Raw genomic sequence first — 230,686 nt, 5'->3', positions numbered from 1 at the left:
GCCGCCGTTCCTGATGCTGTTCGGCGCGGAGGACGACATCGGCTGGGCGCGCCTCGCTCGCCCCTTCGCGCGCGCGCTCCAGAACGCGGGCGCGCCCGACATCGACTACTTTGTCGTCCCCAGGCGCGATGCGCACAGCATCGTGCACTGGGGCGGAAGGGGAGACATGGTCGGCGATCTTGTGTTCCCCTTCGTCGCCTCGGGCCTCAAGGACCTTCCCATCGACAACCCCTTCGGCGTGCTCCGCCGCTGGGGTTCACGGCCGCCGCGCGACATGGCGGAGCTCCGCAAGGATCCCCGGGCCATCGCCACCTACCCGGTCGACGCCGCGCTGCGGGAGACGATCAGCGGCCTCCTCGGCAAGGGGGGGCTCGAGCGCTACCCCCTGCCCGGCAAGACGTATCAGGCCATCGATCTGCTCGCCTACCTGGCCGAGCGGCCGAAGTCCGAGGTGGGCGAGGGGGACTGGCTGGTGGTCTCGAACCTTCGGGGCGAGCAACAGTACTTCTCTCGCGAGGTGCTGAAGAAGGCGCAGGCGGTCATCGTGGTCGGACTCGACGACGAGGACAATCTCTACCGCATCGTCGACTTCTACCGGCTGAAGCGCGCCTACTCGTGGATCAAGGGCGAGGAGCCGATGCCGATGATGATCCGGCCGCTCGGCGCGTTCCTGCACTTCCGGACGCCGCTGCCCGCGGACCTGGGGAACAAGACCTACGCGGCATTCGGGCTCGATGCGGCGAGCTTTCACTGGGTAGAGAGCGATCCGCTCGCGCCGCTCCGCTCGCTCACCGGCGGGCTGCGCGAGGCGCTGATCGGCGAACAAGGGTGCGTCAAGTGCCACAGCTTCCGCGGCGTCAACGCACGGGCGCACCACGCGCTGGCGCTCGACGGCACGCCGTACGGGGCGTACGCGCTGCCGCTCCAGGAGTATCCGACCGAGGTGCTGCGGCGCTTCTTGTTCGAGCAGGACGCGGTGGCAGAGGGCTTCGGGGTCATGCCGATCCGGGTGGAGGAGACCGTCGCCGGGCAGCTCCTCGACATGGTGAACCACGAGAAGAACGAGGAGAAGCAGCGGCCCTAAACCTCAGGGTTCTACTTGCTCGTAGAGCGCCGCCGCCCACTCGGCGTGCGCGCGCGCCGAGGGGTGCAGGCCGTCGCTGGCGAGCATCTTCGCCTCCGCCTGCTTGTGCATGAGCGGATAGAGGTCCACGTAGCGCACGCCGGCGGCTCCTGCCTCGTCGCGCAGAATGGTGTTGAAGGCGACGATGCCCGCGCCGATCTGCCGCGGATCTCCGAACGAAGCGGCGGCCGGAGAGAGCGACCAATCGGGCTGCGGGAGCGCCACGATCCGATCCGGCCCGACGCCAGCGTCGATGATCGCTCTGAGGAGCGCGCGCACGCGCGAACGGTAGACGTCCGCGCTCCAGCGACGCACGTAGTCGTTGGCGCCCACCGCGAGCGTCACCAACGTGGGGCGAAATGGCGCCACCTCCGGGATCTCCCGCTCTTGCACGTCTTCGGTTGTGTAGCCGTTGACCGCCACGTTCTTGAGGGTCACCCGGCGGCCCTGCGCGCGCCAAAGGTCAGCGAGGCGCGAGGGGAACGCGTCGGACGGCGGGTTCCCGGTCCCCGCCGTGAACGAGTCGCCGAGCGCCAGATAGCGGATCTCCTCGAGCCCGCGCGTGGGAGCGACATCCTCGCTGGCACCGGTGATCGCGCTCCGTGGATAGCTGCCGATCAGAAGCAAGGCGAGGAGAGCCCCGCCGAGCAGGAGCAAAACGGGCAGGAGAAGCGGGCGGATCGAGCGCATCAAGAAGGATAGCATCACACGATCGCCGATCTAGATATCCTTCGAATCGCTCCTCGCGGTCTGAACACGGGCCCAGCCAGGGGGCATGGTGACGTGGACGATCCGTCGATTCACGGCGCGCCATCCGTCCGAACCGGGCTGCGGCGCCACCCGCGAGCCTCGTGGTGCCCACACAATCAGCCTCACGCCGTTCTACTGGACGGCGGCGCCGTTCGCCGAGCTTCAGGCGCTCCCGAGGGACGGAAGCCCGTTGTCCTGTGAGACGAACGATCGGAATGAGGAGTGGACCGATGTCGTGACGGGGATCCGACGCTCGGTCGACACGCTCGCAGGGCGAGCCAGGGTGAGGTGAGGGGAAGGACGTTGCCCATCGGGTGCGCCCCCGGGGCGTATCTTTCCACGGCGGGATCGTGCATCATCGAACGATGGTGCCCTGCGGATGCGCCGCGATCCCGCGGCGGGGTTGGACGGAGGACATGAGCACATGACGACCCCCCTCCGCCCCGAGGAAGCGCTCGCGAGCCTGCGCCGCGCGGGCCTCGCGACCCAGATCGACGCCGCGGCCTTCGCGGCGGCGTGCGACCAGGAGCGAGGCGGCGCGCCGCTCGACGCCGAGATCGCGCTCTCGGCGCTGGCCTCGGTCTACGGCGTGCGCGGTCCCTCGGAGGCGAGCGCCGTGGACCGCGCGTTCGTTGTGGACGAGCACGCCGCGGCCGACCCGGCGGTCCTCGGGGCCGCGTGGCTCGCGCTCGAGCGATGGCTGGAGCACCCGATCCCCGTCTCGGTGGCGACCGACCTCGACGAGCTCGTCTCGTATGCGGGCGACGTGGGCTTTCTTCGTCGGCACGCCGACGCCGCGGGCGAGGCGCCGTATCTCTTCTCCATCGACGGGTGGCGCACGGGCGATGACACGCCTTACTCGCTTTACGTGCTGCGGAGCGACGGCGCGCCGCTGGTTGCGCTCGGCGTGCCGGTCCAGTTCCACGTGCACCCGGACACGGAGGCCGCGGCTGCCGGCATCTTCCGCACGGACGGCCTCACGCCGAGCTACCGCGAGCACGCGCCGGGGTGCGCCGCGTGCCGCGACGCGCTCGGGCGCGCCGCAAATCGAGGTGTCCTGCCCGATGTGTTCCGGCCGCTCCTTGGGTAGCGGCACGGACAGGTGGCGTCAGGGCGCCTTCACCTCGACGGGGACCGTGGAGCTCGCCCCGGCGCCGTCGCCGAGCTGACCCAGGGTGCCTCTGCCCCAGCACAGGACCTGGCCAGGGCCGGTGGGGCCGCACGCCCCCTCGACGATCGCGCAGGTGTGGAAGAAGCCGGCGCTCACCGCGACGACCTTGGCGAGCGCGGTGCCGTCGCCGAGGACGACGGGGTCCATTCGCATAGGATCGGCCCTGGTCGGCGTGCTGCGACCGAGCTGCCCTTGCTCGTTGCTGCCACGGCAGCGGAGCTGCCTCTGCTCGTCGATCGCGCAGACGAAGACGTAGCCGGTGGACATCGGACCCCAGACACCCGGGATCGCGGCCGCCGTCCCGGCCGGGGGAGCCTCGGTGCCGTGCTGACCTGAGCTGTTGTTCGTCCCCCAGCAGAAGAGGCCTCCCACGTCATCGCGCGCACAGCCGAAGTTCGTGCCATAGGAGATCTCGGAGAAGGGCAGCTTCGCTCCCGCCGCGATCAGCGGCATGTGCGCGCTGTAGTTCGCGCCGCCCTCGGAGCCGGCGGCGGTGTTCGTGAGGATGTATCCGCCGCCCATCGCGCCCCAGCAACGCAGCCCGTCCTCCGCGGCCCCGGTCGAGAAGCAGGTGCCTATCGAGCCGATGCCCCGCGCGAGGATGGCCCTCGGACCGGCCGTCGCGGTGAAGTTGAACGCCTTCACCGGGACGAGGCTCTCCTCGCCGGTCGCCTCCGGCCCGAGGCTCGAGAACAGGTTGGACCCCCAGCAGTAGATGCTGCTGGTCGAGGTGAGCGCGCACGCCGAGTACCACTCCGGTGCGATCTTGCGCACGAGCAGCGGGGCCGCACCGTCATTGACGATCGCGGGCACGTCGTGGGCCATCGCGTCCTTGGAGCCATTCCCGAGGATGCCGGTCTCGTTGTTTCCCCAGGCCCAGAGTCGGAGCTGGCTGTCGATGGCGAAGGTCGCCTGCTCGGTCAGCGCGATCTGCGTGATCGTCGCCGCGCCGAGCGACGCGGGAAACCGCACGCTCACCGGCGTGCTCGAGGAGACCGCCATCGCCTGCGGAACACCCAGCTGGCCGAACGAGTTGTCCCCCCAGCAGGCGAGAGAGCCGTCATGCCGGATCGCGCACGTATGGCTGCCGCCCGCGGCCACCATGATGGCGTCGGCGAGCGTGGGGCTGTCCGGCGGGATCTGGCATCCAGGATCACCCCCGCCGCCGGACGCGACGGCGCCGCCCTCGCCCCCACCGCCGGATGCGCCGGCGCCCCCGCCGCCCTCGCCCCCGCCGCCGGACGCGCCCCCGCCGCTGCCGCCAGACGCGCCGGCGCCCCCGCCGCCCTGCGCATCGATCGGACCGCCGCCCGTTCCGCCACCCGCGCCGCTGTCCGAGAAACGCCGGTCAGCAGCGGTGCATCCCGCCCCCGCGGCGAGGGTGGCGGCGACGACGAGAAAGGAGCAGAAATTCGGTCGCGTCTGGGTGTTTCTCTTCATTTCAAGCATCCGGCTACACTCCCAGCGTCCCTCAAACAGCCTTACCGCACGGAGCGCAAGAGGGGAAGGGCCACGCTGGCGACCCGCGGAGGGCGCGGATATACACCGGGCCGATGTCCCCCGCGCCGTCGCCGGTCGATACCGTCCACAGCCTGATCTCGGCGTACGGCGCGAGCTTCGCGCCCGGCGACACGGCGCCTCCGTACGAGGTGAGCCTCGATGGGCCAAGGATCCGCCTGACCACGAGCCGCGGCGTGCTCGAGGAGCACGCGTCCGAGTGGAAGCGCCTGTGCGGCCGGCTCTGGGTGCAGGCCCTGCCGGACGAGCGCGCGCGAGCGCTCGAGGTCCTGCTGCCCACGCTCTCCGACTTCGACGGCGCGGTGTGGGCGCCCATGCAGCGCCTGCTCGAGGCGGACGCCGTGGCGTCGGCGCTGCGCACGCTCGAGGCGTCCCTGCCGGATGCGCTCGAGGCCCTCGCGTGTCGATGCTCCGCCTCCTTCGCCGAGTCGATCCACGGCGAGCACCCGTTCGCCCGCGGCGCGATCCCGGCCGCGCAGAAGGCGGCCTTCGCGAGGAAGAGCGCGCTCTCGACCGTGGAGCTCGTGGAGATCCCGCTCGAATTCCTGGGCAGCGCCAGCCCCCTCGAGCGCCTGGAGGCGCTCTACTGGCTGCGCGATGCCATGCGCGAGAACCCGACGAGGGTGCTCGGCATTCATCGCTTGCTCGTGCAGCACGTGCTGCCCGTGTGCCGCCAGGGCGTGGGGCTGTGGCGCGAGGGCGCCATGGGCGTGATCGAGCGCTGGGTCACGCGCCTGGTCTCGCGCGCAGCCTACCCGGAGGCGCTGCCGATGCTCGACCTCCTGCTGGCGTACGGGGTGGCGATCCCAGGCCTCCTGCCGCTGCGCTACGAGGCCCTGCTCGCCTCGAACGAGCCGGCCGAGGCCGAGCGCACGCTGCTGCGCCTGCGCGCCATCGCCGACGGCTCGGGGCACCTGCGCTCGCCCTGGGTGCGGGCGGACAGCCACGTGGACGACCTCTGCGCCATCACCTCGTGGAAGGTCGCCAAGGTGTTCCGCCAGGTCGCCGACGGCGCGCACCCCTTCGCGGAGCGGCGCCTGAAGAACGAGCCCTGTCCGCCGGCCGTCACCGCGTCGGAGGCGGCGGAGATCAGCCGTGGCCTCGCCGCACACGCGCTGGAGCTCTTCCGGCGCCGCGCCGCCCAGCCGCCCACGGTCGCGTATCCCCCGCGCTACGATGTCTACATCGCGTGGGCCAGGCAGCTTGCCGACTAGCCTGGATTTTCACCGAGATAGTTCGCCTAACGGCGCAGCATGAGGCCGGCCCTCCGGTTCGGTAATCGAGGGACACGGTTTTACGCCGAACGGCGTGAGACAGGCAAGCGGTGGCATCAAGGATGCCGTGAGGGGAAAGGGTGCGCTATGGGCGAATTTCTCGTCCGTCAGCCTCTCCCCCTCAGCGGACGCAGCTGATGCGCCGGCAGCGCCGATCGACCTTGAAATCCAGCAGAAATCGGCTTCATCGCTTCTCTGCACCGCTCTCCTCACCTTGACGTGATGCCTTATGTGTGGGTCACGTTTTTTGCGATGAGCGCACCAACTGCCCTAACTGACCCCGCCCGCTTCTTCCTGGCGCCCACCCAGGCGCGGCACCGCCAGTACGAGGCGCTGCGCGCCTACTTTGTGGAGCGTCGCTCGAGCGCCGAGGTCGCGAAGGCCTTCGGCTACACTTCCGGCTCGTTCCGCGTGCTCTGCCATCAGTTCCGGCACGATCCTGACCGTGCCTTCTTCGCCGAGCCGATGCGCGGCCCGCACGAGCAGCCGAAGAAGTCCCGCGCCCGGCGCCTGATCATCGCGATGCGCAAGCGCAACCTGTCGATCTACGACATCGCCGAGGAGCTCCGGGGCCAGCACATCGAGCTCAGCCCCACGGCCATCACCGAGGTGTTGCGCGAGGAGGGCTTCTCCAGGCTGCCGCGTCGCAAGGACGACGAGCGCCCCGCCAGGACGCGCCCCGAGCGCGCCAGCCGCGCCGATGTCCGCGATTTTCAGCTCGTCCCTGCGACGTTCGAGACCCATGTCGGCGGTTTGTTCGTGCTCCTCCCGCTGCTCGTCAAGGTGGGCCTTGATCGGCTCGCCGACGAAGCAGCCCTGCCTGGCTCGAAGGCGATCCCGGCAGCCCACGCGCTGCTTGCAGCGCTCGCGTTGAAGCTGACGTCCATCGAGCGCAAGAGCCACGTGATGGATCTGGTCTTCGACCAAGGCCTGTCGCTGTTCGCGGGGCTCAACGTCATCCCGAAGACGACCTTCCTCGCGCAGTACTCCGATCGCCTGGGCCGCTCCAGTTCGGTGCGACTGCTGCGCGGCTGGCTCGAACACCTGCGCGCGCATCTCGCGCTCGCGGGCGCGTCGTTCAACCTCGACTTTCACGCCGTTCCCTTCTTCGGGCAGGACGAGTTCGTCGAGCGTCACTACCTTTCCAAGCGCAGTCGCCGCGACAAGGCCGTGCTCACCTTCATCGCCCAGGACGCCGCCACCGACGTGCTCTGCTACGCCAACGCCGACCTGCGCAAGGGAGAGGAGAGCGATGAGGTCCTGCGGTTCGTCGACTTCTGGAAGAAGGCGCACGGCCAAATGCCCCCGCACCTCGTGTTCGATTCGAAGCTCACCACCTACAAGAACCTGAGCCGCCTCGATGCCCAGGGGATCACCTTCGTCACGCTGCGCCGCCGCACGGATGTCCTCAAGCGCCACGTGCTGAACGCTCCGGCTGCAGCCTGGCGCCGGGTGGAGCTTGATGTACCGCACCGCAAGTTTCGCAACCCCAAGGTCCTCGACGAGACGATCCGGATGGGCAGGGACTATCCCGCGCCGATCCGCCAGATCTGCGCGCGCGATCTTGGTCACGACGAGCCCACGGTCCTGCTGACCAACGACACCCGCTCGACGCCGCGCACGATCCTCGAGCGCTACGCTCGGCGCATGCTGATCGAGAACAACCTCGAGGACCAGGTCCACTTCTTCCACGTCGATGCGCTGTCGTCTGCGGTGGCCATGAAGGTCGACTTCGACGTGACCTTGACCGTCATCGCCACCGGTCTCTACGGGCTGCTCGGCAAGCACCTGCACGGCTTCGAGCACGCCAAGGCGCGGCAGATCTTCCGCCGCTTCCTCGACACGACGGCGAGGGTCGAGGTCAGCCCGCAGCGCGTTCACGTGCGCCTCCCTCGTCGGGCTCACAACCCGATGCTGCTTGAATCCGGCTTGCTCGCGACGCCCGTCGCTGTCCCCTGGTGGGGAGGAGCTTCGCTCGAGGTCGCGTTCGCTTGACCGCCGTCAGTGGCCTTTATGTTAACCGATCTTCTGCTGTGAAAATCCAGGCTAGAGCGACAAACGGGTTGAAGCCGCACGCAAACAGCGAGAAGTTGAGACGCCAAGAGACGCCAAGATTTATTGTTTTCTTGGCGTCTTTTCTCCCGGCGGCGAGCGAATGCACGCCCCCGATCCGCCGATTCTTCTCGTCGAAATGGGAGGACCATGAGGCCTGGGTCTGCGCCACGCTCGATGCCCGATCCGTGCATGGCTCGCCCGACACGAAGGCTTCGTGCGCCTCGATTCGCGGCCTCAGCAGATGCGCGGGAGCTGCTCGCCGGAGAGCAGATCGAGCGTGCGGCGGGTCCCGAGCCGGGTCCTCAGGACAACGCTCCCTTTCCCCTCGCCGACGACCCGACCGATGCGCGCGGCCCCCCGGCCGAGCCGGTGGTCGCGCAGGCTCGCCAGGGCGCGCTCCGCCTGGGCTTCCGGCAGGAACGCGACGAGCCGCCCTCGCACGCCACGTAAAGCGGGTCGAGCCCGAGGAGCTCGCACGCCCCGAGGACCGCAGGTTCTACCGGGATCTGCGCTTCCTCCACCTCGACGTGGACGCTCGCGTCGCGCGCGATCTCGTTGAGCACGGCCGCGAGCCCGCCGCGGGTCGGATCCCGCAGGCAGTGGACGTCGATCCCCGACGCGAGCAGCGCCGCGGTGAGGCCTTGGACCGGCGCGCAATCGCTCTCCACGGGCTCCTCGAACGCCAGCGCCTCACGCACGGACAGCACCGCGATCCCGTGCCGCCCCACGTCGCCGGACACGAGCACGGCATCACCCGGCCGGACGCGGCGCGGCGCGATGACCACACCTTCGGGCACCACGCCGATGCCGGCGGTGTTGATGAACAGCCCATCTCCCTTGCCCCGATGGCCTGGATCCGCCGTGCGAGCAGCATGCCCAGCGGACCCCCCTCTCGCGTCGGCGCAGAGCCTGCTGGTCCTCCTGGTTGAGCTGGAGCCCCTGAACCTAGACCTCGGCTGCTTTCGTTCTTGGCTCACACCCGCCCAGACGCACGAGCCGGCAAAATGGATCGTCAGTACTGAGGGGCGGCACTCGAGTAGACGGCCCGTAGCGCAGGGAATTGCATGGCGGACGACATGGTCATCGTCGGCGTCGCGGTGGCGACGCTGAGCCGCCGCAAATTCCAGGAGAGGGTGGGACGGTGGCTCAAGCTGCTGAGCGGCGCGATCATGGTGCAGTTCGGTCCGCTTCTGCTGCTCAAGTCCGACTGGCTAGCCACAGAGCGCCGCGGCAGACACACCAACTCGAAAGCCGTCGCGAGGCGTCCGATGGCCGCGTCGTGCATACTCCGGGTATGCACAGGGGCTCGAGCGCGGAGCGCGCGGCCACTTCTGCAAACGCCGATGGGCACTCACGGGCCACCTCGCTGCCCATGAGCATGCCGCGCACGTGCACCGCTTCAGGGGGATGAATCGCGGTCGTGCGACCTCGTTCGCAAATTGACCGGCACGCATCTTGCTAACAATATTGACGAGAGAGCCAGCGTCGCAAACAGGGCTCTTCTCAGGGGTAACGATGATCTCCCAATCCATCCTGCTGCTCGCTGCGTCAAGCGCAGCTCTGCTGACGTCAAGCTGTTACGAGATCGATCTGGGGCTCGGCGGGGACGGCTTCTCGGGCAGAGACGAGGACGTCGTCACGGCCTTGCGGGCTGCGACGACGTTGTACGACGTTGGCATCATCCCCGATACCCCCGACTGCCCTCACGAATCCGAGCTCATCCACATCTACATGGACGATGAGGACAAGAACAACAAGAACCATACATGGGGCTACACCGGAGCGATCGTGAATGACAAAAATACTAGATTTAGCTTCTGCCGACTCGACGGAAGGCAACTCAAGCCGCTCACGTCGACCCCCGATCCGCGGCGCTACTACGCTGTCCTCCAGCTTGGTCCCTATTGTCCGACGGGATCGACCAGCTTCTCGCGTCACTTCGACAACGAGGACGACGACAACAAGAACTCGAGCAGCGCCAGCTTCGGGAGTTCGATATTTCCGAACGTCAGCAATCGAAACACCACGCTCTATTTCTGCCTCTTCACCCACGGGAGCGACACCATGGCCAGCTTCCCCGACATCGGGATCGGCTACGGCGTGCTCGCCGCGAGCGACTTCCTGGGCGACCTCGGGAAGGGGGCCATCGACATCGACGACGAAGACAAAGACAACAAGAATAAATACGATGTTCCTGACAGCATTCGCGACGACGCGCAGAGGATCGTCTCATCTGGACGAAACACGACGATGAGCTTTGCCAAGGTCCGCTAGTCCAGCAGTCACGGCTCGGGTTCTCGGGGTTAGTGATGGGAAGCTCGCCGGGGCTCGCATCGAATGCCACGCGAGAGAGCTCGACACGACCCAGCTCGGTTCATTCCCACCCCGTGGTGTGTGCTTCCCCATAGCAGAGCACGCACACGACAGGCTCGATGGCGAGGAGTTCGCCAGTGCTGTGGGCGGCGATGCCGCGGGCCGCTGCTGCATCCGTCGAAGAGCCTATCTCGTCGGCAATGAGGCGTGCTCCGGTGCCAGTTTGCAGCCTCATGGGGCCAGCTTCCGAGGTTTTTTGCAGCCTCATGGGGCCACCCCAAACGCAGGAGGATGGGGCCACCCGCGCGGGGGCGTGACCCGGTTTTTTGCAGGGTCATGGGGCCAGCTTCCGAGGTTTTTTGCAGCCTCATGGGGCCAGCTCGGGACGCCGCGGTCGGGATCTGAGACGGGCTCCTTCCGAGGACGGCGCGGGTCGCCGTCGGAAGGAGACCGATGCCCTACCGAGAGCTGATCATGGTTGACATCAAGGAAATGCTCCGCCGTCGTGCGGCGGGGCAGAGCGCGCGTCACGTGGCGCGCGAGACGGGCGTCGATCGCAAGACGGTCGGCAGGTACTTCGAGGCCGCAGCGATGTTGCCACTGTCGCGCGATCGCGAGCCGACGGACGAGGAGATCCACGCGATCGCCCAGCGTGTGCAGGCGCGCCCGGTGCCCGACGCAAGCGAGGAGTGGAAAGAGATCGGCGCGTATCGCGCACGCATCGAGGCCTGGCTCGCCCAACCTCGGCCGTTGAAGCTGACGAAGATCCACCTGCTGCTCAAGCGCGACCACGGCGTCAGCGCGAGCTACGACACACTCCGGCGCTTTGCCATGGAGGAGCTCGCGTGGCGCAAGAAGACGCCGACGGTTCGCGTCGCGGACACCGAGCCTGGCGAGGTCGCGCAGATCGACTTCGGCCTGATGGGTAGGCTGTTCGACCCAGCGACGCAGCGAGCTCGCAATCTGTGGGCGCTCGTGGTGACGCTCGCATACAGCCGCTACCAGTTCGTGTGGCCGTCGTTCGAGCAGACCACTGCGGCGGTATGCGCGGGCCTGGATGCGGCGTGGTGGTTCTTCGGCGCGATGACGCGCGTGATCCTCCCGGACAACATGAAGGCCATCGTGCTGCGCGCCGACGAGCTCGCCCCCGTGCTCGTGCCGGCGTTCCTCGACTACACGCAGACACGCGGGCTGTTCGTGGATCCTGCGCGCGTCAGGTCGCCCAAGGACAAGGCGCGTGTCGAGAACCAGGTCGCGTACGTGCGCGAGAGCTGGTTCGACGGCGAGTCGTTCTCGAGCCTCGACGAGGCGCGCGCGTCCGCTGAGCGGTGGTGCCGTGACGTCGCTGGAGCGCGAGTCCACGGCACGACACGCGAGGTGCCGCGCGAGGTGTTCGAGTCACGCGAGAAGGGCACCATGAAGCCGGCGCCGGCAGCGCCGTTCGACGTGCCGCACTGGACTGACGCGAAGGTGCACCCCGACCATCACGTGCAAGTCCTGCGGTCGCTCTACAGCGTGCCCACGCGCTACGTTGGAAGCACGGTGCGCGTCCGCGCCGACCGCGCGTCGGTCAGGATCTACGCGGGCACGGAGCTCGTGAAGGTGCACGTGCGCGTCGCGCCGGGCAAGCGCTCCACCGATGCGAGCGACTACCCCGTGGGCAAGGACGTCGCCGCGGTGCGCGACGTGGCTTCGCTCATCACGAGCGCGAAGAAGTGCGGCGTGCACGTCGGCATCTACGCCGAGCGGCTGCTCGATGTGCCGCTCCCCTGGACGCGCATGCGGCTGGTCTATGCGCTGCTGCGGCTGTGCAACAAGTTCGGCAGCGGGCGCGTCGAGGCGATCTGCCAGAGCGCGCTCGCGTTCGATGTCGTCGACGTACAGCGCGTGACGCGCATGCTCGAGACGGCGAAGACGCCCGCGTCGCCGCTCGCGGATGAGCGCAAGGTCGTTGCGCTCCCCACGCCGCGGTTCGCGCGCAGCACGGAGCACTTCGCGACACGCACGCTGGCGGCTGCCGCGACGAAGGAGGAGGCGTGATGAGCTTCAGCGAAGTCGACCCCGCGCTCGTCACGGCGCTCAAGCGCCTGCGCCTCGGCCGCATCGCTGCGACGCTGCGTGAGCGGCTGCTGCTGGCCGAGAAGCAGTCGATGGGGCACGAGGAGATGTTGCTCATGCTGCTCACCGACGAGATCGGGCGCCGCGAGGCGAGCGCGACGGAGAGCCGCGTACGCGACGCCGGGCTCGATCCCGGCATGCGCCTGGAGCTCTGGGACAAGGCCGCGAAGGTCAGCTTCGACAAGCGTCTGCTCGGTGGGTTCACGAGCCTGCGCTTCCTCGAAGAGCACAAGCACATCGTCATCCTCGGCTCGGTCGGCGTGGGCAAGACCTTCCTCGCGAACGCACTCGGACACCTCGCGTGCCAGCACGGCTACAGCGTGCGCTTCCTGCGCGCCGACGCGATGCTGCGCAGACTGCGCCAGAGCAGGCTCGACAACTCACGCGACGCCGAGATGGTCGCGCTCACGACTGTCGACCTGCTCATCCTCGACGACTTCGCGCTCGAGGTGATGAGCAAGGAAGAGAGCCGCGACGTCTACCAGCTCTTCCTCGAACGCACGGGCCACGCGTCGATGATCGTCACGAGCAATCGCGACACGGCCGAGTGGCTCGCGATGTTCGACGACGTGCTGCTCGCGCAGAGCGCCGTCGATCGGTTCAAGAACGCGGCGTTCGACTTCATCATCGAGGGCGAGTCGTACAGGCCACGGCTCAAGCCGAAGCTCGACGAGAGCAACACGGCCGCGCCGGTGCCCGCGCGCAGCAAGCCGCCCACCCATCCACGCAACAAGCGGCGATGACCGCTGCGGCCCCGGTGAGGACGTCGATCCCGGGGCCGCGCCGCTGCCCCCCCTCGCTCCACGCGGCGCGCCTCGCCCACCGTCGTCAACGTGGCCGCGAGGGGCGCCGGGGGCGGGGTAAACGTTCCTGCTCCTGAGCGTCGCGGCCCCTACGCCGGACCTGCCAGAGGGCCCGGGTGGCCCCATCACCCTGCAAAAAAGAGGGACGTCGCCGGTCGCTTCGCGCCCGGCTCCGGGGACCTCGACACGCTTCGCGGTCTCGGGCATGGTCGAGGCCGATCACGTCGTCTCCCCCTGGCCCCATGACCCTGCAAAGGGGTGGCCCCATGACCCTGCGACGTGGCACTCCGGTGTGCGCGCCGGGACCGAGCGCGGGACACCGCGGTGCTCGCGCACCGCCTCGAGCTCGTCTTCGAGCGTCATCTCAATGATGCATGCAGAGCGTCGAGCCGGGTGTGAGGTTGGTCATGATGACGTCCGTTCCATGGAACGAACGACGTTGCCTGTACGGTCTGCCGACAGGGACGTCGATTTCCCGGTCCGAGAACCCGTACGAGAAGATGAGCCTTGCCCTCGCATCAATCGAGCCGCCGTTCTCGACGATGATTTTTGAGCTGCCAACGAGGGAAGTGCCGCAACGCACCGAATTGCCGAACGTCGCGCATCCACCGCAACTTTGCTCGGCGGCGCTGGCGACTGATCCTGTCTCTTCATGTTCGGGCGTTTCGAGCTCGGCTGCGCACGCCAGCATGCTGGAGACAACAATTCCGAGAGCAGCAGCTCTCCATTCGATAGCCATGGATCCCCTCCCTTGCCCCTGGAACGACCATCAACCTCGAGCGAACGACCCATCGGAGCCGCTTGTCGCGCTCCGACGTTGAGAACACGTGTTGTGACATGCCGCACGAGATCGCGCGGCGCCGGGCGGCGCATCGGCGAGCACCCGTGGCCTCAGCGGGTGCACCTCCGCCACATGAGACGGTAGGTCTGCTCGCTCACGGTCATCCGACCTGTCCCCGTGAGATTTCGCTGGTTGTCGATATCGACGGACGTCCTGATCACGAGCGGCGCGATGGCGCCGCACGGCGACCATACAGCAGTGTGTGGCCCGAGCGCGTCGCGGTGGGAATAGGTGGCATTGTAGGGTCCACGAAGCACCGTCCTGAACTCGGGCTCCTCGCCGGGAGGGGAACCGGAGAAGTAGTAGGAAGCTCGCTGCGTCCCGACGATCCCGGCGCCGAGGTCCGCAAAGCCTCGAAAGTCGACATCGGCGACCGAGAAGCTGAAACCCTCCGGGAAATCCAGCTCGACAGTGAGCGCGCAGAATTTCCGCTTCTCGACGACCTCGACCGAGGGGCCGACGCTCGCGACGAACCTGTCGAACGAGAGGATGGATCCGTCGGCGGTGATGCTCGCGGCGACGCTCCGTTCGGGGCACCCCGATCCGCCGTGCGTGAAGGAGCGGACGCGCGCGTACGGAGGAGTGTCCTGCGCGTGGGAGGAGCCGGTGATTCCGATCCCGGCCAGCCCCGCCGCAAGGAACGCCATCGTGGTGAGCTTGTGGTTCATCGTCGTCCTCCAGCAATGCAGGCTGACGCGGCGAGCGCGGGACCGCAGAGCCGCGTGACACGGGCCTGGTGACCCCGCCCCGCGCGACCGAGCGCACCGGCGAGATCCGGTGGCGTCAGCGGGGGCACCTCCGCCACCTCAGGTGGTAGATCTGCTCGACCTTGAGATCCGTTGTGTCCACGCTCATAAGGCCCGTCCCGGTGAGATTTCGCTGGTTGTTGATATCGACGGACGTCCTGATGACGAGCGGCGCGATGGCGCCGCACGGCGACCATACGGCGGCCAGCAGCCCCAGCGAGTCGCGGCGCGAGTAGTTGTCATTGTAAGGCCCCCTGAGCACCGTCTTGAACTCGGGCTCACGGCCGGGGCGGAAACCCGCGAAGTAGTAGGAAGCTCGCTGCGTCCCCACGAGCCCGGCGCCGAGGTCGGCAAAGCCTCGAAAATCGACATCGGCGACCGAGAAGCTGAAACCCTGCGGGAACTCCATCTCGACAGTGAGCGTGCAGTTTTTTCGCTTCTCGGCGACCGCGACCGCGGGGCCTACGGTCGCGACGTATTTGTCGTACAAGACCGTGAGTATGCGCCCGTCAGCCGTGATGTTCGCGCCGACGCTCCGTTCCGGGCATCCCGAGCCTCCGTGTGTGAAGCTCCGGATCCTTGCGTACGAAGGATTATCCTGCGCGTGTGCGGTGCGAGTCAATCCGGTGCCGGCAAGGCCCGCGGCAAGGATCGCGAGCGTGATGATCGTGTGCTTCATCGTCGTCCTCCAGCAATGTACAGACTCGCGCGGCATGCGCCGCTCCGCCGAGCCGTGCGACACGGGCCTTCTGATCCCGCCCCACGCAGCCGGCATGAGTCCTCCGGCGGCGAGGAGGGGACGCATCGAGATCTCGAGGCCCTCCCACTACAGCATGTAGTCACCACGGCCGTGCAGTCGCAAGAGGGCCGAAGGCGCGGAGAGGACCGTCTTGAGCTCGGGCTCCTGTTCCCGCCGGGATCCGGAGAAGCCGTAGTGCGCGATACTCGCTGTTCACCCGCTCATCGAGCGGTGCTCATCGAGCCGATTCGCTGCGTCGCTCGCCCGGCCCGCATGCTTCGCGCGCTCCGACCCGCGCTCTCAGCAGATGCGCGGGAGCTGCTCGCCGGAGAGCAGATCGAGCGTGCGCCGGGTCCCGAGCCGGGTCCTCAGGACAACGCTCCCTTTCCCCTCGCCGACGATCCGACCGATGCGCGCGGCCCCCCGGCCGAGCGGGTGATCGCGCAGGCTCGCCAGGGCGCGCTCCGCCTGGGCTTCCGGCAGGAACGCGACGAGCCGGCCCTCGCACGCCACGTAAAGCGGGTCGAGCCCGAGCAGCTCGCACGCCCCGAGGACCGCAGGTTCCACGGGGATCTGCGCTTCCTCCACCTCGACGTGGACGCCCGCGTCGAGCGCGATCTCGTTCAAGACGGCCGCGAGCCCGCCGCGGGTCGGATCCCGCAGGCAGTGGACGTCGATCCCCGACGAGATCAGCGCCGCCGCGAGCTCGGCGACAGGCGCGCAGTCGCTCTCCACGGGCTCGTCGAACGCGAGCGCCTCACGCACGGACAGCACCGCGATCCCGTGCCGCCCCACGTCGCCGGACACGAGCACGGCATCGCCCGGCCGGACCCGGCGCGGCGCGATGACCACGCCCTCGGGCACCACGCCGATACCGGCGGTGTTGATGAACAGCCCATCTCCCTTGCCCCGGTCGACCACCTTGGTGTCGCCCGTCACGAGCTCGACCCCGCACGCGTCCGCAGCGGCGCGCATCGACAGCGCGATCTGCTGGAGCTCGCCGATGGACAGCCCCTCTTCCACGATGAAGCCGGCGCTCAGGTAAGCGGGCCGGGCGCCCGTCATGGCCAGGTCGTTCACCGTGCCATAGACGGACAGCTTGCCGATGTCACCTCCGGGGAAGAAGCGCGGATGCACGACATAGGTGTCCGTGGTGAACGCGAGGGACGCGCCGCCGAGCCGCACCACCGCGCCGTCGTGGCGGGCCGAGAGCGGAGCGCTGTCGAACGCGGGCAGGAAGACGTGCTCGATGAGCTCACGCATGAGCCGCCCGCCGCCGCCGTGAGCGAGCTGGACCGTCCTCTGGCGCAGCGGCGCGGGGCAGCTCATCTCGAACCGTGCGGCGGGTCCGCCCTCCGGTAACGGTAGTAGGCCGCGCACGCGCCCTCCGAGGAGACCATCGTGGCGCCCAGCGGAGTCTCCGGCGTGCAGCGCACACCGAACGCGGGGCAGTCCGGCGGCTTGAGCACCCCCTGGAGCACGAGGCCGCTCTTGCAGTCGGTCGACGCCCGGGGCTCCGGGTCGCCTGCCGGCGCCCACCGCCGCTCTGCGTCGTGGTCCGCGTACGGCGCCCGGAGCCCGAGCCCGCTCCCGGCGATGGGACCGATGCCTCGCCAGGTCCGGGGCACGATCTCGAAGACCTCCCGGATCATGCGCTGCGCGGTCTCGTTGCCGGCCTCACGCACCGAGCGGGCGTACTGGTTCTCCACGTCGGCGCGGCCCTCCTCGAGCTGCCGGACGCACATGAAAATGCCCTGGAGGATGTCCAACGGCTCGAAGCCCGTGACCACGATGGGGACGCGGTGCTCGGCGGCGAGCGGACGGTAGGCGTCGATGCCCATCACCGTGCACACGTGGCCCGCGGCGAGGAACCCGTCGACGCGCCGATCCGGCGCCCTGAGGATCACCTCCATCGCGGGCGGGACGAGCACGTGCGACACGAGGAGGGAGAAGTTCCGGATGCCGCGGCGCCGCGCCTCGAACACCGCCATGGCGTTCGCGGGCGCCGTGGTCTCGAAGCCGACCGCGAAGAAGACGACCTCGCGATCCGGCAGGCGCTCGGCGAGCGCGAGCGCGTCGAGCGGCGAGTAGACGACGCGCACGTCACCGCCCCTCGACTTCACCGCGAACAGGTCGTCGGTGGAGCCGGGGACGCGCAGCATGTCGCCGAACGAGCAGAACGTGACCTCGCGGCGCGAGGCGATCTCGAGCGCACGATCGACGAGCTCGACCGGCGTGACGCACACCGGGCAGCCAGGGCCGTGCAGGAGCGTGATCTCCGGGGGCAAGAGCTCGTCCAGGCCGAAGCGGACGATGGCGTGCGTCTGACCGCCGCAGACCTCCATGATCGACCAGGGGCGAGAGACCACCCGCCGGATCGCCTCCACGTACGGCCCGACGCGCTGCGCGTCGCGGTACTCGTCGATGAACCTCATCGCGGCTCCTCCCCATCGCCCGCTGCGCCGAGCTCGTCGAGATAGGAGAGCGTCCGTCGCGCCGACGCCTCGTCGATGCGGCTGATGGCGAAGCCCGCGTGCACGATCACGTAATCGCCGGCCTCCGCCTCCGGCACATAGGCGAGGCAGATCTCCTTGACGATCCCGCCGAAGGCGACGCGGCCGAGCCGGAGGTCGCCGCCCGTGACGCCGAGGACCCTGCCGGGGACGCCGAGGCACATCGTCACACCTCCACCACGTCCGATTCCACGTCCGATTCCGCGTCTGTGCCGCGCCGCGCGGCCACGAGGACCTGGCCGAGCGACAGGCCGCCGTCGCCCGGCGGGTAGAGCCTCGGCGTGAAGACCTCGACGCCCCGCGCGGCGAGGCGCTCGCGGATCGACGCGGCGAGGAGCGCGTTCTGGAAGCACCCGCCCGCGAGCACGATGCGCCCGAGGCCGCTCGCGGCGGCGAGCGCCTCGGCGACGTCCGCGAGCGCCGCGTGAAAGCGGGCCGCGATGACGCCGGGCGGAACACCGTCACGCCGATCGCCCAGCACCGCGTCGATCAGCGGGCCGAAGTCGAGCTCCGCCGGCACCCCCGCCGCGCTTGCGCGCAGCGGCAGCGGATAGCCCGCCTGCTCGCCGGCCGCCTCGGCCAGGCACTCCAGCTCCATGGCGGCCTGCCCCTCGAAGCTCGCCGCCCCGCGCAGGCCCGCGAGCGCCGCCACCCCGTCGAACAGGCGCCCCACGCTCGTCGTGCGCGGCGAGCCCGTCCCGCGCGCGAGCATGGAGAACAGCGGGCCGAGCTCGGCCTCGCGGAACCAGGCGCGCGCATGGTCCCGGGCGCCCTCGCCGAGGAGCTCCCAGAGCAGCCCGAGCGCGGAGCGGCGCGGCTCCCTCATGGCGCGCTCGCCGCCCGGCAGCGGGAAGGAGCGGAGGTGCGCCGCGCGGCGGAAAGACGCCCCGTCCACGATCAGCGCCTCGCCGCCCCAGAGGGCGCCGTCGAGCCCGTAGCCGGCGCCGTCCCACGCGAGGCCGAGGACAGGTCCGTCGAGGCCGTGCTCGGCCACGCAGGCGGCGACGTGCGCGTGGTGGTGCTGCACCCGGATGAGCGGCGCGCGGAAGGCCGCCGCGAGCTGCTCGGCGATGCGGCTTCCCGCGTAGTCGGGGTGGAGATCACAGGCGATGCGCTCCGGCCGCACCCGGAACAGGCGCAAGAGGTCGAGGGCCGTGCGCTCGATGAGCGCGGCGCCGTCCGCGGTGTGCGCGTCGCCGAGGTGCTGGCTGACGACCACCTGGCCGTCGAAGAAGAGCGCCGTCGTGCTCTTCAGGTGGCCGCCGAGGGCGAGGATCGGCGGGGCGGCGACCCGCAGCGGGAGAGGCAGCGGGGCGAAGCCGCGCGCGCGGCGGAGGAGCTCGACGCCAGCCGGCCCGACGCGGGCCACGGAGTCGTCGAGGGGGCGCACGATCGGCCGGTCGTGCACGAGGAACAGGTCGGCGATGCCGCCCAGGCGCTCCAGCGCGTCCGATGTGTCGGTGCAGATAGGCTCGTCCGAGAGGTTGCCGCTCGTGCAGACGACGGGCCGGCCGACGAGCTCCAGCACCAGCCGGTGGAGCGGCGTGTAGGGGAGCAGCGCGCCCAGGCGCGGCGTGCCCGGCGCGACCGCGTCGGCGAGGGCGACCCGCGCGGCGGCGGGCGAGAGGCGCCGCAGCAGCACGATCGGCGCCTCGGGGCCGCGCAGCGCGTCCGCCTCGGCGGGAGACACACGGCAGGCGCCGCGCACGGCGTCGAGCGAGCCGAACATCACCGCGAACGGCTTGGCGTCGCGGCGCTTCCGCCGGCGCAGGAGCGCGACCGCGTCCGGCGATGTCGCGTCGACCAGCAGATGGAAACCACCGAGCCCCTTCACCGCGACCACCTTCCCCGCCAGCACCGCGGCCGCGGCCTCGCGGAGCGCGCCGTCAGGCGACCCGGAGCCCCGAAGGCCGGGCTCCATCGGGTCTCCGGCTGCGGTGACGAGCTCGACGCGCGGGCCGCATGCCGGGCAGGCGATGGGCTCCGCGTGGAAGCGCCGGTCCGAGGGATCCGCGTACTCCGCGGCGCACGCGGGGCACATCGGGAAGCGATCCATCGTGGTCCTGGCCCGGTCGTACGGGAGCCCCGAGAGGATCGTGTAGCGGGGACCGCACTGCGCGCAGCTCGTGAAGGGGTAGCGGCGGCGGCGGCCGGTCTCGCTGTCCACCTCGCTGGCGCACTGCTCGCAGACGGCGAGATCCGCGGGCACCGACGGGCGCGCCCCGCTGCCCGCCTCGCTGCCGAGGATCTGGAACGGGCCGGCGTCCTCCTCGGCCCGCCGCTCGAGCTCGATGCGCTCGACGCGCGCGGGCGCGCTGGGCTCGTAGGTCAGGCCGGCGACGAAGGCGTGCAGGCTGCGCTCCGGCCCCTGCACCTCGATCTCGACCCCGCCGGGGCGGTTCCGCACCCAGCCGCCCAGGCCGAGCGCGGACGCGCACCGGTAGACGAACGGCCGGAAGCCCACCCCCTGGACGATGCCGTACACGCGGAGCGCGAGGCGCGGCACGGCTACTCCACCTCCATGGCATCCAGGCCGAGCCCCAGGCGCCCGAGGAGCGTCGCCTGGTCGCCGCCGCAGCGCGGGCAAAGCAGCACGTGATGGTCGGGCGCGTACGTGCCGCCGCACGAGAGGCAGCGCGCCTCGACGCGGTGGAGCCGCAGATCGAGGCGCGCCCCCTCGGCCGGCGTGCCGCGCGCGTGCGCCGCGAAGTGGAGCGAGAGGCTCTCCGGCGAGAGCGCCTCGGCCTCGGCCACCCAGCCGCGCACCGAGACGACCCGCGTCGCCCCCTCGGCCGCGGCGCGCTCCAGGGCGGCGGAGAGCAGCTGTCGAGCGATGGACGACTCGTGCACGGGCTCACCCTCCGAGGAACGAGAGGACGCGGGCGACAGCCCGGGGGACCGCCGCGGCCACGTCGGGCGACAGGCCGGGCTCGTCCAACGCTCGGGGCTCCGGGTCGCCTGACGGCGCCCTGTGCCCCGAACCCCGCTGATGAGGCATCATGCCGATGCTCACGCCGACGATGCGGATGTCGGGCGAGAGCCGGTCCGGCGCCGTGATGCGAGCGAGCTCGATGGCCTGCCCGACGCCGAGGCCGTGCGTCGAGACCGGGACAGGCGCACCGGCGGCGAGGTCCGAGGGCGAGAGATCGAGCACCTCCCCGGGCGGTGACGCGAGCACGGCGTCGACGACCACGACCGTCGAGGGCGTCTGGAGGAGCGAGACGAGCGCGGTCGCGTCCCTCGCCTCGACGACCTCCGCGTCGCCCGGCAGACCCCGGCGGCGCAGCGCCTCGAGCACGGCGAGCCCGGCAGCGTCGTCGCCGGCCGCGCGTTGCCCGAGGCCGATGATCCGCGCGGTCATCGCGGCGCCTCCTCGACGCGCAGGGTGAGGAAGTGCGTCGCGCAGGAGATGCAGGGGTCGTGGTTGCGCACGGCCTGCTCGGCGCGCGCGGTCGCCTCGCGGAGCGGCAGCGACGCCAAGGACGGCGACAGCGCGCAGAGGTCCTCCTCGATCGAGAGCTGGTTCTGCGAGGTGGGCGGGACGATCTTGGCGTCCAGGATCGTCCCCTCGGCGTCGAGCGTGTAGCGGTGGTACAGGAAGCCGCGCGGCGCCTCGGAGCCGCCGTAGCCCTTGCCCGCGCGGACCGCGCGAGGCGCGACGAACGGCGCCAGCGGGGGCGCGTACGCCTCGATGATCCGGATCGACTCCTCGAACACCTGAAGGATCTCCACGAGGCGCACAAGCAGGCTCCGGAACGGGTTGCGGCACGGGACGGCGAGGCCGGCGGCGCGCGCCGCGTCCTGGACCTCGGGGAGCAGGCGATCGAAGCTCAGGTTGAAGCGCGCGAGCGGGCCGCACAGATAGCTGCCACTGCCATGGATCCTCGACCTCAGCGCGGTCGACCAGGAGACGTGCTCCTCGACGAAATGGGCGTCGTAGTCGCGCACCTCGATGTCGAGCCCGCCCGAGGAGACGAGGCGCCCCTCGGCGATCGCGTACACGTCGTCGCTGCGGAGCGCGACGAACTCGTAGGGCCGCTCGAGCTCCGGGCACGGCAGCGTCGCCATCCAGGAGAGGCACGCGCGCGCGCGCTCACGCCCGGCGCGCAGCTCGGGGAGCAGGCACTCAAGGTCCGCGCGGGACGGCGCGCTGTAGAAGCCACCGACGCGGGTGTTGACCGGGTGGATCTCGCGGCCCCCGAGGAGCGCGACGATGGCGTTCCCCGCCTTCTTGATGGCGAGGCCCTTCGCGACCCAGTCGCGGTGGTCGCGCGCCATGGCGATCGCGTCCGGGTAGCCGAGGAAGTCGGGTGCGTGCAGCAGGAAGACGTGCAGGGCGTGGCTCTCGATCCACTCGCCGCAGTAGAGGAGGCGCCTGAGCGCGCGGAGCTCCGGGCCGAGCTCGATGCCGAGCGCGTCCTCCATCGCGCGGCACGCGCTCGTGATGTACGCGACCGGGCAGATGCCGCAGATGCGGGACGTGATGTCGGGCGCCTCCGCGTAGCCCCGGCCGCGGAGGAACGCCTCGAAGAACCGCGGGGGCTCGAAGATCGAGAGGCGCGCCTCCTTCGCCCGCCCGTCCTCGAGCACGAGCGTCAGCGAACCCTCGCCCTCGACGCGGGCCAGGTAGTCGACCGCGATGGTGCGCGTTTCAGCGCTCATGCCGCTCGCTCTCCGCGCGGAACGCCGGGGCGTTCGCGTTGAAGGCGCGGTGGAGCCGCACGAGGTCGCGCTCCGGCACGCCCGCCGCCTGGAATGCGCGCGAGAGCGACTCCATGTTCGGCGCCTCCATGGGCCCGAAGCAGCCGTAGCAGCCGCGCTGGTAGGTCGGGCAGAGCGCGCCGCAGCCCGCGTGCGTCACCGGGCCGAGGCAAGGCGTGCCGGTCACCATCACGCACACGTTGCCGCGGATCTTGCACTCGACGCAGACGCTGTGGCTCGCGACATTGGGCCGGCGCCCGTGGAGAAAGGCGCTGATCACCTCCAGGAGCTGGCGCTTGTTCACCGGGCAGCCGCGCAGCTCGAAGTCGACGGGGACGTGGTCGGCTATCGCCGTGGAGGTGGCGAGGGTCTCGATGTACGCGGGAGAGGCGTACACGACCGACAAAAACTCACGTACATTCGCGAAGTTGCGTAGCGCCTGGATGCCCCCGGCCGTCGCGCAGGCGCCGATCGTGACGAGCGCCTTCGACAGCCGCCGGACCTCGCGGATCCGCTCGGCGTCGGCGGGCGTCGTGATCGACCCCTCGACCAGCGACAGGTCGAACGGCCCCGCGCGCTCGAGGCTCGTGGCCTCCTTGAAGTAGGCGATGTCGATCGCGGCGGCGAGCGACAGGAGCTCGTCCTCGAGGTCGAGGACGCTGAGCTGACAGCCGTCGCACGAGGCGAACTTCCACACGGCGAGCTTCGGCTTCGCGCTGCGCGCCATGGCGCTCACAGCTCCCGGACCGCGAGCAGCGGTCTCACGCGGTCGTAGCGGAGCACGGGGCCGTCCTTGCAGACGAAGCTCGGCCCGAGCTGGCAGCGGCCGCAGATCCCCACCGCGCACTTCATGTTCCGCTCGAGCGAGGCGTGGACGCGCTCGCCGGGGACGCCGCGGCGCTCGAGCTCGCGCGCCGTGAAGCGCATCATCACCTCCGGCCCGCAGACGAACGCGACCGCGCGGCCTGGATCGAAGTCGGCGAGGCGCAGGAGGGCCGGCACGACCCCGACGTGCCCGCGCCACCCGGGGCCCGCGCGGTCCACGGTCACGAGCACCTGCAGGTCGGTGCGACGGCTCCAGCGCTCGAGCTCCCTGCGGTAGAGCAGGTCCTCGGGCCCGCGGGCGCCGTAGAGCAGCGCGACGCGGCCATAGGCGGCCCGGTGCCGGAGGATGTGGCAGAGCGCCGGCCGCAGCGGCGCCATCCCGAGCCCGCCGGCGAGGAGCAGCACGTCCGCGTCGCGCGCCTCGTCGACGGGCCACGGATTGCCGAACGGGCCGCGCAGCCCGAGCGCCATGCCCGAGCGGAGGCGGCCGAGCGCGCGCGTGACCGAGCCCGCCTCGCGGATCGTGTGCAGGAGCCGATCGGGCCGCGCGGGATCCCCGCTGATCGAGATCGCGACCTCGCCGACCCCGAAGGCGTAGAGCATGTTGAACTGGCCGGGCGCGAAGACGAGGCCACCCGGGCGGCCCGGCAGGTCGATCGTCGCCGTGAAGGTCGTCTCCGTCTCGCGGTGGACGCGCCGCACGCGCGCCGGCTCCGGCGCCCAGGGGTTCGGCGCCCTCAGGCGACCCGCAGCCCCAGGCGGCGAGCCGGGGTTCGGCATCGCGGCGTCCGGAGCGAAGGGCAGCGGGATGTCCCGCGGCACGAAGGTCATGGCTCGGCCCCGTAGACATCGAGCCGCTGCAGCCGCACGCGCTCCAGCCGCGCGTAGAGCTGCCGCAGGAGGCGCAGGGACACGGCGTACCCGAGCGCGGGATCGGCGTCCGAGCACGCCCGCAGGTGCGCTGCGTCGAGCCCGATCGAGCGGACCGGCGTGACCGCCCGCGCGTCGAGCACCCATCGTCGCGGCGGGAAGAGCCAGTGCAGGCCCAGGATGTCCCCGCCCGCCAGGCTCTCGACCTGCACCGCGTCGCGGCCGGGGCGGTGGATCTCGAGCGTCACGCGCCCCTGCGCGAGCAGGTAGAGCGCGTCCGCCTCGCCTCCCTCCCGGAGGAGGAACGCCCCCTCCGGGAAGCTCCGCGCAAATGCGCCCTCGGCCAGGCGCGCGAGGTGCGCGGCCGGGAGCCCGTCCAGGAACGGATGGGCTCCGAGAAGGGGGACGAGCTCCTCGGCCTTCATCGGCGCCTATCCCTTCCCGGCGGCGACGGCGCCGTCTCCGGCCCGGATGGCGGCCGCCTCTTCGGTGATGTCGATCCCGACGGGGCACCACGTGATGCACCGGCCGCAGCCGACGCAGCCGGACGTGCCGAACTGATCGATCCACGTGGCCAGCTTGTGCGTGAGCCATTGCCTGTAGCGGGCCCGGAGCGAGGCGCGGACGCTGCCGCCGTGCAGGTACGAGTGGTCGAGGGAGAAGCACGAGTCCCAGCGCCGGAAGCGCTCGGCCGTCTCGCCGGAGTCCCGACCCATGTCCCGGCCCTCGTCGACCGGGAGGTCCGTCGCGTCCTCGATCGTGCTGCAGAAGCACGTCGGGCACGCGAGCGTGCAGCTCGTGCATCCGAGGCAACGCTCGGCCACGTCGTCCCAGCGGGGGTGCTCGAGGTTTCGATAGAGGAGCTCCTTGATGCCGTCCGTCTCGAGCTTCCTGCCCATCTGGCTCGCCGTGCGGCGCGAGACCTCGGAGGCCGCGCGGGCGTCGTCCTCGCCCGCGCGGGGCGCGCCCACGCGCGCGAGCAAGGAAGCGCCGGCGTCGCTGCCCACCTCGACGAAGAAGCGGTGGCCACCGTCGAGGAGCTCGGTCAGCGCGAGGTCGAAGCCACGCTCGGCGCGCGGCCCCGCCCGCATCGACGCACAGAAACACGTCCCGCCGGCCTGCCCGCACTGCACCGCGATCACGAAGAGGCCCCTGCGGCGCGCCACATAGTCGGGATCCGGATGCGGGCCGTCGACGAAGACGCGGTCCTGGACGTCGATCGCCGCGAGATCACACGCCCGCGCGCCGAGGACGGCGAGGCGCGGAGGGGCCTCGGCCTCGTCGGTCCGGGAGATGGCTCCGCCGCGCCGCCTGAGCTGCACCAGGCGCAGCCGGGGGACGAACAGGAGGTGCTTGAGCGACCGCGGCCCGACCGCGTAGCCGAACAGCGCCTCGTCCGCGCGCCTGGCGAGCCGGTAGCGGCCGGCCTCCTGCTGCTCGGTCCAGCCGGCAGGGAGCTCCTCCGCGCCCTGGATCTCGTCGTACACGATGGCCCCGCCGCGGAGCGTGGGACCGATGAGGCGGTACCCGTCCTCGCGCAGGCCCTGGAGGAGCGCGGCGATCCCCGGCCGGCCGAGCACGGCGCGATCGCCAGGATGAAAGCCGGTCTCTGCGCCGCTCATGCGGGGCCGGTGAGCACGGTCCGTGCCGCTGGGTTCGAGCAGCAGACGACCAACACTCGCACCGCGGCGGGTCCGCTTGTTGCTCCGACGCACGCACGGGCGATCGAGCGTCCGCCGGCGCATCAGCGCCGAGCGGAGGCATCCAGATCTCGATGAGGAGACACGGTGACCGCGCACGTCCTCTGGTTCGATTCATTGTCTCGCGCGGATGTCGCGTCCGCCGGCGGAAAGGGCAGCAACCTCGGGGAGCTCACGCGCGCCGGCCTGCCCGTGCCTCCGGGCTTCGTCATCAGCGCGGACGCGTACCTCGCGGCGATGGACGCCGCGGGCGTGCGAAAGCAGCTCGTCGCGCTCTTCACCGAGGCCGATCCGAGCGACCCGGCCGCGCTGCGCGCGACCTGCGCCGCGCTGCAGCGCCTCGTCCGGGCCGCGCCGCTCCCGGCAGAGATCCAGGCGGAGATCGTCGATGCCTACCGGAGGCTGGGGCTCGACACCATCGTGGCCGTCCGGTCGTCCGCCACCTCGGAGGACTCGGCATCGACCTCGTTCGCCGGCATGCACGAGACGTACACCAACGTGACCGGCGATCAAGCGTTGCTGGATCGCGTGCGCGACTGCTGGGCCTCCGCCTTCGGCGAGCGCGTGGTCAGCTATCGGAAATCCCAGCGCCTGACGGAGGAGCCCGCCCTGGCGGTCGTCGTGCAGCGCATGGTGAGCTCCGAGCGCTCCGGCGTCATCTTCACCGCGGATCCCGCCACGAAGGACACGTCACGCCTCGTCATCGAGGCGGCGTTCGGGCTCGGCGAGGTCGTGGTGGGCGGGCAGGTCGAGCCGGACACGTACACGGTCGCGAAGCGCGGGCCGCAGCTGCTGGAGGCGCGCGTCGGCCACAAGGCGTTCAAGCTGGTGCGCGCGCCGGACGGCGGAGAGCTGCGCGTGGATCTGCCGGAGGACGAGGGCGCGCGGCGCGTGCTCAAGGACGACGAGGTGCTCGAGCTCGCGCGCCTCGCGCTGCAGGTCGAAGGGCATTACGACGCTCCCCAGGACATCGAGTGGGCTGTCGAGGGCGGGGCGACGTACCTGGTGCAGACCCGCCCGATCACCACGCTGGGCGCGCCGCACCCCGCCCCCGGAGAGCTCCTTGTCTCGGGGCTCGGCGCGTCCCCGGGCACGGCGTCCGGGACGGTGCGCGTGCTCCGCTCGCCGGAGGAGGGGCAACGGCTGAAGGCCGGGGAGGTCCTCGTGGCGCCCATGACGTCGCCCGACTGGGTGCCCGCCATCCGGCGCGCGGCGGCCCTCGTCACGGACAGCGGCGGGATGACCTGCCACGCCGCGATCGTCAGCCGCGAGCTCCGCATCCCCTGTGTCGTGGGCACGCGCGCCGCCACGCGGACCCTGCGGGACGGCGAGATCGTCACCGTCGACGGCGCGCACGGCAAGGTCCTCGAAGGGGCCCGGCCCGCCGCGGAGGCGCCCTGGGCCGCTCCGGACGGGGCGCCCGCGGGTGCGGGAGCCGGGGCCGCCGCGAAGGCCGAGGCGCCGGCCGAGCGCGTGCCGGCCGCCGCCGGCTCGCGCGCGGCTTCGCCGGCGGTGCTCGGCACGCGGCTCTACGTGAACCTGGCGATCGCCGAGCGCGCCGAGGAGGTGGCCGCGTTGCCCGTCGACGGCGTGGGGCTGCTCCGGGCCGAGTTCATGCTGCTCGACGCGCTCGGCGGCGTGCATCCGAAGGCCCTGATCGCGTCCGGCGGCCGCGACGAGTTCCTCCAGAAGATGTCGGCCTCGCTGCTCCGCATCACCCGCGCCTTCCAGCCCCGTCCGGTCATCTACCGGACCTACGATTTCCGCACCAACGAGTTCCGCGGGCTCAAGGGGGGTGAGCAATTCGAGCCCGCCGAGGAGAACCCGATGATCGGATACCGCGGCTGCTACCGGTACGTCCGCGAGCCGGAGCTGTTCGCGCTCGAGCTCGAGGTGCTCGCCCGCGTGCGCGAGGAGACGCCGAACCTGCATGTCATGATCCCGTTCGTCCGCACGCGCTGGGAGCTCGCGGCCTGCCTGGAGCTCGTCGATCGGAGCCCGCTCGGCCGCCAGCGCGGGCTGCACCGATGGGTCATGGCGGAGGTGCCCTCCGTCGCGTTCTGGATCCCGGAGTACGCGCGCATGGGCATCGACGGCGTCTCGATCGGCTCGAACGATCTGACCCAGCTCATGCTCGGGGTGGACCGCGACTCCGCGGTGTGCGCCGAGCTGTTCGACGAGTCCGACGCGGCGGTGCTCGACGCCATCGGGCGGATCATCCAGGCGTGCAGGGCGGCCGGGATCACCTCGTCGCTCTGCGGCCAGGCGCCGTCGAACCGCCCCGAGTTCGCCGAGCACCTCGTGCGGCTCGGCATCACCTCGATCTCGGTGAACCCGGACGCCGAGCCCGCGGCGCGCCAGGTCATCGCGGCGGCCGAGCGGCGGCTCTTGCTCGACGCGGCGCGGCGGCCGTGACGGCGGCGACGAGCCCTGCTCGCTACCCGCCGGCTCATCGGTTCTCGTTGCATCGGGGCTCGCCTCCGGGAGGTCCAGGTTCCGCGCGGCACGTCTCGCGCGTTTGCGCCCGAGATCGGTGATGCCTGCGCACGCCCGGGCCCGCGCCCCGACAGCATGAGATGCCGTCGCTGCCACCGCGTCGCCGACGACTGCGAGGACCACGGCGACGGCTCGCGATGTCTAGGTGGCGCCGAGCGATGACAGGAGCGCTGGCTGCGGTCCGGCGGCGCAGGGGGATCTCGGGGCCGTCGCCGCGCGCGGCGCTGGATGTCCCGGGAATTCCGGTGCCCTGCCCTCCGTATGCTTCACCGGATGAACGAGGGGCGTCTCCTACGAAGTCACCTTGAATTCTAAGGGCCGGCTTCCTGCGCGCTCTCAGGCGGCTGTCCCGACGGGCTCGCGGTCGTCGGCAGGGCGCCGGTTCGCAAGATCTCTACTTGCCGCCATCTCGCCTCCATCGCCGAGCGCTCGTACTGCTCCGCAAGCACCTCGAGATCTCGCGCCCTTCCCCTCGGGATGGCGCTTGCCTCTCTCACCGGGGCCCGCCCGACGCTGAGCAAACCTGCGAAGTCATCCCGCTGCTTGCCTTCCAGGGCGCGCAGCAGCGTCTGGTCCCTCTTCGTCCGAGCTTCAAGCGTGCGAGCCTCGAGCTCCAAGGCTGCCGCGAACTCGGAGGACGCGCGTAGCTCACGCCCGACCCGCGCGTCCCGCTCCTCGGTGATCGCTTCCTTGCGCAGCTGAAGGAAGATACGCTGGCAGAACGGCTGCGTGTTCTTGCCCAGCAACGAGGGCATCTCCTCGCGCCGCCCGTCGTACTCTCCCATCGATGTGTCGATGGCATCCATGCAAGGCTCGACCTGAGGGCTCACCGGTACACCGGCGAAAAACGCCTTCCAGATGGACCTCGTGATAGGCAGCGAAGCGTAAGGATCCGTACCGCGCAGCGGCAAGGGTTGCATCTGCCCCTCGGCTGGTACGGGCTCCTTTGCCGGGACCGCGAAGGGGATCCGGCGGCTCTCCCCTGTGCGCAGATCGATGAAGCCTGCAGCGAGCGCGACCACCTTCTCCCCGACGAATATCGGGGCGCCGCTGTCACCGCCGTAGATGATCTGGCCCGTGTGGTTCGGATCGTCGAGCTCGACGACGGGGAGGCGATCTCCGCCCGCGATCCAGGGAGGGAACGAGCCCAGCGCGCGCAGCGTGATCTGCGGCCCCATGAGGCTGCCTTTCACGACGCGAGATGTCGACCTCCGGCTGTAGCCGATCAGGGAGACGTCGACCTTGTCCCTCCTCCTGCTGGGGAATGCGTAGCCGCTGTCCCACACCGCGGCGTCGGCGAAGGCACTCCAGTACGTCGTGTCGAGGAGGAGGAAGGCCACGTCGTGCTCGAAGCGCGCGAACGCCTTCTTCACAGGCACGTAGCGATCGTATCTCTCCAGGTAGACGTAGACGTTCGTCTCCCCGGCGAGCACGTGCGCGCACGTCGCCACGATGGGCGGGTCCTTGCTCACCACGACGCCGCTGCCGAAGTCGGCATAGTCGACTGGCTGACCGACGGTCACGCGTACCACGAGGTCCTCGGGTCCAGCGGACGCGGCGGACGGCCATGCACAGGCGGTGAGCGCTGCTGTGACGAGAGCGAGCCGATTCATTGAACGGCCTCCAGCATCTTGGCGAGGAGACTGGCATCTACGTTGAGACCCACGAAGAGAGGAGCGCCCTCCGCCGACCACCGACGATCGACGGGCACCTCGCCACTCGGGAAGCGGTCCCCCTCGACGTAGCCGCCGGCGAGCGAGGGGACGGTCTGAAAGTGGACGCCCCCGGTCACGCCGAACCCTGGCCACGGCTCGACGAGCAGCCCCAGATACAGGTGCTCGAGCGGCTCGGCCAGCGAGATGCCGAGCGAGAGGCCAAACCACTCGGATATGCGCCGCTCGCGCCGCGTGTCCACGAGCACGGGGCGGAACGTGATGAACGGAACTGGCGGAGAGAGCCCGATGCGGTGCTGGTCCCGCACGACGACCGGCGTGTTCTCGCCCTTGACGGACGCTGCTCGGAACTCGACCTCGCTACTGAAGTCGTAGATCAGTCCCAGCCCTACCGTGAAGCGGTGCAGGGCCAGCGTCTTCACCTGGATATCCTTGCTGCTCACCTCGTTCTTGAGCCGCACGACCGCCTTAATCCCGCCGTCCGCACTGCATTCCTTCGCGATACGCAGCCGGTGCATTGGCTCCTGCCCGGGGAGCCCCTTGGCGTCCGCTTCTGCTACGCCAGGCAGCTTGCCCAGGCCTCCGACGCGGACCGGGGCGGCGCCGTTGCACTCCGTCACGCGAAGCTCCTCGATGGGCTTCGCCGGGTCGGAGGGCACGACCACGAGGACGACCGTATCATCCTCATCGATCAGAGGCACCGGCTCGACCGGTATCACGTCCGAGAAGAAGAGCACGTACACATCGTCGCCGCGATCGGCGATGTGGTGCCGTTGCTGGTTCCACTCGCTGAAGGGCTTGTGGGGGGAGCTCTGATCGACGCTTCTGGGCGACAGGCCAGCGGCCCTGAGTCCGGCGTCATACGCCTGGCACCAGCGCAACTGGTCACCGGCCGCGACCCCGGCGCAAGGATCGCTCCCCCCCTGGGCCGAAGCCTCGGGCTTCACGTCTGGCTCCGGAAGAGCAGGAGCGGGAGCCTTGAGCAACGTCGCCACGGGCTTGAGCCAGCTCGCGGCGCCGGTCGAAGCCTCCTTCCATGGCGTGCCGTCCGCGCCGGCGACGACGACAACGAGGTTGCCTGCGGCCGGGTCGAGAGGTGGAACGTCGAAGCACTGCGCTCCTGGTACACGGGTCGGCGTGTCAGCCCCGCACTGGCGGGGGGTGATGGACGTTGTATTGACGCGTATGCTCAGCGGTGGGTCGTCAGGCAGAACCACCGTGCCGAACAGTCGACTGGCACGGTCGCAGAGCAATGGCTGGACCATGAATGAGCTCGTCTTCGGGTCGATGTCCTTGATGTCGAGCAGCTGACACGCTGGCTGCGCTGCGCCCTGTGCCTCCCCCTTCACCATCAAGGTGATCCCCAGGCCGGCCGCAAGCGAGATGCCCAGCTTCAGGAGACGTAACGCTGAGCGTATTCGCCGGACCATTCCATCCAATCCCAGTGCACCCATTCTCAACCTCCGCCCCCGCCGTCCTCTGCACCGCCCCCGCCACCGGCCCCCCCCGCGCCGGCGCTGCTGCCACCGGCCCCCCCCGCGCCAGCGCTGCTGCCACCGGCCCCCCCCGCGCCGGCGCTGCTGCCGCCGGCCCCCCCCGCGCCGGCGCCGCCCCCGCCGCTTGCCGATCCACCGCCGTCCTCAGGCGTCCCGCTGCGGTCGATCCGCGCCGCTGCCATGGCGAGGAGCTGACTCTTTGCGGGCTCGCATTCTGAAGTGTCTTCGTCGTGTGCGTACACTGTCGCCACGAGCTGAACGTCCCTGTCTCCCGCCGGAACATTCACCAGAAAGCCCGCTTGCCGCAGGTTGCGCTGCTCGGCCGGCGCGAGCAGCGCAACGTCCGGCAATGTCAGATCGGCGTTCTCCGGCGTCGCCGCCCCGCCGCCCATCCCGCCGGGACCCCCGCCTCCAGATCCCTCGGCCGGTGGCGCCCCACCGCCGCCTGTGTCCGCACCCCCTCCACCGGCGTCGCTCCCGCCGTCCGCTCCGCCGCTGCCGCCTCCAGCGCTGCCATCGGAGGCCGTCCTGCACAGCACCGGACCAGGCAGCGCGTCGGCCTCCGCGCCGCTTGCGCGCACATACGCGATCACATGGGTCTTCGCGTCCGTCGGCAGCTCCAGCTCGACGAGCACGAACACCGGGCCCCCCACCTCGTCGATCTTCGAGATCTCGGGGATGAGGCGCACCGACGTACGGGGGACGGAGTAGACCGGCAACGGTCCTTCGCAGGACGCGGTCAACGCTGCGACCGCGGCTGCAGCGAGCGCCGAGGGGCCGATTCTCATCCTCTCCCACCGAGAGTTCCACCGAGAGAGCAGCTCTCGTTTCATCTATCTCCTCGAGAGCGCATACGAACCCCCCCCAGGGTCCTTCGTTGCGCGAACGTCATTGATTGATACCCAGAACATGCGCTTTCACGGACACGGCGCGTACCAGGAGTCGCACCTCAACACAACACCACTCGCCCGCCGCGCACCGCAGGTCGCCGGAGGCTCGCGCCGAGCGCAGAGCGGCGCCGTATCGCGGAACGCTGGCGGCACGGAGTGGATGAATGGCTGACTTCCCCTGAAAGCACCTGCATCCAGCCCTGAGCACAAGCCGTGCCGCGTCCGCCATGCGCGCCTGACGCGGCAAGGGAGGGCTCTGGTCCGCAAAGCCAGCCGCGCCGCGTGGACAGGCTGGACGCCGGGCGGAGAGCTCGTGCGCCACGAATGGCGTACCGCGCCACGCGTGGCGCGCCGGAGGAGGCGCCCTGATCGGCGGGGTGGCCGCCTCGCTCGACAGTGTATGCTCCGGGCCGCCGGCGTGGGCGGCGTGGCTCCTCATCGTGCCTTGGAGCAGCGCCGGGCGGATTTTCGTGACGCGCAGCCGCGCCCCGCGCAAAGTGAGCACTGGAGGATCGATGAAGAAGGCAAAGGTCGTGATCGCTGGCGGCGGGCTCGCGGGTCTGGCCGCCGGCTGGACCCTGCTTCACAACGCGCGCGGGCAGCTCGACGTGATGATCGTCGAGCGCGGTCACGTGCTCGGCGGCAAGGCCTCGTCGATGCGACACACGGCGGGCGGCAGCAGCTATGACGTCGAGCACGGCCTGCACGTGGTATTCGACTACCCCAACCTCAAGCGGCTGCTCGCGGAGGCCGCGCCTCAGGCGCTCTCCCACCTCAAGAAGAGCGAGCGCGGCGCGAACGTGGTCACCCGGGCAGGCAGGCTCGCGACGCTGAGGCCGCTGCCCCTGCCTTCGCCGCTCCATCTGCTCGGCGGCGCCGGTGTCCTCCCCGCGCATGAGGCGCTGGCGCTCGCGCGCCTCTTCCTCGCAGCCTTGATGTTGCGACCGGAGCGGCTATCCCCGCGAGAGCGACGCAGGCTCGATGAGATGTCGTTCGGGCAGTTCGCAAAGTCACTGGGCATCTCCGATTCGACCCGAACATCGACTCTCTTCCGGATGGGCGAGCACGCGATGTTCAACCTGGCCTACGACCCGTCCGCGCTGGCGATGCTGCAGGCGCTGCGGCTCACGCAGCAGAACCGCACGGCACAGGAGGTGAACTACCTCGATGGGCCCTCCGGCGAGGTGCTGGTCGCCCCCCTCGCGCGTGCCTTCGAGCAGGCAGGCGGCCGTATTCTTCGCTTCCACCCGGTCCGGCGCATCACGCGTAACGGGGCGCGGGTGACCGGCCTCCATCTGGAGGCGCCGCCGGGATCGCCTCATGGCAACGAGGCGAGCCACGAGGGCTCCTACCACCTCAGCTACTACAACAGCACCGTCACGCCTCAGCCCGAGGCAGGGGAGCCGCTCACCGGCGACTACTACATCGCCGCATTGCCGCCGAAGGCGCTACGCCTCGCGCTCGACGACGAGCTGCTCACGACGCCGTTCTTCGCATCGTTCGACCGCCTCGTGGCGCAGCCAACGATGGGGTACCAGATCTATTATGATCGTGTCGTCACCCCCCCGGATCTACAAGATATGGTGATCGCGCTGCCCGGGCCCTTCGCCACGCTCATCGACAGGGCGCACGTTTGGAGCGCGCCCGACGGCCCGGGCTCGGTGCTGGAGCTCGTCGGAGAGGAGGAACTCTGGAGCAACGAGTCCGACCAGGAGGTGCTCGAGACGGCCGAGCGTGCCATCGAGAGGGTGTTCCCGGAAGCAAGGCGAGAGCGCATCGTGGCGCGGTGGTTCCACCGAACGAGGCACGACGACTACTTCATCACGACCTGCGGATCCGACGCGGAGCGGCCGACCGTCGCGACGCCCCTCTCGAACCTGTTTCTCGCCGGCGACTACACCGCGAACAGCTTTGGTGTCGTTGGGATGGAGGGCGCGGTCGTGTCTGGCATCGAGGCGGCCAACTTCGTCTTGCGTGAGATCGGTCATCCGACGCGGCAGGTGACGCCGATGTCCGAGCCGGGGGGGCTCGTGCCCCTGCTGAGGAGCGCCCTCCAGCTGAGCGGGCTGTTCCGCGCCGTGGTCGGGTACCGCGAGCAGATGCAGTGACCACCGCGCGGATCAGGCGATATGGTGCGGACCGGCACCCGGGCACTCGCTGTGAGCCTGCATGATCCAGTAGGCCAGCATGCTCTCGAGGCCGTGGGGGTCGTACTCGAAGAGCTCGCCGATCGACTGTCCGCTGCGGACCACGACGCGCTTCTTGATCGTGACCAGCGATAGCGTTTGCTCCTGTTGATCGACCGGCGCGACGAGGATGCTACCTTCGTTGATAGAGAGAATGCCGCTTCGATCCTCGACCAGCGTATACTCCACCAGGGCGCGTCTCCCGGGGATGCAGGAGTACTTGACGTCGAGCTCGCACTTGAGCGTGGCCGCGCCCAGCCTGACGGGGTGCGTCAGGTTCACCGTCTCGAGCATCCGCGCCCGCCACTCCAGCCCGCTGGTCACCGCGCCATCGAGGAATTCGATGTCCGCGACCTGGCGGATGCAGCTCCTCCAGAACTTCGGGTGCACGACCCACGCGATGCGATCCAGCCGCTTCCGGATGGGCACCTTGGCGTAGGCGCGCTGTTCGGGGCCGTCCGTCTCCAGCACAATATGGTGGCGCCGAAACAGCGGTGTCCACTCGGGGACACCCGCGTCGGTCAGCGCTCGCGCGGCCCTCAGGAGCGCATCGCGTGACTTGGGCTTGTTGGCCAGCTGGTCCACGGCGGCGAGATAGTGGTCGATCGCTCGCGCCTGGTCCGCGGTCACATCGAGCAGCGCCAGCGCTTGTGCGGAGATGGCCGTCGCCTCCTCGTCAGGCATCGCCCACGCCGCGGGGGGCAGGGACCCGAGGCCCGCCGCGGCAGTGAACCGGAGCGCCCCCGTGTGCTGCGCGATGCCGTTCAGCCGGTCGCGAATGTCGGTCGGAGCGGTCCCGAGCTCGCCGCGGCCCTGTGCCGCGTACTCGATGAGCTCGATCCACCTCTCGGCGTCGCCTTTGCTTCGTTCCTGGTTGTCAACCATCGCCTCATTTCCTCCTGCTCTGTCTATGATCCGCGAGCTGCACCCGAACAGCGGCGGGCTGCTCACCAGCGAACGCGCCGCGCGACCACCCGGCGGAACAGGCTGGCCGCGAGCGCCACGGGCGCATGCCCGACGTCGAGGAGATCGCTGACGAATTCCTCGACGCTCCTCGTGATCTGCGCCTCGGCGTCGAGCCGCGCCGCCTGGCTGCCCCGCAAGCGCGCTGCGGTGTACCACGCCAGCGAGCGGAGCTCGCGCACGCGGCGGTCGAGGAAGACGTCCGCGATCTGGCCGTCGAGCAGATCCAGCCAGCCGTAGAGAGAACCGTAGGTGTCCGCGAAGCGCTGCTTCATGTCGGCGACCTGCTGGGACGCGACCTCGTTCACGACCTCGAAGTCCTCCAACTGCTCGCTCGAGCCCGGCGCGGCGCCCACGTCGCAGAGCGCGTGCGGCAGATCGGCCACGATATGCGCGAACATTGTCAGGGCGAGCGCGTCTATCTCGGTGAGCGCTCGCGTCTTGAGCGTGTCGAAGACGAGCGCCCAGTGCCTGGGGGTGTACCGGCCGCGCTCGTACGCGTCGACCGCGCCGAGGTACCGGGCCACGAACGCCTCGGCCAGCGCGGCTACCCAGTCGGGATCGTTCACCTTTTTCACGATTAGGCGCGGCTGCGTGGCGACCTCGATCTCGCGCTGCTGTAGGACGCGTGAGAGCGCGTAGGACATCTGCGCGTAGACGCCGGTGAATACGGCCTTCATGTCACGGCGGCTCCGCTGCTCCTCGGTCAGCCGGTCGAGCTGCTCCGCGATCGCGACGAGCCGCATCTCCGCGTCGCTGACGGAACGTCGCAGGAGCGGGGCGGCGAGCTGGGTCTTGCGGACGGTATATTTGAGCTCGCCCCATGCGGAGCTGTACCGGACGTGAACTTCGTCGGATGTCGGCGCCACCTCATAGACACCCTGCCACGCCGAGCCGAACATCGTGCGCTGATACTCCGCGCGCCTGCCCTCGTCTGTGATCCTCGCGGTTGCCCGGGTGTCCCGGTGGAACAGGAGCGGGATCGGACCGAACTCCTCGCGCATGCGAACAACGACGTTGGTCCCGTCCGGATCAAGCTGGTAGTGGCCACGGAGAGCATAGAGGCGAACCGGCGGCGTGAAGACGAAGGTGTTCGCGGTGACCACCGCCCAGCTCCGAGCCACGCGGCTGCCGGGATAACCCAGGATCGTGGACGTGATCACCTGCTTCTGCGCCAGGCGGCAGGCCAGGTGCAGCGCGACGGCCCAGAGCTGCTCCGGCAGCGGGGCTTCGCGCATGAGCCGCCCGAAGTGCACTATCTTGAAAGAGAAATTCCCCGTCCAGTTACCATGAGCTATCTGAAAGTAATAGATCTCGTTGTCCTGCATGGTGATCCTTCCGGGCATGCTCCTCGCGACGAATGGGGCCCGCTCGATTCCGGTGGTGCCGCTACGGCGAATGCACGCTCCGGGCCGCTGCGGCGTCGTGTGACTCCGGCGAGGCGCCCGCAACTCCGGGTGGAGGCTCTGCGCGGCCCATGGCCTGGAGCAGCTCGTGTGCGGCCCTCGCGTGCAGCGCCTGGCCTGAGGAGCGCTGCGGGAGCACGCGCGCGAGGGCAGCATGCGCAAGCGCTGCGTCGAGGCGCATCCCGAGGGTTGTCGCGGCGTCGAGGCTGCGCCGGTAGGCGTTCACGGCGCGGCGCTCTCGGCCGGCGACCGCGAGGATGCCGCCGCGGCATCGCCAGAGCGCCGGTGCGAGAGCTGGAAAGAGCCGCGTCGCGGATGCCAGGCGAGAGCAGGCCACGGCGGCGGCTCGGAGCGCGGCGCGAACCGTCGGCTCACTGCGCGTCGGCGCCTGCTTTGCCAGGGCGAGGTGCGTCGCGATCACGCCCTCGTATCCGTGTATGATCAAGAAGACCGTTGGGCGTGTCCGGCGCAAGAGCGCGTCAGCAGCCTGTGCTGCCGACGTGGCCGCGTTGAGATCGCCCCCGGCCGTATGCGCGCTCGCGAGCAGGCCCCAGCAGACGATCTCGGAGACCTGATCCGTCAGCGCGTGGAGTAGCCCTTGCGCCTCGCGCAGCAGCTCGATAGCACGCTCGTGCAGGCCGAGCGCGAGCAAGCTACGCGCCATGCTGTACAGACCCCACGCCTCGCTCTGCAGGTTGTGCCGGCGGCGGGCTGACCCGAGCACCTGTGAGCACCACACCGATGAGCTGGAGAGGCGCCCCTGGAAGTAGTCCGGGTGGCTGAGCAGCGTGCAGACGAGCTCGGTATCCTGGGGATCACAGGTCTCCTTGCACAGGGCGAGAGCGGACATGAGCGCGCCGCGCGCCTGGTCCCATCGTCCGACGCCGAGCAAGTAGACCGCCTCCGAGGTCAGCGTGAACATGAGCCCGGGGAGATCGCGTGTCTCATGGCCGATGCGGCGCGCGCGCTCGAAGTAATGTCCCGCGAGCTGCCGTGCCCCGAAGAGGCCGAGCATGAACCCGAGGCCGGAGTAATTACGGGTCGTCTCCACAGCTCCCCCGGCTTGCTCCGCGAGGTTCACGGCGAGCAGGCTGGCGGCGACCATCCGTACCGGATCGCTCGCGAAGAACCCCACCCGGGCGACGGCGCCTGCCGCCTGGGAGGCGTCCGTGAGGATCGCCCGTCGCGCGGGGCGCTCGTAGGCGCGCGCGGGCATGGCGAGGTGACCTAGCTGACGGACGAGCTGCGTCGCGAGCAGCCCGGACCAGCGTAGCCGCGAGCGCGGCGCGACACCGATGAGCAACGCGAGCGCCTTGCAGCCCTGCTCCTCGCACCGCTCGAGCTGGCCGAGGCCGAGGTAAGCCTGAGAGAGACGACGATGCCATGTGCCCGCGCGCTCCGGCGGCATGGGCCTGCCCGGGCCGCAGCTCCGCACCCGGCGGAGCCCGCCGTGCAGCGTCGTCACGGCATCACGGTAAGCACCGGTGCGAAGCAGGTGGTCTGCGTGACGCTCCATGTAGCCGAAGGCCCGCTCGTCGTCGCCCGCGGCGCTCCAATGGTGCGCCAGCAGCGCGCAGGACGAGTGCGCGATCTCGCCTCCGGCTGTGCGCTCCAGCGCCTCCGCTATTCTGCTGTGGAGCTCTTGCCGATCGAACTCCGGAAGCGAAGTGTAGAGGAGCTCCCGGAGCTTGTCGTGCAGGAAGCAGAACTGCCCGGGCAGCGTCTCATCGAGCACCTGCCGCGCGAGCAGCTCGCCCACGGCGTCCATGAAGCTGAGGTCGTCCAGGCGTGACACCTGCGCGAGCATCTCTTCGTCGATCTCGCGGCCGATGACCGACGCGACCGCCGCGAGCGCGCGCGCCTCGCCTGAGAGCAGATCGAGGCGACGCCGCACCAGCTGGCGAAGCGAGCCCGGCAGGGGCAGCTCCTGTTCTGGCGCGTGATCGAGCTGCCAGCTCCCCGTGCCCGTACGCCGGAGCAGCCCCTCGGCCAGAGCTGTGCGCAGGTACTCTCCGACGAAGAACGGATTGCCGTCAGCGTGGCGGTGGAGCAGGTCCGAGAGCAGCTCGGAGCAGCGCTCGATTCCAAGCATCCCGGCGGCCATCTCGGTGACCGCGCCGCGCATGAGCCTGTCGAGGACGACATCGGCGTCGCCGCCGGCGTCGATGAGCTCGCGGAGCGCCTCGCCGACCTCCTCGCTCCGGTAGGTGCCGAGGATCGACACGCGCTCGCCCGCGATGGTGCCCGCGCGCATCGATGCGAGGAAGCGCAACGAGAGCTCGTCCGCCCACTGGAGATCGTCCAGGACGAGTAGCAACGGCGCGTCCTGCGCGAGCGCGCGCAGCGCTGCGTCCAGCGCCTCCAGCAGCCGCGCGCGCGCCTGCTCGGGAGGCAGCGCTGGCGGAGCCGGGTAAGCAGCGTAGCCAGGAACCGAGGAGAGGGCGGGCTCAACGGCCGAGAGGAGCCTGCAGCGCACGCCCAGCAGGCGCGCGGTCTGCTCTGGGCCACCTTCGCGGCAGCGATCGGCGATCACCTGCAGCGCGCTGCGGAACGGGTGCAGCGTCGCCGTCGGGCCAGCGCCGCCGTCGATTGCGAGGGAGGCGCACTCGCCGGTGATGATACGTGCGCCCCTCGCGCGCGCTCGCCGCGCGAGCTCTATCACCAGGCGGGTCTTGCCGATGCCGCATTCGCCGCCGACGAGCGCGAGGCCGCCCTCGCGATCGGCCCGATCCACGAGCCAGCGGTCGATACGCTGCACCGCTGCGTCGCGGCCGACGAACGCGGGTCTGTAGAGGAACGGCCGCGGGGCCACATCCACGGCGGCGTCGCGCGGCGCCACGCCCAGGCGGGCGAGCGCGCACGCGATCTCGTGGGCGTGGCCGATCCGGTGCTCTGGGCGCTTCGCGAGCAGGCGCAGGAGCAGCGTGTCGAGCTCGCGAGGCAGCCTCGTGTTGAGCCGCGACGGTGGCGTGGGCGCCGCCTCGATGTGCTGGCGGCGTACCTCCGCCCAGGTGCCCTCGAACGGCAGCCGCCCCGTCACGAGCTCGTACAGGATGCATCCGAACGCGTACAGATCTGTGCGCGCGTCGCTGTGGTCGCCTCGGAGCTGCTCGGGCGACATGTAAGCGCAGGTGCCTGCCAGGACCGAATCCACCTCGAGCGGCTCGCGGCTCTCCGCCCCGCCGAAGCGCGACGCGAGCGCAAAATCCACGAGCACGGGCGTATCATCCCGGCGCACGATGATGTTTTCAGGCTTGATGTCGCGATGGACGAGCCCCTCTCCGTGCAGGTAAGCGAGCGGCTCGCAGAGGCGGGCCATGAGGCTCAGGCGCGACTCGATCCGGGGACCGAGCGAGCTCATCTGGTGGCCATCGATCGAGGATCGAGGCGATACCCCGCCGGAGTCCGAGGCGGGTGTGGTGGGCTGCTGGCCCCGCTCGGCAGCGCTCTCCTGCGACGCGCTCCTCATCCAGCTACGGAGCGTCGCCCCTTCGACGATCTCCATCGCGTACCACGGACGCGCGTTGTCCACAGCTTCGCCGAGGATGCGCACCACACCTGGGTGGCGGAGCGACGCGAGCGTGCGGACCTCGCGCCGGATGGCGGCGAGCGGGAGCTCCTGGGACACGCGCACCGTCTTCAGGGCGACGAGCGCGCCTGTCTGCCGGTGGCGCGCGCGGTACACGACGCCCATACCGCCCTGGCCGATGAGATCGAGCACGGCGTAGGGGCCCGCTCCCTCGAAGAGGGGCGCCTCGGCGGGCGCCGCAGCGCATGCACGTTCTCCGGACTCCGAGAGCGATTCACGGGAGCTCTCGAAGGCCTCGCGGGGATTCACGTGTTGTGTCGGCATCTAACTCATCCTGCCCCTGGAGCGGAGATGGCTGATCTTTCGGACAAAGGTCCGCAGAGGCATGCCCATGCGCCGCGCCGCCTCGGTCTGGTTGCCGCCTGCGGCGCGCAGCGCGGCCAGGATCACCTCGGCCTCGTAGTCGTTCAGCCGCGTCTTGAGCTCTCCGACGCTCCCGACCTCGGGCGACGCCAGCGCGGGCGCCGGCTCCGTCAGCCCGCCCGACGGCGGCGCGGCGCCGGCGGTGGCGGCCGCGCGGATCCGCTCCGGCAGATCCTGATCGGTGATCTCGTCCGCCCGTGCGATGACCACGGCGCGCTCGATCACATTACGAAGCTCACGGATGTTGCCCGGCCACGCGTAGCCCTGCAGGAGCAGGAGCGCCTCCACGTGCACGGTCCGGATGGAGCGCTCGCTCGCCCTGCTCGCCCTCGCTAGGAAGCGCCGCGCGAGCGGCTCGATCTCATCGACGCGCTCGCGTAGAGGGGGCAGGACCAGCGTCATGACGTTCAGGCGATAGAAGAGGTCGTAGCGGAAGTGCCCCTGCGCGCACATCGCTTCGAGGTCGCGGTGAGTTGCCGCTATCAGGCGGACATCGATATCGATCGCCCTCGTCGATCCGACGCGCGTCACGCTCCGGGCCTCGATCGCCCGCAGGAGCGCGGCCTGCGCGTGCGGCGACAGCTCGCCGATCTCGTCGAGGAGCAGCGTCCCTCCGTTCGCCGTCTCCAGCACGCCCCTCTGCTGCTGGATCGCGCCCGTGAACGCGCCGCGTTCATGCCCGAACAACGTGCTCTCGACGAGTTGCTCCGGGATGGCCGCGCAGTTCACGTAGACCATGCTCTTCGTGCCCCTCGGCCCCCGCTCGTGGATCGCCCGGGCGAGGACCTCCTTTCCGGTCCCCGTCTCCCCGAGGATGAGCACGGGGATGCTCGCGGCGGCGAGGCGGGGGACCTGCTCGAATATCGCTTGTGTGGACCGGCCGACGATCGGTTTGCTCTCAGCCTCGAACGGATCTAGCCTTGCGCCGACAGCCCAGGTACCCGCGTGAGCGTGGTGGACCGCGTGCTCGGCCACGGCGCTCTGCGCCGCGCTGCGGCACACGTCGAGCAGGCGCTCCGGTGTCGACGCGGCGTGCGGGAACATCGCGGTACCGACGAGGAGGCGGTGACCGCCGTCGCCGTGATCTCGGGCGATGCTCTCTGCCACCTCGGCTGCTTGAGCGGGGCTCGCCTCAGGCAGCAGGATCTCCAGCATATCGGAGCTGTACAGCCCGATACGGTCCACCGGCCTCAGCCGCGCGCGGACACGCGCACACCAGCGGTTCACATGTAGCGCAGGCTTCTCGGCAGCGCGGACCATCATCAGGGCCAGGGTGCGGCCAAAGTGCCTTGCTCGCGCGATCTCCTGCTCGAGGGCGAGCCGGAACGCTTCGTGGCTCTCGATCCCGAGGGCCCCCACGCTCGGGGCCGGGCTGCGCTGGATCGAGGCGAGGACGCTCCCGAACAGGAGCTCGTCGCCGGGGCGCAGCTCCGCCCGCCGCACACGCTCTCCCTTCACCCACGTACCGTTCGTCGAGCCGAGGTCGTCGACCATCACGCCGCCGCCGGTCAGCGTGATCCTGGCATGCTCGCGTGACAGGCTACAATCCGCGACGAGCGCTGTGGATGGAGCTTCGCGTCCGAGCACGACGGGGTGCTCCTCGTGCAGCACAATCGCCTCGGCGCCGCGCCGGTGATACACGAGCAGGACCCACGAGCTTTTATCCAGCGCAGGGTCACCCAGCGGCGGCCCGGGCCCGTCCGGTATCGGCTCCGTCGGCTGCGAACGAGCGTCAGGCGTCTCGGGCGGGCTCATCCTGGATGACCGCGCAGTTTACCGGAGATCGGGTCGCAGCGGCGATCTTCTCACGCCAACCCGTGAAGCATCGTCTCCTCGGGGCGATGGGGCGCGCACCCGCCGGAGACCTGGCCGCCCGCCCGACCTCTCAGCGCGCGCCCCGCGCCAGCATGGCGCGCCGCAGCGCATCGACGAGCACCATGACCGCGGCGCCGCCGGGCAGCCAGAGGAGCCACGCCGGCCCCACCGGGGCCATCGCAAACATCCGATTCAGTCCAGGCACATAGAGCAGCGCTATCGCCAGCGCGACCTCCATCGAGAGCCCCGCGGCCACCCACGGGTTCGACCAGAACGCGAGACGCTTCAAGAGCGGCCCGTCGCGCTGCGCCAATAGACACCCTATCTGGCCCGAGACGATCCCGACGAAGGTCATCGTCGCCGCCTCTCGCTCCAGCGCACGAAGCGGCTCGAGCGACGCGAAAGGTCTCCAGCCGTGCACCCAGTAATAACCGAAACACGCAAAGACGCCGACTAGCGCCTCGACGGCCCCGTAAAGGAAGAACGTCCGCAGCGCGAGCGCCCGGGTGAGGATCGGCTTGCGGGGCGGCTCCGGAGGGACGAGCAACGTCGCGGGCGACGCCGGCTCCACGCCGAGCGCCAGCGCGGGGAGCACGTCGGTCCCGAGATCGATCGCGAGCACCTGCACGATCCCGAGCGGGAGAGGGATCGGAAAGAAGATGTAGAGCAGGAACGGGACGAGCTCCGCGACGTTGCTCGTGAACACGTAGCTCACGAAGCGGCGGATATTCTGCTTGATGGCCCGGCCTTCCTCGATGGCCGCCACGATCGTGGCGAAGTTGTCGTCGGACAGGATGATGTCGGCCGCCTGCTTGGCCACCTCCGTGCCGCGCAGGCCCATCGCAACGCCGACGTCGGCGGCGCGGAGCGCGGGGGCGTCGTTCACGCCGTCGCCGGTCGCCACGACCACCTCGCCGGACCGCTGCAGCACCTGCACGACCCGCAGCTTCTGCTCCGGCGTCGTGCGCGCGAGGCTCGCCCCGGCCTGGAGCAGCTCGAGCAGCGCCCGGTCGTCCATCGCGTCGATCTCGGGCCCCTCGACCATTCGGTCCGCCGCATCCAGCCCGATGGCGGCGGCCACGGAGCGCGCCGTTGCGGGGTGATCGCCCGTCAGGATCACGACCCGCACGCCCGCGCGCCTGCACGCGGCGATCGCCGCGGGGACCTCCGGTCGCGTCGGGTCGTGCAGGCAGGCGAGGCCCAGGCACGTGAGCGGGCCGCCGGCCTCCCTCACGGCGAGCAGGAGCACGCGCTCGCCGCGCTCGGCCGCGCCCACCACCGCCTCGTCGAGGCCTGCGGGCGCCGGCGCGCCGCTCAGCGCGACGACCGCCTCGGGCGCCCCCTTCACGAAGTCCCGCGTGGCGCCGCCCTCCGCGCACGTCACCGCCATGTAGCGCCGGCGCGCATCGAACGCGGTGTCGGCGATCCGAGGCCACCGGGCGCGCGCCTCGGCCAGGTCCACTCCGCCGGCCGCGGCCCAGCGCGCGAGGGCCACGTCGACCGGATCGCCCTCGCAATCGCCGCCCGCCGGCGCCGGGCGCGCGTTGTTGCACAGCGCGGCCGCGAGCCGCGCCGCCTGTTCCGCGTCCGGGGGCGCGCCGCGCGCGGGGATGAAGCCGCGCACCGAGAGCGCGTTCTGCGTGAGGGTCCCCGTCTTGTCCGTGCAGATGGTCGTCACCGACCCGACCACCTCGACCGCGGAGAGGCGCCGCACGGGAGCCCCGCGCGCCGCCATCCGCTGCGCGCCGATCGCGAGCGACACGCTGAGCGTCGGGAGCAGCCCCTCGGGGACGAGCGCCACGATCACGCCGATCGCGAACGTGAGCGCGCCGAGCGGGCCGACGCGGTGGAACGCCTGCGCGAGCACCAGCGTGGCCGCGCCGGCGATCACCGCGATGGCCGCGGTGACGTGCGAGAGCTGCGCGACCTGGCGCTCGAGCAGCGAGCCCTCGCGCCCGCCCTGCTCGAGGAGCCCGGCGATCTTGCCCGCGGCGCTCTCCGCGCCCGTCGCGAACACGAGCGCCTCGCCCGCGCCCGTCACCACGGACGCGCCGCTCGGGAGCAGGCTCGGGAGCGTGAGCTCCTCCGCGCCGCGGCCCGGCGAGGCGATCGGCGCGGCGTCGCGATCGACCGGCGCCGTCTCGCCCGTGAGCATCGAGAGGTCGAGCGAGAGGCTGTCCGCGCCGAGCAAGATGCAGTCGGCCGGCACGATCTCACCTGCCGCGAGCCGGACCACGTCGCCCGGGACGAGCTCGCGCGCGGGCACACGCCGCTCGATGCCTGCCCGGACGACGCGGGCACGCACCGCCACACGGCGCATCAGGCTGCTCACGACCTGCTCGGCACGGTGCTCCTGGATGAACGCGAACGCGCCGTTGAGCACGACGACAGCGATGATGGCGAACCCGAGCTCCGGGGCGCCCGCGGCGAAGGCCAGCCCGGCGCCGAGCCAGAGCAGCAATGCGAGCGTATGGGTGAGCTGAGCGAGCAGCGTCCGGAGCGGACGTGAACGCCGGGGCGGCGCGAGCTCGTTGTCGCCGTGAGCGAGCCGCCTCCTCGCCGCCTCCGCGTCGCGCAGCCCCTCCGGAGCGGACCGCAGTGCCTGGATTCGCCCCTCGACGGGGAGCGCGGCGAGCTCCAAAGGACGGATGCGTGGCTGAGCGCAGGTGCCGTGAAGCGGCTTTGCCTGTCCGGCCGCGGCGCCAGGAGGACCAGGAGGAGAAGACGAGCGACTCACTTCCGCGCGCCTCGGCCGAGCCCCCTTGCCACGCGGCAGCGCGGGGACCCAGGGATCAGCGTCACGGGCTCGCCGTCATCGCGCTGTGCTTGCGGCTGTAGCCGAAGTAGATCGCGAACCCGAGCAGGAGCCAGGCCGCGAGGCGCAGCCAGTTCTCGGTGGGCAGCGAGAACATGAGGAGGAGACAGATCACGATCCCGAGGATCGGGGTGAGCGGATAGAGCGGCACCCGGAACGGGCGCGGCGCGTCCGGCGCCGTCCGGCGCATGATCAGGACCGCCGCGCAGACGAACAGGAACGCAAGGAGCGTCCCGATATTGACGAGCTCCGCGAGGATCCGCAGCGGGAGGAGCGCCGAGAGGGTGGCGACCACGAACCCGGTGAGCAAGGTGGACTTCCACGGTGTCTTGAAGACCGGGTGCACCGATCCGAAGAAGCGCCTGGGCAGGAGCCCGTCACGGGCCATGGCGAGCAGCACGCGCGGCTGGCTGAGCATGAGCACGAGCAACACGGAGGTGATCCCGGCGACCGCCCCGAGGGAGATGATGAACTGCGCCCACGGGAGGCCGACGCGCGCGAAGGCATCGGAGACAGGCGCGTCGATGCTCAGCTCGGTGTAGGGCACCATGCCCGTCAGGACCGCCGCGACGGAAACGTAGAGGAGGGTGCAGATCACGAGCGAGGCCACGATGCCCGTGGGCAGATCGCGCTGCGGGTGCTTCGCCTCCTCGGCGTGGGTCGACACCGAATCGAACCCGATGTAGGCGAAGAAGATGGTCGCGGCGCCGGCGAGCATCCCGAGCGGCTCTCCCCCTTTACCGGTCTCGCCGAAGACCGTGTGACCGAAGAAGCTGAGCCCCGCGAGCCCGAACGGCGCGAACGGCCGCCAGTTGTCCGGGTCGACGTAAAACGCGCCCACCGCGATCACGAAGAGCACGACCGCGAGCTTGAGCGCGACCATCACGGCGTTGAGCGTCGCGCTCTCGTGGATGCCCTTGAGCAGGATCACCGTGACCGCGATCGTCACGAGAGCGGCGGGGAGATCGATGATCGCCCCCGTGGGCACGAGCTCGCCGAGCGCCGGTTGGTAGTCGAACGGCGCGCTCCTGAGCTCTCTCGGCAGCTCTATCCCGAAGATCCCGATGAAGTCCTGGAAATAATGGGACCACCCGTGCGCCACGGTGGCGGCGCCGACGGCGTACTCGAGGACGAGATCCCACCCGATGATCCACGCCGGCAGCTCGCCGAGCGTCGCGTACGAGTACGCGTAGGCCGAGCCCGCGACCGGCACCATCGCCGCGAACTCCGCGTAACAGAGGGCCGCGAACACGCAGGCCATCCCCGCGACCACGAAGGAGAGCATCAGGGAAGGACCTGCCTTGTCGTGCGCGGCCTGGCCGGTGAGCACGAAGATGCCTGTCCCGATGATGGCGCCGATCCCGATGCTCGTGAGCTGCAGCGGCCCGAGGACCCGCCGGAGGCGGTGCTCCCCCTGCAGCTCTTCTCTCATGACCGACAGCGGTTTGCGGACGAAAAGCCGGCTCCCCATGGCCTTCGGTCTGCTGGCTCTGCGGCCCGGCCCCCGGCACGTCAAGCCGGAGGCACGTAGAGCCAGGAGCGGCCCCGCGCCGCCGGACAAGCGGAGCCTGCCGCGCCGAACGCACCCGCGCCCGGAGACGGCCCCGCGACGCCCGCAGCTGGCTGCGGCGTGAAGGCAGCCCTTCGAGACGCAGCCCGGGCGGCTGAGGACCTCGCTCTCTCATCGACCCGCGCCGATCCCCGGCGTCGGAGGGCTCTCCGCGCTCAACATCGATCCCGAGAAAGCGGCCGACACGTATCGAGAGCGCGTGATCGTCGACACAGCGCCGACCGGACACACGCTGAGGCTGCTCAGCTTGCCGCGCGCCTGGTCCAGCTTTCTCGGGTCGGCCACGCACGGCGCTTCGTGTCTGGGCCCGCACTCGGGGTTGAAGATGCAAGCCACGCGGTTCGCCGCCGCGGTCGAGGCGCTGGCTAACGGGGAACGGACAACCATCGTCCTCGTGACGCGGCCTGATCGCGCTGCGCTCCGCGTGGCGCGCGCGGCCGATCTCAGCGAGCTCACCGGGCTCCTGCTCGACCAGGCGATGGAGCTCGGCGCGCGCGGTGCCTACCTGCTCCTGGCTTCTGAGGACACCGGCGAGCTCTGGCTCCATTCCCACCGCCACGTGCCAGCCGACATCCGTCTCTGCCTCGCGCGGGTGGCGCGGGGCGCGCCGCTGCTCGATGCGTGGGCGGCGAGGCTCTTCGCCCGCTATTACCGGACGCGCGAGGCGAAGGCAGGAGGCGCCGCCGGGCTGGGCCTCGGCCTCTACATCGTGCGAGGGCTCGTCGAGGCCCACGGGGGGCGGATCTGGGCCGAGAGCGCGCCCGGGAAGACGACCTTCCAGTTCACGCTGCCGCTGCGGCAGCGCGCCCCGTCTGCAGACCGGGAGCCCTGGTGACACCCCGGCGCGGCGGGCGAGAGCCCGCGCCACAAGAGGAGCCGGAGCGCGCAGCACGCCCTGGCCCGAGCCGTGCAGCCATGGAGCCCATGGCCGGGTGGATCAAGCCCAACCTCGATCTCGTGCCCAAGCAGGAGATCTCCAGCTTCCGCAAGCTGGCGATCGGCACCTGGCACACCGCATACGATCCATCGGTGTACGGCACGCTCACCCTGCGCATGGATCGCGCGCTCGAGTACATCAAGGCGTTCCGCCACAGCACCGGCCGCCGGCTCACGGTGACACACCTGGTCGCCAAGGCCTGCGCCGAGGCGCTGCGCCGCTGCCCCGACGCCAATGCGATCTTGCGCTGGAACAAGGTCTACCTCCGGCGCGGCGTCACCGTCTCGGTGCTGGTCGTGCAGACGGCCGGCGGCGACGGCGAGGTGGATCTCACCGTGACCACTATCGAGCGGGCCCATGAGAAAAATCTGGTTCAGATCGTCGACGAGCTGGACCGGACGATCGAGCGCGCCCGCCATCGGCGCGACAGGGCGGTGGAAGAGACGAAGCGCGCGATAGGGCACATCCCGTTTCTCTTCATGAACGCCTTCCTTCGCCTGCTCTCGTTCGTGATGTACACGCTCAACCTGGACCTGTCGAAGCTCGGGCTTCCGCGCGATCCGTTCGGCGCGCTCACGGTGACCAACGTCGGCTCGCTGGGCCTGGAGAACGCCTATGTGCCGCTCGTGCCCTATACGCGGACGCCGGTCCTCGTTGTCCCGGGCGCGGTGAGGGACGAGCCGGTGGTGGAGGACGGCAAGGTGGTGCCCGGCAAGGTGATGCGCGTGAGCGCCACGTTCGATCACCGCTTCATCGACGGCTTCCACGCGAGCATGCTGGCGCGCACCGTGCGCGAGATGCTGGAGGACCCGTTCCGCTGCTTCGATCGGCTGGATGCCGAGATTTCCGCTTCTCGCTGACACACATCACGGCCGCCGGCGCCGCGGGCGCAGGCGAGCCGTCGATCTCTCGGGAGACGACGATCGGAGCGCGCGATCGGCACCCGACAGAGCCGGCCCTGAGGTTGCATCCTCGACGGAGGCCACAGAAGGTCGGCCGCGCTCGTCCAGGAGGTCTTCAGCGATGCCCCACAAGCAACTCCTTTTCCACGCCGCTGCTCGCGAGAAGGTCCTGCGCGGCGCCACGGCGCTCGCCGACGCGGTCCGCGTGACGCTCGGCCCGAAGTCGAAGAGCGTGCTCATCGGACGCGCGTGGGGGCGCCCCACCGTGTGCAACGATGGTGTCTCGATCGCCAAGGAGCTGAGCCTCAAGGACCCGGAAGAGGACGTCGGCGTGCAGATCATCCGCGAGGCGGCCGAGCGCACGGGCGACGCGGTCGGCGACGGCACGACGACCTCTACGCTGCTGGCTCATGCGATCTTCGCGGAGGGGCTCCGCAACATCGCCGCGGGCGCGAGCGCGATCGACCTCAAGCGCGGCATCGAGCGGGGACTCCACGCGGCCGTCGACGCGGTGCGGTCGCTCTCCCGCCCTGTGCAGAGCCGCCAGGAGAAGATCCAGGTCGCCACGGTCGCGGCGCACAACGACGCTGCCATCGGCGAGCTCATCGGCGACGCGGTGGAGAAGGTCGGTGGAGAGGGCGTCATCAGCGTCGAGGAGGCGAAGGGGACAGAGACGGCGGTCGAGGTCGTGCAAGGCATGCAGTTCGACCGCGGGTATCTCTCGCCCTACTTCGTAACGGACCCGGAGCGCATGGAGTGCGTGCTGGAGGAGCCGCTCATCCTGATCCACGAGAAGCGGATCGGCGGCATGAAAGACCTGCTCCCCCTGCTCGAGGAGGTCGCAAAAGAGGGGCAGAGCTTCCTGCTCATCGCGGAGGAGGTCGAGGGCGACGCGCTGGCCACGCTCGTCGTGAACAAGCTGCGCGGCACGCTCGCGTGCGTCGCGGTCAAGGCGCCCGGCTTCGGGGACCGACGCAAGGCGATGCTCGAGGACATCGCGATCCTGACCGGGGGAGAGGTGATCGCCGAAGAAGCAGGGGTGAAGCTGGAGCACGTGACGCGGGACCAGCTCGGGCGGGCGGCGCGGGTCGTCGTGAAGCAGGAGAACACGACGATCATCGGCGGCGCCGGCGACGCGCACGCCATCCAGACGAGGGTCGAGCTGCTCCGGCGGCAGAGGAGGGAGGCGAAGAGCGACTACGATCGCGAGAAGCTCGAGGAGCGCCTGGCGAAGCTCGTGGGGGGCGTGGCGGTCGTCCGGGTCGGGGCGCCGTCCGAAACGGAGATGAAGTCTCGGAAAGAGGCCTTTGAGGACGCGATCAGCGCGACCAAGGCGGCGGTGGTCGAGGGCGTCGTGCCCGGCGCGGGGCTCGCGCTCCTGCGCGCGAGCGTCGCGGTGGAGCACGAGGAGCAGCGCTGCGACGGCGATGAGCGCACCGGCGTGCGCATCCTGCGCCGCGCGCTCGAGGCTCCGACGCGGCAGATCGCGGAGAACTCCGGCGTCGACGCCGGCGTCGTGCTCGAGCGGATGCGCGCCGGCAGCGGCAATCTCGGGTTCGACGCGGCGCACGGCACCTACGTCGATCTCGTCGAGTCGGGCATCATCGACCCGACCAAGGTGGTGCGCGTCGCGCTCGAGAACGCCGTGTCGGTGGCGGGCGTGCTGCTCCTGACGGAGGCGACGTTGACCGATGTGCCCGAGCCGGCGGCGAAGGAACGGGCGGCCGCGCCCCCGCTCGAATGAGCGGCGCGTCGGGGTCATCAGCCGTCAGGCGACCTTGTCCATCCGAGCTCTCGAGAAGAGGACCGGCAATCTACGAAAGCCGCGGAACATGACGCTCTCGCATCTCCGCACCGGCGGGCTCTGTTCGTCGAGCTTCAGGCCTGGCATGCGGCGAATCAGGCTGGCGAGCCCTACCTCGAGCTCCCGGCGCGCCAAGCCGGCACCCAGACACCCGTGCGGACCAAAACCGAACGCGATGTGCTTGCCCGGCGCGCGGGTGATGTCGAAACGATCGGGCTCGTCGAAGATCTCTGGATCCCGGTTCGCCGATGCTATGCCGAGGAAGACCGTCTGGTGTCGCTGGATGCGCTTGTCGCGGATCTTCAAATCTTCTGCCGCGACCCGGCAAACGAACGGCACCGATCCGTCGTAGCGCAGGCACTCCTCTACAGCGGATCTGATGAGCGCCGGGTCCTCACGCAGCTGGTTCAACTGGTCTGGGTGCATGAGGAGCGCATGGACCGCATTGCCAAGCTGGTCGATGGTCGTGACGTGTCCGGCCGCGAGGACCAGGATGCACTGAGCCGTGATCTCCTCCGCCGACAGCTTTCCTTCCTGCTGGCCGGCCACGAAGAGGCTCACCAGGTCGTTGCTCGGGCGCATGCGCCGCCCGTCGACGATGGCGAGAAAATAGCGCTCCAGATTGCATATCGCCTCGTTGGCTGATCTGGCGTCCTCCTCGACGTCCAGCGTCGTGCCGCCGAAGAACCGCGCGACGTCCTCAGACCACTTCTGGAACGACCCCCGATCTGCGTCAGGGATGCCGAACATGTGGGCGATCGCCGTGGCTGGCAATGGTTGAGCCAGGTCGCGCACGATATCCATGCGACCGAGCGGCTCTACCTTGTCGAGGATCTCGTCCGTCACGCGCTGGAGGATCGGCCGGAACCCGTCCAGAACGCCCTGCGTGAACCCCTGGCTGCCCACACGGCGCAGGCGGGCGTGTTCCGGGCCGTCTTTCATCAGCATCATGCCTCCGAGGAGGCGCACGAAATCGCGGGCGACCTCGCGCTTCCCCGGTGGCAGCTGCGCGTCGACGATCGCCTGCGGCGGCCTCTGGCGCAGGCGTGGGTCTCGGAATGCCTCGACAACATCGTCATAGCGCGTCAGCACCCAGCCGTGCAGCGATTCAGACCAGCGGACCGGCTCATCGTGGCGCCAGCGGCGGAAGTAGGGAGAGGGGTCGAGCAGAAACTCCTGGATTGCCACGTCGTCTTGGATGAGCGCTTGCATGATCGTTTGGGATGAATGCCTCGGATCGGTGTGGTAACGCCCGCTTTTCCCGACCTACTCGAGAACGTGCGCGGCCGGCGGCAGCCTCGACCGCCGAGGTGGTTCAGCGCATCTGATAGCGCCCCGTCTTCTCCACGGGCTCGATGTAACCTACGACCGCGCCGCGCGCCCCCACGTAGGCCCGGTGGCCAAGCCTGTCGTTGTCGTCGGCGGACGCCGCGGACGGGCGGGGCCAGGCGTCCTCCTCGGCGAGGAGGGACGCCAGCCGCGCGTGGATGCGCTGTCGGCCTTCGACCGCCTCCTGCGCCTTGAGCTCGCGGAACACCCCGAACACGATGACGCTCTCCCAGTCGGCGAGGCTCTGGATGTGATCGACCTGGAAGCAGACCTCCGGATTCAATCGCATCATCCGGACCTTCGTGCCTTCCGCCGAGCGCAGGTAAAGGCGGCCCTTCTCGTACGCGTAGCCCATCGGCACGACGTACGTCCGTCCTTCGGCGTGGCAGCCCAGCCGGCCGAAGGAGCCGCGCTCGAGGAGCACCTCGATCCGCTCCGCGCTGAGGGTGCCTGCCGCAGGAGCCTCCGGAGGCCCCCCTCCTGCGGGCACATCGAGCATGCGGAACTCGGCGCGGCAAGCGGCGCAGAACTGGTACTCCGAGCGCACGCCGCACCGCAGGCAGCGAAACCGCGAGGCGTGCGGCGGCGGACCCATGATCACCCCCGTCCCGCGGGTTTCCTTCTCCGGAGGCACCATCAGCACGGGGCGGCTCGAGGTGCGCGCGACGCGCTCGGCGACGCTGCCCAGCAGCACGCCCGTGGTGCCGGTGTGCCCGTGGCGACCCATCACGATCAGCTGGACGTCGTCTTCCTCAGCACACCTGACGATCTCCTCCGCTGCAGACCCCACCCGGACGAGCGGGACGATGCGAACCCCGCTGCCGAGCTCCGACGCGAAACGGCGCAGCGCGTCTGCCGCGTCCGGCTGCGCTTGCGCGGACGCCGCGACGTGGAGGATCCGGAGCTCGGCGCCCCAGGAGCGCGCTTGTTCCAGGGCGACCCTCACGGCCGCGATCGAGAGCTCCGAGAGATCCGTGGTGGCCAGGATCCGCTGCACAGGCTGCATGCTGCCTCCGCTGGTCCATGTCCCATCACCGTGGGACCGGCGCTGTGCGCGTCGTATCCACCGATCGCAGCAATCTCCGTGCCCGGCCTCACCCCACCCGCACCTCGCGCTGTCTGTGCGCGTCCTGCGCGCCAAGGAGACGACGGGTCACTCCTCCTCGAGGAGCCCGCGAAAGACGTCCACATAGCTGACGATGCCGACCAGCGCACCTTCTCCGTCGACGACCGGGAGCGCGCCGATCTTGTTGTCGAGCATGAGCTCCATGAGCTCGATCACGTCCGCGTCCGGACTGGCGCTCACGACATTGCCGCTCATGATCGTGGACACCGGCCCGCGGGCCTTCCGCAGCGCCCTGTCGACCACCGCGGCGTCCTCCGAGTAGGGCAGCTGGAGCGCGCGCAGGTCGCGATCGCTGAGCATCCCGACCAGCTCACCCTGCTCGTCGACGACCGGCACGTGGCGGAAGTCCATCGTCTGGAGCACGTCCACTGCCTCGCCGATGGGGTCGTTGACCCGCACGGTCCGGGGGTTCTCGGTCATGAGCTCGGCGGCGCAGATCTTGGATAACGGCATCTCCTCCTCGCTCAAGGCAACTCGCGGACCATCGGATCCCGCGATGAGCCGCGCCGCCGGAGGAGCTCGTCCGCCGGGCCGGCGGACGCGCGTCCGGAAGCGTCGGAGCGTCGACGGACTACGTCGTGCTGGGCGAGAGCCCCGGCGAAGAGGTCCAGAAGGCAAGGGCGCTCGGCGTCGCCCTGCTGACGGAGGGCGAGCTCCGGAAGCTCGTCCAGGCGTGAACGGGGGGCGCATGGAGAACGTCGACATCGCGCGCATCTTCGAGGAAGTGGCGGATCTGCTCGAGATCCAGGACGAGAGCCCGTTCCGCGTGCGGGCCTACCGCACCGCGGCGCGCACGCTGGCGGCGCTCGGTGAGCCCGTGGCCGGGATTGTCGAGCGCGAGGGCGCGGGCGCGCTCACCGCGCTGCCTGGAATCGGCAAGGATCTCGCGGGCAAGATCGTCGAGCTCCTCGAGACCGGCGAGCTGCCGCTGCTGAAGCAGCTGGCGGCGAAGACGCCCGAGAGCCTCGTCGAGATGATGCGGATCCCGTCGCTCGGGCCGAAGCGCGCGCGGCTGCTGTACGAGAGGCTCGGCATCGAGACGGCGGACGAGCTCGAGCAGGCCGCGCGGTCGGGTCGCCTCCTCGCGGTGCGCGGCTTCGGCGAGAAGCTCGCCGCGACGATCCTCGACGGCTGCGTGAAGCGGCGGGCGACCGCCGGGCGCGTGCGGCTCGCGGACGCCGAGGCGCAGGTCGCGCCGCTGCTCAAGCACCTCCGGGCGGCGCGCGGGGCCCTGGCCGTCGAGGTGGCGGGCAGCCTCCGGCGCCGCAAGGAGACGGTGGGCGACGTCGACATCCTCGTGTCCGCGAGGCAGGGCGAGCCCGTCGACAGGCTCCGCCGGACGATCGGCGGGATCGCGATCCTGCACGGCGCCGAGGTCGACATCCTCGAGGACGGGTCGCTCGACCTCGACGACGCGGCGCTGGCAGCGCTCGATTACGTCGTCGCCAGCGTGCACGCGAAGCTCACGATGCCGGAGCCCGCGATGACGCGCCGCGTCCTCCGCGCGCTCGAGAGCCCGTTCGTGACGGCCCTCGGCCATCCGACCGGGCGCCTCCTCGGCAAGCGCGAGCCGTACGCGCTGGACGTCGCGCGGATCGCGCGCGCCGCGCGCGAGCTCGGCGTGCTGCTCGAGATCAACGCGCAGCCCGAGCGCCTGGACCTGTGCGACGTCCACATCCGCCTCGCGCGCGAGGCCGGCGCGAAGCTCGTGGTCGCCACCGACGCGCACGCCGTGGGGGAGCTCGACTTCATGCGCCACGGGATCGATCAGGCGCGGCGGGGCTGGTGCGCCGCGGCGGACATCGCGAACACCGCGCCTCGCGCGGAGCTCCTCGAGCTCATCGGCCGGCGCAGGCGCGACGGCCCGCTGTCATCGGCTGGATGAGCGCCCCCTGCGCCGCGCGCTGCGCGGCGGCGACGACCGATTCTCTCCGCGGTTCAGCGACAAGACGGCAGATGCCCGCTCATTTCAGCCGCGAGCATATAAACGGCATAGTTCACGCTCAGATCGGGAGCCCCTTGTTGATGACCGGTGAATCGATTCATCTGCTCTGACAGCGATCCTCCGGGATCGATGTGGTGATGCGCTCGACCCAGGAACGCGTCCCCTTTGCGCCGGAGCGCGCCGACGACCTCGTCGAAGCGCGGGTCGCCGAGGAGGAGCTCCTCGCCTGGGCGGAAGCGCGTGTCTTCCAGCGGCAGCCTCTGGAAGAACGGCAGGCTCGTGGAGGTGAGGACGGCCCTCTCCTGCCTCAGGTAGCGTTCGGCCAGCTTGTAGTAATACGCAGCGAAGGCGATCGTGAGACTTGGCCACGGGTTACCGAGCGAATCCCCGCGATATCCATCGTAGCGGTCTTCCGGGTAGCGGCCGATGGCGGTCCCCTCGATACGCCTCGACGGATCGTTGATCGGGTACATGGCCTCGAAGGTGCGCTCCAGCGCCGCGGCCGTCGCGAGCACCTGCTCCTGGTCCACTGGATAAACACAACTCCCTTCGGGGTGGAGGTCGTCCTCCGTGGCATATCCGCCCAACGTCGCGGCGACGACCGAGCTGTCCAGGCCGCTCCGGGGGCTCGGCCGTCCGTCCGGCTCACGGGTCGCGACGAGGTGATTGCGCCCGGGATCCCAGTGCAAGAGCAATTCATCGCCCAGCGCTCGCGACTGCTCGAGATACCAGCGGGCCGCGCCGGCGTCCTCGAGCTTCATTGCGAGCGCGGCCCCCTCGATGAGGGCGGTCCGCTCCAGGAGCCGCGTGAAGAAATGGTGTCCCCACACCTCTTCCCAGAGATCGAAGCAGGGCTCGCGCCAGTGGTGCGAGATGTATTCCAGGTCCGTCTTGATCACCGAGTCGGTCGGCAGCTTCGCATCGTAGAGCTTTTCACGCACCAGCTCCCGCTTGCCCTCGCTCAGAAGGACGAAGGCCAGACGCGTGAGCTCGATGGCTCGAATGGCAGGTCCGTCGTGCTGCGGACGTCCCCATGGCCCCGAGTAGGGCTCACCGTCTATCGTGAACTTCGGCTCACCCAGCCCGGCAGGGCTGTGCAGGGCAGTCCGCTGGATGTGCCTGGAAAAATCCACGGAATCCATCAGCAGGTTGAAATACCGTTGCCGGGCCGCGGGTCGCGTCGTCGCCGACTGGTACAGGGAGAGGACGGCCTTCACCGCGATGCCGGAGTCCCGAACCCAATGGAAATAGTAGTTCGGGTTCGAGCGAGATGGGGAAGCCACGATGGCTCCGGGGATGGATCCCGGAGGCGATACATTCTTTAACAGGAGCACCTCGGCGCGCTCCGTGTCCCGCTGGAGCCATTCTCGCAGGCCCTGTGCTCTCACGTCGACCTCCTGGAGCTACAAACGGTTTAAAACTGCCTGAAAAGCGCGGGCTTCCGGCCGCCAAGCGCACCGAGTACGCCAAGAACGGAGAACACTCTTGGCGTACTCGGCGGCTCATTTCTCGCTTGGTCAACAGGATCGGTGTCCTATCCACCTCGCACGGAGGCGATCTCGCTGCGCCCGGCCTCGAACCGGTCGATCCACCATGATCCGAAGGGCGATCCGGGAGGAGCCATCGTTGGCGAGCATTGCAAGAGCTGGGCTTGGCCGGCGGCCTCCTGGGTCCGCGGAGCGCCGTCGTGAGGGCGTCTCAGACGTCGAGGCGACGGTCACGGCTGCGCCGTGAGAGATCTCCGTGATCTCGAGGTCGTGCAGCGTCGCGGCCTCGACCAGGGATCTGGGAACTTCGAATTCGGCCGCAGCGGCGCTTCGATGCGGCCGCCGCAGCAATGGGAGACGGGTCACGCCTCCCCGAGGATCCCGCGAAAGACGTCCACATAGCTGACGATACCGAGCAACACACCTTCTCCGTCGACGACCGGGACCGCGCCGATCTTGTTGTCGAGCATGAGCTCCATGAGCTCGGTCACGTCCGCGTCCGGACTGGCGCTCACGACATTGCTGCTCATCATCACGGACACCGGCACGCGGGCCTGCTGCAGCGCTGCGTCCACCGCCGCGGTGTCCTCCGCGTAGGGCACCCATAGCGCGCGCAGGTCGCGATCGCTGAGCATCCCGACCAGCTCACCCAGCTCGTCGACGACCGGAAGGTGCCGAAAATCCGTCGTCTGGAGCACGTCCACCGCCTCGCCGATGGGGTCGTCGACCCGCACTGTCCGGGGGGTCTCGGTCATGAGCCTGGCGGCGCGGATCCTGGGCAATGGCATCTCGCTCCACGCTCGGTGCAACTCGCGGGCCGATCGATCCGTCGATGAGCCGCGCCGCCCGCGTGAGCCACCTGGTCTCTCCCTTGCAACTCGTGCAGGTCGATGGAGCGGCGACCCATGATGCAAGGCGCGGCGAGGGAGCGGCCCCAGGGCACGTCGACTGCGGGTGATGTCACCATCTCTCTCTGCGGTGACGTGATGACCGGCCGGGGGATCGATCAGATCCTGCCGTGCCCCAGCGATCCGGTGCTGTACGAGCTGGCCGTGGAGGACGCGAGGGGTTACGTCGAGCTCGCCGAGCGCGCGAGCGGCCCCATTCCCCGGCCCGTCGATTCCTCCTACGTCTGGGGGGCCGCGCTCGACGCGTGGAGCCGGCGGGCGCCCGCCGTCCGGCTGGTCAACCTCGAGACGGCGATCACGACCAGCGATGAGCCGTGTCTCAAGGGTATCAATTACCGGATGCACCCGGGGAACGTCTCGTGCCTCACCGCGGCGCAGATCGGCTGCTGCGCGCTGGCAAACAACCACGTCCTCGACTGGGGAGTTGCCGGGCTGATTGACACGATCGCCGCGCTCCGGTCGGCGAACGTGACGACGGCCGGCGCGGGCCGCGACCTCGATGAGGCGGCGGCGCCAGCGCTCATCGAGATCGAGGGCGAGGGCGAGGGGAGGGTCCTCATCTTCTCGCTGGGCTCGGAGACCAGCGGCATCCCGCGGCGCTGGGGCGCCTCGGTGGACCGCCCGGGCATTCACCTGGTCGATGAGTCGTCTCCCGTGGAGGTCGGTCGCGTGCTGGCCGCGGTGCGGGCGGCCAGGCGGGAGGGCGACATCGTCGTGGCCTCGATCCACTGGGGCCCCAACTGGGGGTACGAGGTCCCGGAGGAGCAGGTCACGCTCGCCCACGCCCTCGTCGACGTCGCCGGCGTCGACGTGGTTCACGGGCACTCCTCGCATCATCCGAAGGCGATCGAGGTCCACGCGGGGCGGCTGATCCTCTACGGCTGCGGCGACTTCGTGAACGACTATGAGGGCATCAGCGGACACGAGGCCTATCGAGGCGATCTGGCCATGATGTACTTTGCCACGCTGCGCGCGGGGACCGGCGAGCTCGTCGGTCTGGAGCTGGTACCGCTGCGGATGCTGAAATTTCGCCTCCACCGCGCCGCGCAAGAGGACGCGCTCTGGCTGAGGGACGTGCTGAGCCGAGAGGGCGCGCGGTTCGGGACGAGCGTCGAGCTCGGGGAGGAAGGCAGCCTGCTGCTGCGCTGGAGCTGATTCCGCGAGCACCGCGCCGCTGCTGCCCTCGTGCGGTTACGCGGTCGCCTCGAGCGCCCGGGGCGCCAGGTAGCGAACGAACCACGCGCTCGCCGCGCGCGCGACCTCTTCCAGCGTCCCTGGCTCCTCGAACAGGTGCGTCGCTCCCTCCACGATCGCGAGCTGTCGCGGTCCGCGCAGGAGCTCGAGCGCCTGCCGGTTCAACGCGAGCACCTCGGTGTCCGCGCTCCCGACGATGAGCAGCGTGGGCGCGCGGACCTGCTCGAGGTACGCGCCGGCGAGATCGGGGCGCCCGCCCCGCGACACCACGGCGTCCGCGAGATCCGGCCGCCTCGCCGCGGCGACCAGCGCGGCCGCGGCGCCGGTGCTCGCGCCGAAGTAGCCGATCCGGAGCGCGCTCGTCTCGGGTTGCTCGCGCGTGGCCAGGGCCGCGCTCATGACCCGCCCCGCGAGGAGCTCGATGTCGAACCGGAGGTGGCCAGTCCGCTCATCCACCGCCTCTTCCTCGCCGGTGAGGAGGTCGAAGAGCAATGTGGCCAGCCCGGCGCTCTGGAGCACCTCGGCGACGTACCGGTTGCGCGGGCTATGCCGGCTGCTGCCGCTCCCGTGCGCGAACAGGACGATGCCTGTTGCCCCGGCGGGGATCGTCAGGCTGCCCTGGAGGCGCGCGCCGTCATCGAGCGCGAGCTCGACGGAGAGCTCTTCTGCCGGCTCCGGCGGGCCAGCCGGCCCCTCCTCGCCTTCCGCGCCCGCGCCGCCGCCGCGCGCCCGCTCGAGCAGCTCCACGACGTCATCGTCCGTGGTCTGGCGGAAGTCCTGGTAATAGGCGCCTATCGCGAACAGGTGCGGATCCGCGTCGAGGCAGACCACCTCATCGACCTCGGGGCGCAGGGATTCGAGCGTCGTTGCGGACGCGACCGGGACCGCGAGGACGAGGCGCCTCGGCCCGCGCCGCCGGATGGCCCGGAGCGCGGCGCGCACGGTCCCGCCGGTCGCGATGCCGTCGTCGACGACGATGACGGTGCGGCCCTCGACGTCGACCGGCGGCCGGCCGCGCCGGAAGCGCCGCACGCGCGACTCGACCTCGGCGGCCTTGCGGTCCACGATCTCCGCGACCTCCTCCTGGGGGACGCCGAGCTCCGCGAGCACCTCCTCATTGAGGTACACCTCTCCCCCCTCCGAGATGGCGCCCATGCCCAGCTCTTCGTACCCCGGGGCGCCGAGCTTGCGCACCACCCAGACGTCGAGCGGCGCCTTGAGCGCCCGAGCGACCTCGTAGGCGACCGGGACGCCGCCGCGCGGGAGCCCGAGCACGAGGGGCGTGTCGTCGCGGTAGCGACCCAGCGCGAAGGCCAGGCGGCGCCCCGCATCAACGCGATCTCGAAACAGCATGAAGCCCCTCCTCCGGTCGCGTGCTGGCCGTGACGTCCTCGCCCCTGACACACCCGGCCCTCAGATCCTCCTCTGCGCTTCCCGCCGCTGCTGCCTCGTCACCAGCGCGCTCAGCTCGGAGAGCTCGTCCGACAGGAACTCGAGGAGATCGTCGAAGGCGATGATTCCCTGGAGCACCCCCTCGTCGTTCACCACCGGCACGCGGCGGATGCTCTCGGCGCGCATCCTGCCGAGGACGTCCAGGAGGTCCTCCTGCTCTCGCGCTGTGATCAGCGGCTCGGTCGCGACATCCGCCACCTGGAGAGACTCCAGGTAGGGACTCGCGTTCGCCACCACGCCGACCACGATGTCGCGATCGGTGATGATGCCGGCAGGCACGGTCCTCCCGGCGGGCTCGTCGACGATGACCAGGCTGCCGACGTGGTGCGCCCGCATGCGGCGGGCGGCCTCGATCACGGTCTCGGTCTTGCCGATGGTGACGACGCGCCGATTGCAGAGCTCTCCCGCAGTTGTCACGGCATTCCTCCCAACGAACGCTCCATGGAGCCGGCGTCGGCTCCGGGAAGCCCATGCCCGAAGGGTCATGGAGGCCGGTGCGCTTCTATGGCACGTGGCGAGCAAACAGATCAGGCGGAAAGGCGTGATGACGCGGAGGCGGGCGGACGTTGCTGGACAGATCAGGCCCTGGGGTTGCATCTGGAGAGCGGTCACAGCTCGAATGAGCAGCGCCATGAGCCCCCACGACACGGAAGGCGGCGCAGCGGAGCAGCCATGGAGATCTGCCTCTTCGCGGGCAACGCGAACCTCCCTCTCGCCCAGGCCGTGGCGGAGCGCCTCGGCGTCGGCCTGGGCGATGCCCTGGTGCGCCGCTTCGCGGACGGCGAGCTTCACGTGCAGCTACGGGAGAGCGTGCGAGGGCGGGACGTGGTTCTCCTCCAGCCGACGAGCCCACCGGTCGACGAGCACATCGCCGAGCTCCTGTTCCTCGCGGACGCGTGTCGCCGCGCAGGGGCTCCGCGCGTGACGGCCGTCGTGCCGTATTTCGGCTATGCCCGCCACGACCGCCGCGCTTCGGAAAGGGAGCCGGTAGGGGCCCGGCTCGTCGCCGATCTCTTCAGGACGGCGGGCCTCTCGCGCGTGGTGGCCGTCGACCTCCACAACGCCGCGCTCGAGGGGTTCTTCTCCATCCCGCTCGAGCACCTGAGCGCCGCGCCGCTGCTCTCGGACGCGGCGAGACCCTTTGTCTCCGAGCGCAGCGTCATCGTGGCGCCGGACCTGGGCGCCGCGAAGCTCGCGGATCGCCATGCCCGGCTCCTCCGCTTGCCGGTCGCCGTCGTGCACAAGACCCGCCTGAGCGGCGAGGACGTCAGCGTCCACGCCATCACCGGCGAGGTGCGGGGACGGTCGCCCCTCCTCGTCGACGACATGATCAGCACCGGCGGGACGATCGAGGCCGCCGTGAACGCCTTGCTCGCGGCGGGCTGCGCGCCGGACATCGCCGTCATCGCGACGCACGGCCTCTTCGTCGGCCCGGCGATGGCCCGGCTCTCCGCGCTCCCGGTGCGCCGTTTCCTCGTGACCGACAGCGTCGCTGCCGCCACAGGCGCGGCGATCCCCGTCGAGATCGTCCGTCTGGATGGGCTCCTGGCCGAGGCCATCCGGCTCCTCCACGACGGCGGGTCGCTGGAGGCGCTGCTCGCGCGCGGCGAGGCCGCGGGCCTTCCGCGCTGAGCCGGCACCCGAGCAGGAGGACCCATGAGCGGCGCCGACGACGGGAAGCGCCCGCGCCGGTACGATCGTTGCCCGAACCGAGCCCTGTCGCGGAGGTGTGCTGGATGGAGGCGCTGGTGCCGAGCAGGAGGCTGCGTCGTTCGAAGGGGCCCTCATGAGCTCGCTCGGGATCCCTCCTGCCGAGGCGCTCGCCGTCCTCCGGGCGATGCTGCTCATCCGCCGCTTCGAGGAGCGGTGCGCCGAGCTGTACACGCTCCAGAAGATCCGCGGCTTCCTCCACCTGGTCATCGGTGAAGAGGCGGTCGTGGTCGGGGCGATGCGGGCGCTCGAGGACGACGACGCCGTGGTCGCCGCCTACCGCGACCACGGCCATGCGCTGCAGCGCGGGGTCTCGCCCGCCGCGGCGATGGCCGAGATGTACGGGAAGGCGACGGGCTGCGCCCGCGGGCGCGGCGGGTCGATGCACCTGTTCTGCGTGGAGCGGCGCTTCTACGGCGGCTACGCCATCGTGGCCGGCGGCCTGCCCATCGCGGTGGGGCTCGCGCTCGCCGACAAGCTCGCCGGCCGGCGGCGGGTCACTGCGGCGTTCTTCGGCGACGGCGCGACCGACGAGGGGGAGTTCCACGAGTCGCTGAACCTCGCCGCGCTCTGGAGCTTGCCGGTGCTCTTCCTCTGCGAGAACAACCAGTACGCCATGGGGACGGCGCTCGCGCGCCACGCCGCCAACCCGCGGCTCATCGACGTCCCCGCGGCTCACCACGTGCCGGCCGAGCAGGTCGACGGCATGGATGTGCTCGCCGTGGAGCAGGCCACGCGGCGCGCGGCCGCGGCCGTGAGGGAGGCGGCCGGCCCCCGCTTCCTCGAGCTGCTGACGTACCGGTTCCGCGCGCACTCGATGTACGACGCCGAGAGATACCGGGACAAGAGCGAGGTGGCCGCCTGGCGGGAGCGCGACCCCATCGACCTGTTCGTCGCGCGGCTGCGCGCCGACGGGCTGCTCGACGACGGCGCGCTCGCCCGGATCCTGGGCGAGGTCGCGGCCGAGGTCGAGGCGGCCGTGGAGGCCGCGGAGGAGGCGCCGATCGAGCCGGTGGAGGACCTGACCCGCTTCGTCTACGCCCGGGAGGCGGCGTGACCGCGCCCGCGAAGTGCGGCGAGGAGAAGGCGGAGTTGGTGGGCGCATGGACGCGAACGCGCAGCGGCTCTCGGGCCTGCCCGTCGCGGCGCTGCTCGAGCGGCTCGGGACCTCACCGCGCGGGCTGACGAGCGAGGAGGCGCGGCAGCGGCTCGGGCGGTTCGGCCCCAACGAGCCCGCGGCCACCACGAGGCGAGAGGCGGCCGTCGTCCAGGTGTTGCGCCGCTTCGCGAACCCGCTCGTGATCATCCTCCTGCTCGCCAGCGTTGTGTCGGCGGTCCTCGGCAACCTGACGAACGCGGCGGTCGTCGTGGTCATCGTGGCGCTGAGCGTCGCGGTCGAGTCGGTGCAGACGCGGCGATCCCACCGCGCGGTCGAGCGGCTCCGCGCCCAGGTCGCGCCCACCGCGACCACGCTGCGAGACGGGGTGTTCCGCGAGCTCCCGCGGCGCGAGCTCGTGCCGGGCGACGTCCTGCGGCTCGCCGCGGGCGATCTGGTCCCCGCCGATGCGCGCCTGCTCACGGCCAAGGACCTGCACGTGCACCAGGCCGCGCTCACCGGCGAGCCGCTGCCCGCCGAGAAGAGCCCCGACCCTGGGCCCTCGACCGCGAAGGGCCCGGACGAGATGACCCAGGCGGTGTTCCTCGGGTCGTCGGTGGTGAGCGGCACCGCGACCGCGGTCGTGTTCGCGACCGGCGCCGACACCGCCTTCGGCGGCATCACCCACATCCTCGCGAGCCGCCCTCCGCAGACCGAGTTCGAGCGGGGCATGGCGCAGTTCGGGGCGTTCATCTTCAAGCTCGTGCTCTTCCTGGTGCTCCTCGTCATCGCGCTCACGGCCGCGCTCGGGCGCCCGCCGCTCGAGTCGCTCCTCTTCGCGGTGGCCCTGGCCGTGGGGCTGACGCCCGAGTTCCTGCCGATGATCATCACCGTCACGCTCGCGCAGGGCGCCGTGCGGCTCGCGCGCGAGCGGGTCATCGTCACCAACCTCTCGGCCATCCAGAACTTCGGCAGCATCGACGTGCTCTGCAGCGACAAGACGGGGACCCTCACCACGGGCGAGATGGAGCTCGAGGCCCACGTGGACCCGCTCGGCGAGCCGTCGGAGAGGCCGTTCCTCCTCGCCTACCTGAACAGCTACTTCGAGAGCGGCGTGGACAACCCCGTCGACGCGGCCGTGCTCCGCAGATCCCCGGTGAACCCGCTCGACGCGGCCGTGCTGCGCCACGAGCACCCCGACATCGACGGCTTCCACAAGCTCGACGAGCTGCCGTTCGACTTCGAGCGGCGCCGCGTGAGCGTGGTCGCCGAGCGCCAGGGCGAGCGGCTGCTCGTGACCAAGGGCGCGCCCGAGAGCGTCCTCGCGATCGCGACCTCGTACGAGGCCAGCGGCGAGGTGCGGCCGCTCGACGACGCCGCCCGCGCGCGGTGCGAGGCGGCGTTCCATGCGCTCGGCCAGCAGGGCTACCGGGTGCTCGCGGTCGCCTACCGCGGCGTGCCGGCCAGGCCGGCGTACCGGCGCGACGACGAGGTCGATCTCACGCTCGCGGGGCTGCTCGCGTTCGTCGATCCGCCGCTCCCCGACGCCGCCGGGATCGTGGGCGCGCTCCGTGAGGAAGGGGTCGACGTGAAGATCCTGACGGGCGACAGCGAGCTCGTCGCCGGGCACGTCTGCCGGCAGGTCGGCCTCGATCCCGGCGAGATCGTCCTCGGCGGCGCGATCGATCGCCTCGACGACCCGGCGCTCTCCCACCTCGCCGAGCGCACCCGCGTGTTCGCGCGCGTCTCGCCGGCGCAGAAGAACCGCGTCCTCCGCGCGCTCAAGGCCCGCGGTCACGTGGTCGGCTACGTCGGCGACGGCATCAACGACGCGCCGTCGCTGCACACCGCCGACGTCGGGATCTCCGTCGCCGGCGCCGTCGACGTGGCCAGGGACGCCGCGGAGATCGTGCTGCTCGACCGCAGGCTCGACGTGCTGCGCTCGGGCATCCTCGAGGGGCGGAAGGCCTTTGGCAACGTGATGAAGTACCTGCTCATGGGGACGAGCTCGAACTTCGGCAACATGTTCAGCATGGCCGGGGCCTCGGTGCTCCTCCCGTTCTTGCCGATGCTGCCCGCGCAGATCCTCCTGAACAACTTCCTCTACGATCTCGCGCAGATCACGATCCCGACGGACAACGTCGACGCGAGCTTCGTCCGGAAGCCGCGGCGGTGGGACATCGCCTTGATCCGCCGCTTCATGATGGTGATCGGGCCGATCAGCTCCCTGTACGACTTCCTCACCTTCTACGTGTTGCTCCGCGTGTTCCGCGCGCCGGCCCCGCTCTTCCGCACCGGCTGGTTCGTCGAGTCGCTGGCCACGCAGACGCTCGTGATCTTCGTGATCCGCACGATGGGCAGCTCCTTCAAGAGCTCTCCGAGCCGCGCGCTCGCGGCGACCACGCTCGGCGTCGTGGCCGTGGCCCTCGCGCTGCCGTACAGCCCCTTCGCCGGGCTGCTCGGCTTCGTGCCGCTGCCGCCCGGCTTCTTCCTGTTCCTCGCGGGCGCGACGCTGACCTACCTCGCCATCGTCGAGGCGATCAAACGCGCGCTGATGCGGCGCATCTTCGCGTGACACGGGGCCGCCGCTCGGCCGCCGGTGCCCGGACGCCGGGCCGTACCGACTTCACGAGATTCCGATCCGCCTCACTCGCATGCGGCCGGCGTCCCCCTCGCCTGGGCAGCTCGATCAGCTGGTGCGCACGAGGGGTAGCGCGTCGACGTACGCCTCCAGGCTCTTGCGATAGGGGTCCTCGAGCTCGTCCCGATGCGTTCGCAGGTCGTCTACGCAGCGCGCGAGAAATTCCCGGGCAGTCGCCACCACCTGGAGGTCAAGGCCGAAACGCGCGAGGAATTTCTCGACCCGCGTGAAATGCTCCCAGCCAATCCGGAGCGGATCGCGCTCTTTCACGAGCGGCAGCGCGAGCTGATCGGTGGGGAGATACTGGCGCACGAATACCAGATCATAGGCGGGGGCGAGCCGCGCGCCGCGTCGGTCGGGATAGACGAGCGACCAGTTCTTGAGGTGCATGTCGGTGTTGCCCGACACGATGGTGAATACCACGCGTCGCACGAACTCGAGCAGATCGTCGTGTCCGCAGAGATCACCGATGAAGCGGGCCAGCGCCTCGTAGCTCGCTCCCCCGTACTTCTGCTCGGGGAGGATGCCGCGCACCTGGGCGAAGTCCTCCTGGTGGATCCGGGTGTCGTCGCCGGCGCGGTCGTAGCGTTCGATCGCGAAAACGTACCTGTCGAGGGCAGCAAACCTGGGGTCCAGTCCATGGATGGATGCGACCTCGATGAGCTCGTTGCGCGGGACGGCGAGCCCGCACCGGGCAGCCCATTGCATCGTCCAGTGCTCGTTCTCAGGAAGCCCAGGGTAGGTGGGCGATCCGAACTTGAGGATCCAGCGGCCCCCTCGGCCGCGAAAGGGCAGCGTGAAGCGATTGCTTGGATCGCGGACCGCCGAGAATTTGAGCTGCACCCCCGCCAGCGAGAAGCGCAATCCTCCCGGTCCGATGGAAGAAGGGGCGACGGGCGGCTCGTCAAAGGTCCGGTCGCCTTCGGTCGCCTTGGCCGACTCGGCTCCGGCGGGCCGGACGACGACGGCTCCCGGGAGGTCCTCGCCCACGACAGCCAGGGTGGAGGCCTCGTCGTCCGCAAGGTGCTGCGACGCCACGATGGCCTGCAGGGCCCCCTCCGGCAGCAGGTTTGCGAAGAACGTGGGGAGCCTGCCGAGGCGCGCGGCCTGGCGGAAGACGCGGTGGTCGCGGCGGTCCTCGAATTGCTGTCCAAGAACAGGGCGGTTTGCGTCCTCCATGTAGGCTTCCTCGAGGACGAGCGAGATGATCCGGGTCGATGGTTCGCGAACCAGCGTACCCACGCGTTGGCCATGGAGCAGGACGTCGAGCATCAGGCGTCCCCGTCCGAGAAATACGCGTCGAGCGGCGGGCGATCGCGGTCGGCCGCTCCGATCCCCGCTTGTCCTCTGAGGAACGCGCGCAGGTGCAGGAGCAAGCTGCCGGCGCGACGCCGCTGAAATTCTGCGACGTCCCCGGCGAGGAGTGCCCGGAACCCAGCAGGGTCGATCGCGTGCGTCGACAGGAGCTCGTCGCACGGATCGATTTCATGCAGGGCCTTTTGATCCATGGGGGCGTGCAACAGGAAGAGGGCGCTCGTCTTCTCCTGGCCGGGCACGGGCTCGGCGATCTGCCACGGGAACTCTGGATTGCTGATCAGCGATGGGATCGAGATCTCGGCACCTCGGTCGTCGCCGCTCAGCACCCGCGGCCCGAGCGCGAACATCGCGAGCAACTCAATGTCGACCCGAGCGGTCCCGCGCCGGAACGGCGCCAGCGACTCGGGGAGACTGTCCTCCGTCACCGCCGGAAGCAGCTTGAGGAGGGCTTGCACCGAGGCGTGCTCGTCCGCGACGATGGCTCTCCATCTGGGCCGGTCGGCCTTGTTGTCGGTGCGATGGTGCCCGGTGAGGGTGCCGCGCCAGAACCAGCGCCGGAGGAGATCACGATTGCGAGCATGAAGGGTCGGGTGTTCCGCAAAGAGCCGCGCCAAGAGCGGCAGGGGCCCTCCGTAGGGTAGGAGGTCTACGTGGGGCACGCCCGCATCGTTCGCGAGGAACTCGATCGCAGCGGCGAGGCTCTTCAAGACCCGGTCGAACAGCGCCGGAACCTGCGCCTCGGGAACGTCCCTCTCGAGAGAGCCCCCCGGTTCGCCGCCGGCGACGGCCAGGGCCGCGCGCTCCACCTGGCGTGCGTCGATGGGCCCGAACCCCATCTGTGCGAGGTCGTCGCGCACGCGGTCGATGGGGCCCCTCGCGCCGAGCACGCTCGCGTGCAGGGCCTGGAAGACCTCGTAGCTCTCGAGGGCCCTGCCGCGCCGATTGATGCGGGCGAAGATCTGCTTGAGCAACGCGTCGTTGCGCCCATCGTACGGAACGAGGTACGCGGGGACCGTGTATTCGCGGATTCGCCGCGATATCTCGTCGGCGCGGTCCGAGATCCGATCCGACATCGCCCGTTCGCGTAGCCATTTGTTGAGGGTCGACGAGCTCGATAGCGTGTGCACGGGCACCCAGTGCGGCGGAGGAGCGCGGCGCCGGGTGCCGATCTCGAAGCGCTCCGTCTCGAGATCGAAATAGATGGCACGGTAGGCACCTGAGTGATCCTCGAGGAGCGCCGTCGCCAGGGTGCTCAGGCGCTGTTGCCCGTCGACGACCCAAAGCGCGTCCGGGGTAGGGGGTACATCGATCGAATATCCGCCGAGGGTGACCCGGTCGGCCGGTGCCTCGCCGCGAGCGAGCAGGAGCGTGCCAATCGGATAGCCCGCCTGAAGGCTGTCGAAGAGCAGCCGGCGATCTTCGTCGCTCCACCGAAATCCACGCTGGAACCGCGGAATCCTCATGCGTCCGGTGCGGATCGCGTCGAGAAGCTTGGCCACGCTGAACGTCTTCGTTTCGAGCTCGATCGCGCCCGTGGCGTGGGAGGCTTGAGTCATCGGGGCGAGCATACCAGCCGCCTCGTGCGGGTGCAGGTGGGACGCGCGTACACTCCAGCAATCGATACTGGTAGCGGCTGTACCAGCTCGTGGGAAGCGCACACGGCGCGGCACGCCCATGCGCAGGTGCCCAACTCGACGGCGGCCGACGTCCGGCCGCCCCCCCATCAGGAGATCACGGCGCACCTCGCCGCTGAGCTCGCAGCGCCGAGCGGGCCAGCCCCGAGCGCCTCGGCGCCGGTACGCTCGTTGCTCGGCCGCGTCTCTCGGAGCCTGAATGTGATGAGGGGAGGCACCCGGCCAGACCAGGAACGCGCGCAGCACGGCAGGGCCCGCCCCGCCGGTCGAGGCCCTGACCCGCTTGCTCTGCGCCCGGGAGGACCCGTGACATGAAGCGGACGGCGACCTACCGCGAGGCGGTCCGCTCCGGGCTGCGCGAGGCGCTCCGGCGCGAGCCGCGGGCCTTCCTGATGGGCGAGGACGTGGGCCGCTACGGCGGCGCCTACGCGTGCAGCGCCGGCCTGCTCGAGGAGTTCGGCCCGGAGCGGGTCCGCGACACGCCGCTCGCCGAGTCGACCTTCGTCGGCGCCGGCATCGGCGCCGCCCTCGGCGGGGCGCGCCCGATCGTCGAGGTGATGACGGTCAACTTCAGCCTGCTCGCGCTCGACCAGATCGTGAACAACGCGGCGACGCTCCGGCACATGTCCGGCGGCCAGTTCACGATCCCGCTCGTCGTGCGCATGGCCACGGGGGGCGGCCGCCAGCTCGCCGCGCAGCACTCGCACAGCCTCGAGAACTGGTACGCGCACGTGCCCGGGCTCAAGGCCCTCGCGCCCGCGACGGTGCAGGACGCGCGCGACATGCTGCTGGCCGGGCTCGACGATCCGGACCCGGTGGTCGTCTTCGAGCACCAGTACCTCTACCCCATGGAGGGCGAGCTCGACGACGAGGCGCCCCCGGCGGCTCCCTTCCGCGCGGAGGTGCGGCGCGCGGGCCGCGACGTGAGCCTGATCGCGCACGGCGGCTCGGTCCCGAAGGCGCTCGCCGCGGCCGAGCAGCTCGCGGGCCGCGGCGTCGAGGCCGAGGTGCTGGACCTCCGGTGCCTGCGGCCGCTCGACGAGGAGGCGATCCTCGCGACCGTGCGGCGGACGCACCGCGCCGTGCTCATCGACGAGGGGTGGCGGAGCGGGAGCCTCGCCGCCGAGGTGAGCGCGCGGATCATGGAGGGCGCGTTCTACGAGCTCGACGCGCCCGTCGCGCGGGTGTGCAGCGCCGAGGTGCCCATCCCCTACGCGCGCCACCTCGAGGAGGCGGCGCTGCCGCAGGTCCCGCGCATCGTCTCCGCCGTGGAGAGGACGGTGCGGCGCGATGTCTGAGTTCCTGATGCCCTCGCTCGGCGCGGACATGGAGGCCGGGACGCTGGTGAAGTGGCGCCGCGCGGTGGGGGACCGCGTCGCGCGCGACGACGTGATCGCCGAGGTCGAGACGGAGAAAGGGCTCGTGGAGGTCGAGGTGTTCACGAGCGGCGTCATCGACCGGCTCCTCGTGGAGCCCGGGCAGAAGGTGCCCGTCGGCACGCCGATGGCCGTGATCCTCGAGGGGCGTGAGGCTGCGGCCGGCGCGCCCCCACCCGCCGCGCCTGCCGCGCCTGCCGCGCCCGCGCCGCCGTTTCCTCCCCCGGCGGTCGCCGGGGCGCCGCGCGAGGCCGCGTCGCCGCCCGCGGCCCTCGCGCAGGGGCCGCGCGTGTCTCCCCGCGCGAGGCGGCGGGCGCAGGAGCTCGGGGTCGACCTTGCGCGGGTCCAGGGGACGGGACCGGACGGCGCCGTCGAGGCCGTGGATGTCGAGCGGGCGGCGGCGGCCGGCACGAAGGAGGCGGCGGCCGATGCCATGACCAAGGAGGCGTCGGCCCGCATGCGCCGGGCGATCGCGGCGGCGATGGCCCGATCGAAGCGCGAGGCGCCGCACTTCTACCTCGGTACGACCATCGACCTCCGCACGGCGATGTCCTGGGTCGAGCGGGAGAACGCGGAGCGCAACGTGGCCGGGAGGCTCCTGCCGGGCGCGCTCCTCCTCAAGGCGGCGGCGCTCGCCCTGCGTGACGTCCCCGAGCTGAACGCCCGCTGGGAGGGGGATGAGGCGCCGCCCGCCCCGAGGATCCACCTCGGCGTGGCGGTGTCGCTCCGGGGCGGCGGGCTCGTGGCGCCGGCGCTGCACGACGCGGACCGGCTGCCGCTCGACGAGCTGATGGCCGCCTTGAAGGACCTGGTCCAGCGCGCCCGGGCCGGGACGCTCCGCAGCTCCGAGATGAGCGACCCCACGATCACCGTCACGAGCCTCGGGGAGCGCGGCGTGGAGACGGTGTTTCCCGTCATCTTTCCGCCGCAGGTGGCCATCGTCGGGCTCGGGAAGATCGCCGAGCGGCCGTGGGTCGTCGACGGCCGCGTGGTGCCGCGGCCGCTCGTGAACGCGACGCTCGCCGCGGACCACCGGGTGACGGACGGCCACCGCGCGGCCGCCTACCTCGCCTCGCTGGGCGCGCTCCTGCAACGACCGGAGGGACTTTGACCGATGAACAAGGACGAGATCGAGGCCGTCGTGCGCCGGGAGCTCCAGCGCATCGCGCCGGAGGCGGACGTCGGGGCGCTCGGCCCCGACCGTGACGTCCGCGAGGAGCTCGACATCGATTCGATGGATTTCCTTCGCTTCGTGACGGCCCTCGACGCGGCGCTCGCCGTGGGCGTGCCCGAGTCGGATTACCGGCGGATCGCGACGGTCCGCGGGTGCACCGACTACCTGGCGAAGACGCTCGCGCAGCGCGCGGCGTAGCGTCAGCCGTGCCCGCGGTCACCGCGCCGGAGCTGGCGCGCGACGTACCGCCACGCGCTCGTGCAGCCGAGCGCGAGCCCGAGCAGACCGAGGCCGGCCCGGAGCATGACGCCTGTCCGCAAGCGCGCGTCGAGCCAGCTCCCCACGAAGAGCCCGAGCAGGGCCGGCAGCACGACGAGCCACCCGAGGCCGACCAGGGACAGCGCGAGCCCCAGCGGCCGCCCCCGCTCCCATGCCCAGCGCCTGCGCCGCTCGCCGAACCGGACGACGCCCTCGTGCAAGGGATCGGGCTCCCTCGGCGCGCGCCCCGGTCCCTCGCTTCCCGGGGAGGTCACCGCGGCTCCAGCCGAGGGACCCCATGGCGCGGCCCCGTGAGCCGCAGGTGGTCGGCCACCCGGCACAGCAGCGCTCCCTCCAGCCGGCGCAGGCCGCGGGCGGCCTCCTCCTCGGCGGCGGCCGTGCGGCGATAGCGGACGAGCACGTCGCGCTCGAGCTGGTCCAGGTCGTCGCTCGCGACGGCCTCGCGGGTGAGGACCTCGACCGCCCGCCGCTCGCGGACGGTCAGCACACCGCCGCGCACCGCCACGAAGCGCTCGCGCCCCGCCTCGTCCCGGTACACGAGCACCGAGACGACGAGCACCGTGAGCAGGTCCGCGTGCCCCGGGAGGATCCCGAAGGAGCCCGTCGGGTCCTCGGCGCGGACGTGGCGGACCGGATCCACCTCCGCGATCAGCGCCGCCGGCGTCACGATCGTGAGCCTCATGATCCCTTCACCCGCGCGCGCGCCTCGTCGAGCGTGCCCACCATGTACAGCGCGGCCTCCGGCCAGTCGTCGCACTCTCCGGCGAGGATCGCGTCGCACCCCCGGATGCACTCGGCGACCTCGACCCTCGCGCCCGCGCGCCCCGTGAACGGCTGGGTCACGACGAACGGCTGCGTGAGGAACCGCTGGAGCCGCCGCGCCCGCGCGACCGTGCGCCGGTCCTCCGGCGAGAGCTCCTCGATCCCGAGCATCGCGATGATGTCGGCGAGCTCCCGGTACTCCGCCAGCGTACGGCGGACCTGCGCGCTGGTCCGGTAATGGCCTGCGCCGACGACGAGCGGGTCCATCAAGATGGAGCTCGAGGTCAGGGGGTCGATCGCCGGATAGATCCCATCGCTCGACAGCTTGCGCGAGAGCACGATCGCCGCGTCGAGGTGCGTGAGGATCTGCGCGACCGCCGGATCGGTCATGTCGTCGGCGGGGACGTACACGGCCTGGATCGACGTCATCGATGCGCGCGCGGTGGAGGCGATCCGCTCCTCGATCTCGGCGATCTCCGTGGCGAGCGTGGGCTGGTAGCCCACCCGGGAGGGCAGGCGCCCGAGGAGGCCGGAGACCTCGCTGCCGGCCTGGACGAAGCGGAAGATGTTGTCGATGAGCAGCAGCACGTCCTGCCCGCGCTCGTCGCGGAAGAACTCGGCGTGCGCGAGCGCCGTCATCCCGACGCGGAAGCGCGCGCCCGGCGGCTCGTTCATCTGGCCGAAGACCAGCACCGTCCGGTCGAGCACCCCCGAGGAGCGCATCTCGAGCCAGAGCTCGTTCCCCTCGCGCGATCGCTCGCCGATCCCCGCGAACACAGCGACGCCGCGCTGCTTCGAGATCGTGCTCCGGATGAGCTCCATCAAGAGCACCGTCTTGCCGACCCCGGCCCCGCCGAAGAGCCCTGCCTTGCCCCCGCGCGCGAGCGGCGCGAGCAGGTCGATCACCTTGATGCCCGTGGGATAGGCCTCGCGCGCCCGCACCTCGGCCTCGAGCGGCGGCGCCGGTCGGGAGATCGGGCGGCGCGGGGCGTCCGGCGGGAAAGCGCCGCGCCGATCGAGCGGGTCACCGAGGACGTCGACAAGCCGGCCAAGCGCGGCCTCTCCCACGGGCACCGTGATCGGCGTCCCGGCGGCCGCGACGCGCGCCCCGCGCTGCAGGCCCCCGGTGAACCCGAGGGCCACCGTCCGCACGTGCTCGGGATCGAGCTGCTGCTGCACCTCGAGCACGAGGCGGCGGCCGTCGACATCGAGCGTCAGCGCCTCGCCCGTGCGTGGGAGCGCACCGGCGGGGAACGCGACGTCGACCACCGATCCCCGCACCCTGCGCACGGCGCCCTCGGCCCGCCCCGCGCCGGCTCCGTCGCCGCCCGCCATCGTCACCCCTCCGCCTCGCGCAGCGGCTCCGCGCCGGCGGCGATCTCGAGGAGCTCGCTCGTGATCGCCTCCTGCCGCGCGGTGCGCTCCGCGCGCGAGAGCTCGTCGAGCTCCTCCCGCAGGCTGCGCTGCGACGCCTCCATGGCCGCGAGGCGCGCCGCGCGCTCACACGCGAACGCCTCGCCGAGCGCCCAGACCACCTGGGCCAGGCAGTGCTCCTCGATGATCCGCGCGACGAGCGCGGCCGCCGGCAACGTGCGCAGCGGGGGCTCGCCACGCGCCGCCTCCGCCCCGGACCCGCGCTCCGGCGGGAACAGCCGGAGCGCCTCGGGCCCCCACCCGAGCGCGCCGGCGCGCCGCGCGAACACCAGATCGACGCAGGCGATCGCGCCGCCGGCGATCGCGCCGAACACGTCCCGCGTGAGCCGATCCGCGGCCGGGCCGACGCCGGAGATCGTCGACGGCAGCGGGCCCGAGGCCAGCGCGGCGACGCCGCGGTCGCGGCAGAGCCGGAGCCCCCGCGTGCCCAGCGCAGCGAGCTCCGCCGGCCCCGGATCCTCGCCGGCGACGCGGAGCGCCGCGTCGAGCAGCCGCTCGTTGAGCGCGCCGACGAACCCATGCTCCGAGAAGAGGACCACGACGCGCCGGGCGCCGGCGGCGCCGGCGGGCTTCTCGAAGGGCGCGCGCCCCTCCTCCGCGTCGAGCAGCTCGAGCGCCTGGCCGAGCGCCTCCCGCGTCGCCGCGGCGTAGCGCTCGAACCCCATGAAGGCGTCGTTGGCCTGCCGCCGGTGCGACGCCGCGACCGAGCGCATCGCGTCGACCACCTTCGCCGCCTGCGAGAGCGTGCGGATCCGCGCGGCGAGCTCAGCCGCGTCCATCGCCTCGCCCCTCGTCGCCGCGAGCTCCGACCTCGGCCGCCATCGCGGCCAGCTCGGCGAGGAGCGCGCGGCGCTCCTCCGGCGTGGGCTCTATGCCCGCCTCGATCCGCGCGAGCGTCGCGGGACACCGCGCCGGGAGCCCGCGGTCGAGCGCCTCGCGGAACGCGTCGATCGCCGCCGCCGGGAGCGGGTCGAGCAAGCCCTCCTGGAGCGCCGTCAGCAAGGCGATCTGCCGCCCCGCCGACAGCGGCCGGTGAAGCGGCTGCGCCATCGCCGCGCGCGCCCTTCGACCGCGCTCGAGCGCTCGCTTCGTGGCCTCCTCCGCGCCCCCGCCGACGCGCGCGAACAGCTCGAGCTCCAGGAACTGCGCGTACTCGAGCCGGAGGCTCTCCGCGACGGCGCGCATCGCGGGCGTCTGCGTCTTGCCGCCCACGCGGGACACGCTCTTGCCGACGTCGATCGCGGGCTTCCATCCCTCGTTGTAGAGGCGCGGGTCGAGGAAGATCTGCCCGTCGGTGATCGAGATGAGGTTGGTCGGGATGTAGGCGCTCAGATTGCTGGCCTGCGTCTCGGCGATGGGCAGCATGGTCAGGGAGCCGCCGCCGAGCGCCCCGGTCAGCTTCGCGGCCCGCTCCAGCAGCCGCGAGTGCAGGTAGAACACGTCGCCCGGGAACGCCTCGCGCCCCGGGGGCTGGCGCAGCAAGAGCGAGATCTGCCGGTGCACGAGGGCGTGGCTCGTGAGGTCGTCGAGGACGAGCAGCGCGTGCCCGCCGCGCTCGACGAAGTGCTCCGCCATCGAGCAGGCCGCGTAGGGGGTGAGCCACTGGAGCCCGGCCGTGGCGTCCGGCGCGGCGACGACGCACGTGGTCCGGTTCTTCGGGCCGTAGCGGCGAACGGCGTCGATCACCGCGCCGACCGAGGACGAGGTCTGGCCGATCGCCGCATAGATGCAGACGACATCGGTCTCCCGCTGGCTCAGGATCACGTCGACCGCGATCGCGGTCTTTCCGGTGCCGCGGTCGCCGATGATGAGCTCGCGCTGGCCGCGCCCGAGCGGGAGCATCGCGTCGATGAGGAGGATCCCCGTGAAGAGCGGCTCGGCGATGGGGGCGCGATCGACGATGGACGGCGCCCGGCGCTCGATCGGCGCGCGCGCGCGGGAGAGCGCCGCCCCGCCGAGGGGCCCGCCCCCGTCGATCGGCGCCCCGAGCGGGTCGACGACGCGCCCGAGCAGCGCCTCGCCGACGGGCACGTCGATCACCCTGCCCGTCCCCTGGACGGCGGAGCCCGCGGCGATGCCCCTGTCCGGACCGAGCAGCACGCAGCCGATCGCGCCGGGATCGAGCGCCACCGCGAGGCCGCGCGTGCCGTCCTCGAAGACGAGGACCTCGTCGAGCTTCGCGCTCGGCAGGCCGCTGACGGTCGCGATGCCGTCGGCCACGCGGAGCACGCGCCCGACCTCCCGCGCCTCCGGCCCGAGAGGGAGGCCGCGCGCGCGGTCCCTCGCCTGCGCCACCCAGCCGCCGAGGTCCTCAGCAAGCCCCATCCCGCACCTCGAGGGCGGCCGCGATCCGCTGGAGCCACGCCCGGTAGCTGAGCTGCCACACCCCGTGGGGGAAGCGCAGCGCAAGGCCCGCGACCATCGACGGATCGACCTGGAACACCAGGGCCACGGGGCGCGCGGCGACCCCCGAGAGCCACGCGCGGAGCCGCTGCTCCGCGTCCTTCCCGAGCGGGCTCGCCGAGACCACCTCCACGCGCGCCTCGTCGAGCTGGTCGAGCTGCCGGGCGACGAGCCGCCGCTGCTCCGGCTCGTCCAGGGTCTGCATGGCCCGGGCGACCAGCAGGGCGTCCTGCCCCGCCGACGCCTCGCGGAGCAGCCTCTCCGCGATCGCGATCGCGAGCTCGGTCGCCTGCGCCTCGAGCTCGCGGAGCGCGCGCGCCCGCTCCTCCGCGATCTCGGCCCGCGCCTGCTCGAGCAGGCAGCGCGCCTTCTGCTCCGCCTCCTCGCGGGCCCGCTGCGCCTCCCCGTCGGCGCGGCGCAGCGACGCCTCGAGCGCGCGGCGCCCCTCCTCTTCGAGCGCCGCGCGCCTGACCTGCGCCTCCTGCTCGGCCCGCTGCGCCCGCGCGCGCTCCTCGCGCGCATCGCCGAGCAGGGCCGCGGCGTCCCGCTGCCGCGCCTCGACGATCCTGGCGACCGGCTTCCACAGGAAGCGCTGGAGGAGCCAGGCGAGCACGAGGAAATTGACCGTCTGCAGCGCGATGTTCCAGCCGGAGACGTGCATGGCTCAGCGCACGAACGGGTTGGCGAAGAGCAGGACGAGCGCGACCACGAGGCAGTAGATCGCCGTGGCCTCGATCATCGCGAGGCCGACGAACAGGGTCCGCGCGATCGTCGAGCTCGCCTCCGGCTGGCGGGCGATCGCCTCCATCGCCGCGACGATCGCGCGGCCCTCGGCGAACGCCGGCCCGACGGCCCCGGCGCTGACCGCGAGCACGGCGCCGAGGATGCTCAGGCTCTCCGCGCTCACGCGGCCCTCCCGTCGACCTGCTCCTCGATCGCCGCGCCGACGTAGACGGCCGCGAGCACGGTGAAGATGTACGACTGCACGATCCCCACGAACAGCGCGAACGCCATGACGGGGATGGGGACGAGGAGGCCGGCCACCGAGACGACCACGGCGAGCACGAGCCCGTGGCTCATGATGTTCCCGAGCAGGCGCATCATCAGGGAGAAGGTCCGGGTCGCCTGCGAGAGGAGGTGGATCGGCGCGAGCAGCGGGCTCGGCTCGAGGAAATGCTTGAGATAGCCGAGCGGGCCGTGCGCGCGTACGCCGTAGCCCGCGACGGAGAAGAAGACGATGAGCGCGAGCGCGAGCGGCGTCTCGATGCGCTCGGTCGGCGCATGGACCATGGGGAGCACGCCGGCGCAGTTGGCGGTGACGAGGAAGAGGAAGAGCGTGCCGAGGAGCGGCAGGTAGGGCGCGGGATCGCGCCGGAGGATGGCGCGGATCTGATCGCCCATCGCGACGACGACGACCTCCGCGGCGGCCTGGAGCCTGCCTGGCCTCACGGACAGCCGCCGTCCGATCAGGGCGCTCGCGCCCCCGAGCGCCGCCGTGATGGCGACGCTCGTGAGCGTGCTCTCCGCGAAGGGCACGGGACCGACGTGGAAGAGGGCGGGCTCGGCGAGCGGCGAGCTCATGCGCGCCTGTCCTCCGCCGGACGCGGCCATGCCCGCGCGACCATGCAGAGCGCAGCCTGGACGAGCGCGAACCCTGCCGCGACGGGCAGGAGGGCGCGGCCGTGGAGCCGCGCGATCGCGGTGAGCGCCGAGAGCAGCAGGATCCACCGCCCCGTGTGCAGCAGCAGCGCCCGCGCGGTGGCGCCTTCGGCGAGGAGCCGGCGGACGGAGCGGGCGAGCGCGCCGAAGAAGGCCGCCGCGAGCGACGCGCCGACCAGGGACCAGATGAGGGACGACATGCCGTGCTCCTTGCGCTCCGGGCCGCCCGCTCCGCGCGCCGGCGGCGTGCCGGACCAAGCCGGATCAATAAGAGAGCGGCGCCCGATCGAAAGGCGTGATCCCACGGCCCCGGAGCGGAGGTGACGGCGACCCCGAGCTCTGGGGCGCTCGCGGCGAAGGCCAGCCTGGCGCTGCGGAAGCGCCGCAGCGCGCGTGTGCGTGCGTTGCGCGAGCAGCGTGCGGAGCGGCCGTGGCCGCCTGGGCGGCGTGGGCTCTTTGTCGCCACTTCGGCGCCGAGGGCAAGAGCCCGCGCCCGGTACGGCGGTTGCGTGCCGGTCAGGGGAGGCGATGATGGAGGCGCCGAGGCAGATCACGAAGCTTCGCGGCGCGGGAGAGCCGCCGCCGAACCTCGCCGACTACACGGAGGCGTGCCGCCGCTTCTCGTGGGCGGAGGCGCGGGCCGAGCTGACCGGGTTGCCCGGCGGACAGGGGCTCAACATGGCCTACGAAGCCGTGGACCGTCATGCCGCGCGCGCCGGCAGGGATCGCGTCGCGATCCGCTGGCTCGGCAAGGACGGAGAGCGGGTGGACATCCGCTACGGGGAGCTCGCCGAGCTCACGGCCCGCTTCGCCGGCGCGCTCGCCGGCCTGGGGGTCCGGCCGGGAGATCGCGTCTATACGCTGCTCGGCAGGACGCCGGAGCTCTACGTCGCCGCGCTCGGCGCGCTCAGGCACCGGGCGATCTTCTGTCCCCTGTTCTCGGCCTTCGGCCCCGAGCCGCTGCGCGCGCGGATGAGCATCGGCGAGGCGCGCGTGCTGGTGACCACGTCGCGGCTCTACGCGCGCAGGGTCGCGCCGATCCGCGGCGAGCTGCCGTGGCTCGAGCACGTGATCCTCGTGGACGGCGAGGCGCCGGGGACGCTCTCCTACCGTAGATTGCTCGACGGGGCGCCCGCCGCGGCGCAGGTCCCGCCGACCGACCCGGAAGCGCCGGCCCTGCTGCACTTCACGAGCGGGACGACGGGCACGCCGAAGGGCGCCCTCCACGTCCACGCAGCCGTGCTGATGCACCATGTGACCGGGAGGCTCGCCCTCGACCTCCATCCGGACGACATCTTCTGGTGCACGGCGGACCCGGGATGGGTGACAGGCACCTCCTACGGCATCCTCGCGCCGCTGACGAACGGCGTGACCCTGGTCGTCGATGAGGCCGATTTCGACGCCGAGCGCTGGTACGAGATCCTCGAGCGAGAGCGCATCACGGTCTGGTACACCGCGCCGACGGCGATCAGGATGCTCATGAAAGCCGGCGTGGAGCCGCTCCGCGCCCGCGACCTCCGCGCGCTGCGCTTCATGGCCAGCGTGGGTGAGCCCCTGAATCCGGACGCGGTGTCATGGAGCAACGAGGTGTTCGGGCGCCCCTTCCATGACGGCTGGTGGCAGACCGAGACGGGGGGGATCATGATCGCCAACCTCGCCTCCGTGGATGTCCGCCCGGGATCCATGGGGCGCCCGCTGCCTGGCGTGGAGGCGGCGATCGTCCGCCGCACACCCGAGGGGGGTGTCGAGGTGATCGAGCAGCCTGACGTGGAGGGGGAGATCGCGCTGCGCCCCGGCTGGCCATCGATGTTTCGCGCCTACTGGAACAACCCCGAGCGTTATGCGAAGTGCTTCGCGGGTGGCTGGTACCTGAGCGGCGATCTCGCCCGGCGAGACGAGGATGGATACTACTGGTTCGTCGGGCGCGACGACGACGTCATCAAGAGCGCCGGGCACCTCATCGGTCCCTTCGAGGTGGAGAGCACGCTGCTCATGCACCCCGCCGTGGCCGAGGCCGCCGTGATCGGGCGGCCGGACCCGATCGCCGGCGAGGTCGTCAAGGCGTTCGTCGCGCTGAAGCCCGGGCACGCTCCGTCCCCGGACATCGAGCGGGAGCTCATCGGCTTCGCGCGCAAGCACCTCGGGCCGGCGGTCGCGCCGCGCGAGATCGCCTTCGCCGGCTCGGTGCCGCGGACGCGCAGCGGCAAGATCATGCGGCGGCTGCTCCGGGCGCGCGAGCTCGGTCTGCCCGAGGGCGACCTGTCCACGCTCGAGGCGGCCACGGGGACGAACGGCACGGCCGGGGAGGAGGCGCCGTGAGCGCCCCGCGGACAGGAAGGCGCCCGGGCGGCTGAGGGCCTCGCCGCGCGGGCCGACGAGAAGGCATGACGCGGCGCGATGCGCCGTGGCTTTCGATCTCACGCCTCGCGAGCGATTCCGGCGGTGACGCAGCCGAGCGGCCCGGCTCGTGCACACCGAGCCAGCAGAGCAGCGCGGCGGGGAGCGCGGCGGGAGGCCGTCGCGCCGGTGCACGCGCTGGACGACGCGGGGCCGTGGACATGAAGACGATACTCGATGCGATCGGCGAAACTCCCCTGCTGACGTTCGACGGCGTTCACGTAAAATGCGAGTACCTCAACCCCTCTGGCTCCGTCAAAGACAGGCTCGCCAGGTACATCATCGAGAAGGCGGAGAAGGCAGGGCTCCTTCAGAAGGGCGGCACGATCGTCGAGGCATCGTCCGGAAACACGGGAGCTGCCGTCTCCATGGTCGGCGCCGTGAAAGGCTACAAGGTGACGATCTTCATCGCCGAGGGCCTCTCCGAGGAGCGCTACAAGATGATGAAGGCGTTCGGCGCCGACGTGCGGACAGTCCCGCGGGATCGGACGGATATCGCGGTGCAAAGGGCGAGCGCCATGGGAAAGGAGAAGGGCCATTTCCATGTAAATCAGTTCGCCAACCCCTGGAACGCCGAAGACCACGACAAGCACCTCGGCGGGGAGATCCTTCGCGCCTTCGGTCGCCGGCGGATCGACGCGGTCGTCGCGGCGATCGGCTCCGGCGGGACCCTGATCGGCCTCGCGAGGGCCTTCAGGCGGGTCAACCCCGAGGTCAAGGTCTTCGGCGTCGAGCCCGCCCGGTGCGCCCTCGTCTACGGGCGCCTGCGCGGCCGGCCCGAGGTCTGCCGGCCCCACCGGATCGAGGGCATCGCCGACGGGTTCGTGCCTCCGCTCATCGAGGACAACATCGAGCTCATCGACGACGTCATCCGGGTCGAGGACGGAGAGGCGATCGCGGAGGCGAGGCGGATCGCGAGCGTTCACGGCTGCTTCGTCGGGGTCTCCTCGGGCGCGAACCTCCTGGCCGCCAGGCGGGTCAAGGAGAAGAGCCCTGAGCTGAAGAACGTGGTCACCCTGTTCCCGGACGAAGGGGAGAAATACCTGAGCGAGTCCTGGTTCTCGCGCTGAGCGCGGACAGCGGCGACGAGGAGCACGGCCACGAGAAGCATCAGCGCGATGCCCGCCGAGAGGACGCGGACGTGCTCCTCCCGCATCGATCGCCGCCCGGGCGGCCTCGATCCGACGAGCACGAAGTGCTCTGCGTGCACGCGCCCGCCGGGCACGGCGCGGTCGCGGAGCGCCCGCTCCACGACATTCATCATCGGCTCGGGGCCGCACACGAAGACCTCCGCGCCCGCGTACCGGTCGGTCAGGTGGTGGTCGAGGAGCTCGCGTCCGATGAGCCCGCCCTGCCCGGTCCATCCGGGGGGCGGTCTCTCGATGACGTGCACAACGCGGAGGTCCATGGCGCGGGCGAGCTCGTCGAGCTCCTGCGCGAACACGATCGTGTCGACGGTGCTGCTCGCGTACACGAGGAGCACTGGACGGCGATCACCCCGGTCGTGCAGCGTGCGGATCATGCTCATCATCGGCGTGATGCCGATCCCGCCGGCGACGCAGACGAGCGGGCGCGGAGCCCGGAGATCGAGCGCGAACGCGCCGTAGGGCCCGGCGAGGTACGCCCGCGTCCCCACGGGGGTCTGCCCGATCGTGCGCGTGAAATCGCCGAGCTCCTTGATCGTGAGCTCCACGCGCCGCGGCGAGGCCGCGCTCGACGCGATGGTGAAGGGGTGCTGCCGGGGCGAGAACGGCGACCGGCCCAGCGTGAGCCAGACCGATTGGCCGGGCTGGAACCGGAGCCCGTCATGCCCGGCCGCCTCGAGGACCAGGGTCCAGACGCGATCCTGCTCGCGGCGCACCTCGGCGACGCGCCACGGTCGCCGGAGCGCCAGCAGCGGACGCAGCAGGTGAGACGCGACCAGCGCCGCCGCCGGGACAGCGACGAGCGCGGTGATGGCGGCCTGCTTCACCGGCGTCGCGCTCGCGCGTCCGAGCGTGAGCACGTGCCAGAGCGCGATCCCCACGACGGTCACCGCCAGCAGCCCATGCCCGACGCGCCACGCTTCGTAGGGGATGCGCAGCCGGGTCAGCTGGCGCGGGACGAGCACGAGCAGAAGGAGACCCATCAGCGCGAAGGCCAGGGCCAGCGCGCGCGGCGCGCTCGCGGAGAGGTCGAGGAGGTGCGCGACGTACCAGGGCTCGGCGACGGCGAGGAGCACGACGTGCGCGGCGACGAAGGCCGCGGTCCACAGCCCGGCCTGCCGGTGGAAGAGGAGCACCGCGTCCAGGCCGAGCGCGTTGACGATGCGCCGCGCCCGCGCCCCCAGCGCGAGCTGCAGCGAAAGGAGCGCCAGCGCGACGTAGCCGAGCCCTGCCGCGATCTCCACCGCGAGTCCTCGTCCTTTCGGGACGGCGCCGACGAGCAGCAGCAAGAGGACGCTCGCGGCGAGCGCCAGGTAGGCGGCGATCCAGAGCAGCCGAGCGACGCGCGCGCGTGCTGCCCGCGGTGCCTCCCATGCTTCCACGGTCGAGGCTACTCCGGCGCGCCCGCCTCGATCCACGCGCGCACCAGCCCGGCAGCGTCTCCCCACGCGGCCGGATGGCGTTCCGGCAGGGTGTAGTAAAGGCTCTCGTCGGGCTTGCCGGGCGTGACCAACGATCTCGCGGTGCGGTATGCCGCCATGGATCCGCCCGGCGCCGTGGCGTGGCAGCCGTCACATCGCTCGGCGGCCAGCCGAGCGATCCGATCGGTGAACCGCGCCGGCTCCGGCGAGGCGGTCGAGCGGGTCTCGCCGCACGCCGCGAGACCTACGCAGGCCGCGCAGGCGAGCAAGCCTGGCTTCCAGGGCATGGAGGTTCCAGGCGCGATCGAGCGCCTGGCCTGTCGCGCAGCGGCGGACGGCTCGGCGTCGATCGGGCTCTGGCGCGTGCTCATCACAGGACATCCGGGATACGCAGCAGACGTGCGTTCACGCCCCGTCATGCAGCCCGCGGGCCATGGCATGAAGCGGTCGCACACGCTCAGGCAAGTGGGGTGTCGGCAAGACGCAAGACAGCGGTCACGACCAGGTGCACTGCGTCGACATCGCGCAGAGGGCATGAACCTCGACGTCGTAGCGGCGGACCGCGACAGCGGGGGCGTCGTCGGCGGCACCGGGCGGCGGGCCTCCCGGAGGGCTGCTCGTCGCCGCCATCGCGGCGCCCTTCGTCCTGCGATCCCGCGGCCGCGCGCGGAAGGCCGCGCCCCTCGTCGCGCCCCTCAGGTCGGTTGTCCCCGCTGGACGGGGCCGATGCGGTACGGCCGCATCATCTCGTTGTCTTCGTGCTCGAGGATGTGGCAGTGCCACACGTACTGGCCCGCGGTGAGGAACCGCGCCCGGATGCGCGTCACCTCGCCTGGATAGGCGATCACCGTGTCCTTGTAGCCCGTCTCCCACGGCTCCGGCGGACGTGCGGCGCCGACGAGCGGCGGCAACTGCCCTTCCGGCGGGGCCTCGATGTCCAGGGCCTGCCGATTGACCACCTCGAACACGGTCTCGTGGATGTGGATGGGATGGGCGTCGCCCGTCAAGTTGTGGAGCTCCCAGACCTCCGTGTCCTCCACCTGCGGATTCTCGGTGACATCGTCCTCCCACGCCAGCAGCTTGACCTTACCGTCCTCGCTCCTCCCGAGCAGCGCCGCCACCGGCGCATCCGGGAATTCCACCGGGAAGTCCACCGACGTGACCTCGCTCAGGACGAGCGGTCGCGTCCTGGTCGTCTCGCGCGGCAGCGGCGGAGCGGGCGGCAACAGCAGGAAGCGCGGCGGTGTGCTGTGATCGCATCCCGGCGTGTGCATCACGTCGAACGCCATGATCTGCCCGGTGGAGGCCCGGTCCGCCGGGGCGAAATCGACGACTGGCGCGCCGCCGCCGAACGGTTCGTCCGGGCCGACGTTGGCGAGGATGTGGCGGCCCTTCGGGACACGGCCGAAGTCGACGATGAGATCCGCGCGCTCGGCCGGCGCCATGAGCAGCCTGTTGCCGTTGGTCGCCGTGAGGTTCACCGGCGAATCCAGAAAGCCGCCCTCGTTTCCGATCATCCAGACTTCCACGCCCCGGATCCGATTGAAATCCAGGATCAAGAAACGCGACTGGCAGCCGTTGAGGAAGCGGAAGCGGTAGCGGCGCTGTTTGACCGCCAAGAACGGCCAGGTGTTGCCGTTCACCATGATCATGTTGCCGAAGAACTCGGGATTCCAGATCGGCGGGACGTCGCTTTGCGGGATGAACGGACCCGTGATGTCGCCGAAGAAGGCCCGGGTGTCCGGGTAGAACAGCGACCCGTCCGAGTTGAACGAGCGATCCTGGATCGCGATCGGGATCTCGCGATAGTGGATGTTGGGGGCGTCGCCCCGCGAAGGGGCCGGGCCGGGGAGCACGGCCGGCCTGTGGGTGCGCGCGTCCAGCACCACGTCGCCCTGGCCGCCGCGGACCAGGTAGAAGCCCGCCGGGCCGGCGTACACGTTCACGCGCGTCATCCCCAGGGTGTGATCGTGATACCATTGGGTGGAGGCCCGACCCGCGTTCGGATACTGGGCGATCGCGAATCCAGGCCCCCAGGTCACGCCGAACTTGGCGAGCGCCTTCGCCGCGAAGAAATCGTACCAGGTCCCCTCGGTCGCGTACCCCTCTGGGAGGTTGGCGGCGTCGGGCAGATACCACGCCTCGGCGTAACCGTCGCTCTCGTCGCCGACGCTCACGGCGCCGTGCACGTGGGTGACGATGGGCACGGGGCCGGTGTAACGTCCCGGCGTCTCCTGCATCTCGTCGAGCTCTGGGCGCATGTCGCGGCCCGCCATGCCTCCCGGCGGATTCGCCCAGTGCAAGGTCTGGTCGACCGGCAAGAGATGAGGCAAGTAGTTGCCGCCGGCGTCCACCAGCTCGTTGATCCATTTGATCCGCACCGGTCGTTCGTGATCGGCCTCGATCGTGAGCGACGGCGCGTGGAAGATCCGGGGCTCGCCCTGGGCGACCTTCGGCCCGTATCCCCACACGGTCGTCGCGGGGTAGGGAGGAGGCAGGATCTGTTGCTCGAACTGCCGCACGGCGATCTCGTAGTAGTCGATGAACCTGCCGCCGTGGAGCGTGATCTTGCCGGCGCGCGGCATCGCGGGCGGGACGAGCAGCGGCGTCACGTACTTGTCCACGCGCAGCGGGTCGGGCGTGCCGCCGGGGATCGCCGCGCACGCCGTGCGAACGGAGCCGCCGACCCTGTCGAGGAGGAGGAGGGTCGTGCCCCCCGCCCCGATCTTGAAGAACTGACGTCGTGTGAACATCCCCCCACCCCCCGTGTCGAACACTGGCGCGCAAGCATAGAGGCTGTTCGCTTCGACGCAACCACGATGTCCTACCACGCGACTCTTGTCATCGAGGCCGCAAGGCCGCGCCCGATACCGATGTTTGCAATCACACGCGCGCCTCGGCGCAGGGCCTACGGCCGCGCGCCGAGGCGCGCGTCAGCACACGACGTTGACGGTGATAGGCTGCGTCATGCCCTCGATCGGCTCCCCTCACCGTTCCGGGCAGGGACGTATCGGCTCGACAGCGCGCAACCCGTCGCGGCCGCACCGAACCCGTGACCCGGATCCGACACGAGGTGCACTGACACGGGCTTTACGTCCGGGCGCGCCAGGGCCTCGCGCGCCCCGGCAATACCGCTGCAGCGTCCGCCACGTGGTTGCCGTCGACATACGCCTTACCGTCGTTCGAGCGGTTGACGGTGAGCATCGCCTTGGCCGACAGCCCGGACGCCTGCGACGGCGCGGCCACCGGCGTCATCCTGCCGGGGCGGGGGCTCCACGCGCTCCACGCGCTCCACGCCCAGAGGACGAACGGGGTCGGGGTTGACCAGCGTGCCGCAGTCGATCGCCGCGACGACGCGGTGCACGCGGAGGCTCGGAGAAGTAGCTGAGCGAGCGATGGTTCTCGCGCTGAGCGCGCGGCGACCGCCGCCCCGGCGTCGCGCCTGGGTCAATACGAGAGGGAAATGACGTCCCCGCGCAGCTGATCGAGCACGGCCTGCAGGGCCGCGGGCTTGGCGCCCTCGACGAGCTCCTCGGCCTTCACCCCTGCAACCTGCATGCAATGCGGGCAGACGAACACCTTGGCTCCCTTGGCCATCGCGGCGGCCAGGAGCTCCTTCACGGGGCGCTCGCCCGCGAGCGCGACGCTGTCCGAGAGATTTCGAGACACGAGCGCGGGTGCGTGCACGTTGAAGTACAGGATCGTCGACCACCCGGCATCCAGCGAGTTGCTCGCGGCCATGAGGGCCATGGTCGCCGCGTGCACATCCTCCTGGCCGCTGGTCACGTTGAACAACAAGGTCCGCTGGCGGGCGTCCTCCGCGGTGGCGGGCTGCTTCGGCGGCGAGGCGCAGCCGGCCCCGGCCGAGACGGCGGAGGCGATCGCCAGCCCCAGCATCCATGCGCGATACACAGCTCGATTCGACATTGCGGCTCCCTCTCGATCGGCGCCGCCGACTCGGGTGGACTCTTCAGTGAGTCTCGCGTCGCGGCCAGCGCGCGCTCGATCGCACGCCTGCCACCTCGTGGTACAGTCTGGCGGCTCAGCAGGATGGATAGGCAGCCCGCGTGCCGCGGCGCTCGTCGCGGCCAGACCAGAGCGGCCCGGTGGTCTCAGGCGCGATGCGTGGCGAGACAATTGCACCCTGCACCGAGCGCCGCCGGAGATCCCAGCGACGCCGGATGGAGAGGGGAACATGCCGTTTCGAGATCGGGCCGACGCCGGCCGCCAGCTCGCGTCGCGGCTGACCGCCTATGCGGGGCGGGAGGACGTGACCCTCCTGGCGCTGCCGCGGGGCGGGGTGCCAGTGGGCTTCGAGGTAGCGAAGCTGCTGCGGGTGCCGCTGGACGTGCTGATCGCGCGCCGGATCGTGGCCCCGGACAATGATCACATGACGATCGGCGCCGTCGCGAGCGGCGGCGTTCGGGTCGTCGATGAAGAGCTCTGCCGTGCGCTGGGGGTCTCGGACAGGACGGTGCAATGGCTCGTCGACGTGGAGGCCCGGGAGGTGGAGCGCCTGGAGCGCGTCTATTACGGCTGCCACAGGGCGCCTGACATCCGGGATCGGACGCTTCTCCTCGTCGACGACGGCGTGGCGACCGGGGCGAGCATGCGCGCCGCCGTGACGGCCGTCGAGCAAGGCGGCCCGGCGGGCATCGTCATCGCGGTCCCCGTCGCATCGTATGCCGCGGTCGCGCAGCTCTCGGGGCGGGCACGCGAGTTCGTGTACTGCTATATCCGGGATCCCGTCTATTCGGTCGGGCTCTGGTACGAGGATTACTCGCCGGTGTCCGAGCAGGATGTCTGCCGGCTCCTCGGAGAGACGCTCGATCCGACCGCATCGCGCCACGGCGCCGCCGGCGCGTCTGCGTGGTAGCGCTCGCTCAGCGACGCATAGAGCTCCTCCTCTTGCGCGAAATGGAGCCGCAGCACCGCGTGGAGCCCGTAAAGGATCCGCTGGAAATCCTGCACGTCCGCGGCCGTGGGCCCGCGCGGGTCAAGCTCTCCGAGCAGCTGCTCGTACAGCCGGATCAGGTGGAAGATCTCCCGGTGCGTCGCGCTCATGGGCGCCAGAGGATCCTCGCCGCCGAGCAGCCTGGAGATGACCGGATAGACCTCGGCGTCGTCGGCGCGCTCGTGCGGGAGGAGCCGCTCGCGGAGGAAGCGGTCGAGCGCGTCGAGCTCTGCGCGCGCCGCCTCCCTCGCCAGGTGGTCGATGCGCTCGGCGACGACCCGCACCCGATCGAGCATCGGGATGAGCTGGTCGTGCTCCAGCTCCAGCCGGCGGCTCATGGCCTCCCCGAGGGCTGGCCTCCTCGCGCCGCGCCCGCCGCTCTGCGCCCGCAGCGCGCTCAGGATCGCGGCGACGTCGATCGCCTCCTGCAGCAGCGCGCCGGCGGCGGCCGGCAGGAAGCCGAACGCCGCCGCGCCCATCGCGACAAGCGACAGCCCCATGCCGAGGATCGCGCTTTGCGCGGCGATCGCGCGGGCGCGGCGCGCGATGGTCACGGCCTCGGCGAAGCGATCGAGCCTGTCCACCACCAGCACCACGTCGGCCGCCTCGGCGGACGAGGTGGCCCCGCGCGCGCCCATCGCGACGCCGACGTCGGCTGCGGCGAGCGCTGGAGCGTCGTTGATCCCGTCGCCGATCATCACGGTGAGCCCCTCGGCGCGCGCCTCGCGCACGGCGGCGACCTTCTCCTCCGGCGAGCGCTGGGCGAGCACGCGATCCACGCCGAGCGTGGCGCCCACCGTCTCGGCGACGAGGGGGTGGTCGCCCGTCACCATCACGACACGGCGAATGCCGACCCGCCGCAGCGCCCGCAAGGTCCGCGGCGCATCGGGGCGGATCGGGTCGTCGAGCGTCAGCGCGCCGATGACGCGGTCGTCCACGGCCACGAACACGGTCATCGCACCGGCGCGGGACGCGCGGCGCCGGAAGGCGAGGGCGTCCTCCGGGAGCGGCGCGCCCTGCGCCGCCCATTCGGCGCTCCCCACGCGGACGGCGCGCCCGTCCACCCGGCCCGTCATTCCGGCGCCGGGCGCCTCCTGAGCGCCCTCCGGGAAGGACAGCCGGAGGCGACGCTCGCGGGCAGCGTGCACCAGGGCCGCGGAGAGCGGGTGCGACGAGATCTGCTCGAGGGACGCCGCCAGGCGGAGCACCTCCGTGTCGTCCTCGATCGACCGGAAGCACGTCACTCCGGTCACGCGCGGGCCGCCGAACGTGAGCGTGCCTGTCTTGTCGAGGAGCAGGATCTCGGCCCGGGCGAGGGCCTCGAGCGCGGCGCCGCTCTTCACCACGATGCCGCGCCGGGCCGAGCGCGAGATGCCGCCGACGATCGCGATGGGCACCGCGAGGAGCAGCGGGCAGGGGGTCGCGACGACGAGCACGGCGAGCCCGCGGCCGGCGTCGCCGGAGAGGCCCCACGCCGCGGCGGCCATGGCGAGCGAGAGCGCGGCGAACACCATGGCATGGCGATCGGCGAGGCGGGCGAGCGGGGCCTTCGAGGCGGACGCCTGCTGCACGAGGCGGACGATGCCGGCGTACGTGCTCTCGTCCGCGCTCGCGACGGCGCGGAGCTCGAAGGCCGCGCCGGCGTTCGTGGTCCCGCTGCCCACGCGGTCGCCAGCCGCCTTTTCGACCGGCCGCGGCTCTCCGGTCAGCGCCGATTCATCGAGGAGCGCCCGCGCGCCCACGACGACCCCGTCGACCGGCACGATCTCGCCCGGCTTGACCAGCAGGCGGTCGCCGGGGGCGACGGCGCCGATCGGGATGGTCGTGACGTCGGCCCCCTCGCGGCGGTGCGCGGTGCGGGGAGCGCGAGCGAGCAGGGCAGAGAGCTCGCGCCGCGCGCGCGCGGCCGCGTACCCCTCCAGGGCGCTGCCAGTCGCCATCATCGCCCCGATCAGCGCGCCGGCCAGGTACTCCCGGAGCAAGAGCGCGCCGCCGATGGCGAGGAGCGCGATGACGTCGACGCCGGCCCGCTTCTTCAGCACGTCGGCCAGGATGCGCGCGCCCACCAGGGCGAGCGCGATGAGCGCGCCGGCCGCCCAGAGCATGTCTCCCAGACGCGCGTGTCCTTCGAGGTGCGCCGCGGCTCCGCCCAGCAAGCCGGAGAGCGTCGACACGACGAGCGCGCGGCTCCTCACGGACGGCCGCTCGGGCCCAGGTGCGTCGCGCTGTGACACCATGGAATATGCCCGCGGCATCGCTGTGATGTGTCTGCCAGACCCAGCAATCGCTGTGCCCCGTCGACGCGCGCTATGCATCACGAGCCACGTTCGAGGCCGCTCGCTGCGCTCGTGAACTGCGCTTGTGGGCTGCGCTCGTGGACTGCTCACGTGATCCGCTGAGCATGCATCGTGCGACGGCCGCTCCGCATGCGACCTGCCGTCGTCGTGCGAGCGCTGGTGACGTGCGTGCTCGCCTTCTCGCTTCTCTGGAGCGACTTCGCGCGAGCTGCGCCGATCGAGCCGCGCGCCGATGTGGAGCTGTTCGCGCGTGAGGGATGCCCTCGATGCGACGAGGCCAAGCGCTTCCTGACCGAGCTCGAGGGCCGTCGGCCCGGCCTGCGTACGATCGTCGCGGATGTCGTCGAGGACCGCGCGGCGCTCGACCGGCTGAGGGCGATCGCGGAGGGGCAGTCGACCGCTGCCGTGAGCGTCCCCGCGTTCTATGTGCGCGGGGTGCTCGTCGTCGGGTACGCGGGGCGCGACGCGACGGGCCGGCGCATCGAGGCGTTGCTCGACAGCGCGCCGCCGCCGCCCACCGCGGCCGGCGAGCCTGCCGCGTCGTGTCCGCTCGCGCCGGAGCAGCCGCCGTGCCCAGCCAACGGCGCCGCGCCGCGCGCGGGCGTCGTCGACGTGCCCGTCCTCGGGCGACTGGACGTCCGCGATCTTGGCCTGCCGGCGTTCACCGTCCTCCTGGGGCTCGTGGACGGCTTCAACCCGTGCGCCATGTGGGTGCTCCTCTTTCTCCTCTCCTTCCTCGCCACGCTGCGGAGCCGGGCGAAGATGCTGCTGATTGCCGGCGTGTTCGTGCTCGTGAGCGGTCTCGCCTATTTCGCCTTCATGGCCGCCTGGCTGAACTTCTTCCTCCTGGTCGGCGCCTCGCGTGCCGTGCAGATCGCGCTGGGAGCCATCGCCGTGCTCGCCGGTTCGGTCCACATCAAGGACTTCTTCGCGTGGAAGCGGGGCGTGTCGCTCAGCATCCCTGAGCCGGTGAAGCCGGGGATCTACGCGAGGATGCGGGCCGTCGTCAGGGCGGAGACCCTGCCCTCCGCGCTCGCCGCCGCGGGCGTCCTCGCCGTCATGGTCAACGTGGTCGAGCTGCTCTGCACCGCGGGCTTGCCGGCGCTCTACACCCAGCTCCTCGCCGAGAAGCGCCTCCCCGCGTGGCAGCACTACGCCTATCTCGGGCTCTACAACCTGGCTTACATGGCGGACGACATGATCATGGTCGGTATCGCGGTGGCGACGTTGAGCCGCCGCAAGCTGCAGGAGAAAGAGGGACGATGGCTCAAGCTGCTGAGCGGAGCGATCATGGTGCTGCTCGGTCTGCTCCTGCTGTTCAAGCCCACCTGGCTGGCCTCATGATCGCCGGGGAGGGGTCCTGGCGGCTGGTGGATCCTGGACGAGCCGAGGCGCGTCCACCCCGGAGACGGGTGCGACCCATCTTTGTTGGATCGCGCCGGCCCGGCGGGGGGACGCGGGCGGCGGTGACGCTGCCGTGCGGCCAGGCTTGTGGTAGCGTCCGCCCCGGAGCTCCTCTGCCATGAGCAACGCCCCGATCGCCACCCTCCGCGGCCACGCGGTCTCCAGCCGCGTGCTGACCCCGCCGCCCGCGCAGAATCTGGACGATGCGGTCCGCCTCTGCGACCCCTACTCGCCGCTGGACCCGCGGGAAGATTCCAGCCTGTTCGCCAACCTGACGGCCATCCGCGGCAGCGATCGCCTCGGCCGGATCGTCCGCAACATCCGTCGGTCCGGTGGGATTCCAACCCTCCACTTCGTCAGCGGTCACCTCGGGAGCGGGAAGACCACAGAGCTCCTTCGAATGAAGGTCCAGCTGGAGACGGCCTCTCACGGCGCGCCGCTCGCGACGGTCCTGTTCCTCGACGCCGATGTGATGCTGAACCGGACCGACATCGACCTCGAGGACATCCTCCTCGCGCTGTGGAAGCTCGTTTATGAGCAGCGGAAGGCGGCGGCCGTGAAGGTGCTCATGCCGCTGTGGAAGGACCAGATCAAGGAGGCGCTGAGCAAGACGATCACCAATCTTCCCGGCGACATCTCGGAGGCGCTCACCCGGATCCTCGGCGAGGTCCGCCTGCCCAGCGCGGAGCGTCGGAAGGACATCCGCACCGCCCTGCGGTCCACGACGGCCGTGCTGATCGAGGGGCTGAACAAGGCCTTCGCCGCGACCAGGGAGGCGCCGGACGACGGCGCGGGTCCGCTGGTGGTGCTCATCGACAACATGGAGAAGCTGAGCCAGGCACACCACGAGGGGGTGGAGCGGCTTTACCGGGAGCGGATGGGCGCCCTGAAGAGCCTCGACGCCCACCTCGTCATCACGGTTCCGCTGTATCTCTGTTACGCGCCGGCCGGCGCGGGGCTGAGCGGGCTCTACGGCGGCGAGATCGTCGTCGTGCCGATGATCGAGGTCCGCCGGCGCGCCGCGGAGGGCGGTGGGGACAACCAGGGCGGCGTGTCCGCGCTGGCAGACTTGCTCAGGAAGCGAGTGCGGTTCGATGGTCTGTTCGAGGAAGGCGACAGGGCCGCGGACCGAATCGCGCGCCTCAGCGGCGGCTGCATCCGGCACGCGCTCCACATGGTGCGGGCAGCCAGCAATGAGCACGATGACCCCCCGGTGACCGCGGCCTCGGTCGATCGTGCCGCGGCCATCTTGCAGGCCGATTTCGAGCGGGCGCTGCCTGAGCGATACGTGCCGATCCTGCGCCAGATCGCAGAGACGAATCGATTTCCGGACCAGTGCGAGGAAGGGGTGAAGCGCGACCTGCTGCTCAACCTGTTCGTCCTCGAATATCAGAACGGCGGTCCGGACCCGTGGCACGCGGTCCACCCGCTCGTGGAGCGGTGCCGGAAGTACCGTGAGCACGGGTGAACCTGCGGGCGGGGGGTCGTATTTGCCAGGGTCGGCTGGCGAGCCCATCGCCAGCCTGACCGACGAGTCCGAGGAGCGGCTCAGGGCGCTCCGCCGGGGACTGCGGCGCGCGGACCGGTTCACGTTGTTCGTGGTGCTGGCGTCTGGCGCAGCGCGGGCCGAGGTGTTGCGGCGGATGCGAGGATGGAGCGGGCAGGACGGGCTCCCGGCCTTCCAGTTCCTGCCGGAGGGAGCGCAGGGCGCGCGCGCCGTGGAAGAGCTCCTGGAGACCGCGGGTCCTGTCCAGCCTCTCCGGGGTGTCGTCGTGCCCGATACAGCGTCGTTGCTCGACACTGCGGAAGGTCGCGCAATTCAGGCGCTCAACGTCGCGCGCGATACGCTGGCACGCGTGATCGTGGGACCGCTCGTGCTGGTGCTCTCGCGGGACCGCGCCGCCGATCTGCCTCGGGTGGCCCCTGATCTGTTCGACGTGCGATCAGGGACATGCGAGGTGGATTCGCTCCCAGGCGTCACGATGGGCGACGAAGCGAGGCTCGCAGCGCCGCCCGACGAAGCGCGACGCCCGGCGGGATCCATCGATGAGCTGGACGAGCTGAGGGCGACGGCAGCCCGACTTCGCGAGACGATGGCCTCGCCGGAGGCACCGCCGCCAGCCGCGCTGGCCGATGCATGGCTGAATCTTGGGCGGAAGCTACTGGCTCATCACCATGCCCTCGACGAGGCGCTGGCTAGCTCGAGAGAGGCGAGGCGCCTGGCGGAGGGTATCGGCTATCATGGCGCAGTTGCGGCTGCCTTGGTCCTTGAAGGCGACGTGGCGATGTACCGTGACGATCTCGAACGCTCGAGGAAGGCATACGAGCATGGCCTGGAGATCTCTCGAGCGGCCCAGGATCGCCTCGGCGAGGCCAACTGCCTGAAGAGCCTCGGCGACCTCGACATGCGCGTCGATGACCTCGATGCCGCTCGCGCCTCGTACACCCTCGCTTTGCCCATCTTTCGCGAGATTCGCGATCGCCGCTGCGAGGCCAACTGCCTTCAGAGCCTCGGCGACGTCGACAGGCGCGTCGACGACCTCGATGCCGCTCGCGCCTCGTACACCCTCGCTCTGGCCATCTTTCGCGAGATTCGCAGTCGCCTCGGCGAGGCCAACTGCCTTCAGAGCCTTGGTCTCCTGGCGCTTGCGGCCGGCGAGCCCAAGGAAGCCTTTCAGTGCTTCCTGGAGGTGCTCGCCCGCCATCGCGAAATCCGGACTCAATTTGGCGAGCAGGCTGCTCACGGCTACCTCGCACGCACAGCCGCGGCTGTCGGCGCTCAGGACCAGGCGTTGATCCTCGCAGAGCGCTCCCTGGACATCGGCCGGCGGATACACTCTCGCTTTGGTCAGAGACTCACACTGGAGCTCCAGCACCGGCTCTTCTCCAGCCTGCAGGACGGCCGGGCATCCCTCGCCACCGCCCTTCTACTCCGCGATCTCTGCACCTCCCTCCGCGAGGTCGAACGCGCCAAGCGCTACGCTGCCCTCCTTGAAAAGGCACAGCGCACGCTGCCCGCCGAGGCGTGGGCCGACCTCCAGCAACACGCCGAAGCCATCCGCCAGGCGGCCGTTGCTGCAGCCTCTCAGCGTCTCCAGGACGCCGGCCGCGACCCCTACGCGCTCCCCAGCCCCCGTGACGCCACGACTCCGTGACGTCCCAGAACCCCCGCCACGCCGGCCACTTCCGCCACCTCGTCGAGGTCGCCCTCGTCGTCCAGCACCTCGGCATGTTCAGCCTCCCCAGCCGGACGGGCCTCCTCCGCTCTCACCACGGGCGCGCTGCAGGGCCGGCCAGGCCAGCTGTCGCGGCGCTGGCGACAGGGGCTGTTCGGGGCGCGGGCCCTCCCGTGCCGCTTTCGTGCTGGCGAGGCCCAGGCTGGGAGGGGTGATGTATACGCGAACGAGGCGCCGCGGCGAACGCTCCCTGAAGGCGCAGGACTCGCGGCCTTCTGCCGGAGGTGAAGCATGTCGATGCGCGCAAAAGGAATGGTGCTTTTCATCATCGGCCTCGGTTGCGCGAGCTGTGCCAAGAGCGAGGAGGAGATTCAGGAGGAGTTTGATGTGATCGTCGCCGAGTCGAACGCGTGCAATGACCCCTCGGAGTGCGTCTATGCGTCGCCCGGCTGCCCGCTCGGGTGTTTCGTGCCCGTGAACAGCGCCAAGAAAGCGTATGTGGAAGAGGAGGCGCGCGAGCTCATCGAGGACAAAGAGCGCTGGGGGACGTACTGCCAGTACGAATGCGCCGTGCCGGGCCCGCTCGAGTGCGTCGAGGGCCGCTGTCGGGAGGGCGCCTCGCCCTGACGCACGTGTCGCTCGCCGCAGCTTCGAGCGACACGACGGAGCGACAACGCAGCGCTGTGGCACGACGAGCGTAGATGGCGCCTTGAAGACGTGCCCGCTGGGCGGATGCAGCAGAGGGCGCGCCTGGGTTCCCGGACCGGGCGTCTGGGTTCCTGGACGGCCCCGCCCGCGTCCTGACGAGGTGGCCGCGGCGCGAAACCCGCGATCAGGGCGTTGTACCCTGGCGTTCCAGGAGGCGCGCCGTCATCGCCTGCGCGGCGTCGGCGACCCGGGCGGCGGCGCGCGCCGTGTCGCGGACCACCTCGTCCACACGGCGCGCGCCGTCGCTCCCGGCCCGCCCCCAGAGCAGCGCCGTGGGCAGCGCGATCCCGAGCACCAGCGCCGCCCCGGCCGCCGCGACGCGCCAGCGCCGCCTCCGCGGCGCTGCCGGCGGCGCCACCGGCACCCCCGCCGCGGCCTCGAAGGCGGCGATCATCGCCTGGACGCTGGGGAACCGCTCCGACGGGCTGATGGCGAAGGCGCGCGCGAACCACGCCTCCAGGGCGGGCGGCGCTCCCGGGCACAACGTGGCCAGCGGGGGGCGCCCGCTGACCAGGATGGCCGCGAGCACCGCGGCCAGGTTGCGGCCCGGGAACGGCTGCCGCCCGGTCAGCGCCTCGTGCGCGACGACGGCGAGCGACCACATGTCGAGCTGCGGGCCGCCCAGGCCTTCACACGTGTGCTCCGGGCTCAGGTAGGCCGGCGTGCCCAGCACCACCCCGTCCGCGGTGCGGCGGCGGAAATCGGCCGGCCGATCCTGGCCGACCCACTTGGCGATCCCGAAGTCGGTGATCTTGGCGCATAGATGGCCGTCGCTCCCCTCCACAAGAAGGATGTTCGACGGCTTGATGTCCCGGTGCACGACGCCAAGGCCGTGCGCCACCGACAGCGCCTCTCCCAACTGGCGGAGCAGCGACGCGAGCTCGACGGCGGGGATCGTCCCTCGCTCGTCCAGCAGCTGACGCAGCGACCTGCCGCGCACGTGCTCCATCACGATGTACGGGCCCGCCGCCAGGTCCTCGCCGGCGTCGAGCACGGCGACGACGCCGCGGGTCTTCTGTCCGAGCTGCGCGGCGACCCGCGCCTCCAGGCGGAACCGCTCGATCGCATCGACGTTCCGTCCGCCCCGCGCCACCGTGAGGAACTTCAGCGCGACATCGGCGCGCCGGACGCCGTCGTGCGCGCGCCAGACCTCGCCCATCGCGCCGCGCCCGAGCAGCTGATCGACCTGGTAACGCCCGTCGATGAGGCGGCCTCGCAGCCGTACGGAGCGGCGCGAGGAGGCCGGGCGGGAGTCCGCCGGTCGATCGGCGAGCGCGACGGCAGCGCGCGCGCCGTCTCTCCTCTGGGAGTCAGGTTGTGAATCGAACGAGGAAGGATGGAACACGATCGAGCACCTCCGTGCCGCCTCTGTGTCCCAGCCACGTCGGTGTCCCTTCCGGGCGACGCGCTGGGATCAGGGACCGGGGCATGCCCAGAGCGTATCGCGAACACGCGACCCTGGGAATCCAGGACAGCGCACTTCCAGCAGAGTGCCAATCGCGGATACGCGCTCACAAGGTCGTACGATCGCGCCGGATGTCGGGTCGGGCGCGCAGCGCGGCGCAGAGCCGGCGCGTCGCCTCGCGCAGCTCGCCTTCGTCGAGCGACGCGAACCCGCGCCGCGCGGCGCCGCACCCTACAGCGCGCTCGCTCCCGGGGGCAGCGCGCCGGAACCCCTTGAACCGGGCCCTCGCACCGACGACGTTACGCCGCCCGTCATGCCCGGCGACACCCAGGCCGTTCCCCCCGCAGCCCCCGCGGCGCCCTTCGAGACCCGCGCGGCCCTCCTCGCCTGGCTCGCGCAGCACGGCGTCGCGCACCTGGCCCGGCTGAGCCTCGAGGCGGTGGCGCCGCGCGTCGACCCCACGCTCTGGCCCGAGCTGCAGCTCCTCGGCGCGCGGCGGCGCCTCATCGACCTCGCGAGCTCCGAGTCGCTCGCTGGCGCGCTCGCGTGGCTCGCGCCCTCGCGCCTCCGCGACGTCCTGCCGCCCCTCGTCGCTCGCTTCCTGGAGGACGAGCGCGACGACGCCGCGCTCGCGCGCTCCGCCGTCGCGTCGCTCCTGCGCGCGCCCGAGGAGCCGCGAGCCCAGTCGGCGCACGAGCGGCTCTGCGAGCTGCGCGCGCGCGTGCCGGAGGCGGCGGCCCCGCGCCCCGAGCGGGCGCTCCGGGCCGCCGCGCTGCGGTTCGACGCCGCGCTCCCCGGCTTTCGCCTCGACGACCCGCGGCCCTTCGAGGCGCACCGCGCGGGCGCCGGCTTCGTCAGGCCGGAGGCGCGGCTGACCCTCGCGCCCGGGGCTCTCCGCGCCGAGTGCGACTGCGGCGCGGCCGGCTGCGTCCACGTGCTGGCGGCCATCGACGCCGCGCTGCTCTGGCTCCGCCAGCCCCCGAGCGAGGCCTTCTTCCAGGCGCTCGACGAGCTCGGCCGCCCCGCCTGGGAGCGCGCCTTGCTGGCGCTCGACAGGGCCCTCGACGAGGGCCCGGGGGCGCGCGGCGGCGTCGAGCTCTCCTTCCGGCTGGACGTCGTCGAGGCGGCCGGCGTCGTTGTCGCGCCCTGGATCCACCGGCTGGGCAAGAAGGCGCAGCGCGGCGCCGGGGCGCGGCTCGGCAAGAAGCGCCTCCTGCTGGAGCACGGCGGAAAGCTCTCCCCCGAGGACGCCCGCATCGCGTCCCTCCTGCCCGAGGGCAACGCCTTCGCCTCGCGGGCGCTGCTCGAAGCGCTCATCGGCCACCCGCGCCTCTTCCTCGACGAGGCGCCCGACGTCGCCGTGCGGATCGAGCGCGCGCCGGTGGGCGTCGTGGCCGAGGAGCGCCACGGCGCCGTGCGGGTGAGCGCCGGCGTCGAGGGCACGGCGCTGCCCCCTGCGCTGCTCGATCGCGCGCGCCGGGCCCGGCCCGAGGAGGTGCTGTTCCTCTGGGACTGGGACAAGGGCGCGCGGCGGCTCACGCTGCTCGACGTCAAGGCCGAGATCCGGGCGCTGCTCGACGTGCTCGCGCGCGAGGGCGACGTCTTCCCGCCCGAGAGCCACGGCGCGCTGCTCGCCGCGCTCTCGCGGTGGGCGCTGCGCGTGCCCGTGGCCATGCCGCGCAGCGTGATGGGCGAGTCGGTCCCGCCGGAGCTGCTCCCGGTGCTGCGGCTCACGGCCCAGCCCCGCGGCGCGGTAGAGGTCGAGCTGCGCGTGCGGCCGCTCGCCGACGCCCCGCCGCTCGTGCCGGGCGCGGGCGCGCGCGACGTCCACGTGCGGCGCGGCGACCGGGCCCTGCACGCGGTGCGCGACCTGCGCCGGGAACAGGACTTCGCCGCCGCGCTCGCCGCCGAGCTCCCGCTCGCCGGGGCTGAGCCGTTCGAGGATCGCCCGTTCCACTACCGCTTCGCCGGCGCGCAGGGCGCGCTCGATCTGCTCGCGGCCTGCGCGCGGCGCGAGCCGCCCCCGGAGCTCGAGTGGGTCAGCGAGCCCCTGCGCGTCGTGGGCGACGGGGGCCCCCGCGCGCTCAAGGTCGTCCTCGAGAAGCGGCGCGAGTGGTTCGGCGCCCTCGGCGGACTGAGCGTCGCGGGAGAGCGCGTGGAGCTGGCCCGGCTGCTCGACTCGGCGCGCCGCCACGAGCGCTACGTGCAGGTCGAGGCCACCACCTACGTGGAGCTGGGCGAGGCCCTGCGCGCCCACCTCGAGCGCCTGGCCGATCATGTCCACGACTCCCCGCACGGCCTCTCGGTGGGCCCCTCGGCCGCCGCGGTGCTGTGGGAGCTCGAGCGGGCCGGCGCCGCGATCGAGGCGGACGGCGCGTTCCGGGGGCTCGTCGAGCGGGTCGTGGCCGCCGGCGAGCTCTGCCCCGCCGTGCCGGCGTCGCTCGCGGGCGAGCTCCGCCCTTACCAGCTCGACGGGTACCGCTGGCTCGTGCGCCTCGCGGCCTGGGGCGCGGGGGGCGTGCTCGCCGACGACATGGGCCTCGGCAAGACGGTGCAGGCGCTCGCCGTCCTGATCGAGCGCGGCGAGCGCGGGCCGGCGCTCGTCGTCGCGCCCACCTCGGTGGCCTTCAACTGGCAGGACGAGGCGCGGCGCTTCGCGCCCTCCCTCCGCCTCACGGTCTACGCGGACGAGGCCGATCGCGACGGCGCGCTCGCGCGGCTCGGCCCGGGCGACGTGCTGGTGCTCAGCTACGGCCTGCTCGTGCGCGACGCCGCGCGCCTCGCGGCGCGGCGCTTCGCCACCGTCGTCTTCGACGAGGCGCAGAGCCTGAAGAACGCGACCACCCAGCGCTTCCGCGCCGCGAGGGCGCTCCAGGCGGACTTCAGGTTCGCGCTCTCGGGCACGCCGATCGAGAACCACCTCGGCGAGCTCTGGAGCCTCTTCGCGCTCGTCTTCCCCGGCCTCCTGGGCGGCTGGGACGCGTTCCGCGACCGCTACGCCATGCCGATCGAGCGGCACATCGACCCTGCCGCGGGGCCCGCGCTCGCGCGCGTGCTCGCCCCGTTCCTCCTCCGGCGGACCAAGGCGCAGGTGGAGGCCGAGCTGCCGGCGCGCACCGAGGTGCGCGTGCCGGTCGTGCTCTCGGGCGCCGAGTGGCAGCTGTACGAGGACGCGCGCCTCGCGGCGCTGTCCGACCTCGAGACGCCCCGGGCGGTCCGGCGCGAGCAGGAGCGGCGCGTCGAGGTGCTGGCGGCGCTCACGCGCCTCAGGCTGCTCGCGTCGCACCCGCGCCTCTACGACGCGCGCTCGACGCTCGACTCGTCCAAGCTCGCGCGCTTCCTCGGGCTCGTCGAGGAGCTGTGCGCGGAGGGGCAGCGCGCGCTCGTGTTCAGCCAGTTCACGTCGCACCTCGCGCTGGTGCGCGAGGCGCTCGAGGCGCGCGGCGTCGCGTACGTCTACCTCGACGGCGCGACGCCCCGGAAGGCCCGGGCCGAGCGGGTGCGCGAGTTCCAGGAGGGGTCGTCGCCGCTCTTTCTGATCTCGCTGAAGGCGGGGGGGTTCGGCATCAACCTCACGGCGGCCACCAACGTGATCCACCTCGACCCCTGGTGGAACCCCGCGGTCGAGGATCAGGCCTCGGACCGGGCGCACCGCCTGGGCCAGCGGCGGCCGGTCACCATCTATCGCCTGGTGGCGCTCGGCACGATCGAGGAGAAGATGCTGTCGCTGCACGCGGAGAAGCGCTCGCTCGTGGCGCAGGTGCTCGGCGGCAAGGACACCGCCGGCAAGCTCTCGACGCAGGAGCTCGTCGACTTGCTCTCGGCGCAGCTCCGGGGGCCGGACGGCGGCGAGGGCGGTGACGGCGAGCTCTCGGACTCCCGCCCTCCGAGTTGCGCTCTTTGACTCGGGATCTCTGACTCGGGATCTCTGTCTCGTGCCGTCCGACTTCCGCGCTCCGTGGACCGAAGGTGGGCGCTGCGTCCGCCCAGCTGAAGCATTCCCCTCGGAATTTCCGAGAAAATTGAACAGGGAGGCGGGGAGACGGGGAGGGAAATCTTCAAAATACTCCCCGTCTCCCCGCCTCCCTGTTCAATTTCCCCGCTGAAAAGGGCTGCAAAATGAGAGAGTTTATCCGGTCGCCCAGAGCACGGCGAGATCGAGCTCGATGGCCTGGAAGGGCGTGGCGCGGACGCTCGCGGTGTCGCGGTGGGTGGCGATCGGCGCCCAGCTGCGGTCCGCGGCGAGCGTGAAGATCTCCAGGGTCCGCTGGAGGGGCGCGATCAGCCAGACGTGCCGCACGCCCTCGCGCGCATAGATGGGCATCTTCTCCTTGCGATCGTGCTGCTCGGTCGAGGGGCTCAGGACCTCGCAGATCCAGTCCGGAGCGAGCGAGAAGTAGGGCGTGTCGGGGAGCTCGGCCATGCGCTCGCGACGCCACCCGGCGAGGTCCGGCACGACGACATCCACGTCGCCTGGCGAGGCCGGATCGGGGAAGTGGATCTCGGGCTCGTCCAGGATCCACCAGCCACCCGGGCCGTTCTTGCCGTGATCGAAGGGACCGCCGAGCTCGATGCCCAGGCTCGAGGCGGCGCGCGCGTGCCGCGGCGCTGGCCGGGGGAAGAGGTGAAGCTCGCCGCCGATGAGCTCTGCCACCTTGTTCGGCGGCGCCGCCTCGAGGTCGGCGTACGTCGCGCGTCGACGTTTCTCGGCGGGATGGCCCATGGGTCCAGCGTGCCCTGAGGGGGGCGGCGAAGCAAGGTGCAAGCCCCAGGCCTCCGCGCAGGGCGGCCGGTCTGCAGGCGCTTCGCCGCCCTCACGCCTCTCCGACCTCGCTCGCAAACGCCTGCGCGGGGTCGGCCTGCCTCGCCGCGTCGCCCGGAGGCGCCTTGTGGACGAGGGGCCGCTTCCATCGCCCCGAGGCGTAGTAGGCCGTGCCGGCGATCATCGACACGACGAAGCTCGCCGCGATGGCGTACCAGACGCCCTTCACGCTGCGCATCTCGCGCGAGAGCCAGTACGCGAGCGGGGCGCGGACGACCCAGAGGCTGAGCAGCGTCGTCGCGGTCGTGATCATGGTCGCGCCGGCGCCGTTGATGATGCCGTTGCTCACGAAGGTGAGGCCGAAGAACACGTAGCACGCGCCGACCGTGTGCAGGTACGACACGCCGAGCTCGATGACGGCCGGATCGGTGATGAACACCCTGAGGAGCGCCTCGGGGAACGCGACCGCCACCGCCGAGATGAGGAGCGTCATGCCGCCGCTGAACACGCACCCCCACGCGAAGATCTCGCGCACGCGGCCGTGGTGCCCCGCCCCCAGGTTCTGCCCGGCGAGCGTCGATATCGCCATCCCCATGTTGATCGCCGGCAGGAAGGCGATCTGGTCGATGCGCGAGGCCGCGCCGAACGCGGCGGTCGCGATCTCCCCGAACCCGTTCACGATCCCCGTCACGACGACCATGCCCAGCGCCACCACCGACTGCTGGACGGCCGCCGGCACGCCGATTCGGAGCGTCTTTCGCATCGTCGGCCCGAGCTGGCCGAAGCGCGGCCAGCGCGGCGCGATCGGCGACCTGCGGGCGTGGAGGTACAGGTTGAGCGCCACGAGCGCGATGGCCTGAGAGACGAGCGTGGCCCACGCCGTCCCGTTCAGGCCGAGCTCCGGCAGCCCCAGCCGCCCGAAGATGAGGAGCGGGTCGAGGACGGTCGTCAGCACGACGGAGCCGAGCAGGAAATAGAGCGGCGTCCTGGAGTCACCGGTGCCTTGCAGCATGCTCCGGAGCGCGAGCATGCCGAAGCTGAACGGCAGCGAGAGCAGGTAGATGCGGAGATAGCTGACCGACGGCGCGAAGACGTCGGCCGGCGTGTCCATCGCGCGGAGGATCTGGGGCGTAAAGAGCTCCCCGAGGGCGGTCAGCAGGAGGCCCAGGCCGTAGATCAGCACGGTGGAGCCGTCGACCACGCGCCGCAGCTCATCGAACCGCCTGGCGCCGAAGCTCTGCGAGACGAGGATGTTCGTCGCCAGGGTCATCCCCATCCCGACGCCGAAGATGGTGAAGACGATCGGGAAGCTCACGGTGACGGCCGCCAGCGCCGCCGTGCCCAGGTACTGACCGACCCAGATGGCGTTGATGAAGCTGTAGGTCGTCTGAAGGAAGCCCCCGATCAGCATCGGGAGCGAGAACGTCACGATATGTCTCGGGATGCTGCCTGTCGTCAGATCGGTTCCAAACTTCGATTGCATCAGGTTCCTCGCCTGGGAGCGGGTGGAGAGCGGCCTCGTGGTGGGCTGTTCAATCGCGGCGTAACGTAGGGAACGCGCGGCGACCGTCCACCACCCACCCCGCTGGCGCGCAGCTTGCAATCGGCCGACGCCGCTGAACGCTCCAGGCCTGTCGACGAGCGCCAGCGAGGAGAAACGACATGCCGAAAGCGAAGTCCGTGAGCGCACCCCGGACCCCGGGAGCGCGGCCCGGGCCGTCCGAGCCTTCCGAGGCGTCCCTGCCGCTGGCGCTCACCGCCGCCGAGCAGGATCTCCTGGGTCGCGCTCTCCGGTTCCTCGTCAACGTCCAGGCCGCGCCGTTCATCGCGCGGGCGCGTCGCGAGGGCTACGCGGCGAACGATCACCGCGAGGGGTGGCGGCTATTCAAGCTCGCCGCGGGCGAGCAGCGCCCGCTCGAGCACCTCTTCGCGGAGGCCGCGAGCGGCGGAGGCGTCGAGGGCGCCGAGCGGATGCAGCTGCTCCGGGAGGTCGAGGTCTTCGAGAACACGTGGTTCCCGCGAACGCGCGCGATCATCCGCCGCGTGGTGCAGCGCGAACGGCGCGACGGCTTCGAGGCCGCGTTCTTCAAGCACCTGGAGCCGCAGCCGCTCGGGTCGACGGTGGTCATGTCGGTCGGGACGTACCTCCGCCGCCTCGAGGGGCTCGCCAGGAACAGCGATGGCGACGCGAAGAAGGTCCACAAGACGCTCGCGGCGCGCGGGCTGACCGAGGCGAAGGTGCAGCAGGTGCGCGATCTGCTGGCGAAGCTCGAGGCCGGCGCCGGGGCGCAGGCGCAGCCGCCCCGGGTGCCGGCGGCCGAGCTGGCGAGGGCCTGGCGGGAGCAACGGGAGGGGATCGAGGGCCTGCGGGGCTGGTTCAACGATTGGGCGACGACGCTGCGGCAGGTCTTCCCGGTGAATGCGCAGATCCAGCTCGGCCTCACGGCCGTGAGGCGCACGGCGGCCGCCGGAGTGGTGATCGAGGAGGACGTGTCGCTCGACGAGGACGAGGGCGCCGACGGCGAGGTCACCGGCGCGGAGCCGCCGGTCGGCTGACGCTCTTCGGCCGCCGCGGTGCCGGACCAGCACCCGCGGCGCCCGCGCTGCCAGCGCAGATCCCGCGCGCAGGCCGCACAAGTGGCGGGGGATGGGAGCCTGCGCGGCGCCAGGCCGCGGAGGCGGCTACGCAACCGCTTGCTCTCTTCCGCAATGGTTTGCGGCATCCAGCAAAAGGTTGCGCTCCGAGGGCCCCGGCGGAACACGTCCCGCACGGCACGAGCACGGCTGCGTGCAGGCGGCCGCGCTGCAAGGGAGACTCGCCCCGTCGACTGGGCTCGTCGTCCGAGCCACGACTCGGTTCTTCGCCTGAACGACGATTCGGGCTCGTCGCCCGGGCCATCCCTGTGCCCGTCGCCTGAGCCACAGCCCGGCTCCTCGCCTGAGTCTGAGCGATGACTGGGCTCTTCACCTGCGCGATGACTGGACTCGTCGCCTGAGCCACAGCCCGGCTCCTCGCGTGTGCCACGGCTCGGCGCCTGGGAATTGCCGCAATGCCGAGCGCCCTGAAATGACGGAAGAATAGGAGGAGAACGACGGAAGCCCTGGTGTGAAGAAGAGGGGCTGACGCATCCGAGGCGCCGACACCGGACGATGTGGGGGGGTATGCTATAGAACCTCCCAACAGGCAGCGACGGTTGGCTGCTTGAGCATCGGTCCGGGTACGCCGTCGGGTTCTCTCGCCAGAGCGGCGCGACGAGCTCGAGATTCGGGAGCGTTGCGTGTCGACAGGGGGTGGGGACGTTTCGCCCAGGGCCGCCGCGCGGGCGTGGCAGCGATCGGAGGGGCCAGGATGAGCCGCGAGACCCTCGCGCCAGGGACGGTGTTCCAGGGTCGCTATGAGATCCTGTCCTGCTGCCGAGCGAGCGGCCGAACGGTCGTTTACAGGGGCCGGCGCATCAGGGGCGGTGTGCCGATCGTGCTCCAGATTCTCCGTCTGCCTCGCGATGGAGAGGGCAGGCACCCTGCGCGGCGCTCCGTCTCGCGGTTCCTGCGGGAGATGCGCTCTGGCACGCGGCTCCACCACGCTCCGATCGTCCGGCCCGTCGACTGGGGGCACGCCGGCGAGGGGCGGCTCTATACCGTCTTCGAGCTCATGCCGGGACACACCCTGCGGGAGGTGATGCCGTCGGAGGACGACCTGCAGCAGCACGCGCTCGGCGCGACCCTTCCGCAGGCGACGCTCGAGCTCAAGGAGACCCCGCGCCGCGACGCCGAGGCCCAGGAGCACAGACAGCCGGACCGGCCGGGATCGGGCGGAATGCGCGGCGAGCGTGGCGAACCGGTCGAGACCACGCTCGCGCTCGCCGGCCTGGCACCCACGGAGGCGTCGGCCGGCGTGACGCCCGAGGAGCGCGCGCGCGAGGCCGCAGCGCCGTCGGTAGACGACGCGCACGACGCGCACGGCGCAACCACGGTGGGGGGAGCGACGCCGACGGGGCGCGGTCCGGGATCCGCGCTGCCCGACGTCGGCGGCACGATCAAGCATTACGAGATCATCCGCAAGCTGGGCCGGGGCGGCATGGGGATCGTGTACCTGGCCCGCGACACGAAGCTCGGGCGCCTCGTGGCGATCAAGCTGCTGCTCGAGTTCAGCGGACAAGGAAACGAGCGCTTCCTGGACGAGGCGCGGGCCACGGCGCGCTGCCGTCACGAGAACATCGTGGTGATCCACGAGGTCGACGAGATCCGCGGACACCCGTACCTGGTGCTGGAGTACATCAAGGGCCGCACGCTGAGCGAATGGCTGACCCAGCGCGAGCACCCGAGCGCGCCGGGGCCGCTCGCCGCGATAGGGCCGTCGGGCCCGATGTCGCCCGGCCAGGTGGTGGAGGTGATGATCCCGGTCGCCCGCGCGCTGGTCTGCGCGCACGAGCTCGGGATCGTGCACCGCGATCTGAAGCCGGAGAACATCCTCATCGACGACGCAGGGAGCATCAAGGTGCTCGACTTCGGGATCGCGAAGCAGCTCGACGCCAGGGTGATGTCGACGCTCACGGGCACGCAGGCGACGCTCGCGCGAGGCCACGGCGATGGCCACCGGAGCGGGCTCATCGGCACGCCGGCCTACATGTCGCCCGAGCAATTGCTGGGCGGGGACGTCGATCCTCGCAGCGACCTCTGGGCCGTGGGCATCCTCCTGTACACGCTGCTCGTGGGGGCGCACCCGCTCGACCCGTTCTCCGTCGCGCGGCTCGCGGACATCGTGAAGCTCGATCTCCCCATGCCGCGCGTGAGCGCGCGGCGCCCGGACGTGGGCGCGCTCGGCGACCTCGTCGATCGGTGCCTTAAGAAGCGCCAGCACGAGCGCATCGGCTCGGCCAAGGAGCTGCTCGCGGAGCTGGAGGCGCTGCTGCCCGGTCGAAAGGCGCTCGAGCTGGGCGACGACGAGAGCCCGTTCGCCGGGCTGTCCGCGTTCCAGGAGTCGGACGCGGCGCGCTTCTTCGGCCGCGATCGCCAGATCGCCGCCACGACGACGCGGCTGCGCTACCAGCCGCTCCTCACGGTCGTCGGGCCGTCGGGGGCGGGCAAATCGTCGTTCGTGCGCGCGGGGGTGATCCCCGCGTTGAAGCGCGGTAGCGAGCGGTGGGAGACGTTCATCGTGCGGCCGGGGCGCCGGCCGCTGTCGGCGCTCGTCGATGTGCTCGCGCAGGTGGTCGAGTCCGAGGTGGCCAGCACGGGGTCCGGGTCGGCCGAGCTCCCCGACCACGACGGGATCGTCGCCACGCTGCGCGCCCAGCCGGGGCACCTGGGCGCTCGCCTGCGCGCGCGCTGCCGCCGCGAGGGGACGAGGCACCATGTCCTGCTCTTCGTCGATCAGTTCGAGGAGCTGTACACGCTCGGCGCCAGCCGCGAGGAGCGGGCCGCGTTCGTGGCCTGCCTGGAAGGCGTGGCCGACGACGCGTCATCGCCCCTGCGTGTGCTGCTCGCCGTCCGCTCGGACTTCCTCGATCACATGGCCGATGACCACGATTTCGTGATCGACGTGACGCGCGGTCTGTCGCTGCTGCCGCCGATGGGGCGCGACGGCCTGCGCGACGCGCTGACGAGGCCGCTGGAGGCGGCCGGTCATCGCTTCGAGACGCCCGAGATGATCGAGGACATGCTGGGCACGCTGGAGAGCACGCGGAGCCCGCTGCCGCTCTTGCAGTTCACGGCCGCGAAGCTGTGGGAGGCGCGGGATCGCGAGCACCGGCTGCTGACGCGAGACAGCTACGAGCGGCTGGGCGGCGTGGCCGGCGCCCTGTCTGCGCACGCGGACGCGGTGCTCTCGGCGCTGCCGGTGCGCGAGCAGCGGCTGGCCCGCGCGGTGCTCGTGCGCCTTGTCACGCCGGAGCGCACGCGCGCGGTGGTCAGCCTGGAGGAGCTCCATGGCGTGGCGCAGAGCGGCGGGGCTCCTGCGGGCGAGGCGATCGACCAGGTGGTCCAGCACCTGGCCGCCGCGCGGCTGCTGCTGATCGAGACCGGGGGCGAGCGCGAGGGCACGACGGTGGAGCTGGTGCATGAGTCGCTGATCGAGCGGTGGCCCAAGCTCCGGCAGTGGCTCGCCGAGGGCGAGCAAGACGCGCAGTTCCTGGCCCGGCTGCGCGCCTCGGCGCAGCAGTGGGAGGCGAGCGGCTGGGCCGAGGGGCTGCTCTGGCGCGACCGCGCGGCCCAGGACGCGAGGGCATGGTACGAGCGCCGGCGCGCCGCGCAGGGCGCCGATGGGCGAGCGGGGCTGAGCAAGCGCGAGGAGCGCTATCTCCTGGCCGTCGTGGAGCTCGCCGAGCGCGCGCGGCGCTTGCGACGGCAGTTTGCTGTCGGCCTGATCGCGACGCTCAGCGCGTTCGCGGTGATGGTGTCGTACCTGGCGATCCGCGCGCAGGCGGACGCGCTCCTGGCGCGCAATGCCACCCGCATGGCCGCTGCGCGCGAGCTGCAATCCGATCCCACGACGGTGCTGGCGCTCTTGCGGGAGGTCGAGCCGCCCGAGGTGCCGCGCGGGTGGGCCACCCTCGCGCGCTGGGCGCTGCACAGCTGGGTCGCGCGCGTGGTGCTCACCCATCCCGATTTCGTCATCCGCGCGGCGTTCAGCCCCGACGGCAAGCACATCGCGACGATCTGCGCGGACAGGGCCGTGCGGGTGTGGAACGCCGACGGCACGGGCGAGCCGCTGGTCCTTCGTGGCCACGACGCGCCGATCAACTCGGTGGCGTTCAGCCCCGGCGGCGAGCGCATCGTGACGGCGTCGGACGACAGGACCGCGCGGGTGTGGCGCACGGAGGGTGCGGGCGAGCCGCTCGTCCTCCGCGGTCACGAGGACGGGGTCTATTCGGCGGCGTTCAGCCCCGATGGCGGGCGCATCGTAACGGCGTCGTTCGACCGGACCGCGCGGGTGTGGAAGGCGGACGGCACGGGCGAGCTCCTCGTCCTCCGGGGTCACCCGGAGCCGGTCTATTTCGCGGCGTTCAGCCTCGACGGCGGGCGCATCGTGACGGCGTCGTTCGACCGGACCGCGCGGGTGTGGAAGGCGGACGGCACGGGCGAGCCGGTTGTCCTGCCCGGTCACGAGGATGCCGTCTACTCGGCTGCGTTCAGCCCGGATGGCAAGCGCGTCGTCACGGCGTCGTGGGACAAGACGGCTCGGGTGTGGAACGCCGATGGGTCGGGCGAGCCCCGGATCCTGCGCGGCCACGAGGATGTCGTCTACTCGGCGGCGTTCAGCCCGGATGGCGAGCGGATCGTCACGGCGTCGTGGGACAAGACGGCGCGGGTGTGGAACGCCGACGGGTCGGGGGAGCCTCGGATCCTGCGCGGCCACCAGGATCGGGTCTACTCCGCGGTGTTCAGCGCCGACGGCGGGCGCATCGTCACGGCGTCTTATGACAAGACGGCGCGGGTGTGGAACGCCGAGAGCACGGGTGAGCCCCTCAGCCTCCGTGGTCACGAGGATGCCGTCTACTCGGCTGCGTTCAGCCCCGATGGCAAGCGCATCGTCACCGCGTCGTGGGACAGGACAGCGCGGGTGTGGAACGCCGAGGTCGCGGGGGCGCCCGTGATCTTCCGTGGCCACGAGGGGGAGGTGTTCTCGGCTGCGTTCAGCCCTGACGGCGAGCGCATCGTCACCGCGTCCGACGACAAGACGGCGCGTGTGTGGAACGCCGACGGCTCGGGGGAACCGCTGGTGATCCGTGGTCATGCGGACAGGGTTCGCTCTGCGGCGTTCAGCCCCGACGGCAAGCGCATCGTCACGGCGTCCTTCGACAAGACGGCGCGCGTGTGGAGCGCCGACGGGTCTGGAGAGCTCGTGGTGCTCCGTGGTCACGCCGACAGGGTGCGTTCGGCGGCGTTCAGCCCCGACGGCGAGCGCATCGTCACCGCCTCGTATGACAACACGGCGCGTGTGTGGAACGCCGATGGCACGGGCGAGGCCGTGGTCCTGCGAGGGCACGATCGTTGGGTCGTATCGGCGGCGTTCAGCCCTGACGGCAAGCGTGTCGTCACGGCGTCGTGGGACAAGACGGTGCGGGTGTGGAACGCCGACGGCACAGGCAAGCCCGTGGTCCTGCGTGGTCATGAGCACCTGGTCAATGCTGCGGTGTTCAGCCCTGATGGCAAGTATGTCGTGACCGCGTCCGACGACAAGACGACGCGGATATGGAATGCCGACGGCACGGGCGAGCCCCTGGTGCTGCGCGGGTCCGACGCGTCCGTCAACGCGGTGGCGTACAGCCCCGATGGCAAGCGCATCGTGACCGGGTCCGACGACAAGGTCGCGCGGGTGTGGACCGACCTCGACCCGCTCCGCGGCGTCGATGACCCGAAGCTGTGGACGGCGACGACCTACTGCATGCCCGTCGAGCGGAGGATCGAGCTCCTTCGTGTGCCCGAGTCGGCCGCCCGGGCGAGCCAGGAGGCCTGTCTGCGGCAGGTCGCCGCGGTCCGCGCGGCGGGGCCGGGGGGGCAGGCGGACTCGGGGGGCCGGCTGCGCGGCACGGCCGGCCGATGACGAGCCTTATCGATGCGGGGTGAGGATGTTTCGCCTGAAGCTGGCGCACGAGGCGGCGGCGAGCCGAGGAGCCGGGATGAACCGGCGGATCCTGGCGCCCGGGATGGTGTTCCAGGGCCGCTACGAGATCTTGTCATGTTTTCGGGCGAGCAGCCGAGCGGCCGTCTACAAGGGGCGGCTGATCGAGAGCGGTCAGCCGATCCTCCTTCAGATCCTGCGCCTGGCGCGGAATGGAGCTGGCGCGCATCTGGTGCGGCGTGGCCTGGCGCGATTCCTGCGGGAGATGCGATGTTGCACGCGGCTCCACCACCCCCGCATCGGCTGGCCCATCGACTGGGGGCACGCTGGCGAGGGGCGGCTCTATGCGGTCTTCGAGCTCGTGCCCGGACGTGCGGCCGGCGTGGAGGGCAGCGGGCGGGAGGGGCTGGAGCCGAGAGGAGAAGGGGCGAGCGGAGATTCCGAGATTCTTGTGCGGCGACGGCCGGACCACCCGATCGCGAGCGGAGCTCCTGGCGAAGAGGCGGTGCGCACGCTCGCGCTCGCCGGGATGGCGCCCACGGAGGCCGCGGCCGACCTGGTGCCCGAGGAGCAGGCGCAGAAGGCAGCGCTCCCGCCGACGCAGGATGGGAAGACGCTGGTGGGAGCGACGCTAGGCGAGCGCGCTCTGGATTCCGTGCTACCGGACGCAGGCGGCACGATCAAGCATTACGAGATCATCCGCAAGCTGGGCCGGGGCGGCATGGGGAGCGTGTACCTGGCGCGGGACACCAAGCTCGGGCGCCTCGTCGCGATCAAGCTCCTGAGCGAGCACAGCGGGCAAGGGAGCGAGCGCCTTCTGGCTGAGGCGCGGGCCACGGCGCGCTGCCGTCACGAGAACATCGTGGTGATTCACGAGGTGGACGAGATCCGCGGACACCCGTACCTGGTGCTCGAGTACATCAAGGGCCGCACGCTGAGCGAATGGCTGACCCAGCGCGAGCACCCGAGCGCGCCAGGGCTGCTCGCTGCGATAGGGCCGTCCGGCCCGATGCCGCCCGGCCAGGTGGTGGAGCTGATGATCCCGGTCGTCCGCGCGCTGGTCTGCGCGCACGAGCTCGGGATCGTGCATCGCGATCTGAAGCCGGACAACATCCTGATCGATGACGCAGGATGTATCAAGGTGCTCGACTTCGGCATTGCCAAGCAGCTCGATGTCCAGAGGATGTCGACGAACACGGGGGCGCGGGCGGCGCTTGCGGGAGGCGGTGACCTGGGCCATCGGAGCGCGATCATCGGCACGCCGGCCTACATGTCGCCCGAGCAACTGCTGGGCGGGAACATCGATCCTCGCAGCGACCTCTGGGCCGTGGGCATCCTCCTGTACACGCTGCTCGTGGGGGCGCACCCGCTCGACCCGTTCTCCGTCGCGCGGCTCGCGGACATCGTGAATTTGGATGTTCCAATGCCTGGCGTCAGCGCTCGGCGCCCGGACGTGGGCGCGCTCGGCGACCTGGTCGTCCGGTGCCTCAAGAAGCGGAAGCAAGAGCGGATCGGCTCTGCCAAGGAGCTGCTCGTCGAGCTGGAGGCGCTGCTGCCCGGCCGAAAGGGGCCCGAGCTCGGCGAAGGAGAGAGCCCGTTCGCAGGGCTATCGGCGTTCCAGGAGTCGGATACCGCGCGCTTCTTCGGTCGCGATCGCGATGTCGCCGCCATGACAGCGCGGCTGCGCTACCAGCCGCTGGTCACCGTCGCCGGTCCCTCCGGGGCGGGCAAATCGTCGCTCGTGCGCGCGGGGGTGATCCCTGCGTTGAAGCGCGGTAGCGAGCGGTGGGAGACGTTCATCGTGCGACCAGGGCGCCGGCCGCTGTCGGCGCTCGTCGATGTGCTCGTGCAGGTGGCCGAGCTCGAGGTCGCCGAGCACGACGGGATCGTCGCCACCTTGCGCGCGCAGCCGGGGCACCTGGGCGTTCGGTTGCGAGCGCGCTGCCGCCGTGAGGGGGCGAGGCATCAACTCCTGCTCTTCGTCGATCAATTCGAAGAGCTCTATACTCTTGGCGTCGCGCCCGAGGAGAGGGCTGCGTTCGTGGCTTGCCTGGAAGGCGTGGCCGACGACGCGTCGTCGCCCCTGCGCGTCCTGCTCGCCATTCGCTCAGATTTTCTCGATCGAATCGCCGATGAACACGATTTCATGGGCGATGTGACACGCGGCCTCAGCCTGTTGCCGCCGATGGGGCGCGAGTGCCTGCGAAAGGCGTTGACGAGGCCGCTGGAGGCGGCTGGTCATCGCTTCGAGACCGCGGAGATGGTCGAGGACATGCTGGGTACGCTCGAGAGCACGCGCAGCCCGTTGCCACTCCTTCAGTTCACGGCCGCGAAGCTGTGGGAGGCGCGGGATCGCGAGCGCCGGCTCTTGACCCGAGACAGCTACGAGAGGCTGGGCGGCGTGGCTGGCGCCCTGTCCGCGCACGCGGACGCGGTGCTCTCGGCGCTGCCGGCACGCGAGCAGCGGCTGGCCCGTGCGGTGCTCGTGCGCCTGGTCACCCCCGAGCGCACGCGCGCGGTGGTGAGCCTGGATGAGCTTTACGGCAGCGCGGCGGGCGGCGAGGAGGGGGCGCTTCTGGCGATCCCCCAGGTGGTCCAGCACCTGGCCGGTGCGCGGCTGCTGCTCATCGAGACCAGCGGCGAGCGCCAGGGCACGACCGTGGAGCTGGTCCATGAGTCCTTGATCGAAACGTGGGCGCGGCTCAGGCAGTGGCTTGCGGAGAGCGAGCAAGACGCGCAGCTCCTGGCCCGGCTAAGGGCCGCGGCCCAGCAGTGGGAGGCGGGCGGGCGCGCCGAGGGGCTGCTCTGGCGCGACCGCGCGGCCCAGGAGGCCCGAGCATGGTACGAGCGTCGCAGCGCTGCGCAGGGCGCCGAGTGGCGCGTAGGGCTAGGCAAGGGGGAGGAGCGCTATCTGCTGGCCGTCGTGACCCTCGCCGAGCGCGCGCAGCGCTTGCGGCGGCGGCTCGCGATGGGCGCGATCGCCGCGCTCGTGGTGATCGCGCTCCTCGTATCTTACCTGGCGCTCCGCGCCGACAAGGAAGCGGAGCATGCGCAGACCGAAGCCCTTCAGGCGCGCAATGCCACCCGAATGGCCGCTGCGCGCGAGCTACAGGCCGATCCCACGACCGTGCTCGCGATCTTGCGCGAGGTCGAGGCGCCTGATGTGCCGCGAGGCTGGGCCGCTCTCGCGGGCTGGGCGCTGCACAGCTGGGTCGCTCGCGCGATGCTCACCCATCCGGACGGCGTCGTGTGTGCGAGCTACAGTCCTGACGGCGAGCGCATCGTCACCGCATCCTGGGATAAGACCGTGCGTGTGTGGAACGCGGATGGTGCGGGCGAGCCCCTGGTCTTTCGAGGTCACGACAGCGTCGTTCGTTCGGCGGTGTTCAGCCCTGACGGCCAGCGCATCGCGACGGCGTCGCACGACAAGACGGCGCGTGTGTGGAACGCGGATGGTACGGGCGAACCCCAGGTCTTCCGGGGTCATGAAGCTCCGGTCCATTCGGTGGCGTTCAGCCCCGACAGCAAGCGCATCGTCACCGCGTCCTGGGATAAAACCGTGCGTGTATGGAACGCGGATGGTACGGGCGCACCCCAGGTCTTCCGGGGTCATGAAGCCCCGGTCCATTCGGCGGCGTTCAGCCCCGACGGCAAGCGCATCGTCACCGCGTCCATGGACGGGACCGCTCGGGTGTGGAATGCGGATGGCACGGGCGAGCCCTTGGTCCTCCGTGGTCATGAGGAGGGGCTCTATTCGGCGGCGTTCAGCCCCGACGGCAAGCGCATCGTCACCGCGTCCCTGGACAGGACCGCGCGCGTGTGGAACGCGGATGGAATCGGCGAGCCCCTTGTCCTCCACGGCAATGAGGAGCAGGTCTCTTGGGCGGCGTTCAGCCCCGACGGCAAGCGCATCGTCACCGCGTCCCTGGACAGGACCGCGCGCGTGTGGAACGCGGATGGAATCGGCGAGCCCTTGGTCCTTCGTGGCCACGACGATGTCGTCTACTCGGCGGTGTTTAGCCCTGACGGCAAGAGCATCGTCACCGCGTCCTTGGACAGGACCGCGCGCGTGTGGAGCGCCGGTGACGTGGGCGATCCCGTCGAGCTTCGCGGTCACAAGGATCCGGTCGTTTCGGCGGAATTCAGCCCTGACGGCAAGCGCATCGTCACCGCGTCGTTGGACAGGACCGTACGCGTGTGGCGCGCGGATGGCGTGGGCGATCCTTTGGCGCTGCGCGGTCACAAGGCCCCGGTGTTTTCGACGGCGTTCAGCCCCGACGGCAAGCACATCGTCACGGCGTCAGGGGACAAGACCGTACGCGTGTGGAGCGCGGATGGCGTGGGTGATCCCTTGGTGCTTCACGGTCACGGGGATCCGGTCTTTTCGGCGGCGTTCAGCCCCGACGGCGAGCGCATCGTCACGGCCTCATGGGACAAGACCGTACGTGTGTGGAGCGCGGATGGCGTGGGCGATCCCTTGGTGCTTCGCGGTCACGAGGATCCGGTCGTTTCGGCGGCGTTCAGCCCCGACGGCGAGCGCATCGTCACGGCCTCATGGGACAAGAGCGTACGTGTGTGGAGCGCGGATGGCACAGGCGAGCTCCTGGTCCTGCGCGGTCACGAGGGTCCGGTCTTTTCGGCGGCGTTCAGCCCCGATGGCAAGCGCATCGTGACTGGGGCATGGGACAAGACCGCTCGCGTGTGGAACGCCGACGGTACGGGCGAGCCCCTGGTCCTGCGTGGTCACGAGCACTGGGTCAGTTCGGCGGCGTTCAGCCCCGACGGCACGCGCATCGTCACCGCGTCCCGGGACCACACGGTGCGGATATGGAATGCGGATGGCACGGGCGAGCCCTTGGTCCTTCGCAGCTCCGATTCCCCGGTCAACAGCGTGGCGTTCAGCCCCGATGGCAAGCGCATCGTCACGGCGTCTGACGACAAGATCGCGCGGGTGTGGACCGACCTCGATCCTCTCCACGGCGTCGATGACCCGAAGCTGTGGACTGCGACGACCTACTGCATGCCCGTCGAGCGGAGGATTGAGCTCTTCCGCGTGTCCGAGGCCGTCGCTCGGGCCCACCAGCAGGCCTGTCGGCGCCGGGTCGACGCAGCCCGCGCGGCTGCCCCTTGAACTCGGCCGTTGGACCACGCGGCACGGCCGACCGATGACGGGCGTTGTTCCCCCGCCTTGTACATGCTGCCAGGGCGGGCCGGCGCGCAGCGCGGGATCGCGGTCTGCCCGGCGGCCAGGTTGCTCACCCGAGGTGCGACTGCAATAACAGGGTGCCACGAACAACAAGACCATTGCGCGGAAATCGCTGGAACGTCGAGTGAACTGAGATTGTGGGGAAGGGAGCCGCCCGGGCATCCAGAGCGGCGATGCCGGACGGGGCGGGGGGACGATGCCATCGAGCAAGGATAGGCAGCAAGGCTGCCTGAGCGTCGAGCCGGATGCGCCGTTGAGCTCTCTCGTCTCGCGCAGCGCTCCTGGTGAAGAGGCGGTGCGCACGCTCGTGCTCCCCGAGCTCGCGCGCGCGGAGGACCGCGCGGAGGACGTGGTCGGCCGAGTGCCCGAGGAGCGAGCGCAACAGACCGCGGTCCGCCCGTCACCGGGGTCGACGACGCTGGCGGGCGCGACGATGGCGTACCGCGCTCAGGGCTCATCGCTCGTGGAGGTCGGCGGGACGATCAAGCACTACGAGATCATCCGCGAGCTCGGGCAAGGCGGCATGAGCATCGTGTACCTGGCCCGGGACACGAAGCTCGGGCGCCTCGTCGCGATCAAGCTGCTGATCGAGTACAGCGGGCAGGGGATCGAGCGCTTCCTGGCCGAGGCGCGTGCCACGGCGAGCTGCCGGCACGAGAACATCGTGGTGATCCACGAGGTGGACGAGCTCCGTGGACACCCGTACCTCGTGCTCGAGTACATCAAGGGTCGGACGCTGAGCCAGTGGCGAGCCGAGCGCGAGCGCTCCGGCGCGCCGGGCCCGATGGCGGTCGAGCTGGTTGTCGAGCTGATGATCCCGGTGGTCCGCGCGCTGGTCTGCGCGCATGAGCTCGGGATCGTCCACCGCGATCTCAAGCCGGAGAACATCCTCATCGACGACGCAGGGTGCATCAAGGTGGTCGACTTCGGGATCGCCAAGCAACTCGATGCCAAGCTGCTATCGACGCTCACGGAGGCGCGGGGGGAGCTCCCGGGAGATGATGAACAGAGCTTTCGGAGCGCGCTCGTCGGAACGCCGTCCTACATGTCGCCCGAGCAATTGCTGGGTGAGGACGTGGACGCGCGCAGCGACCTCTGGGCCGTGGGCATCCTCCTGTACACGCTGCTCGCGGGGGCGCACCCGCTCGACCCATCGCCGATCGAGCGGCTCGCGGACATCGTGAACTTCGACGTTCCCATGCCGCGCGTCAGCGCGCGGCGCCCTGATGCGGGCGCGCTGGGCGCCCTCGTCGACCGGTGCCTGAAGAAGCGGAAGGACGAGCGCATCGGCTCGGCCAGGGAGCTGCTCGCCGAGCTCGAGGCGCTGCTGCCCGGTCGCAAGGCGCCCGGGCTCGGCGAGGACGACTGCCCGTTCGCGGGGCTCTCCGCGTTCCAGGAGTCGGACGCCGCGCGCTTCTTCGGCCGCGATCGGGACGTGACCGCCATGACGGCGCGGCTGCGCTACCAGCCGCTCGTCACGGTCGCCGGCCCCTCCGGCGCGGGCAAGTCGTCGTTCGTGCGCGCGGGGGTGATCCCGGCCTTGAAGCGCTCCAGCGACCGCTGGGAGACGTTCACCCTGCGCCCAGGGCGCCACCCGATGGCGGCGCTCGTCGATGTGCTCGCGCAGGTGGCCGAGTCCGAGCGCGCGGGCGCGCAGGCGGGCCCGGTCGAGCTCACCGGGAACGGCGGGATCATCGCCACCTTGAGCGCGCAGCCGGGCTACCTGGGCGCCCGGCTGCGCGCGCGCTGCCGCCGTCAGGGGACAAGGCACCACGTCCTGCTCTTCGTCGATCAGTTCGAGGAGCTGTACACGCTCGGCGCGAGCCGCGAGGAACGTGCGGCGTTCGTGGCCTGTCTGGAGGGCGCGGCCGACGACGCCTCGTCGCCCCTGCGGGTCCTGCTCGCCATCCGCTCGGACTTCCTCGATCGCGTCGCCGATGACTACGAGTTCATGACCCACGTGACACGCGGTCTCTCCTTGCTGCCGCCCATGGGGCGGGAGGGCTTGCATGACGCCTTGACGAGGCCGCTGGACGCCGCCGGTCTTCGCTTCGAGACCGCCGAGATGGTCGAGCACATGCTGGACACGCTGGAGAGCACGCGCAGCCCCTTGCCGCTGCTGCAATTCACGGCCGCGAAGCTGTGGGAGGCGCGGGACCGCGCGCGCCGGCTGCTGACGCGGGACAGCTATGAGCAGCTCGGCGGCGTCGCCGGGGCGCTCTCGGCGCATGCGGACGCGGTGCTCTCGGCGCTGCCGGTGCGCGAGCAGCGGCTGGCTCGGGCGGTGCTCGTGCGCCTTGTCACGCCCGAGCGCACGCGCGCGGTGGTCAGCCTGGACGAGCTGTGTGAGCTCGCACAGGACAGCGAAGGCCACGCCGGTGAGGCGATCGCGCAGGTGGTCCAGCACCTGGCCGGTGCGCGGCTGCTGCTCACCGAGGCCGGTGGAGAGCGCGAGGGCACGACCGTGGAGCTGGTCCACGAGTCGTTGATCGAGAGGTGGGCAAAGCTCGGGCAGTGGCTGGCCGAGAGCGAGCAAGACGCGCAGTTCCTTGCCCGGCTGCGCGCCGCGGCCCAGCAGTGGGAAGCGAGCGGTCACGCCGAGGGGCTGCTCTGGCGCGATCGCGCGGCGCACGAGGCCCGAGCGTGGCGTGAGCGCCGCCGCGCCGAGCAGGGCGCCGAGTGGCGCGTCGGGCTCGGCCAGCGCGAGGAGCGCTATCTCCTTGCCGTCGTGGCCCTCATGGATCGCGCGCGGCGGCTGCGGCGGCAGATCGCCATGGGCGTGATCGCGACGCTCACCGCGATCGCGCTCATGGTGTCCTATCTCGCGATCAGCGCCGATCGGCAAGCCAGGCGCGCCGAGCAGCAGGCCGCGCGCGCCGATCAGGAAACGGCCCGTGCGCAGGCCGAAGCCCTGCAAGCGCGCAACGCCACCCGCATGGCCGCGGCGCGCGAGCTGCAGGCCGACCCCACGACAGTGCTCGCGATATTGCGGGAGGTCGAGCCGTCCGATGTCCCGCGAGGGTGGGACTTTCTCGCGCGCTGGGCGCTGCACAGCTGGCTCGCTCGTGCGGTGTTCACCCATCCGGATGGGCTCAATTCTGCGGCGTTCAGCCCCGACGGCAAGCGCATCGTCACGGCGTCGTGGGACAAGACGGCGCGGGTGTGGAACGCCGATGGCGCGGGCGAGCCCGTGGTCCTGCGGGGGCACAGCAAGGCGATCTGGTCTGCGGCGTTCAGCCCTGACGGCAAGCGCATCGTCACGGCGTCGTGGGACAAGACGGCGCGGGTGTGGAACGCCGACGGCACGGGCGAGCCGCTGGTCCTTCGTGGCCACGAGGAGCGTGTCGCGGGCGCGGCGTTCAGCCCCGATGGCAGGCGCATCGTCACGGTGTCCCAGGACAAGACGGTGCGGATATGGAACGCCGACGGCACCGGAAGTCCCCTGATCCTCCGGGGCCATGAGAATCTGGTTCGTTCCGTGGCATTCAGCCCCGATGGCAAGCGCATCGTCACGGCGTCGTGGGACAAGACGGCGCGTGTGTGGAGCGCCGATGGCACGGGCGAGCCGCTGGTCCTTCGTGGTCACGAGGACGTGCTCAACGCTGCGGAGTTCAGCCCTGACGGCAGGCGCATCGCCACCGCGTCGTCGGACAAGACGGTGCGGATGTGGAACGCCGACGGCACCGGCGAGCCCTTGGTCCTCCGGGGGCACGAGCAGGAGGTATCCCATGTGGCCTTCAGCCCCGACGGCAAGCGCATCGTCACCGTGTCCCGCTGGGACAAGAGAGTGCGCGTGTGGAACGCCGATGGCACGGGCGAACCCATGATCCTTCGCGGTCACGAGGATGGGGTGTATTCGGCGGCTTTCAACCCCGACGGCAGGCTCATCGTCACCGCCTCCAATGACAGGACGGTGCGCGTTTGGAATGTCTCCGGTACGACGGAGCCGTTCGTCTTTCGGGGACATGAGAATGCGGTCTATTCGGCGGCGTTCAGCCCTGATGGCAAGCGCATCGTCACCACGTCGTATGACAAGACAGCGCGGGTGTGGAACGCCGACGGGTCGGGTCAGCCTTTGATTCTCCGCGGTGAGGCTCCGGTCTATTCGGCGGCGTTCAGCCCTGATGGCAAGCGCATCGTCACCGGGTCGTATGACAAGGCAGCGCGGGTGTGGAACGCCGACGGCTCCGGTGAGCCCATCGTGCTTCGTGGTCATGAGGACCGGGTCTGCGCTGTGGCGTTCAGCCCCGACGGCGAGCACATCGTCACCGGGTCGTATGACAAGACAGCGCGGGTGTGGAACGCCGACGGCTCCGGAGAATCGACGGTGCTGCGTGGTCACGAGGATTGGGTCCAATCTGCGGCGTTCAGCCCTGACGGAAGGCGCATCGTCACGGCGTCCCGCGACGAGACGGTGCGGGTATGGAATGCCGATGGCACGGGCGAGGCGCTGGTCCTTCGTGGTCACGAGGCTCAGGTCAACAAGGCGTCGTTCAGCCCCGACGGTGAGCGCATCGTCTCGGCGTCATGGGACAAAACAGCGCGGGTGTGGAACGCCGGCGGCGGGGGCAAGCCCCTGGTCCTCCGGGGACATGAGCACTGGGTGCTGTCTGCGGCGTTCAGCCCCGATGGCAAGCGCATCGTCACCTCGTCCGAAGACGGAACGATACGGGTATGGAATGCCGATGGTACGGGCGAGGCGCTGGTCCTCCGCGATTCGGAGTCTCCGGTCAACAGCGTAGCGTTCAGCCCCGACGGCAAGCGCATCGTGAGCGGGTCGGACGACAAGGTCGTGCGCCTGTGGACCGATCTCGAACCGCTGCACGGCGTCGATGACCCGAAGCTGTGGACCGCGACCACCTACTGCATGCCGATCGAGCGGCGAATTGAGCTCCTCCGCGTTCCCGAGGCCATGGCCAGGGCTCATCAGGAAGACTGCCTGCGCCGCGTCGAGGCGGCCCGCGTGGCCGGCCCTGGGTCCCAGCCAGGCTCGGCTGCCCGACCGAGCGACACCGCCGGTCGATGACGAGCACCCTCCCTCGAGCGCGCCCTCACCCCGCCCGCAGCCTCCACACCGCGGGCCGCAGCAGCAGGAGCGGCGCTGCAAACCCCGCGATGACGAACGCCCAGACCGTCGCCTCCACGCCGAGCCGCCCCGCGAGCCAGCCGGCCGCCAGGGTGCCCGCCGGCAGGAGCGCCCCGGTGAGCACATGGAGCGTGGCGTCGACCCGGCCGAGCACGTGCAATGGCAGGATGGATTGCCGGGCGCTCACCGCGTGGATCATGAACGCCATGAGGAACGCGTCCCCGATGAGCTGGTGTACCACGAGGGCAGGCACCGCGAGCCGCCCGAGCTGCGCCGCCAGCGGGATGAGCGCGCAGCTGGCTTGACTCATGAACAGGCTGAGGATCATCGCCGGCCCGGCGCCCAGGCGTCGGCCCAGCCAGCCCGCGAGGAAGCTGCCGCCCAGCGCGCCGATGCCGCCCACGCTGATGATCAGCCCGACCGTGGTCGTGTCCAGCCGCAGGTGCTCCAGGAGATAGAGCATGTACAGCGCGGAGAAGACCCCGCCGAGCAGGAGGGCGTGGGCGGCCATCGCCAGGAACGTCGCCCCGACCACGGGGTGGCCCAGGCCGTGGCGCAGCCCGACCCGGAGATCCTCGACCAGCGAGGCGCCCCCATCGCCTCCGCCGCCCGCGGGGACGGCCGGCGCCTCCGCCGCCCGGATGCGCCCGAGGAGCGCCGCCGACACGAGATACGACAGCGCGTCCACCACCATCGTCACGGGCGCCGTCAGCGCCTGGATCAGGATGCCCGCGGCGCCGGGGCCGGCGATCTCCGCGGCGGCCTCGGTCCCCTCCAGCCTGGCGTTTGCCTTGACCAGGTGGTCCTGCCCCACGAGCGCCGGCAAGTAGGCGTTGTCGGCGATCTGGAACAGCGACGTGGCCATGCCCACCAGCGCGGCCACCACGGAGAGCTGGAGCAGGGTGAGCGTGCCGGTCCAGGCCGCGATCGGGACCGAGAGGATCAGCGCCGCGCGCGCGAGATCCGCGCCGACGAGGAGCGGCCGCTTGCGCGAGCGATCGACGAGCCCGCCCGCGAAGAGCCCCACGAGGACGGCCGGCGCGGTGGACACGGCGGAGAGGACGGCCACGCCCGACGCGTCGGCCCCGAGGCTCACGATGGCGATCACGGGCAGCGCCGTGCGGCTGACGCGACTGCCGACCGCGCTCACCGCCTGCGCTGCCCAGAGGCGCAGGAAATCGGGATGATGGGAGAGGCCGGCGGGAGCAGGGGACGGAGGGGACATCGTCTGGGGCGGGAGCAGAGCAGAAAAGAGGAGGGAAGGAGAAGCGCGCACTATCGAACACGGCGGATCGGAGGCCGCGCGATCACCGCGCACGGCTTCGTCGGGTTCTCGAAAGACACCGCCGTCCTCCCCGGACCGTCCATCGAGAACGCAGCTCGCTGGATTGCGCCGGGGCGCCCGCATCCCGCTCGCCTCTCCGGGCAGGCGCGGCTACGAAGGCAGCCCTGGAGTCCCACGCGACCATGCCCACGCTGCTGCGTTCACCGGCCACCAGGCTCGGCGCCGCGCTCGTCGCGATCGCGATGGCGCTCGTCGGCTTCCTGCCCCTCTTCGACGGCCCCGGCTACGAGAGCGCGCTCGCCGCCGGCCTGATCGTCCCGGGCGCCGCGGCGATCGTGACCGCCCTCGACGTCGCCGCGCATCGGCCGCCGCCTGTCGAGGCGTTCCGCCGCGGCGTCGCGAGCGGCGCCCTGCTCGCGGTCGTCGCGTACGCCACCACGCTGGTGCACGGCCTGCGCGCGGGCTTCTGCGATGTGCTCGGCGGCTCGGCGCACTTCGCCCTCGGACCCGGGCTCGGCGCGGCGCTCGGCGGCGCCTGGGGCGCCGTCGCGGGCGAGCTCGCCGCCGGCATCCGCCGCGACGACGCCGCGCCTCCCCGCCCGGCGTGGCGGCGCCGGCTCATCGCCGTCCTCGCGGCGCTCGCCGCCCCCCTCGGCGCGATCGGCGTGAGCGCCGTCCGCTTCTACACGAGCCCGATCGTCTTCGCCTACGACCCCTTCGCCGGCTTCTTCAGCGGCACCCTCTACGACACGGTCGTCGACGCGTCCGGGCTGCTGACGTACCGCGCGGGGACGCTGGCCACCCTGTTCGCCGCGTCGGCGCTCGCGCAGCACCTCGTGCACGACGCGGGCGGGCGCGTGTCGTTCCAGCCGCAGGGCCGGCCCGGGCTGCTCCTGCTCGGCGTCGCGAGCGCCGCGCTGAGCGCCGCGACCGTCCTGGAGGGCGCGCGCCTCGGCCACTTCCAGACCTCCGAGAGCATCGCGGCCGAGCTCGGCGCGCTCTCGAAGGGCCAGCGCTGCGAGGTCGTCCACCCGCGCGGCGTGCGCGAGGCCGACGTCCAGCGCTTCGTGCGCGAGTGCGACGCCCACATCGAGGCCGGCGAGCGCTGGCTCGGGGCGCCCGCGGTGGTCGACGGCCAGCCGCTCCGGGTCCGCGCCTACCTGTTCGAGAGCGCGGCGCAGAAGGGCGCGCTCATGGGCGCGTCGCGCACGTACGTCGCGAAGCCGTGGCGCCGCGAGGTGTACCTGCAGGCCGCCGGCTACCCGCACCCGACGCTCGGGCACGAGATCATGCACGTGCTCGCCGGCGCCTTCGCCCGCGGCCCGTTCAAGGTCGCCGGGCGGCTCGGCGGGTGGCTCCCCGACCCGGGGCTCATCGAGGGGATCGCCGTCGCCGGCTCGCCAAGGGAGGGCGAGGACCTGAGCCCGCGCGCGTGGGCCAAGGCGATGAAAGATCTCGGGATCCTGCCGCCGCTCGCGCGCCTGTTCGCGCTCGGCTTCCTCGCCGAGAACTCGTCGACCGCCTACACCGTGAGCGGCGCGTTCGTCGGCCACGTGCGCGCGACGTACGGCGCAGACGCGGTGCGCGCCTGGTACGGCGGCAAGGCGCTGCCGGAGATCACCGGCGCCTCGTGGGAGGTGATGGAGCGCGCGTGGCACGCCGATCTCGACGCGCTCACGCTCCCCGACGCGGCGAAGGCGCAGGCGAAGGCCCGCTTCGATCGGCCGGCGCTCTTCGAGCGGCGCTGCCCGCACGTGGTCGACGCGTGCACCCACGAGGCGGAGGAGCTGCGCGCGCGCGGCGACCACGAGGGCGCGATCGCCGCGTACCGGCGCGTGCTGTCGCTCGACCGGAGCCCCGCGCCGCGCATCGCCATCGCCGAGACGCGGCTCGCCAGCGACGCGCCCGGCGAGCGGAGCGAGGGGATCCGCGAGCTCGAGCGCATCGCCGGGGACGGGTCGATCCCGCGCCACCTGCGCGACCGCGCGGCGGAGCGGCTCGGCGACGTCGCGCTCGCCGCGGGCGACCGGGAGCGCGCGGCGGCGCGGTACGGCGAGGTCGCCGGCCGGCTCGTCGACGAGGACCGGCTCCGGACCCTCGACGTGAAGATCGCCGCCGCGAACGACGAGCGCGCCCGCGCGGCCATCGTCGAGCTGCTGATCGGCACGCGCGGCGGCGCGCCCGACAGGATCCGTGCGGCGGAGCTCCTCGGCGCGTGGACCGCGCAATCCCCGGGCGACGGCCTGCCGAGCTACCTGCTAGGCCGCCATTACCTGAGCGACGGCCGCTTCGATGAGGCCGCCGATCGCCTGGATCGGGCGCTCGCGGCCCACCTGCCGGTCCAGCGGGTCTGGATCGAGGCCGAGCGGCTGCGGCTCGTCGTCGCGTGCGGCGTCGAGGACGTCGAGACCGCCCGCAGGATGTTCGCCCAGTACGCAGCGCACGACGGGGCCGCCGGCACGGGGCCGGCCGTGAGCGAGGAGCGCCGGGACGCCGCCCTCCGCCTGCTCGAGCGCTGCGCCGGCGCGGCGGCCCGGCCTACGTCCCCGGCGACCGCGGGCGACCCGCCGGCCGGAGAAAAGTGAAGAATGCCTCTCGTCCCTGCGCGCTGACGTGGTGAGATGTCGTGGAAATGCACGCAGAGCCTGCGAGCGAGAGGGTTGGCCGCCTCGTCGCGTTGAACGCCGTCCTCACCGTCGTGGCCCGCCACTCGAACCTGCTCCTGCCGAGGCCGTTCGAGGAGCTCGCCGGGGCCGTCGGCCGGTTCGCCGCGTTCCAGCTCTTCGCGGTGGTGTTCCCGGAGCCGGAGGGCGGGCTCCGCGCGTACTCGGTCTTCCGCGGCGACGCGCTCGCCGCCGCGCCGTTCGGCGCGCGCCTGCCGGCGCCCGCGGCGCTCTTCCGGCGGGTGTTCGCCGAGGGCGAGCCGTTCTCCTGCGACGACGCCCGCGCGGGGAACGCCCTCGCCCAGATGGGCGCCAGCGAGGGGTGCCTCTCGTACGTCGCGCTCCCGGTGCGGGCCACGCCTCCTGGCGCCGAGCCCGGCCACCCCGCCGCGCGCTCCGCGCCGGCCGGCGCCGGGGCCGGCGGCTTCGGCTGCCCGATCATCGCGGCGCTCGTCGTCGGCTACGGGGGAGCCGGCGCGGCGGCATCGGCGCCGATCCCGCTCCTCGAGGAGATCGCCGACGCGCTCGGCGCCGGCCTGGATCGCTCGCTGCGCGTCGTCGCCGGGGAGCGCGAGGCCGCCGAGCGGCTGCTCAGGATCCGCGAGCTCGAGGAGCAGCACCGGAACCTCCTCGACAACGCGCCGCTCATCATCTTCCGGCTCGATCCCGAGTCCGGCGAGCTCTCGTTCCTGAACCGGCACGCCGAGCGGCTCCTGGGCGTGCCGGTGGCCGAGGCGCTCAGGACGCCGGGCTTCCTCGGGGAGGCCCACGCCGATCCGGAGGGCGTGATGTGCTTCGAGGACGCGGTCGCGCGGGCCAAGCTCGGGGCCCCGTCGGCCTCCTACGAGGCGCGCCTGCGGCGGCGGGGCGGCGACGCGATCACCGCGCGCGGCACGGTGTACCCGCTCGTCTCGGATCGCGGCCGCGTGGTGGCGATCGAGGGCGTCCTCGCGGACGTGAGCACCGAGCACGCGGCGCGCACGCGGCTCATCCAGGTCGATCGCCTCTCGACGCTCGGCACGCTCGCGGCCGGCGTGGCGCACGAGATCAACAACCCCGCGGCGTTCATCCTGCTCGGCCTGGACATGCTCGACCGCCTCCTGCGCGGCCCGAACGTGCGCATGGAGGGCAGCGCCGCCTCCAGCGCGTCGGAGCTCGTGAAGGAGCTGCGCGACTCGATCAAGCGCATCGTCGACATCGTCCGCGATCTCAAGCTGTTCGCGAGCCCGCCGCAGCCCGAGGGCTCGCGCCGCACGCTGACGGACGCGAACCGCACGGTCGATTCCGCGCTGAGCCTCACGCGCGGCCAGATCATCGAGCGGGCGCAGATCGTGAAGAACCTGTCCGAAGTGCCGCCGATCCTCATGGATGACGGCCGGCTCGGCCAGGTCATCGTGAACCTCCTCGTCAACGCGGCCCAGGCGATCCCGAAGCCGGGCTCGAAGCACGAGGCCCGCGATCAGACGGTGACGGTCGAGACGCGGAGCGACGGGGAGACGGTCGAGATCGTGGTGAGCGACACCGGCGCCGGCATCGCGGAGGAGAACCTGCCGCGCATCTGGGCGCCCTTCTTCACGACGAAAGGCCCGGAGGTCGGCACGGGGCTCGGGCTGTCGATCAGCCGCGAGATCATCGAGCGCGCGGGCGGGCAGATCACGGCGGAGAGCCCCGTCCCGGGGAGCGTCCCGCCGGGCGGCGCGCGCTTCATCATCTCGCTGCCCGCGGCGGGGCGGACGGACGAGGCGACGCCGAGCGTCTCCCCTGTGCCGCGGCTCGTCTCGAAGCGGGTGCGCGTGCTCGTGGTGGAGGACGAGGCGTCGCTCGCCCGCGCGCTGTCCGAGCAGCTGGGCCGCGTGCACGAGGTGGCGCTCGCGCCGAGCGCCGACGCCGCGATGGGGATGCTCGCGGGCGGGCAGCGCTTCGACGTGGTGCTCTGCGATCTGCGCATGCCCGGCATGTCGGGCGACGTCTTCTACACGCGGATCCGCGAGAGCGATCCCGTGCTGGCCCAGGGGTTCATCTTCATGACCGGCGTGGGCTTCGGCGCCGATGTCGAGCGGTTCCTCGCCTCGTCGGGCCGCCCGCTCCTGGAGAAGCCGTTCTCCGCCGAGGACGCGCTCTCCGCGATCGCCGAGGTCGTCTCCGCGAACTCCGCGCCCCGCCCGGAGCCGCGCGACAGCAGCAGGTAAGAGGCGCCCGCGCTGTCGCCGTCCACGCGGCGCGCGATCAGCCGAGGAGCTGCACGCAGATCTGCTGGAGCTCCCGCAGCACGTCCGGGGTGGCTTGCAAGGTGATCCGGGAGCGGTGCTCGCCCTCCTGGTAGCTCAGCGTGAGCACGACGACGGGCGCCGCGATCTTCGCCCCGCGGCTCGCGGCCGCGATCGTGTCGACGCGCCAGTCGACGCCGGTGAGCAGCTTGCCGTGGTCGAGCAGCGCGCCGCGGACGATCTCCCGCCGCACGACCGCTCGGGCCTGGTCGTAGCCGGCGAGCAGGATCGCCTGGAGCTCCTCGGCGCCCTCGTCCGGCGCGAGCGCCGCGAGGTCGGCCGCGAGCGCGGCGCGGTCGAGGTCGCGCTTGCTCGCCTCGCGGACGAGGAATCGGCACGCCTTGAGCACGCGCGCGAGCGCCTCGGAGCCGACCTCGTGGCGGCGGCAGAACGCGTCGAGGAGCCGCTCCACGGCGGCGGGCACCGGCTCGCCGAGGCTCGGCCCGAGCGCCTCCCAGAGGCGCTGCCGCGCGCCCTCGGGCAGCTCCAGGAGCCGGCGCAGGTCGGCGGCGAGCTCCGGGGGCGGCGGCGCACCGCCGAGGCAGCGGAGCTCGGTACCGCGCGGGCTCACTTGCTCAGCTGGATCGGGACGTAGAGCGCCCGCATCGTCGCCGCCGTGCCCGCGCGCGTGTACCCGGCGAGGCCGAACAGGACGTTCCACCAGTGACCTTCCGGGGTCTCGCCGTACGAGAACAGGGGGACGAGGTGGAACTCCCACTCCTTGCCGTTCCGCACCCGGTGCTCCCGGTACACGGTGTTGAGCGCGACCTGCGTCACCGAGTTTGGATCCGCGAACCGGAAGAAGAACGGAAGGGCCACCGTGGTGCGCGACGTCGGCGACGCGAAGTCCCAGAGGAACGGCGCGACGACGAGGTGCGTCGCGTCGCGGTTCCTCCCCGAGTAGAAGAACGGATAGATGTCCGTCTCCCAGCCTGTGAGATCCCGCGTGTGCCGCACGAGCGGCGTGAGCCACGTGGTGTCGCTCAACCCGTGGCGCTTGAAGCGGCCATAGAACGGGAAGAGCACGAGATCATCGCTGCGCGGCGAGGTGTTCCGGTAATAGAACGGGAGCAGGAACGTCCGCTCGAGATCGATGGACGGATCACGGTATTGCCAGAAGAGCGGCGTGATCATGTCGAGCTCCGTCCGCCCTCGGTAGCGAGCGTAGCCCCAGGTCGCGAAGGTGCTCTCGCCCTCCTCGCCGCGCGCCTTCAGGAAGAGCGGCGTGATGAGCAGGCTCTTGTTGCCCTCGTACCCGTAGTGGAAGAACGGGAACAGCGTCGTGCGATCGTGGTTCTTGCCCCAGCTGTGCCAGTAGAAGGGCATGATGTTGAACACGTCGCCCTTGCGGGAGTGCTGCCACATCAGCGGACCCCACACGTTCGTGGAGCGGTCTCCGACGTCGCTGTAGTGGTAGTAGTGCAGGAGCGGCGGGATGACCTCGTACTCGCTGCTCTCGTCGTGGCCGTAGAAGTAGAGGGGGGCCAGGCCGAGATCGATCTTGTCGGCAGAGCGCGTGTCGCACGCGGGGCCGCCCTTCCAGCTGCAGAAGAGGGGGCCGATCAGGTTGAAGCCGCTCCGCGCCGTGTGATGCGTGAAGGTCAGCAGGGGAGGGATGTGGAAGTAGCCGCTCCCGTCGTCGCGCTTGCCCTCGAAGAAGAGCGGCGCGAGCCAGTTGTCGTGCCGGCCCGGCTCTGCCTTCCGCCCCGGGCTCGCGGGGCGACCCTCGGACTCGCGGTGCATGAACGGGCCGACGATCGTCGTGTACGTGTTCTCGTCGCGGAGCTTCCAGAAGAAGGGGAAGAGCACGTCGGCGTCGACGTCCTTGCTCCGGCGGTTGTAGTAGAGCGGCGTCACCATCGTGGCGCGGTCGCCGGGCATCCGGCGCTCCGCCCACAGGGGGAAGACCGTCCTGAACTGGTAGCTGCCGCTCCGCTCGCTGTAATAGGGGCCGTACCAGTCGCGCTGGATCTCCTCGGCGCGCCCGCGCTCCCACTCGCCGACGTCGTTCGTGCCGATCTGCTTCTTGACCGCGGGCGGCACCGCCAGCGGGTCCTCCGGCAGGGTCGGCTCCTGGGTCTGGATCGGGCTCTCCTCGGACGTCGGCGCCGCGTGCGTCTCCGGCGTGCCGGGCGGCGGCTTCGGCGGCGCGCTCGCGGGCGGCGGCTGCGTCATGCCGGGCTGGCCGAAGCCGAGCTGCGCCGCCGCCACGGACGGCGCGGCGAGCGCGGCCAGCGCCGCGGCGAGCGACAGCGCCGATCCCGCGCGCCGAGCGCGGCCCCGCCCCTCGCTCGCCGACGCGCAGAGCGCCCCTCGCGAGCAGCCCTGCGCTCCCATCGCCTCGGAGGTCAACGCGCTCCCCGCTGGCCGCCGGGCGACGCCTCGAGGGCCCGATCCGCGAGCACGCGCGCCGCGCCCTCCAGCGGGATCTCCTCCTGCACGTGCGCCACCAGATCCTTGATCTGGAGCACGCCGCGCTCGATCTCCGCGTCCCCCAGGATCACGCAGAGCCGCGCGCCGAGGGAGTCGGCGCGCCGGAGCATCGCCTTGAGCCGCCCGCCGCGCCCGTCGAGCTCGACCGGGACGCCGAGCGCGCGCAGCTGCTTCGCCAGCACGAGCGCCTGATCCGCGCCGCTCTGGCCGAGCGGGGCGAGGAAGCAGCCAGGCCTCCGGCGGGGCGAGGCGCCGGGCATCATCGTGAGCAGCCGCTCCATCCCCATCGCGAAGCCGATCGCGGGCACGCTCGGCCCGCCGAGCCCCGCGACCATGGCGTCGTAGCGGCCGCCGCCCGCGAGCGTGCTCTGGGCGCCGAGATCGCCCGCGGTCGCCTTCACCTCGAAGAGCGTGCGCGTGTAGTAGTCGAGCCCCCGCACGAGCGACCGATCGACGACGTAGTTCACGCCGAGCACGTCGAGGCAGCGGCGCACGCCTTCCCAGTGCGCCCGGTCCGCGTCGTCGAGCAGGTCGAGGATCGACGGCGCGTCGCGCGACACCTCGTGATCGCGCTGGTCCTTCGAGTCGAGGATGCGCAGGGGGTTCTTCTCCAGGCGGCGCTGCGAGTCCTCGCTGAGCTCGGCCTTGCGCGGCGTGTAGTGGGCGAGCAGCGCCTCGCGGTAGCGCTCGCGCGTGCCCGCGCTGCCGAGCGAGTTCACGTGCACCACGAACTCGCCGACCCCGATGTGCTGCAGGAAGCCGGCGACGAGGTCGATCGTCTCGGCGTCGCAGAGCGGCCCGGGATCGCCGAAGAGCTCGCACCCGGCCTGGTAGAACTGGCGGTAGCGCCCCTTCGCCGGCCGCTCGCCGCGGAACATCGGGCCGAGGTAGTACCAGCGGGTGACCGGCTCCTTCGCGTGGACCGCGTGCTCGACGTAGGCGCGCGCGGCGCCCGCGGTGCCCTCGGGGCGGACGGTGAGGTGATCGCCGTGGCGTTCGAAGGAGTACATCTCCTTCTCGACCACGTCCGTCGTCTCTCCCATCTGGTGCCGGAAGAGCTCCGTCGGCTCGAGCAGCGGCGTGCGCACCTCGGCATAGCCGTGGAGCTCCGCGTGGAGGCGGAAGGCCCCCTCGAGCTTGTGCCAGCGCTCCACCTCTTCGGGGAGGATGTCGTTCATCCCCCGTACCGCGCGCAGTTCCATCGCGCGGCGCTTATGGTCGGTGCTGGCGAGCGGGTCAAGCCGGTCGGATGCTTCCCGGTTACGCTCGGGTCTCGCCGGCGCGTCGCCCGAGGACTATGGGGTCTTTCCAGAGGCATGGCGAAGGCGAAGGCACGCGCTGCGGCGATCGATCTTGGGAAGGCCCGCGTGGGCGTGGCGGTGACCGACGAGCTCGGGCTCTACGCGCACCCGCGGCCGCTGCTCGACGGGCGAAACCGGAAGGCGCTCCTGGAGGCCCTTGCGGCGCTCGCTCGGGACGAAGGCATCACCCGGTTCGTCGTGGGGCTGCCGCTCGAGATGAACGGGGACGAGGGGCCCGCCGCGCGGCGGGCGGTGGCCTTCGCGCAGGCGCTGGCGGACGCGGCCGGCGTCGAGGTGGAGCTCGTCGACGAGCGGCTGACGACGGTCGAGGCGGCACGGCGGCTGCGCGACGGGGGCGTCTCGGGGCGGAAGAGCAAGGAGCGCGTCGACGGGGCGGCGGCCGCGCTGCTGCTCCAGGCGTGGCTGGACCGGCGCTAGGGCGGAGCTACCGGCTCTCGCTGCGGAGCAAGAGGTACGCGCCGGCGGCGCCGACCGCGCCGACCGCGAACAGCACGACGTCCCACATGGGCCACGCGACGCCGGCCGCGCGCCGGAGGACGACGGCCTCCACCACCCGCACGAGCAGCGACGCGAAGCCGTACGCGCACAGGCCGACCACGATCGGCCGGCGCAGGTTGTCGGCCAGATCGACCGCCTTCATGCTGTTGTTCCAGACGGTCTTGCGCACGTGGCTCGCGCTGATCAGCGCGGGGGTGATCAGCGCGAAGCCGATCCCGGACGCGAGCAGGACGGCCTCGAGGCCCGTCAGGTTGTCGGTCACCTGGCCGCCGCGCGAAAGGCGGATGATCGCGGTGACGAGCGTGACCAGGCTGCCGGCGACCCAGAAGAGGCCGAGCGCGAAGAGCAGCAGGATGAGCGGCCTCGCCATGCTCACCTGCTGCGCCTGGCGGAGCTGCATCGTCGGCGCCACGCGCGGCGCCGACGGCATCGACACGCGCGGCCCGGGCGACCCGGGGGCGTCGAGCTCCTTGGGCTCGGCCTCGCTTGTGTCGTAGAGCGCGAGCTCCGCGTCGAGCTCCTCCATCGTCTGGTACCGATGGCTGGGCTCCTTCGCCATGGCCCGCTGGATGATCATCTCGAGCGGCTCGGGGATGCTCGGCTCGAGCGAGCGCGGGCGGGGCGGGTCCTCGGTGAGGACCGCGGTGAGCGTCGCGGTCGGATCGTTGCGGTCGAACGGGCGGCTGCCGGTGAGGGCGCAGTAGAGGATCGCGCCGACGGCGTAGATGTCCGCCCGGTGATCGACGCGCTCGCCGCGGGCCTGCTCCGGCGCCATGTACGAGGGCGTGCCCATGATCATGCCGGTCTGCGTGAGCGCGGCGCCCGGCGCGTCGTCGACCTTGGAGATGCCGAAGTCGATCACCTTGGCCGTCGGCATCGCGAGGTCGCCGGTGAGGAACACGTTCTCCGGCTTCATGTCGCGGTGCACCACGCCCTTCGCGTGGGCCGCGGCGAGCGCCTTGCAGATCTGCCGGACGATCCGCACGGCGGGGCCGGTCTTCATCTTGCCGGCCTCGTTGAGGTAGTCGGCGAGCTCCTTGCCTTCGAGGAACTCGTTCACGAGGAACGGACGGCCCTCCGCGGTGCGGTGGACGTCGAAGACGGTGACGACGTACGGGCTCTGCACCGCGGCCGCGGCCTCGGCCTCGCGCTGGAAGCGCGAGATCACCTGGGGCTGCCGCGCGAACTCCGGGTGGAGCATCTTGATGGCGAACCGCTTGCTGGAGATCCGCGTGTGGCGCGCCTCGTAGACGCGCCCCATGCCGCCCTCGCCGACGACGCGCACGACCGTGTACGTCTCGTTGAGCGTCTTGCCGACGAGGTCGTCGCGGACCGCGTCGTCCTCCGACTCGTCGAGCGTCGCGGCGTCGCGCGGGCAAACCCTGAACTCGGCCGGGTACCGGACCCCGCAGGTGGGGCAGACCTTGGGGGTCGAGTTGTCGCTCCCGGTGGTCGGGAGCGCCGTGGCGGAAGCGGAAGCGGAAGAGGAGAGGCTCGTCATCGCGTTCGCGATATGAAGGTCCGACTGCGAGCCGCGCGCGTCCGACTGCGCTCGGGAGGCTTCGTCGGGGGGCCGGATGGTGCCGGGCATCGCCGACCGAGGGTAACCAATCGGCCGTTCTGGGGGTGACAAATCGCGCGGCCGTGTCGACCGCGTTGACGGACCGAGGCACCTGCGTATACTCGCGCGCTCCTCAGCTCACTGGCCTGAACTTCGCGGGCTCCCGCCACTACGGGCGTGGGGCTCACATTCAGGCGTCACTTGGCCAGCCGCCGGTCCCGTTCTTCCGTTTTCTTCGGAGAGGACGAGCCGGCCCGGACGCTCGGTAGCGCACCGGCAGGGCCATGGAGAGCCAGCCATGCTGCACTCGGTTCAGAAGACGGACATCATCCAGAAGTACGCGATCCACGACGGCGACACCGGGTCGCCGGAGGTCCAGATCGCCCTCCTCAGCGAGCGGATCAACCAGCTGCAGGAGCACTTCCGCACGCACCAGAAGGACCACCACTCCCGCCGCGGCCTGCTGAAGCTGGTGAGCCAGCGCCGCCGGCAGCTCGACTACCTGAAGCGCGTCGACATCGAGCGCTACCGCGGCCTCATCAGCCGCCTCAACCTCCGCAAGTAGCGCGATCCTCGGGCCGATCAGGCCTGAGGTCCCGGCGCGAGGCGTGCGCCGCACGCCCGCGCCGCGCGAGAGCAGGCGACCTCGCCTGCCATCAGCCCGCTGGGCCTGTCTGTCCTACCTGCTGCTTCACCCCACCACCGGCGGTTTCCCCCAGCGGCTCGTCCGCGTGTGATCGGTCCTGCTCGCGGCCCGCACGCGCTCGGTCCGCCTCATCCGCGGCTCCGCACGCGCCTTTCTGCACAAGCACCCCTGCGCGCGCGGCCGTTCCGGTCCCTTCCGTTCGGGAGGTTTGCGGGACGCACCCCTGAACGCCTGCGTTTTGCGCTGGCGAGAGTGGAGCGGACGCTCTAAGGAGGTCACTCATTGACCACGGACCGGCGGGGCGATCGGGCCTCGCCGTTCCCGAGCGCGGGCTCCGCGCGTCTTCGTCTTCGCTTCGTGCGCAGCAGGTCGGCTCCTGCGCAGGAACCGAGGAAGAAGAGCAGCCCCTCGCGCTCGGCGTAGCGCCGCACGCAGCGGCCCTCGCGATCGCGCGAGAGAGAGCTGAAATCCCAATGTTCGTTCGTGAATCCGTCATGGTGGGCGGCCGTGCCCTCACCCTCGAGACCGGCCGCCTGGCCAAGCAGGCTCACGGGGCCGTGCTCGTCACCTACGGCGATACGATGGTGCTCGTGACCGCCGTCTCGCAGGACGAGCGGCCGGGCCTCGACTTCTTCCCCCTCACCTGCGAGTTCGTCGAGAAGACGTACGCCGCCGGCAAGATCCCCGGCGGCTTCTTCAAACGCGAGGCGCGCCAGCGCGAGGAGGAGATCCTCTCGAGCCGCCTCATGGATCGCCCGCTCCGCCCCCTCTTCCCGGAGGGCTTCAAGCGGGACACGCAGATCATCGCGACCGTCCTCTCCAGCGACAAGCAGAACAAGGCGGACGTCCTCGCCCTGACGGGGGCGAGCGCCGCGCTGCACATCTCGGACATCCCCTGGCACGGGCCGGTCGTGGGCGTGCGCGTCGGCCGGCTCGACGGCGAGTTCGTGGCGTACCCCACGGTCGCCGACATCGAGCGCTGCGACATCGACCTCGTCGTCGCCTGCTCGCGCGACGCGATCGTGATGGTCGAGGGCGGCGCCGCGGAGGCGACCGAGGCGGAGATCATCGACGCGCTGATGTTCGCGCACGAGACCGCGCAGCCGGTCATCGATCTGATCGAGAAGATGCGCGCCGCGGTGGGCAAGCCGAAGCGCGAGTTCGTCGCGCCGGCGCTGCCGGACGAGATCAAGCGGCGCGTCGCCCAGATCGTCGACGAGGACCTGAAGGCCGCGACGAAGGTGACCGACAAGAAGGCGCGCTACGACGGCTACAGCTCGCTCAAGAAGAAGCTGACCGAGACGCTGAGCGCCGAGCTCGGCGCCGAGAAGCTCCTGCCCCTCCAGGGGCTCGTGAAGGCGGAGTTCGAGGAGCGCAAGGCGCACGTCGTCCGCACCTACGTGACCGAGGAGGGCAGGCGCATCGACGGCCGCGACGGCAGGAGCATCCGGCCGATCATGTGCGAGGTCGGCCTGCTCCCGCGCGTGCACGGCAGCGCCCTGTTCCAGCGCGGCGAGACGCAGGCGATCGTCACGACGACGCTCGGCACCTCGACCGACGAGCAGAAGATCGACGGCCTGATGGGGGAGACGTGGAAGCGCTTCTACCTCCACTACAACTTCCCCCCCTTCTCGACGGGCGAGACGAAGCCGCTCCGCGGCCCCGGCCGGCGCGAGATCGGCCACGGCGCGCTCGCCGAGCGCGCGCTCTCCCGGATGATCCCGGCGCCGGATCAGTTCCCGTACACGATCCGCATCGTGTCGGAGACGCTCGAGTCGAACGGCTCGTCGTCGATGGCGGCCGTCTGCGGCGGGTGCCTCTCGCTCATGGACGCGGGCGTGCCGATCAAGTCGCCCGTCGCGGGCATCGCGATGGGCCTCATCATGGAGGGCCAGCGCTACGCGGTGCTCTCGGACATCCTCGGCGACGAGGATCACCTCGGTGACATGGACTTCAAGGTCTGCGGCACCGCGCGCGGCGTGACCGCGATCCAGATGGACATCAAGATCGCGGGCCTGAGCCGGCAGATCCTGGCGCAGGCGCTGGATCAGGCGCGCGAGGGGCGGCTCCACATCCTGGGCAAGATGCTCGAGACGCTGCCGACCACGCGGCCCGAGCTCAGCCAGTACGCGCCGCGGATCACCACGGTGCGCGTGAAGCCCGACCAGATCCGGCTGATCATCGGCCCCGGCGGCAAGACCATCAAGGGCATCGTCGACCAGACCGGGGTCGCGATCGACGTCGAGGACGACGGCACGGTGAACGTCGCGTCGGCCGACTCCGACGCGGTGAAGAGGGCGCTCGACATCATCAAGGGCCTGACGGCCGAGCCCGAGGTCGGCGCGACCTACAAGGGGACGGTCAAGCGCATCACCGACTTCGGCGCCTTCGTCGAGATCCTCCCGAACACCGACGGCCTGCTGCACATCTCGGAGATGGCCCACACGCGCGTCGAGCGCGTCGAGGACGTCCTCAAGGAGGGAGATTCGCTCGACGTGAAGGTGCTGAGCGTCGATCGCGAGGGGAAGATCCGGCTGAGCCGGCGCGAGCTGCTCCCGCTCCCGGAAGGCGAGGAGGGCGATCGGGCGCGCGAGCGCATGGCGCAGGCGCGCGACGCCGGCCCGCCGCCGCGGCGCGATGGGCCGGGCGGGCGAGGCGGCGATCGCGGCGGCGATCGCGGATCGCGGCCCGGCATGGAGCGCGATCGTGGCGGGCCGCCGCGCGAGCGCCGAGAGCGCCGCTCCTAGTCACAAGACCCCAAGGCGGGACCTCATGCCGCGCTGCGGCGCGCGCCCGAGTCGTCCCGCCGCTCACTCCCCCTCCGAAAGATCTCCGATTCGCAGCGATCCGCGGCCGTGCGCGCGGGTCGATGCTGCGCACGGCCGGACGCCGCGCTCCGCTGCTGCGTTGACGCGCGCGTGCGCCGCGCCGCGCAGCGGCTCATTTCCCAGCTGCTTTGTTGGAATCCGGTGAAGTCCGCATGGCCCGTTCACAATCAGGGTAGTGTCGCGACCCCTGCTCGTGGCATGCTCCGCCCGTGCTCGTACGCAGAGCGAAAATCGTCTGTACCATTGGCCCTTCGTGTGACTCTCAAACGACGCTGGAGCAGCTCATCCGCGCCGGTATGGATGTCGCTCGACTCAACTTCTCTCACGGCTCGCATGAGGATCATGGCAAAGCAATCGCCACGGTCCGCGCGGCTGCGGAGGCATGCGGGAAGCCTGTGGCTATCCTGCAGGACCTCTGCGGCCCGAAGATCCGAGCCGGTCGCTTCCCCGGCAACACCTTCGAGGTGGCTGACGGGGCTTCGGTCACCCTGATCGAGGCGAACAGGGACAGCCCAGTCGCCACGCCCGGCGAGATCCCGATCCTCTATGAGGGGCTCGCGTCCGATCTGCAGCCGGGCGATGTCGTCCTGATCGACGACGGCCGCGTCGTGGTCACCGTCACCAAGGTCGACGGGGAGCGCGTCCACGCCGGCGTGACGCAGGGCGGACGCCTGCGCGATCGCGTCGGCGTGCACCTGCCCGCGAGGCGCGTGCGCATCTCGGCCCTCACCGAGAAGGACAAGGCCGACCTCAGCTTCGGCCTCGCGCAGGGGGTCGATTACGTCGCCCTCTCGTTCGTGCGCAACGCGGACGAGGTCCGGCACGTGCGCGACATCTGCGAGGCCTGGGGTCGCCCGACGCCGATCGTCTCGAAGATCGAGACGCCAGGCGCCATCGACAACCTCGAGTCGATCATCCTCGCCTCGGACGGGGTCATGGTGGCGCGCGGCGACCTCGGCGTGGAGTTCAACCCGGAGCGGGTGCCGATCATCCAGCGCGAGATCCTCGGCCTCGCGCGCGTGCACCAGAAGCCGGTCATCGTCGCGACCGAGATGCTCCAGTCGATGGTCACCGCGACGCGCCCGACGCGCGCCGAGGCGAGCGACGTGGCGACGGCCGTCTTCGACGGCACCGACGCGGTCATGCTCTCGCAGGAGACCGCGACCGGCGCGCACCCGCCGCTCGTCGTGCGGATGATGGCCCGCATCGTCACCGAGGCCGAGCAGAGCTCGTTCTACCGGTATCTCTCGAGCGAGCAGCCCGGCCAGCGCGCCAACGTCCCGGAGGCGACCGCGCGCGCCGCGTGCGACATCGCGAAGGACATCGGCGCGAAGCTCATCATCGCGTTCACCGAGAGCGGCCTCACCGCGCGGTACGCGTCGAAGGCGCGCCCCGTGGTGCCGATCGTCGCCTTTTCGCCGAACGACACGACGCGCCGGCGGCTCGCGCTGCTCTGGGGCGTGGTGCCGTTCCCCGTCGACGCGCTCCGGAACTCGGACGAGATGATCGAGCGCGCCACCGGGTACCTGCTTGCGAACGGCCTCGTCTCGCCGGGCGACAAGCTCGTCACCATCTTCGGCGCTCCCGTCGGTGTCTCGGGGTCGACCAACACGATTCGGGTGAAGGTCGTTGAATGAGCCTGCCCGCCCGCGATAGGGGCTCGTCGGGCGAGCAGGAATCCCTCTCCAGAAACGCGGGCGCAGAAGTCCTCCCGAAGCTCGAGAAATACGAGCTGATCGAGGAGCTAGGCCACGGCGGGATGGCCACGGTCTACCGCGCCCGCGACCCGCGGCTCCGCCGCGAGGTCGCCGTCAAGATCATCCACAAACACCTCCGGGAGAACGCGGAGGTCGGCACCCGCTTCGTCGCCGAGGCGCGCGCGGCGGCGAAGCTGCGCCACCCCGGCATCGTCGAGGTGTACGACGTCTCCAGCGAGCAGGACCGCGAGCGCTACCTCGTCGTCGAGCTGCTCCGCGGCGCCACGCTGCGCAAGATCCTGGGCGCCCACCGCGAGATGCCGGCCGAGATCGGCGCCGCGGTGGTGCTCGAGCTCTGCGACGCGCTGGAGCACGCGCACGCGTCGGGGATCATCCACCGCGACGTGAAGCCGGAGAACGTGCTCGTCGAGCTGCCCTCCGACCGTGCCGGCGAGAGCCGGGACGGCGCGAGCGTGGTGATCAAGCTCACCGACTTCGGCATCGCCAAGATCCTCGACGCTCAGGGCGTCACGTCGACGGGGCAGGTGCTCGGCTCTCCGGCGCACATGGCGCCGGAGCAGATCGAGGGCGGCGAGGTCGACGCGCGCACCGACGTGTTCGCGCTCGGGGTGCTCTTCTACGAGTGTCTCGTCGGGCACCTGCCGTTCGAAGGCAAGAACCCGGCGCAGGTGCTCCGCAAGGTGCTCGAGGGGATGTACCCGGAGGCCGAGCGCGAGCGAGCCACCGTGGGCGCGCGCTGGAGCCGGATCGTCGCGGGCGCCCTCGCGCACGACATCGCCGCCCGCCCGGCGACCCCTCGCGCGCTCGCGGATCAGATCAGGGCCGAGCTCACGGCGCTCGGGATCGCGGAGCCGCGCGCCGAGCTCGCCGCCTACTTCGCCGACCCGGCAGGCTACGCCGAGCGGCACGTCGCGCGGCTCGTCCCGCGCCTCGTGGCGCGCGCGGAGGCCGGCCGCAAGCGCGGCGACGTGCCCGGCGCGGCCGCCGACTACAACCGGGCGCTGGCCCTCGCGCCGAACGACCTCACCATCCTCAAGCGGCTCACGAAGCTGAACGCGAGCCGCAACCGGCAGAAGCTCGCGCTGCGCGCGCTGCTCGTCGCGCTGGGGTCGGTGGCGCTCGGCCTCGCTGCGTTCACGATCGCCCGCGCGCTCCGCGACCCGCCGCCGGTGGACGGGGACGCGCTCGCGGCGGCCGAGCCGCCGCCGACGCGCCCGACGCCGCCGGCGCCCATCAACGCCCTCGTCCCGTCGCCGAACGTGCGCGCGGTCGCGCCGAGCGCCACGGAGGCCGCGAGCGCGCCGCGGCCCCGCGCGCGGCCGCCGTTGCCGCACATCCCGCCCTCGGCCGCGCCGACGCAGGACGTTCCGGCGGTGCGCGACGTCGTCTTCCAGATCGTCCCGAGCGGCGCCAGGCTGGTGCTCGACGGCGTCGAGATCAGCTGGTTCGGCGCGAACAAGGTCACGCCCCTCAAGATCGGCACACACACCGTTCACATCAGCGTGCCGAACTCGCGGTGCTGCAAGCCGTACGCGGGCGTCATCTCGGTCGTGGCGCCGAAGCCCGGCGTCTCCGCGCCGCAGCGGATCATCCACAAGCTGGAGATCCTGCCCAGCACGGTCGTCCTGAGCGGCGCGCCGCCGAGCGCGCAGGTCGCGTGCCCGCAGATCGGCCTGATCGGCTACGCCGGAGCCCCGCAGGCCGTGACCTTGAACGACGTGTCCTGGAGCGGGAGCTGCCTCTTCACGCCCGCGACGCCGGAGGCCGCGCCGCGCGTCGGCAACGTGACGCTGGTGGCCGGCGAGCCGAACACGGTTTCCTGGCCGTCCGGCTGACGGCATTGCCGTCATTGTGGCGTCCGCTCCGGAATTCTCAGCATCCCCGTCCAAACTCCGCTACATCACGGCGCACCCCTTCCGCATGGCTGCGCGAACTCCAGGCAGGAGATCTCCCGGCGCTCGCTTCCCATCGGTCGGGGGCTGCCGCGCCCTGCGCGCGCCGCGGCGCCTCGCGGCGGCGGCGGCAGCCGCCCTCGGGCTCTGCTTCGCGGCGCCGGCGCGCGCCGACGACGTGCAGCAGTTCGAGCTCGCCAAGACGCGCTTCGACGCCGGGCACTACGAGGAGGCCGTGAGCCGCTTCGCGGCGATGCTCGATCCCGCGAACGCGCCCTGCGAGCGCGGCCCAATCGAGGCGGAGGGCAAGCCGTGCAGGATCTCCGAGCCCGGCCTGGTCGAGCGGGCGCGCGGCCTCGCCGCCGCGGCGCTCCTGGCGCTGCGGCGCACGAGCGAGGCCGAGGCGTACATCGAGAAGATCCTCCTCGACAACCCGGGGTACTCGCCGAACCCGGCGGTGTTCCAGCCCGAGGTCATCGATCGGTTCACCGCGGTCCGGGCGCGCATCCGGGCGCGCATCGAGGAGGTGACGCGGCAGAAGGCCGAGGCGCAGCGCGCGGCGCGGCTGCGGGTCGAGCGGGGCCGCGAGGACGAGCGCCGCTGGGTCGCCGAGATCCATCGCCTCGCCGGGCGCGAGCGGGTCGTGGCGCAGAACTCCCGCTGGACCGCGATGCTGCCCTTCGGGGTGGGGCAGTTCCAGAACGGCGACGATGGGCTCGGGTGGTTCTTCCTGGTGAGCCAGGCCGTCGCCGGCGGGACCTCGATCGTCTCGGCGTTCGCGCTGGCCAGCTACGAGAACGTCGACATATCGCAGAGGCCCTCGGGGCAGAGCGTCGACATCGACGCGCTGAACAGCCGTATCGGGACCGCTGCCGCCGTCAACCGCGTGGCCTTCGGGGCGTTCGCGACGCTCGTCGCGGCCGGGATCGCCCACGCGCAGATCACGTTCGTCCCGGAGCGGGTCTCCTTCCGGACGCGCCCCGTGCCGCCGCCGCCGAGCTTCACCGCCGCGCCGACGATCTCGGTGGTCCCCGGCGGCATGGTCGCGGGGCTCACCGGACGGTTCTGACCGGGGGCGCCGCGCGGCTCACGCCTTCCGCGCGGCGGCGATCCAGAACCCGCCGAGCTGCGCGAGCGGCGTGTCGCACAGCGCCCACTCCGCCCTGTGCAGGAGGCGCCCGAGGCCCGGCACGCGCATCGCGGCCGCGAACGGCGTCACGATGCGCACCCCGCGCGAGGCGACGACGCGCACGCCGTCCGGCATCAGGGCGGCGGCGGCGCTCGGCGCGTCGAAGCGCGTGAAGACGGCGCTCTCCCGGGTCCTGTCGCTGATGGCGCCCGCCGGGCCGAGCCGCTTCACGAGCCCGCGCAGGCTGTAGGGGTTGTAGAACTCGGCGATCACGTGCCCGCCGGGCCGCACCACGCGCGCCATCTCCGACAGCGCGCGACGGACGTCCTCCACGTGGGCGAGCACCTTGAACGAGCACGCGACGTCGAAGCTCTCGTCAGCGAACGGCAGGTCGGTCGCGCTCCCCTCCACGACGTCGAGCCCGCGCTCCCTGGCGCGCTCGAGCATGCCGGGCGAGAGATCGACCCCGCGCGCGGCGCGCGCGAACGCGCCGATCCGCGCGAGCAGGAGCCCGGTCCCGCACCCCACCTCCAGCACGTCGCGGCCCTCGCCGAAGCGGCGCACGAAGTCGACCTCGAGCGCGTCGACGAGGTCGTGGTAGCCCCCGGGATCGCGCCCTCCGCGCCGGGCCTCGTAGCGCGCCGAGAACTCGTCGTAGTACGCCCGCGTCGCGCGCAGGTGCTCGTCCGTGCCGACCTCTACCGTCTGGGCTCCCATGGGCCCGCTATAGTACTCCGCGCCGCGGGCTGCCCGCGCTCCTTGCGCTCCTTGCGATTCACCGCGCCGGGCGGCATCTCTCCTGCGAGGTGACCCATGAAACCCGGCGACCATCCCGATTTCTTCCGCTTCGCGCCGCCCCCAGGGACCTCCCGCGAGAGCTCGATCCGGCTCGATCGCGAGGGCCGTTTCTGGCACGACGGCGCCCGGGTCGACCATCCGGCGATCGAGCGCGGGCTCCGGTCCTGGATCGGGCGGCACCCGGACGACGGCCGGCCGATCCTCACGAACGGCTACGACTGGTGTTACTTCCAGGTCGACGACGCGCCGCTCTTCGTCGACGCGCTCCGGATCGGCGAGGGCGGCGCGGTCTCGCTGCTCCTGTTCGACGGCACGGAGGAGCCGCTCGATCCGGCGACGCTCTCCGTCGGCGAGGACGGCGTCGTGTACGCGCGCGCCCGGAGCGGCGCGCTCGAGGCGCGCTTCTCGCGCCACGCGCAGACGCAGCTCGCCCCGCTGCTCGTCGAGGCCGAGCCGCCCACGCTCCGCGTCGGCGGGCGCGATGTCACGCTGCCCCCGCGGGCCGCGCGCTAGCCCCGCGCGCCGGAGCTCCCGAGGGGGTCGCTGTCGCGCGGGGCCGATGCGGCCGCGCTCGGCTCAGTACCGGTACTGCCAGAGCAGGTCGAGCATGCCCGAGGTCGCCTGGCGCGCGTCGACGCCCACCGTGCCGCGGAGCGTCCAGTGCTCGCTGAAGCGCCAGTCGATGGTGACCTCGGTCTGCGTGCCGCGCTCGCTCGCCGTCCCGCCAGGGGTCGGCCCGCTCGAGACCGTCGCGGCGCTCTGCTGCGCGCCTTCCTGGAAGGTCGCCTGCGCCGTCAGGTTGTCGCTCAGCCGGTAGACCAGGCTCGTCCGCAGCGCGCCCTCGGACGTCGTCCCGAACCGCGTCGTCAGCCCGCGCAGCGGCGCGATGCCGCTCAGCAGCGCGTTGAACTGCGCCGACGCGATCTCGCTGCCGACCGACGCCGCGACGCCGCCGGCCGCGAGGCCCGCGGGCGTCTGGGAGCCCGCGGCCTGCGCGCCCTCCGAGAAATCGGCGCCGAACAGGAGCCGCGCGAGGATGTCCTGCTGCGAGCTCGGCGGGCTCGAGGTGAAGCGCAGCGACCTGTCGGTGATGGGCCGGAGGTTGCCGTTGAAGGCGACGTGGATGCGCGTGCCGTCGGGGGCGTCCCAGTGCGCCGTGACGTTCAGGTGCGGGTTCGACGCCTCCTCCTCGCGCAGGCGCACGCGCCCGCCCTCGATCTCGAACGCCTTGCCGTAGATCTCGAGCTCGCCCCGCGTGACCACGATGCCGCCCGACACCCGCGTGTCCTCTCCGATCACGACGCGCGGCGGCGCGTCCTCGGCGCTCTGCAGGCGCAGCCTTAGCCCCGCGCCGCTGACGAACGCGTCGCGCACGTCGAACGCCACGGAGTAGCGCAGCGCGTCCGCCGCGCGCCGCTGCTTCGCCGGCCCGAGCGGCTGCGAGACGGAGATGTCGGGGTTGTCGCCGAGCGGCTGGACGTCGCGGCTGCTCGTCGCCGGCAGCGAGACGCGGAGCGTGGGGACCGTCGCGTACAGGGCGAGCTCGCCCGGCTTCTTCTCCGCGATGAACGACAGCGCCCCGGAGGCGGTCCCGAGCGGCACCCCCTCGAGCGTGAGCGGGAGGGCCTGGTCCTCGGCGATGGTCAGCGCCCCGGCGCCGTCGCGCAGCGAAAGCCCGGCGAGGCGGAACAGGGCCCAGCCCTGCGCCATCCCGGTCGTGCCCGCCGCGCGGAAGCCCTCGATCCGGACGACGCCGCCCTCGGCCGTGACGCGGGCGGCCACGTCGCGCAGCTCCTGCCCGAGCTCCGGGATGTGCACGACGCCGTCCCTGACCTCCAGCTGGGCGCGGAGGTTGCCGTCGGCGTCGGACGGGCCGCCGAGCTCGATGCGGAGGTTGCCGTCCAGCGTCCCGTCGACCTTGCTCAGCAGACCGCCGACCAGCGGCTGGAGCGCCGCGAGCCGGAAACGCTCCGCGGAGATGGCGAGGTCCGTGCGCTCGCCGTCGAGGACCGGGATGAACCCGCCGCGGAAGCGCACGCTCGCGAAGGCGTTCGCGCGGAGCTTGCCGCCGCGCTGGCCCTCGAGGGCGAGCTCGGTGACGCGGAGGTTCCCGCGCCCGGCCTCGCGCATCGGGTCGATCCGCAGCGCGAGCACGCCGCGCTCGAAGGCGAGGTCGCTCCCGAGCGTGACCCCCGGCACCGTAAGGCGCGCCCTGAGCGACGGCGCGATGTTGAGGCCGCGCATCTCGATCTCGCCGCTCACGCGCCCGGCGATGCCGCTGTCGGCGAGCAGGGGGATCTCGCCGAGCGGGACCTCGCGCAGCGTCGCGCGGAAGGAGCCCGTCCACGCCGGGGGCGGAGGCGCGCCTTTGAGCGCGCGCGCCGGGACGTCCGCGAGCAGGCGCTCGAGCGGCGCGAGCACCTGGGCGCTCACGGTCGCGATCTCGGCCGCGCCGCGCGTGACGTGCGCGTCCAGCGTGGCCTTCTCGCTGTCGTACGTGAGCCACGCGTCGAGATCGGTGGGGAACAGGAGATCCGTCGCGCTCGAGGCGCCCGGCGGCGCATAGGTCAAGCCCCACCAGAGGGTGCGCGCCGTCAGGAACGGACGCTCGATCGTGCCGCTTGCGTACGCGTCGATCCGCACCTCGCCGGCGAGCGGCGGGAGCGCCTCGCGCACGAACGAGGGCAGCGTGGTGAGCTGGTCCATCCCGCGCCGCGGGATGGCGGCGTGCGCGGCGATGGGCGAGCGCAGGAGCGACGACCAAAGGGCCGCGGGCGGCCCCGTGAGCGCCTCGAGATCGAGCTCGATCGCGCCGGAGACGTCGGCGAGCAGCCCGCCGTCGTACAGGGTCAGCGCGGCGTCCGCCTTGCCGGTCGCGCCGCTGAACGAGCCCTTGAGCTGCGCGTCGACGAAGCGCGACTCCCAGGCCGGGCGCTCGGCGCCCAGCCGATGAGGACCGGCGAGCGCGAGGCCGTGCGTCCGCACGAGCACGTCGTGCAGCGAAGGCAACGGCTCGCCGGCCGCGCGCGACACCCCGAAGCTGGTCGTGAGCTTGCCGCGCACCTCGCTCACGATGTGCCCGATCGGCATGAGCTGCGCGAGGCAGCCGAGGTCCCAGTCGTTCGCGGCGACCTCGGCCTTCCCGACCAGGGTCGTCCAGGTCTTCGCGCGCAGGAGGGGCCCTTCCAGCGTGCCCTCGGCGCCGGACACACGCACGCTCGCGAGGGTGCCGGCGCACCGCGGCAGGGCGTCGTTCCACGCGCGGTTCGGCGGCTGCCCGCCGTTCCCGTTCGGTTGCGGCGATTTCGCGTCGATGCGCACGGACCCGTCGGCCTTGATCTGGTCGCGCTCGAAGGTCGCCGTGAGCTGCGCCGAGATGCCGGACAGGAACGCGATCTCGCCCCCCGCAAGGCCGAGCCGTACGTGGCCCGAGCGACCGGCCTCGCGGTCCCGATCGAGCGCGACGTCGACCTCCGCGCGCCCGCGCACGCGGATCGGGAGCCCGAGGAGCCGGGCCACGCGGCCGACGTCGATGCCGTCGCCCCGGAGGCGCCCGGTCACGTCATCGCCCCGCACCGCGAGCCGGCCCTTCAGCGAGCCGAGCTCGGCCGAGGAGAGATCGAGCCCCTCGACGGCGAGCCCGCCGGCCGAGGAGGTGATCGCCGTGATCTTCCCCGCGACCGCGGCGCCGTCGCGCTTCAGCTGGAGCTCGAGGTCGCGGAGGGCGAGGGGAGTGGTGGCCAGCCGCGCGGAGGCGCTCAGGGAGTCGTCGCCGTCGGTGAGCGTCGCGCGGAGCTTCGGCGAGGCGAGCGGGCCGGAGATCTGCGCGGTGACCTCGTCGACCGTGTGGCCGCCGGCGAGCGCCTCCTTCCCGGAGAGCGAGGCGTCGATCGAGAGCGCGTCGATCGGCCCGGAGACCCGCCCCGCGACGCGCGCGCTGGCGAGCGCGACGTCCTGGCCGACCCGGAGGCCGGCGAACGCGCCTTCGACGCGCGCGTCGAGCGCTCCCTTGCGCAGGCTCCCCTCGACGCGCACGCGGCCGGCGCCGTCGACGGGCCCGGCGAGGCGCGGCGCCGCGGCGATCGCCGGGATGTCGGCCGTCGCCGCGAAATGGAGGCCCTGCCCGCCCGGCAGGAGGGAGACGGCGGCGTCGATCGGCGCGCCCGGCTCGTGGAGGTGCACGCGCGCGTGGAGCTCGCCGCGGTCGAGCACGAGGTGGACGTCCGCCGCCGGCACGCGCTGCTCGAGCAGCGCGGTGGGCTCGGTCCGCGCCTCGACGGAGAGCCGGAGCAGGTCGCCGAGCTCGACGTGCACCCGGCCGTCCGCGGTGATCACGGGCGCCGGCTCGGAGCCGCGCTCCAGCGCGGGCTTCGTCGCCTCGGCGCGGAGCCGGGCGGGCGCAACGCGGGGCAGGGCGGGCACGGCGTGGGTCAGGGTGGGTACGGCACGGGGCCGGGCGGGCGCGGCTGGGGTGGGCGCCGCGCCGGCCGGTACGGGCGCCGTGCCCGCCTGCGTCGGCGCTGCCCCGCTCGCCGTATCGGGCGAGAGGCGCACGCCGAAGAGCCGCAGATCGACGTCGCGCGCCTGCACCTCCGCGTCGAGCCGCACGGGCCCCGCCACGTCGAGCCGCCCGGTCAGGGCGAGGCCGCCGCCCGCCGGGCCCGCAGGATCCGCCGTGGCCGAGGCCACCACGTCGAGCTGAGGGAGGTGCCCGTCCACGGCCACGCGCGCGGAGATCGGCTCGGTGAGGGGGTGATCCGGGAGGAGGCTCCGCAGCTGCTCCGGCGTGGCGCGCGGGACGCTCGCCTGCGCCTCGAGGTGCTCCTCGTCGAGCACGGCCCGCGCGGTGATCTCGACGTCGGCGAGCCGACCGGCGAAGCTGCTCCACATCCGGACCTTGTCCCCGGCGCGGAGGTGGTAGTTCGCCGTGCCCGCCGTCCTGGCCGGCAGGAACGCGCGATCCACGAGGCCCGTCTGATCGACGTCGACCGCGACGCCCTCCGGGCCGATGTGCACCGACCCGAAGAGCCGGCTGACATCGGCGTCCAGCGCGCGCGGCGGAGCGAGCTGCCCGTGGACCCACCCGCGCCCGATCTCGACGTGCGAGAGGGCGACGACGACGTCGCGCGGAGGCCCCTCGGGCTTGGACGAGGGCGGGCTTCGCGGCGGCAGCGGCGTGAACGTGTCGCCGAGGGTGACGCCCCCCGCGCCGTTGTCCTGGACCAGCACGTCGGCCTGCTCGACCCGGATGTACGGGACCTCGATGTGGAGCGCGCCCGCGCCGAAGAGCGCGCCGCGGAGCATCGCGAGCACGTCGGCGCGCGCCTCGAGGCCGCTCGCGCGGATCACCTTGTTCCCCCGTGGATCGAGCGCGACCGCCGATCGGATCCGCACGCCGCCCAGGCCGAGCGCGTCGATCTCGTCAGCCACGATCCGCCCCTGGAACAGCGAGCCGAGGAGCCGGTTCGTGGCGTCGCGGGCCACGCGGCGCGCGGCGGGCGTGTCGAGGTGGAGCGCGACGCCCACGGCCGCGGCGCCCGCGAACGTCAGCGTGAGCCCGAGCGCCGCCGCGACGGCGGACGCAGCGCGGCGCGCGCGTCCCGGCGCGCGCGGCGGGCGCGGTGCCGAGGAGCGCCGCGCCTCGGGTGCGGGATCGGGCGTCACGGCGGGTAGCTTAGTACGCACGGGGCGCGGCGACCGTGCTGGCGCGCGGCGCGACGGCAGGCGGCGGAGGAACGCCGCGCCGCCGGGTCGAGCTCCGCGGGGGCGCATCCGAGCCCGATCCACGCGCGCCGAAGGGAAGTCCTCGCCGGAGCGCCTCGACCTGCGACACGCGGCCACGATGTGCGCCCGAGCCGCGCCGGAGCGGAGCGATCAGCCGGCGAGCCGCTCGAGCTCCACGAAGAGCGTGCCGAGCTCCGGCTTCGACCGGAGCGGCGCGCAGAAGCGGCTGGCCAGGTGGAGCAGCTCGGCGTCGAGCTGATCGACCCTCCGCCCGATCTCGGCGATGCGCTCCTGGGACTCCCGTCGCCGCGCCTCGAGCTGCCGGTCGAGCTCTTCGAGGCGCTCGCGCAGCTTCTTGATCTGCGCGTCCACCTCGGCCACCTCGTGCTCGCGGGCGATCGCCTCGCTCTCCGCCTCGTAGTCCGCCTTGCGCGACGCATACCAGCCCTCGACGAGCTCGGCCAGCCTGCGGTAGCTGGCGGCGAGCTCGAGGTAGGGCTCGGCGAACCCGCACCGGCCCTCCCAGCGCACGGCCTCCTTGTGCGCGATCAGCACCTCGGGGACGAACGCCTGCGTCGCCGCGCTGAGCGGCGCCACCCTGGCGCGGAACGACCGGGCCTCCTCGCGCGTGAGCGAGGCGTCGACCGTGAGCGCGTCCATCGCCCGCCCGATCTGCATCCGGCCGTCGCGCCACTCCTCGGCGACGCCCTCGAGGCGCCGCTGCTCGTCGAGGGCCCTCGAGCGGAGGTCGGCGTGCTCCCGCACGACGCCGCGCAGCGCCTCGAGCTGCCGCTGGATCTCCCCCGGCGCCGACGCGCCGAACGCGCGGGCCGTCATCCGCTCGAACAGATCGAGCCGGCTGACCCAGGGATCGCGCCCGGCGCCCCTCGAGCGCACCGCCGAGTCGCGCGGCATCGCCTCCGGCGGCGGGGGGAGCGCGATCCGGCTCGCGGCCGCGATCTCCTCGAGCTCCGCGAGCACGCGGTACGCGTCGACGGGGCGCTCGGACGGCTCCTTCGCCATCAGGGCGCTGACGAGGCGGTCGAGCGCGTCCGGCATCTCCGGAGCGAGCTCCTTGAGGTGCGGCGGCTGCTCGTTCATGTGCTTCAGGATCCAGCTCGCCGGATCCGGGGCGTCGAACGGCAGCCGCTGCGTGATCATCTCGAACATGATGACCCCGAGCGAGTAGAGGTCCGCCGGGGGGCCAGCGTCGATCGTCGTGCTGCGCTCCGGCGCCATGTACTGCGGTGTGCCGAAGATCTCGCCGAGGTTCGTGAGGCGCGCGTCCTGCGCGCAGCGGGCGATGCCGAAGTCGAGGAGCTTCACCCAGTCGCCCTTCATCAGGAACACGTTCTCCGGCTTGAGATCGCGGTGCACGACGTCGAAGTCGTGCGCTCGGCCGAGGGCGCGCGCCATCTGCACCCAGATGGGCAGGGCCCGCGCGAGCGGCACCCGGCTGCGCTCCACCACGTCGGCGAGGCTCGTCCCCTGGAGCAGCTCCATCACGAGGAACGGCAGCCCGTCGTCGGTGTCGCCCTGATCGAAGATCTCGATGATGTTCGGGTGCGCGAGCCGCTGCGCGTGCCGTGCCTCGCGCCGGAAGCGCTCCCGCGTCGTCGTGTCCTGCGCGAACTCGCGGTTCAGGATCTTGATGGCGCACGGGGTGCCGATCAGCTTGTTGTATGCCCTGTAGACCGTGGCCATCCCGCCGATCCCGAGGCCGAGCTCGATGACGTAGCGACCCGCGATCGACGTCCCGATGCGGGGATCCTTCTCGGAGACGAGCGATGAGCCGTCGATGAAGCAGAAGGCGCTGTCGGCCGGGTAACGCTGATGGCACTGCGGGCAGGTCTTCATAGCGGGCACGTCGGCTGCAAGGCTACACTCTACGGGGGGCCGCTCTCGAGGGTCAACGCTCGGCGCGCGCCTCGGCGCTTTGTCGAATCGTGGTGTGCTGCGCTGCCTTGCCCTGCGTGATTCCGCGTAGCCCGATGTCTCCTCGCGCGGCCCCGCGTCCTCCCACGTGGCCCACGCGCCTCCTCGCATCCCGCGGCCACCCCTCACGTGGTCTCGCGTGGTCTCGCGTGGTCTCGCGTCTGCTAGCGCCTGCTAGCGCCTGCTAGCGCCTGCTAGCGTGATTCCAGCGCGGTTTCCGCCAGATTGCCGGCGGCGCGGCGCGCGCAGCGCGGGCTCTCCGCGATATGTTCTCGTGACGTCATGGACGAGGCTCCCTTGCGCGCGGTGGTGATCGGCTCTGGCGTCGGCGGCGCTGCCGCGGCGCTCCTCCTTGCGCACGCCGGCATCCCGACCCTGCTCGTCGAGAGGGAGCGCCGCCTGGGCGGCTCCTCTGCCGCTTACGAGAGGGACGGCTTCCGTATCGACACAGTCACGCACATGCTCGGCTGTGGCGAGCAAGGCCCGCTCGGCGACGTGCTCCGCCGCGTGGGCCAGGGCGACGCCATCACGTTCCAGCAGAGCGACGAGCCGGCGGCGCTCTGCTTCACGGGCGCCCGCGCCGGGGCCGCGCGCGCTCGCCGCGTCGTCCTGCAGGCAGATCTCCTCCGGCTCGCCGGGACCGCCCTGGATCTCGCGCGCGGCCTCGACCTCACGCCGCTGGAGGCCGCGGGCGCCGCGCGTCTCTTCGCGCACGCGGCGGCGATGCGCGACGTCGATCTGGCCGCGTGCGACGACGTGACGGCCGAGGCGTACGTGGCCCGCTTCATCCCGCGCGCCGCCGCCGCCGCTCGGCTCGGCGGGCTGCTTGGCCTGCCGCTGCTGCTGCCAGGGGCCGAGGCGTCCGCGGGCGAGGCGCTGTTCTCCTTGCGCCGGCTCGCCCGCGCCGGCCGGCAGCGTTATCCCGAGGGGGGCGCGTCGCGGATCCCCGAGGTCTTCTGCCGCCTGGCCCGGGAGCTCGGCGCTGCCGTGTGGACGGGCGCGACCGTGCGCCGCGTGCTGGTGCGCGATCGTCGCGTGCAGGGCGTCGAGCTCGAGGACGGAACGGCGCTCCCTGCGCGCATCGTGGTGAGCGCGGCCGGGCTCCTGCGCACGGTGTCGGGCCTTGTTGGCGAGCCGCACTTCCCCGACGCCTACGTGGCGCGCGTCCGTGCGATCGCGCCCCAGCCGAGGCTCGTCGAGGTCAAGATCGGGCTGCGCAGGCGGCTCGTCCCGGCGGGCGCGCTCGCCGGTCTCGCCGGCGGCGCCGGCGCGCCGCAGTTTCCGTTCTACTGCCTCGCGCCGACGCGCTTCGACCCGTCGCTCGCGCCGCCTGGACATGAGCTCCTCTGCGCGTGCGCCGTACCGGGTGGGAGCGGCGGCGCCTCGCGCGGCGGACCCGGCGCGACGGTCGACGAGCTCTTGCGCGCGCTGTCGGCGGCGGTGCCCGGCGTGCTCTCCCAGGCGATCTTCGTCGACGGATCATCCGCGGACGGAGAGGCGGGCGCTCCCGGCGGCGAGCTCGCGTCGGGGACGGCGCAGACGCCTGGCCAGGTCGGCCGCGCGCGGCCGGCGGTGTACACGCCCGTGCGGGGGCTGTACCTCGCAGGGCGCGCGGCCGGCGGGCGCGGCGCGGGGATGGATCTCGCCGCCTCGAGCGCGATGGAGTGCGTCGACCGCATTCTCGTCGATCTCGGCCGCGATCTCGGCGCGCCCGCCCCGCCCGCGCTGATCGACATCGCCGGCGATCTGCTCGGCCGCGCCGCCGGCTCCACCGTCTCGTGGCTCACGCGCCGCTAGAGCGGCGGTCACCCGCTTCGGATACGGGCCCATCTCGACGTTTTCGGTGCTCAGCGCACCGGAGTACGCTTGCGCGCCGAAAACGCCGATCTGGGCCCGTCTCCTGTGCGGGAGACCGCCGCTCTGGTGCCGCTCTGGTGCCGCTCCGCTCTGGATGGGCCGCTCTGCTCTGGATGATGCAGAGGGGGGCAGGAACCGCTCTGGCCTGCGCTTCAGCGCGTGGTCGTGGTGCCGCGGTTGCCCCGCGCGAGCGCGTCGAGCGGCAGCTTCTGATCCTCGAACACGGCGTCTAGCTCCTCGCTGCCCCGCTCTCGCACGCCGGAGCGCGGCGACAGCTCGGGGCGCACCGAGGATGCCGGAGCCATCCGCGCCGACAGGGGCCCCATCGTCTTGATCGACGGCGGGGGCTCGGCGCTCGAGGGCATGCCGGGCGGGACGGAGCGCACGGAGGGGGGCGAGCTCGCCATCGTGCGCAACGACGGCGGGCTCGGCAGGCTGCGCCTGGAGGAGGGCGGCCCTGCTTGCGCGCTCGACGGCGTCGGTGTGGGTCGACGCGCCGCAGGGCCCCCTGGCAGAGGGCGCGACGAGGGGACCGGCGGCACGCTCGGCTGCGCGCGCGTCGACGGAGGTGGACCCGCCAGGAGCTGTGAGCGCATCGACGGAGGCGGGCTCGACAGGGGCTCGGGGCGCGACGACGGAGGCAGGCTCGACAGGCGGCCGCTCCCGGCGGTCTCCGCGTACGCATGCGCAGGGCCCGAGAGCGAGCGGGCGGAGGGCGGCGGTGTCGATGGTGATCCGCCCGGCACGTACGCGCTCGGCTGCGTGCGCGCCAGCGGCGGCGCGGAGGGCATCGAGGGGGGCGAGCGGAACGAAGGCGGCGCGCTCGACGGGGGCACCGGCGTGAGCGCGTGGCTCGCGAGGGGCGCCCGGGCCGACGGCGGGGCGGCGGAGCGCGCCGATGGCGGCGGCAGCGTGCTCTGGCTCGTCGACCTCTCGCGGACCTGCGGCGCGAGGCGGGGATCCGCGCTCGCGCCCGCCCGCTGCGGTGCGCGGGAGTCCGCGCTCGAGGCCGCCTTGTGGCCGAAGGTCTCGCTGCGCTGCGCCCCGATCATCGTGTAGCGCCCGCCGCCCTCGTCGCGCCGACCCGCGTCGCGCTGCGCGTTCGTCTCGCGCGTCTCGCGCAGCGCGCCGTTCAGCATCGCCTCGAGCTCTCGCTCGCTGACCTCCTCATCGAGCCGCAGCAGCGTCGAGTGGACGTCCCGGGCGAGCGCCTCGAAATCGGCGGGATCCCTCGCGTAGATGCTGTTGGACAGGAGGATCGCGAGCGGCCGCCGCTCGGCGGCGATCGTCGCGGCGGTCGCCGCGTCGCAGCGGTGCAGGAGCACCCCGCAGCCCGGCGCCACCGCGAGGCACAGGCTGAAGAGCGCCGGCCACGCGGGATCAAGGACCACAAGAATGCTGGGCACATGAAGCGGGGTTGCGGTGATCTGCGCGCGGCGGTCCATGGCAGCCCGAGGATAAACGAAACTGCCCGAGCGTTCGTAGTTCTCTTTCTCTGAATCGGTCATTTTTACTCTGCTTGTGCGTTCTGCGATGAGGCCAGTGGCGTCGATCTCCTACAGCTCGATTGCGTGTGCGCCAGTCATTGCGGCGTCGCGTCATCACGTCGTCGCGACGTCGCGTCATCGCGTCATGGCGTCACGGCGTCGTCGTCGTGACATCGACCTTTCGGCTCCCGCGTCCACCCGGCGCGCGTCCTGCTCCGGGCTGGGCGCGCGCGCCGCGCGCCCCCGCCGGGATGAGCGGCGGAGGGCGCGCGGCGTGGCAACGCCGGTGTCGCGGTGGGCGTCGCGGTGGGCGTCGTGGGCTCGGTGGACGCCGGGAGACGACGTGGTGTGACGTCTGCGCGGCGCCGCCTCGCCCCGCGGCGCCGCGATCACAGCCCGGTATAGATGGTGGCGAAGGAGGCCGCCTCGCCGCGGAGAAGCAGGCTGAGCCGCGGGTTCGGCACCTTGAAGGTGTGAATCTTGGCGTTCCGCACGTCGAGCACCGCGAAGGCGCCGCCCGGCGTGCTCTCCGCGAGCCCGTTCATGAGCAGGTTCAGCACGACCGAGACGCGCTTGGACGACAGGGGCTCCCCGCGGAAATACATCTTGATGACATGCGGCGTCCCATCGATGACGAGCCCGAGCTCCGGGTTGACGTTGATCTCCAGATCGCCGAGGCGGTACGTGGACGCCGGCGGCTCGAACCACGTCATCCTCGTCGAGGCGAGGAACTTGCGATATCCGTTCACCACCGACGGGTAAATGCGGCGGCGCCGCTCGTCGTGCTGCGCGGCGAGGAAGCCGTCGAGCACGCTGGTGGGCTTTCCGCTCCTGTGCATGTCGACGATCGCCTCTCGCACCTGCCTGTAAAAGTCCGTGTAGAGCTCGTCCTTCCGCTCCTTGAACTCCCTGACGCCCGTCAGCTTGGGCGTCCCGGCCTTGAGAACGAAGTCGACAAAGTACGTGAGCGAGATCTTTTCCATGAAGTCTCCTCCAAAACGAAGCATTCCGGCGCGCCATTTACACGCTCGTGCGAGAGACACGCCGTCGCGCCGCGTTCTTGATGTCTACCATGGATAGTCATCTTCGACCCGTCGGGAAAGGGATCGATCGGACGGACATTGTCCCAACCCGTCAGGGGCGGACGGCGGTGCCTGTTGCCGTAGAAATCGTTGTGATTACGAATTGTTGCGTGTGTCGTCGGGCGCCGGTTCACCCGGTTCACCCTGCCGCGCGCGGCGTTCCGCTAGGCTGTGCGAATGGCCATGACGAGAAGAGGCGCGCGCGGCGAAGGTAATCGACAGAATCCAGCTGTTGTCCAGGGGATGTCCTGTGGAGAAGGCCTGTGGAGAACCGGAGAGGAAGGGGCGCTATCGAGGCGTCGACCCGGTGGGACATGGTCTGTCATAGCCGCGTCCTCTCTGGCGCTTGACGCGGCTCGCGGGCGGGGGATCGCGCCGGACGCTGCCCCTCGCGCAGGCCGATCGGCGGAGAAGCGTCGGCCCGGCGGGGTGCGTCGATGATGGACGTCAGGCCGGAGCGCGCGGGCGATGAAGCGGGGATCCGCGCCGTTCACCTCGCGGCGTTTCCCTCGGCGCTCGAGGCGGATCTCGTGGACAGGCTGCGGGACGCGGGGCGCGCGGCCGTCTCGCTGGTCGCGGTGACGGACACGGGCATCGTCGGACATGTCCTGTTCAGCCCCGTGACGATCGCCGGCGACGGCGTCCCCGGCAAAGGCGTCGGCCTCGCGCCGCTCGCGGTCTCGCCCGGGCTCGAGGGCCGCGGCATCGGCTCTGCGCTGGCGCGACAGGGGATCGCGGCGTGCACGGACGCCGGATTCGCGTTCGCCGTCGTCCTCGGATCGCCGGAGTACTACGCTCGGTTCGGGTTCAAGAAGGCCAGCCTGTACGGCCTCGGCAACGAGTACGCGGCGGACGAGGCGTTCATGGCGATCGAACTCGCGCAGGGGGCGCTCGAGCGCGCCCGGGGCGTGGTCATCTACAGCCCCGAGTTCGGCGTCTTCACGACCTGAGCCCGAGCCCGGCGTCTTCACGACCTGGTCTCGCGTCCTCTCCGCCAGATCGCCCCGCCCGTCCCGACGGCGGCCCCACCCCGCGCGCCCGGCGCCGGCCAGGTGACGATCGGGCTTGCTAACATACATTCGAGAATGTATATGGGGTGGGTGCGACGGACGAAGGAGGAAGCAGCGGCGACCCGCGAGCAGATCCTCGACGCGGCGCTGCGCGTCTTCAGCCGCAAGGGATACTCGGCGGCGACGCTGCAGGACGTCGCGGCGGAAGCCGGGCTGACGCGGGGCGCGGTCTACTGGCACTTCAAGGGCAAGGTCGAGCTCTACTCGGCGCTCATCGGCGAGCGCTTCGCCAAGGCGAACGAGGTCTTCGCGGAGGCGCTCTCGCCCCGGTACGCGCCGCTTGAGTCGATCGAGCGCCTGCTCACGCGATCGCTCGAGTACCTCGAGGAAGATCCAGAGTACCGCGCGGTACTCTCCATCACGCTGTTCAAGACCGAGCTCACGCCCGAGCTGGAGCCGGGATTCCAGCAGAAGATCGCGAACGCGCGCCGCCTCGTCGACATGGTCGCCGACCTCGTGCGAAAGGGCATCGCGGCCGGCCAGATCGACCGCGCCACCGACCCGAGGGCCGCGGCCCTCGCGGCCGTCAGCCTCGTGCACGGAGCGACAGCGCTGCACCTCATGGACCCGACGGCGCTGGAGTCTAGGGCCGTCGTGCGCCGCATGGTCGCGACGTTCCTGCGCGGGCTCCGGCGCTGAGGGCGTTTTTTTAGATCGATTTACATACATTCATGAATGTTTGCTGGAGGTGAGGTCATGTTCCTCAGGGAGTACTGGTATGTTGCCTGTGCGTCCTCGCAGCTCGGGGATGCCCCCCGCGCGATCCGGGTCCTCGATCGGGACATCGTTGTATTTCGCGGAGACGGCCGCCGTCCCCGCGCGCTCGCGGATCGCTGCTGCCACCGCGGCGTCAAGCTGTCTCTCGGGCGCGTGACCCGGGGAGAGCTGGCGTGCGGATACCACGGCTGGAGGTACGGCGGCGGCGGCGAGTGCGTGCACATCCCGTCGCTCGCGGGGGACAGGCGCATCCCCGAGAGGTGCGGTGTCCCCGCGTTCCCGTGCGCGGAGCAGGACGGGTATGTGTGGGTCTGGCTCGGCGAGGGCCACGGCGGAGCGCCGCCGCCCGCGCCGAGCATCGACGGCTTTGCGGCGCACCGCTGGGATCAGGGCTCGGTGGAGCTCGGGTGCTCGTCCATCAAAGGCCTGGAGAACAACCTCGACTGGTGTCATCCAGCGTTTGCGCACCCGTGGACCCACTGGCAGTTCTACACGGCGCTCTTCCGCGGCCTGCGCGAGGAGCTCCTCGAGCTGCGGCCGACGCTCGACGGGATGACGCTGCGCGGGCCGGTCCGCGAGGACGGCGGCGCGCCAGGGCAGCGGTCGGTGCAGACGCTGCTCTCGTTCAAGCTCCCCGACCGCGTCGAGGTGCGCTCGCTGGGAGGGCCCTCGCGCCGGATCGTCCTGCACTTTGTCCCGACCGCGCCCGATCGGTGCCGCCTGGAGTGGATGAGCGCGAGGGCGCTGCCCTTCGGGGCGCGCGTGCGCTTTCGCCCGGAAGAGCCGGCGATCCTCCGGCAGGACCGGCTCCTCCTGGAGAGCGCGGAGCTCGCCTGCGCGGAGCAGGGGGCCCTCCGCGAGCACCACGTCGAGGCGGACGCGCCAGCGCTGCTCCTGCGCCGCATCCTCGAGTCGGCGGCGCGCGGCGAATGGGCGCAGCGGCGGGAGAGCCTGCCGGAACGGCGGGTGATCCGCGTGATGGCGTGACGGCGCGTCCGCGCAGGCTCCAGGCCGGCGGCGCTGTGTGCGAGGGCTGGCGGGGTCCGGCTCAGGGGGCGCGGCCGTCTCGCGGCGCCGCGCGGCGGCTGGGAGGCGTCCGGCTCAGGGGGGCGCGGCGGACCTGTCGGGCGCTGTCGCCGCGCGCCACGCGGCGGTCGCGTCGAGGCCGTGCTCGCCGAAGCGAGGCGCGTAGTCGCGCTCCACGGCGCGCTCGAGGATCTCGCCGTACCGCGCGGGCGGCATCAGGCCCCAGGCGCGGTCGTCGTCGGAGATCGCCGCGCGCCTCGCGCCGCCAGGGGGCATGTAGCTCCTGCGAAGCCGCGTGAACATGGCGTGGAGCTCGCGCTCGACCAGCTGCCGCACGGCCGGCGCGCACGGCTGCTCGAGCAGGTAACGGAGCAGCGTCCAGCCAAAGTCGCGGTGCCGCACCTCGTCGCGCAGGATGCGGTCGAGCGCCCGGCGCGCGACCGGCACGGTGCACCCCTCGCGGAGCACCTTGAAGAGCGGGACCGCGACCGTCTCCCCCAGGCAGAACACCTCCACGCCCGCCCGGGCGACGGCCATCTCGAGCGGCTCGTCCCCGGTGCTCCTGAGCCCGAGCGTCTCGCGGCGGAGCGCCGGCAAGGCGCCGCCGCCCGCGCGGGCGTGGACGCGATGGCTGAGTCGCGCGTGCGCGAGCTCGTCCTTGACGATGCGGAGGCCGTCGTCGATGAGATCCGGCGACGCGCCCATCTGGATCAGCCAGAGCGTGAGGTGCTGCGTGATCGCCGCCGAGCGGTACTCGGCCTCGACGCGCCGCCCCCACTCGGCGCGCACCGCGTCGCTCGCGGGAGGGAGGGGGGCGCGCTGCCCGCGCGGCGCCTCCGCGTCAGCGTCGCTGTCCTGCTCTGCGTCGGGGGCGTCCGTCATGGGATCACGCTAGGCGGGGAGTCCGGGGGCGGCAAGACGGCAGACGGGCGCTCGCCGCCCCCGGAGGAGCTCACGGCGACGTGCTCGGGCGCCCGCCTGGCGGCGCGCACACCTTCACTGTCGAGCCGCAGGCGTCACAGGCCTGCTTGTAACAGGGGTTGATGACGAGCTCCTGGCAGAGCGTCCCGCCCGGACACGCCTCGTCGACCTCGCAACCCTGGCTCGGGAAGCAGCCCGCCTTGGCCAGCACGGGGGTCGTCGAGGCGTCGCCGCAGCCTGGCGTGAGCCAGCGACACGCTGGCCCGAGGTTTTCGCACGCGTCCTCGGTGGCGGCGTTGAGACAGACGTCGGGGGGCGGCGGGTTGCAGAAGATCTCGGCTACCTGCCAGCTCCAGGTGTCCTTTTGCTGAACGCACGCGGCCTCGGTCGGCATCGGGCCGCAGCCGGTCATCATCTCGTAGGGGCAGGGCCCGCTCGCCGCCACGCAGGGATCCCCGTCGGTCGGCATCACCTCGGGACACACCGGCGGCGGCGGGTTGCAGGCCGGTGAGATCGGTTCGGACCACGTGCCGTCGTCACCGCAGCTCACCAGCGCAGGGCAACTGGTGGCGTCATAGTTACAGGTCTTCCCGGGCTCCGCGCAGGCGCTTCCGGCCTTCGGCATCTCCACGGGGCACTCCGGCGGCGGCGGGTTGCAGGCCGGCGAGATCGGCTCGGACCACGTGCCGTCGTCACCGCACGTCACCACCGAGGGGCAACCGGTGGTGTCATAGTTGCAGGTCTTCCCGCGCTCCTCGCAGGCGCTGCCGGCCTTCGGCACCTCCGCGGGGCACTCCGGCGGCGGCGGGTTGCAGGCCACCGTGGGGGCCCGATCCCACACCTCGCCCATACACGTCCTGTAGATCGGGATGCCGCACGACTCCTCACCATAGTTGCACGAGAGGCCGTCCTCCTCGCAGCTCGATCCGATCTCCGGCGCCGACTCGGGGCAGCTGCCGTTCGTCACCGTGGGATCGCACCCCGGCAGGGCCACCGCGCCCGCGAGCGAGGCCGCCGCGGCGACGGTCACGATGAACGGCGCCTTCAGCACCTTTCGCTTCTTCTGCATGGACATGGTTCGACCGGTCCTTTCTTTGGCACAGGTTGGCGCAGGGTTACGTCCTCGCGCGCTCCAGGGCTGGGTTGAGCAAGCGAGGTGCCAGGGCGAGCCATGGCGGAGCCGGGAGCGAGATTTGTCAGCAGGAAAGGAAAATGACGCCCTGGGTGTGTCTTTTTACAGCGCTCGCGGGAGCCCGCGAGCGCTCTCCCGCTCGGGCCATGAGCCGATTCAGCGGCAGGCGCTGATCTGCACGTCGTCGATGTTCCAGCCCGACATGGGCGCGCCGCCGAAGGCGATGACGGCGCTGTAGCCGAACCGCACGCGCAGGCTCGAGCTCTTGTAGGGCGTCAGATCGTAGGTGACGCGCTTCCATCCGGACTCGGTGACATCGTCGTGCGGAGACTCGTAGACGATCCGCCAGCGCGATCCGTCGAAGACCTCGACGCGGGCCTTGTTGCGGTAGGTCGTGTTCAGCCATCGCCAGAACGACAGCGTGACTTGCCCGCTCACGAGCGCGTCGACGGCGGGGCTGGTCAGGTAGCGCTGCGGGTGCGGCGCGGTGACGCTCGGGCTGCCGCCGAGGACCACGCCCGCCACGCCGTCGTCGCCGGCCTCGGTGTGATCGCTGGCCGGATCGGGGAACCCCGCGCGCTGGTCGCTCGACGCCCTCGCCGGCCCGATCTCCCACCCCGCCGCGAGGCTCCACCGGGTCGCCTTGTCCGCGAAGGCCTCCGTGAAGAGGACCCGCGCGGAGCACGGCGCGCTCGGGTCGACGTTCCCGGGGGCGCCGCGGAACGCCGTCGGAGAGGCCGCCGCCCAGTCCAGCGCCAGAGACCCGTCCCCCTCCGCGAGCCATGGCGCGTCCGCCGGGCCGGGCGTGCACGCGGCCGCGGCGAGGCCGCACAGGACAGCGGTCCGCCCGATCCATCTCTTCATGGTCGCTCCTACGAACGTTCAATGCCGGAGGCGCAGACACCCTTCCGCAGGGCCGTCGCGCGGCATCGAGAGCACGTGTTTGTAGGCCCGAACCGGGGCGGCGGATAGCCCACGTGAGCGGCGGCAGATGCGGTGAGATCGGCGTCGCGCCCTCCGACGACAGCGCGGCTCCCGCGCCTACGGCCCGCGCCGGCGGGCGCGCTCGCGCGATGGACGGATCATCGGGATGCAGCCGTCATCGGGGCGCGGCCGTGGCCCCGGGCAGCGGCGATGGCGGGATCGGCCTGCGGGTGATCGTCTCGCGGCTCGTCACGTCGCTGAGCATCAGCGTGAGCAGCAGGCCGAGCAGGAGCGCCGCCACGATCATCGGGAGCGCGTTCGCGAAGCGCTGCTCGATGAGGTGCATGAAGAAGAGCAGCACGAGCACCGTCTTCACCGTGGCGATGAGCAGCGCCGCGACGACATCGGCCTGGCCGAGGTGGGCCAGCGAGAGGAGGTACGAGGCCAGCGTGAGCCCCATCAGGAGGAGCCAGACGATCACGTAGGTCCGCGAGGAGAGGTGCTTGACGGTCATGGGCGCAACGTCCCGTTAGCGGTGCATCAGGTAGAGCATCGGCCAGAGGAATATCCAGATCACGTCGACGAGGTGCCAGTAGAGCCCGCCGAGCTCGACGTGCGTCTCGTTGCCCGCGCCGTACCGGCGCCGGAAGCACCCCCACGCGAGCCAGCCGAGGACCACGAGCCCCGCGGTCACGTGGATCGCGTGGAGCCCGGTCGTCAGGTAATAGAGCGTGAAGAACATCTTCGCGCCGGCATACGGCAGCTCCTCGAAGCGGTAGCCGGCCCCGGGAAAGATCCCCTCGTGGAAGTGCGCCGCGTACTCGACGCCCTTCAGCACGAGGAAGGCGAGGCCGAGCGCGATCGCGCCCAGCAGGAGGCGGCCGGCCCTCGCCGGCCGGTCGAGGCGCACGGCGTAGACGCTCAGCGCGACGAGCAGGCTGCTCGTCAGGAGGATCCCTGTGTTGGCCGTCCCGATGACGGCGTTGTTGTGCGCGATCCCGGCGGTGAACTCGGGGCCGAAGACCGCGCGGTAGGCGGCGTACAGGCCGAAGAGCCCGCCGAAGAGCAGGACCTCGCTGGCGAGGAAGATCCACATGCCGAAGTGCGCGGCGTGGGTCTGCTTCTCGAGGTCCTCGAACTGCATGGCCAGCCGCGCCGGGGCGAGCGGCTCAGCGGGCGGGTGAGACTCGGGCATGGGCCTCCTCGTCGGTCAGGTGGTAATCGTACGGGCCGCGATCGACGACCGGCGTCACGGGGAAGTTGTGCTCCGGCGGGATGGGCGGCGTCATCCACTCGTAGCTCCGGGACCTCCATGGATTGGCGGTGGCGCGCGCCCCCCAGCGCAGGGCGACAAGGAGGTTCACCAGCGCGAGCAGGAGCGCGCCCGAGAGCAGGAAGGCCCCGCCGGTCGAGAGCACGTTGAGCCACTGGTACTGCTCCGGGTAGCTGTAATAGCGGCGCGGCATTCCGGCGTTGCCCGCCAGGAACTGGGGGAGGAACGTCAGGATGAACCCAAGGAACACCCCGAACGACGTGAGCAGCCCCATCGACTCGGAGTAGGTGCGGCCGAACATCTTGGGGAACCAGTAGTGCGCCGCCGCGAGGAACGCGGTGAGCGTGCCGCCCACCATGATGAAATGGAAGTGGGCGACGACGAAGTACGTGTCGTGCCAGTGGACGTCGAGCGACTGCGTGGCCACGGCGACGCCCGTCATGCCGCCGAAGACGAAGAGGAACAGGAACCAGAAGAAATAGAGCATCGGGGTGTTGAACTGGATGGACCCCTTGTGCAGCGTCGCCACCCAGGTGAACACCTTGATCGCGGAGAAGATCGCGACGAACATCGAGAGCGCGCCGAAGATCCCGGCGTCGAGCTCGCTGATCCCGGCCACGAACATGTGGTGCCCCCACCCCGTGAACCCGATGAACGCGATGCCGAGCGACGAGAGGGCGATCGCCCAGTAGGACGCCGGCTGGCGCTGCGCGAAGGTGCAGACCACCTCGCTGATGACCCCGAGCGCCGGGAGCACCATGATGTAAACCGCCGGGTGGGAGTAGAACCAGAACAGGTGCTGGAACAGCACGGGGTCTCCGCCCAGCGTCGGGTCGAAGATGCCGAAATGGTAGATGTGGTCTATCCCGACGAGCAGGATCGTCAGGCCGAGGACGGGCGTCGCGAGCAGCATGATGATGCTCGTGCTGTAGATGGCCCACACGAAGAGCGGCACGCGCCCCCAGCCGATCCCGCGGGCGCGCATCGTGTGCGTCGTGGCGATGAAGTTCACCGCCGTCATGATCGACGAGGCGCCGAGGATGAAGATGCCGATCACGACCGGCAGGACGCCCGCGGGCGTCGTCGTGCTGTACGGCGGGTAGAACGTCCAGCCGGTGTCGGCGCCCCCGGCGATCGTCGCCCCCAGCGTGATGACGGCGCCGATCGCGTAGACGTAGAGGCTCGCCAGGTTGAGGCGCGGGAAGGCGAGATCCTTGGCGCCGATCATGAGCGGGAGGGCGAAGTTCCCGAAGATGTTCGGGATCGACGGGATCATGAAGAGCCACACCATGACCACGCCGTGGAGCGTGAACATGCGGTTGTAGGTCGCCGCGCTGATCACGGTGGGCCCGGGGGTCAGGAGCTCGGTCCGGAGGACCAGCGCGAAGGCGCCGCCGAGCATGAGCATCGGCACGATCAGCGCGTAGAACATGAGCCCGATGCGCTTGTGATCGGTCGTGAGCAGCCACGAGCGCACGCCCGCGCGGGCGCGCAGATAGTCGGCGTCGTGCGCGCCGTGGATGGGCGCGGTCCCCTCGATCTCGTGGGCTGTCATGGCGTCACCCCCTCCGGCGCCGCGGCGCCCGTGTCGCTGACCCCGCCGTCCCACGGCACGACGGCGCCGCGCGGCACGTCGCGGATCGATTTCATGAGCTCGATGATCGCCGCGACGTCGGGCGGCGTGATCTGTCCCCGGAAAGACGGCATGACCGGCGTGAACCCGCGGTGCACCGCGGCGAGCGGATCCATGATGGACTCCGTGATGTAGGCCTCGTCGGCGACGCGCTCGCCGCCGCCGTCGAGCGGCACGACCGAGCGGTAGAGCCCGGCCCAGGTCGGGCCGACGTGCTGTGTTCCATCGAGGGTGTGGCAGCGGAGGCAGCCGTGCTTCGCGGCGGCGTGCTCGCCGCGGCTCGGCATCGTCGGCTCCGCCTCGGCGAGCTCGTTCTCCGCCTCGGCGGCGGCCTCCTGCGCGAACGCCGGGGCGCTCGCCACCCCGCCCGCGAGCCAGCGCTCGTAGTCGGCCGGGTCGAGCGCGATCACCTGGCCGCGCATCTCCGAGTGGCTCGTGCCGCAGAACTCCGTGCAGAGGATGGGGTACGCGCCGGGCTCGATCGCCTCGAACCAGACCGTCGTGTACCGGCCCGGGAGGACGTCCTGCTTGATGCGGAACGCGGGCACGTAGAAGCTGTGGATGACGTCGCGCGACGTCATGATGAGCCGGACCGGCCTCCGCGCGGGGACATAGAGCACCGAGATCTCGCTGTCTCCCCCCGGATAGGCGAACTTCCACATCCACTGCTTGGCCGTGACATAGACGTCGAGCGCGTCCTCCGGCGGCGTGCGCAGGTCGACGAACTGGCGCGTGCCGATGGTCCAGAACGTGAGGAACACGAAGCCCAGGCCGAAGAGCGACACCGTCTCCAGGAAGAGCGCGGGCCGCGCGAAGACCCCGGGGTGCGGCCGATGCGTGTCCTCCAGCCGGCGGCGATAGCGGATCAGGAAATACCCGCCGATGAGCGTGATGAGGGCGGCGCCGCCCATCGTCACGGAGATGACGAAGTAGTGCAGCCCGTCGATCTCTCGGGCGAGCGAGGAGCGCTGCTCGGGCAGGAAGAGCAGCTGTCGCAGGAGCTCGTTCATCGCGCGCGCCCCTCTCCCCTGCGCCGCCGCCCTTGCCAGCCGAAGAAGGCGATCACCGCGGCGGCCCACGCCAGGATGGCGGCCCCGCCGAGCCGCAGGAAGCCGGCGACATACGGGCCGTAGCGGCGGCTCGCGGGGTCGTAGCGATAACAGGTCATGAGGACGCGCTCGAGGGGGGTGCCGATCTGCCCGCGGCTCGCCTCGAGGAGCGCGAGGCGGAGATCGAGGGAGGAGAACTCGATGCCATAGAGGACCCGTGAGATGCGGCCGTCCGGCGTGAGGACGAAGATGGCCGCGGGGTGCGCGTATTGCTCCGTCTGCGGGTCGTACCCGAACCGGAAGCCGAGATCGCCCGCGAGCGCGCGGATCTCGGGCTGCGCGCCGGTCAGGAAGGGCCAGGTCTCGCGCGCCGGCGCGCCGGCCATGCCCAGGGCCGACAGCGCGGAGGTCCTCTTCCGCGCCGCGGACGCCGGGGTGTCCCGCGGATCGAAGCTCACCGTGAGCGCGCGGTAGTGCTCTCCCAGCCGGTAATCGAGCTTTGCCATGCCGGTGACCAGGCCGCGCAGCACGAGGCCGCAGAGCGTCGGGCAGCGGTAATAGGCGAGGACGAGGACGACCGGCCGGCGCCCGTCGAAGTGCTCGGAGAGCGGCGCGCGCCGCCCGTCCATGTCGGTGAAGGGGAGCGTCGTGTCGATGGCGTTCCCGAGGCGCTCGTCGATGTCGGCCTCGCGCGCAGCGGGCGGGAGCAATGGCCGATCCGCGGCGGCCGTGAGCGGCGCGCCCGTGAACACGAGCGCGAGGAGCGCCGTGGTGGACAGGTGGTGCATCCTCATCAGCGGCTCTCCTCCACGACGAGATTCATCGCGTCCTCGATCGGGATCTGCACGAGCCCGCGGCCGCGGTCGGCCCAGCCGAAGCGCCCGAGCTCCTCGCGCTTCCGGTGGTTCAGCGCCGTGCCAATGCCCTCCTCGCCCATGGCCTCGCGCCGGAAGATCCGTTGATCCACCCCGGCCACCTCGCCGCGCGGCAGCGAGATCTCCTGGGAGCGCTCGGCGCTCCTCCCCGAGGGGCGGAGCTCCGCCTCGCGCCCGTGCAGGAGCATCCAGGACCAGAGGCCCAGGACGACGAAGATCACGACGACGGCGAACGCGACGGCGAGGATCGTCTTCCAGGGGACGACATCCTCTTCCTGGCGCACGTCGGGACGGCGGTAGTGGGACGTCATATGCTCTCGTAGCGGAGGGCGGCCGGCAGCGCCGGGTCGTTGACGGGGACGAGCGGCCTGCCGCGCACCCGCAGCGCGGCGAACGCGACGCACGGGCCGATCACGGCGAGGAGCGCCGCCACGTCGAGCCAGTGGAACGGCGCGCGAGCGCCCGGGACCTCGGGCGCGACGAGCCAGTGCATGTCGAGGTAATGCGCGACGAAGATCCAGGCGGCGACGGCCGACAGCCAGGCTGGGCGCCGCTTGATCCCGTAGTTGAGCAGGATCGCGAAGGGGATCACGAACCGCGCGAGCACGAGCACGAGGGACGCGATCGCCCACGGGCCGTGGGCGCGGAGCACGTAGAACTCCGCCTCTTCGGGCTTGTCCGCGATCCAGATCAGCATGAACTGGAAGAACGCGGCGTAGGCCCAGAAGATGGTGAACGCGAGGAGCAGCCGGCCGAGCGCGTAGTAGTGCGACGCGCTCAGCCCGGGCAGGAGCCCGGCGCGCTCGGCGGCGAACGCCAGCACCGTGAGCAGCGCTATCGCGGCGACGAAGCCGCCGGCGAACACATAGACGGGGAACATCGTCGACACCCACGTCGGCGCGAGGGACATGAGCCAGTCGAAGGCCGCGAACGAGAGCGTGAGCCCGACGAGCGGGAGGCCGGCGACGCTGATCACGCGGAGGCGCCGGCTGTCGGCGAGCGCCGGGGTCGCGTCGCCCTGGATCGAGCCGCGCCGGAGCAGGGCGCCGAAGACGATCCACACCGTGAAGTAGATCCCCGTCCTCACGAGGAAGAAGGGGAGGTTCAGGTAAGGCGTCTTGTGGAGCACGACGGCTCGAACGTGCTCGTCGCTGATCGACTCGGGGTGGAGCCACTCCCCGTAGAGCGCGCCGAGGCCGAACAGGAGCGGGACGAACAGCGCGCAGAGCAGCGGCAGCGCCCCGACGATCGCCTCCGCGAGGCGGCGGACGGCCACTGGCCATGTCGCGGCCATGGCGTGGCAGATCATGAGAAAGAGGAGCGCCCCGACCGCCGTGGTCACGGCGAAGGCGTAGGCCGCGAGGTACGCGTAGAAGAGCCGCTCCCGGTCCACGAACGCCCCGATGACGAGGAGGAGGGCGCCGAGGAGCGCGAGGCCGAGGGACCGCGTCACGATCGCGCGGCCGCCTCGGAAGACGGGGAATCGCCGGTTCACGGGAGCTCCTTCCGGGCGCGCTCGCGGAGGGGTGGGGGGAGCGCGTCGAGCGCGGTGGCGCGGCTCTTCCCGAGTGCCTTCACATAGGCCACGATCGCCCAGCGCTCCCTGAGCGGGACGTGCGGCTCGTACGAGCGCATGAGCCCGTAGCCCTCGACGATGACCTGGTAGATGCGCCCGGGCGGGAACGCCTGGACGCGCGGGTCGACGAGCGACGGCGGGCGCCGCAGCGTCATGTTGCGCGCGACCTCCGACTCGCCATCTCCGGCGACCCCGTGGCAGGCAGCGCAGAAGATCTCGTAGCGATCCTTCCCGCGCCGGAGCAGCTCGATCGTCACCGTGACCGGGACGCGCGCCACGTACGCTCCGTCCGCGATCCCGAGGGTGAGCCCGGGATCGCCGAGCACGCGATCGGTCGGTACGGTGCCCTCGGGCGGGCGGCGCATGGCCGAGCCGTCGTCGAAGAGCTCTGTCTCCTGGTAGGCCGTGTAGCGCCGCTGGCGGAGCATGCGCTCGAGATCCAGCAGGTCCGCCTCGCCGGGCTCGGCGTCGGCCGAGGTCACCGGCGTGCAGGAGAGGCACAGCGCCGCGGCCAGGCAGGAGAGCGAGAGGGGCAGTCCGCGCGTCATGATCGCTCCTTCCCGGCCCAGGCCACGGTGAGGGCGCCGAGATCGGTGAGATCGCGCTCGGTGATGGGGCTGATGAGCGCCGGGTCGCGGGCGTCGATGCCGATCCAGAACCGATCGAGGGAGGCGCGCTCGAACCCGGGCACGTCGAACACCGGGTGCGAGAGCTCGGGCAGCCGCGCGAGGACGAGCAGGATGACGAACCCCGAGAGGGCCGCCGAGAGCACCATCATCTCGAAGGTGATCGGGATGAACGCAGGGGCCGCGTGCGCCGGCCGCCCGCCCACGTTGAGCGGGTAGTCGAACGCGTTACAATACCACTGGACGAGGTAGCCTCCCGCGGTGCCCGCGAGCGCGAAGGGCAGGACGAGCCAGGTGAGCGGCGAGCGGCGGAACCCGAGCGCCTGCTCGAGGCCGTGGATCGGGTACGGCGTGAACGCGTCGAGGCGCCGGTATCCGCGGCTCCTGAGCTCCGCGATCGCCTGGAGCAGCGCCTCGGGCGTCTCGAACTCGGCGAGCAGACCTCTCCTCATCTCAGTGCTTCTCCTTGTGGCGGAGCTCGTGGTTCAGCTCCTTGACCTCGGCCACCGGCACGAACGGGAAGAGGCGGAGGAAGATCAGGAAGAGGAGCAGGAAGAAGCTGATCGTCCCGGCGAACATCGAGATGTCGACCCACGTCGGGCGATAGGCGTGCCACGCCGAGGGGAGGAACTCGCGCTGCAGCGACAGGACGATGATCACGAACCGCTCGGACCACATCCCGACGTTCACGAGGATCGAGATGATCCAGAGAAGGATCATGTTCCTCCGGACCTTCGGGAACCACAGGAGCTGGGGCACGAGCACGTTGCAGATCATCTGCGCCCAGAAGACCGCGGCGTTCGGCCCCGTGGGGCGCGCGACGAAGAACTGGTAGATCTCGACCTCCGACGCGCTGTACCAGGCGGCGAAGAGCTCGATGATGTACGAGTAGATGACGATCCAGGCGGTGACGAGCGTCATCTTGCTCAGGTTGTCGATGTGCCTCTGGGTGACGACGTTCCCGAGGTGGAAGATCCGACGCGCCGGGATGAGCAGCGTCAGCACCATCGCGAAGCCGGAGAAGATGGCCCCGGCGACGAAGAACGGAGGGAAGATCGTCGCGTGCCAGCCCGGGACGAGCGCCATGGCGAAATCGGTGCTCACGATCGAGTGCACCGAGAGCACGAGCGGCGTCGCGAGCCCGGCGAGCAGCCCGTAGAGGAGCCGGTAGTGGCGGTGCGCGGACGCGGAGCCGCGCCAGCCGAGCGACAGGACACCGTAGATGATCCGGCGCCGGCGGTCGGGGGCCCGGTCGCGGAGCGACGCGAAGTCGGGGAGGAGCCCGACGTACCAGAAGACGAGAGAGACCGTGAAGTACGTGAAGATGGCCGCCGCGTCCCACGGCAGCGCGCTCTTGAACTGGGGCCAGGTCCCCAGCGTGGAGGGGTAGGGGACGAGCCAGTAGGCGAACCATGGCCGGCCGAGGTGCAGGAGCGGGTAGAGGCCCGCCTGCATGACGGCGAAGAGCGTCATCGCCTCGGCGAACCGGTTGATGCTCGTGCGCCAGCGCTGCTCGAGGAGGAGCAGGATCGCGGAGATGAACGTCCCCGCGTGGCCGATGCCGACCCAGAACACGAAGTTGATGATCCCGAACGCCCAGCCCACCGGGATGTTGTTGCCCCAGACCCCGATGCCGGTGGTGATGGTGTAGAGGACGGAGATCGCGAGCAGGACCGTCCCGGCGCCGGTGAGGGTGAACGCCGCCCACCACAGCCTGGATCGCGGCTTCCAGACGACCGACAGGAGCTCTTCGGAGAGCGCCTCGTCGGTGGGTCGCCCGAGGAGGAGAGGCTCCGTCACGGCTCTTCGATCTCCGGGTTCTTGTTGTTGACGCGCGCGAGGTACATGGTCCTCGGCCGGGTGCCCTGGTCGTGCAGCACCGCGTAGCTCCGCGGCTCGCCCCGCCACGCCACCATCGCCGTCTCTTCGTGCGTGAGAGAGCCGAACTGGATCGCCTGCGTCGGACAGGCCTGCTGGCAGGCGGTGACGACCTCTCCCGGGCGGATCGAGCGGTCTTCGACCCGCGCGGCGATCTCGGCGCGGCGGATCCGCTGGACGCAGTACGTGCACTTCTCCATGACGCCGCGCTCCCGCACGGTCACGTCGGGGTTGCGCTGGAGCCTCGAGAGCCCGGTGTTGAACGCGTGGAGCTCGCCGTAGTCGAACCAGTTGAAGCGGCGGACCTTGTACGGGCAGTTGTTCGAGCAGAACCGCGTCCCGACGCAGCGGTTGTAGGTCATCTCGTTGAGCCCGTCGGGGCTGTGCGTCGTCGCGTTCACGGGGCACACGTACTCGCACGGCGCCTTCTCGCAGTGCTGGCACATCATGGGCTGATGGACGACGGCCGTGTCGCGCGGGTCGCTCGATACGTACGAGTCGATGCGGAGCCAGTGCATCTCACGGCTGTTCAGGACCTCCTCCTTGCCCACCACGGGGACGTTGTTCTCGGCCTGGCACGCGACGACGCACGCGCTGCAGCCGGTGCAGATCGTGAGATCGATCGTCATGGCCCATTGCTCCTTCAGCGGCGTCCCAGGCGCGGCCACCGCGGGCATGAGGGACGGCTGCGGCCCCTTCAGCGCTTCCGTGAAGCCGGGGTGCTCGCGGTAGACCGTAAGGGGGACCGAGAGCGCGACAGGGCGCCCCTCCAGGCGAAAGTGCGTCTGCGTCCTGGCGAGCTTGTGCTTCTGGTCGGGCCGCTTCGTCACCGAGACGCCCGCCGCGAAGAACGGCGTGGCCGCGGCGCGGAGCCGGTACGCGTCGGACCCCACCCCGGCGGCGATCGACTCGGCGCCGCTCCGCCCGTAACCGAGCGTGAGCGATACCGTCCTGTCGGCGTGCCCCGGCGCGACGAGGACCGGTATCGATATCTTCCGCCCCCCGAGCTCGAGATCGACGACATCCTCGCTCTCGACGCCGAGCGCCTTCGCCGTCTCCGGGCTGACCAGCGCTGCGTTGTCCCAGGTGAGCTTGGTGACGGGATCCGGCAGCTCGAGCAACCACGGGTTGTTGGCGAACCGGCCGTCATAGACGCTCGCGTCGACCGAGAAGGCGACCTCGAGGGCCTCCGCCGGCGGCGGGGCCGCCGCCGCGAGCTGCGCGAGCGCCGCGATCACGCCGTCGAGCCGCAGCGAGGCGCTCTCGCGCGGGGCCGCGGTGCCCTCGACGAGCCCGCGCCGGAGCGCGTCCTCCCAGAACGCGTCGAAATCGGCGCCGCCGCGGCGCGCGGCCCACGCGTCGCGCAGGAGCTCTCGCGCGCTCCTCGGCGGCTCGCCCGCGAACACCGCCAGCACCTCGGAGGTGGTCTTGCCCTGGAAGAGCGGCTCGATGAGCGGCTGGACCAGCGAGGTCGTGCCGTCGTACGCGCGCGCGTCCCCCCAGGCCTCGAGATCGTGGGCGGCGGGCACGAACCAGTCGCAGACGGCGGCGGTCTCGTCCTCGTAGAGGCCGAGGTAGACGCGGCTCGGGACGGAGCCGAGCAGCGCCGCGAGCTCGAGATCCGCGGGCGCCGTGTACGCCACGTTGTTCTCGAGGAGCACGAGCGTGTCGACGGCGCCGCGGCGGATCTCCTCGGCGAGCGCCGTGAGGTCCTGCTCGGCGGCGCCGGCCGTGATCAAGGTCCCCGCGGTGGTCCACGCCGCGCGGTCGTTGCGGAGCGCCGTGTTCATGAGGTGCGCGAGCGCGTGAACCCCGGGAGGCTGCCGCTCCCCCGCGACGACGACGCTCGCCAGGCCGCCGCGCGCGAGGTCGCGCGCGAGCGCCCGGACGAAGCGCCTCTCCGCCTCGCTGACCCGCGCCCGGAGCGGCTCGAGCGCGCCGAGCGCCTGGGGAGGGATGAACCCCGGCCGCGCGCCCTCGGTGAGGAGCAGCTCGGCGGCGATCGCCGCGGCGATCGCCGGCACGTCGCTCGGCCGCTTGCGCAGGCGGTGATCGGCGATGCTCCCCGTCGAGGTCAGCCCGGGCTCGATCACATAGAGACGGTTCATGGTGCCCGTCGGCGAGCCGAGGCGCCTTCGCTCGGCGAACTGGCGCGCATACCGCGCGTGGAAAGGCATCGACGCGAGGAAGTCGGCGTCGAGCGCGAGGATCACGTCCGCCGTCCGGAAGTCGTACTGCGCCTGGAGCGGGGCGCCGAAGGCGAGCTCGGCCCCGCGCGCCGGGTGCGCCGACCTCGCGGGCGCGTGGAACGTGAACCGGGCGGCCGGATAGCGCGCCTGGACGCGGCCGATGAGGTCGAGGACGAGCGGAGAGCCGGTGGGACGAAGGACGAACCGGAGCCCGGCGCCGCCGTCGCTCCGCGCGCCCCCGAACTGCTGGACGAACGCCTGCCACGTCGCCGGGTCGTGGCCGCGCCGCGCCGCGCGCGCGCGGTGCTGATCGTACAGGCCGAGCACCGACGCCTGCTCGTAGGCGCCGGTGGAGCCGAGGCTCGCCGGGTGCTCCGGGTTGCCCTCGATCTTCGTCGGCCGCCCTTCGTGGCTCTCGACGAGGACGCCCGTGGCGAACCCGTCGAGATCGAGGCTCGTGGCGTAATACCGGAGGACGCCGGGCGTCACCTCGGGCGGCGTCGTCACGTAAGGGACGATCTTGTCCGCTGCCCTCGATCTGCACCCGGACACGCCGGCGAGCGCCATGCTCGCGCCGAGGAGCTTGAGCCAGCTCCGCCGGCTCACCGCGACGGGCTCGCCGCCGCCGCCCGGGAGCTCCCGCGCCGCGGCCTCGCGGAGCTCCGGTGACTCGAGGAGCTCCGCCAGGCTGCGCCAGTACGCCTTACCGGTCTTGCCGTCGAGCGCGGGGCTCCACGGGGTCTGTCTCTGATCAGCCATCGTCCCTCTTCAGGTCATCGGTGGATCGGCGCCGCCGCCGTGGCGGCGCTCCGCTGCTCGCCGCCTGTTGGCCTTCTGTCTCGCGTGCTCTCGCAGGCTCCCTTTGTGTCTCGCGTGGATCCCTCGTTGGCCTCTCGCGTTGCGCCCGCGCGCGCTCACCTGTGGCAGGTCGAGCAGTGGACGAGGCTCCGCGCGCCGACCTCCTGCGCGATCTGCCGGCCGATCCGCTCCGCGTCGGGGCCGGGGTCCCAGTCCATGTCCACGATCGCGGAGAGCGGGCGGAGGTGACGCTCCGGCGACCTGTGGCAGTCGAGGCACCAGCCCATCGTCATCGGCGTCGCCTGGCGGACGTCGGGCATCTGGTCCACGCGGCCGTGGCACGTCACGCAGCCGACGCCCTTGTTCACGTGGATCGCGTGGTTGAAAAAGACGAAGTCGGGCACGTCGGTGACGCGGTTCCAGACGATCGGCGTGCCCGAGAAATAGCTGTTCCGGACGAGCTCGAGCTTGGGGCTCTGATTCCAGACCTGGCTGTGGCAGCCCATGCACAGCGCCGTCGACGGCATGCCCGCCGTGGCCGTCTGCTCGACCGTGTGATGGCAGAACCGGCAATCGATGGCGTCGTCCTGCACGTGGTGCCTGTGGTCGAACTGCACCGGCTGCTGCACGGGCAGGTGCCGCCCGGTGTTCCAGTCCGAGCGCACGTAGATCATCGGCGCTGACACGGCCGCCGCGCCGCCGAGGAAGACGGCGGCGATGGCGAGTCGGAAAGCGGTGTTGCTCCAGCGCGGAAAAACGGATGCCATGCTCTCGTGTGCTCGGCCTCGCTCGAAGTGCGGCGATGGGGCCAGCTCCATCGATATCGATGCGTGGATCGCGGGGCTCGTTTCGCGATCTCGCCACGCCCCGAACGCCGGCGCAGGCGCGTCAGGGGGGCCCGCAGCGGCGCCGTCCGGCGTGCGCGCGCGGCGGGCGCCCTCGATCGCGCGCGGGGCGTGCGGGCGCCTCCAACACCGGATCTTCGCCGCCCTGAGCTTCGATCTACGATATCGTCAAGCCATGAGGCCGTCGAGCTCAGCCCTGTCGCCCCTTCCGCTCATCGCGCTTTCTCTGGCGGCCGAGCTCGCGTTCATCGCCTGCTCGCGCGAGGCGTCGATCTCTCCGCTGCCGCCCGGCACGACCGGCGGGGCCTCGTCGGCCGCAGCCGGCGGAGCGGGCGCGAGTGGAGGTGGCGGCAACGGGGCTGGCGCGAGCGGCGCTGGCGGCAGCGGGGTGGGCGGCAGCGCCGCTGGCGGCGGCGGGGCTGGCGCGAGCGGCGCTGGCGGCAGCGGGGTGGGCGGCAGCGCCGCTGGCGGCGGCGGGGCTGGCGGGAGCGGCGGTGGTGAGCCCGCGGCGGGATTCAGCTGCGCGCCGCCGAGCGAGGACGAGGGCGCGCTGAAGCTCACGACGCTCGTCTCCGGCCTCGATCACCCGCTCCTCGTGAAATCCGCGCCGGGCGACCCCACGCGGCTCTTCATCCTGACGCAGCCTGGCCAGATCCTCGTCCTCGACGATGGAGCGACGGAGCCCAAGGTGTTTCTCGATATCCGGGATCGCGTCCTGTTCAATGACAACAACGAGCGCGGCCTCCTCGGGCTCGCCTTCCACCCCGATTACGAGGACACCGGTCGCTTCTTCGTCCACTACACGGACGAGGCGACGGGCGGCAACGCGCGTGTGGTCGAGTTCGCGCGGGGAGAGCGACCGGACGTGGCCAGTCCAGACCCGGTGGCCATGTACCTCGAGGTCGTGGATCTGCATCGAAACCACAACGGCGGTTCGCTCGAGTTCAGCCCGATCGACGGCTTCCTCTATCTCGGGCTAGGCGATGGCGGGGACAACAACGACGCGGGCCCCAACCATGCGGACATCGGCAACGGCCAGGCGCTCACGACCCTGCTCGGGAAGATCCTTCGCCTCGACGTCTCGACACACCCGTACAGCATCCCGGAAGGGAACATGACGGGCGAAGGCGTCCTGCCCGAGATCTGGGACTATGGCTTGCGGAACCCGTACCGCTTCAGCTTCGACGCGTGCACGGGCGATCTCTACATCGCGGACGTCGGTAACCGCCTCTGGGAAGAGATCAACATCGAGCCGGCCGGGCAGGGACGGAAGAACTACGGCTGGCGCCGGATGGAGGGCGCGCACTGCTTCATCCCCGCGGAGAGCTGCGATCTCGAGGGGACCATCACGCTCCCTGCCGTCGAGTACGGCCACGCCGGGCGGGTCATCGAGGATTGCTCGGTCACCGGCGGCTACGTCTACCGGGGCAGCGAGATCCCGTGGCTCCGGGGGAGCTACTTCTACGGCGATTACTGCAGCGGCAGGGTCTGGACGCTCACCTACGAGGCCGGGGTGGCCTCCGCGCCCGTCGACCGAACGGACGACCTCGGATCGTTCGGCTTCAGCATCGCCAGCTTCGGGCAGGACGGCGCCGGCAGGGTCTACGTCGTCGATCTCGGCGGCACCGTGTACCGGATCGATCCGGAATGAGCGCTCACGGCGCCGCTCGCCCCTCGCCGCGGCGGCGCACCGCCGCGCGCGCCGGGCCGGCGCAGCGCCGCGCCGGCGCTCACATGGACCAGCGGAGCCCGGCGTAGCGCGGGCCAATGACGAGCTCGGGCGGCGGCGCCGGCGTGGAGGCAGCCTGCTTTTCGGGCTGCACCGGCACCTTGCGGCCCCCGATGATGGCGAGCGGGATGCCGACGCCGGCGAGGACGAGCCCGCCGACGACGAGCCCGACCCCGGCACCTTCCGAGCCGTCCTCCTCGTAGCCCGCGTCGTCGGCGAACGGGTCGCTGGAGTCGTACTCGCAGCCGTCGCCGGAGCACGAGGGGGTGGAGGCGATCACCAGGCCCCCTCCGAGGAGGGCGATGGTGCCGAGGCTCGTCAGGACGATGCCGGTGACCATCATCCCCTTGCTGCGGCGCTTGGTCAGCGGCGCAGCCGGGGGCGCCGGCGCGTGCGCGGCGACCGGCGCGAACGGGGCGCCGCTCGCTCGCGGCGCGGCGGGGCCGCTCGGCGGGGGCGCGGCGGCGCCCGCAGGCGCGGCGGGGCCGCTCGGCGGGAGCGCGGCGTCGCGCGCCGGCGCGCCCGCGGGCAGCGGCGGGATGGCCAGCGTCTCCGAGGCGCCCGCCCGGGTGAGCTCCATGGATCTCGCGAACGGCGCTCGGCCGGCGGCGGAGGCCTCGACCGTGTGCTTCCCGGGATCCACGGGCACCGGCGTGCCCCACTGCGCGCGCCCCACGAGGGCGCCGTCGCGCTTCACCTGGAGGTCGGCCGGGGAGTCGGCCGGCGCCGTGATCGTCAGCCGGATGAGCCGCGGCTCGAGCGCGGCGGCGCGCTGCCGCGCGACCTTCTCGCGCTCCACCTGGCCGGCGGCCCTCGACGCGCCGGCCACCTCGAGGAACATCGACCACGCGCTCGCCGTCCGGCCGAGCTGCTCGTAGCAGGCCGCGAGGTTGAACTGCGTGCCGATCCCCGGGTCGAGCCGCTGGCTCTCCTCGAGCTTGGGGCACGCGTCGGCGTATTTGCCCTGGGCCATCAGCTGCTTGGCCGCGTCGAACAGGGCCTGCGCGGCCGCCGTGTCGGCCCTCGCGTCGCGGCCGCCCGAGAGGAGGGCGGCAAGGAACATCGCGAGCGCCAGCAGGCGCCCGAGGTGCTTCACGGGCAGGCTCGTCATGGTGGTGTCCTCACTTGCGATCGTCGAACAGGTTGCCGCCGGGTGGGGCGGCGGGCGGCCGGGTGGCCGGAGCCTGCGTGGCCTGCGTGGCGGCCGGGGGTCGTGGTGCGGCGCTCGGCCGGCGCGGCGCCGCGGGCTTGCCGCTGGCCGGCGCCGCGGGGGGCGCAGGGGGGATCTCGGCCGGGCCCGGCGCCGCCGTGCGGTCGTCCACCGGCGCGGGGGCCTCGGCGCCGCCGGGCGTGACGGTCGGCGAGAGCGACGCGGGCGCGGTCGCCGGCTGTGCCGCGGCGTCCGCCGGCGACCGCGCCGCCGACGCGCTGGCGGCCGGCTCGGTCGCCGCGCCGTCGCCGCGCGAGCGGGACGTCAGGAACGCGAAGACCGCGAGCGCGGCGATCAGCGACACGAAGGCGCCGGCCGCGACGGCGAGCCCCACCGGCCGCTTCCGCGGCACGACCGTCCCGCTCCACGTCGGCGAGGTGTTCAGCGACGTGTTCACCACGGTCGGAGAGGTGGTCACCCCGTTCGCCGAAGGGAGCTCCGGCCGCGGGGGCCCCGAGCTCCGCGAGATCCCGCTGATCCGGTCGACGGAGAGCCGGGCCCGCCCGGTCGCGAACGGCGCGAGCGCCTCGGCCAGCTCCCCGACGTGGCGGAACCGCTGCTCCGGCAGCTTCTCCAGGCACCTGCGGATCACGGCCTCGAGCGCCGGGGGCACGTCGGAGCGGAACGCGGCGAGGGGGCTCGGGATCCCCTGCATGATCGCCACGCAGAGCTGCGGCATCGTCGCGCCGTCGAACGGCGGCGCGCCGGTGAGCAGCTCGAACAGGATGACGCCGAGCGACCAGATGTCGGTGCGCGCGTCGACGTCGCGCGAGGACTTGAGCTGCTCGGGCGACATGTAGAGCGGCGACCCCATGATGGCCTTCGTGTCGGTGATCCGCGGGTCGGAGCCGCCGGTCGCCACCTTCGAGATCCCGAAGTCGAGCACCTTCACGCACGGGGAGCTGTCCGCGCGCCGCGTGAGGAACAGGTTCGCCGGCTTGAGGTCGCGGTGGATGATGCCCGCGGCGTGCGCCTCGGCGAGCGCCTCGCAGGCCTGGAGGACGTACTCGACGGCGGCCTGCGGGGTCATCGGCCCGCCCGCGCGGAGCGCGTCGGCGAGGTCGCTGCCCGACAGGTACTCCATCACCATGTACGGCGTGCCGGAGTCGAGCGTCCCGACGTCGGTCACGCGCGCCACGTGCTCGCTCTTGACCTTCACCGCGGCGCGCGCCTCGCGCACGAAGCGCTCGGCGAGCGTGCGCGACTTCGCCGCCTCGGGCAGGAGCAGCTTGATCGCGACCCGCTCCTCCAGCTGGAGGTGGGTCGCGGCGACGACGACGCCCATCCCGCCGGCGCCGATCACCCGCTCGACGCGGTACTTCTCGGCGATGACCTGCCCCGGTCGCACCAGCCCTTCGGCTTCGTCGTGTGTCGGCGCGGTGCTCGTCATGGCTCGGTCCCCTCGCACGCCGGACCGCGGATCCCTTGAACAGCGCGATCTTCGCGGAAAATCCGGTGCAAAGCCAGCCCACGATAGCCGCCGGGCGTACGGCGATCAATCTCGGGGCTGGGCCCCGTCGCGCGGGCGCGGCCCGCGCGCCGTCGGGTTCGTGCCATCGCCAGCGCGCCGCCGCGCCCATGCCAGCGCGCCGCCACACCCGCGCCAGCGCGCCGCGCCCGCGCGCCGTGGCGTCCCCATGGTCCCTCCCGGCCGCCCGCCAGGACGCTTCCCCCGGCCATGAATCCGGGAGAACATCGCTCACCTCATGGAGCACGGTCACCCCAGCGGCGCCGGTGAGCGGCGCCAGCGGATCCTCGAGGCGACAGAGCGGCTCCTCCGCCGGTACGGGCCCGCCAAGACCACCGTCGCCGATATCGCGCGCGAGGCCGAGATCGCGGTCGGCGCCGTGTACCTGGAGTTCGCCTCCAAGGACGCCATCGTCGAGGAGCTCTCCCAGGGCGAGCACCGCGCCGTCATGGCCGCGATGCGCGCCGCCGCGGCCAGGGACGACGTGCCCTTTTGCGACCGGCTGCGGGCGGTGTTCGATGCCCGCGCGCGCGCTTTCCTGGAGCTTGCCGGCTCGGGCGCGCACGCGTGCGATCTCGTGCATTGCCAGAGCCGCGCCGTGAAGGCGGCGCACGCCCGCTTCCTCGACGAGGAGCGCGCGCTCCTCCGCGATCTCGTCGTGCGCGGCGCCGGCGCCGGCGAGCTCGACGTTGCCGACCCCGAGCTCACCGCGCGCGCCCTCCTGCGCGCCTATGCGAGCTTCGCTCCTCCGTGGCTGTTCCAGGGCTCCCGTGAAGAGGTGGAGGCGATGCTCTCCGCGGTCCACCGGATCGTCGTTTACGGCCTCGTCGGCCGCGAGCCCGCCCGCTAGCCGAACCTGTGACAGCTGCAGATGGCTGGCCTGGCGTCCACCTTCCTGCTGGGGGTCAATCGGAGCCTCGCCAGAACGGAGTCTCCGGAGCAGGCGGGCCGGATGAACCGGGCGCTCGCCTCGCGTACAGACCTCTACTCGCTCGGGTCGTGTTCCACGTGATGCTCGCAGGGCGTCGTCCGTTCGATGGCTAGGGGCCGCTCGAGCGGATGCACGCCCACCTCGCCCGGCCTCCCGCGCCGCTGCCCGCGGACTCCGTGCATCCGGGGTTGTCGGCCATTGTCATGAGGCTCCTCGCGAAGGACGCGGAGGAGCAGCACCAGAGCGCAGAAAGCCTGTCGAAGGACCTCCGCAGGCGCCAACGCTAGAACCATTCCGGTGCTCGATCCAGACGATGAGCGAGCGGCAGCGGCTCGGCTCGACGATATCGTCTCGAGGCGTTCCACAAGAACTTGTCCGCCGCCTGCTACTGACAGATACCCCCCACGCACAGGCCGCTCGTGCAGTCAGCTCCTACCGCGCACTGCCCGCCTACCGGGCATGCCGGACAGGTCCCTCCCCCGCAGTCGACGTCGGTCTCGTTGCCGTTCTTGACGTTATCGGAGCAGCTCGGCGGTTGCCCGCAGACGTTGGGGATGCCGCCACCGCCGCAGATGGCGGGCGGGCTGCACGTACCGCAATCGAGAGTCCCGCCGCACAGGTCGGAGAACGACCCGCAGTTCTTGCTTGCGATCGTGCATGATGTCGGAATGCAGTGAGCGGAGCACGGTTGCACGAATGCGGAGACGAGCGTTCCCTTGGTGATGACGCCGCTCTGTCGGAGCTGAGCAACCGCGCGCGCTACGCACGTCATGCACTGGTGCTCGTTCGTATAATCGCCGGCGCATGCCGCCTGGACCTGCTCGAACGGAGTCAGTGCGCTCAATGCCTCTCGCGCGACGCCCGGAACGGGCTCGGAGTCGCTGCATGCGCCAGCGATGACCACGATGGTGAACGCGATGCCGAAGAAGAACGTTCGGCCAGGACTCATGCTCTCCACTCCCCATCTGCGGCCATGTACATTCCGAGCCGCGCACCCCCTCACGACCGCTGTGCTGGCGGTGCCCTCCGTGCGCCTTCAATTCGGTTCTGGCACCTGAGCATTCCGCGGGCAAGCTCCGCAACGGGCCTAACCGGAAGCACGCGCGCCCGAGGCGGCAGAACATGTCCGATCGTCATCGCTCCGATTCCACCCGGACACGCTCCCTCCGCCGCACATGGGCGTTTACCATCGGCGTGGGCGAACCCGTCGAGAGAGCCGTCGAGCTGGCCGACGCACATCTCCTTGGAACGCCCCAAGTGGAACAAGAATGTCTCTGTTTGTGAGGCAGAACGCGGACGAAGCCCGCGCCGCGCGGAGTGCCTGCTCAACGAGCTTGCAGACGCCCCAGGACTCGTCGACGACGTTGGCAGTGAGGCGCCGCGACGCCCGGCGAACCGCTCGAGCGAGGGGCGGAAGAATGATGCCGGACGGGGGAGACCCTCTTGAGAGGTGACCAACGTCCGTGAGAGCTGTCCCAGCAGGAGCTTGATGTAGCGCCACGTGGCGATGATGTCGTCGCGGAAATTCGGCAGCTTGGAGAGGCCGACGATCGACCTGTCTCGCTTGCTCTTCAACTTGAACTGTCAGCGCGCCCGGTCCCTGCCGCCGCGATTTCACGGCCGGCCCAAGGCGCCTTGGCGAACGTCGCGTTCGACTCCACCACGCGGTTCAGCTCAACGGCTGCTCCCTCCCGCTGCATGCGCCTCACCCGGAGCTAGCAGCCCGGCCGCCAAGGTGAACTGGCATGCAGGGGCCTATCGTGGGCGCGGGATCAAGGACGAACATGGGCGACGCGGTACGAAGCCGTCGTGGACCGGAGTCCGTGAGAGGCCGCGTCAGAGGGAGCCGCCCCCGGGGAGCGCCCCGCGGCTCAGGTGCAGAGCCCCTCGATGCACGCGCTGCCGCTCGGGCAGTCGCACGACGTGAGCGGGCCGCGGCTCAGCCGCCGGGCCTGCGCAGGCTCGCGGCCTCGGATACGACCCAGTCCCTGAAGGCGGCCACCGGCTTGCGCCGCAGGCTCGCGCGCGTGCTCACGAGGTAGTAAGCGAGGCCCGTCGGCAGCGCCGGGAGCCTGGGAAAGAGCAGCACCAGGCGGCCGAGATCGAGCTCGGCGGCCGCGAGCGACCAGCGCGCGAGCGCCACCCCCTGACCGCGCACCGCCGCGTCCACAAGCATCGACGAGTCGGTGAGCTGGCTCTGGCGCACCCGGGCCGGCAGGCGGCGCGAGCGCTCGCGAAACCAGCGGCCCCAGGCGTCGGGGTGGTCGTCCCCGAGCAACACCTCGTGGCTCAGGTCCTCGACGCGCCAGCGAGCGCGCTTGCTCGCGACGCTCGGCGCGGCGGCCACGATCAGGGCGTCGTCCGCCAGCTTGACGGTCAAGAGGCCCGGGTAGCTGCCGAGTCCATAACGAATGCCGATGTCCACCGGCTCTCTCGCGAGATCGATGAGGCGTTCGGTGGCGGAGATGCGCACGTCGACCTCCGGGTGGCTCACAAGGAACTGCCCGAGCCGCGGCACGAGCCAGCGCGCCCCGAACGACGGCGTGACGCTGACCGATACGGCGGGCCGCGCGTCCGCGGCGGGCCGCCGCAGGCGGGCGTTCGCCTCGCGCAGCCTGGCGAACACGACGCCCAGCTCCGCGGCCCAGCGCTCGCCGTCCTCCGTCAAGCTGATGCCGTGCGGCGAGCGCCGAAACAGCGCCGTCTCCAGGGTGTCCTCGAGGGCGCGGATCTGGTGGCTGACGGCGGCCTGGGTCACGCCCAGCTCGCGCGCCGCGCGGGTGACGCTCGAATGGCGCGCCGCGGCCTCGAACGCCTGAAGGGCGGTGAGCGACGGCAGCGGCGGAGGGGGATCCCCCGGGGCGGGGCTGGTCATGAGAATTTCTCATGTACCATGGAAAACATTCGTTCGCTCGTCCAGGCGCGCCGGGGTATCCCGGAAGCCATGAAGCTCTACCGACTCCGATACAGCCCCTTCGCCCGCAAAGTTCAGATGCTGCTCGACCTCCTGGGCCGCCCGTACGAGCTGGTCGAGGTGCCGTACGATGATCGCGACGAGCTGGCCCGCGTGACCGGCGGCTACATCTACGTTCCGGTGCTTGTCGGCGACGACGGCCGGGTGACGGTCGAGTCGCGGCGGATCTGCGAGCTCCTGCTCGAGGACCCTGCCGCCCGGCGCTTGACGCTCGACGTCCTCGAGGGCCCGGTCTGGGCGTACGCGGACTTCTGCGACGGACCGCTGGAGGACGTGCTGTTTCGAATCGCGTCGCCGCGCATCCGCGACGCCTGGGAGCGGCCGGGTCAGCGCGCCCTGTACACGCTGATCAAGGAGCGCAAGTTCGGCGCCGGCTGTATCGAGCAGTGGGAGCGCGACACCCCGGCGCTGCTCGAGCGCGCGAAGACCCTGCTCGCGCCGACCGTCCGGACGCTGAAGCGATCGCCGTTCCTGTTCGGCGAGGCCCCGAGCCTCGCGGACGCGGCGCTTTACGGCAACCTGGCGATGTTGTTCGAAGCGGACCGGGCGCTGCCCGGAGCGCTGGCGGCGGAGCTGCCGGGGTACATGTCCCGGCTCGAGCGGCTCATCCCGTCGCGGTGAGCCTGGGCTCCCCGCCGCGCTGATTGCCCCGCTTCGCGGAATTCACCAGTTCGGCGATCAGGAGTCGGGCTGTGGGGTAGGAGGGCGCGCAGCTTCACGAGACGCACGATGCGACGCGCTTCGAGCTCAGGGCTCTGCGGCCCCGGGGAGCGCCCCGCGGCTCAGGTGCAGACGCCCTCGACGCACGCGTTGCCGCCCGGGCAGTCGCAGTCCGCCTCGCAGGAGATGGCCGGCTCCGGCGGGGGCGCGCAATAGCCGTCTTCGCAGGACTCGCCCTCGGCGCAATCGCACGAGGCCGCGCACGGCGTCTTGCAGATCCCCTCGACGCACGCGTCGCCGCTCGGGCAGTCGCACGCCGCCTCGCAGGCGATCGGTCCCCCTGGGGAGCTCCCGCCCGCGCCGCCGCTGCTGGCGCTGCTCTCGCCGCCGCTGCTGGCGCTGCTCTCGCCGCCGCTGCTGGCGCTGCTCTCGCCGCCGCTACTAGCGCCTTCCTCACCGTCGTCGTCATCCGTGTCCTCGTCATAGTCCGGGCGCTCGAAGTCGGGACCGTCGGGCGCGTCGATACAGTCGTCGTCCCAGTCGCAGTCCTCGCCAGTCTCGATGTAACAACCGACCGTCGTCATCGAGAAGAAGGACAAAGAGAGACCGAGACCCCACTCGAAGGCCGTGCGCATGCTCATGTGTCATCACTCCTGATCAGCGATGGATCCAGGGCAGCGGCGCGGCTCGTCGGCGCGGCGCCCTCTGCCCACTCGGAGCTGCGTGCCCGCTGCCACGCGCTCCGTTCAACGGGTCGTGCGCCTGCGCACGATCTCGACGGCGCCGGTCCGGAGCTCCCGGGCGGCGGGGTGGACCGCGGCGGTCGATCGCGCTCCCTGGCCGCTGATTTGAGCCGTCCGGACCCCTGGCGGTCGATTTCGACCACCGGGGTTGAACGTTCCCGACCCCTCCGGGCACGAAACCGACGCGCCGACCATGAACGCTCTTCTCCACGCCGGGCACGACGGGGTGTGCCTCACGCCGACCCGGGCTCTCCGACGCTTGTTGATGGCAAACGGGCAACGCCGCCGAGCGCGTTCGGGTGTAACGATGATGGCGCAGGGATGGACCGAGATGGGACGGATCGAGCAGCGGGTTTTCCGGGGGCACAGCCGTCCGGCGACGCCGAGCCCCCGCGCGCCGGGGAGAGGTGGCGCCCGATGAAGACCATGGCGCTCCTCATGCCGTTCTTCTTCTCCCGCGGCGCCGAGCGCGCGCAGGACGCGGAGGAGGAGCTCGTCGAGCGGCTGCGGCGCGGGGACGCCGCGGCGGTCGGCGAGGCGTACGACAGGCACTACGGCGCGGTGCGCGGGTTCGCCCGCCGCCTCACCGGCGACGACGCGTCCGCCGAGGACCTGGCCCACGACGTCTTCATCAGCCTGCCGCAGGCCGCGCAGCGGTTCCGCGGCGGCTCGTCGCTCAAGACGTTCCTCATCGCGATCGCGGTCAACCACGCCCGCCACCACCTCCGCGCGGCGGCGCGGCGCCGCGCGGCCATGGAGCGGCTCGCCCTGGAGCCGGACGAGGAGCACGCGTCGAGCCCCGAGCGGGAAGCCGGCCGCGCCGCGCTCGCCCAGGCCCTGAACCGCGCCCTCGACGCGCTGCCGACGGCCCAGCGCGTGGCGTTCGTGCTCTGCGAGGTCGAGGAGCGCAGCGCGCGCGAGGCGTCCGAGATCATGGGCGTGCCCGAGGCCACCGTGCGCACGCGGCTGTTCCACGCCAAGCAGAAGCTCCGGACGCTGCTGGAAGAGAGGGCGCCGTGAAGGAGAAGGACGACGTGCTCCGCGAGGCCGCGCGCGCGCTGCGCTCGGAGGCAGACGCGTCGCGCAACCGCCGCGACGAGACGCGCGCCCGCGTGATGAGGAGCCTGAAGGCCCAGCGCGCCCGCCGCCTCGCGATGATCCGCGTGGTGGTCCCGCTGGCCGCCGTGCTCGTCGGATCGGTCGCGTGGGCCTCGGCCGCGCGCTGGTTCCCCGGCGGCTGGGACGACCTCGCGTCGCGGCTCGGGCTGCGCGTCTCCGAGGCGCCCACCATGCCGCCCGCGCCGCCGCCGCAGCGCGCGCTGTCCGGGCCGCGGCACGCGGCCGAGGCGCCCACGCCGCCCGAGGCCGAGGCGAGCGCGCCGCCCGAGGCCGAGGCGAGCGCGGAGGCTGTCGCGCCGGAGCCGCCGCCGCTGCCTGCGCCGATCGCGGAGCCCCCGATCGCCCCTGCGCCGCCGCGCGCGCCGGTGCTTGCGGTCGCGCCGGTCCGGTCGGCCTCGCGCCCGGTCGCGGCCGTCGCGCCGCGCGCCGCGCGCCAGCCGACCGCGCCGCGGCCGGCTGCGGGCGATCCGCAGGCCATCGAGCGTCCGCCGGCCGGCCCCGACGCGGACGCGCTCTATCAGGCGGCGCACCGCGCGCACTTCGCCGAGCGCAACCCGGCGGCCGCGCTCGACGCGTGGAACGCGTACCTGGCCGCCGCTCCGCGCGGCCGCTTCGCGGTGGAGGCCCAGTACAACCGCGCTCTCTGCCTCGTTCGCCTCGGCCGCAAGGACGAGGCGCGGCGGGCGCTCGATCCGTTCGCGCAGGGCGCCTTCGGCGGCTACCGGAAGGACGAGTCGCGCTCGCTGCTCGAGGCGCTCAGCGGCGCGGACGAGTGAGCGTGGCGGCGCGTGAACGAACGCGCGGCGAGCGGGCACAGCACGGTCGATGAACACACCCGACACCGCTCCTCTCCCCGCGGCTCCGAGGGGCTCGCCGCGCCGTTCCCCGGGGCTCGGCGCGCGCCTCCGCGCGGGCGTCCTGCTGCGCGCCCTCGCGGCGGCGGCCGCGTTCGCCGCGATCTCCGCGCCTCCCGCGGGTGTCTTCGCCGAGGAGCCGAGCGCCGCCGGCGTCGATCTCGTCATCGACGGCGCGCCGTGGACGCTCGATCCCGTTGCGGTGAGCGCGGCCATCGGCCGCGAGCTCGGCGGCGGCGTGACGCTGGCCCCCGCGGCGATCGCCGGGCGCTCCACGCTGGTCCTGCGCGGCGAGCCCGACGGCCGCGTCACGCTGACGTACCGCGCCTCGGACGGCCGCCGCATCGAGCGCACCATCGACGTCCCCGAGGATCCCGATCGCGCCGCCGAGGCGATCGCCTTGCTCGCGGGCAACCTCGTCCGGGACGAGGCCGCGGAGCTCGCCGCGGCGCTCGGCAAGCGCCCGCCCGAGGCGCCGGCCGCGGCGCAGCCAGCGCCCGCGGCGCCCCCCGCGCCGCCCGCGCCGCCCGCCGCCGGCAGGCCACCTCCCCGCGCCGCGCGCCCCGCGAAGGGTGCGCGCCCCGCCCCCGCGCCACCGGAGCCGCCTCCGTGCGCGTCCCCCGGCGCGACGAGCGTCCTCTTCGGCGCCGACGTCCTCCCCCTCGTCGGCTCCTCGACCTCCACCGGCACGAACGTGGTCCGCCGCTACTCGCTGAACCTCGTCGCCGGGTACACGGCGGGCACCACGGGCATCGAGCTCAGCGCGGGCGCCAGCATCTCCTCGTCGTTCCTGTGCGGGGCGCAGCTCTCGACCGTGGCCAACCTCGTGTTCGGTCCGGCGCGCGGCGTGCAGGTCACGAGCGGCGTCAACGTCGTCGGCTCGCTCCGGGGCGCGCAGATCGGCGCGATCAACGCCGCCGCCGGCCAGGTCGCGGGCGCGCAGGTCGGCGTGCTCAACGCCGCCGGCCAGGTCGACGGAGCCCAGGTGGGCATGGCCAACCTCGCCGTGGGAGCGTCGATGGATCTTCAGATCGGCGTGGCCAACGTCGCGGTGAGCAAGGCGACCGACGTCCAGATCGGCCTGGCCAACGTCGCCGTGGGCGAGGCGACGGACGTGCAGCTCAGCCTGGTCAACGTCGCCGCCGGCGGGTCGGCCGACCTGCAGGCCGGCCTGACCAACGTGGCCGCGGGCGAGTCGGCGGACGTGCAGATCGGGCTCCTCAACATCGCCACCGGCAAGGTGGGGGGCGCTCAGATCGGCCTCGTGAACTACGCCGACGACTCGCCGTTCTCGCTCGGGTTGTTCAACTTCATCCGCAAGGGCCGCCTCCACGTGGACGTCTGGGGGCTCGAGTCCGGCATCGTGGTGGCCGGCGTCAAGCACGGGAGCGACCACTTCCACAACATCTACGGGATCGGCCTTCGCACGATCGGCAATCGCCCTCTCCTGGTTTCCGCGCTCGGCCTGGGCGGCCGCTTCTCCATCCACCAGCGCGCCTATGTCGACGTCGACGTGCTCGGGTACACGCTCCACGAGCCCTCGACGCTCGAGTCCGCGGCCACGATCGCGCAGGCGCGCGCGCTCCTCGGCTTCCGCCTCTTCCCGGAGCTCGCGATCTTCGGGGGCCCCAGCTTCAACGTCTCGTTCGGCGACACCCCGGCGGACGCCCGCCTGAGCCCCTACGGCAGCACCCCCCTCGGCTCCGACGCCACCAGCACCAAGCGCGCCTGGCCCGGCCTCGTGCTCGGCGTACAGGCGTTCTGATCCGGCCGTCGCGCTCGCCGGGGGGGCGGGTTGACGGATGCGTGAACGAATTTACTTTTCGTTCATCGATTCATGGAGCTCGCCCGAGCGGTTGCTCGCGGCGGTCTACGTGAGCCCATCCGCGCGCTGCGCTGCCCTGACGGGCGGAGGCGCAGCGCGCTGTCCACGCAGTCCACCTGACCTTCGACCGATCCGGCAGGGATGGCGCGAGCCGACCGCTGCCACAGGAGTTCGCATGAGCCAGCTTCGCAGCGGCGCCAGCGCGCCTCGTTCTCCCTTTCCCCTGCTCCCGCTCCGCACCGGCGTCCTCTTTCCCGGCACCGTGCTCACGCTCCCGGTGGGGCGCCCCCGCTCGGTGGCGCTGCTCAACGCCGTCCACGCCGGCGACGTGATCGGCGTCATCGCGCAGCGCGATCCGAAGCGCGAGGATCCGCGGCGCGAGGACCTCCACGACATCGGCACGTTCGCGCGGGTCGTCGACATCTCGCGCGTCTCGAACGGCTACCGGCTGGTGATCGAGGGGCTCGATCGCTTCGCGCTCTCGGCCCTGGTCGAGACCGAGCCGACGTGGCGGGCCGAGGGCACCCTCGCGCCCGAGTTCCTCGGCGAGGCCGAGGAGGCGCGCCTGCTCGCGGCGTCGCTGCGCGAGCGCGCCCGCGAGGTCGGCCCGAAGACGGGGACCAACCTCGCCGAGATCGCCGCCTCGAGCCGGGCGGAGCCGGGCGTCTTCGCGGATCAGGTCGCCGGCGCGCTCGGCCTGCCCACCGAGAAGGAGATGGAGGTGCTCTCCGAGCTCCGCGTGGTGCCGCGGCTCCAGCGGGTCGCCGGCCTGCTCGCCGAGGCGTCCGCGCTGGCGGACCTCAAGAAGAAGATCGACGGCGACGTGCGCCGCGAGCTCGGCAAGGGCCAGCGCGAGGTGATCCTCCGCGAGCAGCTCCGGGCCATCCAGAAGGAGCTCGCGGGCGGCGAGGAGGGCGAGGACGAGCTGTCGGCCCTCCGGCGGCGCCTCGACGAGGCCGGGCTCCCCGAGGAGGCGCGCGCCGTCGCCGATCGGGAGCTCCGCCGGCTCGAGTCGGTCGGCCCGCAGAGCGCGGAGCACAACGTGATCCGCACGTACCTCGAGTGGATCGCGGACCTGCCGTGGAGCGCGAGGGCGGAGGTGAAGGACGACCTCGACGCGGTGAAGGCGAAGCTCGACGAGGATCACCGCGGCCTCGACGACGTGAAGCGCCGCATCCTGGAGCACATGGCGGTGCTCAAGCTGACCGGGAAGGCGCGCGCGACGATCCTGTGCTTCGCGGGCCCGCCCGGCGTGGGCAAGACCTCGCTCGGCCAGTCGATCGCCGACGCCACGGGCCGCCCGTTCGTGCGCATCTCGCTCGGCGGCGTGCACGACGAGGCGGAGCTGCGCGGCCACCGGAGGACGTACGTCGGCGCGCTGCCCGGCCGGATCGTGCACGCGCTGAAGAAGGCCAAGGTGAAGAACCCGATCGTGCTCCTCGACGAGGTCGACAAGCTCGGCGCCGGGTGGCGGGGCTCGCCCGAGGCGGCGCTGCTGGAGGTGCTCGATCCGGAGCAGAACCGGACGTTCGTCGACCACTACCTGGAGCTCCCGTTCGATCTGTCGGAGGTCGTCTTTCTCTGCACGGTGAACGATCTCGGCGCGCTCTCGGCGCCGCTGCGGGACCGGCTCGAGGTCATCGAGCTGTCCGGCTACACGCCGGACGAGAAGATCGCGATCGCGCGGTCGCACCTCGTCCCGAAGCAGCTCAAGGAGCACGCGATCGACCCGGGGTCGCTGTCGATCACGGACGAGGCGCTCGCGGCGATCGTGCGCGACTACACGCGCGAGGCCGGGGTGCGGCAGCTCGGCCGCGAGATCAAGAAGCTCTGCCGGGCGGTCGCGCTGGAGATCGCCCGCGCGGCGGACGGCAAGGCGCCGCGCGTGGTCGTCGAGGCGAGCGATCTCGGGACGTACCTTGGCAAGGTCCGGTTCTTCAGCGACGTGGCGGAGCGGACGAGCGTCGCCGGCGTCGCGACCGGGCTCGCCTGGACGCCGGTGGGCGGGGACATCCTGTTCATCGAGACGTCGCGGATGCCGGGGAAGGGGAGGGTCGAGATCACGGGTCAGCTCGGCGACGTGATGAAGGAGTCGGCGAAGGCGGCGCTCACCTACGTGCGCAGCCACGCCATCGAGCTCGGCGTCGACACGGCGAAGCTCGAGGCGGAGGACCTGCACATCCACGTCCCTGCGGGCGGCGTGCCCAAGGACGGGCCGTCCGCGGGCGTGACGATGTTCACGGCGCTGACGTCGCTCCTCTCCGCGCGGCGGGTGCGCTCGGACACGGCGATGACGGGCGAGTGCACGCTGCGTGGGCGGGTGCTGCCGGTCGGCGGGATCAAGTCCAAGGTGCTCGCGGCGCACCGCGCGGGGATCAAGCGGGTCGTCTTGCCGCAGAAGAACGCGCGTGACGCCGAGGAGATCCCGAAGGAGGTGCGGGCCGAGCTGGAGCTCATCTTCGTCGAGGACATGAGCCAGGTGATCGCGGCGGCGCTGGAGGAGGCGCCCATCGAGGCGGCGGGCGCGGGCGGCGTGACCGGGGCGGCGGCCGGGGAGCCGGCGGCGGCCGCGTAGCGGAGAGGGGGTGAGCCGAGCCGCCGCGCCGGCGGGGGGCTGTGCGCGGCGGCGCGCGGGTGGGCGCTCGGCCATCCGCCAAGGCCGGGGCGGGAGAGCTTGCGCATGAGCCACCGCCCGGCATGTCTCACTTCGGGCCATGCCTTCTGAGACGTCTCGTCGCGCGCCACACAAGGCGCGCCTGGGACGTGGAGCTTCCTGAGAGCTTATGGCACCTCGTTCGGTGCTCGCCGCGCCCACCCGCGCGCCGCCGCGCACAGCCCCCCGCCGGCGCTCACGTTGTCTCGGGGGCGCCGGTCGAAGGGCGTCGAGCTGCACGGCGGTGAGGCATGCGGATGCGATTCATGATGTCGGCGCGAGCGCGGCGAGGGCGGCCTCGACGGCGAGCGACTTGACCTTCTCCATGGGCACGTCGGTGAACTCGATGACGCAGTCGGAGAGGCCGCCGATGGCGACCACGGCGCGGGCGCGGGCGGCGAGCGAGGGGCGAGGGCCGATGAGAAGGCGCATCAGGCGGCGGCGCCACTCGATCATGCGTATGCCCAGGTCGAGGTAAGCGAGCGTGGCGAGGTCGCGGACCACCATCGTGAGGGTGTCGCGGTGGCGGTGCAGGAGATCGAAGTAGTCGGCGAGAAGGACGCGCGGGTCAGGCTGCGGGCCGCCCTCGCGCTCGGCGACGAACGCGTCCATCTCCGCGAGCAGCGGCTCGACGATGCTGGCGACCAGCGATTCGCGCGAGTCGAAGTGGTAGTAGAGCGCGGGCTTGGTGATGCCGAGGTGATCGGCGATCTCGCGCAGGCTGGTCCGCTGGACCCCCTGGCGCGCGAACAGCTCGCGCGCCACCGCCTGGATTCGCGCCTTGGTGTCGGAGGGCCTGGCTCGGGGCACCGGCGCAGCGTAGCCGCTTACTTACCGTTCGGTAAGCCTTGTGCAGGGTTGGGCCGCATGCTTACCTATCGGTAAGTAAGGAGGGGCTCATGGAGATCCTCATTTCGGGCGCCAGCATCGCCGGTCCGGTGCTGGCGTACTGGCTCAAGCGGCACGGGTTCCGGCCCACGGTGGTGGAGCGCGCGCCGACGCTGCGCAAGACGGGCGGCCACGCGGTCGACCTGTTTCGGCCGGCGATGGACATCGTCGAGCGCATGGGCGTGCTGGCGCGGGTCGAGGCCAAGAAGACAGGCACCGAGCGCATGACGCTGCTGCGCGAAGGGGTGCAAGGGCAGGTCGACATCGACGTCGGCCGGTTGATGCACGCGGTGTCCGACCGCCACGTCGAGATCATGCGCGACGATCTCAGCGAGATCTTCCACGACGCGACCCGGGGCGACGTCGAGTACGTGTTCGGCGACTCGATCGCCTCGCTCGCCGAGGACGAGGCCGGTGTCGACGTGACGTTCGAGCGCGGCGCGCCGCGGCGCTTCGACCTGGTGATCGGCGCCGACGGGCTGCACTCGAACGTGCGGCGGCTGGTGTTCGGCGAGGAGCGGCAGTTCGCCCGCTTCATCGGCGCCTACCTCGCGGTGATCTCGATCCCCAACTACTTGGGGCTCCACGACCACGCGATCGTGCTCGGCGGGGTCGGGCGGATGGCGGCGATCTACGGCTCGCACACGATCGACGACGCGCGCGCGGTGTTCCTGTTCCGCAGCCCGCGCGAGCTCGATGTCCACCACCGGGACGTCGCGCGGCAGAAGCAGTTGCTGCGCGAGGCGTTTGCCGGGGCCGGCTGGGAGGTGCCGCGGCTGATGGCCGAGCTCGATCGGACCCCGGCGTTCTACTTCGACTCGATCACGCAGCTGCGCATGGACTCGTGGTCACGCGGGCGCGTCACCCTGGCCGGGGACGCCGGCTATTCGCCGGGGCCGGCGGTCGGCGGCAGCACCAGCCTCGCGGTGGTCGGCGCCTATGTCCTCGCCGGCGAGCTGGCCGCGGCCGGCGGCGACCACGCGCGCGCGTTCCAGGCCTGCGAGCGCAAGCTGGCCGACTACGTGCGCCGCAGCCGGGTGTTCGCGCTGAACGCCGCCAGGCGCCTGGTCCCGGGCAGCCGGTTCGACCTGTGGGCGCTGGCGCAGATCGGCCGCCTGGTCAGCGTGGCGCCGCGCGGGGTGTCGCGCGCGCTGGCCAAGCTGAGCAGCCACGGGGTCCGGCTGCACGACGCGATCACGCTCAAGGAGTACGCGCGCGCCGACGGCGGTCCGCCAGCCTGCTGTCCTCGCGGACAGGCCGTGACGCGGGTGGATCCTTGATGTGCCGCTCCGCGACGTCGATCTGCGGCGGGAAGGTGATTGCCCCGTCGACGCACTCCTTGCCTGGACTGGTCGGAGCCATCGACCTGCTTTCGCCACCGCGAGCGCGCCTCGACGTGCGGAGGCGCGCTCGTGTGCGAAGCTCAGAGCCCGGCGAGGGCGACGGGAAAGCTCACCCTCGGGCTGCCATTGCCGAGTTGACCCACGCCCACCGCGCCCCACGCCGCGATCGAGCCTGTCCGGCGGAGCACGGCGGTGTGGTTCGTTCCAGCGCTGATGCTCACCGCATCGGTGACGTTCGAGACCGGCACCGGCGTCAGCGCATCGGCCACCGAGCCGCGTCCGAGCTGCGCGCTGTCACCGCGACCCCAGCAGAACGCTCCCCCGAGGGCCGTGACCGCGCAGGTGTGCGAGGAGCCCGCGCTCAGGTGCACGACATCGCCGAGGTTCGAGACCGGCATCGGAATGGTGGCGCCCGTCGTCGTGCCGTTCCCCAGCTGTCCATTAGAACCGGAGCCCCAGCAGCTCACCGAGCCCGTGCTGTGGACCGCACACGTGTGAACCCTCCCCGCAGCGAGCCCGACGGCGTCGCCCAGGCCCAGCACCGAGACCGGCGTCGACGAGCTCGACAACGTGGCGTTTCCAAGCCCCCCTTTGCCCCAGCATGAAACAGCGCCTGACGCGTGCAAGGCGCACGTGTGCTCGCCACCGGCCGCGACGTCGACAGCGTCGGCGATGTTGAGCACGGTGACGGGCCTGGTCTGGGAGGTCGTGGCCCCGTTCCCGAGCCGACCGTCCCAGCCCGCCCCCCAGCAGGACACTTGCCCGTTCTGGCGCACGGCGCACGTGTGGAGAGGGCCTGCGCTGATCGCGACGGCGTCCGACAGGGCCGACACCGCGACGGGCGTGCGGCGGTCATCAAGCGTGCCGTTCCCGAGCCGGCCATTGGCGCCCTCCCCCCAGCACTGGACCTGCCCGCTCTGAAGCAGGGCGCACGTGTGGGATGCGCCCGCGGTGACCTGAACGGCGTCGGTGAGGTCAGACACAGGAGTGGGGGTCGTCTGGTCCACCTCGGAACCATTGCCGAGTCGACCGTGGGCCGCCTCGCCCCAGCACTGGACCTGGCCGTTCCAGCGCAGCGCGCACGTGTGGGATGCGCCCGCGGTGATCTCCACCGCGTCATCGAGGGGCACCACGGGGACCGGCAACGGTGCGGTATCGATCGTTCCAATCCCGAGCTGCCCATAGCCTGCCGCCCCCCAGCAGCGGAGCTCACCGGTGCTTCGCACGGCGCACGTGTGAGTTAGGCCCGCCGCCAAGGCGCGCGCGTCGCTCAGGTCCAGCACCGCAGTGCCGCCCCGGTTCGACGACAAGAACCTTCCAATCCCGAGCTGGCCATCGGCGCCATTCCCCCAGCACACGACGGCGCCGTTCCGGCGCAGCGCGCACGAGTGGCCCGTGTCCCAGCCGCCGCGCGCATTGCTCGTCTCGAGCGCGACCGCATCCGAGAGGTTCAATACCGCGACGGGCGTGAACATGGTGATCGCAGAGCCGTTGCCGAGCTGGCCAGCGAGCCCGTTCCCCCAGCAAACGGCGCCGCCGTTCGCCCGCACGGCGCAGCTGTGCCCCGCGCCGGCCGAGATCGAGATCGCGTCGTTCAGGCCGAACACCGGCAGGGGCGTCGACTGGTCCGCCGTGAGGCCATTGCCGAGCTGGCCGTCGTGGGCATCTCCCCAGCACACGACGGCGCCGGTGGCGCGCAGCGCGCAGGTATGTGCGCCGCCCGCGTCGATGTCGACGGCGTCGGTGAGGTCCGAGACCGTGACCGGCGTCGTCGCATTCGCCGTAGAGCCATTGCCGAGCCGGCCCGAGTCGCCACGACCCCAGCACACGACGGCGCCGGTCGCGCGCCGCGCGCACGCGTGATCGGCCCCGACGTCGAGGGCCACGGCGTCGCTGAGACCGGACACGGGGACGGGCATCGTCGTACTCGCGGTGGACCCGTTCCCGAGCCGACCGTCGCTGCCCGACCCCCAGCAGACGACGGCGCCGGTCGCGCGCAGCGCGCACCCATGGGACGAGCCAATCCCGACGCTCACGGCGTCGTTCAGGTTCGAGACCGGCGTCGGCGTGCCCACCGAGATCGTGGTGCCATTGCCAATCTGTCCGTTCGCGTTGTAGCCCCAGCAATAGACCTTCCCACCCACCACGGCGCACGTGTTGTACTCGTTCGCGCTGATCGGGCTCGTCTCACACGCCCCGTCCTCGTCCCATAGCCCCTCGACGCACGTCGCCGACTGGACCCCGCCGGGACACGTCGCGAGCGCCACCTCGCCGTCGACGCACTCGTCGGGATCGATGCACGCGCCGGTGTCCGCCCAGGCGCCCTGCGTGCAGGTCTGCTGCTGATCGCCGCGACCGTTGAGCCCGCACGGGACGTCCTGCGTCGTGCCGTTCGTGCAGACGTCGGGGTCGACGCAGGCGCCATCATCCTGCCACTGGCCATCTGCGCAACGCTGCAGCCTCGTGCCCGCGCCGTTGTATCCGCAGCCCACCTCTTGCGTCGCGCCGTTCGTGCAGACGTCGGGATCGGCGCAGGCGCCATCGTTTTGCCATTGCCCTGACGTGCAGACCTGGGGCCTGGCGCCGGCCCCGTTGAGGCCACACGCCGCCTGCTGCGTCGCGCCGTTCGTGCAGGCGTCGGGATCGGCGCAGGCGCCGTCGTCCTGCCACTGGCCGTTCGCGCAACGCTGCGGCGTCGTGCCCGCGCCGTTCAGCCCACAGGCGGTCCGCCGCGTCGCGCCGTTCGTGCAGGCGTCGGCGTCGGCGCAGGCGCCGCTGTCCTGCCATTGCCCTGCCGCGCAGACCTGGGGCTTCGTACCGGCCCCGTTGAGGCCACACGCCGCCTGCTGTGTCGCGCCGTTCGTGCAGGCGTCGGGATCGACGCAGGCGCCGTCGTCCTGCCACTGGCCGTTCGCGCAACGCTGCGGCGTCGTGCCCGCGCCGTTCAGCCCACAGGCGGTCCGCCGCGTCGCGCCGTTCGTGCAGGCGTCGGCGTCGGCGCAGACACCGCTGTCCTGCCATTGCCCCGCCGCGCAGACCTGAGGCTTCGTACCGGCCCCGTTGAGGCCACACGCCGCCTGCTGTGTCGCGCCGTTCGTGCAGGCGTCGGGATCGACGCAGGCGCCGTCGTCCTGCCACTGGCCCGCGGTGCAGATCTGGCGCTGCGCGCCGGCCCCGTTGAGCCCGCAGGCGAGCTGCTGCGTCGCGCGGTTCGTACAGACGTCGGGATCGACGCAGGCGCCGTTGTCCTGCCATTGCCCTGATGTGCATACCTGGGGCTTGGTTCCGGCCCCGTTCAGGCCACAGGCTGCTTCCTGCGTCGTGCCGTTCGTGCAGACGTCGGCATCGACGCAGGCGCCCGGCTGCCAGACGCCGCCCGTGCAGACCGAGGTCGCTGTCCCGGCGCCGTTGTGGCCGCAAGGCTCGCTCTGCCGGGCGTCGTTGACGCACTCGTCCGGATCGTCGCACGCGCCCTCGTCGACCCACACACCGTCGGTGCAGACCTGCGTCTGCTCCCCGTTTCCATTGAGGCCACACGGCGCGCTCTGCGACGCGCCCGCGGCGCAGCCGGGGTCCCCGCCGCTGCCGCCCGCGCCGCCGGTCCCGCCCGCGCCGCCCGCGCCGCCGGTCCCGCCCGCGCCGCCGGTCCCGCCCGCGCCGCCAGCGCCGCCGGTCCCGCCCGCGCCGCCGGTCCCGCCCGCGCCGCCCGCGCCGCCGGTCCCGCCCGCGCCGCCCGCGCCGCCAGCGCCGCCCGGACCGCTCGTGCTGGCTGCCGCGCTGCCGCCGGTCCCGCTCGGGTCGCCGCTGCTCGTGCTGGTGTCGTCTGGCTCGTCGCCGCACGCCACGGTTACGAGAGCGACGAGGGCGACGAGCATCCGCGCGAACCGCGCTCGACCCGCACCTCGACCAGCTACAGCCCTGTTCCCGTCGATGCGAGAGCGCCGTCGAGTGTCCAATGCAATCCTCCGTCTGGCCGTGATAAGCGTCACAGGAAACTACAGAATTTTCTTCCTCGTTACACCACATCTCTGTTGCGGCAGCACACGAGGACGCGTCCCAGTGGCCCGGGGGGACCGTGCCAGCAGGTTATGGACGCTCGCCAGCAGGTCCGGAGCCCTTGCCAGCACCCGCTGGTGCAGCTCCCGCGAGCTGCTGGTGTCGCTCCTCCGACCCGCTGGTGCAGCTGCCCCTTCGCGCGGATATCGCTCCTCCGACCCGCTGGTGCAGTTTTCCTGCGCTGCTGGCCGCGCTCCCCGATCCGCTGATCCCGCTCCCCAGCTCCGCGGAGCCGCGTCCCGGAAGCGCTGGTGCAGCTCCCCGGTGACGCAACCATGCTTTCCGGTGCGTCGGGCGCTGCTGGTGCGCGCCGAGCTCTGCTGTCGTGCTACGACCGCCCATTGGCCATGATATCCACACTGACCACCACCACCAACGGAGGTAGGTTAAGGGAATCGAGCTATCACAAGAGCAACTCGCGGTTCTGAAGGAGACCCGCGCGGTCGGGACCCCTGCGGAGTCTCAGGCCCTCCTCGAACAGGCGCGTCCAGAGCTCGACCGCATCGTCCGCGAGGTCATGGAGCCGAGTCAGCCCATCTCGACGACCCTCACGGAGGACCAGGCGTTCGTCTTCGAGCCGGACGTCGCCGAGCAGTTCGATGACGTCAACTCGAGCGGCACCCTCGACGAGGAGGTCAGCGACCTCGGCATGCTGCTCCGGCTCGCTCAGCAGCACCAGGCCGAGGCGAAGCGCCGCCTCGCTCCGCAACGCCCTGCGAAGGCTCCGCCCGAAGCGCCGGGCCAGCGCCGTCGCGCCGGACGAGCCGGCGCCGCTCGAACCCACGCCCGCCCGCTCCAAGCCCGCGCCGGTCGAACCCTCGCCGATCTGATCTGGGCCGGATCCCGTAGCGCTCAGCGAGCGCCGTAGATGCGGAGCACGGTGATCGTCCGCGCCTCGCGCTCGATCGTGAGCACCGCGTCGTGGAAGCCCGCGCTGAGGAGGTAGTAGGGCGCCTCCCACGCGAGCTCGCCTTCGCCCGTCTCCGCGAAGCGAACGACCGCCCGGTCGATCATGAAGGCCGAGTGCATCGGCAGCCTGTAGAACGTGACCAGCGCAGGGAAGTTCCAGACGACGCGGAAGCTCATCCGCCGTGCTCGCGGGCCAGCTCCTCCAGGGCCCGCGGCAGATCCTCGTGAGCGACGAGGCGCGCACGGCCCGCCGCGATGTCGGCGAGATCCTGATCGAGCTCGGCGCGCTGCTCCGGCGTGAGCCTCTGGACACGTGGCGCGCGCTCGATGGCCGCGAGGATGGGGTCGCTCGGCAAGGAACTGGGCCGGGTAGACATGGGTTCAGCGTGGATCAGAAGGGGGCAGGGATGCAAGAGCGCGCGCCTCTGGCACGAAGCGCAGGATCTGTGCCCGCCCGGCGGCCGTCCATCCGGCGTCTGGTCAGCCGACGTTCTCGAGGCTCCCCGCCGCCGCCGACAGCGCGCCCGCCCTAGAACAGCTCTCCGATGCGCCGGAGGAAGCCGCCGCTCGAGAAGAGCGCGCGCATGCCTCGCTTGAACCAGCTGTACGACGACGCGGTGTAGGGGAACCAGGTCGGGTCCTTCGACCCCAGCGCGATGCGGTCCGCGTTGATGTGCTTGACGTCGCACATCTGCCGGAGCCCGTCCTCGCCCATCACCCGGCCGAAGCCGCTCTGCTTGACGCCGCCGAACGGCGCGTCGGGGAGGGCGCCGTTCATGAGCACGTCGTTCACCAGCACGCTGCCGGCCTGCAGGCGCTCGGCGAGCCGGCGGGCGTGATCGGTGTCCTCCGAGAAGACATAGGCGTTGAGGCCGAGGTGCGACTCGTTCGAGAGGCGGATCGCCTCCTCCTCGGTCGCGACCTGCATGAACGGCACGACCGGCCCGAAGATCTCCTCGGTCATCACCGTCATCGCATGATCGCAGCCGGCGATGATCGTCGGCTCGAAGAACTGGCCCTGCCCCGGCGCGCGCTTGCCGCCGGCCTTCACGGTCGCCCCCTTGTCGACAGCGTCCTTGATGTGCCGCTCGGCGACGTCGATCTGCGGCGGGAAGATGATCGCCCCCACGTCGACGAACTCCTTGCCCGGATCACCCTGGTTCAGCCCCTTGGTGATCTCGACGGTGCGCTCGAGCAGGCGATCGTGGATCTCGCGGTGCGCATAGACCCGCTCCACCGCGACGCACACCTGCCCCGCGTTCGCGAAGCCGCCGAAGACGATCGCCTGCGCCGTGCGCTCGATGTCCGCGTCCGCGCAGGCGATGAGCGGCGCCTTGCCGCCGAGCTCCATCACGCACGGGATGAGGCGCTCGCCGCAGGCGGCGGCGACCTTCCTCCCGGTGCCGACGCTGCCGGTGAACAGGAGCATCTGGATGCCGCTGTCGATGAGCGCCGCGCCGGTCGGCCCGTAGCCGGTGACGACCTGGAACAGATCCTCGGGCATGCCCGCGCCGTCCCAGATCTCCTTCTGCTTGAGCGCGATGAGCGGCGTCACCTCGCTCGGCTTGAGCACGGCGGCGTTGCCGGCGACGATCGCCGCGAGCACGTCGCGCAGCGCGAGCTGGAACGGGAAGTTCCACGGCGAGATCACGCCGACCACGCCGCGAGGGACGTAGTGGACCCAGCTGCGCCGGTGCTTGAACAGGTGGAGCTTGATCTCGTGCGGCTCGAGCGCCTTCGGGGCGACCTGCGCGAAGTACGTCGCCATGTCGGCCGCGACCAGGACCTCGTGCAGCAGCGCCTCGTGGCGCGGCTTGCCGCACTCGCGCGAGAGCAGATCGACGATCTCGTCCGTGCGATCGACGATGGCGTCGCGGAAGCGCAGGACGCGCTGGCAGCGCTCCTCGACGGGCAGCGCGCCCCACGCCTCCTGCGCGCGCCGCGCCCGGGCGACCGCGGCACGCACCTCCTCGGCGCTGGTGTTCGGGGCCTCTCCAAGGAGCTCCCCGGTCGCGGGCGCGTAGCTGCGGATCGCCGCGCCTCCGTGCCCGTTCATGCCAGGACCGCTGCCGTTGCCCCCGATCGGGCGTTCGCTCACCACCTGACCCATGTTCGATCCCTCCGCCTGTCGAGCCCGCATCGCTTGCCGGATGGCCTCCGTGGCTCGCCGCTCGACGCCGGGACCCTACCCTTCCCGAGAAGGTACAGCAAATGAGCATTTGCGCTGTTTCCCGATGAATCCCGACGATTCTCGGCGTGCTCGCGGTCGATCCGGCCCCCCGACATCCGCTGTTGCGCTGCGGACAAATGGTGAGCACACCGTGGTTGCGCCAGGGGGGACCGGCGCCGCAGGCCGCGCCGGTGCGCCCGGGTGAGCCTGGTCGGCGTCTCGGGCGGACTCTCGGCATGACGTCGGCGAGTGGAGCCGCTATAGGCGGACCCCGACATGTTGGAACAACGAGAACTCGATCTCATCGCGGCAGTCGAGCATCCGGATCCGCACCACGTGCTCGGCGCGCACGAAGACGAGGACGACCTGGTTGTCCGCGTCTTTCGGCCGGACGCCACCGAGATCTCGGTGGTCCCGGGCGACCCCAGGCTCCGGAGGCAGCCGATGGAGCGCGTCCACCCCGCGGGCCTCTTCGAGGCGCGCTTCCCCGGCGTGTCCTACCCCGCGGACGGACGCTTCCCGTACCAGCTCGAGCTGCGCTTCGCGGACGGCAACTCCTCGGTGGAGCTCGACCCGTACGCGATGCCGCCGACGCTCGGGGACATCGATCGCCACCTCCTGGCCGAGGGGCGGCACTGGGAGCTCTACCGCGTCCTGGGCGCGCACGTGCGCGAGGTGGACGGGGTCTCCGGGACGTCGTTCGCGGTCTGGGCCCCGAACGCGCGGCGGGTGAGCGTCCTCGGCGACTTCAACCACTGGGACGGCCGCCGCCACGCGATGCGCCGGATGGGCGAGGGCTTCTGGGAGCTCTTCATCCCGGGCCTCGGCGAGGGCGCGCTCTACAAGTACGAGATCAAGACGCCGGAGGGGCACCTCACGGTGAAGACCGATCCCGTCGCCCAGGCGATGGAGCTCCGGCCGGCCACCGCCTCGCGCGTCTACACGAGCCGCTACGCGTTCCAGGACGGCGACTGGATGCAGGAGCGCGGCAGGATCGACTCCCGCAAGAAGCCGCTCACGATCTACGAGGTCCACGCCGGCTCCTGGCGGCGCGTGCAGGGCGAGGGCCCGCCGTACGAGGGCGGGATGCGCTGGATGACGTACCGCGAGCTCGCCGACCACCTCGTCGAGTACGTGGCCGAGCTCGGCTTCACGCACATCGAGCTCATGCCGGTCATGGAGCACCCCTTCGACGGGTCATGGGGTTACCAGGTGGCGGGCTACTTCGCCCCGACCAGCCGCTTCGGCGATCCCGACGACCTCCGCTACTTCATCGACCGCTGCCACCAGCGGGGGATCGGCGTGATCCTCGACTGGACCCCCGCGCACTTCCCCAAGGACGCGTGGGCGCTCGGGCGGTTCGACGGCACGGCGCTCTACGAGCACCTCGACCCGCGCCTCGGCGAGCACCGCGAGTGGAACACGTACATCTTCAACTACGGCCGCCACGAGGTGCGGAACTTCCTTGTGGCCAACGCGCTCTACTGGCTCGACGAGTTCCACATCGACGGGCTGCGGGTCGACGCGGTCGCCTCGATGCTCTACCTCGACTACGCCGCGCAGGGCGGCGACTGGGTGCCGAACCGGTATGGCGGCCGCGAGAACATCGAGGCCATCGACTTCATCCGCGAGCTGTCGAACCGGGTGCACGAGCGCTGTCCGGGCGCGATCCTCTGCGCGGAGGAGTCCACCGCCTGGCCGTCGGTGACCCACGCGACGTACGTCGGCGGGCTCGGCTTCGACTTCAAGTGGAACATGGGGTGGATGCACGACACGCTCGACTTCTTCAAGCACGAGCCCATCCACCGCGCCTTCCACTACCACCAGCTCACGTTCGGGCTGATCTACGCCTTCTCCGAGAAGTTCCTCCTGCCGCTGAGCCACGACGAGGTCGTGCACCTCAAGCGGGCGCTGCTCTCGAAGATGCCCGGCGACTACTGGCAGATGCTGGCGAACCTGCGCGCGCTCTACGGCTACATGTGGGCGCACCCGGGCAAGAAGCTGCTCTTCATGGGCGGTGAGATCGGCCAGTTCGCCGAGTGGAGCGAGAAGACGGAGCTCGACTGGGGCCTGCTCTCGGTGCCCGAGCACGCGGGGCTCAAGCGGCTCGTGACGGAGCTCAACGCGCTCTACAAGAAGTATCCGGCGATGTACGAGCTCGACGACGAGCACCACGGCTTCCGGTGGATCGACTGCACGGACCACATGCAGACCGTGATCTCGTTCATCCGCTACGGCGACGGCGCGGGAGATCAGATGTCGCCCTCGGGCACGCACGTCGTGTTCATCGGCAATTTCACGCCCGTCCCGCGCCATCACTACCGGATCGGCGTCCCGCGGCGCGGCGCCTACCTGGAGGTGCTCAACACCGACGCGGTCCAGTACGGCGGCAGCGGCGTGGGCAACCTGGGTCGCGTCGAGGTCGAGGACGTCCCGAGCCATGGGTTCCCGCAATCGATCGTGCTCTCGCTCCCGCCGCTGGGGGTGCTCTGGCTCGTCCCCGAGCAGGACGCGCCGGGCTGAGGCCTCGTCGGGCGCGCTGGTGACCAGGTCCCCAGGGCGCCTTCGCTCGTCGGGGCGAGCGCGCTCCGCGCGGGGCGCGCGCGGCGGTTTACTGGGCCTGGGCCTCGTCGGCCGGCGCTGCCTCGCCTCGCCGCGAGCGCCTCGGCAGCCACATGTCCACCGTCGAGACGACCGCCATGGCGCCGAGCGACAGCAACATCGCCACGCCGGAGACGGGCATCAGCGCAGCGGCGCCGGGCGCGCTCCGGATGAGCCATGGCGCCGCGATGTGCAGCCCGCTCGTGACGACGGCCGCCGCGACGCCCGCGGTGTGGAGCCACGACGGCAGGCGCGCGAGCAGCCAGAGGTGCGCGAGGATCAGCACGTAGACCGGCACCGAGAAGAGGTGGAAATGCGTCACCTCGAGCAGCTTCCGCTCGGAGATCTGCTCGACAAGGACGCGCGGCGCCTCCGGCGTTCCGGGGAGCTCGATCTCCGGGCCCAGATCGAGCGCGGGCCCCTCGGCCGCCGCGGGCGCCTGGGTCGGGGCAGGCGGCGGCGCGGCGACCGGCGCGCCCGCGTAGTACGCGGCGGCCCCCGCGTCCTGGACCATCGCGCCGTAGAGGCGCCACGACACGAGCAGCCCGATGACCGACGCGAGCGCGAACGCCGAGTAGAGGAGCTTCGCGCCGAGCGAGAGCGACCTCAGCCGACCGGCTGAAGCTGTGAAATCCCTCACAGACCGCCGCGCTTCAGCGCGAGCTGGAGGACGAGCGCGTCGCGCTTGACGCCGAGCGCCACGGAGCGGGACGAGATGGATGCGCCCGACACGATGTCGATGTCCTTGCCCGCGGTGATCGGGTCGACCGCCGTCTTGCCGCGGAACTGGGCGCGGAAGCGATCGCCGCGGACCTCGTCGCCGTACGCCTCGCGGTACTCGAGGATCTCGATGCGCTCCACCGCGCCGGCCGTCGAGAACTGCACGGCGAAGTCGATCGGCTCGTGCATCCCCTTCTCTTCGTCCTTGATCGCGTAGCCGTCGATCTTGCCGTCGGACTCCGCGACGTACACCACCCACTCGCGCTTGACCGGCGCCCCCAGCTTCTTGCCGAGCTCCTGCGCCTCCGCGTCGCCGAGGACGACCTTGCGATAGCCGACCTTCTTCGAGCTCGCGAAGAAGCTCTTCAGGACAGCAGGGACCGTCCAGTACGTCGCGCCGTGGGCGGGCAGCGCCGCCAGGATGAACGTGAGCGCCGCTGCTGCAGCGAAGTGGGCGGTGTGGAGGTCACGAGAAGGACGCATCAAAGCTCCGACGAAGCTGTCATTCGTGAAAGTCAAAGTCAACGGCGTTTGGGCCGCGGATTTGCGGCGCGGGCGTCAGTCGCGTCAGTTGCGTCAGTTGCGTCAGTTGCGTCAGTTGCGTCAGTCGCGCACCTGCACGTCCAGGTAGCGCTCGGCGTTCAGCGCCCACGCTTCCGGGCTGCGGCCGGCCTCGACGTGCGCCACCGCGTCGGCCGCGATCGCGGCGCAGTGATCGAGGTTGCAGTGCAGGAAGAGCGCCTGCCGCCCGAAGGGGATCACGCCGAGCGCGGCGGCGCGGCGCATCGCGGCCCGCCAGTCCCGCAGCCAGCCGCGCCGGTAGAGCGGGTACACGCGGGGCACGAAGCGCTGCCGGGCCTCGAGCGGCGCCACCCCGCGCGGGGCGATGCCCGCGCGCACGAGCTGGTCGAGCAGCGCCTCGAGCGGCGGGCCCGAGGCGAAGTCGCGCCCGCTCCCCCAGGCCCCCTCGGGGATCTCGACGCACAGCACCGTCTCGCCCGGGCGGCGGAGATCGGGCGCGTAGTTCTGCAGCTCGGAGACGCGGCCGAACCAGAAGCGCGGGTCGGGGCAGTAGTACGTCTCCGGGGCGCCGAGCCGCGCGCGCGGGTACGCCAGGTAGACAAGGTAGAGCCCGCGGTGCTCGAGCGGCGCGTCGGGCACGAGATCCGCGAGATCGCCGGCGAACAGGATCGGCGCCGCGCCGGCGCGCGCGCCCGCCCCGGCCAGACCGAGGGCGGAGCCGCACTCGGCCTTGACGCCGGCCTCCGCGAGGCGCGCCTCGAGGTACGTGACGAGCGACGAGATGCCCGCCGGCGGGTAGATGAACCGCGCGAGATCCGCCGAGGCGCCGCCGCGGCCGCGGGCGAGCCCCTTGAACAGCGCGAGCGGGCTCGTCGTGCTGATCCGCTTCTTCGCGACGGTCTGGGAGAGCTCGGACGGCGGGAGGCCCCAGACCTTCTCGGCGTAGGGCCGGTAGAACGACGCGTAGGCCGCCGCGCCGACGCGGTCGCGCACGAACCGCTCGAAGCCGACGTCCTCGCCGGCGAGGGCGCGGTCGTGCTCCCAGCGGGCGAAGGCCGCGCGGCGGCCGCGCTGCGCGACGAACCCGAGGCCCATGGCGGCGCCGGCGCGGAGGCCGAGCGCGCGGAGCATCGAGGGCGCGCTCGGCGGGTAGGGGACGTGGCGCTCGCCGAGCACGAGCACCCCGCGGCGCGGGCGCGAGAGGAATGGGGAGCGCGCGTGCACCTCGCGGAAGAGCGGCTGATCGAGGGCGGCCGGGTGGAGCCGGTGCGAGCCGAGATCGCACGGCAGGCCGCGGAACGTCTCGGCGCCCGCGAGCCCGCCGGCCCGCGCCGCGCGCTCGAGGAGGCGCACGCGCCGGCCGGCCCGCGCGAGCAGCAGCGCGGCGTAGAGGCCGGAGATGCCGGCGCCGACCACGAGGCGCTCGGGCCCGGCGTCGTCTGGGCGGAGTGACATCGTGTGCCCGCGTCCCGCGCGCTCAGTACATGAACCCGAGGCCGAGATTGAGCTGCGTCTGGTCGAACCCGAGGGTGCGGTCGCGCAGCTGGTAGTCGGCCTTCACGACGACCCCCTGGGTCGGCCGGTACGAGGCGCCGAGCGTGAGCTCGCGGACGCCGTACGAGGCGTTGGCCTTGTAGCCCTCGGGCACCGCGGACTGCGTGTCGTACGCCTCGACGCGCGCGAACGGCAGGAGCTCGTGGCCCACGCCGAGCGGGCGGAGCACGTCGAACGCGGCCTCGACATAGCCGCCGCGGATCCGGGAGGCCACGGGGCTCGTGGGATCGATGAAGTTCGGCGCGCCGCTCTCGTTGAACGAGACCATCAGCGCGCGCGCCTCGGGGAGGTGCCACTCGGCGAACAGGACCCGCGTCTCCAGGCCGCTCCTGCGCCAGCGCGCGTCGAGCGACCAGCCGAGGACCGGGACCGACAGATCCACCGGGGTGCCGTCGCGAAGGAAAAATTTTCCCTCGCCGTTCGGCCCAGCGTCGCTCGCGTACACCGAAGCGCCCGCGACGACCCCGAGCAGCGGCTCGGCCTCGACGCGCGCGACGGCCGCCCATGCGTTGGCGCGGGCGAGCCCGCCGCTCTGCCGCCCGCCGGCGAGTCCGCCCGCGCGGAAGCCGAGCGGATCGAGGCCGGTCATGGCGTAGGCCTCGAAGCGCAGCCAGTCGAGCGGCTGCCCGAACGCGCCGATCCCGATCTCGCGCCACGTCGAGGGGATGACGAGGGTGTCGACCTTGGGCCTGACCACGCCGTGGAACACCGGCGGCTCGTGCCACTGGTTGATGATCCCCATCGGGACGAGCACGAGGCCAGCCCGCAGCCCGAGGGCGCGGCCTGCCGCGTTCCACTCGATGTAGGCCTGCTCCAGCTCCGCGGCGCCCGGGCAGCTCGCGCAGGAGATCGAGTGTTCGACCTCGAGCTCGACGTAGGACCGGATGTCGGCCGTGAACTCGTGCGCCACGAAGAGCACGAGCCGGGGGATGTCGGCGACCCACGCGCGCTCGCCCTCGCGGCCGGTCGTCGTGCCGCGGACATGCACCTCGCCGTAGCCGCCGACGGAGGTGCTGCTGGCGCTCGCCCCGGCGCTGCGGAACCGCTGCTCGGTCAGGCCGCGGACGAGCTCGTGCTCGGGCGCCTCTCCGGCGCCGAGACCGACGGCGGGCTTCCGGGGCTCCGGCGGCGGCGCGGCGTCCTCGGGCGGCAGGTCGAGGACCGGGCCGTCCGGCGTTGCCTGGGCGGCAGGCGCTGGCTGGGCGCCAGGCGCTGGCTGGGCGGTAAGCGCGGGCTGCGTGGCGGGCGCGGGTTGCGTGGCAGGCGCCGGCTGCGCGGCAGCGGAGAAGGGCAGCAGCGCGCCGAGGACGACGCCCGCGGAGCGAGGCCACAAGGACGTGATCGCTTTCATGACGAGGACCGGGAGCCCGGAGGGGCGGGAGTCTTCGCGCCCTTGAAAACGGAGGTCAACCTCGTTTTCAGCGAGGGGGCGCGCCGCGCGGCGCGCGCGAGAGCGCGCCGCCTGCTGGAGGTCCGGCGGGCAGCGCCTCGAGCAGCGCGAGATCGCTCCAGAGCGCGTCGACGTAGCGCGAGCGCGGGCGCGCGAAGCGGATCGCGATCGTGTAGCCGCGGCCCGCGAGCGCGTCGCGCGCCTCCCGCGACAGCGCCTCGCTGGTGATGAGCGCGCCGCCCGGCCCGGCCTGCTCGACGTAGCGGACGAGCGCGGCGTCGTCGCGGACGCGCACGGGCAGCCGGCCCGGGGCGCCCTCCTGGATCATCCGGTCGAGGTCGCGCGTGAGCACCGGGCGCGGCGGCGCGCCGGCGTCGCGGAGGAAGCGCACGATCGCGGCCGCCGGCGAGGGCGCCTCGTGCTGGCGAGCGAGCGAGATCGCGTCGGCGAGCCATTGCGCCGCGAGGGCCGCGACGAGGGCGAAGGGCGCGGTGGCGCGGAGCGCGCGGTGGCGCGGAGCGCCCTCCGCCGCGGGGCGCGCCGCCGAGAGGGCCGCTGCGCCGGCGGCCATGGCGACGAGGAGGAGCGGGACGAGCGGGAGCCAGTGCCGCGGCTTGAAGGCGATGTTTTGCCCGAGGAGCGCCCAGAGGAAGTAAGCGAACGCGGAGACCCAGAGCTCGGGTTGCTCGCGCAGCGCGCGCGCGGCCCGCTCCCGCGACGCGACCCGGAGCGCGCCCGCGGCGAGGAGCGCGATCAGGAGCGGCGCGCCGAGCCAGCGCGCCGCCGGCGCGTCGGGCCACGCTCCGCCGAGCCCGTTGGCCCAGATCCCCCAGATCACGCCGCGGAGGCGATCGAGCGGCGACGACACGGTGATCGCCGTCCCTCCCCAGCGGGTGAAGTGCCCGAGCCCCTGGACCCACGTCGTCGCGACGAGGTCGCGCGGCGTCGCGATCAGCAAGAGCGGCACGAGCCACGCGAGCGCGCCGGCCGCGAGGTCGCGGCCGCGCGCGAGCCACGCGAGGCGGCCGCCCTCGTCGCGGGCGATGACCGCGAGGCAGGCGAGCGCGAACGGGAAGTACGAGAGCCGCACGCCGAGCCCGACGCCGAGCAGCACGAGCGCCCAGGTGCGCGCGCGCGCCGCCGCGGCGGCGGTATCCGGCGGCGCGCCCGGAGCGGCCGCCCGCGCGTCGCGGAGGCGCCGCGCGCGGGCGCACAGCCAGAGCGCCGCGGTCACCGCCGCGGTGCCGGCCATGTCGCTGAGGAGCTTCTCGGACGACAGCCAGAGGAACGGCGAGGCGAGCGCGAGGACCCCGGCGAACACCGCGGCGCGCCGCCCGGCGACGTCGCGCGCGAGCAGGGCGGTGAAGGCGACGGCGGCAGCGCCCGACGCGGCGCTGACGAGGGCGAGCGCCGCGCGCGGCGTTGCGCCGAGCAGCGCCAGCCCCTTCGCCGCCGCGACGAACACGGGGTAGTACGGCGCGTGCGGGCGGAGCGCGGCCACGTCGAACCGCTCCACGCCGAGCGCGAACCGGAGCGCGTCGATGTCCTCGTCGTGATCGATGCGGAAGAGCAGGCGCGAGGCGAGCGCGGCGGCGGTGAGCGCGGCGAGCGCGAGGAGATCGCGCCGCTCTTCCCTCACGAGCCCGAGCCGGATCCCGAGCCGGGCGCGTGCGTCGGCGCGCCGCAGTCCGGCTGATCCACGCTGGCCGCCCCGGCGCTCGTGGTGGCGCCCGAGCCCGATCCCGAGCCCGGGAGCGGCGCCGCCGGCGTGTCGCACTGGTCGAACAGCTCCTCGCCCGCGTAGTCGAGGCACGCCGTCGCGAGCGACGCGACGACGAACGTGGCGCCCGCCACGACGAACGCGGTGCGAAGCGATGCCCAGGAGCCCAAGCCAGTCACGCAAGCACCGTGCCGCTGACCCAAATGACTGTCAAGCGCGTGCGTCCCCCGGGTTGCGCCTGCGCGGCGGGGCGGAGCGTCGCTCGTTTTTTGCTCCTTCCGGCGCCGCGCGCGTAGGGTCGCGCGCATGGAGTGGCTCGAGTCGATGCACCGCATCCGCGCGCTCAAGCTGGAGCTCGCGCGGATGGATCCGCGGCAGGGAATGCCGATCGCGCCGCCGGCCGGGGCTCCCGAGGAGGCGATCGCCGGCGTCGAGCGGCGCCTCGGAATGGCGTTGCCGACGAGCTATCGGGAGCTGCTCTCGCGGCACGACGGCTGGCCGCAGCTGTTCGCCGGCGCCAGCCTGCTCGGGGTGCGCGCGCTCGCGCGCGGCTCGTACATGGACGTCGGGCGGATGGTGCTCGAGCACTGCGAGGGCGAGGAGGCGCGTGGCGCGGGCGACCGCGACGGCGCGCCGGCGACCGTGCGCGGCCGCTATGGTGCGCGGAGCGCGCTCGTCCCGTTTGGCATCGACGCGGCCGCCGAGACGGTCTTCGCGTGGGATCCCGAGGCGAGGGCGCCTGACGGAGAGCTCGAGATCATCCTCTGGACGAACGACGTCGGGCTGCGCCTGTCGGGCTTCCCGGAGCTCCTCGACATGGTGAAGGACATGCTCGCCGCGGAGCTCGACGATCGCCGGAAGCGCGCCGCCGCGCAGGTCGCGCAGATCGAGCCCGCGGCGCTCGCGCGCGGCGCGGTCGCGTCGAGGAGCCGCGTGCGCGCGGTGGCGGTGCCGCTCACACCTGCACCTCGGCCGTTCATGCGGAGCGCGCTCACGGGCTGAGCGAGCCTCGCCTCCGAGCCTGGCCGCTGCGATGCCCGCGTAAGGCTGCGTCCAGGGGACAGGGCGCGCGCTCGTGCGCGAGCGTGCGCGAGCGTGCGCGAGCGTTACAGACCGCATTCTTTGCGCGCCTCGCTCGCGGGCTCCGATGAAGACGAGCCGGTTGTTTCCGCGCGCAGCGTGGGACGTGGTGTACTAGGTGGACCATGACGGATGCCCACCAGCAGCAGCGCTACCGGGTCATCGAGCGGCTAGCTTCGGGCGGCATGGCCGAGGTCTTCCTGGCGGAGAGCGCCGGGATCGAGGGGTTCAAGAAGCAGGTCGCGATCAAGCGCGTGCTCCCGCACCTCAGCGAGAAGAAGCGCTTCATCGCGATGTTCCTCGACGAAGCGCGGCTGTCGGCGCACCTCTCCCACTCCAACGTCGCGCAGGTGTTCGACATCGGCGTCGGCGACAACGCGTACTTCATCGTGATGGAGTACGTGGACGGCGCCGACCTGAAGGCCGTCCTCGAGTCGATGCGCAAGGCCGGCCGCACCCTCCCGGTCGAGTCCGCCGTGTTCATCACGGCGAAGCTCTGCGAGGGGCTCACCTACGCCCACGAGCTCAAGTCGGCCGACGGGCATCCGCTCCAGATCGTCCACCGGGACATGTCGCCTCCGAACGTGCTCATCACGAAGTACGGCGAGGTGAAGATCGTCGACTTCGGCCTCGCCAAGGCGACGAGCCAGCTCGAGAAGAGCGAGGCCGGGATCATCAAGGGCAAGTTCAGCTACCTCTCGCCCGAGGCCGCGCAGGGCCAGGAGGTCGATCACCGCACTGACATCTTCGCGCTCGGCGCGATCCTCTGGGAGATGCTCTCCGGGAAGCGGCTCTTCCTCGGCGACACCGACTACCAGACGGTCAAGCTCGTGCAGCAGGCGCAGATCCCGCCGCTCTCCGAGAGCAACAAGGCGGTCCCCCCCGAGCTCGATCGCATCATCGCCCGCTCGCTGGCCCGCGATCCCGCGGAGCGTTATGGCTCGGCGCGCGAGCTCGGCCGGGATCTCACGACCTTCCTGTACAGGTTCGGCAGGCCCGTCAGCGCCTACGACATCGCCGAGCACGTCCGCAGCGCCATGGCGCTCCGGAAGCGCGCTCCCACGTCGGACAAGGCGTCGTTCATCGACCGGCTCATCGAGGAGACGCTGCTCGAGTTCACGTCGCTGCCGGACGACAAGGCGGCGCCGAGCACCACGCGCTTGAACGAGCCGCTCAAGATCTCGGCCTTCGAGGACATCGGCAAGTGGGCCGACGAGATCAAGCTCTCGGCGCCGGGGGACAAGCTCTCGGCGCCGGGCGAGGACGTCATGCGGCGGTCCCTCGCCACCGTGTCGGTCGAGGAGGGCAACCTCGCTGCGCTGGAGGAGACGGGGTTCGGCCTTCCGCTCGCCCCCTCGTCCAGGCCGGCGGGTCCGCTGCTCGCGCCGCCTGTGCCGGCGCATCCGCCGTTCGAGAGGCGAGCCGTACCGACCCTGGCCTCCCCGCGGCCCGTACCCGAGATGCAGCGCCCTGCGCCGCCCACGCCGGCGCCTATCGCGCCGCTCGTCCCGGCTGCGCCGCTCGACCTGGAGCCGGATCTGGCCCCTCCAGCCAGGACCGGGGGCGGCGCGGTGAAGGCCGTGCTGCTCGTCGCCGCGCTCGCCGCCCTCGCCGCAGGCGCGTGGTTCGGCGGCCTGATCCCGCACTGACACGGCGAAGGGAGCGTGCTCCTTGCGGCGCCCATGGCCGAGCCATGGGCGCTGCGTGCTGCGCGGCGGCCAGCGCCACGAGCGCTCAGCGCATGTCAGCACGCGTCGACACGCCGCCCTTGCGAGGCGCGCCGCACCGTGATCGGTGTCGTGGCGCGCTCTCTCGCCGGATGCGTTACTCGGTCCCCTCCGCCTCGTCGTCCTCCTCGTCGTCCTGCTCCTCGAGCTCCCTCTCGAGCTTCTCGATCTCCTCGTCCTCCGTGTCGTCCAGGGCAGGAGCGGCGCGCCCTTCCTGGATCGCCTTCTGACGCGCCTTCTCCGCGGCGGCGCGGGCCTGGGCCACCTTCTGCAGGATCGCCGGCTTGGGCGCCATCATCAGCGTCATCGTGCGCTGCTCCATCATGGGGCGCACCTCGACGTTCGCGATCTCCTCGCAGTGCTGGACGATCCAGTCGAGCTGCTCCTGCGCCTTCTCCGGGTGGGTGATCTCTCGGCCGCGGAAGCGCACCGTGAACTTCACCTTGTGGCCTGCGCCGAGGAACCGGTGAGCAGCCCTGGTCTTGAACTCGAGATCGTGGTCGTCCGTCTTGGGACGGAGCTTGATCTCCTTGATCTCCACCACACTCTGCTTGCGCTTCGCCTCGCGGGCCTTCTTCTTCTCGTCGTACTTGTACTTGCCGAAGTCGAGGATCTTGCAAACCGGGGGATCCGCCTTCGGGTTGACCTCGACGAGGTCGAGCCCCTTCTCCTGTGCTCGGCGCAGCGCCTCGTGGGTCTGCATGATGCCGAGCATCTCGCCATCATCACCGATGACGCGGATCTCCGGGACGCGGATGCGCTGGTTGATGCGGATCTGCGGCCCCCGCTGGGCCTGCCGAGGGTCGAAGCGTCTCATCGCCATGTGATATTTCGCTGCCTCCTTGTGTGCTGTGCTCTTGAAAGCGACGGTCCGCCGCTCCGCGACCGAGCCCGGTCGTGGCGTCCATCACCACGACAATGTCGCCTGACTCTGCGCCGCAGGCAACGGCAGCAAGCAGGACGAGCGCCGCGGCGCATCGGCGCTCCGGGCCATGGCGCGCCGGGCTCGACGGGGGTGGGGAAGGGACTGCCGGGCGAGAGAGGCCGGCCGGAGCGGCAGGTCACGAACCCGATGCGCTCACGGCGAGCCGGGGGAGCTTCCGCGCTGCGGCTCGCCGGTCGGCGAGCTCCGCGAGCGGAATCGCCCCGAGGGCCTCGTCGAGGTCGCGCGACCGGGGGGCGGCCACGGCGTTCGCCGAAGGGCGATCCGGAGCGCTCGTCCGGACCAGCCCGATCGGGGCCGAGTCGTCGAAGTGGAAAGGGGTGTGAAGCTCGATGAGGCGCCCGTTGACGTGGGCGCCGAGGATGGGGCGGTTCTTGGCGATGTCGTCCGCGAGAGCCTTGCGCACCGTGGTGCGGGCCGCCGGGGCGGCCAGGGCTGTCTGATCGAGGGCCATGAAACCTCGCAGGCTAGGTCTCCTGCTGATTTGTAGGCGCGGCCGGTTTCGAACCGGCGACCCCTACCGTGTCAAGGTAGTGCTCTACCACTGAGCTACGCGCCTATGTCCCGCCCGCTCGGCCCGAGGCCGACGAAACGGAGAGCGCCTCCTATCAAGGGGGGGGGAGTCCGTCAAGCGATATGTTTCCTGGGGGTCGCTTTTGTCGTGGCGGCCCGGTGCCTGGTGGTCGGTTTCTGGTGTTCCTGGTGAAGGCTCGGGCGGCGGCCGTCATCGCCCCGCCGCCTTGGTCGAGCAGCCGGTTCGCCGAACCGTCGATGCCATCGAGCGGTCGACGAGGCCCGGCGGCAGCCACAGGCCAGGCGCGGCAGGCGTCCATCGCGCGCTCGACGCGCCGGGCGAGCGACCGGTCGGGAGCCGCGTGCGGCGGACGCTCATTGGACGCTCATTGCGCGGTGGGAGCGTGAATTCTCGGAGTTACGTCCGGACACGGACGAACACTGACGACCGCGATCGCCGCGCTACTCGAGGCCGGCCGCTGCGCGGAGGCCGATCGCGCTCGCGCTTGACCTCGCGTGCGGCTCGGGCGACGAACGATGGGATGGCAGGGCCTGACGGTCTAGGCTCGCCGCCGGATCCGGCGGCGGTGATCGCACATGTCGAGGTGGCCGCGGGGAGCGCGCTGTTCGCCGCGCACGCAGCCGTGCCCGGCAATCTGCCGATCGAGCGCGCCGCGTGCGCCACCGAGGCGATCCGCGGCGCCGCTGCGCGCACGCGCGCCGGGCAGCGTGCGAGCGTCGTGCTGGGCGCCCACGAGCTCGTCGGGGCGCTCGCCGCGCTCGGCGAGGCGGCGGCGGTGCGGACGCCGGTCACCGTGCACGTCATCGAGCGCCGCGGCGGGCTCGCCGTCGGGCGCGACGAGCTCGCGCCTGCGCTCGACGTCGGCGCGGGGGTGCTCGTGACCTGGAGCAGCCAGGAGGCGGCCGACATGACGCTGGTGGCGCGGCGCGCCGCCGAGGACAGCGAGACGCCGTTCCTGCACCTCGTCGATGCGCTGCCGTCGGACGTGTCGGCCCTCGGCGGGGCGCGCGAGCTCGCGGCGCGCTTCCTCGGCTCCGAGCGGAGCGCGCCGACCTTCACCGACGCGGCGCCGGGTGAGAGCGACGGCGACGGGGGGCCTCGCCCGCAGGGCCGCGGCGTCGTCCGGAAGCGGGCCGAGCGGGGCTTCTGCGCGCGCGTTCCGTTCGCGCTCGCCAGCGCGATGCGGGAGCTCTGCGAGCTGACCGGCAGGCCGCTCGGCGCGATCGAGCGCGTCGACACCGCGGACGCGGAGGAGATCTTGGTGGTCGTGGGCTGCGCGTTCCCCGCGGCCCGCGAGGTCGTGCGCAGCCTGCGCGCGCAGGGCCGCCGCGTCGGCCTCGTGGGCGTGCGCGCGCTCCGCCCGTTCTTCGGCGCCGACGTGGTGAAGGCGCTCGCGCGGGCCAAGGCCATCGTGGTCCTGGAGCCGCTCGACGTGCCGCTCGCGCCGTACGGGCCCGTCGCCGCCGCGGTGAAGGCGGCGTTCGCGGACGCGCTCACCTGGGCCCCGGGCTTCCCCAGCGTCGGGCGCATCCCGCCGATCCTCTCCGCGACGTTCGCGACGATCGACGGCACCATCACCGAACGCGACGTGCGCCTCTCGCTCGCCGAGATCGCGAGCGGGGAGCGCGCTCGCCGGCACATCGTGTTCGGCAGCGACGGCTGACGCCGCGCGGCAGCGGAAGCGCGGCAGGGGACGGAAGCGCGGAAAGGGCCGCCAGGTCGCATTCCCTGGACGCCCGGGTGAGCCTGCCCGCCTAGCTCCTTGCGCGACCCTTGGATCCTGGGTATGGAGGCGGGCCCCGGGGGGTTGGGAGAGGCCCGCAATTTGCGGGCGAGCCCGTCGGGGCCCGGAGACACGCGTCACCTTGGCAAGCTCAAACTGGTTCCAGCCGAACGCCGCCCCCGGGCGAGCGGGCAACGCGCCCGCGACGCCGGTCGAAGGTCAATCGCCGCCGTCCGGAGGGCAGGAGGCGCCGCCTTCTTCGCCGTTCGGCGGAGGGGCCTTCCAGTTCCTCATCCTGGCGCTGCCGCTGCTGCTCATCTTCGTGATGACGCGGAGCCAGAGCAAGAAGCAGAAGCAGCTCGAGTCGAGCCTCAAGGCGGGCGACCGGGTCGTCACGCAGTCCGGGCTCCTCGGCAAGATCATCGACATCAGCCCGAACTCCCCCAGGGTCAAGCTGGAGATCGCCCCCGGCGTGAACGTGCAGGTCCTGAAGAGCGCGATCCAGGGCCCCGATCCGGGCGAGGTCGCCGCGGCGGACGCCAAGGTCGCCGACGCGGCGAAGGAAAAGAAGTCGTAGGCCGGCGCTCGGCCCAACAGGAAGCTTTTTTACCGCCCCCGCGGCGCCAGACTCCATGCTCCTAAACATCTTCCAGTACGGGTTCGCCGGCGTCGCCGGCCTGTGCCTCCTCGGCGCGTGGCTCAGCCGAGCGAAGCGCGGCGTCTTCGCCTGGGCGGCGCTCTCCGCCGGCGCCGCCGCGATCGCGGCCCACTACCACGTGTTCTGGGCCCTCGCGACCTTCGGCCTGATGGTGCCGTGGGCGCTGCTCTGCGTCGGGCCGTGGATCGATTTCGCGTGGCGGGTAAAGACGGGCTTCGTCCTGTTCCTGGCGCTCGGCTCGGCGCTCGCCATCTACCCGACCTACCACGACGAGCGGTACGGCCGCCCCGTCCACACCGGCCTCTCGTCGGAGGAGGTCGCGGAGCAGGAGACCCGGGCGAGGGCCGGCGAGCTCGGGTTCAGCCGCTTCCTGACGTCGAACATCCCGTTCCGCCTGGTGCGCGGGCTCGATCTGAAGGGCGGCCTCCGCCTCGTCTACACGGTCGACGTCGACGAGGCGATCAGCGACAAGCGCGATCGGTACTACGACGATCTGCGCGCGGCGCTCGCGAAGTCGTTCGGGTTCCACGAGGGCGACAAGCCGCCGACGATCGAGGAGATGCAGAAGCTCCAGACGAAGCTCCGCATCGAGAAGTCGCGCGAGCAGGCGGACACGATCGCGATCACGTTCGACGACCCGGCGGACTCCGAGAAGATCAACGACGAGTTCCTGGCGAAGTTCCTGCACGAGCTGCAGCTCCAGCGGTCGGCGGATCGCCGCGTCGCGAAGTTCCGGATCCGCGACGAGGTCTCGAGCAGCATCCGTGAGCGGGCGGTGTCGCAGGCCAAGGAGACGGTGCTCCGCCGCGTCGACGGGCTCGGCCTCAAGGAGGCGAGCGTCTCCACGCGCGACGAGGACGTCATCATCGAGGTCCCCGGCGACGACGAGGCCGCGTTCACCACGATCCGCGAGATCATCAGCCAGACCGCGCGGCTCGAGTTCAAGATGGTCGACGACGACCAGGACTTCTTCGAGCCGATCGCGAGGAGCGCCAAGGAGGAGGACCTCCCGAAGGGGCTGACGTTCTCGATCGAAAACGCGCCGGTCGGCCCCGGGAAGACGAAGCCGGTCCACTTCGCCCGGATGGTGCGCGCGGAGCACGAGGAGCTGCGCGACACGCTGAAGCGGCTGCGCGAGTGGGTCGGGACGCTCCAGGTACCGGCGGACAACGAGGTCGGCTACGGCAAGCTGTACGAGTACAACGAGGAGAAGGACGTCGTCGAGGAGATCGGCTGGCGGACGTACTTCCTCTTCAGCAAGGCCGAGATCACGGGCGACATGGTGCGCGACGCGCAGGCGCTCCCGGATCAGAGCGAGGGCGGCCTCGGCGGCTGGTACGTGTCGATGGATTTCACCCCGACCGGCGCCGACCGGTTCGAGGACATCACCGGCAGGAACGTCAAGCGGCGGTTCGCCATCATCCTCGACGAGAAGGTCGAGAGCGCGCCGGTCATCCAGACGAAGATCGGCGGCGGCCGCGCGCAGATCACGATGGGCTCGCAGAACCCCGATCAGCAGCTCCAGGACGCGCGCAAGCTCGAGCTGGTGCTCCGATCGGGCGCGCTGCCGGCCCCGATCTCCCCCTCGAACGAGCAGCGCATCGGCCCGTCGCTGGGCAAGGACGCGATCCAGCAGAGCATGAAGGGGGCCATCGCGAGCGGCGTGCTCGTCGTCGTGTTCATGGTGGTGATCTACAGCCGCGCCGGGCTCATCGCGGACATCGCCGTCGTCTTCAACCTCATCCTGCAGATCGCCGTCCTCGCGATGTTCGGGGCGTCGATGACGCTGCCCGGCATCGCCGGCCTGGTGCTCACCATGGGCATCGCGGTCGACGCCAACGTGCTGATCAACGAGCGCATCCGGGAGGAGCTCAGGAACGGCAAGAGCCCGCGCGCCGCGGTCGACGTCGGCTATGACAAGGCGTTCAGCGCGATCCTCGACGGCCACGTGACCACGCTGATCTCGGGGCTCATCCTGGCGCAGTACGGAACCGGCCCCATCAAGGGCTTCGCGATCACGCTGATCGTCGGCATCGCGATCAGCCTGTTCACCGGGGTCGTCTGCACCCGCCTGATGTTCGACTGGGCGGTCCGCGGCCGAAAGATCAAGACGCTCTCGCTCGGCTGAGTACGGGGGCGCGCGAGCGGATCTCCGACCTTTGAGGGAGAACGCGCGAGCGGATCTCCGATTGAGACACGACGATGGAACTCATCAAACCTGGCCGTCAGTTCGACTTCATGAGCAAGCGCTGGCTCTTCATCGGGCTCAGCGGGGTGCTGCTCATCCTGTCGATCATCTCGTTCATCGTGCCGGGGCCGAAGCTCGGGACCGATTTCAAGGGAGGCACCGAGGTTGAGGTCGCCTTCCGGGCTCCGGTCTCGAGCGCCGAGGTCCGCGAGGCCGTCACCAAGGCGGGCTTCGACTCCCCGGACATCGTGTCCGTCGCGGATCAGGCCAACCCGAACCGCTACCTCATCCGGGTCCACGAGGTCTCGGCCCTGTCGGAGCAGCAGAAGGGCGCGGTGCGCGATCGGCTGTGCCTACCGCCGGAGAACGGCTCCGTCCCCGAGGACCGCTGCCCGCCCGCGCTGCGCGCCACCGAGGTGAAGTTCAGCCCCGGCGGCGACAAGATCTCCACGCGCTACGACACAGCGCCCGACCTGGAGGGGATCAAGAAGCAGCTCGAGGGCATCGAGGGGGTCGAGCTCAGGGCCGGCGCGAACAACCCGCTCGTCGTGAGCGAGCGCGACCACAAGGTCGAGCTCCACCTCAAGTCGAAGGGCGACCAGCTGATGGACGGCCTCCGGCAGCACCTCGGCGCGGACAAGGTGCCCGAGCAGGCGCTCCGGGTCGAGTGGATCGGCCCGAAGGCCGGCGCGCAGCTGCGCGACGCGGCCATCAAGAGCATCGCCATCACGATCTTCTTCATCATGGCGTACATCGCGTTCCGGTTCGACATCCGGTTCGCGCCCGGCGGCATCGTCGCGCTCGTGCACGACGTCGGCATCGCGCTCGGCGCGATGGTGATCACGCAGCGGGAGATCACCCTGTCCACGGTCGCCGCGCTCCTCACGATCGTCGGCTACTCGATCACGGACACGGTCGTCGTCTACGACCGGATCCGCGAGAACCTGGGGAAGCACCGGGACATGAGCTTCTCGGCCGTCATCAACTTCTCGCTCTCCGAGATGCTCGGGCGCACGATCCTCGTGTCCATGACGACGCTGCTGTCGCTCGTCATGTTCCTCTTCTACGGCACGGGCGTCATCCGGGACTTCGCGTTCACGCTCGTCGTCGGGATCGTCGTCGGCACGTACTCGTCGATCTACGTCGCGGCGCCGCTCACCGAGTGGATCGACCGCCGGTTCTTCGGCGCGAACGGGAGCAAGCGCAAGAAGGTCAGCCGCGTCCGCACGCAGAAGCGCGCCGACGCGGTCGTCTGAGCGCCTCGCCGTGGCCGCGCGGTGCCGCGCGGCCTGAACCGCCCCAGGTCATGGACGCACCCCTCTCGTCGGTGTACCCGCTTCTGTGATGAGCACCGCCACGGAGGCCTGGAGGGAGCTCCCCGAGCGCGAGGCGCAGGCCTCGGCTTCGCACGGCGCGGGGGGCGCCGCGCCCGTCGCGGATCCGGGCGAGGCGTCCGCCGAGGCGCTCGTGATGGCGCGCCAGCTGGGGCTGTCGATCACGGTAGCGGACATCTTGCACCGGGCCGGCTGGGCGCCTGACGAGGCGACCCGGCGCTTCCTCGACCCGCGGCTCTCGCACCTCACGTCGCCCGACGCGATGGCCGATCGCGAGGCGAGCGCGGAGCGGATCGCGCGCGCCGTGCGCGTCGGCGAGCGGATCGCCGTCTTCGGCGACTACGACTGCGACGGGATCACCGCGACCGCCATCATGACCGGCGGGCTGCGCGCCCTCTCGGGACAGGTGGTGCCGCTCCTCGCGACGCGCGCCGAAGGCAGCTACGGCCTCTCGGCGCCCGCGCTGGAGCGCGTGATGCGCGCCGGTCCCACGCTGCTCATCACGTGCGACTGCGGATCCAGCGATCACGAGCGGCTGGCCGCGGCCCGCGCGGCCGGCGTCGACTGCGTCGTCATCGATCACCACCTCGTGCCGGCCGAGCCGCTCCCCGCGATCGCGTTCCTGAACCCGCACCGCGCCGATTGCGGCTTTCCGTACAAGGGGCTCGCCTCCTGCGGGCTCGCGCTCTCGCTCCTGGCCGCCGTGCGCAAGAAGCTCGGCTCGTCGCTCGATCTCCGCCCCTACCTCGACCTCGTGGCGATCGGCACGGTCGCCGACGTCGCTCCGCTGACCGGCGACAACCGCGCGCTCGTGCGCGCCGGCCTTGGCGTGCTCCAGACCGGGCCCCGTCCAGGGCTCCGCGCGCTCGCGGCGCTCGCCAACCTCGATCTCGGGCGCGGGGCGTCCGCAGAGGACGTCGCCTTCCGGATCGCGCCCCGCCTCAACGCGCCCGGTCGGCTCGGCGATCCCGACATCTCCCTGGAGCTCCTGCTCGCGCACGACGGCGTGACCGCCTCCGCGCTCGCCGCCACGGTGGAGCAGGCGCAGATGAAGCGGCGCGCGATCCAGGACGAGATGTTGACCTCCGCGCTCGCCGAGATCGAGCGCGCCGGGTTCGATCGGGATCCTGCGATCGTCATCGCGCGGCAGGGCTTCCACCCCGGCGTGGTCGGCATCGTCGCTGGCAGGATCACGGGTCGCTACGGCAAGCCGACGATCGTGATCGCGCTCGAGGGCGCGAAGGGGCGTGGCTCGGTGCGCGGTCCAGCGGGCGCGCGGCTGCACGACGCGCTCACGCGGTGCCGCGCCGAGCTCGTCGGCTTCGGCGGCCACCAGGCGGCGGCCGGCGTCGAGGTGCGCGCCGATCGCGTCGAGGCGCTCCGGGCGGCGTGGTGCGACGCCTTCCGCGAGCAGGACCTCCCGGCCGCCGCGGCGTTCGCGGCCGCCCACGTCCGGCTCGACGATCGCGACGATCCAGCGGCCGTCGCGCGCGATCTCGAGCGGCTCGAGCCGTGCGGCGAGGGCAACCGCCCGTCGTACGTCCTCGTGGCGGGCGCGGCCGTACGCTCCGCGAGGAACCTGAAGGGCCACCTCAAGCTGGAGCTCACGTTCGCCCGCCGCGAGATCTCGTGCTTCGGGTTCGAGCTGGGCGAGCTCGCGCCGCGGTTCACCGGCAAGCGCGTCGACGTGGTGGGCCGCCTCCGGCGCGACGCCTGGCGCGGCGGGGACGCCGTCGAGATCAGGATCGAGCACGTCGCCGCGTCCGACTGAGCGTTCGCGGCGGGCCTCCGCGGCGTGCTAGCGTGAACGCGTGGCTGAGCCGCTGATCCGGTTCTCGCGTGTGCGCAAGGCCTTCGGTCCGAAGGTCATCTACCGCGACCTGAACCTCGAAGTGTACCCGGGCGAGACGATCACCATCATGGGCGGCTCGGGCGTCGGCAAGAGCGTCATGCTCAAGCTGCTCATCCGTCTGCTCGACGCTGATGATGGATCTATCCAGTTTCACGGTGAGGAGATCACGCGCCTGAGCGAGTCGCGCATCGCCGGGGTGCGCCAGCGCATCGCGATGCTCTTCCAGGGCGGCGCCCTGTTCGACTCGATCTCGGTCGGTGAGAACGTCGCTTACGGCCTGCACGAGCACTACCGGAAGGAGATGACCGAGGCGCAGATCGCGGATCGGGTCAACTGGGCGCTGTCGCTGGTCGGCCTGCCGGGCATTGAGCAGATGCGCCCGGGGGACCTGTCCGGCGGCATGAAGAAGCGCGTCGGCCTCGCGCGCGCCATCGCGGTGCAGCCCGAGGTGCTGCTCTACGACGAGCCGACGACCGGCCTCGATCCGATCAACACCGAGCGCATCAACCACCTCATCAAGGGGCTGAAGCAGGCGCTCAACGTGACGAGCATCGTGGTGACACACGACATGAAGAGCGCGTTCTCGATCTCGGATCGGATGGCGATGATCTTCCGCGGCGAGGTCATCGCGACCGGCACCCCGGACGAGTTCCGGAAGTCTACCGATCCGCATGTCGCCGATTTCATTACCGGGACCGCTCCGGTGAATGAGGACGTCCAGACGCTTCTCGGCGCGTGACGATCCCCCCGAGATCGCGCAAGATGCCCTTCTGCATGGGCAGAGCGCGCGATCTGAAGGTCGGACTCTTTGTGCTGGCGGGCCTTGTGCTCTCCGCCGTAGTCATTTTCCTGATAGGCGACGAGCGGCGGCTCTTCGACTCTTCCGTCAGCTTCACGACGAACTTCGGCGACGTCCAGGGGCTTAAGCCGGGCGCGCCCATCCGCATGGGAGGCATCGACATCGGTCACGTCGCCGAGGTCGGTTACGGCCCTGATCCGAAGGACACCAAGATCTATGTGAAGCTCGAGATCGTCGAGAGCGAGGCGAGCCGGATCAAGACGGACAGCGTCGCCCAGATCGCGAACAAGGGCCTGCTCGGCGACAAGATGCTGGAGCTCACGAAGGGGCAGAGCCCGGACTCGGTGCCGCCCGGCGGCCACATCCCCGGCGAGGTGCCGACCGACGTGATGGGGAAGGTGACCGGCATGGCCGAGAAGGCCGAGGCGACGCTCGACAACATCCAGAAGGTCTCGGAGAGCATCGCCGACGAGAAGCTGCACAGGGATCTCCGCGAGACGGTCGCCTCGGCGAACACGCTGATGAAGCAGGTGACCGAGGGGGAAGGCTACCCGCACCGCTTCCTGACCGATCCCGAGGAGGCCGAGCGCATCTCGCGCACCGTGCAGAGCCTCGACCGCCTCAGCACGGAGCTCGCGAGCGCGGTGCGCGAGGTGCGGGGCGTCGTCTCGCGGGTCAAGGAGGGGCCGGGGTTCGCGCACGACGTCATCTACGGCGACGGCCCGCAGAAGCAGATTCAGCAGTTCGGGAGCGCGGCGGACGAGGTCGCCATGACGCTGCGGGGCATCCGCGAGAGCGACAGCTTCGCGCACGACGCGCTCTATGGCGGCAAGGGCGACGGCGCCGAGGCGCTCGCCAACGTGACGGCGATGACCGGCGATCTGCGGGCGATCGTGCACGACATGAGGGCGGGCAAGGGGACGCTCGGCGCCCTGCTTGTCGATCCGTCGATCTACGAGGACATGAAGAGCCTCCTCGGCAATGTGCAGCGCAACGACGTGCTCCGCGCGCTCGTGCGCTACTCGATCAAGCAGGACGAGCAGAAGCCCGCGGTCCAGGTCGGCGGCGCCACGCCGTCGCCCTAGCGGCACATCCGAGCCGCCCGCGCAAGCGCCGGAGCGGTAGCGCCTTGCGTTATCTCAGGCCGCCCTTTATTCCTCAGTGTCTCGATGCCCAGGAAGCTCGCTGACCGTCTGTCGGCCGTCGCGCCCAGTGCAACGCTCGCCATGGCGGCGAGGGCCGCGCGCCTCCGCGCCGACGGGCACAAGGTCTTCTCCTTCGGCGTGGGCGAGCCTGACTTCGACACGCCGGAGCACATTCGTACCGCGGCGAAGGCGGCGCTGGACGCCGGCGCCACCCACTACACGGCCGTGTCCGGCATCTCCGAGCTGAAGTCGGCGATCTGCGCGGCGACCGAGCAGCACCGCGGCTGGCGGCCGCTGCCGAGCCAGGTCACCGTGAGCTGCGGCGCGAAGCACGCGTTGTTCAACCTCGCGACCGCGCTCTTCGAGCCGGGAGACGAGGTCGTCATCCCCGCGCCCTACTGGGTGAGCTACCCGGAGCAGGTGCGCCTCGTCGGCGCCACGCCGGTCGTCGTCAACACGACCGAGGAGATGGGGTTCCGCCTTACGGCGGACGCGCTCCAGGGCGCGCTTTCTCCGCGGGTGAAGGCGATCATCCTGTGCACGCCCTCCAATCCGACCGGCTCGGCGTATGCGGAAGAGCACCTGCTCCCGCTCTTGGGCGTGCTGCGGCGGCATGACTGCTGGATCGTCGTCGACGAGATCTATGCCGATCTCACCTACGACGGGTTCCGGCACGTGTCGCTCCCCGCGCTCGCGGAGGACCTCGCGCCGCGGGTGATCGTCGTCGATGGGGTCAGCAAGACCTTCGCCATGACGGGCTGGCGGATCGGCTGGAGCATCGCGCCGGCCGAGGTCGCGAGGGCGCTCGACGTGGTCCAGGGTCAGAGCACCACGAACGCGGCGGCCGTCTCCCAGGCGGCCGCTGTCGCCGCCCTGAACGGGCCCCGCGACGCGGTGTTCGCGATGCGCGCGGCGTTCGCCCGGCGGCGCTCGCTGATGGTCGAGGGGCTCAACGCCGTACCGGGGGTGCGCTGCAGGACGCCGGAAGGGGCGTTCTACGCGTTCGCCGACGTGCGCGGGCTCTGCGGGCGCGCTTTCCAGGGGACGACGCTCGCGAGCGACGAGGACGTGGCGACGTGGATGCTCGAGCAGGCGCACGTCGCCGCGGTCGCCGGCACCCCCTTTGGCGCGCCTGGGTACCTTCGCTTCTCGTATGCCTGCGATGAGGACCACATCGAAGCAGGCCTCGCCGCGCTCCGGCGCGCCGTCGCGACGCTCGATTGACCGCGCGCGTCGCTCTGCGCCGGTGTCCACGCGCGCGCTCGAAGCGCAGCGGCGCCCGTCCCCGCTCGCCCGACCGCGACATGGCGCGGACGCGGCGGCCCGTCTGGCTCCCGTGCCCCGGTCGCTCACGGGCGGCGCGCAGCCGGCCCGCGCGAGCCCCGCGGCCGGCGCGCTGGCCGCGGCCGCAGGCGCGCCTTCACCGGCGACCCGTCGGTTCGGGCCTGGCTCCGGCCTGAAGGAGCTCCGCGAAGAAGTTCGACATCGGCAGCGAGTTCTTCTTGTCGAACGCCGATGTTTGGGTTAAAAGCGCCACGTCTTTCCGAAACGGCCGGGCGACAACCGGCTGGCATCGGGCGCATAACTCAGCGGTAGAGTGCGTCCTTCACACGGACGAAGTCGCAGGTTCAAGTCCTGCTGCGCCCACCCCGATTCGCTCCCCTGGTGAGCTGGTTCCACGCGTCGAGCTGTCTGCGTGGCCGTGCCGCTCCCAGCAGGTGTTGAGCGGTTGCTTCGGAGCGATCGAATCGCCCGCGCGGCCGTGCCGATGCGCTCCCTCCGTGCCTGCAGCTTTGCGGGGGTGGCGCGGAGAGAAGCCGCTCGGCGCCGTCACGTCGGGGCGTGAAAGCGGCGAAGCGAGGGGGCGCAGGCCGGTTCGGGGTTGGCGAGACGAAGGCGTTCAGCGAGCAGCGCTCGCGGCGGGCGGCGCTGCCGCCGCCTTGTCGTTCTTGCGCTTCTCGATGACGCTGGCCGTCGCGCGGAGCTCCTTCTGGAGGGGGCCGCACCTGAGGCACTTGCGCGTCCGATGGCCCCGGCATGGCTGGGGGGTGCCCAGCGCCTTGATGTAATGGAGCGCGCGGACATCGCCCTCCTCGCGCACCCTGGCGAGCATCGCCTTGGTGGGGCACTCCGTGAGGCGGCGCAGATCGTCGGCGACGAGCAGCGCCGGCGACGCGAGCTGCCGCACGCTGCTCTCCATCAGCCGTGTGCTCGCGTGGTCCCTGGGCCAATCGCCGAACTTCGGCGCGGTCACCACCTCGTAGAGCAGGTCGGGACCGCGGCTTCCCATGTGCTTGGCCATCAGATCGAACGCCGTGAGGGCGACGTCCGGGGTGCCGTTCGCCGCCCTCAGGATGATCTGCTTGAGCTCGTCGTTCCCGGCCTCCTCGGGAGCGACCTCGAACAGCCGCTGCGCCGTGAGCAGCGCGGCCGCCATCGCCTTCTCACGCCCCTGCGCGACCGCGAGGGCCCGGAGGACCGCGGGGTCTTCCGGATACCGCTGCGCGAGCGAGCCGAGCGCCGCGCTCCCCGCGGCCTGGGCGCTCTCGAGCTCCGCGGGCTGAGCGCGGGCAGGCGGCGCCTTCGCCGGGGTCTCGGGCTCCGCGGGCGCGAGCGCCGGCGCCGGCTCGGGGGCCGGCGCGCTGCTGCTCTCGCGGCCGCTGCTGCTGGGCGCGGCGGCCGGCGAAGGGCCCGGCAAGGCGCTGGCGCCCCCCTCGAGCGCCGTCACCGCCGTGGGATCGCGCAGCGCGACCGCGCCGCAGACGAGCCCGGTCGCGGCCAGCAGGCCCAGCGCGGCCAGCGTGGCGGCCGCCTTCGAGCGGCCCAGCCCTGATTCACCGACGTGACTCACCGAGCCGCTCATCGCAGCTGCCTCTCCCGCGGAGGACCCGCGGCCTGGTCATCAACCGTAGGGATCGTCGTTCTTCGGCGGCTTCGGCGCGGCCGGCCTGGGCCTAGGGGCCGCCGGCTTGGGCGCCGCGGGCGCCGCCGTCGCCGTGGGGGCCGCGGGCTCTGGCGCTGGGGTGGTCGCTGCAGGCTCCGCCGTCGGCTTGGGGGCCGCGGGCTCCGCCGTCGCCGGGGCTGCAGGCTCGGCCGTCGCCTTGGGCGTCACAGGCTCCGCGGTCGCGGTGGCGCTCGCCGTCGGCGCCGCGGGCGCTTCGGCGGTCGTCGTGGGCGCCGCCGTCGCGGCGGGCGCAGCCTTGTCCGTCGCCGCGGGCACGACCTCCGTCGGCTGAGGCTTCTCCGCCGGAGCCGCAGGCTTCTCCGCCGGAGCCGCAGGCTTCGCCGCGGGCTGCTCGGGCGCGGCCGGCGGGGTCGTGGAGGGCTTGTCGCTCTGCCCGAAGACGAGCCAGAGCGCGCCGCAGAGCGCTGCCGCGACCAGCAGGATCGTGAGCAGCCGCCCGGTGCCGCTGCTCTCCTCTTCCTGCGCGAGCGGAGCCTGGGCCGCGGGTGCGGCCTTGGCCGTGGCCGCCTTCTCTTCCTTCGGCTTGGCGGCCGCCGGCTTCGCCTTCGCCTGATCGTCGGACGCCTTCACGTCCTGGCGCGCAGGCTTGCCGTGCAGATCGTCCGCCGGCGCCCGGTCCGCGATCTCGGCCGGTCTCCTGGCCGCGGCCGCCTTCGCTGGTCTCGCCTCGGCCGCGGGCGCCTCGTCCCGCGCTTCCCGCTCGTTCGCCAGCTGGGCGACCGCCGGGACCGGGATCGCCGCCGGCTCGGCCAGCGGCCTGACGTGCTCCTCTTTCGGCGCCGGAGCGGACTCGGCCTTCTTCGGCGGGGCGGCCATGAGCGGCTCCTTGGACGGGCCGATCTCGTCCAGCGAGCCGCCGGCGTCGGCGAGCGCTTGCTTCAGCAGCTCGGCCGCCTGCTTCATCATCGTCCGCTCGTCGGGCGGCGGCATCTCCTTCTCGGGGTTCGTCTGCGGGAAGAAGCCGCCGCCCTCCGCGACGTCGGCCTTCTTCGCCTCGCCCTTGCCCGCGTCGGCCTTCGCCCCGATCGAGCCGAGCCCCAGCATCGTCGACGCCCGCTTCACCTGCGCCTGCGCTGCCTTGGAGGCCGCGGCCGCGGGCTCGGCCTGCGGCGCGCTCGCGGTCGCCGACGGGGCCGTGATCTCCTGCACGTCGTCGCCCAGATCCGCGCGGTCGGTGATGCCGGCCTCGAACGCCGACCCGGCGCCCGCTTGCGCGTCGACGAGCCGGGTGATCACGGCCTTGGATTTCTCATCGATCTTGATGAACTTCACGCCCATGCCCGCCGGGTGCGCGTCGCTCCCCTGCGCGGGCTCGCGCTTCCACACGACGCGGCCGACGCCGGCGATCACGGCTTGCTCGTCCTGCAGACGGATCTCGAACTTGAGCAGCGTGCCGGCGGGGAAGGGCGACGGCGTCTTGATGAAGATGCCGCCTCGGCTCACGTCATGCGAGTGGTGCTCGATGAACTCGTCGACCGTGGCGCTCTTGTAGCGGACGGTCATCTGCAGCACTCTCGCTCGCGGATCTTTGCGTGTGTCCTGGGCCATCAGGGTAGAACTCCCGTCTACTTCGCGACTCGCTCGCGACTCGCTCCAGCGGATGTGGTCCGCATGTTACCCAAGGTTCGCCGCGAAGCCCAAAGGCTAACACGTGACGGTCGCTTTACCGAACGCAGCCATGGGCGACCGGGCGAGCATGCTGTTCGCGCGGCGCGCGTGGTCGCGCCTGCGCCCCTGCGCCGCACGGCTTGGCGAACCGAGCGTGTGCGCGCGTCTCTCGTGATATGTTCGCGTCGACTGGAGAATGCGCCAGGATGGCTGTCCGGGACCACTTTCGCGTTCACGCGAGGCGACGCGTCGATCTTGGGGCGACGCTGCGCGATCGCCAGTCGATCGAGGAGCACGGCGTTCGCATCCGCGATCTGGGGCTGGGCGGCGCCGGCATCGAGCTGTCCGAGGCCCAGCTCGCGTCGGAGCTCCTGGATCCCGAGGCGTCGGTGACGCTCGAGGTCACCGCCCCGAACCTGTGGGATCCGCTGAGCCTCCGCGGTCGTATCGCCTGGATCCGCCGCGGTGCGGCGGGGCGGCCGGCGCGCGCGGGCGTTCGCTTCGAGCACCACGACGCCGGGTCGCTCTACGGCCTCTACCAGCTGCTCGGCACCGAACACTTCGACCTTTAGCGCGAGGGGCGCCCGCTTCGGATACGGGCCCATCTCGGCGCTTTCGGTGCTCGGCGTACGTGAGTACGCCTGCGCGCCGAAAACGCCGATCTGGGCCCGTCTCCTGTGCGGGCACCCCCCGCGCTGCGGCTGGGACGGGGGAGGGAAGAGGGGCTCGGCTGCCCCGACGCGCTGCGCTGGAGCACGTCTGCGCGTCGGGAACGTCGCTCTGGGTGCGGGAGACGGGGCTAGAAGGCGAACACGGGGCTGACGGTGGGGGCCAGGACGAGGCCGAGCGTTGGCCACATCAGCATCACCTTCATCTCGGCAGACACTCCGAAGTTCTGGGTGATGCCATAGACCACACCGGCGCCTAGCGCCGAGAAGTTCCGCCCGGTGATCTGGAAGGCATCGAGATTCTCGACGTAGCGGGTGTTCGCCGGACACCTGTTGCTGCTGCTGGTGCGCACCAGATCCCCTTCCTCGGTGCGGCGATCGCACACATCCACAGGCACCGAGGCGTTCACCTGGGCCAGCCCGATGGGCGAGGCGAAGGCATAGGGGCGGAACCCGCCCTTCTCGACAATCCGATCCCCCAGGAGGAAATACGTGGCGCGGAGCTCCGCATGGAGCGGCAGGAAGCTGAGCGCCTGGAGGTGCGGGTTCTGCAGGTCATTGCCCGCCTCGTCCGTCCACGGGGTCGGCCCGTTCTTGGAAGACGGCGAGCCGCCGAACGCGAATCCGACCCGTACGCCGAGGAGCAGCGACAGGTCCGAGAACAGCTGCCGATCGTACGACAGCATCACCCGCCACCCAGCGAGGCTCAGGCCGCCCTTGACCCCGTTCGTTCCCTCCAGATCCGCGGGCTCGCCGTAGAACTGCCGGCCCTCGCCGCCCGGATAGAAGCAGGCGTAGGCGGCGTCGCTGCCCGAGCAGACGTAATCCGTACCGCGCACCAGGAGCAGGTCGAGCTGGCCGGAGACGCCGACCACGTTGCGGTTGCCCTTGCCCTTGCCCTTCGACGCCCCGCCGCCCTCGTCGCTCCCCTGCTCGCAGGTCCCGTTCACGCAGGCGAGCCCCGACTGGCACTCCTCGGTCGCCTCGCAGGCCGAACCCCACGTCTTGTCCCCGCGCTTGCCGCCGGCCTCGGGGCAGCCAGGCAGGCCCGGCGGGCAATCCTCCTTCGCGGCGCACCGCTTCGGCGGCTCCTGGCCAGGCAGCGACGGCTCCTGCTCGATCTCGTTCTTGATCGGCACCCGGTGAGGCGCCTGCATCGAACCGGCGGTGCCCACCGGATCGCCCGCCTCGTCCCTCAGGATGACGAAATACCGGATATCGCCGGTCGTCGTGACATCCTCGCAGGGGATCTCCACCCCGAAGCCGCTCTCGATACGCCTCATCTCGAGCGACTTCCACTTGGGCGAGCCGAACGGCTTGTAGCGGACCGTCGCCTTGGACGCGTCGATCTCCTCCGGGATCTCGACGTACACGGGCACCGGCGTGTTCACCGCCTGCTCCGCCACCGGCGTGTGGGGAACGTCGCCCGCCGCGGCCTTCGTGGCCTTGCCGCCGCCGTCGCGAGGCGCCTTCCCGGCGGCCTGCGCCTCCTTCTGGGCCTCCTTGAACGCCTGGGCCAGCTCGGTCGTCGTCAGCGCGTCGATGAGCGCCGCCTTCGGATCGGCCTGGAGCGCCAGCACGAACTCGGCCTTGGCCTGCTGGAGCTTGTTGCCGCCGCCATACACCGTGCCGAGCGCGATGTGCAGCTTGCCGACCACCGGCTTCGAGCAGGCGTTCTTGTCGCACTTCTTCAGGGCGTCTTTGAGCTTCTTCTCCGCCTTGTCGAACTCGACAGAGAGGTAGTCATCGTCCATCGCCTGGTTGTGCAGCTTCATCGCCTCCGCGTCCTTTTCGCCGGCGGCGCCGGCGACCGCCGGCGCGCCGAGGACCCACAGCGAAGTCAGTGCAGACGCGAGACGAGCGCGGCGTGAACGACGGAAAAACACGGGTTCAGACCTCCAGGGTGTGCTGGGGAGGGGCTCTTGCTTTCAGGAGGAGGGGGCCGGGTCCGGCCCCCTGGACTGCGCGGTCGAGAGCGACCGTACCCCGACACGCCAGGCGGTGCTCCCGCGACGGCTGGACTACTGCGCGCCCTCCGTACGGACGAACTGCACGCGCCGGTTCAGGGCACGGTTCTGGTCGGACGTGTTCGGCACGATCGGCTGCTCCATGCCGTACCCCTTCGATGTCAGCCGGGCCTCGTCGATGCCCTTGGCGACCAGGTACTTCTTCACCGAGGCCGCGCGCCGATCCGACAGCTTCTTGTTGTAGGCCGCGGCGCCCTTGTTGTCCGTGTGCCCCTGGATCTCGATCTTGATCTTCGGGTTCTGCTGGAGGACCTCGACCACGGCGTCGAGGATCGGGAAGCTCTCGGGCCGGATCTTGTCCTTGTCGAACTCGAAGTGGATCTGCTGCGTGATCTTGATCTCCTTCTCGGTGACGATGACCAGGCTCGGCTTCTTCGGGCAGCCCGGCTTGTCGCCGCCGACCACGCCCGGCTCGTTCGGGCACTGGTCCTCGAGATCGACCACGGTGTCCTGGTCGTTGTCCGGCTCGGGGCAGCCGTCGGCGTCCTCGTAGCCGTCCGGATCCTCCGGGTCGTTCGCGCAGTTCTTGCCCGTGCTGTCCTTGTCGTTCGCGTCGAGGACCGTATCGAGGTCGTTGTCGAGCTCGGGGCAGCCGTCCTCGTCGAGGTAGCCGTCCTTGTCCTCGGGCAGGAGCACGCAGCTGTCCTTGCCGTCCGTCAGGCCGTCGCCGTCCGTGTCCGGATCGTCCGGGCAGCCGTCATCGTCCTGGAAGCCGTTCCAGGTCTCGGCGTCGCACGGGCACTTCTTGTCCTGCGGATCGAGCAGCCCGTCGCCGTCGCAGTCTCCGGGCTTGGGCGGCGGCGCCTCCTCGACGAACCCGCGCTCGGCGCACTTCTGCGGCGGCGAGAGGTCGTACGCGGCGTGCGTGTTCGCCTTCGCGATGTCGAGGTGCTCCTTGGCCCGGACGAAGAAGCCCTGATCGAGCTCGACCGAGGCGAACGACAGGTGCGACTTCGCCATCGCCAGCTCGCGCGGCGCGCAGCGGAGCGCGCCGTTGCGCTCCGCCTGCTTCGCGATGGTGGTCAGCGCCTCGATGTCGCCGCGCATGACCGGCACCTGCGTGCACGAGAAGGCGGCCCCGGCGATCGCCACGACAGCGACGGCACCTGCGCGACGGGCGCGGCGGGAACTGCGGCGCGTCATTCCAATGCTCATCGACCCGCGCCCTCGTGCGCCTGTTTCGCTAGGGTGATCGCCTTGTCCGCGTACTCCTCTGCGACGTCGGCGAAGTCGATCGCGTCGCCGTAGTCGGCGGCCGCGGCCTCCTCCCGAGCCTTCCAGAGGTGCTCGCGCGCGGTGTAGTACTCGTACGGCGCATACTTCTCTGCGCCGAGCGCCTCGGCCGTCTCGAGCTTGCTCGAGGCCGAGTTCGCGGTGAACGCGTAGAGGGTACCGCCGCAGCCGCCCGTGAGAGCCGCCGCGAGCACCATGCCCGCGCCTGAAATCCAAGTCCCGAATCGCCGCCCGTGCGTCGTCACGATCGCGTTCTTTCTGGAGCGGGCACCTAAGACCGTCTGCCCGGCCGTCGCGACGCTATCAAGGCCGCTCGGCGCGCGTCAACCGGCTCGGGGAAGGGAAGGGTGAGGTCAGAGCTTCCGGTAGACGCCGACGACCACGCCGAGGAGCATGGCGGGCTTGAAGTCGCTCGCCCGGACCAGGATCGGCGCCATCGCCGCGTTCGCCGGCTGGAAGCGCACGTAGTCCTTCTCGGGGAAGAAGTATTTTACCGTCGCCTCGTCGCCGATCAACGCCACCACGATGTCGCCGCGCTGCGCGGTGAGCTGCCGGCGCACGAAGATGTAGTCGCCGCTGAAGATGCCCGCCTCGATCATCGAGTCGCCGGTGACGCGCAGGCCGAACACCTCGCGCCCGCCGCGCACGAGCGTGCGCTCGATCCGGACCGTATCGAGGACGTGCTCCTCGGCGAGGATCGGCAGGCCCGCGGCGATCCGGCCGACGACCGCGATCTCGACGAGGTCGTCCTCCTGATCGTTCGCAGGGGCGTCGTTCCCACCGTTCACGAGCGCGCCGCGGAGATCGGCGCCGCCGCCGGCGCCCGCGCCGTCCAGATCGCGCGGGCGGAGCGCGCGCGACTTCATGTCCTCGCGCGTGAGGTAGCCCTTGCGTTCGAGCGCCCGGAGGTGATCGTTCACCCCGTTCGTCGAGCGAATCCCCATATGCGCGCCGATCTCGCGCAGCGTCGGCGGGTAGCCGCGCTCGCTGATCGACTGCCGGATATAGTGAAGCACCTGCTGTTGTCGCTCGGTGAGCCCCTGCATCGGGCGGAACCTACTGAACGGTTGGGTAGATGTCAAAAAAGTGTGGAGCCCCCTCTCCAAAACCTCGATTTTACTGCGATTTTCTGGATGCCAGCGGCGCTCGTCCGACCGTCCGCCCCGCCTCCCGCCGCGCCGCGCCGTGAGCCGTAAGGCGGGTCGAGCGTGCAGGGTGAACCGAAGGGCAGGGCGCCGCTGTGGTCAGGGCTGCTTCGGGCCGTTGTTCCGCGAGCTCACCGCCTGACGGGGCTCCAGCATCGCCCGGATCTCTTCGCCGTCGGCGGCCGCCGCGAACGCCTCCTCCAGCGTGATCATCCGGCGCTGGTAGAGGGACACGAGCGACTGGGCCATCGTCTGCATGCCGCTGCCGGACTGGCCCACCTGCATCTGCGAGTAGATCTGGTGGAGCTTGTCCTCGCGGATGAGGTTCCTGATCGCCGCGTTCGGGATCATGACCTCCATCGCCATGACGCGCCCCGGGCCGTTCGCGCGCGGCAGGAGGAGCTGCGTCATCACGGCGACGAGCGTGAACGAGAGCTGCTGGCGCACCTGCGACTGCTGGTGCGGCGGGAAGACGTCGATGATGCGGTTGATCGTCGAGATCGCCGAGTTCGTGTGGAGCGTGGCGAACACGAGGTGGCCGGTCTCGGCGATCGTCAGCGCCGACTCGACGGTCTCGAGGTCGCGCATCTCACCGACGAGCACGACGTCCGGATCCTGGCGCAGGGCGTACCGCAGGGCGTCCTTGAACGACGCGGTGTCGGAGCCGATCTCGCGCTGGTTCACGAGCGACAGCTTGTGCGGGTGCAGGTACTCGATCGGATCCTCGATCGTGAGGATGTGCAGCCGCTGCTCCGAGTTGATCTTGTCGATGATGCTCGCGAGCGTGGTCGTCTTGCCCGAGCCCGTCGGGCCCGTCACGAGCACGAGGCCGCGGGGCTTGGCGGTGATGTCGAGCACCACCGGCGGCAGGCCCAGCTCGTCGAAGTTCATGATCCGGAAGGGGATCTGCCGGAACGCGGCGGCGACGGCGCCGCGCTGCATGTA

166 protein-coding genes, 2 tRNA genes and 4 pseudogenes (2 of these 172 only partly in view) are annotated in these 230,686 nt (G+C 71.5%); 68 read left to right on the top strand and 104 right to left on the bottom strand.

The genetic code is table 11. From position 1 onward, the window contains the following. Positions 1–1,084, top strand: the 3' portion of a protein-coding gene (locus WME95_RS25660; RefSeq protein WP_437902040.1) for an alpha/beta hydrolase family protein. It extends 626 nt beyond the left edge of the window; only the last 1,084 of its 1,710 coding nucleotides appear in the window; the start codon falls outside the window, past its left edge; it ends in the stop codon at positions 1,082–1,084. 3 nt (positions 1,085–1,087) lie between these two features. On the opposite strand, the gene WME95_RS25655 is transcribed toward WME95_RS25660, so the two are convergent. Beyond that, a complete protein-coding gene (locus WME95_RS25655) occupies positions 1,088–1,813 on the bottom strand; it encodes an SGNH/GDSL hydrolase family protein (protein WP_437902038.1) in 726 nt (241 codons plus the stop codon). 484 nt (positions 1,814–2,297) lie between these two features. Between WME95_RS25655 and WME95_RS25650 the strand changes: the two genes are divergently transcribed. Beyond that, on the top strand, positions 2,298–2,963 hold the full coding sequence (locus tag WME95_RS25650; protein WP_437902036.1) for a hypothetical protein: 666 nt from the start codon (positions 2,298–2,300) through the stop codon (positions 2,961–2,963). An 18-nt stretch (positions 2,964–2,981) separates the two neighbouring features. Here the strand turns inward: WME95_RS25650 and WME95_RS25645 are convergent, their stop codons facing one another. Beyond that, positions 2,982–4,484 (bottom strand): RCC1 domain-containing protein, encoded by a 1,503-nt coding sequence (locus WME95_RS25645; RefSeq protein ID WP_437902034.1) that lies wholly within the window; start codon positions 4,482–4,484, stop codon positions 2,982–2,984. A 113-nt stretch (positions 4,485–4,597) separates the two neighbouring features. Between WME95_RS25645 and WME95_RS25640 the strand changes: the two genes are divergently transcribed. Then, positions 4,598–5,776 (top strand): hypothetical protein, encoded by a 1,179-nt coding sequence (locus WME95_RS25640; protein ID WP_437902032.1) that lies wholly within the window; start codon positions 4,598–4,600, stop codon positions 5,774–5,776. Positions 5,777–6,088: 312 nt separating this feature from the next. After that, positions 6,089–7,831: a transposase gene (locus tag WME95_RS25635; protein ID WP_437902030.1), complete on the top strand. Its 1,743-nt coding sequence runs from the start codon at positions 6,089–6,091 to the stop codon at positions 7,829–7,831. A 362-nt stretch (positions 7,832–8,193) separates the two neighbouring features. Here WME95_RS25635 and WME95_RS25630 read toward each other — a convergent pair whose 3' ends face one another. After that, complete coding sequence (locus WME95_RS25630; protein WP_437902028.1) at positions 8,194–8,688, bottom strand: AIR synthase-related protein; 495 nt, start codon at positions 8,686–8,688, stop codon at positions 8,194–8,196. 718 nt (positions 8,689–9,406) lie between these two features. On the opposite strand from WME95_RS25630, the gene WME95_RS25625 reads away from it, so the two are divergent. The 3 genes from WME95_RS25625 to WME95_RS25615 all read left to right on the top strand — a co-directional run bounded on the left by WME95_RS25625 (position 9,407) and on the right by WME95_RS25615 (position 13,065). Beyond that, positions 9,407–10,165, top strand: a complete 759-nt coding sequence (locus tag WME95_RS25625) for a hypothetical protein (protein WP_437902026.1) — start codon at positions 9,407–9,409, stop codon at positions 10,163–10,165. Positions 10,166–10,657: 492 nt separating this feature from the next. Further along, positions 10,658–12,244: an IS21 family transposase gene (istA, locus tag WME95_RS25620; RefSeq protein ID WP_437902024.1), complete on the top strand. Its 1,587-nt coding sequence runs from the start codon at positions 10,658–10,660 to the stop codon at positions 12,242–12,244. After that, positions 12,244–13,065: an ATP-binding protein gene (locus WME95_RS25615; RefSeq protein WP_437902022.1), complete on the top strand. Its 822-nt coding sequence runs from the start codon at positions 12,244–12,246 to the stop codon at positions 13,063–13,065. The genes istA and WME95_RS25615 overlap by 1 nt, the downstream gene beginning before the upstream one ends. Positions 13,066–13,489: 424 nt before the next feature. Here WME95_RS25615 and WME95_RS25610 read toward each other — a convergent pair whose 3' ends face one another. From WME95_RS25610 to WME95_RS25545, 14 genes are all read right to left on the bottom strand, one after another. Next, positions 13,490–13,864: a hypothetical protein gene (locus WME95_RS25610; RefSeq protein WP_437902020.1), complete on the bottom strand. Its 375-nt coding sequence runs from the start codon at positions 13,862–13,864 to the stop codon at positions 13,490–13,492. 152 nt (positions 13,865–14,016) lie between these two features. Then, positions 14,017–14,634, bottom strand: coding sequence for a DUF4360 domain-containing protein (locus WME95_RS25605; RefSeq protein ID WP_437902018.1), 618 nt, complete (start codon positions 14,632–14,634; stop codon positions 14,017–14,019). A gap of 115 nt (positions 14,635–14,749) precedes the next feature. Continuing rightward, the gene (locus WME95_RS25600; RefSeq protein WP_437902016.1) at positions 14,750–15,391 is read right to left on the bottom strand and encodes a DUF4360 domain-containing protein; all 642 of its coding nucleotides are present in this window, start codon (positions 15,389–15,391) and stop codon (positions 14,750–14,752) included. A 360-nt stretch (positions 15,392–15,751) separates the two neighbouring features. Further along, positions 15,752–16,780: a hydrogenase expression/formation protein HypE gene (gene hypE, locus WME95_RS25595; RefSeq protein WP_437902014.1), complete on the bottom strand. Its 1,029-nt coding sequence runs from the start codon at positions 16,778–16,780 to the stop codon at positions 15,752–15,754. Then, positions 16,777–17,886, bottom strand: coding sequence for a hydrogenase formation protein HypD (hypD, locus tag WME95_RS25590; RefSeq protein WP_437902012.1), 1,110 nt, complete (start codon positions 17,884–17,886; stop codon positions 16,777–16,779). The genes hypE and hypD overlap by 4 nt, the downstream gene beginning before the upstream one ends. Then, on the bottom strand, positions 17,883–18,128 hold the full coding sequence (locus tag WME95_RS25585) for a HypC/HybG/HupF family hydrogenase formation chaperone (protein ID WP_437911028.1): 246 nt from the start codon (positions 18,126–18,128) through the stop codon (positions 17,883–17,885). Before WME95_RS25585 ends, hypD begins: the two co-directional genes overlap by 4 nt. 2 nt (positions 18,129–18,130) lie before the next feature. Continuing rightward, the gene (hypF, locus tag WME95_RS25580; RefSeq protein ID WP_437902010.1) at positions 18,131–20,470 is read right to left on the bottom strand and encodes a carbamoyltransferase HypF; all 2,340 of its coding nucleotides are present in this window, start codon (positions 20,468–20,470) and stop codon (positions 18,131–18,133) included. A gap of 2 nt (positions 20,471–20,472) precedes the next feature. Then, positions 20,473–20,814 (bottom strand): hydrogenase maturation nickel metallochaperone HypA, encoded by a 342-nt coding sequence (locus WME95_RS25575; protein WP_437902008.1) that lies wholly within the window; start codon positions 20,812–20,814, stop codon positions 20,473–20,475. A 4-nt stretch (positions 20,815–20,818) separates the two neighbouring features. Then, a complete protein-coding gene (locus tag WME95_RS25570; RefSeq protein WP_437902006.1) occupies positions 20,819–21,325 on the bottom strand; it encodes a hydrogenase maturation protease in 507 nt (168 codons plus the stop codon). After that, a complete protein-coding gene (locus WME95_RS25565) occupies positions 21,322–22,626 on the bottom strand; it encodes a Ni/Fe hydrogenase subunit alpha (RefSeq protein WP_437902004.1) in 1,305 nt (434 codons plus the stop codon). The genes WME95_RS25570 and WME95_RS25565 overlap by 4 nt, the downstream gene beginning before the upstream one ends. Further along, entirely contained in the window at positions 22,616–23,392 is a 777-nt protein-coding gene (locus WME95_RS25560; RefSeq protein ID WP_437902002.1) for an oxidoreductase, read from the bottom strand. The genes WME95_RS25565 and WME95_RS25560 overlap by 11 nt, the downstream gene beginning before the upstream one ends. Positions 23,393–23,397: 5 nt before the next feature. Continuing rightward, positions 23,398–24,321, bottom strand: coding sequence for an FAD/NAD(P)-binding protein (locus WME95_RS25555; protein ID WP_437902001.1), 924 nt, complete (start codon positions 24,319–24,321; stop codon positions 23,398–23,400). Next, the gene (locus tag WME95_RS25550) at positions 24,318–24,785 is read right to left on the bottom strand and encodes a cyclic nucleotide-binding domain-containing protein (RefSeq protein WP_437902000.1); all 468 of its coding nucleotides are present in this window, start codon (positions 24,783–24,785) and stop codon (positions 24,318–24,320) included. Before WME95_RS25550 ends, WME95_RS25555 begins: the two co-directional genes overlap by 4 nt. 6 nt (positions 24,786–24,791) lie before the next feature. Further along, on the bottom strand, positions 24,792–25,982 hold the full coding sequence (locus tag WME95_RS25545) for a 4Fe-4S dicluster domain-containing protein (RefSeq protein ID WP_437901999.1): 1,191 nt from the start codon (positions 25,980–25,982) through the stop codon (positions 24,792–24,794). 165 nt (positions 25,983–26,147) lie between these two features. On the opposite strand from WME95_RS25545, the gene ppsA reads away from it, so the two are divergent. Then, the gene (gene ppsA, locus WME95_RS25540; protein WP_437901997.1) at positions 26,148–28,475 is read left to right on the top strand and encodes a phosphoenolpyruvate synthase; all 2,328 of its coding nucleotides are present in this window, start codon (positions 26,148–26,150) and stop codon (positions 28,473–28,475) included. Positions 28,476–28,867: 392 nt separating this feature from the next. Here the strand turns inward: ppsA and WME95_RS25535 are convergent, their stop codons facing one another. The 3 genes from WME95_RS25535 to WME95_RS25525 all read right to left on the bottom strand — a co-directional run bounded on the left by WME95_RS25535 (position 28,868) and on the right by WME95_RS25525 (position 32,513). After that, the gene (locus tag WME95_RS25535) at positions 28,868–30,079 is read right to left on the bottom strand and encodes a trypsin-like peptidase domain-containing protein (RefSeq protein ID WP_437901996.1); all 1,212 of its coding nucleotides are present in this window, start codon (positions 30,077–30,079) and stop codon (positions 28,868–28,870) included. An 86-nt stretch (positions 30,080–30,165) separates the two neighbouring features. Beyond that, positions 30,166–31,683, bottom strand: coding sequence for a hypothetical protein (locus tag WME95_RS25530; RefSeq protein ID WP_437901995.1), 1,518 nt, complete (start codon positions 31,681–31,683; stop codon positions 30,166–30,168). A gap of 2 nt (positions 31,684–31,685) precedes the next feature. Further along, positions 31,686–32,513, bottom strand: coding sequence for a hypothetical protein (locus tag WME95_RS25525; RefSeq protein WP_437901994.1), 828 nt, complete (start codon positions 32,511–32,513; stop codon positions 31,686–31,688). Between the two features lie 617 nt (positions 32,514–33,130). Between WME95_RS25525 and WME95_RS25520 the strand changes: the two genes are divergently transcribed. Then, positions 33,131–34,723 (top strand): FAD-dependent oxidoreductase, encoded by a 1,593-nt coding sequence (locus tag WME95_RS25520; protein ID WP_437901992.1) that lies wholly within the window; start codon positions 33,131–33,133, stop codon positions 34,721–34,723. Between the two features lie 12 nt (positions 34,724–34,735). On the opposite strand, the gene WME95_RS25515 is transcribed toward WME95_RS25520, so the two are convergent. From WME95_RS25515 to WME95_RS25490, 6 genes are all read right to left on the bottom strand, one after another. Then, the gene (locus WME95_RS25515; protein ID WP_437901991.1) at positions 34,736–35,686 is read right to left on the bottom strand and encodes a hypothetical protein; all 951 of its coding nucleotides are present in this window, start codon (positions 35,684–35,686) and stop codon (positions 34,736–34,738) included. Positions 35,687–35,748: 62 nt separating this feature from the next. Continuing rightward, positions 35,749–37,092 (bottom strand): DUF5995 family protein, encoded by a 1,344-nt coding sequence (locus WME95_RS25510; protein WP_437901990.1) that lies wholly within the window; start codon positions 37,090–37,092, stop codon positions 35,749–35,751. Positions 37,093–37,153: 61 nt separating this feature from the next. After that, positions 37,154–41,023 carry a serine/threonine-protein kinase gene (locus tag WME95_RS25505; RefSeq protein WP_437901988.1) on the bottom strand — a complete coding sequence of 1,290 codons (3,870 nt, stop codon included), beginning with the start codon at positions 41,021–41,023 and terminating at the stop codon, positions 37,154–37,156. After that, a complete protein-coding gene (locus WME95_RS25500) occupies positions 41,024–42,877 on the bottom strand; it encodes a sigma 54-interacting transcriptional regulator (RefSeq protein ID WP_437901987.1) in 1,854 nt (617 codons plus the stop codon). A 130-nt stretch (positions 42,878–43,007) separates the two neighbouring features. Then, complete coding sequence (locus WME95_RS25495) at positions 43,008–45,578, bottom strand: cation-translocating P-type ATPase (RefSeq protein WP_437901985.1); 2,571 nt, start codon at positions 45,576–45,578, stop codon at positions 43,008–43,010. A 157-nt stretch (positions 45,579–45,735) separates the two neighbouring features. After that, entirely contained in the window at positions 45,736–47,223 is a 1,488-nt protein-coding gene (locus tag WME95_RS25490; protein WP_437901984.1) for an APC family permease, read from the bottom strand. Between the two features lie 193 nt (positions 47,224–47,416). On the opposite strand from WME95_RS25490, the pseudogene WME95_RS25485 reads away from it, so the two are divergent. The 4 genes and pseudogenes from WME95_RS25485 to groL all read left to right on the top strand — a co-directional run. Beyond that, a pseudogene (locus tag WME95_RS25485) lies at positions 47,417–47,752 on the top strand (ArsA-related P-loop ATPase); the annotation flags it as partial. A 48-nt stretch (positions 47,753–47,800) separates the two neighbouring features. Then, positions 47,801–48,157, top strand: a complete 357-nt coding sequence (locus tag WME95_RS25480; protein ID WP_437911027.1) for an ATP-binding protein — start codon at positions 47,801–47,803, stop codon at positions 48,155–48,157. Between the two features lie 89 nt (positions 48,158–48,246). Continuing rightward, positions 48,247–49,119, top strand: coding sequence for a 2-oxo acid dehydrogenase subunit E2 (locus WME95_RS25475; protein WP_437911026.1), 873 nt, complete (start codon positions 48,247–48,249; stop codon positions 49,117–49,119). A 163-nt stretch (positions 49,120–49,282) separates the two neighbouring features. Then, the gene (gene groL / locus WME95_RS25470; protein WP_437901983.1) at positions 49,283–50,905 is read left to right on the top strand and encodes a chaperonin GroEL; all 1,623 of its coding nucleotides are present in this window, start codon (positions 49,283–49,285) and stop codon (positions 50,903–50,905) included. A 24-nt stretch (positions 50,906–50,929) separates the two neighbouring features. On the opposite strand, the gene WME95_RS25465 is transcribed toward groL, so the two are convergent. The 3 genes from WME95_RS25465 to WME95_RS25455 form a co-directional block, all read right to left on the bottom strand. After that, positions 50,930–52,177 (bottom strand): cytochrome P450, encoded by a 1,248-nt coding sequence (locus tag WME95_RS25465; protein WP_437901982.1) that lies wholly within the window; start codon positions 52,175–52,177, stop codon positions 50,930–50,932. A 103-nt stretch (positions 52,178–52,280) separates the two neighbouring features. Then, a complete protein-coding gene (locus tag WME95_RS25460; RefSeq protein ID WP_437901980.1) occupies positions 52,281–53,300 on the bottom strand; it encodes a universal stress protein in 1,020 nt (339 codons plus the stop codon). A gap of 147 nt (positions 53,301–53,447) precedes the next feature. Beyond that, the gene (locus tag WME95_RS25455) at positions 53,448–53,873 is read right to left on the bottom strand and encodes a CBS domain-containing protein (RefSeq protein WP_437901979.1); all 426 of its coding nucleotides are present in this window, start codon (positions 53,871–53,873) and stop codon (positions 53,448–53,450) included. Between the two features lie 71 nt (positions 53,874–53,944). On the opposite strand from WME95_RS25455, the pseudogene WME95_RS25450 reads away from it, so the two are divergent. Both WME95_RS25450 and WME95_RS25445 read left to right on the top strand, forming a co-directional pair. Continuing rightward, positions 53,945–54,097, top strand: a pseudogene (locus WME95_RS25450) (hypothetical protein); the annotation flags it as partial. A gap of 11 nt (positions 54,098–54,108) precedes the next feature. Next, positions 54,109–55,305 carry a helix-hairpin-helix domain-containing protein gene (locus tag WME95_RS25445; RefSeq protein ID WP_437901978.1) on the top strand — a complete coding sequence of 399 codons (1,197 nt, stop codon included), beginning with the start codon at positions 54,109–54,111 and terminating at the stop codon, positions 55,303–55,305. A 53-nt stretch (positions 55,306–55,358) separates the two neighbouring features. Here WME95_RS25445 and WME95_RS25440 read toward each other — a convergent pair whose 3' ends face one another. Both WME95_RS25440 and WME95_RS25435 read right to left on the bottom strand, forming a co-directional pair. Beyond that, a complete protein-coding gene (locus WME95_RS25440) occupies positions 55,359–56,753 on the bottom strand; it encodes a glycoside hydrolase family 15 protein (protein WP_437901977.1) in 1,395 nt (464 codons plus the stop codon). 461 nt (positions 56,754–57,214) lie between these two features. Further along, positions 57,215–57,640, bottom strand: a complete 426-nt coding sequence (locus WME95_RS25435; RefSeq protein WP_437901976.1) for a CBS domain-containing protein — start codon at positions 57,638–57,640, stop codon at positions 57,215–57,217. Positions 57,641–57,757: 117 nt separating this feature from the next. Here WME95_RS25435 and WME95_RS25430 point away from each other — a divergent pair, with 117 nt between their 5' ends. After that, entirely contained in the window at positions 57,758–58,915 is a 1,158-nt protein-coding gene (locus tag WME95_RS25430) for a CapA family protein (protein ID WP_437901974.1), read from the top strand. Positions 58,916–58,951: 36 nt separating this feature from the next. Here the strand turns inward: WME95_RS25430 and WME95_RS25425 are convergent, their stop codons facing one another. Both WME95_RS25425 and WME95_RS25420 read right to left on the bottom strand, forming a co-directional pair. Further along, positions 58,952–60,307 carry a phosphoribosyltransferase family protein gene (locus WME95_RS25425; RefSeq protein WP_437901973.1) on the bottom strand — a complete coding sequence of 452 codons (1,356 nt, stop codon included), beginning with the start codon at positions 60,305–60,307 and terminating at the stop codon, positions 58,952–58,954. A 60-nt stretch (positions 60,308–60,367) separates the two neighbouring features. Next, entirely contained in the window at positions 60,368–60,823 is a 456-nt protein-coding gene (locus WME95_RS25420) for a CBS domain-containing protein (RefSeq protein WP_437746175.1), read from the bottom strand. A 255-nt stretch (positions 60,824–61,078) separates the two neighbouring features. On the opposite strand from WME95_RS25420, the gene WME95_RS25415 reads away from it, so the two are divergent. The 3 genes from WME95_RS25415 to mgtA all read left to right on the top strand — a co-directional run bounded on the left by WME95_RS25415 (position 61,079) and on the right by mgtA (position 65,787). Then, positions 61,079–62,038: a ribose-phosphate diphosphokinase gene (locus WME95_RS25415; protein ID WP_437901972.1), complete on the top strand. Its 960-nt coding sequence runs from the start codon at positions 61,079–61,081 to the stop codon at positions 62,036–62,038. 154 nt (positions 62,039–62,192) lie between these two features. After that, complete coding sequence (pdhA, locus tag WME95_RS25410; RefSeq protein WP_437901971.1) at positions 62,193–63,173, top strand: pyruvate dehydrogenase (acetyl-transferring) E1 component subunit alpha; 981 nt, start codon at positions 62,193–62,195, stop codon at positions 63,171–63,173. A gap of 46 nt (positions 63,174–63,219) precedes the next feature. Continuing rightward, positions 63,220–65,787, top strand: a complete 2,568-nt coding sequence (mgtA, locus tag WME95_RS25405) for a magnesium-translocating P-type ATPase (RefSeq protein WP_437901970.1) — start codon at positions 63,220–63,222, stop codon at positions 65,785–65,787. Between the two features lie 114 nt (positions 65,788–65,901). Here mgtA and WME95_RS25400 read toward each other — a convergent pair whose 3' ends face one another. Next, the gene (locus tag WME95_RS25400; protein WP_437901969.1) at positions 65,902–67,125 is read right to left on the bottom strand and encodes a type II toxin-antitoxin system HipA family toxin; all 1,224 of its coding nucleotides are present in this window, start codon (positions 67,123–67,125) and stop codon (positions 65,902–65,904) included. Next, complete coding sequence (locus WME95_RS25395; RefSeq protein ID WP_437901968.1) at positions 67,125–68,726, bottom strand: DUF262 domain-containing protein; 1,602 nt, start codon at positions 68,724–68,726, stop codon at positions 67,125–67,127. The genes WME95_RS25400 and WME95_RS25395 overlap by 1 nt, the downstream gene beginning before the upstream one ends. A 389-nt stretch (positions 68,727–69,115) precedes the next feature. Between WME95_RS25395 and WME95_RS25390 the strand changes: the two genes are divergently transcribed. The 3 genes from WME95_RS25390 to WME95_RS25380 are packed head-to-tail and all read left to right on the top strand — an operon-like array spanning position 69,116 to position 71,552. Continuing rightward, entirely contained in the window at positions 69,116–70,102 is a 987-nt protein-coding gene (locus tag WME95_RS25390) for an alpha-ketoacid dehydrogenase subunit beta (protein ID WP_437901967.1), read from the top strand. Then, the gene (locus tag WME95_RS25385) at positions 70,095–71,291 is read left to right on the top strand and encodes a dihydrolipoamide acetyltransferase family protein (protein ID WP_437901966.1); all 1,197 of its coding nucleotides are present in this window, start codon (positions 70,095–70,097) and stop codon (positions 71,289–71,291) included. The genes WME95_RS25390 and WME95_RS25385 overlap by 8 nt, the downstream gene beginning before the upstream one ends. Positions 71,292–71,294: 3 nt before the next feature. Continuing rightward, on the top strand, positions 71,295–71,552 hold the full coding sequence (locus tag WME95_RS25380; protein ID WP_437901965.1) for an acyl carrier protein: 258 nt from the start codon (positions 71,295–71,297) through the stop codon (positions 71,550–71,552). Positions 71,553–71,554: 2 nt separating this feature from the next. Here WME95_RS25380 and WME95_RS25375 read toward each other — a convergent pair whose 3' ends face one another. The 9 genes and pseudogenes from WME95_RS25375 to WME95_RS25335 form a co-directional block, all read right to left on the bottom strand. Then, complete coding sequence (locus WME95_RS25375; RefSeq protein ID WP_437911025.1) at positions 71,555–71,887, bottom strand: AtpZ/AtpI family protein; 333 nt, start codon at positions 71,885–71,887, stop codon at positions 71,555–71,557. Continuing rightward, positions 71,884–72,273, bottom strand: coding sequence for a F0F1 ATP synthase subunit epsilon (locus tag WME95_RS25370; RefSeq protein WP_437911024.1), 390 nt, complete (start codon positions 72,271–72,273; stop codon positions 71,884–71,886). The genes WME95_RS25375 and WME95_RS25370 overlap by 4 nt, the downstream gene beginning before the upstream one ends. Further along, positions 72,206–73,730, bottom strand: a pseudogene (atpD, locus tag WME95_RS25365) (F0F1 ATP synthase subunit beta); the annotation flags it as partial. The gene WME95_RS25370 and the pseudogene atpD, both read right to left, overlap by 68 nt. Before the next feature lie 2 nt (positions 73,731–73,732). Beyond that, on the bottom strand, positions 73,733–74,608 hold the full coding sequence (locus WME95_RS25360) for a F0F1 ATP synthase subunit gamma (RefSeq protein ID WP_437901964.1): 876 nt from the start codon (positions 74,606–74,608) through the stop codon (positions 73,733–73,735). Next, complete coding sequence (locus WME95_RS25355) at positions 74,595–76,154, bottom strand: F0F1 ATP synthase subunit alpha (RefSeq protein ID WP_437901963.1); 1,560 nt, start codon at positions 76,152–76,154, stop codon at positions 74,595–74,597. The genes WME95_RS25360 and WME95_RS25355 overlap by 14 nt, the downstream gene beginning before the upstream one ends. Continuing rightward, positions 76,141–76,893: a F0F1 ATP synthase subunit B gene (gene atpF, locus WME95_RS25350; protein ID WP_437901962.1), complete on the bottom strand. Its 753-nt coding sequence runs from the start codon at positions 76,891–76,893 to the stop codon at positions 76,141–76,143. Before atpF ends, WME95_RS25355 begins: the two co-directional genes overlap by 14 nt. A gap of 3 nt (positions 76,894–76,896) precedes the next feature. Continuing rightward, the gene (locus WME95_RS25345; RefSeq protein ID WP_437329463.1) at positions 76,897–77,139 is read right to left on the bottom strand and encodes a F0F1 ATP synthase subunit C; all 243 of its coding nucleotides are present in this window, start codon (positions 77,137–77,139) and stop codon (positions 76,897–76,899) included. Further along, the gene (gene atpB, locus WME95_RS25340) at positions 77,136–77,813 is read right to left on the bottom strand and encodes a F0F1 ATP synthase subunit A (protein WP_437901961.1); all 678 of its coding nucleotides are present in this window, start codon (positions 77,811–77,813) and stop codon (positions 77,136–77,138) included. Before atpB ends, WME95_RS25345 begins: the two co-directional genes overlap by 4 nt. Next, positions 77,810–78,091 carry an N-ATPase subunit AtpR gene (locus WME95_RS25335; RefSeq protein ID WP_437901960.1) on the bottom strand — a complete coding sequence of 94 codons (282 nt, stop codon included), beginning with the start codon at positions 78,089–78,091 and terminating at the stop codon, positions 77,810–77,812. The genes atpB and WME95_RS25335 overlap by 4 nt, the downstream gene beginning before the upstream one ends. Positions 78,092–78,422: 331 nt before the next feature. Between WME95_RS25335 and acsA the strand changes: the two genes are divergently transcribed. Beyond that, a complete protein-coding gene (acsA, locus tag WME95_RS25330) occupies positions 78,423–80,210 on the top strand; it encodes an acetate--CoA ligase (RefSeq protein ID WP_437911023.1) in 1,788 nt (595 codons plus the stop codon). A 239-nt stretch (positions 80,211–80,449) separates the two neighbouring features. Further along, complete coding sequence (locus WME95_RS25325; protein ID WP_437901959.1) at positions 80,450–81,358, top strand: PLP-dependent cysteine synthase family protein; 909 nt, start codon at positions 80,450–80,452, stop codon at positions 81,356–81,358. A 188-nt stretch (positions 81,359–81,546) separates the two neighbouring features. Here WME95_RS25325 and WME95_RS25320 read toward each other — a convergent pair. The 4 genes and pseudogenes from WME95_RS25320 to WME95_RS25305 all read right to left on the bottom strand — a co-directional run. After that, positions 81,547–82,677 (bottom strand): annotated as a pseudogene (locus WME95_RS25320) (ferredoxin reductase family protein); the annotation flags it as partial. A 146-nt stretch (positions 82,678–82,823) separates the two neighbouring features. Further along, on the bottom strand, positions 82,824–83,141 hold the full coding sequence (locus tag WME95_RS25315) for a hypothetical protein (protein ID WP_437901958.1): 318 nt from the start codon (positions 83,139–83,141) through the stop codon (positions 82,824–82,826). A 408-nt stretch (positions 83,142–83,549) separates the two neighbouring features. After that, positions 83,550–85,607, bottom strand: coding sequence for a multicopper oxidase family protein (locus WME95_RS25310; protein WP_437901957.1), 2,058 nt, complete (start codon positions 85,605–85,607; stop codon positions 83,550–83,552). Between the two features lie 694 nt (positions 85,608–86,301). Continuing rightward, entirely contained in the window at positions 86,302–86,781 is a 480-nt protein-coding gene (locus WME95_RS25305) for a DsrE family protein (RefSeq protein WP_437901956.1), read from the bottom strand. 268 nt (positions 86,782–87,049) lie between these two features. Here WME95_RS25305 and WME95_RS25300 point away from each other — a divergent pair, with 268 nt between their 5' ends. Beyond that, the gene (locus tag WME95_RS25300; RefSeq protein ID WP_437901955.1) at positions 87,050–87,730 is read left to right on the top strand and encodes a phosphoribosyltransferase; all 681 of its coding nucleotides are present in this window, start codon (positions 87,050–87,052) and stop codon (positions 87,728–87,730) included. Here the strand turns inward: WME95_RS25300 and WME95_RS25295 are convergent. Continuing rightward, positions 87,631–90,045, bottom strand: a complete 2,415-nt coding sequence (locus WME95_RS25295; protein WP_437901954.1) for a heavy metal translocating P-type ATPase — start codon at positions 90,043–90,045, stop codon at positions 87,631–87,633. The genes WME95_RS25300 and WME95_RS25295 overlap by 100 nt on opposite strands. Positions 90,046–90,216: 171 nt before the next feature. On the opposite strand from WME95_RS25295, the gene WME95_RS25290 reads away from it, so the two are divergent. The 4 genes from WME95_RS25290 (at position 90,217) to WME95_RS25275 (ending at position 95,312) form a co-directional block, all read left to right on the top strand. Next, complete coding sequence (locus tag WME95_RS25290; protein WP_437901953.1) at positions 90,217–91,449, top strand: NrdH-redoxin; 1,233 nt, start codon at positions 90,217–90,219, stop codon at positions 91,447–91,449. A 178-nt stretch (positions 91,450–91,627) separates the two neighbouring features. After that, on the top strand, positions 91,628–92,977 hold the full coding sequence (locus WME95_RS25285; RefSeq protein WP_437901952.1) for a hypothetical protein: 1,350 nt from the start codon (positions 91,628–91,630) through the stop codon (positions 92,975–92,977). Next, a complete protein-coding gene (locus WME95_RS25280) occupies positions 92,964–94,664 on the top strand; it encodes a tetratricopeptide repeat protein (protein WP_437901951.1) in 1,701 nt (566 codons plus the stop codon). The genes WME95_RS25285 and WME95_RS25280 overlap by 14 nt, the downstream gene beginning before the upstream one ends. Before the next feature lie 333 nt (positions 94,665–94,997). Further along, complete coding sequence (locus tag WME95_RS25275) at positions 94,998–95,312, top strand: hypothetical protein (RefSeq protein WP_437901950.1); 315 nt, start codon at positions 94,998–95,000, stop codon at positions 95,310–95,312. Between the two features lie 205 nt (positions 95,313–95,517). Here the strand turns inward: WME95_RS25275 and WME95_RS25270 are convergent, their stop codons facing one another. Continuing rightward, on the bottom strand, positions 95,518–96,738 hold the full coding sequence (locus tag WME95_RS25270; protein ID WP_437901949.1) for a serine/threonine-protein kinase: 1,221 nt from the start codon (positions 96,736–96,738) through the stop codon (positions 95,518–95,520). A 373-nt stretch (positions 96,739–97,111) separates the two neighbouring features. On the opposite strand from WME95_RS25270, the gene WME95_RS25265 reads away from it, so the two are divergent. Next, positions 97,112–100,702 (top strand): SNF2-related protein, encoded by a 3,591-nt coding sequence (locus WME95_RS25265; protein WP_437910939.1) that lies wholly within the window; start codon positions 97,112–97,114, stop codon positions 100,700–100,702. A 225-nt stretch (positions 100,703–100,927) separates the two neighbouring features. On the opposite strand, the gene WME95_RS25260 is transcribed toward WME95_RS25265, so the two are convergent. Together WME95_RS25260 and WME95_RS25255 are read right to left on the bottom strand one after the other, a co-directional pair. Continuing rightward, positions 100,928–101,521, bottom strand: a complete 594-nt coding sequence (locus tag WME95_RS25260) for a Uma2 family endonuclease (RefSeq protein ID WP_437540601.1) — start codon at positions 101,519–101,521, stop codon at positions 100,928–100,930. Positions 101,522–101,612: 91 nt separating this feature from the next. Continuing rightward, positions 101,613–103,043: an MATE family efflux transporter gene (locus tag WME95_RS25255; protein ID WP_437910938.1), complete on the bottom strand. Its 1,431-nt coding sequence runs from the start codon at positions 103,041–103,043 to the stop codon at positions 101,613–101,615. 179 nt (positions 103,044–103,222) lie between these two features. On the opposite strand from WME95_RS25255, the gene WME95_RS25250 reads away from it, so the two are divergent. The 4 genes from WME95_RS25250 (at position 103,223) to WME95_RS25235 (ending at position 120,355) form a co-directional block, all read left to right on the top strand. Further along, positions 103,223–104,116, top strand: coding sequence for a hypothetical protein (locus WME95_RS25250; protein WP_437910937.1), 894 nt, complete (start codon positions 103,223–103,225; stop codon positions 104,114–104,116). A gap of 1,000 nt (positions 104,117–105,116) precedes the next feature. Then, positions 105,117–110,105: an nSTAND1 domain-containing NTPase gene (locus WME95_RS25245; protein WP_437910936.1), complete on the top strand. Its 4,989-nt coding sequence runs from the start codon at positions 105,117–105,119 to the stop codon at positions 110,103–110,105. A 25-nt stretch (positions 110,106–110,130) separates the two neighbouring features. Continuing rightward, positions 110,131–115,254: an nSTAND1 domain-containing NTPase gene (locus WME95_RS25240; RefSeq protein ID WP_437910935.1), complete on the top strand. Its 5,124-nt coding sequence runs from the start codon at positions 110,131–110,133 to the stop codon at positions 115,252–115,254. A gap of 508 nt (positions 115,255–115,762) precedes the next feature. After that, positions 115,763–120,355, top strand: coding sequence for an nSTAND1 domain-containing NTPase (locus tag WME95_RS25235; RefSeq protein WP_437911022.1), 4,593 nt, complete (start codon positions 115,763–115,765; stop codon positions 120,353–120,355). A gap of 25 nt (positions 120,356–120,380) precedes the next feature. Here WME95_RS25235 and WME95_RS25230 read toward each other — a convergent pair whose 3' ends face one another. Next, a complete protein-coding gene (locus tag WME95_RS25230) occupies positions 120,381–121,640 on the bottom strand; it encodes an MFS transporter (protein ID WP_437910934.1) in 1,260 nt (419 codons plus the stop codon). Between the two features lie 242 nt (positions 121,641–121,882). Between WME95_RS25230 and WME95_RS25225 the strand changes: the two genes are divergently transcribed. Continuing rightward, complete coding sequence (locus WME95_RS25225; RefSeq protein ID WP_437910933.1) at positions 121,883–124,285, top strand: hypothetical protein; 2,403 nt, start codon at positions 121,883–121,885, stop codon at positions 124,283–124,285. 47 nt (positions 124,286–124,332) lie between these two features. After that, on the top strand, positions 124,333–126,552 hold the full coding sequence (locus tag WME95_RS25220; protein ID WP_437910932.1) for a hybrid sensor histidine kinase/response regulator: 2,220 nt from the start codon (positions 124,333–124,335) through the stop codon (positions 126,550–126,552). A gap of 37 nt (positions 126,553–126,589) precedes the next feature. On the opposite strand, the gene WME95_RS25215 is transcribed toward WME95_RS25220, so the two are convergent. Genes WME95_RS25215 through hisS form a run of 3 tightly spaced genes read right to left on the bottom strand, consistent with a single transcriptional unit; the run spans position 126,590 to position 130,241 of the window. Next, positions 126,590–127,201, bottom strand: coding sequence for a COMM domain-containing protein (locus WME95_RS25215; protein ID WP_437910931.1), 612 nt, complete (start codon positions 127,199–127,201; stop codon positions 126,590–126,592). Further along, on the bottom strand, positions 127,198–128,982 hold the full coding sequence (locus WME95_RS25210; protein WP_437910930.1) for a hypothetical protein: 1,785 nt from the start codon (positions 128,980–128,982) through the stop codon (positions 127,198–127,200). Before WME95_RS25210 ends, WME95_RS25215 begins: the two co-directional genes overlap by 4 nt. Continuing rightward, positions 128,979–130,241 carry a histidine--tRNA ligase gene (gene hisS, locus WME95_RS25205; RefSeq protein ID WP_437910929.1) on the bottom strand — a complete coding sequence of 421 codons (1,263 nt, stop codon included), beginning with the start codon at positions 130,239–130,241 and terminating at the stop codon, positions 128,979–128,981. Before hisS ends, WME95_RS25210 begins: the two co-directional genes overlap by 4 nt. Before the next feature lie 138 nt (positions 130,242–130,379). On the opposite strand from hisS, the gene ruvX reads away from it, so the two are divergent. Beyond that, positions 130,380–130,802, top strand: coding sequence for a Holliday junction resolvase RuvX (ruvX, locus tag WME95_RS25200; RefSeq protein ID WP_437540578.1), 423 nt, complete (start codon positions 130,380–130,382; stop codon positions 130,800–130,802). 7 nt (positions 130,803–130,809) lie between these two features. On the opposite strand, the gene WME95_RS25195 is transcribed toward ruvX, so the two are convergent. Continuing rightward, complete coding sequence (locus WME95_RS25195; RefSeq protein ID WP_437910928.1) at positions 130,810–132,384, bottom strand: serine/threonine-protein kinase; 1,575 nt, start codon at positions 132,382–132,384, stop codon at positions 130,810–130,812. Between the two features lie 358 nt (positions 132,385–132,742). On the opposite strand from WME95_RS25195, the gene rpsO reads away from it, so the two are divergent. From rpsO to WME95_RS25170, 5 genes are all read left to right on the top strand, one after another. Beyond that, positions 132,743–133,009 (top strand): 30S ribosomal protein S15, encoded by a 267-nt coding sequence (gene rpsO, locus WME95_RS25190; RefSeq protein ID WP_272093461.1) that lies wholly within the window; start codon positions 132,743–132,745, stop codon positions 133,007–133,009. Positions 133,010–133,563: 554 nt separating this feature from the next. Beyond that, positions 133,564–135,837 carry a polyribonucleotide nucleotidyltransferase gene (gene pnp, locus WME95_RS25185; RefSeq protein WP_437555287.1) on the top strand — a complete coding sequence of 758 codons (2,274 nt, stop codon included), beginning with the start codon at positions 133,564–133,566 and terminating at the stop codon, positions 135,835–135,837. A gap of 290 nt (positions 135,838–136,127) precedes the next feature. Further along, entirely contained in the window at positions 136,128–137,555 is a 1,428-nt protein-coding gene (pyk, locus tag WME95_RS25180) for a pyruvate kinase (protein WP_437910927.1), read from the top strand. Continuing rightward, entirely contained in the window at positions 137,552–139,471 is a 1,920-nt protein-coding gene (locus tag WME95_RS25175) for a serine/threonine-protein kinase (protein ID WP_437910926.1), read from the top strand. The genes pyk and WME95_RS25175 overlap by 4 nt, the downstream gene beginning before the upstream one ends. Before the next feature lie 85 nt (positions 139,472–139,556). Continuing rightward, on the top strand, positions 139,557–140,597 hold the full coding sequence (locus tag WME95_RS25170) for a hypothetical protein (RefSeq protein ID WP_437910925.1): 1,041 nt from the start codon (positions 139,557–139,559) through the stop codon (positions 140,595–140,597). A gap of 18 nt (positions 140,598–140,615) precedes the next feature. Here the strand turns inward: WME95_RS25170 and WME95_RS25165 are convergent, their stop codons facing one another. Beyond that, positions 140,616–141,374 carry a class I SAM-dependent methyltransferase gene (locus tag WME95_RS25165; RefSeq protein WP_437910924.1) on the bottom strand — a complete coding sequence of 253 codons (759 nt, stop codon included), beginning with the start codon at positions 141,372–141,374 and terminating at the stop codon, positions 140,616–140,618. 96 nt (positions 141,375–141,470) lie between these two features. Between WME95_RS25165 and WME95_RS25160 the strand changes: the two genes are divergently transcribed. Next, positions 141,471–141,968, top strand: a complete 498-nt coding sequence (locus tag WME95_RS25160) for a hypothetical protein (RefSeq protein ID WP_437910923.1) — start codon at positions 141,471–141,473, stop codon at positions 141,966–141,968. Positions 141,969–142,031: 63 nt separating this feature from the next. Here the strand turns inward: WME95_RS25160 and WME95_RS25155 are convergent, their stop codons facing one another. Together WME95_RS25155 and WME95_RS25150 are read right to left on the bottom strand one after the other, a co-directional pair. Then, on the bottom strand, positions 142,032–147,119 hold the full coding sequence (locus WME95_RS25155) for a translocation/assembly module TamB domain-containing protein (protein WP_437910922.1): 5,088 nt from the start codon (positions 147,117–147,119) through the stop codon (positions 142,032–142,034). A gap of 210 nt (positions 147,120–147,329) precedes the next feature. Further along, on the bottom strand, positions 147,330–149,036 hold the full coding sequence (locus WME95_RS25150) for a protein kinase domain-containing protein (RefSeq protein WP_437910921.1): 1,707 nt from the start codon (positions 149,034–149,036) through the stop codon (positions 147,330–147,332). Between the two features lie 360 nt (positions 149,037–149,396). On the opposite strand from WME95_RS25150, the gene WME95_RS25145 reads away from it, so the two are divergent. After that, positions 149,397–150,911 carry a phytoene desaturase family protein gene (locus tag WME95_RS25145; RefSeq protein WP_437910920.1) on the top strand — a complete coding sequence of 505 codons (1,515 nt, stop codon included), beginning with the start codon at positions 149,397–149,399 and terminating at the stop codon, positions 150,909–150,911. A 212-nt stretch (positions 150,912–151,123) separates the two neighbouring features. Here the strand turns inward: WME95_RS25145 and WME95_RS25140 are convergent, their stop codons facing one another. Continuing rightward, a complete protein-coding gene (locus tag WME95_RS25140) occupies positions 151,124–152,479 on the bottom strand; it encodes a hypothetical protein (RefSeq protein ID WP_437910919.1) in 1,356 nt (451 codons plus the stop codon). Between the two features lie 368 nt (positions 152,480–152,847). Continuing rightward, complete coding sequence (locus WME95_RS25135; protein ID WP_437555268.1) at positions 152,848–153,441, bottom strand: hypothetical protein; 594 nt, start codon at positions 153,439–153,441, stop codon at positions 152,848–152,850. A 536-nt stretch (positions 153,442–153,977) separates the two neighbouring features. On the opposite strand from WME95_RS25135, the gene WME95_RS25130 reads away from it, so the two are divergent. The 3 genes from WME95_RS25130 (at position 153,978) to WME95_RS25120 (ending at position 156,314) form a co-directional block, all read left to right on the top strand. After that, a complete protein-coding gene (locus WME95_RS25130) occupies positions 153,978–154,490 on the top strand; it encodes a GNAT family N-acetyltransferase (RefSeq protein WP_437555266.1) in 513 nt (170 codons plus the stop codon). A gap of 150 nt (positions 154,491–154,640) precedes the next feature. Beyond that, positions 154,641–155,249, top strand: coding sequence for a TetR family transcriptional regulator (locus WME95_RS25125; RefSeq protein WP_437555264.1), 609 nt, complete (start codon positions 154,641–154,643; stop codon positions 155,247–155,249). Between the two features lie 57 nt (positions 155,250–155,306). Beyond that, entirely contained in the window at positions 155,307–156,314 is a 1,008-nt protein-coding gene (locus WME95_RS25120) for a Rieske 2Fe-2S domain-containing protein (protein WP_437910918.1), read from the top strand. A 114-nt stretch (positions 156,315–156,428) separates the two neighbouring features. Here the strand turns inward: WME95_RS25120 and WME95_RS25115 are convergent, their stop codons facing one another. The 15 genes from WME95_RS25115 to WME95_RS25045 form a co-directional block, all read right to left on the bottom strand. Beyond that, entirely contained in the window at positions 156,429–157,235 is an 807-nt protein-coding gene (locus WME95_RS25115) for a ferritin-like domain-containing protein (RefSeq protein ID WP_437910917.1), read from the bottom strand. Positions 157,236–157,305: 70 nt separating this feature from the next. Next, positions 157,306–158,343, bottom strand: coding sequence for a hypothetical protein (locus tag WME95_RS25110; protein WP_437910916.1), 1,038 nt, complete (start codon positions 158,341–158,343; stop codon positions 157,306–157,308). Positions 158,344–158,562: 219 nt separating this feature from the next. Then, positions 158,563–159,270 carry a hypothetical protein gene (locus WME95_RS25105; protein WP_437910915.1) on the bottom strand — a complete coding sequence of 236 codons (708 nt, stop codon included), beginning with the start codon at positions 159,268–159,270 and terminating at the stop codon, positions 158,563–158,565. 235 nt (positions 159,271–159,505) lie between these two features. Further along, positions 159,506–159,844, bottom strand: a complete 339-nt coding sequence (locus WME95_RS25100; protein ID WP_437910914.1) for a cytochrome C oxidase subunit IV family protein — start codon at positions 159,842–159,844, stop codon at positions 159,506–159,508. A 15-nt stretch (positions 159,845–159,859) separates the two neighbouring features. Further along, entirely contained in the window at positions 159,860–160,525 is a 666-nt protein-coding gene (locus WME95_RS25095; protein WP_437555253.1) for a cytochrome c oxidase subunit 3, read from the bottom strand. Next, positions 160,500–162,158, bottom strand: coding sequence for a cytochrome c oxidase subunit I (locus WME95_RS25090; protein WP_437910913.1), 1,659 nt, complete (start codon positions 162,156–162,158; stop codon positions 160,500–160,502). Before WME95_RS25090 ends, WME95_RS25095 begins: the two co-directional genes overlap by 26 nt. Beyond that, positions 162,155–163,246, bottom strand: coding sequence for a cytochrome c oxidase subunit II (coxB, locus tag WME95_RS25085; protein WP_437910912.1), 1,092 nt, complete (start codon positions 163,244–163,246; stop codon positions 162,155–162,157). The genes WME95_RS25090 and coxB overlap by 4 nt, the downstream gene beginning before the upstream one ends. Further along, complete coding sequence (locus tag WME95_RS25080; RefSeq protein ID WP_437910911.1) at positions 163,243–164,079, bottom strand: SCO family protein; 837 nt, start codon at positions 164,077–164,079, stop codon at positions 163,243–163,245. The genes coxB and WME95_RS25080 overlap by 4 nt, the downstream gene beginning before the upstream one ends. Then, on the bottom strand, positions 164,079–164,471 hold the full coding sequence (locus WME95_RS25075) for a hypothetical protein (RefSeq protein ID WP_437910910.1): 393 nt from the start codon (positions 164,469–164,471) through the stop codon (positions 164,079–164,081). The genes WME95_RS25080 and WME95_RS25075 overlap by 1 nt, the downstream gene beginning before the upstream one ends. Beyond that, positions 164,468–165,655 (bottom strand): hypothetical protein, encoded by a 1,188-nt coding sequence (locus WME95_RS25070; protein WP_437910909.1) that lies wholly within the window; start codon positions 165,653–165,655, stop codon positions 164,468–164,470. Before WME95_RS25070 ends, WME95_RS25075 begins: the two co-directional genes overlap by 4 nt. After that, positions 165,652–166,284: a c-type cytochrome gene (locus WME95_RS25065; protein ID WP_437910908.1), complete on the bottom strand. Its 633-nt coding sequence runs from the start codon at positions 166,282–166,284 to the stop codon at positions 165,652–165,654. The genes WME95_RS25070 and WME95_RS25065 overlap by 4 nt, the downstream gene beginning before the upstream one ends. After that, positions 166,281–166,814 carry a DUF3341 domain-containing protein gene (locus WME95_RS25060; protein ID WP_437910907.1) on the bottom strand — a complete coding sequence of 178 codons (534 nt, stop codon included), beginning with the start codon at positions 166,812–166,814 and terminating at the stop codon, positions 166,281–166,283. Before WME95_RS25060 ends, WME95_RS25065 begins: the two co-directional genes overlap by 4 nt. 1 nt (position 166,815) lies before the next feature. Further along, positions 166,816–168,162, bottom strand: coding sequence for an NrfD/PsrC family molybdoenzyme membrane anchor subunit (nrfD, locus tag WME95_RS25055; RefSeq protein WP_437910906.1), 1,347 nt, complete (start codon positions 168,160–168,162; stop codon positions 166,816–166,818). Further along, entirely contained in the window at positions 168,159–171,188 is a 3,030-nt protein-coding gene (locus WME95_RS25050) for a TAT-variant-translocated molybdopterin oxidoreductase (protein WP_437910905.1), read from the bottom strand. The genes nrfD and WME95_RS25050 overlap by 4 nt, the downstream gene beginning before the upstream one ends. A gap of 155 nt (positions 171,189–171,343) precedes the next feature. Further along, entirely contained in the window at positions 171,344–171,994 is a 651-nt protein-coding gene (locus WME95_RS25045; protein ID WP_437910904.1) for a cytochrome c3 family protein, read from the bottom strand. A 253-nt stretch (positions 171,995–172,247) separates the two neighbouring features. Here WME95_RS25045 and WME95_RS25040 point away from each other — a divergent pair, with 253 nt between their 5' ends. After that, a complete protein-coding gene (locus tag WME95_RS25040; protein ID WP_437910903.1) occupies positions 172,248–173,723 on the top strand; it encodes a PQQ-dependent sugar dehydrogenase in 1,476 nt (491 codons plus the stop codon). A gap of 79 nt (positions 173,724–173,802) precedes the next feature. On the opposite strand, the gene WME95_RS25035 is transcribed toward WME95_RS25040, so the two are convergent. Together WME95_RS25035 and WME95_RS25030 are read right to left on the bottom strand one after the other, a co-directional pair. Continuing rightward, complete coding sequence (locus WME95_RS25035) at positions 173,803–174,912, bottom strand: hypothetical protein (RefSeq protein ID WP_437910902.1); 1,110 nt, start codon at positions 174,910–174,912, stop codon at positions 173,803–173,805. Between the two features lie 10 nt (positions 174,913–174,922). Beyond that, positions 174,923–176,401 carry a serine/threonine-protein kinase gene (locus WME95_RS25030; RefSeq protein WP_437910901.1) on the bottom strand — a complete coding sequence of 493 codons (1,479 nt, stop codon included), beginning with the start codon at positions 176,399–176,401 and terminating at the stop codon, positions 174,923–174,925. 316 nt (positions 176,402–176,717) lie between these two features. Between WME95_RS25030 and WME95_RS25025 the strand changes: the two genes are divergently transcribed. Further along, positions 176,718–177,329, top strand: coding sequence for a TetR/AcrR family transcriptional regulator (locus WME95_RS25025; protein WP_437910900.1), 612 nt, complete (start codon positions 176,718–176,720; stop codon positions 177,327–177,329). Positions 177,330–177,795: 466 nt separating this feature from the next. On the opposite strand, the gene WME95_RS25020 is transcribed toward WME95_RS25025, so the two are convergent. Together WME95_RS25020 and gcvA are read right to left on the bottom strand one after the other, a co-directional pair. Beyond that, a complete protein-coding gene (locus WME95_RS25020; protein ID WP_437910899.1) occupies positions 177,796–178,359 on the bottom strand; it encodes a hypothetical protein in 564 nt (187 codons plus the stop codon). 990 nt (positions 178,360–179,349) lie between these two features. After that, a complete protein-coding gene (gene gcvA / locus WME95_RS25015) occupies positions 179,350–180,285 on the bottom strand; it encodes a transcriptional regulator GcvA (RefSeq protein ID WP_437910898.1) in 936 nt (311 codons plus the stop codon). 18 nt (positions 180,286–180,303) lie between these two features. Between gcvA and WME95_RS25010 the strand changes: the two genes are divergently transcribed. Beyond that, positions 180,304–181,005 (top strand): glutathione S-transferase family protein, encoded by a 702-nt coding sequence (locus WME95_RS25010; protein ID WP_437910897.1) that lies wholly within the window; start codon positions 180,304–180,306, stop codon positions 181,003–181,005. 161 nt (positions 181,006–181,166) lie between these two features. On the opposite strand, the gene WME95_RS25005 is transcribed toward WME95_RS25010, so the two are convergent. Beyond that, positions 181,167–181,685, bottom strand: coding sequence for a hypothetical protein (locus WME95_RS25005; RefSeq protein ID WP_437910896.1), 519 nt, complete (start codon positions 181,683–181,685; stop codon positions 181,167–181,169). Positions 181,686–182,204: 519 nt separating this feature from the next. On the opposite strand from WME95_RS25005, the gene WME95_RS25000 reads away from it, so the two are divergent. The 4 genes from WME95_RS25000 to lon all read left to right on the top strand — a co-directional run bounded on the left by WME95_RS25000 (position 182,205) and on the right by lon (position 188,160). Beyond that, positions 182,205–182,807, top strand: a complete 603-nt coding sequence (locus WME95_RS25000) for an RNA polymerase sigma factor (RefSeq protein ID WP_012237139.1) — start codon at positions 182,205–182,207, stop codon at positions 182,805–182,807. Then, positions 182,804–183,682, top strand: a complete 879-nt coding sequence (locus tag WME95_RS24995; protein WP_437910895.1) for a tetratricopeptide repeat protein — start codon at positions 182,804–182,806, stop codon at positions 183,680–183,682. The genes WME95_RS25000 and WME95_RS24995 overlap by 4 nt, the downstream gene beginning before the upstream one ends. Before the next feature lie 49 nt (positions 183,683–183,731). Continuing rightward, the gene (locus tag WME95_RS24990) at positions 183,732–185,525 is read left to right on the top strand and encodes an LA_2272 family surface repeat-containing protein (RefSeq protein WP_437910894.1); all 1,794 of its coding nucleotides are present in this window, start codon (positions 183,732–183,734) and stop codon (positions 185,523–185,525) included. 235 nt (positions 185,526–185,760) lie between these two features. After that, on the top strand, positions 185,761–188,160 hold the full coding sequence (lon, locus tag WME95_RS24985; protein ID WP_437910893.1) for an endopeptidase La: 2,400 nt from the start codon (positions 185,761–185,763) through the stop codon (positions 188,158–188,160). Positions 188,161–188,502: 342 nt separating this feature from the next. Here the strand turns inward: lon and WME95_RS24980 are convergent, their stop codons facing one another. Beyond that, a complete protein-coding gene (locus WME95_RS24980; RefSeq protein ID WP_437910892.1) occupies positions 188,503–189,048 on the bottom strand; it encodes a TetR/AcrR family transcriptional regulator in 546 nt (181 codons plus the stop codon). A gap of 89 nt (positions 189,049–189,137) precedes the next feature. Between WME95_RS24980 and WME95_RS24975 the strand changes: the two genes are divergently transcribed. Further along, a complete protein-coding gene (locus WME95_RS24975) occupies positions 189,138–190,406 on the top strand; it encodes an FAD-dependent monooxygenase (RefSeq protein ID WP_437911021.1) in 1,269 nt (422 codons plus the stop codon). Positions 190,407–190,549: 143 nt separating this feature from the next. On the opposite strand, the gene WME95_RS24970 is transcribed toward WME95_RS24975, so the two are convergent. The 5 genes from WME95_RS24970 to WME95_RS24950 all read right to left on the bottom strand — a co-directional run bounded on the left by WME95_RS24970 (position 190,550) and on the right by WME95_RS24950 (position 197,532). Further along, positions 190,550–194,344, bottom strand: a complete 3,795-nt coding sequence (locus WME95_RS24970) for an RCC1-like domain-containing protein (RefSeq protein ID WP_437910891.1) — start codon at positions 194,342–194,344, stop codon at positions 190,550–190,552. 584 nt (positions 194,345–194,928) lie between these two features. Continuing rightward, the gene (locus tag WME95_RS24965) at positions 194,929–195,201 is read right to left on the bottom strand and encodes a hypothetical protein (RefSeq protein WP_437910890.1); all 273 of its coding nucleotides are present in this window, start codon (positions 195,199–195,201) and stop codon (positions 194,929–194,931) included. 176 nt (positions 195,202–195,377) lie between these two features. Further along, the gene (locus WME95_RS24960; RefSeq protein ID WP_437910889.1) at positions 195,378–195,611 is read right to left on the bottom strand and encodes a hypothetical protein; all 234 of its coding nucleotides are present in this window, start codon (positions 195,609–195,611) and stop codon (positions 195,378–195,380) included. After that, on the bottom strand, positions 195,608–195,811 hold the full coding sequence (locus WME95_RS24955) for a hypothetical protein (RefSeq protein ID WP_437910888.1): 204 nt from the start codon (positions 195,809–195,811) through the stop codon (positions 195,608–195,610). Before WME95_RS24955 ends, WME95_RS24960 begins: the two co-directional genes overlap by 4 nt. Positions 195,812–195,963: 152 nt before the next feature. Then, positions 195,964–197,532 carry an aldehyde dehydrogenase family protein gene (locus tag WME95_RS24950; protein ID WP_437555209.1) on the bottom strand — a complete coding sequence of 523 codons (1,569 nt, stop codon included), beginning with the start codon at positions 197,530–197,532 and terminating at the stop codon, positions 195,964–195,966. A 348-nt stretch (positions 197,533–197,880) separates the two neighbouring features. Between WME95_RS24950 and glgB the strand changes: the two genes are divergently transcribed. Then, complete coding sequence (gene glgB / locus WME95_RS24945; RefSeq protein ID WP_437910887.1) at positions 197,881–200,127, top strand: 1,4-alpha-glucan branching protein GlgB; 2,247 nt, start codon at positions 197,881–197,883, stop codon at positions 200,125–200,127. Positions 200,128–200,215: 88 nt separating this feature from the next. Here the strand turns inward: glgB and WME95_RS24940 are convergent, their stop codons facing one another. The 6 genes from WME95_RS24940 to WME95_RS24915 form a co-directional block, all read right to left on the bottom strand. Further along, a complete protein-coding gene (locus tag WME95_RS24940; protein ID WP_437910886.1) occupies positions 200,216–200,845 on the bottom strand; it encodes a hypothetical protein in 630 nt (209 codons plus the stop codon). After that, entirely contained in the window at positions 200,842–201,408 is a 567-nt protein-coding gene (locus WME95_RS24935; RefSeq protein ID WP_437910885.1) for an FMN-binding protein, read from the bottom strand. Before WME95_RS24935 ends, WME95_RS24940 begins: the two co-directional genes overlap by 4 nt. 120 nt (positions 201,409–201,528) lie before the next feature. After that, the gene (locus tag WME95_RS24930) at positions 201,529–202,902 is read right to left on the bottom strand and encodes an FAD-dependent oxidoreductase (RefSeq protein WP_437910884.1); all 1,374 of its coding nucleotides are present in this window, start codon (positions 202,900–202,902) and stop codon (positions 201,529–201,531) included. Between the two features lie 22 nt (positions 202,903–202,924). Then, positions 202,925–204,352 carry a hypothetical protein gene (locus WME95_RS24925; RefSeq protein ID WP_437910883.1) on the bottom strand — a complete coding sequence of 476 codons (1,428 nt, stop codon included), beginning with the start codon at positions 204,350–204,352 and terminating at the stop codon, positions 202,925–202,927. Positions 204,353–204,419: 67 nt separating this feature from the next. After that, positions 204,420–206,030, bottom strand: a complete 1,611-nt coding sequence (locus WME95_RS24920; protein ID WP_437910882.1) for a hypothetical protein — start codon at positions 206,028–206,030, stop codon at positions 204,420–204,422. Continuing rightward, complete coding sequence (locus WME95_RS24915; protein WP_044965533.1) at positions 206,027–206,281, bottom strand: hypothetical protein; 255 nt, start codon at positions 206,279–206,281, stop codon at positions 206,027–206,029. The genes WME95_RS24920 and WME95_RS24915 overlap by 4 nt, the downstream gene beginning before the upstream one ends. A gap of 136 nt (positions 206,282–206,417) precedes the next feature. Between WME95_RS24915 and WME95_RS24910 the strand changes: the two genes are divergently transcribed. Together WME95_RS24910 and WME95_RS24905 are read left to right on the top strand one after the other, a co-directional pair. Beyond that, positions 206,418–207,113 (top strand): SMI1/KNR4 family protein, encoded by a 696-nt coding sequence (locus WME95_RS24910; RefSeq protein ID WP_437910881.1) that lies wholly within the window; start codon positions 206,418–206,420, stop codon positions 207,111–207,113. A gap of 203 nt (positions 207,114–207,316) precedes the next feature. Next, positions 207,317–208,840, top strand: coding sequence for a serine/threonine protein kinase (locus tag WME95_RS24905; RefSeq protein WP_437910880.1), 1,524 nt, complete (start codon positions 207,317–207,319; stop codon positions 208,838–208,840). A 175-nt stretch (positions 208,841–209,015) separates the two neighbouring features. Here WME95_RS24905 and infC read toward each other — a convergent pair whose 3' ends face one another. The 3 genes from infC to WME95_RS24890 all read right to left on the bottom strand — a co-directional run bounded on the left by infC (position 209,016) and on the right by WME95_RS24890 (position 210,420). Beyond that, positions 209,016–209,741, bottom strand: coding sequence for a translation initiation factor IF-3 (gene infC / locus WME95_RS24900; protein WP_437910879.1), 726 nt, complete (start codon positions 209,739–209,741; stop codon positions 209,016–209,018). A gap of 238 nt (positions 209,742–209,979) precedes the next feature. Then, positions 209,980–210,315: a hypothetical protein gene (locus tag WME95_RS24895; RefSeq protein WP_437910878.1), complete on the bottom strand. Its 336-nt coding sequence runs from the start codon at positions 210,313–210,315 to the stop codon at positions 209,980–209,982. Positions 210,316–210,348: 33 nt separating this feature from the next. Beyond that, a tRNA-Val gene (locus WME95_RS24890) sits at positions 210,349–210,420 on the bottom strand. A 496-nt stretch (positions 210,421–210,916) separates the two neighbouring features. Between WME95_RS24890 and WME95_RS24885 the strand changes: the two genes are divergently transcribed. The 9 genes from WME95_RS24885 to WME95_RS24845 all read left to right on the top strand — a co-directional run bounded on the left by WME95_RS24885 (position 210,917) and on the right by WME95_RS24845 (position 221,742). Further along, a complete protein-coding gene (locus tag WME95_RS24885; RefSeq protein ID WP_437910877.1) occupies positions 210,917–212,059 on the top strand; it encodes a transketolase in 1,143 nt (380 codons plus the stop codon). A 202-nt stretch (positions 212,060–212,261) separates the two neighbouring features. Continuing rightward, entirely contained in the window at positions 212,262–212,696 is a 435-nt protein-coding gene (gene yajC, locus WME95_RS24880; RefSeq protein ID WP_437555184.1) for a preprotein translocase subunit YajC, read from the top strand. Positions 212,697–212,751: 55 nt separating this feature from the next. Then, positions 212,752–214,905 (top strand): protein translocase subunit SecD, encoded by a 2,154-nt coding sequence (gene secD, locus WME95_RS24875; protein WP_437910876.1) that lies wholly within the window; start codon positions 212,752–212,754, stop codon positions 214,903–214,905. 74 nt (positions 214,906–214,979) lie between these two features. Continuing rightward, positions 214,980–216,221 (top strand): protein translocase subunit SecF, encoded by a 1,242-nt coding sequence (secF, locus tag WME95_RS24870; RefSeq protein ID WP_437910875.1) that lies wholly within the window; start codon positions 214,980–214,982, stop codon positions 216,219–216,221. An 88-nt stretch (positions 216,222–216,309) separates the two neighbouring features. Beyond that, on the top strand, positions 216,310–218,070 hold the full coding sequence (gene recJ / locus WME95_RS24865) for a single-stranded-DNA-specific exonuclease RecJ (RefSeq protein WP_437910874.1): 1,761 nt from the start codon (positions 216,310–216,312) through the stop codon (positions 218,068–218,070). Between the two features lie 40 nt (positions 218,071–218,110). Beyond that, entirely contained in the window at positions 218,111–218,890 is a 780-nt protein-coding gene (locus WME95_RS24860) for an ABC transporter ATP-binding protein (protein WP_437910873.1), read from the top strand. A gap of 35 nt (positions 218,891–218,925) precedes the next feature. Further along, complete coding sequence (locus WME95_RS24855) at positions 218,926–220,035, top strand: MlaD family protein (RefSeq protein ID WP_437910872.1); 1,110 nt, start codon at positions 218,926–218,928, stop codon at positions 220,033–220,035. A 141-nt stretch (positions 220,036–220,176) separates the two neighbouring features. Then, positions 220,177–221,319: a pyridoxal phosphate-dependent aminotransferase gene (locus WME95_RS24850; protein ID WP_437910871.1), complete on the top strand. Its 1,143-nt coding sequence runs from the start codon at positions 220,177–220,179 to the stop codon at positions 221,317–221,319. A 351-nt stretch (positions 221,320–221,670) separates the two neighbouring features. Next, positions 221,671–221,742 (top strand) — tRNA-Val (locus tag WME95_RS24845). A gap of 253 nt (positions 221,743–221,995) precedes the next feature. Here WME95_RS24845 and WME95_RS24840 read toward each other — a convergent pair. Continuing rightward, positions 221,996–222,946 (bottom strand): hypothetical protein, encoded by a 951-nt coding sequence (locus WME95_RS24840; protein ID WP_437910870.1) that lies wholly within the window; start codon positions 222,944–222,946, stop codon positions 221,996–221,998. Between the two features lie 51 nt (positions 222,947–222,997). Then, on the bottom strand, positions 222,998–224,608 hold the full coding sequence (locus WME95_RS24835) for a TIGR02266 family protein (RefSeq protein ID WP_437910869.1): 1,611 nt from the start codon (positions 224,606–224,608) through the stop codon (positions 222,998–223,000). A 266-nt stretch (positions 224,609–224,874) separates the two neighbouring features. Between WME95_RS24835 and WME95_RS24830 the strand changes: the two genes are divergently transcribed. After that, positions 224,875–225,240: a PilZ domain-containing protein gene (locus tag WME95_RS24830; protein ID WP_012237106.1), complete on the top strand. Its 366-nt coding sequence runs from the start codon at positions 224,875–224,877 to the stop codon at positions 225,238–225,240. A gap of 227 nt (positions 225,241–225,467) precedes the next feature. Here the strand turns inward: WME95_RS24830 and WME95_RS24825 are convergent, their stop codons facing one another. The 5 genes from WME95_RS24825 to WME95_RS24805 form a co-directional block, all read right to left on the bottom strand. Further along, positions 225,468–227,111 (bottom strand): EB domain-containing protein, encoded by a 1,644-nt coding sequence (locus WME95_RS24825; RefSeq protein WP_437910868.1) that lies wholly within the window; start codon positions 227,109–227,111, stop codon positions 225,468–225,470. A gap of 246 nt (positions 227,112–227,357) precedes the next feature. Next, positions 227,358–228,506 carry an OmpA family protein gene (locus tag WME95_RS24820; RefSeq protein WP_437555164.1) on the bottom strand — a complete coding sequence of 383 codons (1,149 nt, stop codon included), beginning with the start codon at positions 228,504–228,506 and terminating at the stop codon, positions 227,358–227,360. 8 nt (positions 228,507–228,514) lie between these two features. Further along, the gene (locus WME95_RS24815) at positions 228,515–228,841 is read right to left on the bottom strand and encodes a DUF4398 domain-containing protein (protein WP_012237102.1); all 327 of its coding nucleotides are present in this window, start codon (positions 228,839–228,841) and stop codon (positions 228,515–228,517) included. Positions 228,842–228,949: 108 nt separating this feature from the next. Then, positions 228,950–229,642 (bottom strand): transcriptional repressor LexA, encoded by a 693-nt coding sequence (gene lexA, locus WME95_RS24810; RefSeq protein ID WP_012237101.1) that lies wholly within the window; start codon positions 229,640–229,642, stop codon positions 228,950–228,952. A 198-nt stretch (positions 229,643–229,840) separates the two neighbouring features. Then, on the bottom strand, positions 229,841–230,686 hold the 3' portion of the coding sequence (locus tag WME95_RS24805; RefSeq protein ID WP_437555162.1) for a type IV pilus twitching motility protein PilT. It continues 294 nt past the right edge of the window; the window shows 846 of its 1,140 coding nt (coding positions 295–1,140); its start codon lies off the right edge, out of view — the gene reads right to left on this strand; it ends in the stop codon at positions 229,841–229,843.

It is taken from the genome of Sorangium sp. So ce327, from assembly GCF_051530205.1.
GTDB lineage: Bacteria > Myxococcota_A > Polyangia > Polyangiales > Polyangiaceae > Sorangium > Sorangium cellulosum_B.
The sequence above is the reverse complement of the archived record's forward strand: the minus strand, read 5'-3'. Positions and strand labels throughout refer to the sequence as shown.

Excerpts from the sequence above, each read along its gene's own strand:
- WME95_RS25430 (WP_437901974.1), top strand. The coding sequence starts at position 57,758 with ATGATGCAAGGCGCGGCGAGGGAGCGGCCCCAGGGCACGTCGACTGCG.
- WME95_RS25560 (WP_437902002.1), bottom strand. The coding sequence starts at position 23,392 with ATGGCGCGCAGCGCGAAGCCGAAGCTCGCCGTGTGGAAGTTCGCCTCG.
- WME95_RS25305 (WP_437901956.1), bottom strand. The coding sequence starts at position 86,781 with ATGTCGAATCGAGCTGTGTATCGCGCATGGATGCTGGGGCTGGCGATC.
- WME95_RS25150 (WP_437910921.1), bottom strand. The coding sequence starts at position 149,036 with ATGAAGACCTGCCCGCAGTGCCATCAGCGTTACCCGGCCGACAGCGCC.
- WME95_RS25030 (WP_437910901.1), bottom strand. The coding sequence starts at position 176,401 with ATGACGAGCACCGCGCCGACACACGACGAAGCCGAAGGGCTGGTGCGA.
- WME95_RS25090 (WP_437910913.1), bottom strand. The coding sequence starts at position 162,158 with ATGACAGCCCACGAGATCGAGGGGACCGCGCCCATCCACGGCGCGCAC.
- WME95_RS24885 (WP_437910877.1), top strand. The coding sequence starts at position 210,917 with ATGGCAGGGCCTGACGGTCTAGGCTCGCCGCCGGATCCGGCGGCGGTG.
- WME95_RS25455 (WP_437901979.1), bottom strand. The coding sequence starts at position 53,873 with ATGCCGTTATCCAAGATCTGCGCCGCCGAGCTCATGACCGAGAACCCC.
- WME95_RS25255 (WP_437910938.1), bottom strand. The coding sequence starts at position 103,043 with ATGCAATCGAAGTTTGGAACCGATCTGACGACAGGCAGCATCCCGAGA.
- secD (WP_437910876.1), top strand. The coding sequence starts at position 212,752 with ATGCTCCTAAACATCTTCCAGTACGGGTTCGCCGGCGTCGCCGGCCTG.
- WME95_RS24825 (WP_437910868.1), bottom strand. The coding sequence starts at position 227,111 with ATGAAGCTGCACAACCAGGCGATGGACGATGACTACCTCTCTGTCGAG.
- WME95_RS25260 (WP_437540601.1), bottom strand. The coding sequence starts at position 101,521 with ATGGGCCATCCCGCCGAGAAACGTCGACGCGCGACGTACGCCGACCTC.
- WME95_RS25195 (WP_437910928.1), bottom strand. The coding sequence starts at position 132,384 with ATGACGAGCCTCTCCTCTTCCGCTTCCGCTTCCGCCACGGCGCTCCCG.
- WME95_RS25335 (WP_437901960.1), bottom strand. The coding sequence starts at position 78,091 with ATGTCGTCCCTCATCTGGTCCCTGGTCGGCGCGTCGCTCGCGGCGGCC.
- WME95_RS25245 (WP_437910936.1), top strand. The coding sequence starts at position 105,117 with ATGCGCTCTGGCACGCGGCTCCACCACGCTCCGATCGTCCGGCCCGTC.
- WME95_RS25515 (WP_437901991.1), bottom strand. The coding sequence starts at position 35,686 with ATGGTTGACAACCAGGAACGAAGCAAAGGCGACGCCGAGAGGTGGATC.
- WME95_RS24820 (WP_437555164.1), bottom strand. The coding sequence starts at position 228,506 with ATGACGCGCCGCAGTTCCCGCCGCGCCCGTCGCGCAGGTGCCGTCGCT.
- WME95_RS25355 (WP_437901963.1), bottom strand. The coding sequence starts at position 76,154 with ATGGGGCTTGCTGAGGACCTCGGCGGCTGGGTGGCGCAGGCGAGGGAC.
- WME95_RS25655 (WP_437902038.1), bottom strand. The coding sequence starts at position 1,813 with ATGCGCTCGATCCGCCCGCTTCTCCTGCCCGTTTTGCTCCTGCTCGGC.
- WME95_RS25010 (WP_437910897.1), top strand. The coding sequence starts at position 180,304 with ATGGAAAACATTCGTTCGCTCGTCCAGGCGCGCCGGGGTATCCCGGAA.
- atpB (WP_437901961.1), bottom strand. The coding sequence starts at position 77,813 with ATGAGCTCGCCGCTCGCCGAGCCCGCCCTCTTCCACGTCGGTCCCGTG.
- WME95_RS25635 (WP_437902030.1), top strand. The coding sequence starts at position 6,089 with ATGAGCGCACCAACTGCCCTAACTGACCCCGCCCGCTTCTTCCTGGCG.
- WME95_RS25325 (WP_437901959.1), top strand. The coding sequence starts at position 80,450 with ATGAAGACGATACTCGATGCGATCGGCGAAACTCCCCTGCTGACGTTC.
- WME95_RS25120 (WP_437910918.1), top strand. The coding sequence starts at position 155,307 with ATGTTCCTCAGGGAGTACTGGTATGTTGCCTGTGCGTCCTCGCAGCTC.
- WME95_RS25300 (WP_437901955.1), top strand. The coding sequence starts at position 87,050 with ATGCCGTTTCGAGATCGGGCCGACGCCGGCCGCCAGCTCGCGTCGCGG.
- WME95_RS25060 (WP_437910907.1), bottom strand. The coding sequence starts at position 166,814 with ATGAGGAGAGGTCTGCTCGCCGAGTTCGAGACGCCCGAGGCGCTGCTC.
- WME95_RS25170 (WP_437910925.1), top strand. The coding sequence starts at position 139,557 with ATGGCTGCGCGAACTCCAGGCAGGAGATCTCCCGGCGCTCGCTTCCCA.
- istA (WP_437902024.1), top strand. The coding sequence starts at position 10,658 with ATGCCCTACCGAGAGCTGATCATGGTTGACATCAAGGAAATGCTCCGC.
- WME95_RS24910 (WP_437910881.1), top strand. The coding sequence starts at position 206,418 with ATGGAGTGGCTCGAGTCGATGCACCGCATCCGCGCGCTCAAGCTGGAG.
- hypD (WP_437902012.1), bottom strand. The coding sequence starts at position 17,886 with ATGAGGTTCATCGACGAGTACCGCGACGCGCAGCGCGTCGGGCCGTAC.
- WME95_RS25545 (WP_437901999.1), bottom strand. The coding sequence starts at position 25,982 with ATGAGCGGCGCAGAGACCGGCTTTCATCCTGGCGATCGCGCCGTGCTC.
- WME95_RS25415 (WP_437901972.1), top strand. The coding sequence starts at position 61,079 with ATGGAGATCTGCCTCTTCGCGGGCAACGCGAACCTCCCTCTCGCCCAG.
- WME95_RS25145 (WP_437910920.1), top strand. The coding sequence starts at position 149,397 with ATGGACGAGGCTCCCTTGCGCGCGGTGGTGATCGGCTCTGGCGTCGGC.
- lon (WP_437910893.1), top strand. The coding sequence starts at position 185,761 with ATGAGCCAGCTTCGCAGCGGCGCCAGCGCGCCTCGTTCTCCCTTTCCC.
- pdhA (WP_437901971.1), top strand. The coding sequence starts at position 62,193 with ATGAGCTCGCTCGGGATCCCTCCTGCCGAGGCGCTCGCCGTCCTCCGG.
- WME95_RS25585 (WP_437911028.1), bottom strand. The coding sequence starts at position 18,128 with ATGTGCCTCGGCGTCCCCGGCAGGGTCCTCGGCGTCACGGGCGGCGAC.
- WME95_RS24850 (WP_437910871.1), top strand. The coding sequence starts at position 220,177 with ATGGCGGCGAGGGCCGCGCGCCTCCGCGCCGACGGGCACAAGGTCTTC.
- WME95_RS25235 (WP_437911022.1), top strand. The coding sequence starts at position 115,763 with ATGGCGTACCGCGCTCAGGGCTCATCGCTCGTGGAGGTCGGCGGGACG.
- WME95_RS24855 (WP_437910872.1), top strand. The coding sequence starts at position 218,926 with ATGGGCAGAGCGCGCGATCTGAAGGTCGGACTCTTTGTGCTGGCGGGC.
- WME95_RS25395 (WP_437901968.1), bottom strand. The coding sequence starts at position 68,726 with ATGACTCAAGCCTCCCACGCCACGGGCGCGATCGAGCTCGAAACGAAG.
- WME95_RS25465 (WP_437901982.1), bottom strand. The coding sequence starts at position 52,177 with ATGCAAGCGCTCATCCAAGACGACGTGGCAATCCAGGAGTTTCTGCTC.
- WME95_RS25645 (WP_437902034.1), bottom strand. The coding sequence starts at position 4,484 with ATGAAGAGAAACACCCAGACGCGACCGAATTTCTGCTCCTTTCTCGTC.
- WME95_RS25040 (WP_437910903.1), top strand. The coding sequence starts at position 172,248 with ATGAGGCCGTCGAGCTCAGCCCTGTCGCCCCTTCCGCTCATCGCGCTT.
- coxB (WP_437910912.1), bottom strand. The coding sequence starts at position 163,246 with ATGAACGAGCTCCTGCGACAGCTGCTCTTCCTGCCCGAGCAGCGCTCC.
- WME95_RS24990 (WP_437910894.1), top strand. The coding sequence starts at position 183,732 with ATGAACACACCCGACACCGCTCCTCTCCCCGCGGCTCCGAGGGGCTCG.
- WME95_RS25075 (WP_437910910.1), bottom strand. The coding sequence starts at position 164,471 with ATGACGTCCCACTACCGCCGTCCCGACGTGCGCCAGGAAGAGGATGTC.
- pnp (WP_437555287.1), top strand. The coding sequence starts at position 133,564 with ATGTTCGTTCGTGAATCCGTCATGGTGGGCGGCCGTGCCCTCACCCTC.
- atpF (WP_437901962.1), bottom strand. The coding sequence starts at position 76,893 with ATGCACGTCTCCGGCTGGAACATCGCGCTGCAGACGGTCAATTTCCTC.
- WME95_RS25570 (WP_437902006.1), bottom strand. The coding sequence starts at position 21,325 with ATGACCGCGCGGATCATCGGCCTCGGGCAACGCGCGGCCGGCGACGAC.
- WME95_RS25525 (WP_437901994.1), bottom strand. The coding sequence starts at position 32,513 with ATGAGAATCGGCCCCTCGGCGCTCGCTGCAGCCGCGGTCGCAGCGTTG.
- WME95_RS25225 (WP_437910933.1), top strand. The coding sequence starts at position 121,883 with ATGCCCACGCTGCTGCGTTCACCGGCCACCAGGCTCGGCGCCGCGCTC.
- groL (WP_437901983.1), top strand. The coding sequence starts at position 49,283 with ATGCCCCACAAGCAACTCCTTTTCCACGCCGCTGCTCGCGAGAAGGTC.
- secF (WP_437910875.1), top strand. The coding sequence starts at position 214,980 with ATGGAACTCATCAAACCTGGCCGTCAGTTCGACTTCATGAGCAAGCGC.
- WME95_RS25480 (WP_437911027.1), top strand. The coding sequence starts at position 47,801 with ATGGAGCTCGGCGCGCGCGGTGCCTACCTGCTCCTGGCTTCTGAGGAC.
- WME95_RS25475 (WP_437911026.1), top strand. The coding sequence starts at position 48,247 with ATGGCCGGGTGGATCAAGCCCAACCTCGATCTCGTGCCCAAGCAGGAG.
- WME95_RS25005 (WP_437910896.1), bottom strand. The coding sequence starts at position 181,685 with ATGAGCATGCGCACGGCCTTCGAGTGGGGTCTCGGTCTCTCTTTGTCC.
- ruvX (WP_437540578.1), top strand. The coding sequence starts at position 130,380 with ATGGCGAAGGCGAAGGCACGCGCTGCGGCGATCGATCTTGGGAAGGCC.
- gcvA (WP_437910898.1), bottom strand. The coding sequence starts at position 180,285 with ATGACCAGCCCCGCCCCGGGGGATCCCCCTCCGCCGCTGCCGTCGCTC.
- hisS (WP_437910929.1), bottom strand. The coding sequence starts at position 130,241 with ATGAACGACATCCTCCCCGAAGAGGTGGAGCGCTGGCACAAGCTCGAG.
- WME95_RS25425 (WP_437901973.1), bottom strand. The coding sequence starts at position 60,307 with ATGCTGTTTCGAGATCGCGTTGATGCGGGGCGCCGCCTGGCCTTCGCG.
- glgB (WP_437910887.1), top strand. The coding sequence starts at position 197,881 with ATGTTGGAACAACGAGAACTCGATCTCATCGCGGCAGTCGAGCATCCG.
- WME95_RS25080 (WP_437910911.1), bottom strand. The coding sequence starts at position 164,079 with ATGAGGATGCACCACCTGTCCACCACGGCGCTCCTCGCGCTCGTGTTC.
- WME95_RS25250 (WP_437910937.1), top strand. The coding sequence starts at position 103,223 with ATGCCGAAAGCGAAGTCCGTGAGCGCACCCCGGACCCCGGGAGCGCGG.
- WME95_RS25035 (WP_437910902.1), bottom strand. The coding sequence starts at position 174,912 with ATGACGAGCCTGCCCGTGAAGCACCTCGGGCGCCTGCTGGCGCTCGCG.
- WME95_RS25000 (WP_012237139.1), top strand. The coding sequence starts at position 182,205 with ATGAAGACCATGGCGCTCCTCATGCCGTTCTTCTTCTCCCGCGGCGCC.
- WME95_RS25165 (WP_437910924.1), bottom strand. The coding sequence starts at position 141,374 with ATGGGAGCCCAGACGGTAGAGGTCGGCACGGACGAGCACCTGCGCGCG.
- WME95_RS24830 (WP_012237106.1), top strand. The coding sequence starts at position 224,875 with ATGGCTGTCCGGGACCACTTTCGCGTTCACGCGAGGCGACGCGTCGAT.
- WME95_RS25435 (WP_437901976.1), bottom strand. The coding sequence starts at position 57,640 with ATGCCATTGCCCAGGATCCGCGCCGCCAGGCTCATGACCGAGACCCCC.
- WME95_RS25275 (WP_437901950.1), top strand. The coding sequence starts at position 94,998 with ATGGTGCTTTTCATCATCGGCCTCGGTTGCGCGAGCTGTGCCAAGAGC.
- WME95_RS24895 (WP_437910878.1), bottom strand. The coding sequence starts at position 210,315 with ATGGCCCTCGATCAGACAGCCCTGGCCGCCCCGGCGGCCCGCACCACG.
- recJ (WP_437910874.1), top strand. The coding sequence starts at position 216,310 with ATGAGCACCGCCACGGAGGCCTGGAGGGAGCTCCCCGAGCGCGAGGCG.
- WME95_RS25110 (WP_437910916.1), bottom strand. The coding sequence starts at position 158,343 with ATGCAGAAGAAGCGAAAGGTGCTGAAGGCGCCGTTCATCGTGACCGTC.
- mgtA (WP_437901970.1), top strand. The coding sequence starts at position 63,220 with ATGGACGCGAACGCGCAGCGGCTCTCGGGCCTGCCCGTCGCGGCGCTG.
- WME95_RS25510 (WP_437901990.1), bottom strand. The coding sequence starts at position 37,092 with ATGCAGGACAACGAGATCTATTACTTTCAGATAGCTCATGGTAACTGG.
- WME95_RS25400 (WP_437901969.1), bottom strand. The coding sequence starts at position 67,125 with ATGCTCGACGTCCTGCTCCATGGCCAACGCGTGGGTACGCTGGTTCGC.
- WME95_RS25115 (WP_437910917.1), bottom strand. The coding sequence starts at position 157,235 with ATGACGGACGCCCCCGACGCAGAGCAGGACAGCGACGCTGACGCGGAG.
- WME95_RS25240 (WP_437910935.1), top strand. The coding sequence starts at position 110,131 with ATGTTTCGCCTGAAGCTGGCGCACGAGGCGGCGGCGAGCCGAGGAGCC.
- WME95_RS25490 (WP_437901984.1), bottom strand. The coding sequence starts at position 47,223 with ATGGGGAGCCGGCTTTTCGTCCGCAAACCGCTGTCGGTCATGAGAGAA.
- WME95_RS25285 (WP_437901952.1), top strand. The coding sequence starts at position 91,628 with ATGAGCAACGCCCCGATCGCCACCCTCCGCGGCCACGCGGTCTCCAGC.
- WME95_RS25105 (WP_437910915.1), bottom strand. The coding sequence starts at position 159,270 with ATGAAGAGATGGATCGGGCGGACCGCTGTCCTGTGCGGCCTCGCCGCG.
- WME95_RS24960 (WP_437910889.1), bottom strand. The coding sequence starts at position 195,611 with ATGAGCTTCCGCGTCGTCTGGAACTTCCCTGCGCTGGTCACGTTCTAC.
- infC (WP_437910879.1), bottom strand. The coding sequence starts at position 209,741 with ATGGCGATGAGACGCTTCGACCCTCGGCAGGCCCAGCGGGGGCCGCAG.
- WME95_RS25600 (WP_437902016.1), bottom strand. The coding sequence starts at position 15,391 with ATGAAGCACACGATCATCACGCTCGCGATCCTTGCCGCGGGCCTTGCC.
- WME95_RS24835 (WP_437910869.1), bottom strand. The coding sequence starts at position 224,608 with ATGGCCCAGGACACACGCAAAGATCCGCGAGCGAGAGTGCTGCAGATG.
- WME95_RS25505 (WP_437901988.1), bottom strand. The coding sequence starts at position 41,023 with ATGCCGACACAACACGTGAATCCCCGCGAGGCCTTCGAGAGCTCCCGT.
- WME95_RS25160 (WP_437910923.1), top strand. The coding sequence starts at position 141,471 with ATGAAACCCGGCGACCATCCCGATTTCTTCCGCTTCGCGCCGCCCCCA.
- WME95_RS25380 (WP_437901965.1), top strand. The coding sequence starts at position 71,295 with ATGAACAAGGACGAGATCGAGGCCGTCGTGCGCCGGGAGCTCCAGCGC.
- WME95_RS25045 (WP_437910904.1), bottom strand. The coding sequence starts at position 171,994 with ATGGCATCCGTTTTTCCGCGCTGGAGCAACACCGCTTTCCGACTCGCC.
- WME95_RS25360 (WP_437901964.1), bottom strand. The coding sequence starts at position 74,608 with ATGGACGCGGCTGAGCTCGCCGCGCGGATCCGCACGCTCTCGCAGGCG.
- WME95_RS25065 (WP_437910908.1), bottom strand. The coding sequence starts at position 166,284 with ATGACGCGCGGACTGCCCCTCTCGCTCTCCTGCCTGGCCGCGGCGCTG.
- WME95_RS25550 (WP_437902000.1), bottom strand. The coding sequence starts at position 24,785 with ATGAAGGCCGAGGAGCTCGTCCCCCTTCTCGGAGCCCATCCGTTCCTG.
- WME95_RS25500 (WP_437901987.1), bottom strand. The coding sequence starts at position 42,877 with ATGAGCCCGCCCGAGACGCCTGACGCTCGTTCGCAGCCGACGGAGCCG.
- WME95_RS25050 (WP_437910905.1), bottom strand. The coding sequence starts at position 171,188 with ATGGCTGATCAGAGACAGACCCCGTGGAGCCCCGCGCTCGACGGCAAG.
- WME95_RS25220 (WP_437910932.1), top strand. The coding sequence starts at position 124,333 with ATGCACGCAGAGCCTGCGAGCGAGAGGGTTGGCCGCCTCGTCGCGTTG.
- acsA (WP_437911023.1), top strand. The coding sequence starts at position 78,423 with ATGGAGGCGCCGAGGCAGATCACGAAGCTTCGCGGCGCGGGAGAGCCG.
- WME95_RS25230 (WP_437910934.1), bottom strand. The coding sequence starts at position 121,640 with ATGTCCCCTCCGTCCCCTGCTCCCGCCGGCCTCTCCCATCATCCCGAT.
- WME95_RS25555 (WP_437902001.1), bottom strand. The coding sequence starts at position 24,321 with ATGACCTTCGTGCCGCGGGACATCCCGCTGCCCTTCGCTCCGGACGCC.
- WME95_RS25135 (WP_437555268.1), bottom strand. The coding sequence starts at position 153,441 with ATGGAAAAGATCTCGCTCACGTACTTTGTCGACTTCGTTCTCAAGGCC.
- WME95_RS25640 (WP_437902032.1), top strand. The coding sequence starts at position 4,598 with ATGTCCCCCGCGCCGTCGCCGGTCGATACCGTCCACAGCCTGATCTCG.
- WME95_RS24905 (WP_437910880.1), top strand. The coding sequence starts at position 207,317 with ATGACGGATGCCCACCAGCAGCAGCGCTACCGGGTCATCGAGCGGCTA.
- WME95_RS25565 (WP_437902004.1), bottom strand. The coding sequence starts at position 22,626 with ATGAGCGCTGAAACGCGCACCATCGCGGTCGACTACCTGGCCCGCGTC.
- WME95_RS24955 (WP_437910888.1), bottom strand. The coding sequence starts at position 195,811 with ATGTCTACCCGGCCCAGTTCCTTGCCGAGCGACCCCATCCTCGCGGCC.
- WME95_RS25020 (WP_437910899.1), bottom strand. The coding sequence starts at position 178,359 with ATGAGTCCTGGCCGAACGTTCTTCTTCGGCATCGCGTTCACCATCGTG.
- WME95_RS25265 (WP_437910939.1), top strand. The coding sequence starts at position 97,112 with ATGCCCGGCGACACCCAGGCCGTTCCCCCCGCAGCCCCCGCGGCGCCC.
- WME95_RS24925 (WP_437910883.1), bottom strand. The coding sequence starts at position 204,352 with ATGAAAGCGATCACGTCCTTGTGGCCTCGCTCCGCGGGCGTCGTCCTC.
- WME95_RS25140 (WP_437910919.1), bottom strand. The coding sequence starts at position 152,479 with ATGACCGATTCAGAGAAAGAGAACTACGAACGCTCGGGCAGTTTCGTT.
- WME95_RS24975 (WP_437911021.1), top strand. The coding sequence starts at position 189,138 with ATGGAGATCCTCATTTCGGGCGCCAGCATCGCCGGTCCGGTGCTGGCG.
- WME95_RS25520 (WP_437901992.1), top strand. The coding sequence starts at position 33,131 with ATGAAGAAGGCAAAGGTCGTGATCGCTGGCGGCGGGCTCGCGGGTCTG.
- WME95_RS25610 (WP_437902020.1), bottom strand. The coding sequence starts at position 13,864 with ATGGCTATCGAATGGAGAGCTGCTGCTCTCGGAATTGTTGTCTCCAGC.
- WME95_RS25130 (WP_437555266.1), top strand. The coding sequence starts at position 153,978 with ATGATGGACGTCAGGCCGGAGCGCGCGGGCGATGAAGCGGGGATCCGC.
- WME95_RS24970 (WP_437910891.1), bottom strand. The coding sequence starts at position 194,344 with ATGCTCGTCGCCCTCGTCGCTCTCGTAACCGTGGCGTGCGGCGACGAG.
- WME95_RS25460 (WP_437901980.1), bottom strand. The coding sequence starts at position 53,300 with ATGCAGCCTGTGCAGCGGATCCTGGCCACCACGGATCTCTCGGAGCTC.
- WME95_RS25095 (WP_437555253.1), bottom strand. The coding sequence starts at position 160,525 with ATGCCCGAGTCTCACCCGCCCGCTGAGCCGCTCGCCCCGGCGCGGCTG.
- WME95_RS25615 (WP_437902022.1), top strand. The coding sequence starts at position 12,244 with ATGAGCTTCAGCGAAGTCGACCCCGCGCTCGTCACGGCGCTCAAGCGC.
- WME95_RS25530 (WP_437901995.1), bottom strand. The coding sequence starts at position 31,683 with ATGGGTGCACTGGGATTGGATGGAATGGTCCGGCGAATACGCTCAGCG.
- WME95_RS25390 (WP_437901967.1), top strand. The coding sequence starts at position 69,116 with ATGAAGCGGACGGCGACCTACCGCGAGGCGGTCCGCTCCGGGCTGCGC.
- WME95_RS25295 (WP_437901954.1), bottom strand. The coding sequence starts at position 90,045 with ATGGTGTCACAGCGCGACGCACCTGGGCCCGAGCGGCCGTCCGTGAGG.
- WME95_RS24935 (WP_437910885.1), bottom strand. The coding sequence starts at position 201,408 with ATGCGTCCTTCTCGTGACCTCCACACCGCCCACTTCGCTGCAGCAGCG.
- WME95_RS25445 (WP_437901978.1), top strand. The coding sequence starts at position 54,109 with ATGGAGAACGTCGACATCGCGCGCATCTTCGAGGAAGTGGCGGATCTG.
- rpsO (WP_272093461.1), top strand. The coding sequence starts at position 132,743 with ATGCTGCACTCGGTTCAGAAGACGGACATCATCCAGAAGTACGCGATC.
- lexA (WP_012237101.1), bottom strand. The coding sequence starts at position 229,642 with ATGCAGGGGCTCACCGAGCGACAACAGCAGGTGCTTCACTATATCCGG.
- WME95_RS25385 (WP_437901966.1), top strand. The coding sequence starts at position 70,095 with ATGTCTGAGTTCCTGATGCCCTCGCTCGGCGCGGACATGGAGGCCGGG.
- WME95_RS24930 (WP_437910884.1), bottom strand. The coding sequence starts at position 202,902 with ATGTCACTCCGCCCAGACGACGCCGGGCCCGAGCGCCTCGTGGTCGGC.
- WME95_RS25100 (WP_437910914.1), bottom strand. The coding sequence starts at position 159,844 with ATGACCGTCAAGCACCTCTCCTCGCGGACCTACGTGATCGTCTGGCTC.
- WME95_RS25175 (WP_437910926.1), top strand. The coding sequence starts at position 137,552 with ATGAGCCTGCCCGCCCGCGATAGGGGCTCGTCGGGCGAGCAGGAATCC.
- WME95_RS25625 (WP_437902026.1), top strand. The coding sequence starts at position 9,407 with ATGATCTCCCAATCCATCCTGCTGCTCGCTGCGTCAAGCGCAGCTCTG.
- WME95_RS25025 (WP_437910900.1), top strand. The coding sequence starts at position 176,718 with ATGGAGCACGGTCACCCCAGCGGCGCCGGTGAGCGGCGCCAGCGGATC.
- WME95_RS25650 (WP_437902036.1), top strand. The coding sequence starts at position 2,298 with ATGACGACCCCCCTCCGCCCCGAGGAAGCGCTCGCGAGCCTGCGCCGC.
- WME95_RS25605 (WP_437902018.1), bottom strand. The coding sequence starts at position 14,634 with ATGAACCACAAGCTCACCACGATGGCGTTCCTTGCGGCGGGGCTGGCC.
- WME95_RS25315 (WP_437901958.1), bottom strand. The coding sequence starts at position 83,141 with ATGCCCTGGAAGCCAGGCTTGCTCGCCTGCGCGGCCTGCGTAGGTCTC.
- hypE (WP_437902014.1), bottom strand. The coding sequence starts at position 16,780 with ATGAGCTGCCCCGCGCCGCTGCGCCAGAGGACGGTCCAGCTCGCTCAC.
- WME95_RS25310 (WP_437901957.1), bottom strand. The coding sequence starts at position 85,607 with ATGTTCACACGACGTCAGTTCTTCAAGATCGGGGCGGGGGGCACGACC.